Consider the following 230686-nt stretch of genomic DNA (forward strand, 5'->3'; position numbering starts at 1 on the left):
TGCGCAACGTGGGTACCCAGCACGTCGCGCAGGGCAGCGTGCATCAGGTGGGTTGCAGAGTGGTTCAGACGAATGCGCGCGCGGCGAGCTTCATCTACGTTAGCCTGTACGCCCTCGCCCACTTTCAGAGAACCGGAAACCAGTTTGCCCTGGTGACCAATCGCCTGACCGTATTTCTGGGTGTCGCTGACGCTAAAGCTGAAACCGTTGCCTTTCAGTTCGCCTTTATCGCCAACCTGACCGCCTGATTCGGCGTAGAACGGCGTTTTGTCCAGAATGACAACCGCATCCTGGCCCGCGCTGATGCTGTCCACGGCTTTACCGTCAACAAACAGGGCGGTCACTTTGCCGGTCAGTTCCAGCGCGTCATAACCTTTGAATTCAGACGCGCTATCAACGCGGATCATCGCGTTGTAGTCTGCACCAAAACCGCTGGATTCACGTGCACGACGACGCTGCTCTTCCATCGCGGCTTCGAAACCCGCTTCGTCAACTTTGATGTTGCGCTCGCGGCAAACGTCCGCCGTCAGGTCAACCGGGAAGCCGTAGGTGTCGTACAGGCGGAAAGCGGTCTCACCATCCAGCGTGTCGCCCTTGAGTTTCGCCAGCTCTTCGTCCAGCAGCGCCAGACCGCGCTCCAGCGTACGAGCAAACTGCTCTTCTTCGGTTTTCAGAACCTGCTCAACCTGCGCCTGCTGGCGTTTCAGCTCATCACCGGCTGAACCCATCACGCCAATCAGTGGCCCAACGAGTTTATAGAAGAAGGTGTCCTTCGCGCCCAGCATGTTGCCGTGACGGATGGCACGACGAATGATACGACGCAGCACGTAGCCACGGTTTTCATTCGACGGGATAACGCCGTCGGCAATCAGGAACGCACAGGAACGAATGTGGTCCGCGATAACGCGCAGCGATTTGTTGTTCAGATCGGTCGCGCCGGTAACTTCCGCAACGGCTTTGATCAGGGTGCTGAACAGGTCAATTTCGTAGTTGGAGTTAACGTGCTGCAGAACCGCGGCAATACGCTCCAGGCCCATACCGGTATCAACGGAAGGCTTCGGCAGCGGCTCCATCGTACCGTCGGCCTGACGGTTGAACTGCATGAAGACGATGTTCCAGATCTCAATGTAGCGATCGCCGTCTTCTTCCGGGCTGCCTGGAGGGCCACCCCAGATGTGGTCGCCGTGATCGTAGAAGATCTCGGTGCACGGACCGCAAGGGCCGGTATCACCCATCTGCCAGAAGTTGTCAGACGCGTATGGCGCGCCTTTGTTATCACCGATGCGAATAATACGCTCGCGCGGGATCCCGACTTCTTTTTCCCAGATTTCGTAGGCTTCGTCATCGGTTTCATAGACGGTAACCCACAGACGCTCTTTCGGCAGGTTGAACCAGTTTTCACCGGTCAGCAGTTCCCACGCATATTGAATGGCATCGTGTTTGAAATAGTCGCCGAAGCTGAAGTTACCCAGCATTTCGAAGAACGTATGGTGACGCGCGGTGTAACCGACGTTTTCCAGGTCGTTGTGTTTACCGCCCGCACGCACGCAACGCTGTGAGGTTGTGGCGCGGGAATAATTACGCTTGTCGAGACCAAGGAACACATCCTTGAACTGGTTCATCCCGGCGTTGGTAAACAGTAAAGTCGGGTCGTTGTTCGGTACCAGGGAGCTGCTGGCAACAACCTGGTGTCCCTTACTATGGAAAAAATCGAGAAACGCCTGACGGATCTCAGCGGTGCTCTTGCTCATAATTATCCTGAAATCAAGCTAACGAAATGTCGTAGCCAGCCTGTATCGGTAAACCGTTGGACAGACCAGCTACTGGAAAAAGTGGGAATAAGATAAGTTTTCTTTAGTGGGAAGTAAAATCCCGCATGCGTTCAATCGGCAAAATTACGCCAGATATCCTGAATATCTTCCATCAGAAAGCCGCGGTAGAGCAAAAAGCGCTGGATTTTGACTTTTTCTGAAAATTCACTCGGCAGAGGTTCGCCGTATTTGCGAATCGCCTGTTCTCTGGCCAGCTCGCACCAGTCAATATCACATTCGCGCATCGCTTTTTCGATGGACTCCCGGGCCACCCCTTTCTGGTTCAGCTCCTGCCGGATGCGCGCGGGCCCATATCCTTTACGGCCGCGGCTGGCGAGAAACCGCGAGGCAAAACGCTCGTCATCGAGATAACGATGCTCATAGCACCAGGCAATCACGCGGTCATAATCTTCCGCGGTGGCATCAATCTCTTCCGGCCCGTTTTTACTCATCAACGGAGCCGACAGTTTTCGCCGCAGCTCCTGTTCACTGTGGTCACGAACGGCCAGGATGCGCACCGCGCGGTCCAGTAAGCGTGCATACGCGGGTCGACGTGTTGTCGGTTCACTCATAAAAAACCTGCTGATTCAGAAATGCAAAAAGGGCCGCATCAGCAGCCCTTCATTTTTAAACGAGAGAATTAAAAGTCTTCGTTAGTTTCTTCAGCATCCGCGGCATCCACCACGAAATCAGGTTTGGAGTCCTGGTTGTTCAGCAGAAGCTCACGTACCTTCTTCTCAATCTCTTTCGCCGCAGCCGGGTTCTCTTTCAGCCATGAGATCGCATTCGCTTTACCCTGACCAATCTTGTCACCATTGTAGCTGTACCAGGCGCCCGCTTTTTCAATCAGCTTCTCTTTCACGCCCAGGTCAACCAGCTCGCCGAGGAAGTTGATCCCTTCGCCGTAGAGAATCTGGAACTCAGCCTGTTTGAACGGCGCGGCGATTTTGTTCTTCACAACCTTCACGCGGGTTTCGCTACCGACTACGTTCTCGCCCTCTTTTACCGCGCCGATACGGCGGATATCCAGACGGACAGAGGCGTAGAATTTCAGTGCGTTACCACCGGTAGTAGTTTCCGGGTTACCGAACATCACACCAATTTTCATACGGATCTGGTTGATGAAGATCAGCAGCGTGTTGGACTGCTTCAGGTTACCCGCCAGCTTACGCATCGCCTGGCTCATCATACGTGCCGCGAGGCCCATATGAGAGTCACCGATTTCACCTTCGATTTCGGCTTTTGGCGTCAGTGCCGCAACGGAGTCGACCACGATAACGTCAACGGCACCAGAACGCGCGAGCGCATCACAAATTTCCAGCGCCTGCTCACCGGTGTCCGGCTGAGAACACAGCAGGTTGTCGATATCCACGCCCAGCTTGCGGGCATAAACAGGGTCCAGCGCGTGCTCGGCATCGATAAACGCACAGGTTTTACCTTCGCGCTGTGCCGCGGCAATCACCTGCAGCGTCAGCGTGGTTTTACCGGAGGACTCTGGCCCGTAGATTTCTACGATACGGCCCATAGGCAGACCGCCAGCGCCCAGCGCGATATCCAGAGAAAGCGAACCGGTGGAGATGGTTTCCACATCCATGGAACGGTCTTCACCCAGGCGCATGATGGAGCCTTTACCGAATTGCTTTTCGATCTGGCCCAGTGCTGCCGCCAACGCTTTCTGTTTGTTTTCGTCGATAGCCATTATTACTCCTGTCATGCCGGGAGAAGCGACTGTGCTTCACCGTGGATTTCTGTTCTGTTGGTGCAATTATACTGTATGGTCATACAGTATCAAGTATTTTGTAGAAATTGTTGCCAGAGCGTTTTTAACGCATAAACGGTTGCCTGACGACGCACGCTTTCGCGATCGCCGCTGAAGCACTCCCGGCGGGTGATCCCTTCCCCTTTGGACGTGGCGAACCCAAACCAGACGGTGCCGACAGGCTTCACGTCGCTGCCGCCGTCCGGGCCCGCAATACCGCTAATGGAAATCGCGTAATCTGCCCGCGCCTCTTTGAGCGCGCCAATGGCCATCTCGATCACCACCGGTTCGCTGACCGCACCATGCTGTTCAAGCGTGGATTCACGCACGCCAATCATCTGTGCTTTAGCTTCGTTACTGTAGGTCACAAAACCGCGTTCAAACCAGGCGGAACTGCCGGCAATATCGGTAATCGCTTTCGCCACCCAGCCGCCGGTGCAGGATTCCGCGGTGGTGATTGTCGCACCACGCTGTTTAAGTGCAAGGCCAACGATCTCACTAAGCTGCATCAATTCATGGTCAGTCATTCTCGCTCCTGGCATCAGAAAAACGTGCTGCACAAGATAGCACTTTCTCGTCAGATGTGGGGATGCACTTCAGGTTTTACGAGGGGGCTTCAGAAAAAAGCCGGAGCAGGCGCCCCGGCAGTGGAAGATATTATTTCATGCTGTCAGCAAGGGTGTTCACATTGTGGCGAAACGCCTTAACGTAGGTGTCTGCCACCCCGCCTTTTGCCGACAGCGCTTCGGGGTAAAGCTCACCCCCAGGCTGCGCGCCCGTCGCCGACGCAATCTGTTTAACCAGACGCGGATCGAGCTGATTTTCCATAAACCAGGTTTTCACGCCGTCGGCTTTGATCTGATTGATAATCTCAGCGACCTGCGCCGCGCTGGCTTCGCTCTCGGAGGACAGCCCCTGCGGCGCCATAAACGTCACGCCGTAAGCGCGGCTGAAATAGCCGAACGCGTCATGGCTGGTCAGCACTTTACGCTTCGCCGGCGGGATCTGGCTAAAGCGCGTTTTGGCCCAGTTATTCAGCTGGCTAAGCTGCGCGATGTACGGTTTACCGGAGGCTTCCAGCGCGGCTTTGTCCTGCGGGTCCGCTTTCACCAGCCCGTTCAGGATATTTTGTGCATAGAGCGCCCCGTTCGCCGCGCTGTTCCACGCGTGCGGATCGGTAACGGTCTTTCCATCTTCCTCAAGCGTGTGAGTTTTCACCCCGGTTGAGGCGACGACCAACTGCCCTTTGAACCCCGAGGCTTTTACCAGACGATCAAGCCAGCCCTCCAGCCCCAGGCCGTTAACCACCACCACATCAGCCCTGCTCAGCGCCGCGCTGTCTTGCGGCGACGGCTCGAAGGTATGCGGATCGCCGTCCGGCCCCACAAGCGTTGTCACCTTCACATGGTCACCGCCTACCTCCTGGGTGATGTCCCCCAGTATCGAAAAGCTGGTCACCACATTCAGCGTTTTCGCCATCACGCCGTGCGACATCATCCCCAGCGCGAGCGCCACTACAAATCCTGTACGTTTCATCGTTTCCCCTTGCGTTAAAAAAGCACGCGCAGCCTGCTGCGTGTGCCGAATAAAACAGAGATAAAGAACAGCGTGCTGGCGGTGAGCACGATGGACGGCCCGGCCGGTAAACTCATCGCCCAGGAGAGGCTCAATCCCAGCCATGCGCAGAAAATACCGCTTATCCCCGCCATCAGGAGTAAGGCAGGTAACGTGCGCACCCAGCAGCGTGCCGCCACGGCCGGAAGCATCATCAGCCCGACGGCCATCAGCGTGCCGAGCACCTGAAAACCGGCTACCAGGTTAAGGACCAGCAGCGCCAGAAACAGTCCGTGCAGCAGCCCAGGCAGCCAGCGGGCGTTCACCTGTAGCCAGGCGGTATCAAACGCTTCTGTGACCAGCCCGCGATAAAACAGCGCCAGCGTGATAAGGGTGAACATACAAACGCCCGTGACAAACAGCGCGGCGTCGTTGTCCACGGCGAGGATAGAGCCAAACAGCAGATGCAGCAGATCGACATTCGACCCGCGAAGCGACACCAGCGTGACGCCCAGCGCCAGCGAGCCAAGATAAAACCCGGCAAAGCTGGCATCTTCTTTCAGCGGCGTGCGTCGACTGACCAGACCGGCCAGCAGCGCCACGGTAATTCCCGCGATAAAACCGCCAATACTCATCGCCAGCAGCGACATACCGCTGAGCAAATACCCCACGGCGACACCCGGTAAAATGGCGTGAGAAAGGGCATCGCCCATCAGGCTCATCCGACGCAGCTGAAGAAATACGCCGAGCGCGGTGGTGCTGACGGAGAGCGCCAGGCAAACCACCAGCGCGCGACGCATAAAGCCGTACTCAATAAACGGCTGAAAAAAGAGATGCCAGATCATGCCACCCTCACCCGCTCGGTTTTCCATTCTGGGACGTCAGCATCCAGCCGTAACGTCTGCGGGAAATGGCGCGACACGCGTTCGCTGTCGTGCAGTACCGCGAGCAGCGTTTGCCCCTGCATATACATCTCCAGCATTAAATCCATCAACACGCTGCAGGTGGCTTCATCGACTCCGGTAAAGGGTTCATCCAGCATCACCAGCGGCGCCTGCTGCACTAACACGCGGGCAAATAACATGCGCTGAAACTGGCCGCCGGAGAGCTCATCAATGGTGGATAACGCCATCGACTCCAGCCCGACGCGCTCAAGCGCGCTCCTGATGCGCAATCGCGTTTCGCGGCGAAACCCGGAAAGCAGCGAAATGCCCGGCCAGCAGCCCATGCTTACGACGTCCTGTACGGTCAGCGGAAATTGCGCCTCCAGCGCGTGACGCTGCGCCAGCCAGCCGATTACCGGGCGCTTCCCCTGCCAGCGAAAGCCGCCGCGCACGGGAGGAATGAACCCCGCCAGCGTTTTCAGCAGCGTGGATTTCCCGCAGCCGTTAGCGCCGATAATGGCGGTCATGCTTCCGCGCTCAATGGTGCCCGAGAGGGGCCGCGTAACGGGCTGACGTTCATAACCCGCGACCAGTTCATTCATCACAATCATGGCAATATCACCGCCCAGCGCACGGCCAGCCCGATAAAGACAACCAACACCAGCGCCAGCAAAAGCCGAACCAGAGCAGACAGAGAAAAAAGGGACGTTGACATTTCGACACCAAATCAAATGTTATAACATAACAATAATAAAAGGCAGTTAAGATGTAAATGGCGGGTTTGAAAAGGGAGTGTGGCGAAATGTTTCTGCGGGAAATAGGTGCGCGCGGGTGCCCTCTCCCACAGGGAGAGGGGGGGAATAAGGTGACTTACTGACTAAACGGTGACACAGCCGGCACGCGGGCCTGCGATACCGCCAGCCCCAGCTGCCATACGGCCATCGCATAGTGAGTGCTGTGGTTATAACGGGTGATGGTGTAGAAGTTCGGCATGCCGTACCAGTACTGATAGCCGGTTCCCACGTCCAGACGCAGCAGACTCACCTGATCAACATTGCCCAGCGGCTGCGTTGGCGTTAAGCCTGCCGCCGTCAGCTGCGCAACGCTGTATTTGGTTTTGAATCCATTTTCCAGGCCAAACGCTTCGCCGTTCGCCTGCACCGCAACCTGGCCGCCCGGCGTCCAGCCGTGCGCTTTGAAGTAGTTCGCCACGCTGCCGATGGCATCCACCGGATCCCACAGGTTAATGTGACCATCGCCGTTAAAGTCGACCGCGTACTGCTTATAGGAGGACGGCATAAACTGGCCGTAGCCCATTGCACCGGCAAACGACCCTTTCAGATCGAGCGGATCGTCCTGCTCGTTGCGCGCCATCAGCAGGAAGGTTTCTAGCTCGGAAGAGAAATACTCCGCGCGGCGCGGATAGTTAAAGGAGAGCGTCGCCAGCGCATCCAGAATGCGGGTTTTACCCATCACGCGGCCCCAGCGGGTTTCCACACCGATGATCCCGACGATGATTTCCGGCGGTACGCCGTAGACCTGCCACGCCCGGTTGAGCGCATCTTCATACTGATTCCAGAACGCCACGCCGTTTTGCACGTTGTCCGGGGTAATAAACTGTTTACGGTAGCGCAGCCACGCGCCGTTCGGCCCGCTCGGCGCCTGGGCCGTCGGCGCCTGCCTGTCCATCAGGCGCAGCACGTAGTCCAGACGCTTCGCCTGAGACAAAATTTCGTGCAGCTGTTGTCTGTCAAAGCCGTGTTTGCTCACCATTTTATCGATGAACTGCTCGGCCGCCGGGTTATTCGCGAAGTCGCCGCCCATCTGCATCATATTGTGCTGCGGCTCCAGCAGGAATCCTCCGGAAGGCGCGCCCGCCGTTTGCTGAACGGCTTCGGTCTTAGGTTTGCTACTACAGGCAGACAGCAGAATAAGCGCAGGCAACAGCGCTGCATAACGACGCTTGAACATGAGACATCCATTTAACGGGTTCGATAAGAACCCAGTATGGTAAAGCATCCCCAACACCTCAAGGAAGCGGTACGCACCTCCCCCACGCAAATCCGCCCTTTTTTCCACCGAAAATCATTGCCCCCATCAATTAACTTTCAAAATAATCCATTTTTCTTTCATTGTGAGATCTAATTAACACTTTAAAACCTTTCAAAGTGATTATTATTAGCCCAGCCAGACAAAAACAATAAAGCCCCACAGGAGAGAAGAATGATAGAAACCATCACCCACGGCGCCGAGTGGTTCATCGGGCTGTTTCAGAAAGGCGGAGAAGTGTTCACCGGCATGGTGACCGGGATCCTGCCCCTGCTGATCAGCCTGCTGGTGATCATGAACGCGCTGATCAACTTTATCGGCCAGCAGCGCATTGAACGCTTCGCCCAGCGCTGTGCCGGGAATCCGTTGTCCCGCTACCTGGTACTGCCGTTCATCGGCACCTTCGTGTTCTGCAACCCGATGACCTTAAGCCTCGGCCGCTTCATGCCGGAAAAGTACAAGCCGAGCTACTACGCCGCCGCCTCCTACAGCTGCCATTCCATGAACGGCCTGTTCCCGCACATCAACCCCGGCGAACTGTTTGTCTATCTCGGGATCGCCAGCGGCCTCACCACCCTTGGCCTGCCGCTCGGCCCGCTGGCGGTGAGCTACCTGCTGGTCGGCCTGGTCACCAACTTCTTCCGCGGCTGGGTGACCGACCTCACCACCGCCATTTTTGAGAAAAAAATGGGCATCCAGCTTGAACAGAAAGTCCATCTTTCAGGAGCCACAGCATGAACCGGATCCGCATTGAGAAAGGCACGGGCGGCTGGGGCGGCCCGCTGGAGTTCGACGCCACCGAAGGCAAAAAGATCGTCTACATCACCGCGGGTACACGCCCGGCGATCGTCGACAGGCTGCGCGAGCTGACCGGCTGGGAAGCGGTCGACGGCTTCAAGGAGGGCGAACCGCCGGAAGCGGAAATCGGCGTGGCGGTGATCGACTGCGGCGGCACGCTGCGCTGCGGTATCTATCCGAAGCGCCGCATTCCAACGGTGAATATTCACTCCACCGGAAAATCCGGCCCGCTGGCGCAGTACATCCTTGAGGACATTTATGTCTCAGGCGTGAAGGAGGACAACATCACGCTGGTGAACGGGACTCCCGCGCCGCAAAAAGCGGCCCCGCGCGAGTACGACACCAGCAAGAAAATCACCGAGCAGAGCGACGGCCTGCTGGCGAAGGTCGGGATGGGCATGGGTTCCGCCGTGGCGGTACTGTTCCAGTCCGGGCGCGACACCATCGACACGGTGCTGAAGACCATCCTGCCGTTTATGGCGTTCGTCTCGGCGCTGATCGGCATCATCATGGCGTCCGGCCTGGGCGACTGGATTGCCCACGGCCTCGCCCCGCTCGCCAGCCATCCGCTCGGGCTGGTGACGCTGGCGCTGATCTGCTCCTTCCCGCTGCTGTCGCCGTTCCTCGGCCCGGGCGCGGTGATCGCCCAGGTCATCGGCGTGCTGATTGGCGTGCAGATTGGTCTGGGGAACATCCCTCCGCACCTCGCCCTGCCCGCCCTGTTTGCCATTAACGCCCAGGCGGCGTGCGATTTCATCCCCGTTGGGCTGTCGCTGGCCGAAGCGCGCCAGGACACCGTGCGCGTGGGCGTGCCGTCCGTACTGGTCAGCCGCTTCCTGACGGGCGCGCCGACGGTGCTGATTGCCTGGTTTGTCTCCGGCTTTATTTATCAATAAGAGGTTCCTGCGATGACCATCATTTACCAGACCACCATTACCCGCATCGGCCAGAGTGCGGCCGACGCGCTGAGCGACCAGATGCTGATCACCTTCCGCGAAGGGGCGCCTGCGGATATCGAAGAGTTTTGTTTTATCCACTGCCACGGCGAGCTGAAGGGTGAACTGAAGGCCGGGAGCCAGCTGGAGCTGGGCGAGGCGCGCTATGCCGTGACCGCCGTCGGCGATGTGGCCGAGCAAAACCTGCGCGAGCTGGGCCACATCACCCTGCGTTTCGACGGCCAGCCGCAGGCGGAATACCCCGGCACGGTTCACGTGGCGGGCCCGGTTCCGCAGGCTGTCACCCCAGGCTGCACGTTAAAATTTGTTGCGTAATTAAGGAGAATCACATGAGTCAGGTTGCCGTTGTCATTGGTGGGGGACAAACCTTAGGCGAGTTCCTCTGCCGTGGGCTTGCCGCAGAGGGCTACCGCGTGGCGGTCGTGGACATTCAGAGTGAAAAAGCCGCCCGCGTGGCGGATACCATTAACACCGAGTTTGGCGAAGGGATGGCGTACGGGTTTGACGCCGACGCCACCAGCGAGCAGAGCGTGATGGCGCTGGCCCGCGGCGTGGACGAGATTTTTGGGCGTACCGACCTGCTGGTCTACAGCGCGGGGATTGCGAAAGCGGCCTTTATTAGCGATTTCGAACTGGGAGATTTTGACCGCTCGCTGCAGGTCAATCTGGTGGGCTATTTCCTCTGCGCCCGCGAGTTTTCCCGTCTGATGATCCGCGACGGCATTCAGGGGCGCATCATTCAGATCAACTCCAAGTCAGGGAAAGTGGGCAGCAAGCACAACTCCGGCTACAGCGCGGCGAAGTTTGGCGGCGTGGGGCTGACGCAGTCTCTGGCACTGGACCTGGCCGAATACGGCATTACCGTTCACTCTCTGATGCTGGGCAATCTGCTGAAATCGCCGATGTTCCAGTCCCTGCTGCCGCAGTATGCCACCAAGCTCGGCATCAAAGCGGAAGAAGTGGAACAGTACTACATCGATAAAGTGCCGCTCAAGCGCGGGTGCGATTATCAGGACGTGCTGAACATGCTGCTGTTTTACGCCAGCCCGAAAGCCTCGTACTGCACCGGGCAGTCGATTAACGTCACCGGCGGGCAGGTAATGTTCTGAACGAGTGGGCAGATGCCCTCACCCTCTCCCACAGGGAGAGGGGATAAAACAAGGAGCCGATATGGTCACCGCACTCATCACCGTTGCCGCCCTCGCCTGGATCTGCCAGATGGCGTTCGGCGGCTGGCAAATCCACCAGTTTAACCGCGCGTTTGACGCCCTGTGCCAGAAAGGTCGCGTCGGGGTCGGACGTTCCGGCGGACGCTTTAAACCGCGCGTGGTCGTCGCCGTTGCGCTGGATGAAAACAATAACGTCTGCGATTCACTCATCATGCGCGGCATGACGGTGTTTGCCCGTCCGGCGAAAATCCAGGCAATCAACGGCATTTCGCTGCAGGAATTACGGCCTGATGTGATCTTTCCCCATGATCCACTCTGTCAGAATGCACTATCATTAGCGCTTAATCTGAAACATGGATAATTTCGTTGTGAAAGCTATAGTCTTGCGAAATTATCATTTCGCAACCTAAGGAACGAAGCGCCTATGAAACCTCGTCAGCGGCAGGCGGCCATTCTCGAACATCTGCAAAAGCAGGGAAAATGTTCGGTAGAGGATCTGGCCCACTACTTTGACACCACCGGCACGACGATACGCAAGGACCTGGTATTGCTCGAAAACTCTGGCGCCGTCATTCGAACCTACGGCGGCGTGGTGCTCAATAAAGACGAAGCGGACCCGCCTATCGATCACAAAACGCTGATCAACACCCACCAGAAGGCGCTGATCGCCGAAGCTGCGGTGAAATTTATCCACGATGGCGACTCGATTATCCTCGACGCCGGCAGCACCGTCCTGCAGATGATCCCCCTGCTCAGCCGCTTTAATAACATCACGGTGATGACCAACAGCCTGCACATCGTCAACGCTCTGTCGGAGTTCGACAGCGAGCAGACTATCCTGATGCCCGGCGGCACCTTCCGCAAAAAATCGGCGTCGTTTCACGGCCAGCTTGCGGAGAATGCCTTCGAGCACTTCAGCTTTGATAAACTGTTTATGGGCACCGACGGCATCGACCTGAACGCCGGCGTTACGACGTTCAACGAGGTGTTCAGCGTCAGCAAAGCGATGTGCAACGCCGCGCGGGAAGTGATTTTGATGGCAGACTCGTCGAAGTTTGGCCGCAAAAGCCCCAACATTGTCTGTAGCCTTGAAAGCGTTGATAAGCTGATTACCGACGCGGGTATCGACCCGGCGTTCAAAAAAGCGCTGGAAGAGAAAGGCATCGACGTGATCGTAACCGGAGAGAGAGATGAGTGATTTTCTGTTAGAAACGGCCCGCCAGACGCTGATGCTGGAACTGCAGGAAGCCAGCCGCCTGCCTGAACGTCTGGGCGAGGATTTTGTCCGCGCCGCCAACACCATTATCCACTGCGAAGGTAAAGTGATCGTGGCGGGCATCGGTAAATCCGGCCATATCGGCAAAAAGATTGCCGCGACCCTCGCCAGCACCGGCACCCCGGCGTTCTTCGTGCATCCTGCAGAGGCGCTGCACGGCGATCTGGGAATGATAGAAAGCCGCGACGTGATGCTGTTTATCTCCTACTCCGGTTCGGCCAAAGAGCTGGACCTGATTATTCCGCGCCTGCAGGAAAAATCGGTCGCCCTGCTGGCGATGACCGGAAAATCCCGCTCGCCGCTCGCGCTGGCCGCCAAGGCGACGCTGGATATTTCCGTTGAGCGTGAAGCCTGTCCGATGCACCTCGCCCCGACCTCCAGCACCGTTAACACCCTGATGATGGGCGACGCGCTGGCGATGGCCGTGATGCAGGCGCGCGGCTTTAACGAAGAAGATTTCGCCCGTTCGCATCCGGCGGGCGCGCTCGGGGCACGCCTGCTCAACAAGGTTCACCACCTCATGCGCACCGACGATGCCATTCCGCAGGTCAAACTCGATACCAGCGTCATGGACGCGATGCTGGAGCTGAGCCGCACCGGTCTGGGGCTGGTTGCGGTCTGCGATGATAGCGGGAACGTTAAGGGCGTGTTCACCGACGGTGACCTGCGCCGCTGGCTGGTGGGCGGCGGCAGGCTGGAAACCAAAGTGTCGGATGCCATGACCAAAGGCGGGCTGACGCTCAACGCCGGGAGCCGCGCCATAGAAGCCAAAGAGGTGCTGATGAAGCGCAAAATCACCGCCGCACCGGTGGTGGATGATTCCGGCAGGCTGTGCGGCGCCATCAACCTGCAGGATTTCTATCAGGCCGGGATTATCTAACCCTTCAGCCCGAGGCGCTTCGCCAGCCGGTGCAGGCTGGCGACGTCCATCTCCAGCGCCCGGGCTAAGAACCATGCGAGAAAGTCCCATCCTGAGACGGCACTGCTCGCAGAAATAGCCCACCATGATAATTAAAATATAAATTCCGGAATTACCGCTGCATATTTTCGCTGAAGCGCAGCGTCAGGATCTGAACTGGAAAATAACCCTCGAACCGCAGGAAATGGTCGAGCGCGGTACCAATAACAAGGGTCAGATTCGCGCTTCTGTCGTCACTGAAGACCGGATGAAGGAGGCTTTCGCTCTGCTGAAATCGCTTCCTGCTTGACCCAAAGCCTCCTGCCACGCTGGCTTAACCTTCTGATTTTATTATTCACCGCCTTGATATCACGGGGCTTTTTTTTACGCATTCTATTCATCAAATAAATACAAAATAGATATATCATCGCTATCAATCCTTTATTTATAATTTCCGTGAATACTTTAATGTAAAACAGCTTAAAAGCATCATCCTGATTTATTATTTGCATCCAGCTCAGCCTGAAAATATATTCATCAGCCGGATGGCAAATCATGGCGAATTTTTATAAATAACTCAATTATCTTTCTCGCTATTTAACACAAGCGAAGAATGCGGAATATATTTATTCCGCAAAAGTTCTACATTTTCAGCATCTTTTTTATCGGTATGCCGCTATGCGCCAGCCATTGAGGAAGTCGCGGAGGTTGCGCCGTGCAGTAGCTGGTTCAGGAACGTAACACCAGCGCGTCGTAGCCGCGCCAGCGGTAGTTGACCATGGAGATCAGCCAGCAGGCGACAAACAGCCCGACCACCACAAACCCGGCGTTGCCCAGGTTGTCGTTGACCGCGCCAATCAGATCCCAGACGCCGCCGCTGAGGGCAAACTTGTCCATCAGCAGACCCAGCGCTTCCAGCCCGCCGATAAACAGCGCCACCATCACGGAGGTGCCGGTGATGGTCATGTTGTAGTAGAGCTTGCGCTGCGGCTTGTTAAACGCCCAGCTGTAGGCGCCCACCATCAACAGGTTGTCGAGGGTATCCACCAGCGCCATGCCGCTGGCGAAGAGCGCCGGGAAGATCATGATTGACCACACCGACATCCCGCTGGAGGCGCTGGCGGCAGAGATCCCCAGCACGCCAATCTCGGTGGCCGTGTCAAAGCCGAGGCCAAACAGGAAACCGACCAGGTACATCTGCCAGCTTTTATTCACCAGACGGAAGGTTTTGCCAAACAGCCAGTTCATGACGCCGCCCTGCGCAGGCAGCGTGATGTCGCCCTGCACGGGCCTGCCGCGTTTCAGCGCCTGGAAACTGCGCCAGACGCCGCGCAGGATCACCATGTTCACCAGCGCCATTGCCAGCAGGAAGGTGGCGGAAACGGCGGTGCCAATGAGACTGCCGGTTTCGTGGAACCACGCCATATTCTTCTGAAACGCCGTGGCGGTGGCGGCGATGGCAACGGAGGCCAGCACCACGATGGTGGAGTGCCCCAGCGAGAACCAGGCCCCCACGCCGGACGGACGCTTGCCCTGCTGCATCATCTTACGCGTCACGGTATCAATGGCCGCGATGTGGTCAGCATCCACCGCATGGCGCAGCCCGTAGCACCACGCCAGCAGGCTGGCCGCCATCAGCGCCGTGCTGCCGCTGAAGGTGTGCCATGCCCATCCCCAGGCCAGCAGGTTTGCCATTACCAGAGCCAGCAGCAGAAGCGCGGCGCGAGGTTCGTTGCGTAACAGTCGTAACATTTTAAGTCCTTAGTGAACATGACCGGGCAGCGGCGATCGCCGCCTGCCCGAAGGAGATCGCTCCGTCACCTGCGGGCAGGCGCGAAGGAAAAAGAAGCGTAAAGTCAGAAAGATAATGACGCAGGCGCGCGCGCAGCAGACGGTTGTGTAACACCCCGCCGCTGAGACAGACTGTCGACAGCGACAAGCGTCGGGCATGGCGTGCGGCGAGAAGCGCCAGCCCTTTTGCCAGCGCGTCGTGAAACGCCCAGGCGCGCTCGCAGGGCTCTGCCTGCCAGCTCAGCCACTGCTGCCAGAAATGCGCGAGGTTATCCGCGTCCAGCGTCACCGGATGATCAACACCCGCGCACTGCGCCGCCAGCGCTTCCAGCCGACAGGCCGCTTCACCTTCCCAGGATTGGGTTTCGATACCCAGCGCGCAGGCAACGGCGTCAAACAGGCGACCGCAGGACGAGGCCTGCGGCGCGTTGATACCGCGCCGGATCGCCGTTGCCAGCAGCGGCCAGTTCTGGCGCTGTACCGCGCGCGTTTCCGGGTATTGCTGCCAGTCAGGGACAAACGCCAGGCAGTGGGCGAGCAGGTTGCGCCACGGCTGCCGCGCCGCCAGATCGCCGCCCGGCAGCGCAACGGCAGGCAGCCCGGCCAGACGCTCGCACTCAAGATAGTTCACCCGCAGGCACTCCCCGCCCCACAGCGCCCCGTTTTCACCCATGCCGATGCCGTCCAGCGTCAGGGCAATTGCGTCTCCGCCGTCGAGCGGCCAGCCGTTTTCGGCGAGACACGCCGCCGCGTGGGCGTGATGATGCAGGACGGTTTCGACCGGCAGCCCCTGCGCCTGCGCCCACTGGCGCGCGCGGTACCCCGGATGGGCATCGCATACCACTCGCGCCGGCTGGAAGGCGTAAATGTCCTGCATCACCGACAGCGCGGAACGCCACTGCGCTTCGACTCCCTCGTCACCGAGATCGCCAAAATGCTGGCTCAGCACCGCCTGGCTGCCACGCACCAGGCAGAAGGTGTTTTTCATCTCCGCGCCGGTGCACAGCATGGCGGGAATATTCTCGAAACCCGCAGGCAACGTGATGGCATCCGGCACAAAACCGCGCGCCCGGCGCAGCATCGCGCCGTCCCGATCCATCACCGAATCGTCCATCCGCTGCAGGATATCGCGATTGTGCAGCAGGAAGCCGTCCGCGATATCGCCGAGCTCATTCAGCGCCTGCTGGTTGGTCATGGCAGGCGGTCTGCCGCTGAGGTTGCCGGAGGTCATCACCAGCGGGCGCTGACAGTCCATCATCAAAAGATGCTGCAGCGGGTTAGCGGGAAGCATGATGCCAATACAATCGAGCCCCGGTGCAATCTCTTCGGGAAACCCGGGAAGCGAGGCTTTTGGGGTCAGCACAATCGGCGCTGCGGAGGAGCGTAACAGCGTCTGGATCGCCTCCGGCACGCCGTCCGCATTGAGGATCATCACCGCCAGCGGCTTCGACGGGCGCTGCTTGCGTGACCGTAATTTCACTATCGCCTGTGGGTTTTGCGCATCGCAGACGAAATGAAAACCGCCCAGCCCTTTGACCGCGACAATACCGCCGCTTTTCAGCATCGCCACCGCAGCGCCCAGCGCAGCCTCGCGGTCAGCGGTGATGTCGCCCGCACGCCACTCAAGCGCGGGTCCGCAGTCCGGACAGGCTACCGGCTGGGCGTGAAAGCGGCGGTCGGCAGGATTGCGGTACTCCGCTTCACAAGGCACGCAGAGCCGGAATGGCGCCATTGCCGTGGCCGGACGGTCATAGGGCATGGCGCGGATAATAGTAAACCGCGGCCCGCAGTGGGTGCAGTTGATAAACGGATAGCGATAGCGGCGCTCGCGCGGATCGCGCATTTCAGCCAGACACGCCGGACAGGTCGCGGCATCGGGGACTATCTGGGTGTCCATCGTCCCGCCCGCGCTGTGGCGGATGGTAAAATCCTCCGGCACGTGCGTCCAGGTAAACGGCTGCGTTTCAACGTGGTCAATGCGTGCCAGCGGCGGGCAGTCCTGATGCAGCCTCGCGGTAAAGGCCCCCCCATTACCCGCGAGGCGCACCAGCACGCCCTCTCCGTCATTGCAGACGTCACCGGTCAACTGAAGCGCCTGCGCCAGCTGCCAGACGAAGGGCCGAAACCCCACGCCCTGCACCTTGCCGCGCACGCGCAGCTGTACGCCGTTACTACTCATGGCGGATCAGAACAGCAGAGATGACGACGTATCGAACGCCGCGCGGCGGCGCTTTTCGGCGCTCATCTGCTCAAGCTTGTCGCGATCCACGCAGACCAGCGCATGCGTCGGGCAGGCTTCCATGCAGGCCGGACCGGCGTCACGGTGGTAGCACAGGTCACATTTGTTGGCTTCGGCTTTCTCCGCGCGCACGCTCAGCCCCATGCCGCTGTTGCGTACCACCGGACGGACAACCACCTCCATCGCGCCGTACGGGCAGGCGACCACGCAGGTTTTGCAGCCAATGCAGCGCTCCTGCATCACGTGCACAAAGCCTTTCTCGCGTTTAATCGCCCCGTTCGGGCAGACGTTCGCGCACGGTGCGTCTTCGCACTGGCGACAGATGGCGGCGGTGGAAATATTCACGCCTTTGATGACGTGGATGCGCGGCAAAAACGTGTCAGGGGTAAGCGACGCGCAGTCCTGCTCCGCCTGATGGGAAACCACGCACGCCACTTCACAGGTACGGCAACCAATACACTTACTGGCATCGGCCATAATAAAACGGTTCATCTGCTTCTCCAGCATTACAGTTATGCGCGGAGATATTCATAAACCGTGCCAATAATTAACTTATTGATTTTATGTGAATTTAAAAATTACGGCGGCGCTGTCATCGTCACTTATGACGATGACAGCTGTCGACATCAGCGGTGCGGGCCGTCAATAACGGAGTCGCGCAGGACAAGCTCGCCGGAGAAGGTTTGCTTATATTTAAACTCACCGCCGTCGAGCATGAAGATCAGGCGGCTGATGGTTTCTTTGATCATCTCCGTCACCGGAATACGCACGCTGGAAAGCGACGGCACGATGTAGGGCGCGATGGCCACGTCGTCAAAACCGATCACCGACACCGCGTCCGGGGTGGCTACGCCGCTGTCGTGAAGTTGCTTCATGGCGCCAATCGCCATATCGTCATTACTCGCCACCAGCGCCGTAAAGCGTTCACCGCGAGCAAGCAGTTCGGTCACCGCCGCCGCGCCGCTGGCGGGGTTCCACTTCCCCTGCGCAATCAGCCCCTCGCGCAGCGGAATACCGTGCTGCGCCAGCGCGTACCGGTAGCCGGAGAGACGCTCAACCCCGGTGGGAGAATCCAGCGAGCCGGTGATAAACGCGATCTCCCGGTGCCCTTTAGCAATCAGCTGCGACACCGCCTCCTGACACGAGGCTTTATGATCCGACCAGACGCTGTGGCTGCTGTTTTTCCGCAGGCGGCGGTTGAGCACCATAATGGGCTGCTCGCACTTCTCGACGATCTCATCCATCTCTTCCACGCTCAGAAAACGCGGATAGATGATCACCGCGTCGCAGCGCATATCGAGCAGGTACTGGATCGCCTCGCGCTCCTCATCCGCGCTGTGCTTGCCGTCCGCGAGGATCAGCTGCCGCCCCTTTTCTTCCGTCATGCGCGCGGCGTGAAACAGCAGTTCGCTAAAGTAGACGCCGTGATAGAGGGTGTTAGTCACCACCAGCCCCAGCGTCTGGGTACGTTTGGTCGCCAGGTTTCGCGCCAGCAAATTTGGGCGATAGCCGCTCTCTTCAATGGCCTGAAACACCCGGTCTTTGGTCTCCTGGCTGACATAGCCATTGCCCGACAGCACCCGGGATACCGTCGCTTTCGAAACGCCTGCCCGCTTCGCCACTTCAAGCATCGTGGTCATGTTGTTATTCCGTCTGAATCTGATGAAGCGCAGTGTACTGCACTGCAGAAAAATTGTCGCAGCGGCGAAATCACGCTTCCGATACCCCATTGCGATCTGCATCACGAAACGAAAAAATGGTCAAAAAGCGATCTTGTTTCATTCATAGAAACTCATGATGATTATGTGGAACCGGTTTCCTACATGTCTCACAACAATAACAGGATCACATCCGATGGCCAAAAATTACGCTGCGCTGGCGAACGACGTTATCAGCGCGCTGGGCGGCAAAGAGAACATCGTCGCCGTCACCCACTGCATGACGCGACTGCGTTTCGTTCTGAAAGACGAAACTCTCACCGACGCTGCGCGCCTGAAAAGCATCAGCGGCGTGCTCGGCGTGGTGCGCAACGACAACCAGTGCCAGGTGATTATTGGCAACACGGTTTCACAGGCGTACCGCGAAGTGGTGAGCCTGCTGCCCACAAACCTCCAGCCCGCAGCGCCGGAAGGTCCGCAGAAGATGACCTTACGCCGCATTGGCGCCGGGATCCTCGACGCGCTGATCGGCACCATGTCCCCGCTGATCCCGGCGATCATCGGCGGCTCGATGGTCAAGCTGCTGGCGATGATCCTCGAGATGACCGGCGTGCTGCCAAAAGGCGCGCCAACCCTCACAATACTGACCGTCATCGGCGACGGGGCGTTCTTCTTCCTGCCGCTGATGGTGGCGGCCTCGGCGGCGGTGAAGTTCAAAACCAACATGTCGCTGGCCATCGCCATCGCGGGCGTGCTGGTGCACCCGAGCTTTATCGAGCTGATGGCGAAAGCCGCGCAGGGCGAGCACGTTGAGTTCGCCTTTATTCCGGTAACGGCGGTGAAATACACCTACACCGTCATCCCGGCGCTGGTGATGACCTGGTGCCTGTCCTACATCGAGCGCTGGGTGGATCGCATTACCCCGGCGGTGACGAAAAACTTCCTCAAGCCGATGCTGATCGTGCTGATTGCCGCCCCGCTCGCCATCGTATTGATTGGCCCGCTGGGGATCTGGATCGGTAGCGCCATCTCCGCGCTGGTCTACACCATTCACGGCTACCTGGGCTGGCTCTCCGTCGCCATCATGGGCGCGCTCTGGCCGCTGCTGGTGATGACCGGGATGCACCGCGTGTTTACGCCGACCATCATTCAGACCATTGCCGAAACGGGCAAGGAAGGGATGGTGATGCCGTCGGAAATCGGCGCCAACCTGTCGCTCGGCGGCTCGTCGCTGGCGGTGGCGTGGAAAACCAAAAACCCGGAGCTGCGTCAGACGGCTCTGGCAGCGGCAGCCTCCGCCATTATGGCGGGGATCTCTGAACCGGCCCTGTACGGCGTGGCGGTACGCCTGAAGCGTCCGCTGATTGCGAGCCTGATCAGCGGCTTTATCTGCGGGGCGGTCGCCGGCATGGCCGGTCTTGCCAGCCACTCGATGGCGGCACCGGGGCTGTTCACCAGCGTGCAGTTCTTCGACCCGGCCAACCCGATGACCATCGTCTGGGTATTCGGCGTGATGGGGCTGGCAGTGGTGCTGTCGTTTGTGCTGACCCTGCTTTTAGGGTTTGAGGATATCCCGGTCGAAGACGAAGCTGAAAAAGCGCGCGCCCTGCAGACCGCACCGGTACAGAACAGCGCAGCAAAAGCATAAATTGAAAGCGAGGTAAGAATGTCTGTTTTTCCACAAGGATTTTTATGGGGCGGCGCGCTTGCCGCCAACCAGAGTGAAGGTGCTTACCGTGAAGGCGGTAAAGGGCTGACGACGGTCGATATGATCCCCCACGGCGCGAATCGCCTGGCGGTGAAGATCGGTAAGGAAAAGCGTTTTTCGCTGCGTGACGACGAGTTCTACCCGAGCCACGAAGCGATTGATTTTTACCATCGCTATAAAGAGGACATCGCCCTGATGGCGGAGATGGGCTTTACGGTGTTCCGCACCTCGATCGCCTGGAGCCGCCTCTACCCGAACGGCGACGAGCCGCTGCCGAACAAAGAAGGCATTGCCTTTTATCGCGCGGTATTTGAGGAGTGCAAAAAGTACAACATCGAGCCGCTGGTCACCCTGTGCCACTTCGACGTTCCGATGCACCTGGTGACGGAGTACGGCTCGTGGCGCAACCGCAAGATGGTCGATTTCTTCGCCCGCTACGCCCGCACCTGCTTCGAGGAGTTTAACGGGCTGGTGAAATACTGGCTGACCTTCAACGAAATCAACATCATGCTGCACAGTCCGTTCTCCGGTGCGGGGCTGGTGTTTGAGGAAGGTGAAAACGAGGATCAGGTGAAATACCAGGCCGCGCACCACGAGCTGGTGGCGAGCGCGCTGGCGACCAAAATCGCCCACGAGGTGAACCCGGAAAACCAGGTCGGCTGCATGCTGGCGGGCGGGAATTTCTACCCGTACTCCTGCAAACCGGAAGACGTGTGGATGGCGCTGGAGAAAGACCGCGAGAATCTGTTCTTTATCGACGTGCAGGCGCGCGGCAGCTATCCGGCCTACTCTGCCCGCGTGTTCCGCGAAAAAGGCGTGGTGATTGTGAAAGATCCTGGCGACGATCTGCTTCTGAAAAACACCGTCGACTTTGTCTCGTTCAGCTATTACGCCTCGCGCTGCGCGTCGGCGGACATGAACGCGGGCAACACCAGCGCGGCGAACATCGTGAAGTCCCTGCGCAACCCGCATATTCAGGTGAGCGAATGGGGCTGGGGCATCGACCCGCTCGGCCTGCGCATCACCATGAACATGATGTATGACCGCTACCAGAAGCCGCTGTTCCTGGTGGAGAACGGACTCGGGGCGAAGGACGAGATCGACGCCAGCGGCGAGATTAACGACGACTACCGCATCAGCTACCTGCGCGAGCACATCCGCGCCATGGGCGATGCGATTGAGGACGGCGTGCCGCTGATGGGCTACACCACCTGGGGCTGTATCGACCTGGTGGCAGCCTCCACGGGCGAGATGAGCAAGCGCTACGGGTTTGTGTACGTTGACCGCGATGACGCCGGGAACGGCACGCTGGACCGCAAGCGCAAGAAATCGTTCTGGTGGTATAAGAAGGTGATTGCGAGTAACGGGGCGGATCTGGAGTAGCCTGTTGCCCTCACCCCAGCCCTCTCCCACAGGGAGAGGGCGATGGGCCTGGTAGGCCCGCTCAGAGCTGAGAACCCCCCCCATCCCCAACCCATCCCGCAAGCCGTGAATAAACCACTTCCACCGCCTCCTTCACCGGCGGCGTCATCGGGTAATAAAACCCGACTATGTCCGGCTGGATCCCCAAAAACAGCACCTCGCCCACGTCGTCTTTAATTTGATCGACCAGGTAGTTCAGCGGCATATTGTGGGTGGTCATCATAAACATCCCGGCGATGTCCTCCGGGTCAATCAGGCGGATCTCGCCGGGGTTGAGCCCCATATCGGTGGCATCGACGATTAACAGCCTGTCCGGGCGCATCTCGCGAATGGCCACCACGTCGTTTTCCGGCGCGCTGCCGCCGTCGATAACCACCCAGCTGCCCTGCGGGTTCGCGGCGCACATCTCTGCCAGCAGCGGGCCCGCGCCGTCGTCGCCCATCATGCTGTTGCCGACACACAGTAAAACGTCAGTCACGTAATCTCCTCACCATCAGGTAGATGGCGCTCTCCTGATGAATGTCGTGCAGCATGCTAAGCAGCGTTTTGCTCCACGCCTGCTGCTCGGGGGTTTGCCTGATGAGCGCCGCGTCAAAGGCGTTGGCGAGCATCGCAATGTGGTTGGCGTCGATGACGATCTCGCCGTACTTCGGCACGCCCTCCATCTTGCGCCGCGCCGTGCTGCCCTCCTCCAGCGTGGCGATCCACGCCAGGTACTCGGGCCACGGGCAGCTCAGCGCCGCCTCCAGGCAGTCAATCACCCCGAGGTGATGCCCAATCGCCAGGCTGTAATAGACCACCTGCTGCGCCGCATCCGGCGTGGCATCGTTCTCATCAATAAACTTACGGCTCAGCTGGCTGAACACCACCGTTTCACTCATCGGATACGCGCCTCATCGACGATGCTGTTCAGGTTCGCCACGATCTCATTGAGACGCGGATCGTTCTCGGCCTCCAGCCAGCGCGCCACCTGGTGCTCGCCCTGGCTCAGCAGGCGCAGGTAATCGTCGGCAATCTGACGCCCGTAGCGATAGCCCGCCAGTTTCCGCGCCGTGCGGTCGACCTTCACCCGCAGGGGCTGCACCATGTCCGGGTGCAGAATGGCGGCCGGCTGGTTGTCCAGCTCGCCCGGCTCGCGCGCGTGGATTTTCTGCTCCAGCAGCCCGAGCGCCATCGCGAAGCCGTACAGCGTCGCGGCGGGCGTTGGCGGGCAGCCAGGAATATAGACATCCACCGGCACGATTTTGTCGGTGCCGCCCCAGACGCAGTAAAGATCGTGGAAGATGCCGCCGCTGTTGCCGCAGGCGCCGTATGAGATGCAGATTTTCGGGTCCGGCGCGGACTGCCAGGCGCGCAGCGCGGGCGAGCGCATGGCGCGGGTGACGGCCCCGGTAAACAGCAGAATATCCGCGTGGCGCGGGGACGGCACCACTTTGATGCCAAAGCGCTCGGCGTCAAACAGCGGCGACAGGGTAGCGAAGATCTCAATCTCGCAGCCGTTGCAGCCGCCGCAGTCCACGCGGTAGACGTAGGCCGAGCGTTTGATTTTTTTCAGCAGCGACGCCTTCATGCTGGCGATGGATTCGTCCACCGTCATCGGCACCGGAATGCCGTTAGCGTCGCGCGGGCCCAGTAGGTTTTCCATCAGCTGGCCTCTCTCATATGGCGGGTGATATCAATGCGGTCGGACGGCAGCAGGCACTTCTGACGCTTGCATTCCGGGCAGGTTTCAAAGCTTTCGCGGTGGTGCTCCGCGCGGACGTCGCCGTTGTGCTGCAGCAGCGCGATGGCGTAGTCGATCTCTTTCTGCACGGCGAACGGGCGCCTGCAGACGCGGCAGTTGCACAGGTCAAAGCGCGACTGCTGCAGGAAATCCTCTTTCTTCCACACCGCCAGCTCGTACTCCTGCGACAGGCGAATGGCGACCGTCGGGCAGACCTCCTCGCAGCGGCCGCAGAAGATGCAGCGCCCGAGGTTAAACTGCCAGACCAGCTCGCCGGTTTTGAGATCCGTTTCCACCGTTAAGGCGTTCGACGGACAGGCGTTGACGCAGGCCGCACAGCCGATGCACTGCTGCGGATTATGCTCCGGCTTGCCGCGAAAGTTTTTATCCACCGGCATCGGCTCCAGCGGATAACGGCTGGTCTGCGTGCCGGTTTTGATCGCTTTTTTGATAAAGGTAAACATGGCGAGTCCTTATTTCAGCGGCGAGTTCTTACGCTCGATGCTGTAGCGCTCAAGCTCTTTGTAAGGCACCACCTGGCTTTTCTTCTTGCGAACCTCCACGACGGTCATACGGTCGGTGCAGGAGTAGCAAGGATCGAGGCTGCCGATGATCAGCGGCGCATCGGAGACCGTGTTGCCGCGCAGCATATAGCGCAGGGTTGGCCAGTTGGCGTAGGTGGCCGCGCGGCAGCGCCAGCGGTAAAGCTTCTGGTTGTCGCCGGTCATGCTCCAGTGAATGTCGTCCCCGCGCGGCGCTTCGGCAAAGCCGAGGGCAAAGCGGTTCGGGATGTAGGTGAAGCCCTCCACCATCAGCGGGCCGCCCGGCAGGTTGTCCAGACCAAAGTCGATCATGTTCAGGGCGGTGAACACCTCGTTAATGCGCACCTTGAGGCGGGAGATAACGTCACAGCCCTGCTCGCTGTGCACGGTCATCGGCAGCAGGCCGTAGCCGAAGAACGGGTGATCGGCACGGGTGTCGCGGGCGTGGCCGCTGGCGCGCACCATCGGGCCGACGTTGCTGAAGTCGCGGGCGATTTCCGGATCAAGGCGGCCGATGCCAACGGTGCGCTGCTCGATGTTGGGCGTGCTGAGCAGCATGTCCACCAGCTCCTGCACGTCCCGGCGCATCTGCTGCGCCAGCTGGCGGGTCTGGATCATGTCATTTTTCAGCAGGTCGCGGCGGATCCCGCCGATCAGGTTCAGGCCGTAGGTTTTGCGCGCCCCGGTGAGGATCTCCGCCATCTTCATCGACGCTTCGCGCACGCGGAAGAACTGCATAAACCCGGAATCAAAACCGACGAAGTGGCAGGCCAGGCCGAGGTTCAGCAGGTGCGAGTGCAGGCGCTCCACCTCCAGCAGAATGGCGCGGATCATCTGCGCGCGCTCCGGCACCACGATCCCCATGCCGTTCTCCACCGAGGTGGTGTAGGCGGTGCTGTGGGCAAAGCCGCAGATGCCGCACACGCGGTCAGAGAGGAACGTCACTTCGTTGTAGCCCATGCGGGTTTCCGCCAGCTTTTCCATGCCGCGGTGGACGTAGAACAGGCGGTAGTCGGCGTCGATGATGTTTTCGCCGTCGACGAACAGGCGGAAGTGGCCCGGTTCGTCGGAGGTGACGTGCAGCGGGCCGATCGGCACCACGTTGTTCTTCTTGCTGCCAAGCTCGTTGATAAACTCGTAGGTTTCGCTGTCGGTGGTCGGCGCCGGGCGCTGGCGGTAGTCCATGCTGTCTTTGCGCAGCGGATAGAGTTCGTCCGGCCAGTCGTCCGGCAGCACCAGGCGGCGCTCGTCCGGCAGGCCGACCGGCACCAGACCGTACATGTCGCGCACTTCGCGCTCGCCCCAGACGGCGGCAGGCACGCGCGGCGTGACGGACGGGTATTCCGGCTTAGCCGGGTCAACTTCGACGCGCACGGTGAGCCAGCACTTTTCGCCCTGCTCCATCGACATCACGTAGTACACCGCATAATTGCCGCACAGCTGGCGCTCGTCGTTACCGAACAGCACCGACAGCCAGCCGCCCTGCTGGTAGTACAGAAACTCCACCACTTCCGGCAGGTAGTTCACCTTAATGGTGACGGTTATCTGGTCTTTGGTTTGCCAGGACTCCTCAAGCACCACGCCGGGGAAAGCCTGATGCAACGCGGCGAGATACTGCTGACCTTTCTTTTCTTCAGACATAAACACTCTCTTCAATCACGCCACCAGCAAGGAGACGAACGCTAAAAATGCAAAACCAAAACCGGCCCAGGTGATGCGTGACGTTTCCACAAAACGCAGGCGCGCCATGCTGTTTTCAAACAGGGCAATCACCAGCACGCCGACCAGCAGCTTGAGGGCGGCAACCACGACGGCCAGAATCAGACCGCCCGCGGAGAAGTGCGTCATCTGCCCCCACGGGAAGAAGACGCCGACAAACATCTGCAGCACCACCAGCTGTTTGAGGCTGATGCCCCACTTCAGCACCGCAAAGCCATAGCCGCTGTACTCGGTAAGCGGCCCTTCCTGCAGCTCCTGCTCGGCTTCCGCCAGATCGAAAGGCAGCTTGCCCATCTCAATAAACGTGGCGAACGCGCAGGCGCACAGCGCCAGCACCAGAGGGATCGAGCGCGCCACCGGCCAGTGGTAAACGGTGTGGGTGATAAAGCTGATGTGGGTGGAGCCCGCCACCTGCGCGGCGACCCACAGCCCCAGCAGCAGGATCGGCTCCACCAGCACGCCGAGCATCGCCTCGCGGCTGGCGCCGATGCCGGTAAACGGGCTTCCTGTGTCCAGGCCCGCAATCGCAAAGAAGAAGCGGGCGATGGCGAAGAGGTAGATCAGCGTAATCAGATCGCCGAGCGCCGGCAGTGGCGATCCCACCGTCACCACCGGCAGCGCGGTGGCGATGGTCAGCATGACGCCCACCATCACAAACGGCGTCAGGCGGAAGACCCAGCCTGCGGCGTCGGGTGCCACGCTCTGACGAGAAAGCAGCTTGAAGAGATCGCGGTACTCCTGGAGCACCCCAGGGCCGCGACGGTTGTGCATCCGGGCGCGCGCCACGCGGCTCACCCCGGAAAGCAGCGGCGCCGCAGCGAACAGCACCAGCGCCTGAAGTATTGCCAGTAACAGACTCATGTCAGGCTCCTCGTGAAATCACAATAACCACCAGCACCGCCAGCTCGATAACCGCCAGACGGCGGAACAGCACGGGCGCGGCGGCACTCTGCCAGCCGGGTACCCAGCCCACCGGGTTCAGCCAGTGGCGCAGCTTCAGCACGGCGGCGAAGTTCTCCTTCACCGGCATGGCGAAACCGTGGGCCGTGATGACCATCGACTGTTCGTGTTCGTAGCCGCAGGCCCACGCCGCACCGCGCGCGCGGGAGGCGAGCCGGTCGCGTTTGAAGAACAGCATCAGGACGAGCGGCAGCAGCGGTGCGCCAATCAGCAGCAGCGCAATCATGGGCTGAGAGACGGTGGTTTTCGCCACGGTCAGCGGCAGCGGAATAGCGTTGCCCAACAGCGGCAGCAGCCACGGCGCGGCGACGCCGCCCGCGATGCAGCACAGCGCCATCGCGACCACGCTAACGCCCATCAACAGCGGTGCGCAGCAGGCGTTTTCCGCTTCGCGGGTGCGCGGCGCGCCGAGGAAGGTCACGCCGTAGACTTTCGCCATACACATCACTGCCAGCGCCCCGGTAATCGCCAGCCCGACCGCCAGCAGCGGGCCGAGCAGGCGCGCGATGAAGACATCGCTCTGCCCGAGCGCGAAGAAGGACTGATAGATCACCCACTCCCCGGCAAAGCCGTTCAGCGGCGGCAGCGCGGCCATCGTCATCAGCCCGACCAGCATCGCCAGTGAAATCACCGGCATCTTTTTGCCAATCCCGCCGAGCTTTTCGATATCCCGATGACCGGTGCGGAACCAGACGCTGCCCGCGCCGAGAAACAGGGTGCTTTTAAACAGGCTATGGTTGACGAGATGATAAAGACCGCCGATAAAACCGGCCGCAATCAGCGCCGGATGATTGAGCGCCAGCCCGGTCACGCCCGCGCCAATACCGAGCAGGATGATGCCGATATTTTCCAGCGTGTGGTACGCCAGCAGGCGCTGGATGTTGTGCTCCATCAGCGCGTACAGGCCGCCGACGAAGGCGGTGATCATGCCCGCAATCAGCAGCACGACGCCCCACCACAGCGGCGGCTGGCCGCCGGTTAGCGTAATCGCCAGAATCCCGAACAGACCCACTTTCATCACCACCACAGAAAACAGCGCGGCGGCGGGCGCGGAGGCATTCGCATGCGCCTGCGGCACCCAGCCGTGCAGCGGGATGATTCCGGCGAGCAGGCCAAAGCCGATCGCGCCCAGCAGCCAGACGTCATTGCCCAGCGTATGGCCGTTGAGCGCAGCGAAATCCAGCGTGCCGAAACGCTGCCACACCAGCCAACAGGCCAGCGCCAGCAGCAGCGTTCCGAGGCGTCCCAGCGCAAACCACAGCTTGCCGGAGGCGCTGCAGCCCGTCAGGAACACGCCGCACAGCGCCATGATCTCCGCCATCACCACCAGCGCGCCGAGGTTGCTGGCGATAACGGTGCAGACCGCCGCCGCCATCAGCAGGTTAACCAGCAGCCCGTTAGCCCTGGCGTGCGGATGGCGGTGCCAGTCGATATTGAACAGGCTGATAAACACCCCGCACAGGCCAAAGGTCACAAGCCAGATGGCGTTCAGCGGCGTGATCGCAACGGTGTGGCGAATCAGCGGCATCACGGTCTCTGCGGACTGTCCGCCGAGCAGGACAACGCCACCTGCCGCCAGCGTCATCAGGCTAGCGACCGCCCCGCCGATCCCGGCGATCGCGCCGCTGAGAGTTTTATGGAATGAGAAGATAAGCGCCAGAACAGCGGCGGCAGCAAAACAGGCTACCGCGCTGGTAATCATCATCGCCGCGTTCATTTCGCCCCCTCGTTAAGCGCCTGTAGCAGAGAAAGGTCGCCAAAATCACTGTTGATGGTCAGCTCGCGTTTACGCTTGCTGGTACGGGCGATGTCGCGAATGTTAACCAGAATCAATGCCTTAGTCGGGCAGGTGCGCACGCAGGCCGGGCCCTCCTCGTCGAAGCTGCACAGGTCGCACTTCACCGCCACGGCGCGGATGCCGGGCACCCAGTCCAGCAGCGTGCTGACGCGTGCCGGAGCCGGCGGCGCGGGCGGGGCTTTTGGCGAGTTGGCGTTTGCCGGAATGTGCAGCGGGCGGCTGCCGGAAAATTCAATCGCGCCGAACGGGCAGGCAATGCCGCACAGCTTGCAGCTTACGCACAGGCTTTCGTTCAGCTGGACAGCGCCATCCACACGGGTGATGGCATTCACAGGGCAGACACCCGCGCAGGGGGCGTCTTCACAGTGATGGCAGAGCTGCGGGGCAGACTCTTTTTCATTACGCATGACGTGCAGGCGCGGCATGGACTGCAGCCCATGCAGGCGATGCGTTTCCGAGCACGCCGCCTCACAGGTTCGACAGCCAATACAGACCGTCGAGTCAGCAATTACAAAACGGTTCACCGGGTCATCCTCTGGTGATAGTCATTTTTGACGAAAAACTGTCTTGTCGACACTTCTCGACACACAGTAGTCAGGCCACGTTTGCTGAGGCATTTCCATCCATCAGCTGCTTCAGGTTGACCGGAAGATCGTGCTCAACGGCGGCGTACAGGCCGTTATAGACCGGCGCGATTTTTTCCAGATAGTGCTCCAGCACCTGCTGGCGATCGCGGTTGCTGACGTGGCCGTCCACCATGCCGTCGGCCATCAGCTGCGCCTTCGCAATACACTGTTTTTCGCCGTCTTTTGTCTCGAGATGGTACTCAATGGTGTGGCTGTTGAAGTTATCCGCCAGGGTAACGTTGATCGTGAAATGGCCGAAGAGGACAAAGCGCATGTCGCCCTGCGCCGCGCAGCTCATCGCGTGGTGAAGACGCGCTTTCGAGAGGGTTATGCCCTGAACCAGAGAGTTGCAGTAGAGGTGCCACTGGTCCTGCAGCTGCTGATGACGCTGCGCGATGTAATCCGCTTTTTCGCTGATTTCCCAAATAGTCATAGAAGGTATCCGTGTAATGGAGATAGCGGCTGTTAAGCAGATTCCATGCCAGTTTTTATCTTTATGATTTTAAAAGGTTTTAATTGCAAAACCGCTGTCAACGCCGCGGTGTCGACGTGTCATTTCGACAGCGTTGACATCGTCACGCCTTAACAAAAATCAAGCTGGCACCGTTATTGCATTCAATGGCGCAATTCATTGAGGAGGCGTCATGCACGAAATCACCCTCTGCCAGCGGGCTCTGGAACTTATCGAACAGCAGGCAGTGCAAAACCATGCGAAACGCGTCACCGGCGTCTGGCTGAAGGTCGGGGCGTTTTCCTGCGTCGAGACCAGTGCCCTGCATTTTTGTTTTGAGCTGGTGTGTCGCGGCACGCTGGCGGAAGGCTGCGAGCTCCATATTGAAGAGCAGCAGGCGGAGTGCTGGTGCGGGCAGTGCCAGCAGTACGTCACCCTGCTGTCATCAAAGGTTCAGCGCTGTCCGCAGTGTCAGAGCACCGGTCTTCGCATCGTGGCGGACGACGGCATGCAGATCCAACGCCTCGAAATCGAGAAGGAGTAAAGTATGTGTAGCACCTGCGGTTGCGCCGAAGGCAACCTGTATATAGAAGGGGATGAACATCACCCCCATTCCGCGTTTCGCTCCGCGCCCTTTTCACCGGCCCCGCGGCCTGCGGCGGCTTTAACCGGTATCACCTTCGCCCCGCAACGCTCCGCTGCGGGCGATCTGCACTACGGCCACGGGGAGGCGGGTACCCACGCGCCGGGCATCAGCCAGCGCCAGATGCTGGAGGTGGAGATCAACGTGCTGGACAAAAATAACCAGATCGCCGCCCGCAACCGCGCCCGCTTTGCCACGCGCGAACAGCTGGTGCTGAATCTCGTATCCAGCCCCGGCTCCGGCAAAACCACGCTGTTAACGGAAACGCTCAAACGCCTGAACGGGCGCGTCTCCTGCGCGGTGATAGAAGGCGACCAGCAAACCGTTAACGACGCGGCGCGCATTCGCGAAACCGGCACCCCGGCGATTCAGGTTAATACCGGCAAAGGCTGCCACCTGGATGCGCAGATGATTGCCGACGCCGCCCCGCGCCTGCCGCTGGCGGATAACGGCATCCTGTTTATTGAAAACGTCGGCAACCTGGTCTGCCCGGCAAGCTTTGACCTCGGTGAACGGCATAAAGTCGCTGTGCTTTCGGTGACCGAAGGCGAAGATAAGCCGCTGAAGTACCCACATATGTTTGCCGCCGCCTCCCTCATGCTGCTCAACAAAGTCGACCTGCTGCCGTACCTGAACTTCGACGTGGATAAGTGCCTGTCCTGGGCCCGCGAGGTGAACCCGGAGATTGAGATCCTGCTGGTCTCCGCCACGCGCGGTGACGGCATGGACAGCTGGCTGCACTGGCTGGAGAACGAACGATGTGCATAGGCGTACCGGGACAGATTCACTCCATCGACGGTAATCAGGCCAAGGTCGAGGTTTGCGGTATCCTGCGCGACGTCGACCTGACGCTGGTGGGCAGCAGCGATGAAAGCGGCGCCTCGCGTCTCGGCCAGTGGGTGCTGGTCCACGTGGGGTTCGCCATGAGCGTGATTAACGAAGCGGAAGCCCGCGACACGCTGGATGCCTTGCAGAACATGTTCGACGTGGAGCCGGACGTGGGCGCGCTGCTGTACGGCGAGGAGCGGTAATCATGCGTTACGTTGATGAATACCGCGCGCCCGAGCAGGTGCTGCAGCTTATCGGGCATCTGAAAACGCGCGCGGCGCTGCTGGAATACACGGCGGAAAAACCGCTGCGGATCATGGAGGTGTGCGGCGGACACACCCACGCCATCTTCAAATTTGGCCTCGACCAGCTGCTGCCGGACAACATCGAATTTATCCACGGCCCCGGCTGCCCGGTCTGCGTGCTGCCGATGGGACGCATCGACAGCTGTATCGAGATTGCCAGCCAGCCCGACGTCATTTTCTGCACCTTTGGCGACGCGATGCGCGTGCCGGGGAAAAACGGCTCGCTGCTGCAGGCGAAAGCGCGCGGGGCCGACATCCGGATCGTCTATTCGCCGATGGATGCACTGACGCTGGCGGAGGACAACCCCGCGCGCAAGGTGGTGTTTTTTGGCCTGGGGTTTGAAACCACCATGCCCGCCACCGCCATCACGCTGCAGCAGGCGAAAGCGCGCGGCGTCGGGAATTTTTTCTTCTTCTGCCAGCACATTACGCTCATTCCCACGCTGCGTAGCCTGCTGGAAGAGCCGGGAAACGGCATTGACGCCTTTCTGGCACCGGGGCATGTCAGCATGGTAATTGGCACAGACGCCTACGGTTTTATCGCTGAACAGTACAATCGTCCGTTAGTGGTCGCTGGTTTCGAACCGCTTGATCTACTGCAAGGCGTGACCATGCTGGTTGAGCAGAAAATAGCGGCCCTGAGTACCGTGGAAAACCAGTACCGCCGCGTGGTGCCGGATGCGGGAAATGAACGGGCGCAGCAGGCGATAGCCGACGTGTTTAGCGTTGAGGGCGACAGCGAGTGGCGCGGCCTGGGGTTGATTGCCGAATCCGGCGTGCGCCTGACGTCAGCCTATAGCGAGTTTGACGCCGAAGCGCATTTCCGCCCGCAGCCGCAGCAGGTTTGCGACGATCCCCGGGCCCGCTGCGGCGACGTGCTCACCGGCAAGTGCAAACCTCATCAATGCCCGTTATTTAGCAACACCTGTAACCCGCAAACGGCGTTTGGCGCGCTGATGGTCTCCTCCGAAGGGGCGTGTGCCGCGTGGTATCAGTATCGCAACCAGGAGAGTGAAGCATGAATACGGTTGAAATGGCGCACGGCAGCGGCGGACAGGCGATGCAGCAGCTGATAAACCGGCTGTTTATGGAAGCTTTTAACAACCCCTGGCTCGCTGAACAGGAAGACCAGGCGCGCATTGACCTCGCCCCCCTCACCGCGCTGGGCGACAGGCTGGCCTTCTCCACCGACAGCTACGTGATTGACCCGCTGTTCTTCCCCGGCGGCGATATCGGCAAGCTCGCCGTCTGCGGCACGGCCAACGACGTGGCCGTCAGCGGCGCCATTCCGCGCTATCTCTCCTGCGGGTTTATCCTCGAAGAGGGGTTACCTATGGAGACGCTCACGGCAGTCGTCAACAGCATGGCGCAGACCGCGCGCGAGGCGGGGATAGCCATCGTCACCGGCGATACCAAAGTGGTGCAGCGCGGCGCGGCCGACAAGCTGTTTATCAACACCGCCGGCATGGGGGCGATTCCCGCCGATATTCACTGGGGCGCGCAGCGGCTTAGCGTGGGCGACGTGCTGCTGGTGAGCGGCACGCTGGGCTGCCACGGGGCGACCATCCTTAACCTGCGCGAAGGCCTGGGGCTGGACGGGGAACTGCACAGCGACTGCGCGGTGCTCACCCCGCTGATCCAGACGCTGCGCGGTATTTCCGGCGTGAAAGCCCTGCGGGACGCCACGCGAGGCGGCGTGAATGCCGTCGTCCATGAGTTTGCGGCAAGCTGCGGGTACGGTATTGAACTGACCGAGCGCGACCTTCCTGTAAAAACCGCCGTGCGCGGGCTGTGCGAGCTGTTGGGCCTCGACCCGCTAAACTTTGCTAACGAAGGCAAGCTGGTAATCGGCGTTGAACGCACGGCCGCGGAAGCCGTTCTTGAACAGCTGCGGGCTCATCCGTCAGGAAAAGACGCGGCAATAATCGGCGAAGTGGTTGAGCGCAAAGGGGTGCGCCTGACCGGGCTTTATGGCGTGAAGCGGACGCTGGATCTGCCGCACGCGGAACCCTTACCCCGTATTTGCTAGAACCGCGCTAAAAGCGGTCAGCACTGAATGTCTCTTTTTTGCCAGTTTCTATTGGAAAGCAATATGCCGTATACACCGATGAGCGATCTTGGACAGCAGGGCCTGTTTGACATCACGCGCACACTTTTACAGCAGCCCGATCTCGGTGCGCTGAGCGATGCCCTGACGCGGCTGGTCAGGCAATCGGCGCTGGCGGACAGCGCAGCGATTGTACTGTGGCATAGCGGAACGCAGCGCGCGAGCTACTACTCAACGCGTGATAATGGCAAAACGTTTGAATACGAAGACGAAACGTATCTGGCGCATGGCCCGGTGCGCCGCATACTCTCCCGGCCTGAAGTGCTGCACTGCAGCTTTGCGGAGTTTCGCCAGGCGTGGCCGCGGCTCGCGGAGAGCGACCTCTATCAGCCTTTCGGGCATTACTGCATGCTGCCGCTGGCTGCAGAGGGTCAGATTTTTGGCGGATGCGAGTTTATCCGCACGACCGACCAGCCCTGGAGCGAGGCGGAATACGAGCGCCTGCACACCTTTACCCAGATTGTGGCCGTCGTCGCGGAGCAGATCCAAAGCCGCGTCACCAATAATGTCGATTACGACCTGCTGAGCCGCGAGCGCGACAACTTCCGCATTCTGGTCGCCATCACCAACGCCGTGCTGTCACGGCTTGACATGGACGAGCTGGTCAGCGAAGTCTCGAAAGAGATCCACCACTATTTCAAAATCGACGCCATCAGCATTGCGCTGCGCGGCCATCGCAAGGGCAAGCTGAACATCTACTCCACGCACTATCTCGATGAAGCCAACCCGGCGCACGAGCAGAGCGAGGTGGACGAAGCGGGCACCCTTTCTGAGCGGGTCTTCAAAAGCAAAGAGATCCTCCTGCTCAACCTGAACGAGCAGGACCCGGTCGCGCCGTACGAGCGGATGCTGTTCAACACATGGGGCAATAAAATTCAGACCCTGTGCCTGCTGCCGCTGATGTCCGGCAACACCATGCTCGGCGTGCTGAAGCTGGCGCAGTGCGAGGAAGGCGTGTTCACCACCGCCAACCTGAAGCTGCTGCGCCAGATTGCCGAACGTATATCTATCGCCCTGGATAACGCCCTCGCCTATCAGGAAATTCATCGCCTGAAAGAGCGGCTGGTGGATGAGAACCTGGCCCTGACCGAACAGCTCAACAACGTGGACAGCGAGTTTGGTGAAATCATCGGGCGCAGCGACGCCATGTACAGCGTGCTCAAGCAGGTTGAAATGGTGGCGCAAAGCGACAGCACGGTGCTGATCCTCGGTGAAACCGGCACCGGTAAAGAGCTGATTGCCCGCGCCATCCATAACCTGAGCAACCGCAACAGCCGACGGATGGTGAAGATGAACTGCGCCGCGATGCCTGCGGGGCTGCTGGAAAGCGATCTGTTCGGCCACGAACGCGGTGCATTCACCGGGGCCAGCAGCCAGCGGCTGGGCCGTTTTGAGCTGGCGGACAAAAGCTCGCTGTTCCTCGACGAAGTGGGCGATATGCCGCTGGAGCTACAGCCGAAACTGCTGCGCGTCCTGCAGGAGCAGGAGTTTGAGCGTCTTGGCAGCAACAAGCTTATCCAGACCGACGTACGGCTGATTGCCGCCACCAACCGCGACCTGAAAAAAATGGTCGCCGACCGCGAGTTTCGCAGCGACCTTTACTATCGCCTGAACGTGTTCCCGATCTTCCTGCCGCCGCTACGCGAACGCCCGGAAGATATCCCCCTGCTGGTCAAAGCCTTTACCGCGAAGATCGCGCGTCGGATGGGGCGAAACATCGACAGCATTCCTGCCGAGACGTTGCGCACCCTTTCATCAATGGAATGGCCCGGCAACGTGCGCGAGCTGGAAAACGTCATCGAACGCGCGGTGCTGCTGACGCGCGGTAATGTGCTGCAACTCTCCCTGCCTGAAGTTACGCTTCCTGACGTGACAGCGCCCGCCCCCGAGACAGCGAAAGAGGGAGAAGATGAATATCAGCTCATTATGCGCGTGCTGAAAGAGACCAACGGCGTGGTCGCCGGGCCAAAAGGTGCCGCCCAGCGCCTGGGATTAAAACGCACCACCCTGCTGTCGCGCATGAAGCGTCTCGGGATTGATAAAGAGAACCTCATTTAAGGCCTTATTCCGGCGGTGTTTTTCTGACACCGCCTTTTGTTACCCTGCGCAATTGTCCCTCATTGACACAAAATCGTTTCCTCTGTATAAAATTCCGCCTTAATAATGAGTTTCATTTGCATCAAAAATAATTTTAATCAAGGGTAGCGTTTCATGAAGAAGGTCATCTGCGCGTTAGGCCTGGCGGTTGCGTCGGTCAGTTCTGCTCTGGCAACCACATATCCTCTGACCATTGAGAACTGTGGCTATAGAGAGACATTTACCAAAGCGCCGGAACGCGTCGTGGCTCTGGGTCAGAATACCGTCGAAATTTTGCTCCTGCTGGGGCTGGAAGATAAGGTGAAGGCCAGCGCCTTCTGGCCGACGAAAGTGTTGCCGCAGCTCGCGGAACAGAACGCAAAAATCAAAACCCTGACGGTCGAAATCCCTACCCTTGAATCCGTTCTTGCGCAAAATCCTGACTTTGTCCCGGCGCAGTCGCCCCTGCTGCTGGGGCCGGAAAGCAAGGTCGCAAAACGCGACGATCTGATGACCCTGGGCGTGAACAGCTACGTGTCGCCGGGCATGTGCGCGACCAAAAAAGCCACCGGCGATATGTACGGCAGCCGCCAGAAACTGTGGGATATGACGTATCTCTATAAAGAGATTGAGGATTTCGCCAAAATCTTTAACGTTGAAGACCGCGGTCAGGCCGTTATTGCCGATTTCAAAAAACGCGAGGCCGACCTGCGTAAGGAATTCGGCAAGAGTAAAAAAGACCTTTCGTTTGTTTTCTGGTTCTCCAGTTCGTCCCCTTCTGCAGACGCCTACGTCGGCGGTAAAAATAGCCCCTCCGGGTTTATCGCGAGCCTGATGGGCGGGCATAACGCCATCACCTCCGAGACCGAATGGCCAACCGTGGGCTGGGAAAGCATTATTGCCGCCAATCCGGATGTGATTGTGGTCTCCAGCCTCGACCGCAACCGCTGGGCGCTGGATAACGCGCAAGAGAAAATCAAATTCCTGAAAAGCGATCCGGCCGTCAGCCAGCTGGACGCGGTGAAAAAAGATCATATCGTGGTGATGGACGGTCAGGCCATGAACCCGACGATCCGCACGATTTACGGGGCTGAGCAGGTCGGCGAACAGCTCAGAAAGCTGGGGCTGAACTGATGACAACCGCCGTTCTTCAGGCCCGGCAGAGCCTGGTTCTGACGACCTCGGGTTTGCTCGCTCTGGTCCTGTTATTTCTGGCGATCGCGCTGAGCGTCAGCGTCGGCGAGCTGTCCATCCCGCTGGATAACGTGTTTTACGCCATCAGCAATAAAATGGGGCTCACCGATGTTCCGCTCACTCGTATCTATGAGAGCGTCATCTGGGACTTTCGCCTGAGCCGCGCGCTGGTGGCGGCCTGCTGCGGTGCGGGGCTGGCCATCTGCGGTGCCGTATTGCAGAGCCTGCTGAAGAACGCGCTGGCGGAACCTTACGTGCTCGGCGTGTCCGCGGGCGCGTCGACCGGGGCGGTTTCTGTCGTCGTATTGGGGATCGGTACCGGGGCGGTGTCGCTCTCTGCCGGTGCTTTTGCCGGGGCGTTCGCCGCGTTTGCGTTTGTCGCGTTTCTGACGAACGGCGCGCGCGGCGGGAATGAACGTACTATTCTGGCAGGCGTTGCCGCCTCGCAGCTTTTCAACGCCATTACCGCCTACACCATCAGCACCTCCGCCAGTGCCCAGCAGGCACGCGACGTGATGTTCTGGCTGCTGGGCAGCTTCAGCGGCGTACGCTGGCCTGAATTCCAGCTGGCACTGGTCGTCGTGCTGATTGGGTTAGCCATTTGCCTCTACTATTCCCGTGCGCTGGATGCCTTTACGTTCGGTGACGACGCCGCGGCGTCGCTGGGCATTGCCGTTCCCTGGGTTCGCCTGACGCTCTTTACCACTACCGCGCTGATTACCGCGACGATTGTCAGCATGGCGGGCTCAATCGGCTTTGTCGGGCTGGTGGTGCCGCACGTGATGCGTTTCCTTTTCGGGCCGCTGCACCGCACGCTGCTGGTTGCCAGCGCGCTGGCAGGGGCGATCCTGATGGTGCTGGCTGATATCGCCTCGCGCATGCTGATTGCGCCGCAAAGCCTGCCCGTCGGCGTGGTCACCGCGCTGGTTGGCGTCCCCTTCTTTGCCGTGATTATCTACCGTTCAAGGAATAAGTGATGAGCATCTGCGCGGAAAATATTACCTGGAAGGTCGGAAAAAAAGTCATCGTTAATGACGTCTCGCTGAAGGTGTCACGGGGCGAAACGGTAGGACTGCTTGGCCCTAACGGCTGCGGTAAATCGTCTCTATTACGTATCCTCGCGGGGCTGCGTCGCCCTGACGCTGGCCGCGTCACCCTGGACGGCCAGGACATTACCCGCATCGCCAAAAAGCAGCTTGCCCGCCGGGTCGCCTTCGTGGAGCAGCACGGCATGACTGACGCCAATATGCGCGTTCGCGACGTGGTGAAACTTGGACGTATACCGCACCACTCCGCCTTTTCCAACTGGAGCAAGCACGATGATGAGACCGTCACCGCCGCTCTGCAACGTGTGGATATGCAGGATAAAAATGACCAGGGCTGGCTGAGCCTCTCCGGCGGTGAGCGTCAGCGCGTACATATTGCCCGCGCGCTGGCCCAGACCCCGACGGAAATCCTGCTGGATGAACCGACCAACCACCTGGACATTCATCATCAGATGCAGCTGATGCAGCTGATCAGCGAATTACCGGTCACCAGCATTGTCGCTATCCACGATCTCAATCACGCCTCGATGTTCTGCGACTCGCTGATAGTCATGCAGAAAGGGCAAATTGTAGCGACGGGGACACCGCAGGACATCTTATCCGAGTCGTTGCTCTGGGATGTTTTCCGGGTCAAAACCAAAATCGAGATCTCGCCGTTCCATGGCAAAAAGCACATCCACTTTATCGTTTAGGGGCGAGTGAACGACGATGCCCCTTCGCCCTGCCACCACGCTCTGGCCGCCCGTGTTACTGGGTAGCCAGTTTGTTTTTAACATTGGCTTTTACGCCGTTGTTCCCTTTCTGGCGATATTCCTGCGCGACGACATGCTGCTCTCCGGCGGGCTGATCGGCCTGATCCTGGGCCTGCGTACCTTCTCCCAGCAGGGGATGTTTATCGTCGGCGGTGCACTCTCGGACCGGTTTGGCGCGAAAGTGGTTATCCTGAACGGCTGTATTGTTCGTGTTTCAGGTTATCTGCTGCTGGCCTTCGGGGAATCGCTGTGGCCGATTATTCTGGGCGCGTGTCTGACGGGCGTGGGCGGCGCGTTATTCTCCCCCTCGATTGAGGCACTGCTCGCAAAAGCAGGCACTCAAAGCGAGGCGAAAGGCAAACGAAGCCGCGCGGAGTGGTTTGCGCTCTTTGCCGTCTGCGGAGAACTCGGCGCGGTGCTGGGCCCGGTTGCTGGCGCCCTGCTCACCGGCCTGGGTTTTCGTCAGGTGGCGCTGGCGGGGGCAGGCGTCTTTATCATTGCGTTAGTGGTGCTCTACTTTTGCCTGCCTGCTGTTGGCCACCGTTCACAGACGCTGAAAATACAGCCCTGGTGGACAACGTTCCGCCAGCCGCGCTTTGTCGCCTTTATCATTGCCTACAGCTCATGGCTGCTAAGTTATAACCAGCTTTATCTGGCGCTGCCGGTAGAGATCCAGCGCTCCGGCGGTAACGAGAAAGATCTCGGCCCGCTTTTTATGCTGGCCTCCATTCTGTTCATCACCTTACAGCTGCCGCTGGCGCGGTTTGCCCGTCGCGTGGGCGCAGTGAGTATTCTGCCGGTGGGATTTTTGCTGCTTTCGGCCGCCTTTGCGAGCGTGGCGACGTTCGCACCGATGACGCCGCCGGAAGGCTGGCTGCGCTTGCTGCCTTCTGTCTGCTTTGTCACGCTGTTGACGCTGGGACAAATGCTGCTGGTGCCATCGGCTAAAGATCTGATCCCTCGGTTTGCGGAGGAATCTACGCTCGGTGCGCACTACGGCGCACTCGCCACCGCTGGCGGAGTCGCAGTACTGACGGGGAATTTGCTGTTTGGCAGTCTGCTGGATCGCGCCCTGGTGCCCTCCACGCAGGCGATGTTACCCTGGCTGCTGCTGGCCCTCTTCCCGCTCTGCAGCGCGCTGGCCATGAACGTGATTTGCCGCCCGCTCAGAAGCTGAACCGGTCACTTTTTCGGACGATACTTTTCCGGCAGTTCCGGTACGGGACGACGGTCATCCATCAGATGACGGACGGTCAGAATGGGGTGACGCCAGAGCATACGCGGGCCTGTCCAGCGCATAACCTGCTTCATCTCTTCGCGTTTCGCAGGCTGGTAGCAGTGGACCGGACACTGTTTACAGGCGGGCTTTTCCTCCCCGAAAACGCATTTATCCAGGCGCTTATCGGCATAGGCATTTAGCGCCTGATAGTGCCCCTCTACCGCAGAGGCCTGAGGACACTGCTTCTGATACAGCGCGATCATTTTCGCGATGGTCTCTTTTTCGCGTGAAATTCGTTTACCGGGCATAGCAACTCACCGAACAATAAAGTGCAAAAATAATACACCTTTCAATGCGGGATTTCAGTTGTTGCATGCGGTTTTCTGAAGCCTGATTCCAGTTTTATCCCTGCACCGGCCGATAATCACTGGTATTTTATACAGGCATCAGAAATGACCTTTGTCCATGTTGTCGGGAGATCCTATGCAAGACATCGCTATCAACAAACCCTATCGCCATTTAACAGTGGGATATTTCAGAAAGCGCCATGAAGACCGCAATACCAAGATACCTAAGCGTTACAGCGTACATGCGGCGCTGAGCTTAAAAGGTGACTGGCTTGAACAGGCGGGGTTTACCACCCATTCCCGAGTCAGGGTTGGCGTAGAGCATGGAAAAATTGTCATCGAATTAATGGCGGAAGATGCCTCGTAAAGCCACGACATTTTTCTGCGCCGTACCTTTTTTTCATGCGACAATAGAAGGAACAAACGGCCACTGAGCCGATCAAAACGGTTTATATTCAAAGAAATGGACATCATAACTCCATGAGCACACTCGACAATTTCGACGCACATACGCCGATGATGCAGCAGTATCTGAAGCTGAAGGCACAGCATCCGGAAATCTTGCTGTTTTACCGTATGGGCGATTTTTACGAGCTGTTTTATGACGATGCTAAGCGGGCATCGCAGCTGCTCGACATCTCGCTGACCAAACGTGGCGCATCGGCGGGCGAGCCCATCCCGATGGCAGGTATCCCGCACCACGCGGTAGAAAACTACCTGGCGAAACTGGTGAATCAGGGTGAGTCCGTCGCAATCTGCGAACAGATCGGCGATCCGGCGACCTCAAAAGGCCCGGTAGAACGCAAAGTCGTACGCATCGTCACGCCCGGCACCATCAGTGATGAAGCCCTGTTACAGGAGCGCCAGGATAACCTGCTGGCAGCGCTGTGGCAGGACGGCAAAGGGTTTGGCTACGCGACGCTGGACATTAGCTCCGGGCGTTTTCGTCTGAGTGAACCAGCCGATCGTGAAACGATGGCAGCCGAACTGCAGCGCACCAACCCGGCAGAATTGCTCTATGCCGAAGATTTCGCCGAAATGGCGTTGATTGAAGGTCGTCGCGGGTTGCGCCGTCGTCCGCTGTGGGAATTCGAAATTGACACCGCGCGCCAGCAGCTGAATCTGCAGTTTGGCACTCGAGATCTGATTGGCTTTGGCGTTGAAAATGCCCCGCGCGGGCTGTGTGCGGCAGGTTGCCTCCTGCAGTACGTGAAAGATACCCAGCGCACCTCCCTGCCGCATATCCGCTCTATCACCATGGAGCGCCAGCAGGACAGCATCATCATGGATGCCGCCACGCGCCGTAACCTGGAGATCACGCAGAACCTGGCGGGTGGCGTAGAAAATACGCTTGCGTCGGTCCTCGACAGTACGGTGACACCAATGGGCAGCCGCATGCTGAAACGCTGGCTGCATATGCCGATCCGCGATACCGATACGCTGGTTTGCCGTCAGCAGACGATTGCTGCGTTGCAGGATCGCTATACCGAACTGCAGCCGGTCCTGCGCCAGGTGGGCGATCTGGAGCGTATCCTTGCCCGTCTGGCGCTGCGAACAGCACGACCACGCGACCTCGCGCGGATGCGTCATGCTTTCCAGCAGCTGCCGGGACTGCGTGCGCAGTTGAGTGACGTTGACAGCGCACCGGTACAGAAACTCCGCGAAACCATGGGCGAGTTTACCGAGCTTCGCGAACTGCTGGAGCGCGCCATTATCGATGCGCCTCCGGTTCTGGTGCGTGATGGCGGCGTGATTGCCCCAGGGTACAACGAAGAGTTGGACGAATGGCGCGCGCTGGCCGATGGTGCGGCGGACTACCTCGACAAGCTGGAAATACGCGAGCGCGAACGTCTCGGGCTCGACACCCTGAAAGTGGGGTATAACGCGGTACACGGTTACTATATTCAAATCAGCCGCGGGCAGAGCCACCTGGCGCCGATTCACTACGTGCGTCGCCAGACGTTGAAAAACGCCGAACGCTACATCATTCCCGAGCTGAAAGAGTACGAAGACAAAGTCCTCACCTCGAAAGGGAAAGCGCTGGCGCTGGAAAAACAGCTTTATGACGAGCTGTTCGACATGCTGATGCCACACCTGGCCGACCTGCAGCTGAGCGCCAGCGCGCTCGCAGAGCTGGACGTGCTGGTGAACCTGGCAGAACGCGCGGAAACGCTGAACTACACCTGCCCAACCTTTACCGACAAGCCCGGCATTCGCATCACTGAAGGCCGTCACCCGGTGGTCGAGCAGGTGCTGAACGAACCGTTCATCGCCAACCCGCTGAGCCTGTCACCCCAGAGAAGAATGTTGATCATTACCGGTCCGAACATGGGCGGTAAAAGTACCTATATGCGTCAGACGGCGCTGATTGCCCTGCTTGCCTATATCGGCAGCTACGTCCCGGCGCAAAACGTGGAGATTGGTCCCATCGACCGTATCTTTACCCGCGTCGGGGCTGCGGACGATCTGGCGAGCGGTCGTTCAACCTTCATGGTCGAGATGACCGAAACGGCAAACATTCTGCATAACGCGACGGAGCACAGCCTGGTGCTGATGGACGAAGTCGGACGCGGAACGTCAACCTATGATGGTCTGTCGCTGGCATGGGCCTGTGCGGAAAGCCTCGCGAATAAAATCAAGGCCATGACGCTGTTCGCCACCCACTACTTCGAACTGACGCAGCTGCCGGAGAAAATGGAAGGGGTTGCTAACGTCCACCTTGATGCGCTGGAACACGGCGACACCATTGCCTTCATGCACACGGTGCAGGATGGCGCGGCGAGCAAGAGCTATGGTCTGGCCGTCGCGGCGCTGGCCGGTGTACCGAAAGAGGTGATCAAGCGCGCGCGTCAGAAACTGCGTGAGCTGGAAAGCCTGTCACCGAACGCGGCGGCGACGCAGATTGATGGCACGCAGATGTCGCTTCTGGTACCTGCAGAAGAGACGTCGCCAGCCGTGGAAGCGCTGGAGAACCTCGACCCGGATTCACTGACGCCGCGTCAGGCGCTGGAGTGGATTTATCGGTTGAAGAGTCTGGTTTAGTTCTCTGCGGTCTTTTACCCTGACCCCAGCCCTCTCCCACGGGGAGAGGGTGAAAACATGCAAACGGCAACGTGAGTTGCCGTTTTGCTTATAGCAACGGAGGGATCGTCGGCACCTGCGGCGCGTCATCAATATCCTTCTGCGTCATGCGGAACGCTTCCGGGTAATGCTCACGACTGGTACGACGCAGCGGTTCGGTATCGCGCCAGGTATACAAACAATGCTGGCACTGGTAAACGGTCCAGACCCCTTTCACCGGCGACGTCGCCATCACTTCAATATGCTCATCGGCACAACGTGGACAAATCATCTTTTCCTCCTTATTGGCGTGCTGCCAGCATCGCGGTCAGTTTTTCAGCCCAGGCTTTGGTTTCAGGCAGATCCTGTACCGGCTGGCTGTAATGACCCCGGGTGTCCGGCGCGACAGGCGTGGTGGCATCGATAATCAGTTTGTCGGTAATGCCCGCCGGGCTGGAGCCAGGATCGAGTTCAAGGACCGACATGTTCGGCAGTTGCACCAGATCCCCTGCCGGGTTCACTTTCGACGACAGCGCCCACATCACCTGCGGAAGGTTGAACGGATCGACATCCTCATCCACCATAATTACCATCTTCACGTAGCCCAGACCGTGCGGCGTGGTCATGGCGCGTAAACCCACCGCGCGGGCAAAACCGCCGTAGCGTTTTTTGGTGGAGATAATCGCCAGCAGACCATGGGTGTACATCGCGTTCACCGCCTGCACTTCCGGGAATTCCGCTTTCAGCTGCTGGTAGAGCGGCACGCAGGTGGCCGGCCCCATCAGATAATCAATCTCGGTCCACGGCATACCGAGATAAAGGGATTCGAAAATCGGTTTTGAGCGGTAAGAAACTTTGTCGATACGCACAACCGTCATGTTACGACCACCGGAGTAGTGCCCGGTAAACTCGCCGAACGGCCCTTCAATTTCGCGTTTACGGCCTTCAATCACCCCTTCCAGGATCACTTCAGAACCCCACGGCACGTCGAAGCCGGTCAGAGGCGCTGTGGCAATCGGGTAAGGGCTTTCACGCAGCGCGCCGGCCATTTCATACTCCGACTGATCGTATTTCAGCGGCGTCGCCCCCATCAGCGTAATGATCGGATCGTTGCCGAGGGTAATGGCAATCGGCAGGTCTTCACCGCGCTCTTCCGCTTTGTGCAGATGCAGGGCGATATCGTGCATCGGTACCGGCTGCAGGCCGAGCTTGCGCTTGCCCTTCACTTCCATTCGGTAGATGCCAACGTTCTGCTTGCCAAAGTGATCCGGATCGAGAGGGTCGCGCGAGACGACGCACGCTTTATCGAGATAAAAACCACCGTCGCCATCGTTTAGACGGAACAGCGGCAGAATATCGAACAGGTTAATGTCTTCACCATCCACCGTATTCTGCGCCCAGGCCGGGTTGGCGCGGCGCTCTGGCGCAATCGGGAATTTATCCCAGCGGCGAATAAACTCGTCGATCTGCTTTTTCACCGGCGTGTTCGCAGGCAGCCCCATCGAAATGGCGTGATTTTGCCAGGAGCCAATGGTGTTCATCACCACGCGGGCATCGGTAAACCCGCGAATGTTGTCGAACCACAGCGCGGGCGCGCCGTCGCCAATGCGGCCGGTTGCGTTGGCTGCCGCCGCCAGATCCGGCTCAGCGTTCACCTCTTCCTCAATTTTCAGCAGTTGCCCTTGCTCATCGAGCGCCTGCAGGAAGCTTCTCAAATCATCAAATGCCATCTTTATTCTCCTGTGAAAAATGTTTCGCCTCCCGCAATCCGTTCCAGCGGCGCGCCTTTTTATGCTCCAGGCCAAACTGGTCGAGCACGCGCGTCACGATATGCTGGGTGATGTCATCGGCGGTTTGCGGATGGTTGTAGTACGCAGGCATGGGCGGCACCATCGCCACGCCCATGCGGGAAAGCGCAAGCATGTTTTCCAGATGAATGGTGCTGAGCGGCGTTTCGCGGGGCACCAGCACCAGCTTGCGCCCCTCTTTCAGCACCACATCAGCCGCACGGCCCACCAGCCCTTCGGCATAGCCCGCGCGGATCCCGGCCAGCGTTTTCATGCTGCAGGGAATGACGATCATGCCGTCGGTACGAAACGAACCGGAGGAGATGGTGGCGGCCTGGTCAGCCGGGCTGTGGACAACATCAGCCAGCGCAGCAACGTCCTGCGCGGTGTAAGGCGTTTCCAGCTCAATGGTGGTTTTTGCCCACTTCGACATCACCAGGTGGGTCTCCACCTCCGGCATTTCCCGTAGCGCCTGCAGCAGCGCCACGCCAAGCGGCGCGCCCGTTGCCCCCGTCATTCCTACTATCAATCTCATTCAGCACCTCAATCAATTTGTTCGTACACGAACATTATAAGTAAAGTACTCCCGGATCGATTTCATGACAAGATTGTTCGCATACGATCACACAAATTGCTAAAAAAAGCCGCGTTAAAATCCAGAGCAAGAGCGGCTATCATAGTGGGTGATTTTTTTCCGTCGGAGTGTTCATGGAACTAAGACAAGAGGCGTTCCACCTGTTACGTCAGCTTTTTCAACAGCATACCGCGCAATGGCAGCATGCATTACCGGAACTGACCAAGCCGCAGTATGCGGTAATGCGCTCCATTGCCGAGCATCCGGGCATTGAACAGGTGGCATTGACCGAAGTGGCGGTCAGCACGAAAGCGACCCTGGCGGAAATGCTGAGCCGCATGGAGGCGCGCGGGCTGGTCAAACGCGAGCACGACCCTGCGGATAAGCGGCGCCGGTTTGTCTTCCTGACGCAAGAAGGTGAAGCCCTGCTTGCAGACTGTAAGCCGGTTGGCAACGAGGTGGATGAGGCGTTTTTAGGGCGTCTGACTCAAGCCGAGCGGGACCAATTCTCTGCCCTCATCAAAAAGATGATGCACGGTTAATTCACGCTGGTGCGCATAAAATCGATAAAGGTGCGCACTTTCGCTGACACGTGCCGGGCATCAGGATAAACCGCATAGATGCCCTGCCGTGCAAAGGTGTATTCCGGTAAAACCGGGACCAGCTTTCCCGCATCAAGCGCATCGCGCGCCAGCCATTCCGGCAGTAACGCCACGCCACAGCCTGCAAGTGCAAAGGCCATAAGGGCCTGAGCACCGTCGGCAAACAGGCGCGGCGCTTTTTTTATCTCCAGCATTTCAGGCGCACCGCTGGCATCTTTCACCTGCCAGCGCAGCGGCGAAGCCAGGCGCTCGTGAATAATCCATTCGGCACAGGACAGCTGCGCAAGCGTTTCGACAGGATGGCTAACGAGCCATCCCGGCGTCGCGACGGCGAGAATAGAGAAGTGCGAAATCAGCGCAGCGTGGTTGCGAGAATCAACAAGCGTTCCCAGCCGGATGGCAACGTCAAAGCGCTCCGAGATAAGGTCAGCGTGCAGGGACGACGAAACATGACGCACGCGAAGATCCGGATGCTGCTGGCTGAACCTGGCCAGCAGCGGCACTACGACCTGCGAGCCATACTCAGGCGTGGTCGTGATCCGCAGTTCACCGGTGAGTCCCGCATGATTTGCGCGGACATCATCCTGCAACTGTTCTGCATCCTTCAGCAGCGCCACGCTACGCTGATGAAAAAGCGCACCCGCCTCGGTTAGCGTCAGGCGGCGGGTGGAGCGCAGCAGCAGCGTAACGCCCAGCTCATCTTCAAGCTGGCGAATATTGAAGCTGACCACGGCTTTTGTCAGTCCCATTGCCTCAGCTGCGGCAGTGAAACTGCCGGTGTCGGCTACCGCGACAAACATCTGCGCCCGCTGTAAGTTAATCATCATCACGCCTTTTACTGTCAAAATATTTTTGACAGTATATCGCGCTTTATCAGGTTTATCCGTGCTTCCCGGGTCGATACGATACGCCACCTCACCGGAGGATCCACCATGACGTATCGCAGCAAAGTCGCCGTTGTTTATCTGCTGGGCTTTTTTCTTGATTTGATCAATATGTTTATTGCCAGCGTCGCGTTCCCGGCTATGGCTCACGCCTTTAACACCACGCCTTCAGCCCTTGCCTGGGTCAGTAACGGATACATTGCCGGCCTGACGCTGGTGATCCCTTTCAGCAGCGTGCTCACGCGCCGCATCGGGCCAAAGCGCGTCATCCTGCTCTCGCTTTTTCTGTTCAGCGCAGCTTCCGCTGCGGCGGGCTTGTCTGGAACGCTTGAAAGCCTGATCGCCTGGCGAGTGATCCAGGGGGTGGGAGGAGGCTTACTGATCCCCGTCGGACAGGCCCTGACCTGGCAACAGTTTAAGCCTCACGAGCGTGCCCGACTCTCCTCGGCGGTGATGCTGGTCGCGTTGCTTGCCCCCGCCTGCTCCCCGGCTATCGGCGGCCTGCTGGTGCAGACGCTAAGCTGGCGATGGATATTTTTCGCCACGCTACCGGTCGCTATCGTGACCTTTGTTTTAGCCTGCCTGTGGCTTAAACACGAAATGCCCGCGATGAACGCGGCCAGACTGCTAAACCTGTCGTTGCTCGCGGACCCGCTTTTACGTTTTTCCATGCTTGTCTATATCTGCGTACCCGGCATGTTTATTGGGGTGAACGTCACGGGCATGTTTTATCTTCAGCACGAAGCGAACATGAGTCCAGCCGAAACGGGGATGCTCATGCTGCCGTGGTCTGTGGCATCGTTTATCGCCATCACGGTAACGGGACGCTATTTTAACCGTATCGGCCCCCGACCGCCGATCGTCATCGGCTGCCTGCTGCAGGCGACGGGTATTCTGCTTCTGATTAACGTCAGTTCGGCTACGCTGCTACCTGCCGTTGCGTTTACCCTGATGGGCGCGGGGGGAAGCCTGTGCAGCAGTACGGCTCAGAGCAGCGCTTTTCTCACGACGCGCCGGGAAGAGATGCCGGATGCCAGCGCGCTGTGGAATCTTAATCGCCAGCTGAGCTTTTTTGCCGGTGCCCTGCTGCTGGCGGAGGCGCTGAACCTGGCGCAGGCCTGGCTGACACCGCTCGCGGCCTGGCACGGAATGTTTATTTTTGCCGCAGGCATGACCTTGCTGCCTGTACTGTACGTTTTTCAACTTAACAATACGCAGGTGCTCGCCCAGCTGCGACAGGAGAATTCATGACGCCTTTCGAACACGACATTATCGACCTCCACATTGCGCTTGAAGACTGGTTAGGCAAAGGTGAAGGTGATTCCGACGCCCTGCTCGCCCGTTTCCATCCAGATTTCCTGATGATCCCGCCGGGCGGCGTTCATATCGACAATATCGGTCTGGTCAGTTTTCTGGAAAAACAGCGCGGAAGCCGTCCCGGACTGAAGATCGTCATTGACGAATTATCCACGATTGAGCGCAGGGATCGTGGCGCGGTGCTGCACTACCGGGAAACGCAAACCCGGCCAGACCTGCCAGACAACGTGCGCTGGTCAACCGCAGTGCTCAATCAGGAAGGCGATCGGATATTGTGGCGGCTGCTGCACGAAACGGCGCAGCCGTAGCGCAAAAGAAAAAGGCCCGTCTCACGACGGGCCTTTTTTGACGAAAGGTTGCTTATTCGCGGAACAGCGCTTCGATATTCAGACCTTGCCCCTGCAGAATTTCACGCAGGCGGCGCAGACCTTCAACCTGAATCTGACGAACACGTTCACGGGTCAGGCCAATTTCGCGGCCAACGTCTTCCAGTGTCGCAGCTTCATACCCCAGTAAACCGAAACGACGTGCCAGCACTTCACGCTGTTTGGCGTTCAGCTCGAACAGCCATTTAACGATGCTCTGTTTCATGTCATCGTCCTGCGTGGTGTCTTCCGGACCGTTGTCTTTTTCATCGGCCAGGATGTCCAGCAGCGCTTTTTCGGAGTCGCCACCCAGCGGGGTGTCAACGGAGGTAATGCGCTCGTTGAGACGCAGCATACGGCTTACGTCATCAACCGGTTTATCGAGTTGTTCGGCAATTTCTTCTGCGCTTGGCTCGTGGTCCAGTTTATGGGACAACTCGCGCGCGGTGCGCAGATAAACGTTCAACTCTTTGACGATGTGAATCGGCAGGCGAATCGTACGGGTCTGGTTCATAATAGCCCGTTCGATGGTCTGACGAATCCACCAGGTCGCGTAGGTTGAGAAACGGAACCCGCGCTCCGGGTCAAACTTCTCAACTGCGCGGATGAGACCTAAGTTGCCCTCTTCAATCAGATCCAGCAGAGCCAGACCACGATTGCCGTAACGGCGAGCAATTTTCACGACCAGTCGCAGGTTACTTTCAATCATGCGACGGCGCGAGGCCACATCACCACGCAAAGCACGACGTGCGAAATAGACTTCTTCTTCGGCCGTTAGCAGTGGGGAGTAACCAATCTCCCCAAGGTAAAGCTGAGTCGCGTCCAGTACACGCTGTGTGGCGCCCTGCGATAACAGCTCTTCTTCAGCCAAATCGTTATCACTGGGTTCCTCTTCTACTAAGGCTTTTTCGTCAAAAGCCTCTACTCCGTTCTCATCAAATTCCGCGTCTTCATTTAAATCATGAACTTTCAGCGTATTCTGACTCATAAGGTGGCTCCTACCCGTGATCCCTGAACGAGACACCCTGGCTGGCATGCCCCGTCAAATTATCGCTGCGGCAAATACTGCAGCGGGTTTACGGATTTCCCCTTGTAACGAATTTCAAAATGCAAGCGTGTAGAACTGGTTCCGGTGCTACCCATGGTAGCTATTTTTTGCCCCGCCTTAACTTCTTGTTGTTCCCGGACCAGCATTGTGTCGTTATGGGCGTAGGCACTCAGGTAATCATCGTTATGTTTGATGATAATAAGATTACCGTAACCGCGCAGAGCGTTACCGGCATACACAACGCGTCCGTCTGCGGTCGCGATGATAGCCTGTCCTTTACTCCCTGCGATATCGATCCCTTTATTTCCCCCTTCGGAGGAAGAGAAGTTTTCGATAACCTTGCCGTCAGTTGGCCAGCGCCATGCAGAAATTGGCGAACTGGAGGTCATACTGCTGGCAGTCGGTTCAGTAGAGCTAACCACAGGTGCCGTCACCGGTGCTGTGACAACAGTCGCAGTACCTTTATTATTCGGCAACATTTTGTTAGCAGTCTGATCACCTGAATCCTCAGAATACGTAATTACAGGTTGTGAAGCAACCATCGTGGTGGATTTTTGTGCAGGCTTCACGCTGTTATTTTGAGCAGTCACATCAGCCGCTGAAACGGTGTTGCCTGGCGTAAGCGGCGTGCCCGTCGCGTTGCCCACCTGGAGCGTTTGCCCGACTTCCAGACCATACGGGGCCTGGACGTTATTGCGCTGCGCGAGGTCACGGAAATCGTTCCCGGTGATCCACGCAATGTAGAACAGCGTATCGCCGCGCTTCACGGTATAGGTGCTGCCGCCGGTATAGCTGCCTTTCGGAATGTTCCCATACTGACGGTTATAGACTATGCGGCCATTTTGAGTCTGAACAGGCTGTTCGACTGGCTGAACCTGCATTGGCTGTGTAACAGGATGTTGCACAGGCTGAATTTGTGGTGTTTGCTGCTGCGCAGCAGTACCCATTTTAGGCGGAGGTGTGATCAACATTCCGCTGGACGTGTTACCGGAGCCGCTGTTTCCGCCAACAGAACTGACGGGGGCAGGCGCGTTGTTAGAACTTGTACAGCCTGCCAGCCAGAGCGAAACCAGTGATAATGCCGCAACACGGCTGATGGTGAATTTAGGGCTTCCCGCGCTCATTTATCCCCCAGGAATGTGTTAACTACCAGTGACTTAAAATTTACCGTGATGGCACGAATCTTTCGCGCCACACCATACGCTGAATTTGCCTTAATAACCCTGGATAATTCCGAGTCTCAGGCCAACTCGCCCTTGACCAGAGGCACAAAGCGCACGGCTTCCACGGTGTCGATAATAAACTCGCCGCCGCGCCGACGAACGCGCTTCAAAAGCTGCTGTTCGTCCCCGACAGGCAGAACAAGAATGCCCCCCTCATCCAGCTGCGACAACAGGGCTGCAGGAATTTCAGGCGGGGCCGCCGTCACGATGATCGCATCAAACGGGGCACGCGCCTTCCAACCCTGCCATCCATCACCGTGACGTGTCGAAACATTATGTAAATCAAGTTGTTTCAGGCGACGACGCGCCTGCCACTGTAAACCTTTAATCCGCTCAACGGAGCAAACATGATGAACCAGATGCGCCAGGATCGCGGTCTGATACCCCGACCCGGTGCCAATTTCCAGCACGCGGGAGTCGGGCGTCAGCTCCAGCAGCTCCGTCATGCGCGCCACCATGTAAGGCTGCGAAATCGTCTGGCCCTGCCCGATGGGCAGCGCCACGTTTTCCCACGCTTTATGTTCAAACGCCTCGTCTACAAATTTCTCACGCGGAACCAGGGCAAGCGCTTCAAGCACGTGCTCGTCGCGGATCCCCTGCGTGCGGAGTTGTTCCAGAAGAGTTTGTACACGTTTGTTTACCATTGCGCGTTCACTCCTGCGCGATCCAGCCAGCCCGACACCACATCATGAGCGCTATACGCGGTTAAATCCACGTGCAGCGGGGTTACCGAAACATAGCCTTCATCTACGGCGGCAAAGTCGGTATCCGGACCCGCATCGCACTTATCTCCGGGAGGGCCAATCCAGTAAAGCGTGTTGCCGCGAGGATCCTGCTGCGGGATCACCTGATCGGCAGGATGTCGGCTCCCGCAGCGGGTGACGCGAATGCCTTTAATTTCATCGAGAGGAAGATCCGGCACGTTGATGTTGAGGATACGCCCGGTACGCAGCGGCTCGCGGCCGAGCGCCCGCAGGATCGAACAGGTTACCGCGGCGGCGGTGTCGTAGTGCGTGTGGCCGTTTAACGAAACCGCCAGCGCCGGGAACCCCAGATGGCGCCCTTCCATTGCGGCCGCCACGGTACCGGAGTAAATCACGTCATCGCCGAGGTTAGGCCCGGCGTTAATGCCGGAGACAACGATATCCGGACGCGGTCGCATCAGCGCGTTCACGCCCAGAAAAACGCAGTCGGTTGGCGTGCCCATCTGCACGGCAATATCGCCATTTTCATAGGTAAAGGTGCGAAGCGACGACTCCAGCGTCAGGGAGTTAGACGCTCCACTGCGGTTACGATCGGGTGCCACAACCTGCACATCCGCAAATTCACGGAGGTGTTTCGCCAGGGTCTGAATGCCTGGCGCGTGGATCCCGTCATCGTTACTCAGCAATATTCGCATAATCACCCGAGGTGTTGATAAGTTCCCTGACAACGCTGGTGGCAAAGCTACCTGCCGGTAGCCAGAAGCGTAACTCGACGGTTACATCATCCCACCAGTTCCAGCTTAACTGCTGCGGATAGAGCAGCATCGCGCGGCGTGCCGCTTCGACTTTTTCCCGCACCAGCAAGGATTGTAATTCTGGCGCATCCGCTACGGCTGACTGCTCGGCGGCCAGCGCGTCGCCCTGAGTTCCCCAGTCGCCCGTACCGGGCAGCGCGGCGGTAATCATCAGCGCTTTTGCGTCCACGCGCGACTGCACATCGGCCATTTCTTCGGCCGTTGCCACAAACCAGCTTCCGCGTCCCGCTAATTGTAGCGCATCGCCAACAACAACTTGATTCGCGTCCGGTTTTTTCAGCCTTTCGCTCACAATCTGATTAAACAACGCGCTGCGGGCCGCCGACAACCAAAAACTGCGTTTATTCCTGTCACGCATCGGTGCATCGCTTTGCGCCCAGCGCAGCGCACCCTGCAGGTTGCTACCGCCAATGCCAAAGCGCTGCGCGCCAAAGTAGTTCGGTACACCGCGTTCACTGATAGCGTTCAGACGTTTTTCAACATCTTCGCGGTGGGACACTTCGCGCAGCACCAGCGTAAAGTCGTTCCCCTTCAACGCCCCCAGACGCAGTTTGCGCTTGTGGCGGACGAACTCCAGTACCTTACAGCCTTCAAGCTCAAATTTGCTTAAATCAGGCATCGTATTGCCGGGAACGCGCGCGCAGAGCCACTGTTCAGTGACCGCGTGTTTATCTTTCTGCCCGGCAAAGCTCACTTCGCGGGCATGAATTTTGAGGAATTTTGCCAGCGCGTCGGCTACAAAGCGTGTATTGCAGCCATTTTTCAGAATACGCACCAGGATATGTTCGCCTTCGCCATCCGGTTCAAAGCCCAGATCCTCCACCACAAGAAAATCTTCCGGGCTGGCTTTCAGCACCCCGTTCCCCTGCGGTTTACCGTGCAGGTATGTCAGATTATCGAAGTCCGTCATTTGCTTGCCTTCAGCAGCAGCGCCACGGCTTCACAGGCAATCCCTTCGCCGCGCCCGGTAAAGCCCAGCTTCTCGGTCGTCGTCGCTTTGACGTTCACGTCGTCCATATGGCAGCCCAGATCTTCTGCAATAAAAACGCGCATCTGCGGAATGTGCGGCAGCATTTTCGGGGCCTGGGCAATAATCGTCACGTCGACGTTGCCAAGGGTGTAGCCTTTCGCCTGAATGCGGCGCCACGCTTCGCGCAGCAGTTCGCGGCTGTCCGCCCCTTTAAATGCCGGGTCAGTGTCCGGGAACAGCTTGCCGATATCCCCCAGCGCGGCAGCGCCCAGCAGCGCGTCGGTCAGCGCATGCAGCGCAACGTCGCCATCAGAATGCGCCAGCAGTCCTTTTTCATAAGGAATACGCACGCCGCCAATGATAATTGGGCCTTCTCCGCCAAAGGCGTGTACATCAAAACCGTGTCCAATTCGCATTATGCCTTCTCCTGATGGGTCGAACGGGTAAGATAGAATTCCGCGAGCTGTAAATCTTCCGGACGCGTAACTTTTATATTATCAGCGCGTCCTTCAACAAGCTCAGGGTGGAAACCGCAATATTCCAGCGCAGAGGCTTCGTCCGTGATGGTCGCACCTTCTTTAAGCGCACGCGTTAAGCAGTCGTGGAGTAATTCGCGGGGGAAAAATTGTGGCGTCAGCGCGTGCCATAAATCGACGCGATCGACGGTGTGGGCGATAGCCTGTTTGCCCGGCTCGGCGCGCTTCATGGTGTCGCGCACCGGCGCGGCCAGAATCCCGCCAACCCTGCTTGTTTCGCTCAGGGCCAGCAGGCGCGCAAGATCGTCCTGATGCAGACAAGGACGCGCCGCGTCATGCACCAGCACCCACGGCGCGTTTCCGGCGGCCTGAATGCCCGCCAGCACGGAATCGGCGCGCTCGGCGCCACCGTCAACGACGGTAATCTGCGGATGATTTGCCAGCGGTAGCTGTGCGAAACGTTCATCGCCCGGGCTGATAGCGATGATCGCCCGCGTCACCCGCGGGTGCGCCAGCAGCGCCGCCACGGCGTGCTCAAGGATAGTTTTATCGCCAATTGAGAGGTACTGCTTGGGACATTCTGTCTGCATGCGCCGACCAAAACCTGCGGCCGGCACCACGGCGCATACGTCCGAAAAAGTTACTGCCATGTCGTAATCCTGGGCCTGATTATCGATTGTTTTGTGCTGAGCCCTGATTGCGTTTAGACGCATCCGGAACCAGACGATAAAAGGTTTCGCCCGGCTTAGTCATACTGAGTTCATTGCGTGCGCGTTCCTCAATCGCCTCTTGCCCACCATTGAGGTCATCAATTTCAGCAAAGAGTTGATCGTTTCGCGCCTTAAGTTTGGCGTTTGTTGCCTGCTGAGCCGCGACGTCATCGCTCACCCGGCTATAGTCGTGCAGTCCGTTCTTACCGAACCACAGCGAATATTGCAGCCAGATTAGCAAAGCCAGCAACAGCAGCGTTAGTTTACCCATCCTGCCCCCTGAAAAACGGCATCATCATCCCAAGACTTCCCCAGAGCACTACGCCGGGGTAACAGAGATGCCGCAACATCGCGGGCAAATGTACCACATTTTTTCCGCAGAATCGTCCTGCTCAATATCGTTACACAGTTGGTTACGGTTTGAATTATGGCTGAAGTTAGCCCATGAGCCACAAAAATAACAGACCAAACATCAGAACCACCGTCACAATCGTGACCACGGTGCTGTACAGGAGCTTGCCATTGAGCAGCGAGTGCAGCGCAATGCCGACGACAACCGCGACGGGCATCAACGCCAGAAAGAAAGGCCAGGTGTAGAGAAAGAAGAACAGCGTGTTGCCGCCGTAGAGGAGAAACGGAATGCCCAGCGCCAGCAACCATGAGACGAAGCCAATGATGGCCCCAGGAAATGACCAGGTCGTTTCGTCGTCGGTCGCTAGCGGCTCCGACCCGGTGGTGGTGATGTAATGTTCACTGTTGCGCATAGCTAATCCTGTGACCGTGACTCATCGTTCGGGAAGACAGCTCCCGAACGATACCGTCTCAGGATCTGATAATATCGTCCCGTCTGAGCAGGTCTAATAATTGGCTTACTAAATTTGTTACCAATTGTTGACCCTCCAGGTGAATCTCAGGCGATTCAGGCGCTTCGTATACCGCGTCAATTCCGGTGAAGTTGCGCAGTTCTCCGGCACGCGCTTTCTTGTACAGCCCTTTCGGGTCGCGCGCTTCGCAAATCTCCAGCGGGGTATCGACAAACACCTCGATAAAGCGATCCTGTCCCACGCGTTCGCGCACCATCTGGCGCTCGGCGCGGTGCGGAGAGATAAACGCGGTCAGCACCACCAGCCCGGCGTCAGCCATCAGGCTGGCGACTTCGCCCACCCGGCGGATGTTCTCTTTGCGGTCATCGTCGCTAAACCCTAAATCGCTGCACAAGCCGTGACGCACGTTGTCTCCATCCAGCAGGTACGTGCTTACGCCCTGCTGATGCAACGCCTCTTCCAGCGCGCCCGCCACCGTTGATTTACCCGAGCCGGACAGCCCGGTAAACCACAGCACAACTCCACGGTGACCGTGGAGTTGTTCGCGCTGGGCGACGGTGACCGGATGAGGATGCCAGACGACGTTCTCATCATGGGCGGCCATTACTTACCTCCCAGCAGATCGCGTGCGCCCCAGTGCGGGAAGTGTTTACGCACCAGCGCGTTCAGCTCCAGCTCGAAGGCGCTGAATTCAGACGCCGCGGCAGCCTGTTTAATCGGTTCGCGTACCATACCGGCCCCGACGGTAACGTTGGTCAGCCTGTCGATAAAGATAAGCCCTCCCGTCACCGGGTTTTGCTGATACGGATCCAGCACCAGCGGTTCGTCGAAGGTCAGATCGACCAGACCAATACCGTTCAGGGGCAGTTCGGTGACCTCGCGCTGGGTCAGGTTATTGATATCCACCTGGAACTGAATGCCGTCCACGCGGGCGCGGGTCTTCTTGCCGGCAATTTTGATGTCATAGCTCTGGCCCGCGGTCAGCGGCTGTTCGGCCATCCACACCACGTCCACGGAAGCTCCCTGCACTGCCGCCAGCGTTTCCTGCGCGTCGACCAGCAGGTCGCCCCGGCTGATATCAATTTCGTCTTTCAGCACCAGCGTTACGGCCTCACCGGCGCCCGCGTCCTGCAGGTCACCGTCGAAGGTGACGATGCGGGCGATGGTGGATTCCACGCCGGATGGCAGCACCTTGACGCGCTGACCTACCTTCACGGAGCCTGACGCGAGGGTGCCAGAGAAACCGCGGAAATCGAGGTTTGGACGGTTCACGTACTGCACCGGGAAGCGCATCGGCTGGGTGTCGACCACGCGCTGAATTTCAACGGTTTCCAGCACTTCCAGCAGCGTCGGGCCGCTGTACCACGGCATGTTCGCGCTCTGGGAGGCGACGTTATCACCTTCCAGCGCCGAAAGCGGTACAAAGCGAATATCCAGGTTACCCGGCAGCTGTTCGGCAAAGGTCAGATAGCTCTGGCGGATCTCCTCGAACTTCTCTTCGCTGAAGTTCACCAGATCCATCTTGTTGACCGCCACTACCAGGTGTTTGATCCCCAGCAGCGTCGAGATAAAGCTGTGGCGACGGGTCTGATCCAGCACGCCTTTACGCGCGTCCATCAGCAGGATCGCCAGGTCGCAGGTGGACGCGCCGGTCGCCATGTTACGGGTGTACTGCTCGTGTCCCGGGGTATCGGCAATAATAAATTTGCGCTTCTCGGTAGAGAAGTAGCGGTAGGCCACGTCGATGGTGATGCCCTGCTCGCGCTCCGCCTGCAGGCCATCCACCAGCAGGGCCAGGTCGAGTTTTTCACCCTGGGTGCCGTGACGTTTACTGTCGTTATGCAGGGAAGAGAGCTGATCTTCATAAATCTGGCGCGTATCGTGCAGCAGGCGGCCAATCAGGGTACTTTTCCCGTCATCCACGCTGCCGCAGGTCAGAAAACGCAGCAGGCTTTTGTGTTGTTGCGCGTGCAGATACGCTTCCACGCCGCCTTCGTTGGCAATTTGTTGAGCAATAGTGGTATTCATGGCGGCTCCTTAGAAATAACCCTGACGTTTCTTCAGCTCCATGGAGCCTGCCTGGTCGCGGTCAATCACGCGCCCCTGTCGCTCGCTGGTGGTGGACACCAGCATCTCTTCGATGATCTCCGGCAGCGTCTGCGCGCTGGATTCCACCGCGCCGGTCAGCGGCCAGCATCCGAGGGTACGGAAACGCACCATCTGTTTTTTGATCACTTCGCCCGGCTGCAGGTCGATGCGATCGTCGTCGATCATCATCAGCATGCCGTCGCGCTCCAGCACCGGGCGCTCGGCGGCCAGATACAACGGAACGATTTCGATGTTTTCCAGATAGATGTACTGCCAGATATCCAGCTCGGTCCAGTTGGAGAGCGGGAAGACGCGAATGCTTTCGCCTTTGTTAATCTGACCGTTGTAGTTGTGCCACAGCTCCGGACGCTGGTTTTTCGGATCCCAGCGGTGGAAGCGGTCGCGGAAGGAGTAGATACGCTCTTTGGCGCGGGATTTTTCTTCGTCACGGCGCGCGCCGCCGAAGGCCGCGTCAAAACCGTATTTGTTCAGCGCCTGCTTCAGCCCTTCGGTCTTCATGATATCGGTGTGCTTGGCGCTGCCGTGCACGAAAGGGTTAATGCCCATCGCCACCCCTTCCGGGTTTTTATGCACCAGCAGCTCGCAGCCGTAGGCTTTGGCGGTACGGTCGCGGAACTCGTACATTTCGCGGAATTTCCAGCCGGTGTCCACGTGCAGCAGCGGGAACGGCAGCGTGCCCGGATAAAACGCTTTACGCGCCAGATGCAGCATGACGCTGGAATCTTTACCGATGGAGTACATCATCACCGGGTTAGAAAACTCGGCGGCCACTTCGCGGATGATATGGATACTCTCCGCTTCGAGCTGCCGCAGGTGTGTAAGACGTTTTTGGTCCATAACCGTTCCTTAAGCCAAATTTACAACAGAAGAACCAAAGCCTTCTGTATCGGTTGTGTGTTGGAACCAGGCGAGCGTGCTGTGCAGCTGCACCACTTCTCCCACCACGATAAGGGCGGGCATCGGGGCGTCTTTCGCCAGGGTTGCAAGATGTTCCAGCGTGCCCGTCGCAACGTGCTGATCGACGCGCGTGCCGCGAGAAATGACGGCAACGGGCGTCGTCGCCTCGCGACCGTGCTGAATAAGCTGTTCGCTGATGTCCGCCGCCTTCATCGTGCCCATGTAAATCGCCAGCGTCTGGCGGCTCTGGGCGAGATGCGACCAGTCGAACGGCGTGTTGTCGGCCTTGTAGTGGCCGGTCACAAAGGTCACGCTCTGGGCGTAATCGCGGTGGGTGAGCGGGATACCGGCGTAGGCCGTTACCGCAGAAGCCGCCGTGATGCCGGGCACTACCTGGAACGGTATGCCCGCTTGAGCTGCCGCCTGCAGCTCTTCGCCGCCGCGGCCAAAGATAAACGGATCGCCCCCTTTCAGGCGCACCACGGTTTTACCCGCTTTGGCGGCGTCAACCAGCATCTGGTTGGTGTCGTGCTGGGGCACCGAGTGCTCGCCAGCCCGTTTGCCAACGCAGATTTGCTCCGCGTCGCGACGGATCAGCTCGCGCACGCCGTCGGTGACCAGATGATCGTAGAACACCACGTCCGCGTCCTGCAGCACCTGCAGGCCGCGCAGCGTCAGGAGCCCGGCATCGCCCGGCCCTGCGCCCACCAGAATGATCTCCCCGCCCGTGCTGCCGGGGTTATCCAGTTCATCCTCGAGGATTTTCTGCGCCGCCGTCTCATTACCGGCATGCATCAGGCTGGCAAAGCGGCCGCGAAACACGCGTTCCCAGAAGCGACGGCGTTCCGTCACGCTGGTCAGGCGCGTTTTCAGGTGGTTGCGCCAGAAGCTGGCTTTTTCCGCCATGCGTCCGAGGCTGGTCGGCAGCAGCGCTTCGATTTTTTCACGCAGCACGCGCGCCAGTACCGGTGCGGTACCGCCGGAGGAGATCGCCACCAGCAGCGGCGAACGGTCAACGATCGACGGGAAGATAAACGAGCATAATGGCTGGTCGTCCACCACGTTCACCAGGCGGTAACGAGCCTGAGCGGCCTCGGAAATTCGCCGGTTCAGGTCGCGATCTTCGGTCGCCGCAATCACCAGCACTACGCTGTCGATTTGTGATTCGTCAAAATCCGCCTCTGCCACTACCCTCACCTGCGCCCCTGCGCGCTGCAGAAACGCGATTTTGCGATCGGCAATTTCACCCGTGCCAACAACCAGCACCGGCTTCTCTTTTATCGCGGCAAATAAGGGCAGATAGTCCACAAGCAACAACTCACTAACAACGAGGAATAAAGGGACTATAGGGGGCGGCTTAGATCGAATGAAATTACGAATTGGAATGAGTAGTTACTCAATGGAATAACGCCGTGAAAAAGCTAATACCAAAAAGTGCTTAACACGCGAAATTTCGGGCATTTAAGAGCAATTCAAATTGTGTATGGACGATCACAGTTTCATACTAAGCGGGTTATTATTTTGCTCAGTTTTAAGGACTCACTATGTTTTCCGCAACGCGCCACCGTATTGCTGCCCTGGCGCTCGGCGTTTGCTTTATCCTTCCGGCTCAGGCAAAAAATCAACCTTATGGTGAAATCGCCACTACGCAGGCGCGGCATATTGCCACAGTCTTCCCAGGCCGCATGACCGGCTCGCCTGCAGAGATGCTCTCAGCGGACTATCTTCGACAGCAGTTTGCCGACATGGGCTACCAGAGCGATATCCGGTCGTTTCACAGCCGCTACGTCTATACCTCACGAAATAAAACGAAAAACTGGCATAACGTGACCGGCAGTACGGTTATCGCGGCGCATGAAGGTAGAGCTGCTGAACAGATTATTATTATGGCGCACCTTGATACCTACGCCCCGATGAGTGACGCCGACACGGATAACAACCTCGGCGGGCTGACGCTGCAGGGCATGGACGACAACGCGGCGGGACTGGGCGTAATGCTCGAACTGGCCGAGCGGATGAAAGATATTCCAACCCAATATGGTATTCGTTTCGTGGCCACCAGCGGTGAAGAAGAGGGCAAACTCGGCGCTGAGAATCTCCTTAAACGTATGAGCGCTGAGGAGAAGAAAAATACGCTGCTGGTGATCAACCTCGATAACCTGATCGTCGGCGATAAGCTTTATTTCAACAGCGGGCAGAGTACGCCGGGACCCGTGCGGAAACTGACGCGAGACCGGGCGCTGGCGATAGCCCGCAGCCATGGCGTTTTTGCCACGACCAATCCGGGCGGGAATCCTGCTTTCCCACGCGGAACAGGCTGCTGCAACGATGGGGAAGTGTTCGATAAGGCGGGCATTCCGGTGCTGTACGTGGAAGCGACAAACTGGGCGCTGGGCAAAAAAGATGGCTACCAGCAGCGGGCTAAATCGAAAGCCTTCCCGGACGGGACGAGCTGGCACAACGTAATGCTGGATAATCAGCAGCACATTGACAGCGCGCTGCCGCAGCGGATTGAGCACCGCAATCGTGATGTGGTGAAGGTGATGCTGCCGCTGGTGAAGGAGCTGGCGAAAGCGGGAAAAGCCTGAGGTTTTTAAGCAATAGCGCGGCCTGATGCCCTCACCCCAACCCTCTCCCACAGGGAGAGGGAGGATAAGGAATCACCCTTCGTGCAGCCCGCACTCGCGCTTCAGCCCGAAGAATCGCGTCTCTTCTTCCGCCATTCCCGGCTCCCATTTGCGCGTGGTGTGGGTGTCGCCCACCGACAGATAGCCCTGATCCCACAGCGGATGGTACTTTAGCCCGTGTTTTTGCAAATACTGATACACCGTCCGGTTATCCCAGTCGATAATCGGCAGCACTTTAAATACCCCGCGCTGCACCGCCAGCACCGGTAAGGTCGCCCGGCTGCCGGACTGCTCGCGGCGCAGGCCCGCAAACCACGTCTGCGCATTAAGCTCTTTCAGCGCCCGGTTCATTGGCTCAACTTTGTTGATCTCATTATATTTCTCAATGCCCTCAACGCCCTGCTCCCACAGCTTGCCGTAGCGCGCCTCCTGCCAGGCCGCGCTTTCCGTCGCGCGGTAAACTTTGAGGTTCAGCTTGAGCCTGTCCGTCAGCTCGTCAATAAACTGGTAGGTTTCCGGGAACAGGTAGCCGGTATCGGTGAGGATCACCGGAATGTCCGGACGGATCTGATTCACCAGATGCAGGCTGACCGCCGCCTGAATACCAAAGCTCGACGAGAGCACATAGTCTCCCGGCAGGTTTTCCAGCGCCCACGCCACGCGCCCTTCGGCGTCCAGCTTTTCAAGGTGGGCATTGGTTTCTGCCAGCGCCAGAATGCGTTCGACTTTTGGCAGGTCATTAAGGGCGTTTAGATCGAGTACGGACATAATTACCTCTCGTGGTTACTCCCAGAAATCCCTTGCGGGATCGAGCACCGGGCGAATGATGCCCGCACGCACCGTAAAGTCGCCGAAGCCTTCACCCGCTTCGCGCTCTTTCGCCCAGCGCCCGACAAGCTCGTCGATGGAATCAAGAATTTCCGGTTCCGTAATATTTTCACGGTACATACGCGGAATGCGCGTCCCCATACGGTTGCCGCCAAGGTGCACGTTGTAACGGCCCGGCGCTTTGCCTACCAGACCCAGCTCGGCTAGCATCGCGCGACCGCAGCCGTTCGGGCAGCCGGTGACGCGCATAACAATATGCTCGTCCGGAATACCGTGTTTTTCCAGAATCGCTTCTACCTTGTCAGTGAATGACGGCAGGAAACGTTCCGCTTCGGCCATCGCCAGCGGACAGGTCGGGAACGACACGCAGGCCATCGAGTTTTCACGCTGCGGCTTAACCGCATCCATTAACCCGTGATCGCGCGCCAGCTTCTCGATCTTCGCCTTCTGGCTCTCCGGCACGCCGGCAATAATCAGGTTCTGGTTAGCGGTAATGCGGAACTCGCCTTTATGGATCTTAGCAATTTCCAGCAGACCGGTTTTCAGCGGACGGCCCGGATAATCCAGAATACGGCCGTTTTCGATAAACAGCGTCAGGTGCCATTTATTGTCGATACCTTTCACCCAGCCAATACGATCGCCGCGACCGGTGAATTCGTAAGGGCGGATCGGCTCAAATTTGATCCCCGCCCGACGCTCTACTTCCTCTTTGAACGTCTCCACGCCCACGCGCTCCAGGGTGTATTTGGTTTTCGCGTTTTTACGATCGGTGCGGTTGCCCCAGTCGCGCTGGGTGGTTACTACCGCTTCCGCCACGGCCAGCGTGTGCTCCAGCGGCAGGAAGCCGAACTCGCTCGCTGTGCGGGCGTAAGTTTTCTTGTTGCCGTGCTCAATGGACAGGCCGCCGCCCACCAGCAGGTTAAAGCCAATCAGCTTGCCGTTTTCGGCAATCGCCACGAAGTTCATGTCGTTGGCGTGCAGATCGATATCGTTCTGCGGTGGGATCACGACCGTGGTTTTAAACTTACGCGGCAGATAGGTCTGGCCGAGGATCGGTTCTTCATCCGTGGTCGCGACTTTTTCCTGATCGAGCCAAATCTCCGCATAGGCGCGCGTGCGCGGCAGCAGGTGCTCAGAGATCTTCTTCGCCCACTCATAGGCTTCGGCGTGCAGCTCGGACTCATACGGGTTCGAGGTGCAAAGCACGTTACGGTTCATGTCGTTGGCGGTCGCCAGCGCGTCCAGCCCGACGGAGTGCAGCATCTGATGCACCGGCTTGACGTTCTTCTTCAGAATGCCGTGGAACTGGAAGGTCTGACGGTTGGTCAGGCGGATGCTGCCGTAGATCGTGTTTTCACCCGCAAACTTGTCGATGGCCTGCCACTGTTTGGTGGTGATCACCCCGCCCGGCAGACGGCAGCGCAGCAGCATCGCATGACGCGGCTCCAGCTTCTGTTCAGCACGCTCGGCGCGGATATCGCGATCGTCCTGCTGGTACATACCGTGGAAGCGGATCAGCAGGAAGTTGTCGCCTTTGAAACCGCCGGTGAGACCGTCATTCAGATCTTCAGCAATGGTGCCGCGCAGATAGTTGCTTTCCAGCTTCATGCGCTCGGCGTCTGTCAGTTTACCTTCGACCACCAGTGGCCCTGGATGTTTTTCGCTCATTAGTAGACATCTCGCTGATAACGGCGCTCAACGCGCAGCTCACTTAAAAATTCATCCGCCGTTTCGGCATCCATACCGCCGAACTCGGCAATCACTTCCAGCAGTGCCTGCTCAACGTCTTTCGCCATGCGATTGGCGTCGCCGCAGACATAAATGTGTGCACCGTCATTGATCCAGCGCCACAGCTCTGCGCCCTGTTCGCGCAGTTTGTCTTGTACGTATACTTTTTCTTTCTGGTCGCGGGACCAGGCCAGATCGATGCGGGTCAGCACGCCTTCTTTCACATAGCGCTGCCACTCAACCTGGTAGAGGAAATCTTCGGTAAAGTGCGGGTTACCGAAGAACAGCCAGTTTTTACCCGGCGCTTCATCTGCCGCGCGCTGCTGCATGAAGGCGCGGAAAGGCGCAATGCCGGTGCCTGGGCCAATCATGATGACCGGCGTTTCCGGGTTCGCTGGCAGGCGGAAGTTGTCGTTGTGCTCGATAAAGACGCGCACTTCGCCCTCTTCTTCCACACGGTCCGCCAGGAAGCTCGACGCCCCACCCGCGCGGGCGCGGCCTTCGATGTCGTAGCGCACCACGCCGACGGTAACATGCACTTCACTCTCCACTTCGGCCTGCGAAGAGGCGATGGAGTACAGGCGCGGCGTCAGCGGACGCAGCAGGCCGATCAGCGCATCGGCATCCAGCTGAGCCGGAGAGAAACGCACCATATCGACAATCGGCGTCGTCGCCGCGTAATGCTGCAGCTTCGCCTTGTCGCCCACCAGCGGCAGCAGGGATTCGCTGCGCGTTAAGGTGGCATAATTTTCGACGATATTCGGGGTGTTCACCGTCAGCTCAAAATGCCACTGCAGCGCTTCAGAAAGTGACAGCGTTTTGCCGTCAACGGTGACAGGCTCGTCGCCTTTGAGCCACAGCAGCTCAACCAGCTCTTTTACCAGCGCCGGATCGTTCTGATACCAGATACCGAGCGCATCGCCCGGCTGATAGCGCAGGCCAGAGTCGCCGAGATCGATCTCGATATGACGCACGTCTTTTTCCGAGTCGCGTCCGGTAATTTTCTGGTTCACCGACAGGCTCGCCGTCAGCGGCGCCTCTTTGGTGTACGGGCTGGTGTGAATGTCGTTGACGGCACCCGTCGCGGTGAACGCGGCCTGCGCCGACGTCTCTTTCGGCACGCGCGCTTTTAGCACTTCAACGATGCGGGCGCGCCATTCGGCGGCGGCGGTCTGGTATTCGACATCCGCGTCAACGCGGTCCAGCAGGCGCTCCGCGCCCAGCTCCGCCAGCCTGCTGTCGAAGTCTTTACCGGACTGGCAGAAGAATTCATAGGAGGTATCGCCCAGGCCAAAGACGGCAAACGCCGTGCCGTCCAGCTTCGGCGCTTTTTTCGAGAACAGGAACTTATGCAGCGCCACCGCTTCTTCAGCGGGTTCACCTTCACCCTGGGTAGAGGCGACAACCACCAGCAGTTTTTCTGACGCGATTTGCTTAAATTTATAATCCCCGGCGTTGACCAGGTTCACGTTCAGTTTGGCGGCCAACAGGTCGTCACGCAGCGCCTCGGCAACGCGGCGCGCATTGCCCGTCTGCGAGGCCGAAATCAGGGTAATGGCCGGAATTTCAACCGCCGTTACCGGTGCACCCGCCACAGCGCCAGGCTGCTGATTGAGCATTCCCCAGAAATAACCGGAGACCCAGGCAAGCTGAGTGGGAGAAAAATCAGAGGTGGCAGCCTGAAGGCGCGCCAGTTGCTCCGGGTTCAGGGGAAGCAAATTTGAAGGTGGGGCCTGTGTTGTCATGCGTCGTTATGTTCCAGTAGCCAAGCGGACTTTAAGCGAATAAATCCAAACTGAAGATAAGGTTAACGGCGAGGATAATAACAATTAAAGAAGGGATGGAAATAATAAATAACCAAATGGACTAACCTGTTTTACTTATCGTTCTTAACAGTAAAAGCGATTAATCAACTCGTTGAAATATAATATGAAAATCAACAAAAACTGGACGTTTAGCGGCTCAGTACCTATTGAGCCGTTTTAGTTAATGCTAAAAATTGTGCTTTCCGGTACTATGCGGCGGTTTTTTCCGCATTACTGAGAGCGATCATGTCCACCACACTGTTTAAAGATTTCACCTTCGAAGCCGCCCACCACCTTCCGCATGTCCCTGAAGGGCATAAATGCGGCCGTCTGCACGGGCATTCGTTCATGGTGCGTCTTGAGATCACCGGTGAAGTTGATCCGCATACCGGTTGGATCATGGATTTTGCCGAGCTGAAGGCGGCGTTTAAGCCGACCTACGATCGTCTGGATCACTACTACCTGAATGATATCCCGGGCCTTGAAAACCCGACCAGCGAAGTGCTGGCGAAATGGATTTGGGATCAGATGAAGCCGCTGGTGCCGCTGCTGAGCGCGGTGATGATCAAAGAGACCTGCACCGCGGGCTGCGTCTATCGCGGGGAGTGATTCTCCTCTTCCTCACGCACGTTTAGCGGCGTGAACTCATAGAGCACAAGCGCGTTACTTTCCAGCGATTCTGTAATTTGCCAGCCGTCATAAAGCCGTTCATCGCGTAAGGAAAGCGTTGGGCGCGCTTTGTGCGCAATCCAGCGCCACATCTCCTCATCAGGCCCGCTGTCGCTGTGCACTTCTTCCAGCAACGGATAGAGCGCACCGTTGTGCCGATCGAACAAATGGCTCTTAATGCGCCAGTGGCCGCGCACTCCTTGCAGCTCAATGTGATACTGCTGGCGAAAACGCTGAATAAAAGCCTCCTCGCTCGAGAGCAGAGGATTGAAGACCACCACGTTACGCAACAGCAGCTGATATCGCCCCTGATGGCGGAGCAGCAGCACGCTCTTGTCGTTAACGAGCACCTCTCCCCGCAGACGCTGCCACAGCCAGAGTACCCAATAGATGGGCCGTGGAAGGCCGTGATTATATTGAAGCGCAAGGCTCGATGTATCGAGGGTGTTGTTCGCCCTCGCCTCCCCCTGTAAACCAGAATTCAGCCAGAATCCCGCCAGCCATACCTGTTCTGAAAGCCCGAGCAGATTCTGCATCAACAGCGCACCGCGAAAAAACCAGCCGTTGGTCGCCCGCGTATTCCCGGTAAGAGTATTCCACGAAAGTAACCATATCGGTAGCGTCAGCTGCCGCTGGCGAAGGGCGGCGAGGATCTGGCGGACCTTTAGCACGGGGTAATTTTCAGACGAGGAAAGATGCACGGGATCCAGCTGCGCCAGATCGAGCAGCTCGTTGGCATCTGCCTGACACGCGAGGAAATCAGCCTCGTCCAGAATGGACGAACGGAACAGCGCGTCACCGCTCAGCTCGCTTCCAACAGGGGAGAAGCGATGACACACCCCCAGTTTTGCCTGTGGAAGGTAGGCCCTCAGCGCCGCCCGCTGCGCCCGCCAGGCGTGCTCCTGGGTTTCCGCGTTTGCCTGGGGAGACCAGTGCATGACGACGTGCCAGCCAGCGGTAATGTCGGGCAAAAATCGGTTAACCGACAGCTGCAAAAAACGCGTCAGGAGATCGCATCGGGTAGTGACCCCCGTATGCAGCAGGACCGTCCAGCCTTTTTTCGCCACCCAGGTAAACAGTTGCTGCAGATGATACCAACAGGCGTAGCCCGCCATTTGGGGATCGTCCCATCCCGTGGCGAACAGACGGCTGCTGAGAAAAGGTTCGGCGATATCAATACCCTCAATCGGGATCGCCTCGTGTAGCGTCTCCAGATGCCGACGAACATCCTCCCGCAGCAAATCGTCGAGCTCGCGCACGGTGATGACCAGCCGCGTGCGGCGCAGCGCGGAAGAGAGCGGATAAAGCTGCTGCACATCCAGTATCCGTTCCTGACACGGGGTGTGGGTCAGCAGCGGCGTGGGTTCCCAACCGCGGGTCTCAGCGTCGTTAAGCAGGCTAAATAACGTATCCACCGCAACAGGGAAACGCTGTTCACCCACGGTCGTGCGCGGGCGGGGCGCAACGGGGGGATGACGCCTGGCCTTACGAAACTCACCCGGAGACATATTGTGATAGCGCTGGAAACTATCGGTCATCATACGTGTGCTGGCAAATCCGTTCTCCAGCGCAATCTGATGCAGAGGACGGCTGGTGAGACGCAGGGCGTCAGCCGCTTTTTCCAGCCGCAGGGCGGTGATGTACTGCATAAAACTGACTCCCGTCTCTTTTCGAAAGAGACGGGAGAGCCACGCTTCTGAGACGAACTCACTCTCTGCGATTTCGGCCAGCGTAATGCGGCGGGTGTAGCTGGCGTCGATCCGCTCCAGGACACGGGCGATGCGCTTGCTTACGTTCGCGTGCTGGTGCCGGGGTTTCTGGCGGGTGGGCTGCTGAAAGCGACCAATCAGCAGCAACAGGATCTCGCTCAGCCAGCGATTCGCCTCCAGCCGGTAGCGGTGCGGATCGTTGACCAACGTCACCACCAGCAACTGACGCAGCAGGTGCCGAAGCTCGTCACACAGCGGCCAGCGCCCGCCCGACTCCTCCGGAACCGCATAATCATGGGCAAAAAAATCGTTGTATAGCTGGATCACCCAGCGTCCGGAGAGAACGACACGCAGAATCACATTCGCGTTCTGGCTGATAAGCCTCCATCGCTGATGGCGGTTTATCACTGCAAGGCCATTTGTCGGAACCCTTTCTTGTCCCACCTCGGTTTGCAGTTCAGCTTGCCCTTCCAGGACCCACAGTATCGTCAGCGAATCGCCTTCATCCTGCGCGAACAGGCGAATGTCCTCAACGGCTATCGCAAACTCATTTCCACGATGTTCCATTCGCCCCTCCGCGAAGACAAAAAATGACGCACTCATTTTTGTCATAACTGAATCGTATGAAAAACAATCAGAAAAAAGGCGTCGATTTACAACAAAAAAGGGCATTTTCCGGCAATGCGATCGACATAAACTCGAAACTAACACCATTTGGCAGGAAAAGGATAACAAAAATGACACATCCAATTGTTGACGCGCTGCGAGGCTCCGAGGCCCAGTTCACTGAATTACGCCGCGAGTTTCACCGACATCCCGAAATCGGCTTCGAGGAGCACAAAACCAGCGACCGCGTCGCGGCACTCCTGAAGCAGTGGGGCTATGAGGTCCATCGGGGAATGGCCAAAACCGGGGTGGTCGGCACCCTTAAGGTAGGAAACGGCAACAAACGTCTGGGCCTGCGCGCCGATATGGATGCGCTGCCGATGCAGGAAAATAGCGGCAAAGCGTGGAGCAGCACGGTTGAAGGTAAATTTCACGGCTGCGGACACGATGGCCACACCACGACCCTGCTTTATGCCGCAGAGTATCTGGCCCGTACCCGCAACTTTAGCGGCACGCTGCATCTGATTTTTCAGCCAGCCGAAGAGCTGCTGTACGGCGGGCGCGTCATGGTTGAAGACGGCCTGTTTGAACAATTCCCCTGCGACCATATTTTTGGCCTGCATAACATGCCCTCCCAGCCGCTTGGGAAAATTGGCCTGCGCGATGGTGCCATGATGGCCTCCTCTGACACCGTTCATATTGAAGTAAACGGCGTAGGCGGACACGGCGCCGTTCCGGAACACACCGTTGATGCCACGCTGGTTGCCTGCCATATCACCCTCGCCCTGCAGTCGATTGTGTCGAGGAATATCACCCCATTCCAGCCGGTCGTCGTGACCGTGGGCAGCATCCAGGCGGGACATGCCCCGAATATTATCAACGATAAGGTATTAATGAAGCTGACCGTGCGCACGCTGGATGAAGCGGTGCGTCAAACCGTCCTGCAGCGAATCCACGACATTGCCGTGGCGCAGGCTGAGAGCTTCAACGCCACGGCCACGATTCGCCACGTTAACGGCAGCCCGGTGCTGCGCAATAGCCCGCAGGCCAATGACATGGTGCGCACGGTAGCGACCGACCTGTTTGGTCAGGATGCCGTTGCGTCGGTCAATGCGTTTATGGGGAGCGAGGATTTTGCGTTCATGCTCGAAAAAAATCCTCAAGGCTGCTACTTCACTCTCGGTGCCGGAGATGAGCCGGACCGCTGTATGGTGCATAACCCAGGCTACGACTTTAACGACAAGCTCCTGCTGACCGGGGCGGCGCTCTGGACTGCGTTAACCGAACACTATCTGCGCTGATTCGCGCCAATCTGAGGGCTGCACGATGAGTACCGTTCCACTGACAGACACGACGTCCTACGCCGGTAACGATCGGCTGCTGGCCGGTATTGTGATGAGCGTCCTGACATTCTGGTTATTTGCGCAGTCGGTGATTAACGTTGTGCCGGCAATGAAAAACAGCCTCGCTATCTCTCTTGAAACCCTTACGCTGGCGGTCAGCCTCAGTGCGCTATTCAGCGGCTGTTTTGTCGTTGCCTGCGGGGGATTTGCCGATAAGTTTGGCCGCGTGCGCATGACGTACATTGGCCTGACGCTGAGCATCATCGGCAGTGCCCTGCTCTTCGTGTCGTGGGAGCCCGTTCTGTTTTTGCTGGGGAGAGCGATACAAGGTCTGTCAGCGGCCTGCATCATGCCCGCCACGCTGGCGCTGATTAAAACCTGGTATCAAGGCAACGCTCGCCAGCGGGCAATCAGCTTTTGGGTCATCGGCTCATGGGGCGGCAGCGGCCTGAGCTCATTTGTCGGCGGCGCCATCGCCACCACGCTCGGCTGGCGCTGGATCTTTATTTTTTCCATCCTGGTGGCGGCGGTGGCACTCCTGCTGATTCGCGGTACCCCGGAAAGCCGAAGCGACGGCGCACGTCGCCATAAGCTGGATATTAGCGGCCTGGTGAGTTTTGTCCTTATGCTGGTGCTGCTGAACCTGTTTATCAGTAAGGGACACGGTTGGGGCTGGAGCAGCGGCCTGTCATTGCTGGTGCTGGGTAGCGCCGCGCTGGCAGCGGCCTGCTTCGTGCTCACCGGGCGACGCAAGGGTGATGCGGCGCTGATTGATTTTGCCCTGTTTAAAAACCGGGCCTACAGCGCCTCGGTATTCTCTAACTTTTTGCTCAACGGCTGCATTGGTACCATGATGATCGCCAGCATCTGGCTGCAACAAGGCCACCGTCTGTCGCCGCTGCAAACCGGCATGATGACGCTGGGGTATCTGATTACCGTGCTGGCGATGATCCGGGTGGGGGAAAAGCTGCTTCAGCGCTACGGCGCGCGCCTGCCGATGATGACCGGGCCGCTGCTGACCGCAACGGGCATCACGCTTATCTCCTGTACATTTTTAAGCAAGGAGATCTACATCGTCACCGTCTTTCTCAGTAACATTTTATTTGGGCTGGGGCTGGGATGTTACGCCACGCCGTCAACGGATACGGCGGTGATGAACGCGCCAGAAAACAAAGTCGGGGTGGCCTCTGGGGTGTACAAAATGGGCAGCTCACTGGGAGGAGCGATGGGGATCGCGGTTACCGCTTCGCTCTATGCACTGCTGCTGCCGCTGGGCATGGCCAGCGCCGCACAGTATGCGCTCCTTTTTAACAGCGCGATGTGTCTCGCTTCGGTGGGAGTGACCTGGGCGTTACTCCCTTCAGGTCGGGCCCCGCGATAGGCGGGGCCACGAAAGGGTCAGGCAATATTCAGGTACTTGTGCGTCTGCATCGACAGGCGCCAGTTACGCGCAATACAGGTTTCAATGCACAGGCGCGTCGCGTCGTCTTTCTGGCTGATCGGCTGTAGCGCAATGACGCGCTGCTTTTCATCCGTCAGCGTGGCCAGCAGCTCATCCAGCGCTTCGATATCACGCACGCGCCCTACCGGGTGCTTAATCTCATCCGCGCGTTCCAGCGCCTGAGACAGTACGTCATACCCGCCGCGCATATTCACTTTTGGCGATACCGTCACCCAGGTGGTGTGTGAACAGCGCACTTCATGGGTGCCGCTGGTTTCAATCTGGCAGCTGTAGCCGTTCTTTTCGAGCAGCTCGGTCAGCGGCGTCAGATCGTGGATGCAGGGTTCACCGCCGGTGATCACGACGTGGCGCGCCGTCCAGCCCTGACGACCAATAATGGCCAGCAGATCTTCTGAACTGCCCGCACCCCACTTATCGCTCTCTTTGGTTTTCGCCAGAATGCTAAACAGCGACACTTCCCGATCTGCGAGCTTATCCCACGTATGTTTGGTATCACACCAGGCACAGCCAACCGGGCATCCCTGTAAACGAATGAAAATAGCGGGAACGCCGGTAAAGTAACCCTCGCCTTGCAGGGTCTGGAACATCTCGTTAATCGGGTACTGCATAGTCATCTCAGTAAAGGGGATAAACGATAAGTATCGCAGATCCCCGCCGGATGGTCATGCTCCATCGGTGCTTTGCGCGCCAATCGCCGCCATAAAACGCTCGGTAATTTGCTGTGGACGGGTGATCGCGCCGCCGACAACGATCGTATGAGCGCCCAGCGCCAGGCATCTGGCCGCGCGTTCAGGCGTATCCACGTTGCCTTCGGCAATCACGGGAACCGTCACGGCGGCCAGCACGGCCTTCAGGAACGCGCAGTCGTTCTCCGGAAGCGAATGGCCCGCCGTTTCCGCCGTGTAGCCGTAAAGCGTGGTGCCGACGCAGTCAAAGCCAAGCGCCTGCGCCGTCACGGCTTCGCCCACGGTGGAAATATCCGCCATCAGCAGTACCGAGGGGTAGCGCGAGCGGATGCGCATGACCAGCGTTTCCAGGGACTCCCCACCGGGGCGCTCCCGCGCCGTCGCATCAAGCGCAATGATTTCCGGAGAGGCGGCCATGAGCTCATCCACCTCTTTCATCGTGGCGGTGATAAACACGTCGCTTTCCGGGTAATCCCGTTTGATGATGCCGATGACCGGCAAAGACACCTGCAGTTTAATGGCCTCGATATCCACCACGCTGTTGGCACGAATGGCAGCGGCTCCGCCCTGCGCCGCCGCCAGCGCCATCCGCGACATAATAAACGGGCTGTGCAGCGGTTCATTCTCCAGCGCCTGACAGGAGACGACCAGTTTTCCCTTCAGGTTATCCAGTACAGTTTTCATTACGATAAGTTCTCTTCCACTTCGTTTTTGATAATCGTGACGTGCGGGCCATAAATCACCTGAACACCGTTACCGCGCACGATAACACCGCGCGCGCCGGTGGCTTTCAGCGCCGCGTCATTCACTTTGCTGCCGTCCTTCACCGTGACGCGAAGCCGCGTGGCGCAGCAGTCCACCTCTTCCAGATTCTCTTTTCCGCCTAATCCAGCGATCACCGCAACGGCGCGCTCGCTCTGCGAGAAGGTCACTTCACTGGCCATCGCCTCCTTTTCCCGACCCGGCGTAGCAAAATCGAAGCGGTTAATCATGTAGCGGAAGGTGAAGTAGTAAAGGAAGAACCACGGCACTCCGACCAGCGGAACGAACATCCAGTTGGTTTTGGCCTCCCCCTGCAAAATGCCGAACAGCACGAAGTCGATAAAACCGCCGGAGAAGGTTTGCCCGATGGTGATATGCAGCATGTGTGCGAGCATGAACGCCAGCCCGTCAAACAGCGCATGAATGACGTAGAGCACCGGCGCAATAAACAGGAAAGAAAACTCGATAGGCTCGGTAATCCCCGTCAGGAACGAGGTTAACGCCGCAGAAAGCAGCAGACCCGCAACGCGCTTTTTGTTCTCGGGTTTTGCCGTGTGGTACATCGCCAGGCATGCCCCAAGCAGGCCAAACATCATCGTAATAAAGCGCCCGGACATGAAGCGTGACGTACCTTCGTAAAACTGACGCGTGGAAGGATCGGCCAGCTGGGCGAAGAAGATCCGCTGTGTGCCCTCAACGAGGTGACCGTTAACAATCTCACTACCGCCGAGCGCGGTGGTCCAGAACGGCAGATAGAAGATGTGGTGCAAACCAAACGGGCCCAGCATGCGTAAAATGAAGCCGTACAGCAGGGTGCCCAGATAGCCGGTGGCATCCACCAGCCCGCCGAGACCAAAAATCAGTTTCTGGAAATGCGGCCAGACCACGGTCATGAGCGCGCCGACGAGTATCGCCGCCAGCGAGCTGATAATGGGGACAAAACGCGAGCCGCCAAAGAACCCGAGGAACTGCGGAAGCGCAATTTTATTAAATCGATGATGGAGCGCGCAGGTCACCAGCCCAATCACCACGCCGCCAAACACGCCGGTTTCCAGCGTCTGAATCCCCAGCGTCATGCCCTGCCCCACGGCACCCGGGTTCTCGTGGGCCAGTTTGCCGGTGAGGATCAGCAGCGCGTTGATGGTGGCATTCATCACCAGAAACGCGAGTAGCGCCGCCAGCCCAGCCGTGCCCTTATCGCTTTTTGCCAACCCGACGGCAACCCCAACCGCAAACAGCACCGAGAGGTTCGCAAACACGATTGAACCGGCGCTGCTCATGATGGTGAAAATGGCCTGCAGCCAGTCCACATCTAAAAACGGATAAGCCGCCAGCGTGTTGGGATTCGATAACGCACCGCCTATTCCCAGCAGTAGGCCCGCTGCAGGCAACACGGCAATCGGCAACATAAAGGATTTCCCAAAGCGCTGCGCTTTTTCAAACCATCCCCCCGAAGAAGCGCCACTGAACATTTGCATCATTTTTTCATCTCCCCGTTAATTGATGAAAATTTTTACCATATAAACACTCAGCAGTGAAAGTTATCATCCAAAACCAGGACAACGATCATACTTTTTCAAAATGACTGGCATCTTTCCCCCGCTTTCCGCCACACTAGTCGCAGAGAAACGCATTAAGGATCGAGCATGTCAGAACATGAAAACCTGCTGCTGAAGCTACGCCAGGAGGCTTCCGGGTATAGCCCAACACAACAAAAACTCGGTGAGTTTGTCCTCAGCGATCCTGCCCGGGTGCTCTACCTGACGATCACCGAACTGGCGCGCGAGAGCCAGACCAGCGAGGCCAGCGTGACGCGTCTTTGCCGCACGCTGGGCTGCAAAGGCTATAACGAATTTAAAATGGCGCTTGCGCTGGATATTCAGCAGGGCCAGCCCGCGCGTCAGGCGGGGGATGAGATTGATAACGTCGTGGATGAGTCGGTGCAGGCTTTGCAGGATACCGCCAGACTCCTCGACCGCACGCTGCTTGAAAAGGCGGCGCTGGCGCTGCACCAGGCGCAATCCGTGCAGATTTATGGCGTTGCGGCCAGCGCAATCCTCGGGGAGTATCTGCATTACAAGCTGTTGCGGCTGGGCAAACCCGCGCAGCTGTTTAGCGATATGCACCGTGCGGCCATGAATGCGACAACGCTTTCGAAAGAGACCCTGGTCGTGGCTATCTCCAGCTCGGGTTCAACGCGGGATTTACTGCACGTGGTGAAGCTTGCCCGCAAGCGCGGCGTTAAGGTTCTGGCGCTCAGCAATACGCCCCGTAGTCCGCTGGCGTCCCTGAGCGACATGCAGCTGGTTGCAGCCAAACCAGAAGGCCCCCTTAGCGCAGGCGCACTCAATGCTAAGGTTGGGGTGATGCTGCTGGTCGAGCTGCTGACCACGTCCATGATTGCGCTGGATGGTCATTACGGCGACGTTAGCCAGCAAACAGCCAGCGCCACGCTTCCCCTTCTGCTCTAAAATTCATTAGCAGGCTAAATAAATCGGCCTGCGATCTATGTTGCTTGATTTTAGTTAAGTGGTATTTAAAACATTTATTCGATAAATGTTTGGTGTAACAAATTATTATATTTATTACGTTTTGAATTAAGTTCACCATTCGGTGGAGCCTCTACAAAAAACTTTAAATTCAATGAGTTAAAATTTAAATTTTAATAAAGTGAATTTTTACCATTGCGCTAATGTCCAATATCTCCACCCGTTTTCCTTTCCTTAAAATAAGCTTAAGACGCCATTGATTTCGGCGTTTTATTATTTAAATGCCGTTTACTTTTGCACGCCTACAATCCGCCTCATCAATCATAATGAGACGGTATTAATGAATATGTTATTGATTACAGGCGTGACCGGATTTCTGGGCGGTGCAGTACTTGAAAAAATCCTGACCAGCGATCAATCCGTAAAACTTCTTTTGCTTGCGCGCGCCGGCGATCCGCAGAGCGGGCTGGAGCGCGTGCAGGAGAACATGCGCAAGTTCAACGTTCCTGAGGACAAACTGGCCTCCCTGAGCGCGGATAATATCCTGATTGGCGATCTCAGCCAGCCGGATGATTTTCTGAGCGATCCTCGCCTGGATCGGGTCACGCATGTCGTTAACTGTGCGGCCGTCGCCTCATTTGGTAATAACCCGCTGATCTGGAAGGTCAACGTTGAAGGTACGCTCGCGCTGGCGCGCCGTATGGAGCAGGTCACAGGACTGCAACGTTTCCTCCACGTCGGCACCGCAATGTCATGCACGCCGGAGCAGGATTCACTGGTCGCCGAAAGTGCGGAATTCAGAGAAAATGCTGAACATCTGGTGGAATATACGTTTTCGAAGTCAACCATCGAACAGCTGATGCGCCAGGAGTGCCCTGACCTGCCGCTGCTTATCGCCCGTCCATCCATCGTTGTCGGCCATACCCGTCACGGCTGCACGCCGTCGAGCAGCATTTTCTGGGTCTTTAGCATGGGCCTGATGCTGCAGAAGTTTATGTGTTCAATGGAAGACCGAATCGACGTTGTTCCGGTGGATTATTGCGCCGAAGCGCTGTTAATGCTGCTCAACAGCAACGCTCGTCCGGGCGAAGTAGTACACATTTCCGCGGGAGAAGAGAACAGCGTTCGCTTTGCGGATATCGATCAGGCAATGGCGCAGGCGCTGGAGAAAGCCCCCGTCGGAGATAAATATGCGCAGGTCAGCTACGAAACGCTGGTCAGAATGCGCCGTGAGCTGAAACATATTTTTGGCCCGTGCAACGAACGTCTGATGCTGAAAGCCATGCGGCTATACGGTGCGTTTGCCACGCTTAACGTGCGCTTCAGCAACGATAAGCTGCTGAGCATGGGTATGCCGAAGCCGCCCCGGTTTACGGATTATATCGCCCGCTGCGTGCAGACCACCAAGGGGCTGACCATTCCGGAGCAAATGGCGGTCGATTTTAAATAGCCAAAAAAAATGCCAGTCATTCGACTGGCATTTTCATTTTAAGGCTTAAGCAATTATGCCTGGCCTTTGATCTCTTTCAGACCGTTGTATGGTGCTTTTTCGCCCAGCGCTTCTTCGATACGAATCAGCTGGTTGTATTTAGCAACACGGTCAGAACGGCTCATAGAACCGGTTTTGATCTGGCCTGCAGCGGTACCCACAGCCAGGTCGGCAATGGTAGCGTCTTCAGTTTCGCCAGAACGGTGAGAGATAACAGCGGTGTAGCCAGCGTCTTTCGCCATTTTGATCGCAGCCAGAGTTTCGGTCAGAGAACCGATCTGGTTGAATTTGATCAGGATGGAGTTAACGATGCCTTTCTCGATGCCTTCTTTCAGGATCTTGGTGTTGGTTACGAACAGGTCGTCACCAACCAGCTGGATTTTGTCGCCCAGTACTTTAGTCTGGTATGCGAAGCCAGCCCAGTCAGACTCGTCCAGACCGTCTTCGATAGACACGATTGGGTACTGTTTGGTCAGGTCTTCCAGGAAGTGAGTGAACTCTTCGGAGGTGAACGCTTTGTTGCCTTCGCCAGCCAGAACGTATTTACCGTCTTTGTAGAATTCAGATGCTGCACAGTCCATCGCCAGGGTGATGTCTTTGCCCAGCTCGTAGCCAGCAGCTTTTACAGCTTCTGCGATAACAGCCAGCGCTTCTGCGTTAGAACCCAGGTTTGGCGCATAGCCACCTTCGTCACCAACAGCAGTGTTCATACCTTTAGCTTTCAGAACTTTAGCCAGGTTGTGGAACACTTCAGAACCCATACGTACAGCTTCTTTCAGGGATTTCGCGCCAACTGGCTGAATCATGAATTCCTGAATATCAACGTTGTTGTCTGCGTGCTCGCCACCGTTGATGATGTTCATCATTGGTACAGGCATGGAGTATTTGCCTGGGGTGCCGTTCAGTTCAGCGATGTGCTCGAACAGTGGCATACCTTTCGCAGCTGCAGCAGCTTTGGCGTTTGCCAGAGAAACCGCCAGGATTGCGTTCGCACCGAAGTTAGATTTGTTTTCAGTACCGTCCAGATCGATCATGATCTTGTCGATGCCAGCCTGGTCTTTGGCGTCTTTGCCAAGGATTGCCTGAGCAATAGGACCGTTTACAGCGCCAACCGCTTTCAGTACGCCTTTGCCCAGGAAGCGGGATTTGTCGCCATCGCGCAGTTCCAGCGCTTCGCGAGAACCGGTAGAAGCACCTGATGGAGCAGCAGCCATACCAACGAAACCACCTTCCAGGTGAACTTCGGCTTCAACGGTCGGGTTACCACGGGAGTCGATGATTTCACGACCGATGACTTTAACGATTTTGGACATTAGATTTTCCTCAGTACAAGTTAAACTAAAACTCCAGACAAACAACGCGTACCAAAGGTACGCGTTGCCGTTCTAACTTTTTTTACTTCGCCTGACGCTTCTGGTAGTCGCTGGCGGCCTTCACGAAGCCTGCAAACAGCGGATGCCCGTCACGTGGCGTTGAAGTAAATTCCGGGTGGAACTGGCAGGCGACAAACCACGGATGGTTTGGCACTTCAATGATCTCGACTAACTGATCATCCCCGGAGCGGCCCGCAACACGCAGGCCCGCAGCTTCAATAGGTTTCAACAACATGTTGTTGACTTCATAGCGGTGACGATGGCGCTCGGTGATGACCGGCTCGCCATACAGCTTGCGAACCACGCTATCGTCAGACAGCTGGCAGGCCTGTGCGCCAAGACGCATGGTGCCACCCAGATCGCTCTTCTCGGTACGGACTTCGACGTTACCTTCTTCGTCACGCCATTCAGTGATAAGCGCCACAACAGGGTACTTACAGTCTGGCACAAATTCCGTAGAGTTCGCGTTTTCCATTCCCGCTACGTTGCGCGCAAATTCGATCAGCGCAACCTGCATACCCAGACAGATGCCGAGGTATGGAATATTGTTTTCACGCGCATAGCGCGCGGTGGCGATCTTGCCTTCTACACCACGGTAGCCGAAGCCGCCAGGGATAAGGATAGCATCCAGATCTTTCAGGATTTCAACGCCACGCGTTTCAACATCCTGCGAATCAATCAGCTTGATGTTCACGGAAACACGGTTCTTCAGACCACCGTGTTTCAGCGCTTCGATCACTGACTTATAGGCATCCGGCAGTTCAATGTACTTGCCGACCATACCAATAGTCACTTCGCCTGCCGGGTTCGCTTCTTCATAAATAACCTGTTCCCATTCAGACAGGTTAGCTTCCGGACAGTTCAAGCTGAATCGTTTACAAATATAATCGTCCAGGCCCTGAGATTTCAACAGGCCCGGGATTTTATAAATGGAATCGACATCTTTCATTGAAATAACGGCTTTTTCAGGCACGTTACAGAACAATGCAATTTTCGCACGTTCGTTCGCCGGAACTGCGCGATCGGAGCGGCAAACCAGGATGTCTGGCTGAATACCAATGGAGAGCAGCTCTTTCACAGAGTGCTGAGTCGGCTTGGTTTTCACTTCACCTGCGGCGGCCATGTACGGCACCAGGGTCAGGTGCATGAAAAGCGCGTGTTCACGACCAATATCTACCGCCAGCTGACGAATCGCTTCCAGGAATGGCAGGGATTCGATATCACCCACGGTACCGCCGATTTCAACCAGCACCACGTCGTGGCCTTCACCACCCGCAACAATGCGTTCTTTGATGGCGTTAGTGATGTGCGGGATGACCTGAACGGTTGCACCCAGGTAGTCACCACGGCGCTCTTTACGCAGAACGTCGGAGTAGATGCGGCCAGTCGTGAAGTTGTTACGACGGGTCATTTTGGTGCGGATGAAACGCTCGTAGTGGCCAAGATCCAGATCGGTTTCAGCGCCGTCTTCAGTAACGAACACTTCCCCGTGTTGGATTGGGCTCATGGTGCCCGGATCGACGTTGATGTACGGATCCAGTTTCATCATGGTCACATTGAGGCCACGGGCTTCAAGAATGGCTGCGAGGGAGGCTGCGGCAATGCCTTTACCCAGAGAGGATACGACCCCGCCGGTCACAAAAATATAGTTCGTTGTCATGCTGAACCTGAGAAGTTAGGGTGAAACGATGGAATAACCAGGACGGGAAAGTAGTATACCCGAACACGGCGAGCGCCACAAACTTTCATTCTCCGTCTCCATTCCAGGGCATGACAAACATAAGGAGTGAGAAAATAGCCCCTTTTGATTAAATGTTTTTGACGCAAATCAAGCGCTTGTCATTTAAAAAATCACACAAATTGCGCTTGATCGCAAAATCTCGTTAGAGATCAGATTCCTGGCGCTTTACTTCCTGCCAGACTTCTTCCATTGCCTCCAGGTCAATTCCGCTCATTTCCAGGCCTCGCGAGGCAACAATCCGCTCAACTTCGCGAAAGCGTCGTTCGAATTTTATGTTAGCTTTTTGCAGGGCGGTTTCCGCTTTTACACCCAGGTGGCGAGAAAGGTTGACGGTTGCAAACAGCAGGTCGCCCATCTCTTCCTCAAGCTTTGCTTCATCCACCACCGCCTGCTGCGCTTCGTGCATGACTTCGTCAATCTCTTCGTGCACTTTATCCAGCACCGGGCCGAGGGAGGTCCAGTCAAAACCCACGGCTGAGCAGCGTTTCTGGATTTTATGCGCACGCATCAGCGCGGGCAGGCTCAGCGGAATATCATCCAGCGCCGAGAGCTGAGATTTTTCCGCCCGCTCGGCGCTTTTGATTTGCTCCCAGCGGGCCAGCACCTCCGCGCTGTTCCCTGCGGTGGCATCGCCAAAGATATGGGGATGACGACGCTCCAGCTTGTCGCTAATGGCTGCGCAGATATCGTCAAAGTTAAAGCGCCCTTCTTCCTGTGCCATTTGCGCATAGAACACCACCTGGAACAGCAGATCGCCCAGCTCGCCGCGCAGGTCGTCAAAATCTTCACGGGAAATAGCGTCCAGCACCTCATAGGTCTCTTCAAGGGTGTACGGGGCGATGGTGGCGAAAGTCTGCTCTTTGTCCCACGGACAGCCGTTTTCCGGGTCGCGCAGGCGTTTCATGATGCCGAGCAGGCGGTCGATTTGAGTCATAGTTTTTTCCATTAAAAAAACAAGCCGGGTGGCGGCAAAGCCTTACCCGGCCTACAGAAGAGTGAGTTTAACCGCCGTGCAGACGACGCGCGTCAATCACATCCGGCACCTGGTTCAGCTTGCCGAGCACGCGGCCCAGCACCTGCAGGTTATAGATTTCGATGGTCATATCGATGGTGGCAAGCTGCTCGCGGGTATCGCTGCGGCTGGCGACACCCAGCACGTTGACCTTCTCGTTGGCGAGAATGGTCGTGATGTCGCGCAGCAGGCCGCTGCGGTCGTTGGCAGTGACGCGCACCACCAGCGAGTAGCCAGCGGAATAGCTCTCACCCCAGACCGCTTCCACGATGCGCTCCGGCGCATGCGACTGCAGCTCGGCAAGCTGGTCACAGTCGGAACGGTGAATCGAAATCCCGCGCCCCTGGGTGATAAAGCCGACGATATCGTCGCCCGGAATTGGCTGACAGCAGCGGGCAATGTGGTGCATCAGGTTACCTACGCCTTCGACCACCACGCGGCCGTTGTCTTTGCTGCGCTGCTGCGGCGCGTAGGTTTTCTGCTGCAGCTGCTTCAGCGCCGCCGCGTCCTGCTCTGCCGCGCTTGGCTTATTGAACTGCGCCTGCAGGAAGTTCACCATCTGATTCAGACGAATATCACCGCCGCCAATGGCCGCTAGCAGCTCGTCAAGCTCGTTGAAGTTGTAGCGCGGCAGCAGGAATTTCTCCGCCTCTTTCAGGCTTATCCCGATATGCTCCAGCTCGTCGTCGAGGATCTGGCGACCGGCAAGGATGTTCTTGTCACGATCCTGTTTACGGAACCAGGCATGAATTTTCGAGCGCCCGCGGCTAGTGGTGACATAGCCCAGGTTAGGGTTAAGCCAGTCACGGCTCGGGTTGGGCTGCTTCTGGGTAATGATTTCAATCTGGTCACCCATCTGCAGTTGATAGGTGAACGGAACGATACGTCCGCCAATTTTCGCCCCGATGCAGCGGTGCCCTACATCGCTGTGGATGTGGTAGGCAAAATCGAGCGGCGTAGAGCCCGCAGGCAGGTCGACAACGTCCCCTTTCGGGGTAAAGACATAGACCCGGTCATCAAAGACCTGGCTGCGCACTTCGTCGAGCATCTCGCCGGAGTCGGCCATCTCTTCCTGCCACGCAATCAGCTTACGCAGCCAGGCAATGCGGTCTTCGTGTCCTGAACGCGCTCCGCCGGAGGTTCCTTCTTTGTATTTCCAGTGCGCGGCCACGCCCAGCTCGGCGTCTTCATGCATCTGTTTGGTGCGGATCTGAATCTCGACCGTTTTACCGCCTGGGCCAAGCACAACGGTATGGATAGACTGATAGCCGTTCGGTTTGGGGTTGGCGACATAGTCATCGAACTCATCGGGCAGATGACGGAAGTGAGTGTGTACTATGCCCAGCGCGGCGTAGCAGTCCTGCAGACGCTCCGCCACGATACGCACGGCGCGCACGTCAAACAGCTCGTCAAAAGCGAGGTGTTTCTTCTGCATTTTGCGCCAGATGCTGTAGATATGCTTAGGCCGACCGTAGACTTCGGCGCGCACGTTCTCTTCTTTCATCGCCTGGCGCAGGCCGCCGACAAACTCCTCAATGTAGTGCTCGCGGTCAATACGGCGCTCGTGCAGGAGTTTGGCAATCCGTTTATATTCCGCCGGGTGCAGATAGCGGAAGCAGTAATCTTCCAGCTCCCATTTCAGCTGACCAATCCCTAAGCGGTTCGCCAGCGGTGCATAGATATTTGTACACTCTTTAGCAGCCAGCACGCGCTCGTCTTCCGGCGCATCCTTCACCTCGCGCAGGTGGGCAATACGCTCGGCAAGCTTGATGACCACGCAGCGGAAATCATCCACCATGGCCAGCAGCATCCGGCGAACGTTATCGACCTGCTCTGAGGAAACTGAATCTGTATGCGCGGCTTTAAGCTGACGAATGGCCGCCATATCGCGTACGCCGTGGATCAGCGCGACGACGGATTTCCCGACGCTGTCGCGCAGCACGTCTTCGCTGACCACGTCAGCATCCGCGAGGGGAAAGAGAAGCGCGGCCTGTAGCGTTTCAATATCCATGTTCAGCATGGATAAGATTTCCACCATCTCCACGCCGCGCCACAGGAGAAGATCGGCATCCGGATGCCCCTGCGTGGTGCGCAGACAATAGGCCCAGGTTTCGGTTAAGCGTTCACACGACTGCTGGCTGGAAATTCCCAGACTTGCGATCCATTTTTGTGGGTCAAACTCCCCAGCTTTATTGAGATGTGCACTTCTTACCGCAACCATTGTCCTCTCCTTTAGGGACCAGGGCCTGTCGAAGTCGACAAGCCAAACAAATTAGATGTGCTCGAACAACACCATCGATTCCAGATGACCAGTGTGCGGGAACATGTCCAGCATTGCCAGACGCTGAATTTGGTAACCCGCGCTGAGTAATGACTCACTATCCCGGGCAAGCGTAGCCGGGTTACAGGAAACATAGACCACACGCTTCGGCGCGAGTTTAATAATATGTGCCATCACACCCGGAGCACCGGCACGCGCCGGATCGAGCAAAATTTTATCAAATCCCTGCTTTGCCCAGGGCTGTTGGGTGACATCCTCCTCAAGATTCTGATGAAAGAATGTCACATTTTGCAAGCCGTTCTGCCGCGCGTTCTCCTGCCCTTTCGCCACCAGCGCCTCAACGCCTTCCACGCCGACGACGCTGGCCGCTTCTCGCGCCAGCGGCAGCGTGAAGTTGCCCATTCCGCAGAACAGATCGAGCACCCGATCGCTTTTCTGAACATCCAGCCACGTCAGCGCTTTCTCAACCATCAGTTGGTTAACGCCATCATTCACCTGAATGAAATCCCGCGGGCTGAACGTTAAGCGTAGCCCGTTTGACGCATACCAGGGCGCCTCACCGGTAACCTGCTCAAGTATCTCGCTTTGTGGTGCAAGGAAAAGCGCCAGGTCGTTGGAATGCGAAAAGCGTTCCAGTTTTTCGCGATCTTTTTTCGACAACGGCGCGGTATGGCGCAGGACCATCAGCGGTCCATTGTTTGCCATAACCAGCTCGACATGCCCGAGGTGGCGTACGTCGTCCAGTTCCGAGAGACAGGTGCGCACTTCCGGAAGCAACGCCTCAAGATGGGGCGCCAAAATGGGGCAATGCTGCACATCGACAATGTCACTGGAACCGGCCTTGCGAAATCCCATCTCCAGCCGCGCCGTTTTTGGCTGATAGCTGAGGCTCAGGCGCGCGCGGCGGCGATAGCCCCAGGGCGCATCGGCAAGAATTTCGTTAACGTCATGTTTGAGCAGACGCGCCAGAGCAGTGCTTTTACTTTTTTGCTGTAATTCTATGCTCGCATGCTGTTGCTGGCAGCCTCCGCAAACGCCAAAATGCGGGCAGCGGGGCTTTACGCGATCCGGGCTATCGCTGAGGCGACGCTTCACCTGGCCGCGCGCGAACTGGCGTTTATCTTCCGTCAGCGTAATTTCTGCTCGTTCTGTTGGCAGTAAACCTGTTATAAACAGAGCCTTACCATTGTGACGCGCCACTCCCTGACCAAACGGATCGAGGTCCGTGGCTTCAACAGTAATGATTTCACGCGTCGTCACGCGTCGCTTTGCAGAGTAGAATTGCGCCATCGCCGAGATTTTTCTCAAATAAACATAATTATCTTAATTGTCCCATAACGGAACGCCATGACCAACTACAGCCTGCGCGCGCGCATGATGATTTTGATCCTCGCCCCCACCGTTCTCATCGGTTTGCTGCTGAGTATCTTCTTTGTGGTGCACCGCTATAACGATTTGCAGCGACAGCTGGAAGATGCAGGTGCCAGCATTATTGAACCGCTCGCCGTCTCCAGCGAGTACGGGATGAACCTGCAAAACCGCGAATCCATTGGTCAGTTAATCAGCGTACTCCACCGCCGCCACTCGGACATCGTCCGCGCCATTTCCGTTTACGACGAACATAACCGCCTGTTTGTCACCTCGAATTTTCATCTCGATCCGGCGGCCCTGAAGATCCCGGACGGTACGCCATTCCCGCGTCACCTCACCGTATTGCGGCGCGGCGATATCATGATCCTGCGCACGCCTATCGTGTCGGAAAGCTATTCCCCCGATGAATCTGCGCAATCCGATGCCAAATCCAGCAATAACATGCTGGGATACGTGGCGCTGGAGCTGGATCTCAAGTCGGTCCGGCTACAGCAGTATAAAGAAATCTTCATCTCCGGCGTGATGATGCTTTTCTGCATCGGCATTGCGCTGATCTTCGGCTGGCGCCTGATGCGCGACGTGACGGGCCCCATCCGCAACATGGTTAATACGGTTGACCGCATCCGCCGGGGCCAGCTCGACAGCCGGGTGGAAGGGTTTATGCTGGGCGAGCTGGATATGCTGAAAAACGGCATCAACTCGATGGCGATGTCGCTGGCGGCGTATCACGAAGAGATGCAGCACAACGTTGACCAGGCTACGTCCGACCTGCGCGAAACGCTGGAGCAGATGGAGATCCAGAACGTTGAGCTGGATCTGGCGAAAAAGCGCGCCCAGGAAGCGGCGCGTATTAAGTCAGAATTCCTTGCCAATATGTCGCACGAGCTGCGTACGCCGCTCAATGGCGTGATCGGCTTCACCCGCCTGACGCTCAAAAGCGAGCTCAACCCTACTCAGCGCGATCACCTGCACACCATTGAACGCTCGGCCAACAACCTGCTGGCGATCATCAACGACGTGCTGGACTTCTCCAAGCTGGAAGCGGGCAAGCTGATCCTGGAGAGTATTCCCTTCCCGCTGCGCAGCACGCTCGATGAAGTGGTGACGCTGCTCGCGCACTCGTCGCACGACAAAGGTCTTGAGCTGACGCTCAACATTAAAAACGACGTGCCGGATAACGTCATTGGCGATCCGCTGCGCCTGCAGCAGGTCATTACCAACCTTGTCGGGAATGCCATTAAATTCACCGAAAGCGGTAATATCGACGTCCTGGTAGAGAAACGCTCTATCAGCAGCAATAAGGTCCAGATTGAAGTCCAGATCCGCGATACCGGCATTGGTATTCCGGAGCGGGATCAGTCGCGTCTGTTCCAGGCGTTCCGTCAGGCGGATGCCAGCATCTCCCGCCGTCATGGCGGCACCGGTCTGGGGCTGGTGATCACCCAGCGTCTGGTGAACGAGATGGGCGGCGATATCTCTTTCCACAGCCAGCCAAACCGCGGTTCAACCTTCTGGTTCCACATTAATCTGGACCTCAATCCGAACGTGCTGACCGATGGCCCGGTAACGGACTGCCTGAAAGGCAAGCGTCTGGCCTACGTTGAACCTAACGCTGCGGCGGCGCAGTGTGCGCTCGACATCTTAAGCACCACGCCGCTGGAGGTGGTCTACAGCCCAACCTTCTCCGCTCTGGCCGTTGAGCATTATGACATCCTGCTGATGGGGATCCCGGTCACCTTCACCGGCGAGCTGACCATGCAGCAGGAGCGGCTGGCGAAAGCCGCGTCGATGACCGACTACCTGCTGCTGGCGCTGCCTTGCCACGCGCAACTGAATGCAGAAGAGTTGAAAAATGACGGGGCCGCCGCCTGCTTGCTTAAACCGCTCACCGCGACCCGCCTGCTGCCCGCGCTCACGGAATATTGCCGTCTTAGCCAGCATGCCCTTCCGCTGATTAACGATGAGCAAAAATTGCCGATGAGCGTGATGGCGGTGGATGATAATCCGGCCAACCTGAAGCTGATTGGCGCATTGCTGGAAGACCAGGTTCAGCACGTTGAGCTGTGCACCAGCGGGGCGCAGGCGGTTGAACAGGCTAAGCAGATGCAGTTCGATTTAATCCTGATGGATATTCAGATGCCGGATATGGACGGCATTCGGGCCTGCGAGCTGATCCACCAGCTGCCGCATCAGCAGCAAACTCCGGTCATTGCGGTCACCGCGCACGCGATGGCCGGTCAGAAAGAGAAGCTGCTGAGCGCCGGGATGAACGATTACCTGGCAAAACCTATCGACGAAGAGAAACTCCATAACCTGCTGTTGCGCTATAAGCCGGGTCACATTAGCGGGACGTACACGGTATCCAGCGAGCCGGTTGAAATCAGCGTTAACCAGAACGCGACCTTTGACTGGCAGCTCGCGCTGCGCCAGGCGGCCGGTAAACCCGATTTGGCCCGCGACATGCTGCAAATGCTGGTCGCGTTTCTGCCGGAAATTCGTAATAAGGTGGAAGAACAGCTGGTAGGTGAAAACCCGGAAGATCTGCTGGACGCCATCCACAAGCTGCACGGTAGCTGCGGGTACAGCGGCGTACCGCGGCTGAAAAACCTCTGCCAGCTACTGGAGCAGCAGCTGCGTGCAGGCACGCCGGAATCGGAGCTTGAACCGGAATTCCTGGAGCTGCTGGATGAGATGGATAACGTGACGCGGGAAGCGATGAAGGTGTTAGGGAACTGAGGTAAAAGCCCGGTGGCGCTGCGCTTACCGGGCCTACGATTGCGGGTGCGGCCTGATGCCCTCACCCCGGCCCTCTCCCACGGGGAGAGGGAGAACTACATCCCCTGCCCGACTTTCAGCACCGCCGCGATATTTCTTGCGGCCATCCTGACGTTCTCGCTGGCATTTTCCAGCGCATCTTCCAGCGAGCAGATGGTGTAGATCACGCTAAACACCGCATCAATGCCGTGATCGTGTACCACGCCAACGTCCGCCGTCAGGCTTCCTGCAATGCCGATGACAGGTTTGTTAAAGCGTTTCGCCACTTTCGCCACGCCCACCGGGACTTTGCCGTGGATCGTCTGGCTGTCGATGCGACCTTCTCCCGTGATCACCAGATCCGCATCGGCCACCTGGTCGGCCAGGTGTAGCGCATCGGTGACGATCTCAATGCCCTGGCGCAGCTGCGCGCCGCAAAAGGCGTACAGCGCGGCCCCCATGCCACCCGCCGCTCCGCCGCCGGCAAGGTTTAACACATCGATATCCAAATCCCGGGCAATGACTCTCGCATACTGCTCCAGCGCGTTGTCCAGGGTAACGATCATCTCGGGAGTGGCCCCTTTTTGTGGGCCAAATACGGCTGACGCCCCATCCTTTCCGGTGAGCGGATTCGTCACATCACAGGCGACCTCTATCCGGCACTCCGCCAGACGTCTGTCCAGCCCGCTCAGGTCGATACGCGCGAGTTTTTCCAGCTCGCCTCCGCCCTGTCCAAGAGGCTGCTCGCTGGCATCCAGCAGCTTTGCCCCCAACGCCTGCACCATCCCTGCGCCGCCGTCATTGGTGGCGCTGCCGCCAATGCCAATAATGATATGCTTAACGCCCGCATCCAGCGCGTGACGAATAAGTTCGCCCGTGCCCCACGAGGTGGTTTTCAGGGGATTACGCTGCGAAGGAACGACCAGCTCCAGGCCGCTTGCCGCCGCCATTTCAATAAAGGCACTCTGCTCGTCACCGGATAAGCCATAAAATCCTTCCACGCGCTCACCCAGCGGGCCGGTCACCGGAACCTGCACAATGCGTCCCTGCGTTGCCGCGATCATCGCCTCAACCGTCCCTTCGCCACCGTCCGCTACCGGCAGTTTGACGTAAGCTGCCTCGGGAAAGATCTCGCGAAAACCACGTTCTATCGCTGTCGCAACCTCAAGCGCACTCAAACTTTCCTTATACGAGTCCGGTGCGATAACAATTTTCATAAGCCATCCTTACGCATAGTCGTTACGTTAAGCATACACCACGTAAAAGACCGCCCGTGGGAGCGGTCCCAATGCGTTTATCGTACCATGCACGGGCGTTTATTGTCGAATGTCCAGTCGGGGATCAGATACTGCATCGCCATCGCGTCGTCGCGCGCGCCCAGACCGTGTTTTTGATACAGCTCATGGGCTTTCATGACCTGGTCCATATCCAGCTCAACCCCCAGCCCCGGCGTGGAAGGCACCTGTACCATGCCACCTTTGATCTCAAACGGCTGTTTAGTCAGACGCTGATTACCTTCCTGCCAGATCCAGTGCGTGTCGATAGCGGTAATGTTGCCCGGCGCGGCGGCGGCAACGTGCGTGAACATCGCCAGCGACACGTCGAAGTGGTTATTAGAGTGCGAGCCCCAGGTCAGGCCAAACTCGTGACACATTTGCGCCACGCGCACCGACCCCTGCATCGTCCAGAAATGCGGGTCCGCCAGCGGAATATCGACAGACTGTAATGACAGGGTGTGTCCCATCTGACGCCAGTCGGTGGCAATCATATTGGTCGCGGTCGGCAGCCCTGTAGCGCGGCGGAATTCCGCCATGACTTCACGGCCCGAGAAGCCCTGTTCAGCCCCACACGGATCTTCCGCATACGCCAGCACGCCTTTCAGCTGTTTACCAATCGCAATGGCTTCATTAAGCGACCATGCACCGTTCGGATCCAGCGTCACGCGCGCCTGCGGGAAACGTTTTGCCAGCGCGGTGACGGCTTCCGCCTCTTGCTCACCGGCCAGCACGCCGCCCTTCAGTTTGAAATCATTAAAGCCATATTTTTCGTACGCGGCCTCCGCCAGGCGCACCACCGCATCCGGGGTCATCGCCTCGTCGTGGCGGAGTCGGTACCAGTCGCATTGTTCATCCGCCTGGCTCTGATAAGGCAATGGCGTCAGCTTGCGGTCGCCGACAAAGAACAGATAGCCCAGCATTTCCACTTCGCTGCGCTGCTGCCCCTCGCCCAACAGCGACGCAACGTTGACGCTCAGATGCTTGCCCAGCAGATCCAGCATCGCGGATTCAATCCCGGTCACCACGTGAATGGTGGTGCGCAGATCGAAGGTCTGCAGGCCACGCCCTCCGGCATCGCGATCGGCAAAGGTGTTGCGCACGGTGTTCAGGACATTTTTGTACTCGCCCAGCGTTTTGCCCACCACCAGCGGAATGGCATCTTCCAGGGTCTGGCGGATCTTCTCCCCGCCCGGAATTTCGCCCACGCCCGTATGGCCGGAATTGTCTTTGATAATGACAATATTGCGGGTAAAGAACGGCGCATGCGCGCCGCTCAGGTTCATCAGCATGCTGTCATGGCCCGCAACCGGAATGATTTGCATGGAAGTGACGACAGGGGTCGTAAAAGTACTCATCGTGTAATCCTTTTATCAGTGACGTCCAAAAACAGGGCGCTTACGGTCAAATGTCCAGCCGGGGATAAGGTACTGCATCGGGCCCGCGTCGTTACGCGCACCGCCCGGTAGCTTTTTATACGCCTCATGGGCTTTATGGATCTGATCCCAGTCAATCTCCACGCCCAGGCCCGGCGCATCCGGTACGGCAATCTTGCCATTGATGATTTCCAGCGGATTTTTCGTCAGGCGGGCTTCCCCTTCCTGCCAAATCCAGTGGGTATCGATGGCGGTCGGGTTACCCGGCGCCGCCGCGCCAACGTGGGTAAACATCGCCAGCGAAATATCAAAGTGGTTGTTCGAGTGACAGCCCCAGGTCAGCCCCCAGTCATCGCACAGCTGCGCCACGCGCACTGCACCTGAAAGCGTCCAGAAGTGAGGGTCCGCCAGCGGAATGTCGACGGCGTTGAGCATCACCGCATGACCCATTTCACGCCAGTTGGTGGCGATCATATTGGTCGCGACAGGCAGCCCGGTGGCGCGACGGAACTCGGCCATGACTTCACGGCCCGAGAAGCCCTGCTCAGCGCCACAGGGGTCTTCCGCATAGGTCAGGACATCCCCCAGCCCTTTGCAAAGGCTAATCGCTTCATCCAGCAGCCACGCGCCGTTGGGATCGACGGTGATTCGCGCATCCACAAAGCGTTTTTTCAGCGCCCGGGCCGTTTCAATTTCCTGCTCGCCGGGCAGCACGCCGCCCTTCAGCTTGAAATCCTTAAAGCCGTAGCGATCCTGCGCCGCCTCGGCCAGCCGCACCACCGCGTCGCTGGAGAGCGCTTCCTGGTGGCGCAGCTGATACCAGTCGTGATCGCCCGTGGATCGAGCAAGATAAGGGAGGTCTGTCTTATTGCGATCGCCAACGTAAAACAGATAGCCCAGCACGGTGACCGCATCACGCTGTTTGCCGGGCCCCAGCAGCTCGCAAACCGGAACATTGAGCGCCTTACCCAGTAAGTCGAGCAGCGCGGCCTCCAGGGCGGCGACCGCGTTGACGCGCAGTTCGAACGTCCAGGCACCTTTACCGAACGTATCAAAATCTGCGGACTGATTGCCTTTATGCACCCGCTGAACCACTTTGTTCAGACGGGCGATCTCCTGCCCTACCACCTGCGGAATGGCATCGACCAGCGTCTGGTAGATCACCTCTCCGCCAGGGGCCTCGCCCACGCCGGTATTCCCTGAGCTGTCTTTCAGCACGACGATATTACGGGTAAACCAGGCGTTATGCGCACCGCCAATATTGAGCAGCATACTGTCCTGCCCGGCCACCGGGATAACCTTCATCTCCGTGACGGTTGGACTCGATTGCGTTGTCATTATCCACGCTCCGCAACAGGTTTAAGTTCGACGCGTTTGATATCCCCCACCAGCACCAGGTAACTCAGCACCGCCACCAGCGCATGCACCCCCACGTAAATCAGCGCCCCGTTGAAAGAGCCGGTGGTGCCGACGATGTAGCCGATAGCGATGGGCGTAACAATCCCGGAAATGTTGCCGAACATGTTGAACAGTCCGCCGCTCAGGCCGCTGATCTCTTTCGGTGCCGTATCCGCCATCACTGCCCAGCCCAGTGCGCCAATGCCTTTGCCGAAGAAGGCCATCGCCATAAAGCCGATAATCATCCATTCGGCGCTGACGTAGTTACAGAACACCATGGTCATAGAGAGCAGCATGCCGAGCACAATCGGCGTTTTACGCGCGATGTTCAGGGACCCCGTGCGGCGCATCAGCCAGTCGGAAATCACCCCACCGAGCACGCCACCGACGAAGCCGCAGATGGCCGGAACCGAGGCGACAAACCCCGCTTTAAGAATCGACATGCCTCGTGCCTGCACCAGGTATACCGGGAACCAGGTGATGAAGAAGTAGGTTAAGGCGTTAATACAGTACTGGCCCAGATAGATGCCGATCATCATGCGCGAGCCGACGAGCTGCTTGATCTGCGCCCATTTCTGGCGGAACGGGACTTTTGCTTTTGCAGATTTCTGATCCATATTGATCAGCGCTCCGCCTTCCGCAATGTACTCCAGCTCTTTTTTGTTCACGCCAGGATGCTGGTTGGGTTCGTGGATCACTTTCAGCCAGACGAAGCTGATGACGATCCCAAGCCCGCCCATGAAGAAGAAGACGTGTGACCAGCCCACCTCATGCGTCAGCCAGCCCATTATTGGCGCGAAGATAACCGTTGCGAAATACTGTGCGGAGTTGAAAATCGCCACCGCCGTTCCCCTCTCCTGCGCCGGGAACCAGGCCGCCACAATGCGGCTGTTGCCCGGGAAGGAAGGCGCTTCCGCTAACCCCACCAGGAAGCGCAGCGTGAAGAGCGCCACGATAATGCCGAAGCCGCTGAAGATATCGACGAAGCCCTGCAGCAGGGTAAAGGCAGACCAGATGAAGATGGACCAGAAATAGACGCGTTTCGAGCCAAAACGGTCCAGCAGCCAGCCGCCAGGGATTTGCCCGATGACGTAGGCCCATGAGAATGCGGAGAAAACGTAACCCATGCCCACCGGATCAAGGCCGATATCTTTTGCCATTTCCGAACCGGCAATCGACAGCGTGGCGCGGTCACCATAGTTAAAGGACGTGACGATAAACAGCATCACCACTATCCAGTAGCGGGCATTAGTACGCTTTTCAGCGCTGCTCGCTGCGTGGCTTAATGTACTCATTGTTGCACTCCTGAAACATAGCTTTCGCCTGGTTCATTCTGTACAGCACCGGTAGGGTAATCAGAATGAGACTTGTGTTTTGTCGTTTTGGTACGGCCTGAAGCCGTTTTATAGTGACCGGGAAAGTATATGAAGGAGTGATACGTTCTCTCACCGTGCAGAAACACAGTATTGAAGGGTGTATGAGAGGTTGTTTATGGCATAAGCCCAAGGGAGTGGAAGGTGGTTCACGGAATTGGCGTTTGGTGCGGTATGTAGCGCCGGGTGGCAGCTCCGCCTGACCCGGCCTGGAAAACCCGTAGTCCCGTGCAAGCGAAGCGCCGCCGGGCAGCGTGTTATTTGAGAAGTGAGGCCCAGTTCTCCACCCACGGGTTTGATTCGCTTTCTGGCTCCGGGTGCTCCCCGGCATCAATCAACAGCATCTCGCCGACGCGCTGGGCGCTCTGTTCCTGCAGGAGGGCATCGAACTGCTTGCCGCCGCCACAGAAGTTGGCGTAAGAGCTGTCGCCGAGAGCGATAATGCCGTAGTGAACATCTGGCTGATAGCCAAGCTGGTCTTTAATGCCCTGGAACAGCGGCACGATGCTGTCCGGCAGATCGCCCTGCCCGGTGGTAGAGGTCACCACCAGAATGTATTTATCTTTATACTTTTCCCAGTCTGCCAGCTCCGGATCCTCATAGACCGTGGCTTTATGGCCCTGGCTGGCAAGTATTGCCTCAGCCTCTTCCGCTACCAGCAGCGAGTTGCCGTACATTGTGCCGACAAAAATGCCTACTTCAGCCATGCTATTTTCCCATATTGAATGCGCTTACTCTTCATCCTGAACGTTGCCCGATACAAACTCAACCCTTTCATTTTCGGGGAGTTGTCCCAGCCACCCAAACTGTGACAGCGCCTGCATCCAGACGTCATCCAGCCCCGCACGGATAGTCAGCGGTTCGCCGGTAAAGGGGTGCGTCAGGCTCAGCTCGCTGGCGTGCAGCATCAGACGATGGCAGCCAAAGCGTTCGGCCGCACTGCGGTTCTGGCGCAAATCACCGTGTTTGCTGTCGCCAATAATCGGGTGGCGCAGGTGCGCAAGATGGCGTCGCAGCTGGTGCTTACGCCCGGTTTTAGGCAGAAGCTCAACCAGGCTGTAGCGCGTGGTCGGGAATTTGCTGGTTGCAACCGGCATTTCGGTCGTCGCCATGCCGCGATAATCCGTCACTGCGGGCTGGGGACCTTTGTCATCGCGGGCAAATTTATCGGCGATTTTGTCCAGCTCCTCCACCAGCGGGTAGTCCAGCGTGGCGGACTCGGTCAGCCAGCCGCGCACGATCGCGTGGTAGCGTTTCTGGATCTGGTGCTGTTCAAACTGCTGTGAAAGCAGGCGTCCCGCCTCGCTGGAAAGCCCCATCAGCAGCACGCCGGAGGTCGGCCTGTCGAGACGATGGGCGGTAAAAACATGCTGACCAATCTGATCGCGAACGGTCTGCATCACCACCACTTTCTCATCACGATCGAGCCAGCTGCGGTGTACCAGCCAGCCTGACGGTTTATTCACCGCCACCAGCCACTCGTCCTGATAGAGGATCTCAAGCGTCATGCATCTTCACCGGCAAACAGGGCATCCAGTTTTTCCAGTTCGACCAGCATCACGTCGCGCGCAGGGTGCGTCGTCTCGAGCGCCATTTCATAATAGGGAGAGACAGCAAACGCCTTCGGCAGCGGATGACCGCCCTCAAGCAACGCATGCATGCGCGGAATTAATACCCACTGCAGCCACTCAAACGGGGCCAGCGTATCCAGGCAGAAGGGCTGGGTGCTCGCGAACGCTTCTGGCTGCGGCGCGATCTCCTGCCACAGCTGATGTTGGCGCAAAAGGGCTTCGATGGCGTGCAACTGAGCACGAACGCTATCGTGTTGCGTCATAGTAACCTCAACTGAAAAAGTGAACGGCGCGCAGCATAGCACTGCGGAAGGCAGAAATAAAAAAAGGGAGCACTGTAAAAACAGTGCTCCCGGTTCGTTTCGCAGCATTCCAGCTACAATTCGTGCTCCCTGCTCATCCGTGACAACTTTTCCTGAAGCCCGAAGGCCTGGTCATCCGTAAGCCAATGCATCTTGCACACATCTTCCTGACGTGTTTGTCTCATCCTGAAACGTCCTGGCCTTCCTGACCCACCGACCATCCTGACCGGCTCTCGTTCTCCTTCCTGGAGGTGTCCGTTACGCATCCTGCGATATCCACTTTGCTTCATCCTGAAGCCTTCCTGCAGCGCCATCCTGACGAGTCCTGAGTGAGAAACGCCATCATCCTGATGTTCGTATCTCGTGTCGACGTCATGTCAACGGAGATAGAATCCGCTATTCCGCTTCGTCTTACAACCCACTCAGCCAGAGTTGTAAGACGCCGGAACTCCCTAAAAATAATAGGATGAACAACTAATCCATTGAAAAATAGATTGATATTAATCTGAATTAAATGAGGTAATACTGAATGTTCCAGCGATCTCTCACAAACGTTGTAAGAGATCTCTCACACGCACTATAGCATGATGGATTACAGAAGTGGCTCAAGTCGGGTGAGGAAATCCGCAAGAGAGGGAGCGAGAGTCTCGCGATTGCGGGTACCGATAGTCTCTTTAACCACTTCACCTGACAGATTACAGACGGAGATAACGTCCAGTTCGCTGTCCAGCGTGGCGATAAAGAGCGTCGGAGAAAGCTTAAGGCGTTTTTGCGTGACCAGATGACCAATCAGGTTTTCCTGAACACGCCGCAGATCGTCTTCGCTCCAGGTCTGCAACAGCGTCAGCGTAATATCAGCAAAGCGCGCGGGCATATCCCCTGCGAACTGCACGGTATAAAATGCGTGAACCGCTGGTTGTACCACAATGTCCATTGCCCGCTCAACCGCATTTACATTTTGCTCGCCGGTATACGGCTTCGGCTGCCAGATTACGTAATCATCAGGTGAAGAGATAATGCACGGCGATGGCACGCCATATAAATCAGTGCTTTGCGGCCAAGTACCCTGCTTTTCAAGCCATGCGTCGCAGTAGCGGGTCGTGAAGGTAGTGAGGGCATTTGCAGTTTCGATGTCCACCGATTTCTCTCTTCTTGTCAGACAGGATAAACTCAGGCCATAAGTGTACCTGTAAAGTGGCTATGAAACATGTCTTACGAAAATCATCAGGCGTTAACCGGCTTAACGCTGGGTAAATCAACCGATTACCGCGATACCTACGATGCAAGCCTGCTGCAGGGCGTGCCGCGCAGCCTGAACCGCGATCCTCTGGGACTGCACGCGGACGCTCTGCCGTTCGTGGGTGGCGACATCTGGACGCTGTACGAACTCTCATGGCTCAACGCACGCGGCCTGCCGCAGGTGGCGGTGGGCCACGTTGAGCTGGACTACGCCAGCGTGAACCTCGTCGAGTCCAAAAGCTTTAAGCTCTATCTCAACAGCTTTAACCAGACAAAATTCAACAGCTGGGACGACGTTCAGCGCACGCTGGAACGTGATTTAAGCGCCTGCGCGCAGGGAAAGGTGAGCGTTTCACTGTATCGCCTGCACGAGCTGGAAGGACAGCCAGTCGCCCACTTCAACGGGACCTGTATCGACGATCAGGATATTGAGGTAGAGAATTATGAATTCAGCGCCGATTACCTCGAAAACGCGGCGAGCGGAAAGGTGGTCGAAGAGACGCTGGTCAGCCATCTGCTGAAATCCAACTGCCTGATCACCCACCAGCCGGACTGGGGCTCGGTGCAGATCCAGTACCGCGGCCCGAAAATTGACCGGGAAAAGCTGCTGCGCTACCTGGTGTCGTTCCGCCATCACAATGAATTCCACGAGCAGTGTGTGGAGCGTATCTTTAGCGATATTCAGCGTTTCTGCCAGCCAGAAAAACTGAGCGTTTACGCGCGCTACACCCGCCGTGGCGGTCTGGACATCAACCCGTGGCGCACCAACACCGATTTTGTGCCGGCGACGGGACGGCTGGTGCGTCAATAATATAAATATTTTCACAATATGCGCGGTATCTTCCGCGCTTTAGGTTGTGAAACGTCACGCGCCAGGGCTATTGTAATCAACAGGGAAAGACGATAATCGTCCCGTAAGGAGCTCACTTGATTACACATATTAGCCCACTTGGCTCAATGGATATGTTGTCGCAGCTGGAAGTGGACATGCTTAAGCGCACGGCCAGCAGCGATCTTTATCAACTGTTTCGTAACTGTTCACTTGCCGTACTGAACTCCGGAAGCCTGACAGATAACAGTAAAGAACTGCTGTCCCGCTTCGAAAGCTTTGATATCAACGTTCTGCGCCGCGAGCGTGGCGTGAAGCTTGAAGTCATCAACCCGCCGGAAGAGGCCTTTGTCGACGGGCGCATCATTCGTTCACTTCAGGCTAACCTGTTTGCCGTGCTGCGTGACATCCTCTTTGTTAACGGGCAGATCCACAACGCAGGCCGTTTCCAGCATCTCGACCTGGAAAGCTCGGTCCATATCACTAACCTGGTGTTCTCCATTTTGCGTAACGCCCGTGCCCTGCACGTTGGCGAAGCGCCGAACATGGTCGTCTGCTGGGGCGGCCACTCCATCAACGAAACCGAATACCTTTATGCGCGTCGGGTGGGCACCCAGCTCGGCCTGCGCGAGCTGAATATCTGTACCGGCTGTGGTCCCGGTGCGATGGAGGCGCCAATGAAAGGTGCCGCAGTGGGACACGCGCAACAGCGTTATAAAGAGGGGCGGTTTATCGGCATGACCGAGCCGTCAATCATTGCCGCTGAGCCGCCTAACCCGCTGGTTAACGAGCTGATTATCATGCCGGATATCGAGAAGCGTCTTGAAGCGTTTGTCCGTATCGCCCACGGCATCATCATCTTCCCGGGCGGCGTGGGGACAGCGGAAGAGCTACTCTATCTGCTGGGTATTCTGATGAATCCGGCCAACAAAGATCAGGTTCTGCCGCTGATCCTGACCGGGCCAAAAGAGAGCGCTGACTACTTCCGCGTGCTGGACGAGTTTATCGTGCACACGCTGGGCGAAGCCGCGCGTCGTCACTATCGCATTATCATTGATGATGCCGCGGAAGTGGCGCGTCAAATGAAAAAAGCGATGCCGCTGGTGAAAGAGAACCGCCGGGATACTGGCGATGCCTACAGCTTTAACTGGTCCATCCGTATTGCGCCAGACCTGCAGATCCCGTTTGAGCCTTCGCACGAGAATATGGCTAACCTGAAACTCTACCCGGACCAGCCGGTGGAAGTTCTGGCGGCCGATCTGCGTCGCGCCTTCTCCGGGATTGTGGCGGGCAACGTCAAAGAAGTCGGCATCCGCGCGATAGAGCAGTACGGTCCGTACAAGATCCACGGCGACCCGGAGATGATGCGCCGTATGGATGACATGCTGCAGGGCTTCGTCGCTCAGCACCGCATGAAGCTCCCAGGCTCAGCCTATATTCCTTGCTACGAAATCTGCACCTAACGCTCAGCAGCATCTCATCAAAACCGGGTCGCCCTCGCGCGTCCCGGTTTTTTTTACCGAAGAAATTCATAGGCATCACTTATATCTTTTACAAACTATTCACAAACGCAAACGATTACCTCATTTTTACAACCGTAAGTTATCAGCCTTAATCCAAATTACCCGCCAGAAAATCCTAAAAACCCAATTCTTTACAGCTAAAGACACCTATATCACGGGTCAGTCTTTCAGCCCACATGTCGTTGGTGGTAGCCTTCGCGCCCGTAAATTCTATTTGATGTTTTTTTAACAGATAAATGGTCTAAAGATGCCCACATCATAAGTGGATTATTGCATTTGGGATCACGATCACTGATAGATTCATAACTAGAATGTATCTTTCCGCCCGCCAATAGTTACGGGCGAAAATTATTAAAAAACCGTCACTGAACGAATTTCATATTACCGTCAGGCACTTTTTCATCGGATTTGACTAAAAAACCTGACAATTCGCTTCCTCCAGGAGATATAGATGGAAACCACTCAAACCAGCACCGTTGCTTCGATTGAATCCCGAAGTGGTTGGCGCAAAACGGATACCATGTGGATGCTTGGCCTTTACGGCACAGCAATCGGCGCTGGTGTACTGTTCCTTCCTATCAACGCAGGCGTCGGCGGTCTGATCCCGCTGATCATTATGGCTATCATTGCTTTCCCGATGACCTTCTTTGCACACCGCGGCCTGACCCGCTTCGTGCTGTCCGGTAAAAATCCGGGTGAAGACATCACTGAAGTTGTTGAAGAACATTTCGGCGTTGGTGCAGGTAAACTGATTACCCTGCTCTACTTCTTCGCGATTTACCCAATCCTGCTGGTTTACAGCGTGGCGATTACCAACACCGTTGAAAGCTTCATGGCGCACCAGTTGCACATGACGCCTCCTCCGCGTGCCATTCTGTCTCTGATCCTGATTGTCGGCATGATGACCATCGTGCGCTTCGGTGAGCAGATGATCGTAAAAGCGATGAGCGTGCTGGTCTTCCCGTTCGTGATTGCTCTGATGGTACTGGCCTGCTACCTGATCCCACAGTGGAACGGTGCAGCGCTTGAAACCCTGTCCCTGAGCAGCGCATCTGCAACCGGTAACGGACTGCTGATGACACTCTGGCTGGCAATTCCGGTAATGGTGTTCTCCTTCAACCACTCCCCAATCATCTCTTCCTTCGCCGTTGCGAAACGTGAAGAGTACGGTAATGGCGCAGAGAAGAAGTGCTCCAGCATCCTGGCACGCGCTCACATCATGATGGTACTGACCGTTATGTTCTTCGTCTTCAGCTGCGTACTGAGCCTTTCTCCGGCGGATCTGGCGGCAGCGAAAGAGCAGAACATCTCTATTCTGTCCTACCTGGCAAACCACTTTAACGCACCGGTTATTGCGTGGATGGCACCTATCATCGCGATTATTGCCATCACCAAATCCTTCCTCGGCCACTACCTGGGCGCGCGTGAAGGCTTCAACGGTATGGTGATTAAATCTCTGCGCGGTAAAGGCAAGAGCATTGAAATCAACAAGCTGAACAAAATCACTGCACTGTTCATGCTGCTCACCACCTGGGCGGTAGCAACCCTGAACCCAAGCATCCTGGGCATGATTGAAACCCTGGGCGGCCCGGTCATCGCGATGATTCTGTTCCTGATGCCGATGTACGCGATTCAGAAAGTCCCTGCGATGCGTAAATACAGCGGCCATATCAGCAACGTGTTCGTTGTGATTATGGGCCTGATTGCCATCTCCGCGATTTTCTACTCGCTGTTCAGCTAATACCTCCTGCGCCGTCCCCGGACGGCGCACTCCTCCCTCTCTGACTGAAAGCAATGGACGCATCATGATTAGCGTATTCGATATCTTCAAAATCGGTATTGGTCCTTCCAGCTCTCACACCGTCGGACCAATGAAAGCCGGTAAGCAGTTCACGGATGACTTGATTGCACGCGGCATCTTGCATGACATTACCCGCGTGGTTGTCGATGTGTACGGCTCGCTTTCCCTGACCGGGAAAGGCCACCATACCGATATCGCCATTATCATGGGCCTGGCGGGAAATCTGCCGGATACCGTTGATATTGATGCGATCCCTGGTTTCATCCAGGACGTCAACACCCACGGTCGCCTGCTGCTGGCGAACGGTGAGCATGAGGTTGAATTCCCGGTTGACCACTGCATGAATTTCCATGCGGACAACCTGTCGCTGCACGAAAACGGCATGCGCATTACCGCGCTGGCCGGCGACAAAGCGGTATACAGCCAGACTTATTACTCAATCGGCGGCGGTTTTATCGTCGACGAAGACCACTTTGGTCAAACCGATAACGCTTCTGTCGAGGTGCCGTATCCGTACAAAACGGCGGCGGACCTTCAGCGTCACTGCCAGGAGACGGGCCTTTCCCTCTCCGGCCTGATGATGAAAAACGAGCTGGCACTTCACAGCAAAGAAGAGCTCGAACAGCACTTCACTAACGTCTGGGAAGTGATGCGCGGCGGTATTGAGCGTGGGATCACCACCGAAGGCGTTCTGCCGGGCAAGCTTCGCGTGCCGCGTCGTGCTGCAGCGCTGCGCCGTATGCTGGTGAGCACCGACAAAACGACAACGGACCCAATGGCCGTTGTAGACTGGATCAACATGTTCGCACTGGCGGTAAACGAAGAGAACGCTGCCGGAGGCCGCGTGGTCACTGCGCCGACCAACGGCGCCTGCGGTATCGTTCCGGCGGTGCTGGCGTACTACGACAAGTTTATCCGTGAAGTGAACGCGAACTCACTGGCGCGCTACCTGCTGGTCGCCAGTGCGATTGGTTCGCTGTATAAGATGAACGCGTCCATTTCCGGTGCGGAAGTGGGCTGTCAGGGTGAAGTCGGCGTGGCATGCTCCATGGCGGCGGCGGGTCTGGCCGAACTGTTAGGTGCAAGCCCGACACAGGTTTGCATTGCTGCGGAAATCGGCATGGAACATAACTTGGGACTGACCTGTGACCCGGTTGCCGGACAGGTACAGGTACCGTGCATCGAGCGTAACGCGATTGCCTCCGTGAAGGCGGTGAACGCGGCACGTATGGCGCTGCGCCGCACCAGCGAGCCGCGCGTCTGCCTCGATAAGGTTATCGAAACCATGTACGAAACCGGTAAAGATATGAACGCCAAATACCGCGAAACCTCTCGCGGCGGCCTGGCGATGAAGATCGTTACCTGCGATTAAGCCTCTCAGGAAGCCTCGTTTTGCGAGGCTTCTTCCTGTTTTCCCCACCATTCATAGTTTCACGCTGCTGACAGTGTTACCCTTCACGCATGAGATAGAAGGGAGATTATCTGTGGCCGTTCATTTACTTATCGTCGATGCTCTTAACCTGATTCGCCGTATCCATGCGGTACAGGGGACGCCTTGTAAAGACACCTGTCTGCACGCGCTGGAACAGCTCATCCGCCACAGTGAGCCCACCCACGCGGTCGCGGTATTTGATGACGAAGCCCGCGACACGGGCTGGCGACACCAGCGTCTGCCGGACTACAAAGGCGGACGCGCCCCGATGCCGGACGATCTTCACGCTGAATTGCCCATGCTGCGCGCTGCATTTGAACAGCGGGGCGTCCCCTGCTGGGGTGCACAGGGAAATGAAGCTGACGATCTCGCGGCCACCCTGGCCGTAAAAGTGGCAAGTGCCGGTCATCAGGCCACTATCGTTTCAACTGACAAAGGCTACTGCCAGCTGCTCTCTCCGACTATCCGCATTCGCGACTATTTTCAAAAACGCTGGCTGGACGCGCCGTTTATTGCCAGCGAGTTCGGCGTCTCGCCTGAGCAACTGCCGGATTACTGGGGGCTGGCAGGCATAAGCAGTTCTAAGGTTCCGGGTGTCGCCGGTATTGGGCCGAAGAGCGCCGCGCAGCTGCTGGCCGATTTTCAGAGTCTGGAAGGGATTTACGCCCGTCTGGATGAGGTGCCGGAAAAGTGGCGCAAGAAGCTGGAGGCGCATAAAGAGATGGCGTTTATCTGCCGGGAAATCGCAACGCTACAGACGGATTTGCAGATGGACGGGAATTTACAGCAGCTGCGTTTACAACGTTAAAACGACTACACGGTGTTGTAGGCCCGGTAAGCGCAGCGCCACCGGGCAAAACAAAGCTCGCACTATCGCTCGTCGCGACGTCCGCCGACCGCTGCCCACCAGCGACGAATATGCACCGTCACCTCTTCACGGTCGTGATACAGCTGACGCGCCTGGATCTCCACGTTAATCCCGTGTTCGTCCATCTGCTCCTGAATGTAGGCCAGGTTCTGCGACACCTCCTCGTAGCGCTTTTTCATCGGCAGCTTGAGGTTGAAAATGGTCTCGCGACACCAGCCGTTCACCAGCCAGGAGGCCATCAGCGCGGCGACTTTTGCCGGCTTCTCAACCATATCGCACACCATCCACGAGATGTTGTTACGGTTCGGGCGATAGCGGAAACCGTCTTCACGCAGCCAGGTGACCTGCCCAGTGTCCATCAGGCTTTGCGCCATTGGACCGTTATCAACGGACGATACCCACATATTGCGTTTCACCAGCTGATAGGTCCAGCCGCCCGGGCACGCGCCAAGGTCGACGGCGTACATGCCGTTCGCCAGACGCTCATCCCACTCATCCGCCGGGATAAAGACGTGGAATGCCTCTTCCAGCTTGAGCGTTGAACGGCTTGGCGCATCGGCCGGGAAGCGCAAACGCGGGATGCCCATATAGAAAGGAGAGTTGTTGGTGGTGTACGAATAGCCCGTATAGCAGCAGCCCGGTGCGATAAAGAAGATATGCACCACCGGACGCTTCGGCGTTTCGTAGTTTGTCAGCACGCCCGCATCGCGCAGCGCCGCGCGCAGCGGCACGGTGAACTTACGGCAGAACTTCATCAACTCTTTACTTTCGTTGGTATCCGCCACTTCAACGCGCAGATCGCCGCCCTTCTCAACCACGCCCTGCAGCATGCCGACAATAGGCGTGATGCGGTCTTCCGGCGGAAGATCCTTCAGCAGCTCACCCGCGACAAACATCTGGCGAGCAAAGATCAGCGAGCTGAACGGCAGCTCTTGTGCCAGCCTGTCTGCGTCCTCAGGCTGATAGCACTCGAATACTACATAACCCGCGTTTTCTTTTACCCGGGCAAAGCCGAAGACTTCGCGCTTCGCCGCTTTATCGGTAATTTCCGCGGCGCACTCTTTCTCAAACCCCGGGCGACAATATAAAACAACCTTATTCATGAACAACGCCCTTGCGTTTCAGACGGATAGCTCCGATAAACATTAATACCCAACCCGCCAGGAAGCTGAAGCCGCCGACAGGTGTAACGAACGCCCACAGGCGCAAATGTGAGAGCGCAAGGCAGTACAGGCTACCGCTGAACAACACGGTACCCAACGCCATAAACACGCTGCTCCAGTAAAACCAGATACTGATACGACGCTGCATCGCCACCGCCAGACCAAAAATAGCCAGCGTGTGGAACGCCTGATATTCAAGGCCGGTCTGGATCCAGCCCATCTCTACTGCACCCAAAGACTTGCTTAATACATGTGCGCCGAAGGCGCCCAGTGCAACAAAAATAAAGCCACTTACCGCGGCAAAAATCAGCATGAATCGGCTGGTCATGTTTAAGTCCTGAGTTGATGCGTGCCCGGCACACAAACGTTATTGCTCATACCTGAAGCGGAATTTTTCTTGCTCGGTTGCCGCTTTCGCCAGTATCCACTGCCGGAAGGCGGCTATTTTACCCAGTTCTGCCTGACTGTCATGACAAACCAGATAAAACGCATTCTTGCTGACCAGTACATCATTAAAAGGGCAGACCAGGCGGCCTGCCTCAATTTCGGACTGCGCCATGACGTTGTTCGCCAACGCCACGCCCTGTCCGTGAATCGCAGCCTGTAACACCATCGCACTGTGGCTAAAGATGGGTCCCTGCTGCACGTTTATATGAGTAAGACCTAATTGACGGGTATAAGTTTGCCAGTCACGGCGAGAGGCATCATGCAAAAGCGTATGCTGAGCCAGGTCAGCGGGTGACTTCAGCGCCTTTTCACCTGTTAACAGCAGGGGAGAACAGACCGGCAAGAGATATTCTGCGTATAATTTCTCAACACGCAAGCCCGGCCAGTTGCCGCGACCATAAAAAATGGCGACATCCACGTCATCGGCCAGTTTGTCCTCCTGGCGATCTACCGCCTGGATTCGAACGTCGATCCCCGGATAAGCTGAGTTAAAGCTTGAGAGTCTGGGCACCAGCCAATGAATGGCAAAACTGGGCAATAAACTGACGGTCAGGGCACCTTTTGCACTGCGAGCCTGCAGCTTACGCGTGGCTTCCGTAAGCTGGGAAAAAATCTCTTTAATATCCTGAAAATAGCTCTGCCCCTCTTCGGTCAACAGCAACGAACGGTTGCGTCGACGAAACAGCTTAAGGCCCAGAAAATCCTCCAGAGACTTGATTTGGTGACTTACTGCGGCCTGTGTCACAAAAAGCTCATCTGCCGCGCGGGTAAAGCTCAGGTGACGTGCTGCTGCATCAAAAACACGTAATGCATTGAGGGGTGGCAATCGCTTTGACATGGTTATCTGGCTTAGATGTTAACGGATTTTAACAAACAGGAAACAACGTTTAACCTATTAGTTTTTTTTATCTGAGCCATTATAATTTGTCCGTTGAGGAACTACCAGCAAATACCTATAGTGGCGGCACTTCCTGAGCCGGAACGAAGAGCTTTTTTCGGAATGCGTGTTCTGAAGGGCTTTTGGCTTACGGTTGTGATGTTGTGTTGTTGTGTTTGCAATTGGTCTGCGATTCAGACCACGGTAGCAACGCTACCAATTTTTCACTTCCTGTACATTTACCCTGTCTGTCCATAGTGATTAATGTAGCACCGCCAATTTGCGGTGCTTTTTTTTCGCCTGCGATCTGTTAGTGCTCGATCTCTTTCATCTCTTTCACGTCCGTGCGGTTGATCTGCTGCTTGTTCCCGTTAGCATCTTTGTACGAAATCATCCCGGTATCATTATCGGTAGTTGGTTTCCCTTCCGAAACGATAGAACGACCATCGTTGGTGTGCATCACGTAGTTGTTACCAGAACAGGCGCTCAGGGCAAAAGTAAACGCACAGGCAGAAATGATTGCAGCTGTCTTATTCATGATTATTCTCCTTTAGCAATTAATGCTATTCAAACCTCGATTTATAACAGGCTAAAACATCCGCCTAACACTATTTAGCATAACCTGCTTTTTTGAGGCCGTAAGGATAAGCAGACAATTCTGATAGATATCAACCTCCTTGCCCTGCCGCTGAAATTGCGCGACGATCGCTATATTGAAATGAGGAATCCCATGAACGCTTTCAGTCCTGCGCAGTTCCGCGCACAGTTTCCGGCGCTGGCCGATGCCGGTATTTACCTGGATAGCGCCGCCACCGCCCTTAAGCCACAGGCGGTGATTGAGGCCACGCAGCAGTTCTACAGCCTGAGCGCCGGGAACGTTCATCGCAGCCAGTTTGCCGAAGCGCAGCGATTAACCGCGCGCTACGAAGCCGCACGCGATCAGGTCGCGCGCCTGATCAATGCCGAAAGCGGGAAAAACATCGTCTGGACGCGCGGCACGACAGAGGCCATCAATATGGTGGCCCAGTGCTACGCGCGCCCGCTGCTTCAGCCGGGCGATGAGATCGTCGTCAGCGAAGCGGAACATCACGCCAACCTGGTGCCATGGCTGATGGTGGCTGAGCAAACGGGCGCACGCGTGGTGAAGCTCCCACTGGGTGCAGACCTTCTGCCCGACGTGGCCCGTCTCCCCGAGCTGATTACTCCCCGCAGCCGCATTCTGGCGCTCGGACAGATGTCAAACGTCACGGGTGGCTGCCCGGATCTGGCTCAGGCTATTCGCATCGCGCATGCCAGCGGCATGGTGGTGATGGTCGACGGCGCTCAGGGCGTGGTGCACTTCCCGGCCAACGTGCAGGCGCTTGATATCGATTTTTATGCCTTCTCTGGTCATAAGCTCTACGGGCCAACCGGTATTGGGGCGCTGTACGGCAAGCCAGAACTGCTGGCAAAAATGACGCCGTGGCTCGGTGGCGGAAAAATGATTACCGAAGTATCGTTCGATGGCTTCAAAACTCAGGATGTTCCCTATCGTCTGGAAGCCGGTACGCCGAACGTGGCGGGGGTGATTGGCCTAAGCGCGGCGCTGGAGTGGCTGACTGAAACAGACAGTGTTCAGGCTGAAAGCTGGAGCCGGGGACTGGCGACGCTGGCAGAGGAAGAACTCAAAAAGCGCCCGGGTTTCCGCTCGTTCCGCGTTCAGGATTCAAGCCTGCTGGCCTTTGATTTTGCTGGCGTTCATCATAGCGACATGGTGACGCTACTGGCCGGGTATGGCATTGCCCTGCGTGCCGGACAGCACTGCGCCCAGCCGCTGCTGGCGGCGCTCGGCGTGAGCGGTACGCTGCGTGCCTCGTTTGCGCCCTATAACACTCAAAGCGATGTTGACGCGCTGGTCGCAGCCGTTGACCGCGCCCTTGAAATACTGGTGGATTAATGACTCACGCTGCTTTAGCCGGACATCCGTTTGGCACGGTCATCACAGAAGAGACCTTAAGACAGACCTTCGCCCCGCTCCAGCAGTGGGAAGATAAATATCGACAGCTGATCCTGCTGGGTAAACAGCTCCCTGCGCTTTCAGAGGATCTCAAAGCGCAGGCGAAAGAGATTGCTGGCTGTGAGAACCGCGTCTGGCTTGGTGTAAGCGTCGCCGGCGAGAAGCTGCACTTCTTCGGCGACAGCGAAGGCCGCATCGTCCGGGGTCTGCTGGCAGTTTTGTTGACCGCTGTGGAAGGGAAAAGCGCGGCGGAACTGCTGGCACATTCGCCGCTGGCGTTATTTGATGAGCTGGGACTGCGCGCGCAGCTCAGCGCCTCGCGCGGTCAGGGGTTGATCGCGCTCAGCGATGCGGTACTGGACGCAGCCCGTCAGGCTCAGGCCTGACGTTCCGCCTTCGCCATCATCTTCTTCAAGGCGTGAGACACCGCCACAAAGCCAAAGGAAGCGGTCACCATGGTGGCCGCGCCAAACCCGGAGGCACAATCCATTCTCTTTGGCCCTTCCGCCGTGCTTTTCATCGCACAGACTGAGCCATCCGCCTGCGGGTAGACCAGCGCTTCGGTCGAGAACACGCAGTCGACGCCCAGCTTGCCTTTGCTGTTCTTCACCACGTTAAAGTCGCTCTTCAGGCGCTCACGCAGCTTGGCCGCCAGAGGATCCTGAATGGTTTTCGCCAGATCGGCCACCTGGATCTGCGTCGGATCGATTTGCCCGCCCGCACCGCCCGTCGTGACCAGCGGCACCTTGTAGCGACGGCAGTATGCGATCAATGCCGCTTTTGGCCGCACGCTGTCGATGGCGTCAATCACATAGCTGTAGCCTTTGCTCATGTACTCCGCGACGTTATCTGCCGTCACAAAGTCGTCGATCACCGTCACGCGACACTCCGGGTTGATGAGACGAATACGCTCCGCCATTACCTCAGATTTCGCCAGACCGACGCTATCGCGCAGGGCGTGGATTTGACGGTTGGTGTTAGTGACGCAAACGTCATCCATGTCAATCAGCGTGATTGCGCCAATACCGGTTCTCGCCAGCGCTTCTGCCGCCCACGACCCCACACCACCAATGCCCACGACGCAGACGTGCGCATCCGCAAACAGCTGCAGGGCTTTTTCACCATATAAACGTGCCGTACCGCCAAAACGCTGGCGCCAGGCGTCGCTGATTACCACAGACATAAAACCTCAGATGTAAAAAGGGTGAGGTTTTCCTCACCCTGAACAGTAATCCGTATTGCGCTCAGAATACCACAATCAGCCGCTGAATACGTTTCCAGCACCCGGCGCCGCTTTCAGTACCCACACGCGTCCGTAGTGGTTATACCAACCCGCGCGATGGCCTGCGTCAGGGCCAATACCCTGATAGATGTCGAAGTGCTGGCCTTTTATCGCCCCGCCGACGTCCAGCGCCACCATCAGACGCAGCTCATACTGGCCGTTGAACTTGCCGTTATTGTCCAGCAGAGGGACTTCAGCCAGCAGCGTGGTGCCTGCAGGAATAATCGAACGATCTGATGCGACCGACGCACGTCCAATCAGCGGAACTGCACTCGCCCCTTTCACCGGCGCGAAGTTTTGCGGTTTGAAGAAGACGAACGACGGGTTCTGCTCAAGCAGCTCGCGCACCTCGGCTTCGCTGTGTTTCTCGCCCCACTCACGGATAGCCTGCATCGACATATCTTCTTTCTTCACTTCACCGCGGTCGATCAGCACCTTACCGATGCTGCGATAGGCGTGGCCGTTTTTACCGGAATAGCTGAAGAAGTTAAGCGGCGACCCGTCGCCAAAATCAATGTAGCCGCTGCCCTGAACGTCCATGATGAAGTTATCCATCAGGGAGTTGCTGTAGGCCAGAACGTAGTTTTCGCTTAGCGCACCGGCGTAGATCTCAGCGCGAGACGGCAGACGACCGCGTTTTGGCGGCATACGGTAGATAGGATACTGGAACTCGCCCTGACGGGAGTGTCGCGCCTGGATAACCGGGGTGTAATAGCCGGTAAACTGGACGTTGCCGTAGTTATCGGCTCCTTCCATCTGCCAGGCATCGATACCAAACTGGCGCATGTTGCGCGTATCGCCGCCAGCACGCAGCCAGTCCTGTACCGCGCTATAAACACTGTTCTGTGAGCTATACAGACGCGGCGAGGCGTTGCGGATCTGGTAGACCTGCTCGGAAAAATCACCGGCATTAATCGGTGCGCCGACAGCATCAGGCTGATTAACTAAAGAGAAAGGCTGGGATAACTTCCCGTCTTTATACTGTTGACCGCGATCGGTCGGTTTGGAAGAACAGGCCGCAAGAATCGCTACCATTGCGCCCGCCATCAGATACTTCGCCCAACGTCCTTTCATTATATCTCGTCTTTAAGTTGCCCATTTCCGCGTGATGAAGATAACAAACCGCCAGGGCTAATGAAATGCGATCGCATGCCCTTTGGCAAATTTTGCGCAAAAAATAGTCCAAACAAAGCCATGTCGTTCAATTTGCATACAAAATCATGATTTATGTGAAAAAGGGGTTGCATCACAAACCTATCCGAGTATAGTGCGCATCCACGGACGCGGGGTGGAGCAGCCTGGTAGCTCGTCGGGCTCATAACCCGAAGGTCGTCGGTTCAAATCCGGCCCCCGCAACCAATTAAAATTTGATGAAGTATCTTCTACGACTGTAGAAAGACGGACGCGGGGTGGAGCAGCCTGGTAGCTCGTCGGGCTCATAACCCGAAGGTCGTCGGTTCAAATCCGGCCCCCGCAACCAATCAAATTTGAAGAAGTAAGTTTCTACACGAGTAGAAAGACGGACGCGGGGTGGAGCAGCCTGGTAGCTCGTCGGGCTCATAACCCGAAGGTCGTCGGTTCAAATCCGGCCCCCGCAACCAATACTTCTAAAAACAATAAACACCCTTAAGGGTGTTTTTTTGTATCTGTCGTTTGTGAATTTGCCGGGCGTTTACCCGGCTGAACGATTTACCCGCGCCGCGCCAGCGTCGCCCCGTCAGAGAAATACGCCCGTATCCCCGCCAGAATCGACTCCGCAACTTCCTGCTGGAATTTTGCCGTCTTGAGCTTACGCTCCTCTTCAACGTTACTGATAAACGCTGTTTCTACCAGAATGGACGGGATATCCGGTGCCTTGAGTACCGCAAACCCGGCCTGTTCAACGCTGTTTTTATGCAGCTTATTGATGTTGCCCAGCTTGCCCAGCACCGCTTTACCAAACTTCAGGCTGTCGTTAATGGTCAGCGACTGCACCATATCGAACATAGTGTGGTCGACGTAGCGGTCGCCGCTTTTGCTCACGCCACCAATCAGGTCAGAGGCGTTCTGGCTGTCAGCCAGGAATCTTGCTGCGGTACTGGTCGCGCCTTTGGTTGAGAGCGCAAACACCGACGAGCCGCTTGGCTGGCGGCTGGTAAACGCATCCGCATGGATCGACACGAACAAATCGGCGCGCTGCTTCTGCGCTTTCGCCACCCTGACCTTCAACGGGATAAAAATATCTTCATTGCGCGTCATATAGGCGCGCATATTCCCTTCTTTATCAATCAACGCCTTCAGACGACGTGCAATTTGCAGCACCACGTCTTTTTCACGCGTATGATATTTCCCCACCGCGCCGGAGTCTTCGCCGCCGTGGCCAGGATCGAGCATGATCACAATCGGACGATCGCGCCCTGCTTTGCCCGGCTGCGGACCGCTTTGCGCAGGTGGAACCTGACTCTGCAGATCGCCTTTGTTGTAATCCTCCAGCAGAGCGAGAAGCGGATCCTGAATATCCGTCGCATTGGCCGGGTAGAGATCCATCACCAGGCGCTCTTTGAACGTCGCAACGGGCGCCAGGGCGAACAGCTGCGGCTTAACGTTCTGCTTCAGTTCAAACACCATGCGCACGGTTTGTGGATCAAACTGCCCGACGCGCGCCGATTTAATAAACGGATCGTCGCCGCGGATCTGCGCCGCCATCCCTTTCAGCACGGAGTTGAGGTTAACGCCTTCGAGATCCACTACCACGCGTTCCGGGTTGCTGAGGGCAAATTGCTTATATTTCAGCACGCGATTGGATTCGACCGTCACGCGCGTATAGGTCGACGACGGCCAGACGCGCACTGCCACCACCTGACTGGTGGCGGCAAGACCGACCTGACTGACGCTAAGCAACCACATTGCCCCGGCCCCTTTTAACAAACGGCGGCGGCTTATTGCTGAATTGGATCCCGACATGCTTCTCCCGAGCAAGAACACTGACTGATATACAAAATGTCCAAATTGACCGAAAACTTTAACGAATGACGCATAAACTGTCATCTATAAAAAGGTAAACAATCACACGCTAACGCACGGATTACTTACCAATTTCTGTGGGTCGCGGAAAATTTGCGCTTGCACACACGTCCATAATCGAATAAAAATACAGAAATTACGAATAAACATTCATTAAGGGTTGTGCCATGGTGAAGGAACGTAGAACCGAACTGGTCCAGGGATTCCGCCATTCTGTTCCCTATATCAACGCCCATCGGGGAAAAACGTTTGTCATCATGCTTGGCGGCGAAGCCATTGAGCATGAGAATTTTTCCAGCATCGTCAATGACATTGGCCTGCTGCACAGCCTCGGTATCCGCCTGGTGGTGGTGTATGGCGCGCGTCCGCAGATCGACGCCAACCTGGCTGCTCACCACCACGAGCCGATTTACCACAAACATACCCGCGTCACCGATGCCAAAACCCTGGAGCTGGTGAAACAGGCGGCGGGTCTGCTGCAGCTGGATATTACCGCGCGTCTCTCCATGAGCCTGAACAATACGCCGCTGCAGGGCGCGCATATCAACGTCGTGAGCGGCAACTTTATCATTGCCCAGCCGCTCGGCGTGGACGATGGCGTGGATTACTGCCACAGTGGCCGCATTCGTCGTATTGATGAAGAAGCTATTCACCGCCAGCTGGACAGCGGTGCCATCGTGCTGATGGGCCCGGTGGCGGTCTCCGTAACCGGTGAAAGCTTTAACCTGACCTCAGAAGAGATTGCCACGCAGCTGGCAATCAAGCTGAAGGCGGAAAAAATGATTGGGTTTTGCTCCTCCCAGGGTGTCGTAAACGATGAAGGGGTAATAGTGCCGGAACTTTTCCCGAATGAAGCCCAGGCCCGCGTGGAAGCGCTGGAAGCCGAAGGCGATTACCACTCCGGCACCGTCCGCTTCCTGCGTGGCGCCGTGAAGGCCTGCCGCAGTGGCGTGCGCCGCAGCCACCTGAACAGCTATCAGGAAGACGGAGCCCTGCTGCAGGAGCTGTTCTCGCGCGACGGTATTGGTACACAAATTGTGATGGAGAGTGCGGAGCAGATCCGCCGCGCCACCATCAATGACATCGGCGGCATTCTGGAGCTGATCCGCCCGCTGGAACAGCAGGGCATTCTGGTACGTCGCTCACGCGAGCAGCTGGAGATGGAGATCGACAAATTCACCATTATTCAGCGCGATAACCTCACCATTGCCTGCGCCGCGCTCTATCCGTTCCCGGAAGAAAAGATCGGTGAAATGGCCTGCGTGGCGGTGCATCCTGATTACCGTAGCTCTTCACGCGGCGAAATGCTGCTTGAACGCGTGGCGGCGCAGGCGCGCCAGATGGGGCTGAGCAAGCTGTTCGTCCTGACGACGCGCAGCATTCACTGGTTCCAGGAGCGCGGATTCACGCCGGTGGATATCGATTCCCTGCCGGAAACGAAGAAAGAGATGTACAACTATCAGCGTCGTTCAAAAGTGCTGATGGCCGATCTGGGATAATACGACGCCCTCACCGTCCGGCGAGGGCTTTCGTTCAGAGGGACTCAAATATCGCGCTCAGCCCGCTTCGGCGTTCCGTTCGGGTGGCAATCGCCTGTACCAGCACGCGTTCATCGGTATACAGCGACAGGCGCTGACGCGCACGCGTAATGGCGGTGTAGATCAGCTCGCGGGTAATGACGGGTGAAAGCTGCGTGGGCAGGATCAGCGCCGCATGGTTAAACTCGGAGCCCTGAGATTTATGCACCGTCATCGCCCAGGCGGTTTCATGCTCAGGCAAACGGCTGGGCTGGAAAGACTTCACGCTGCCGTCCGGCATCTGGAACCAGACGCGCAGGCCCTGACCGCGATCGAGCGCAATCCCGATATCCCCGTTAAACAACCCCAGCGCGCTGTCGTTGCGGGAGATCATCACCGGTCGCCCTTCATACCAGCGCGAATGCGGGGTACGGTTAATTTTGCGTTTTTGCGCCAGCAGCTGTTCCAGCCGGTCGTTCAGACCCCGGACGCCAAAGGGGCCTTCCCTCAACGCACAGAGCAGCTGGTATTCGCCGAACGCGGCAATGACCTGCTCCGGCGTACTTTGCTGTTGTACGCCCGTCAGAAAGTGCTGGTACCCCTGCAGGGCGTCGTCCAGCATCGCCTGATACTCTTCCCCGCTTTGCAGCGATTTTTTCTCAATATCCGAGAAGGTACCGTCAAATACCGCAGTGGTTGTGCGCCGGTCGCCCCGGTTCACTGCCGCCGCAAGCTGGCCGATGCCGGAGTCGCTTCCGAAACGATAGCTTTTTTGCAGCAGACACAGGCTGTCGCGCAGCGCCCCTGCAAGCGAATGGTTTTCAGACGTGAGCGAACATCCGGTGAGACGGGCTAGCTCCTGAGCGCGTTCAGCGGTATATCCCAGGCTGGCATACGTGCAGATATCGCCCAGCACAGCCCCGGCCTCAACGGAGGCAAGCTGGTCGCGATCGCCGAGGAAAATGACGCGCGCGTGCGGCGGTAGCGCATCGATCAACCGCGACATCATCGTCAGGTCAATCATCGATGCTTCATCCACCACCAGCACGTCAAGGTGCAATGGGTTACCGGCATGATAGCGCAGACGCTGGCTACCCGGCTGTGCCCCAAGCAAACGGTGCAGGGTGCTGGCTTCATTGGGAAAAAGCGCAAGCTGCTCCCCGGTTAGCGGCAGTTTTTGCAGCGCGCCGCCTAACGATTCCGTCAGACGTGCCGCCGCTTTACCGGTTGGGGCCGCCAGGCGAATACGGCACTTTTGCTCACCCGATAACTGAATCAGCGCAGCAAGCAGTTTTGCCACGGTGGTCGTTTTCCCGGTACCCGGGCCGCCAGAAATCACCGAGATCCGTCGCGTTAAGGCCACGGCTGCCGCCACTTTCTGCCAGTCTGTCGCGTCGTCAGAGGTAAAAAGCGCATCCAGCGTTTGCCGGAGCTTTACTTCATCGCACGGAAGCGGGGCGTTGGTCTCGCTGAAGAAGCGCGCCACCGTCAGTTCGTTACGCCACAGCCGGTTGAGATACAAACGCTCGCCGACAAGGATCATCGGCGTCCCGGTATCGGCTCCGCTCACGGCAGGCGAGCCGAGTAATATCCCCTGCCAGTCCACAGCGTCACCCAGCAGCGCGAAACACGCCTGTAAAGCCGGAGGCATCGTCTCATCCACCGCCAGACGCGACAGCGGCAGACACACGTGCCCCTCCCCCGCGTCTTTGCTCAGAATGGCGGCGGCAAGCATGACGGCAGGCTCCTCACCAGCCACCATCATGGCGAACTGCACATCCAGGTGGCGCAGTAATCGTTGTTCAACCGCGTCCAGCAGTAGCGCCTGCATCGTCATGCCACCTCCTCCGTGCCTGCAGCAAACAGGTTATCCATTTTTTCAACCAGTTCCGCAGCCGGACGCGTACTAAAGACGCCGGAACGCGGGTCGTTAGCATCCACTCCGCGCAGGAACAGGTAAATTACGCCGCCGAAATGCGCGTCGTAGCGGTAATCGGCCATGCGATGACGCAGGTAACGGTGCAGCGCCAGGGTGTAAAGCTGGTACTGGAGATCGTAGCGATGCATTTGCATGGCAGAGGCCATCGCGTCTTGCGTGTAGGCTTCGCTGTTTTCACCCAGCCAGTTTGATTTGTAATCCAGCAGGTAGTATCGCCCTTCGTGGCGGAAAACCAGGTCGATAAAGCCTTTGAGCATCCCCTGCACCTGGCGGAAGTTCAGCGGCGGGCATCCGACGGATAACGGATCGTACTCGCGGATCAGCGCATCAAGCGCCTCGGCCCTGAGCGGGCTGGCGATGGGGAGATAAAACTCCATCTCCACCTGCTTATCATTGGCGGTCAACTGGCTCAGCGAGATCCCCTGCGTCGTGAGCGGCGCGTGCAGTACAGTGCGGATCCAGTCGGTGAGAACCGGCTGCCACTGTGCGTCGTAGCCGCCGCTCTGTAACATCTTCAGCACCCACTCTTCGGAAACCGGCTGGGTAAAATCCAGCTCTTCAAACAGGCTATGCAAAAACGTGCCCGGCGAGGCACCGCGCGGGAACTGGTGCGGCGTAAGCACCGGCTCAACGGGTATGTTACCGGCTCCTGCGGCATCCACGTCCAGTTTTGGCATCAGATCCTGCGCAATACTCTGCCCGTGCTGCTGTAAGCCGGAGTAGCTGGTAACGCGCCAGTCGTCGACAATCGTGCGTACCACCTGACGGGCATGGAGGTCTGACTCGCGCGGCTCCGGCATCTGCCAGCGGCTGTTGTCGGGCAGCGAAGGAATATGCAGGGCAACATGCTCAGTGCAAAGCGATTCGATGCACTGGCGCAGGCCCGCCGCGTCTTTGGGTTCACCCTGCTGAATAAGCCGCCCCAGCGCGCTCAGATGAAAATCGCTCTCCCCGCTCTTTTCGCCACGACGCCTGAACAGAGGTGCAACGCCCAGGCTGCAGTGCCAAACCGAACGGGTTAGCGCCACGTAGAGCAGGCGTAAATCTTCCGCCAGACGCTCGGCTTCGGCCAGCTCAACGCTGGACTCCGCGTTGCTGAGATCGAGCACCGCCTCATAAGTCTCACGATCGTGGTAAAAGGCCTGATCCTGCACGCGGTAATTGGCAATAAACGGCAGCCAGACCAGCGGGTACTCCAGGCCTTTCGATTTATGAATGGTGACGATCTGCACCAGATGTTTATCGCTCTCAAGGCGCATCTGCTGGCTGGAGGAATTACTGTTCGGGTCAGCAATCTGCTGCGCCAGCCAGCGCACGAGGGCGTGCTCGCTCTCCAGCTGCGTACCCGCTTCCTGCAACAGTTCGCTGATATGTAAAATATCGGTCAGCCGGCGCTCACCGCCCGCTGTCGCCAGCATATTCTCGGCAATGTGGCGCTGTGCCATGAGCTCGCGCACCATTGCCATCACGCCACGCTTCTGCCATTTTTCGCGGTAGCGAACAAACTCTTCTACCAGGGCATCCCACGCAACCTCGTCATTGTTGAGCGCATCAATGTCATGCGCATTCAGCCCGAGCATCGCGCTCGCCAGTGCGCTGCGCAGCGTGCTTTCGCGCTCCGGCGCCAGCACGGCCTGCAGCAGCCATAGCATCTCCTGCGCTTCCAGCGTCTCAAAAACGCTGTCGCGGTTGGAAAGGTAGACGGACGGAATATTCAGTAACGTCAGGGCGTCGCGCATAAGCGCGGCCTCCTGACGGCTGCGCACCAGCACCGTAATATCGGATGCCTTTACCGGGGTTGGTTTATCACCTTTCCACAGTAGCGCTTCACCGAGCGCACCCGCACTGAGCCAGTCACGAATTTGCGCGGCACAGTGCTGGGCCATGGCATTTTGATAGTCGGCGACGCCACAGCCTTCGCCGTCCAGCAGCCAGAAGCGCATGGCGGGCTGCGTCTCGCCGTTGAATTCGAAGCGCAATGAATCGTTTTTCGGGGCAAATTTGACCGGCAGAAACGGGATTTCCCGGAACATAAACGCCGTATCCATGCGGCTAAATAGCGCGTTGACGCTTTCCACCATGCCGGGAGAGGAGCGCCAGTTGGTATCGAGCGTGTAGTGCGCGTCAACCTCGCTGCGAGCTTTCATATAGGTGAAAATATCCGCACCGCGGAAGGCGTAGATGGCCTGTTTAGGATCGCCGATTAACAGCAGCGCGGTGTCGGGGTGCTGGCGCCAGATACGGCGGAAAATGCGGTACTGCTGAGGGTCGGTGTCCTGAAATTCGTCAATCATCGCAACCGGGAAGCGGGTGCGAATCGCGGCGGCAAGCGCTTCACCATTTTCACTGGACAGCGCCGCATCAAGGCGGCTGAGCATATCGTCGAAACCCAGTTCACCCCGGCGGCGCTTTTCGCGCGCCACGGCTTCACGAATTTCGGTCATGGCGCGGGTGATCATCAGATCGTTGAGCGTGAGGGGCTCCGCCAGCAGGGATTCAATCGCCACAAACAGAGGATGTTCAGGCACTGTGCCGTCCGCTTTGGTCCGCTCAGCCAGGAAACGTTGGGAGAATTTCTCCAGCGCATCCGGGAGCTGGTAGCCTCGCGTCTCTTCCTGCGCCCAGGCGCTGATCTTGTCGATCCATTTCCCCTGGTTGCCACGGTTAAACTTGCGTCGGTCAATACCGGAATTTTCGATGATTGCGTCAATTTCGCCAACGGACTCAATCCATTTTTGCTTGATGTCAGCAATCTGCGCGATGATTTTTTCATGCCGTGAGGCCAGCGTTTCATCCGCAGGCGGCGGGGATTTGATAACCGGCGCTTCCCCCTGAAGATAACGATCGATAGCGCGCAGCAGCGCCTCCGGGCCTTTCCACAACGCATGTACCGCTTCGGCGATATCGCGCGGTAACGGGTAACAGTGGCGACGCCAGAAATCCGCGCAGGCCTGATAGCGAAGCACGGACTCATCTTCAATAAGCTGCTGTTCAAACAGCATGCCGGATTCAAACGCATTCAGGCTCAGCATACGCTGGCAAAAACCGTGAATGGTGAAGACGGACGCTTCATCCATCTGCCGTTCGGCGAGGAGCAGCCACTGGGCTGCCTGTTGCTTATCGGCAATCTCTTCCAGAAGGCTCGCGTAGAGAGGGTTATCCGTGCTCTGACGCAGACAGGCGATGCGCAGCTCGTGGATATTGTTACGAATACGGCCCCGCAGCTCAGCGGTGGCAGCCTCGGTGAAGGTGACCACCAGCAGCTCTTCCACGCTCAAAGGGCGTGGAAAAGCTGCATTGCCGCCAAGCCCCAGCAGCAGACGCAGATAGAGGGCGGCAATGGTGAAGGTTTTTCCCGTTCCCGCTGAGGCTTCAATCAATCGCTCACCCTGCAGGGGTAAACGTAAGGGATCAAGGGACTCAGCGGTATCGGTCATTCTTTCTTACTCCAGGGCATAGATTGCTGCAGCGCGCTGACGCTTTTCCAGACTTTCCAGCCTTTCGGGTTCACATACTCCGTTTTCCCGTTCTGGCTACCGGAAACCTGGGACAGAATGGTAATACCCTGCGGCTTAATGACCGCCTGATGGAAGAAGTCGGCAACCTTCTGCGGCGTCAGCTGTTTTATCTCGGCCACTACTTTATCACGCGAATCAAATTTCAGATTACCGCGATCGAAATCTTTGCTCAGCTGTGAGGCTTCTTCACCCAGCGTCTGCGGCGGCTGCATCACCTGCGCGATCACGGCCTGCTGGATCTGAGCAAATTCTTCCGGCTTCATGGCGCGCAGTTTTGCTTCCACCTGCGGGAAGAAGGCCTGGTAACGCTTCCAGAGATATGCCGGCTGTTTATCGCTGCTTTGCAGCAGGAAACCCAGCCCCCACTGCCGGCCTACATTCATGGAGAAGGCAAACACCGCGTAGCCAAGCTGCTCCTCAGTGCGTAACTGGTTATAGAACCACGGCTGAATAATTTGCCCCAGCACTGCACTCTGCGCCGAGCTGGCGAATTCATCATAGCCCGTTGGCACAAATACAGCGGCCAGCGCGGAATCCGTGCTGTTACCCGCCTTTTCAAAAATCACATTCTGTTTTTTCTCAACCAGAACGTCCTGGTTGCGGCACCACTCGTCGCCTTTCGAACCGAGCTGAGTGCGTACATTCTCCGCCAGCGTTTTGGCCTGATCCTCACTCATGTTACCGACGATCAGAAACTCCGGGCGCGTGTTGGTTTTCAGCGCGTCACGGTAAGCCAGCACGTCTTTTAAGGTGATCGAAGGCAATAGCGCGCGGCGGTCTTCTCGCTGGAAATAAGGAACTTGCGACAGCATTTGCGCTGGCATAAGCGCCAGATCGTAAGCTTTGCCCTTCTCCGCAGAATCCATCATCTGCGCATACCACGATTTGGCCTGCTCAAGCTGCTCTTCCGTCGGCGTATAGCTGAAATAACCCTCCAGCAGTGCCTGGAACAGCTGAGGCAAACGCTGGGTATAACCGTTTGCATTGAGCATCAACCCGTTGTTGGCGTTGGTGGAGAAGCTGATGCCGCCCACGGCCGCCTGGTTGCTGAGCTGATCGAGTGCAATCCCGGCGAGATAATCATTGAGCGCGAACATCACCTGATTTTTAGCGCTGTTCATCGCTTTCGGGTTACGCAGCACCACGCTGACATCGGCCTTTGGCTCGCTTGCGAAGTAGCGGCTGGGCGTATACACCACGCGCAGCGTCGGCTCATCAATGATGAGCGCGGGATGCGGGTAATCTTTAGTCGTTTTGGTCAGCGAGAAGTCATCCGGAATATAAGGGTTCAGCTCCGGCAGCTTCAACGCAATCTCCCCGGCCTTCTTCTGCCAGTCGGCGAAAGTCTGCGCGCTGATTTTATCTACCTGATAGGGAGCATCGACAAAATACGCCGTCTTGTTATGCGGTTCATTCGGGCTGATGTACCAGATGCGGGCATTCTCCGGCGTCATCATCGCCAGGCGAGCTTTTACCGCCCCGGCATCATACCGGTCGGCAATATTCACCGCGTCGAGAGTATGTTCCACCGGCACGCGGATCATGGTATCTGCCAGCCACTCCACATAGTCCATGTCGCGGGTGATAGACGGGTAGCGGAAATCGAGATCCAGCACGTGCGCGAGTTCATCAAAATAGCGCTTATCGACGCCTTTCTCGCGCAGTAAAGAGAGGTAGCTAAAGATCGCCGCTACGACTTCATCACGGTTTGCCAGCCCTTTGTCGGTCAGGGTGGCGGAGATCGCCAGCACGCCGCTATTGCCGTTCACAACCGGATCGGAATCGGCGCGAATACCTTCCACCAGCCCCTGTTTTTGCAACCAGTCAGAAAGCGTACCCGGGCTGCGGTTACCTATCAGGTAGGTCACCAGCTCATCGGTCTTACTGCGAAACTGTGCGGTATTGTTATCAATGCGGAATTCCACGCGCAGCACTTTGCGCGGCAGCGCCGGCACGTAGTGGATCACAATACCTTTCTGCGCGTCCGTCACAACCGGTACGTCTATCTGCGGCAGTTCGATATTTTTATTCGGCACCCTGCCAAACGTTTTGGCCGCCATGCCTGCCAGTTCTGGCAACGGTTTATTGCTATAGATGACCGCTTTCATCAGGTTGGCGGAGTAGTATTTATCGCGAAACGCGTGCAGGGCATCAAGCACAGGGCTGTTCGGTTTGTCGCTCAAGGTTTCCAGGTTACCGCCGGAAAAACGCGAACCCGGGTGCGCAGGGTTGATGGTTTCGGCGCTGACCTGGGCCATGCGCATACCGTCTCGCGTGCGGGCCATGGTCAGCTCAGCATTCACCGCATTGCGTTCACGATCGGCGTATTTTTTATCCAGCAACGGCGCGGCGATGGAATCAGCAAGACGATCGACCGCCCCTTCCAGCGCATCATTTTCGACTTCGAGATAAAAGGCCGTACGATACGGTGCCGTGCTGGCATTGTGGCTGCCGCCATGCATCTTGAGAAATTCGGACAGGCTATCTGGCTGCGGATATTTTTTTGACCCCATCAGCGTCATATGTTCCAGATAGTGTGCGAGTCCTGGATGGGCGTCAGGATCTTCCAGTGACCCAACCGGCACCACTAATGCTGAAAGGGATTTTACCGCCTGCGGGTCGGAAACCAGCAGCACGGTCATGCCGTTATCAAGACGAATAGCCTGATACTGACGGGTATCTTTTTCGCTCTTACGGATAGTTTCCTGAACGGGTTGCCAACCGGAGTCTGCCTGAGTGACAGGTGCCCAGAGGGCGACAAACAAAACAAACGCTTTAAACAAGGTGCTGCCTGGCATTACGACCTCTTTATCACGGCTACATCATTAACACAGTGCGTGCTGGACACGCCAACATCTCTTTATTGGGTACATCAGTCCGTGATAAGAAGTGCATCATAAATGAACACCCTTAACTGCGCAATTTTTATACAGCGCTCAGGACTGATTAAATTTAAACAACGGCAGCAGGTAGCGCTGCGCCTCTTCCGTGATAGCCTCGAAGTACTCTGGCTCAAGGGTTCGCCATAAGCGCTGATACCAGACATCTTCACCTTCACCCCGCACCATCATGTTACCTTCGTAGGCCTGCATAAATTTACTGCGCGCTTTCTGCAGCGAAGATTCATCCGTTAACATCGCATCATTCTGTGCGTCATAACAGGCTTTTATCCATGCCCCACCACTTTCCGGCAGTAGCAGGAGCGGTTTGTTCATTCCCTGACGGTAGCCCTCAATGTACAAAGACAGATACCGTAACGCCTGTTCAGACTCCATCGGCGGGAAGCGCCATTCGCCCTCTTTGCGCACGAAAATCCGGCTTTCACCTTTATGACCACCCGCACTGTAGACAAGATGTTCCAGCCAGAGTTGCAACCCTTGTGAAACGCTCAGCATAGAGGGCCGCCAGCGCAGCAGCCCATCCGGCTGAACCTGGGTTAACCAGCCCGTGAGCTCTACGCCGTTGCAGTTGAGATCGATTTCAATACTTTTGCCTGGCTGCCGACACGCTCTTACGCGCTCTGCCAGGGCGGTCATCTCCTGACACTGCGCCTCCCAGACGATCTCCCCAAACGCTCCGTAGGGCAATTGCCCTGCAGCACGGTAGCGGCGGTAAAGTTTGTCCGCATCTTCCTCTTCAACCAGCGCATTCAACAGCTGCAGGTTTAACTGGTAGCGCTCCAGCCCTTCCAGCGTAAAGGGCTCTGCATCAGGAATTTCACTCTCTTCAGAACGGAAGTTAACCTGCAATCGTTGCTGGAAGAAGGCCCGCACCGGATGCGTCCAAAAACGCTGAAGCTGTTCGAAGGTAAGGGTATCGATAGGGCGCGGGTCAAGCTCCTGTATGAAGTCGGTATGCGCACTCCCCTCCTTTTTCGCCGCCGGTAGCCACTCCTGTGCATAGCTCTGGCGCTCGCTGGCTGTATAGTTCACCGGATCAAACGGCATGCGGCTGTGGAAACAGGTGATATGGGCTTTCACCCTCTGCTCGCTTTCATCGCAGTTGCGCTCTTCATCCCCCGGCAGATAGTGGCTCTGCCCGATATAGTCCACCAGTTCCTGCACCAGAACGGAGGGGAAACGCTCGCTGTTGTCCTGAATGGAACGGCCGATATAGCTGATATAGAGCTTATTCTGAGAAGAAATGAGCGCCTCAAGGAAGAGGTAGCGGTCATCATCACGGCGGCTACGGTCGCCCCGTTTTGGATTTACACTCATCAAATCGAATCCCAGCGGCGCCAGCGCGCGGGGATAAACGCCGTCGTTCATGCCAAGCAGACAGACCACTTTAAACGGGATAGAACGCATTGGCATCAGGGTGCAGATATTGATGGGGCCAGCCAGGAAACGCTGGCTGATTCGCTCCTGGTCAAGCCGCTGCGTCAGCTCATCCCTCAACAGCGACAGCGGAATGGCCTCCTGATAGTGGGAATTCAAGCCTTCGTCGATGATAGCCTGCCACTGCGTTTCAATGAGCGCCATTGCCGCTTCCGTGTCACTGTCTGGCAGGAAGAAATCATTAAGCAACGCCCTGCAAACCGGAAGCCACGCGTCAAGCGGACGCGGCTGCAGCAGCTCGTGCCGCCAGCGGTTAAGCTGCATCAGGAGTGACGCTAAATGCCCTACCAGTTCAGCAACTAACCCGCTGGACTCATCGTAAGGCAGCACCTCGTTCCACTCGCCCTGGCTGCTCTCCATGGCGTAGCCCAGCAGCATACGCGTCAGGCCAAATCGCCACGTGTGCTGCCCGGTTGGGGGAAGTTCGAACTCCTGAACGTTATCGTCATCGATCCCCCAGCGAACGCCAGATTCATTCACCCACTGGCGAAGGTAGCGCAGCCCCTCTTCATTGATGTTGAAGCGTGCAGCCAGCACGGGAACATCCAGTAACGCCAGGACATCTTCGGAGATAAAGCGGCTATCCGGCAGTGAAAGCAGGGTGATAAATGCCTGCAATGCCGGATGCGACTGGCGGGCACGACGGTCAGAGATAGCGTAAGGCAGATATCGCTCGCCCGTCGCACTGCCAAAGACGGCCTGAATAAAGGGACTGTAGCTATCGATATCCGCCACCATCACCACGATATCGCGTGGCGTCAGTTCGGGATCGTCCTGCAGCATCGCCAGCAGCTGGTCGTGAAGCACTTCGACCTCACGCTGTGGGCTATGACAAACATGGATCGTGATGCTGCGATCGTCAGCGTCCAACCTCCGCTTGCTGTCGCTGCGTTCGAATTCTTTCGCCGTCACGCCCATCACGGCACGGTTTTCCAGATCCAGAATATCCAGCTGAATATGGTGAAGCAGGCTATCGGGGACAATTTCGACAAAGGCATCCACGTCGCCTTCGCCTGATGAAGTGATGTCTGAAAGCATGTGAATGTAGTCACGCCCCAGCTTCCCCCATGAGGCAAGCAGCGGATTGGGCAGGTTCTGGATACCGTCTTCATCAAAAAGCTGTCCGGCAGTCGCGCCGTCCTTAAACAGCGGGACGGATCGTTCTTCAAAAAGGCGCTTTCGTTGGCGAGTTACCAGCCGCGCAAGCCAACGTTCGTCGAGGATATCCCCCCAATACTGTCGGCAAGGGTTGGTGAACAAAATATGAATATCAATATGTTTACCCAGCGCATTCAACGCCTTTAGATAAACAGGCGGTAATGCAGATATCCCGCAGATAAAAACGCGTGACGGCAGTCGGGCTGGACGCTCCGACGCATTTTCAAGTATTGATATAAATCGATCGTACAGGTTGGCACGGTGCCACTTAGGCTGCCCAAGTTTCTCCGTAAACTCTACCAACGCTTTCCACAGTGGTGCCTGCCATATTTGCGCCTCCGGCAGCCCTTCAATCAACTCGCCCACTTCCCAACGAATTAACCAGTCAGAACGGTAAACAAGATATTGGTCGTAGAGATCGGCAGTGCGCGACGCCAGCTGGAACAGCTTGCGCTTATCGGTATCGTCATTGAGGTAGTGGCGCAGCATGGCGAATTCATCGCGCTGCAGCATTTCCGGCAGCAGCGCCATCAGCTTCCAGCTCATGCTCTGCTTGTTAAAGGCGCTCTGCTCCGGGATGTCCGGCAACACGCGAACGAACATGTCCCAGATAAAGCTCGCGGGCAGCGGGAAATCAATGTTCGCGGCTATGCCAAATTTACGGGAAAGCGACATTTGCAGCCACTGTGCCATACCGGTGCTCTGCACCAGCACCATTTCGGGCTCAAAAGGATCGTCAAGCCGCTCGCGCTCAACGATAAATTCCATCAGTGCTTCCAGCACATCCAGACGATTTGAGTGGTAGACCCTTAACATAGACGCTCCCGACTACTGGCTAACCGGGCAATGCAGACGCGTTATCTCACCGCGCCGCCCCAGAGGAGAAATAAGTGTAACCGTGATGCTGACACATCCTGCGTGTGTTGTCTGCCCCCGACTGGCCTGCCAGCCTGTGGGGAGAACATTTGTTGAGAGCTGAGACTGATTCCAGGCATGGTGCCAGAGCTGGCGATACTGGTTAAACACGCTAAACCGCGCCGCCAGCGCCCGGTGATAACCGGACAGAGCCGTCACGACGATCACCAGCAGCATCATCGCCAGCAGGACCTCCACCATGCTAAATCCTTTTTCTCTGCTCACGGCAGCTGACATAACTCGCCCTCCTTAAGAGGACAAAAGTCACTCCAGCCGTGAGGTGAAAAGCGAATTTTCCCGTCGACAATCTCTCCTGCGCGCCAGAGCAGCAGGCCGCTGTCTCCGGCAATTAGTAGCAAACGTGCCTCACTCAGCTGGCGCAAACAGACTCGCCACGCCGATGTATTTTTGCACTGAACCTGTGGTTCTGACGACCAGCTCTGAACCCGCCCCCACTCAAGCGCGGACTGTACCGTCGCCTGCTGCTGAAGCGAGCGGCTCTCGCCGCCGACGAGCGCGCTAAACGTTGTGAGCTGCTGATTGAGACCGGTGAGGATCAGGGTACCGAGCACCAGTAAAAGCAGAACCAGCGCCAGCGAAGACATTCCACGTTGACGATTCACAGGTTGTACCCCGTGACCGTATACAACGCCAGCCAGGGCTCCCCCTTCTCGCCTTTACGCATCGCCCCCAGTTCGATATTTATCTCCGGCGCAAAACCGGCATGTTCCACTGTCCTCACCACAAAATGCGCGATAGTAAGTCTGTCCGGATCCGTGAGCTTTTCCCATCCTTTTCCTTCACATGAGGTCGCTCCACGCTGGGTTTCCAGCGCCCCCGACTCCAGACGAAAACCGGTGCTGTCATTTTCTGACGCGCTGTTATCCCAGTTGCCGTTACTGTTGGCATCCCACCGCACAATGACGCAGCCTCCAAGCCTCGCGGTCACCAGCGCCTGCCCCTTACAGTTTCCCGCGCAGTACCCGGCGCGCTGGAGCTGTTTGCCCAGGGCAAACAGGTGTTGCCAGACCTCTACCTCCAGCTCTCTCTGGCCAGATTGCAGTAAAACTGCTCGCTGCAATCCGGGTAAAAAACGCGATGCGCTTATCAGCAAAAGGCTACCGATCGCCGTGGCAATCAGAACTTCAGTCAGTGAGAAACCGCGCTGCCTCATCAACATGAACCTCCCTCCGAGACTTTACACATCCTGATGCGTCCTCCATTTGAGACAATAATCAGCCATGCTCCGGCAGGGCTTTGAACGCGTATCCGCCCCGCCCATGCCGTATTCCTTAATCCATAGAACGCCAGCGACGGCGTTACCTCACTGACCTCAATCTCAGGCCAGAGTGGTATCAGCACGAAGGGACTGCCCTTCTCACAGTCCAGCACGGCAGAGCTCACCAGACAGTCCCGGCTCCCCACCCGCTGACGGGTAATTTGATGGTCGCGGTTGTGGCGGTTGGCATGGTTGCGCAAAAACAGCAGGTAATCTCGCACCTGGCTGGCGGTTTGCCACAGCCGCTGCTGCCGTTGCCAGCTGTCCCAGCCGTACAGACCTGAGGCGCTGAGGATAACGACAAGCGAGATCGCGACCAGCGTTTCGATAAGCGTAAAACCGTTCTCTTTTTTCATACCGGGAGTGTGGCGAAGCGCCGTGAACATGACGAGCGACGGATCCTCGTTTTACGAGGCGTTATCCGGAGAATTGAGAGAGTTGCAGCGCGTTGCACGCTTTGTGGATAACGCTTCGGGAAACCGGATAAAGGCAAAAAAAACCGGCGCTAAACAGCACCGGTTGTGTCACGCTTTATCGCATCAGATTGCGACGGGCGCTTTGATGCCCGGATGCGGGTCGTAACCCTCAATCTCGAAATCATCAAAGCGATAGTCGAAGATTGATGCCGGTTTGCGTTTGATAATCAGCTTCGGCAGCGCACGCGGTTCGCGGGTCAGCTGGAGATGCGTCTGTTCCATATGGTTGCTGTAAAGATGGGTATCCCCACCGGTCCAGACAAAATCACCCACTTCCAGGTCGCACTGCTGCGCCATCATATGGACTAACAGCGCATAGCTGGCAATGTTAAACGGCAGGCCAAGGAACACGTCACAGGAGCGCTGGTAGAGCTGACAGGAAAGCTTTCCATCCGCCACATAGAACTGGAAGAACGCGTGGCACGGTGCCAGCGCCATTTTATCCAGCTCGCCGACGTTCCAGGCAGAAACGATGATTCTGCGCGAGTCTGGATCGTTTTTAAGCTGGTTCATCACGGTGGTGATTTGGTCAATATGGCGGCCATCAGGCGTGGGCCATGCGCGCCACTGCTTGCCGTAAACCGGGCCCAGGTTGCCGTTTTCGTCTGCCCACTCGTCCCAGATTGAGACGTTATTTTCGTGCAGATACGCAACGTTGGTATCGCCTTGCAGGAACCAGAGCAGTTCATGAATGATCGAGCGCAGATGGCAGCGCTTTGTCGTCACCAGCGGGAAGCCTTCTTGCAGATTGAAGCGCATCTGGTGGCCAAAAATGGAGAGCGTACCTGTACCGGTACGGTCGTTTTTCGGCGTGCCCTCGTCGAGCACTTTTTTCATCAATTCAAGATACTGTTTCATGGTTCCTCAGGAAATTTGTTGCTGTGGACGACGACGATACGCCCAAATCATCATAATGGCACCCGCGACAATCATCGGAATGGAGAGGATCTGCCCCATGCTGATGTACTGTACCCACTCGCCGGTAAACTGTGCGTCTGGCTGACGGAAGAACTCGACGATAATACGGAATGCGCCGTAGCCGATCAGGAACAGGCCTGAGACAGCACCCATCGGACGCGGTTTACGGATAAACAGGTTGAGGATGATAAACAGCACCACGCCTTCCAGCGCCAGCTCGTACAGCTGAGACATATGGCGCGGCAGCACGCCGTAGGTATCGAAAATGGATTGCCACTCCGGGTGTGACGGCAGTAGCGCGATATCTTCTGCGCGTGAGCCCGGGAAGAGCATGGTGTACGGCACGCTTGGGTCAACGCGCCCCCACAGCTCACCGTTGATAAAGTTGCCCAGACGGCCAGCGCCGAGACCAAACGGGATCAACGGTGCGATAAAATCAGACACCTGGAAGAAGTTGCGTTTGGTGCGTTTGGCAAAAATCACCATTACCAGGATCACCCCAATCAGGCCGCCGTGGAAGGACATGCCGCCGTCCCAGACGCGGAACAAATAGAGGGGATCGTTCAGGAATACCGGGAAGTTATAGAACAGCACATACCCAATACGGCCACCGAGAAATACGCCGAGGAAGCCTGCATACAGCAGGTTTTCAACTTCGTTTTTCGTCCAGCCGCTGCCCGGACGACTGGCGCGACGACCCGCGAGCCACATGGCAAAAATGAAGCCCACCAGGTACATCAGACCGTACCAGTGTAGCGAAACGGGTCCTACTGAGAAAATGACCGGATCAAATTCCGGAAAATGCAGATAACCACTGTTCATCTGTCACCACAAGATGTTGTTATTCCGCTGAAAGTGGACAGCGGTAGAAATGCGATTCTGCCGTAAGCAGAGGCTCCAAAGTTGCGAATCATAGCATAAGGCGGGCTCGGAGGATGCGCCAGAGATGTAAAAGATGTGTATAGGGTTTTATGCGCGCTGGAGCCCTCTTCCGGAGGAAGAGGGAGAAAGACGATTAGCGGCCACCGCGAATCAGGCCGCCCATACCTCGCCGTTCCATGAAGGCCGCGACCTGATGACGAACCTCAGCGGCCAGCTGCGCGTCAAGGCTACGTTCCGCCAGCTCGCGGGCATCATTAATGTCGATATGCCGCAACAGGTATTTCACGCGTGCGACAGCGCGACCGTTCATCGACAGATGGCGATATCCCAACCCAATCAGGATCGCAACGCACATTGAATCCCCGGCCATTTCACCGCAGAGGCGTAAATCAATGCCGTACTGTTCCGCTTCACGGGCGATCATCGCGAGTGCGCGAATGATCGCAGGATGCAGGCTGTCGTAGATACTGGCGACGCGCGTATTGTTACGGTCGACGGCCAGAATATATTGCGTCAGGTCGTTCGTGCCGACAGAGATAAAATCAACACGGTTTGCCAGCTGCGCCAGCATAAAGACCATAGACGGGACTTCAAGCATCACCCCGATCCGAGGTTTCGGGATCGCATAGCCGATCATCTCTTCCACTTCACGGCCTGCACGTTCGATCAGTCGGCGAGACTCGTCGATCTCATCAATGCTGGTGACCATCGGGAGTAAGATGCTGAGATTGCCCGTCGCCGCGTTGGCGCGCAGCATCGCACGTACCTGGACCAGAAAGATCTCCGGCTGATCGAGCGTAATGCGGATCCCACGCCAGCCCAGACACGGATTCTCTTCACTAATCGGCATATAGGGCAGCTGTTTATCCGCTCCCACATCCAGGGTTCGCAGGGTGACAGGTTTGTCGTTGAACATCTGCAGCATCCCCTGATACTGCGCCACCTGCTCCTCTTCAGAGGGGAAGCCGCTCTGCAGCATAAACGGGATTTCAGTGCGGTATAAACCAATACCGTCGATGCGGCTGCCAAGTTTTTCTTCGTGCTCGGGGCTTAAACCAGCGTTAAGCATGACTTTGATCCGCTCTCCGCTCTTAAGCTGCGCGGGCAGGTTAACGTCATCTTCCGCCAGCTTGCTTAATTCATTCTCTTCGCTGATAAGACGCTGGTATTCCTGGAGCAGAACCGGCTCAGGATCGACCAGCAGCTCACCGCGATAGCCGTCAACTACCAGCGTACGGCGGTGCAGTACTGACGGCTGGATATCCGCTCCCATAACGGTTGGAATACCTAGCGCGCGCACCATAATGGCGGCGTGTGAGTTGGCGGCGCCATCGCGCACCACCACACCTGCCAGCCTGTCCTGGGGCAGCTCAGCCAGCGTCGTTGCCGAGAGTTCATCGGCGACCAGAACAAACCGTTGTGGCCAGGCATTCGGCCCCTGAATGGTGTCATCGAGATGGAACAGCAGACGTTGTCCCAGGGCACGGAGATCTCCAGCCCGCTCTTTCAGGTAACCGTCGGTCAGTGCCGCAAATTGATCGGCAAATTTTTCGATAACCTTCTTAACCGCCCACTCTGCGACCGAACCTTTATCCACTTCCGCAAAAAGCTCACGACGCAGACGCGCATCGGAGAGCAGGTGCGAATAAAGGTCGAAGATGGCCGCCGTTTCTTTTTGCGCGCCTGCGGCAAAGCGCTTGCTGTAACGACGAAATTCATTCGCCGCCTCTTCCAGCGCGGCGGTAAGACGCTCGCGCTCAAGCGCCTCATCAAGCGTTGAGGCTTCATAAACCTGCTCCATCAGCGGCAGCGTGGCGTCCATCCAGCCTTCCGCTATCGCCACGCCAGGCGATGCCGGAAGAGCACGAATGCGCGTATGGCGATACTGACCAAAGAGCGCGGCAAGCTGGGACTGGGAGAGGATCGCCGCCATCTGCGTGGCCAGCGTGACGAGGAAAGACTCTTCGCTTTCATCGTACTGACGTAGCTCGCGCTGCTGTACAACCAGCACGCCGAGCAGCTGGCGACGCTGGATAATCGGTACGCCAAGGAAAGCGCGGAAGCGCTCTTCTTTTACGGAAGGGATGTATTTAAAGCTGGGGTGTTTTTGCGCGTCAGCAAGGTTGATGGGCTCAGCCAGCCGCCCAACCAGACCCACGATACCTTCATCAAATGCGAGCGTGACGGTGCGTCCACGTGGTTTTTTTAAACCACGGGTCGCCATCAGGTAATAGCAGCGCCGATCGTGGTCGGCCAGATACACCGAACAGACCTCGGTCTCCATCGCAAGACAGATGTCAGTGACCAGAATATTCAGCGCCTCGTTGAGACGCGGAGCACTGGCCACCTTCTCGACTATTTCTCGCAAGCGGGTGAGCATGATTTGCGTAGCTTAACCTCTTTTACGTCGCCATGCAGGTGCGCTCTGCGGCTTAGGCGGGATCTCCTGAAGCTGCATTACCACACTTGCAAACTCTTTCATCACCCTACGGTAAACATCGCGTTTAAATGACACGACCTGACGAACAGGATACCAATAGCTCACCCAGCGCCAGCCATCGAACTCCGGCGTACTGCTGGTCTGCATATTGATGTCTGAATCGTTGCCCACCAACTGCAACAGAAACCACTTCTGTTTCTGGCCGATACAAACCGGCTTTGTGTCCCAACGCACCAAACGTTTCGGTAACTTGTAACGCAACCAGTTGCGGGTCGAAGCCAGGATGCGAACATCTTTTCGGCTTAAACCGACCTCTTCAAAAAGCTCCCGGTACATCGCTTGTTCTGGGGACTCTCCCGGATTGATCCCGCCTTGCGGGAACTGCCAGGAGTGCTGACCATATCGCCGGGCCCACATTACCTGGCCCTGACGATTACAAATTACTATTCCTACGTTCGGGCGGTAGCCATCGTCATCAATCACCGGACTACCCCAAACTAAACCTTATATATGAACGATTGTTTCACACTACAGGGAGGCGGTAAACCACTCTCTTACAGGGCTTCAACCTAATAACATTTGAATAACTCACAAATAAGTGCTGAGTTATAAACAGATGAGAGGCAGTGAAGGGAATTTTATTCACCTTTTCTGTGGATATAGTTGTGAAGAAGTGTCTGATTACCGATGAACAACCTCAAACACTACTTTGCCACCGCTTTCACGCCAGTTAAATAATTCAATAATTTTCATGAAGTTAAATGTATTTCCATGAACACAAAACAGAATGGCGTGACGATCATCACATCAGGGATCGTCGTGCTGATGAAAGATCGAACAGCGTAGGTTTTATCCACAGATTGTGCCAATAAGTTAGTCACAATTTGTCTGAAAATTCGATTTTCATCGCACGTCAAGGCTGTAAATTGAAACAGTAGTCAGGGTTATACCCAGTTATCCCATTTTTCTGTGGATAACATGGTGTAAGATCCTGTTCATTGTCAGTGACCAGATTTGAACAACCGCTTTTCCCCCTCAGGTGAAACGATTTCAAAGCAATAAAAAAAACCTATAAATCATAGACATGGAATATTGGTACAGAAAAAGTTAAACTCTATCCACAGGGGACAATTTCTTCGTTTATTTTTTAATCAAAAGGTTACCTTCATGCATCCGCTTACACCCTTGCTCTCACCGCCGTCCAGTGAGGGCCAGTTGCTACGACAGGCACAGCGTCTTGCAGGCTTTTCGCTTGGCGAGCTGGCGGCAATGGCCGGGCTTCAGATCCCGAAGGATCTGAAGCGGGATAAAGGCTGGATCGGCATGCTGCTTGAACTGTGGCTGGGTGCCAGCGCAGGAAGCAAACCAGAGCAAGATTTTGCAGCGCTTGGCGTGGAGTTAAAAACCATCCCAATAGACAGCCAGGGCAAGCCACTTGAGACTACCTTCGTCTGCGTTGCGCCATTAACCGGCAATACCGGCGTGACGTGGGAAACCAGCCACGTTCGCCACAAGCTGAAGCGCGTACTGTGGGTACCGGTCGAAGGCGAGCGACAGATCCCCCTGGCTGAGCGTCGCGTTGGCGCGCCGCTGCTCTGGAGCCCGAACGACGATGAAGAGCATCAGCTGCGGCTGGACTGGGAGGAGCTGATGGACATGATCGTTCTTGGGCAGGTTGAGCGCATCACCGCCCGTCACGGAGAAGTATTACAACTGCGCCCGAAAGCGGCCAACAGTAAAGCGCTTACCGAGGCAATCGGCGCGCAGGGCGAGCCGATACTGACGTTGCCGCGCGGTTTTTATCTCAAAAAGAATTTCACAGGCGCGCTTCTGGCACGTCATTTCCTGTTAAAAACATAGTTTTTTACTTATTTTGCGAGCTCTCAAACATAATCGACTGCTTTTTAAGATTTTACCGCTTCCTCAAGTCGCTATATCGGGTTAATACTAGATTATGATTTGATACGCGCCAGATGAGGACGATAACGATGAAAAAATGGGCAGTGTTAGTTTCAGCAGTCGGTTTAGCGTTTGCCGTATCGGGCTGTAGCAGCGATTACGTCATGGCGACAAAAGATGGTCGAATGATCCTGACCGACGGCAAGCCCGAAGTCGACGATGATACCGGTCTGGTCAGCTACCGCGACCAGGAAGGCAATAAAATGCAGATCAATCGCGACGAAGTGTCGCAAATTATCGAGCGATAAAAGAGAGAGGTCAGTAGCTTGCTGGCCTTTTTGATTTTTTTCTTCCCCTTTTGCTTCCCCTCTGCCATGTTTATATTCCTTTGTCAGGCACGCCCTGACGCGGTCTATAAGTCTACTGAGGAAGCCGGCTATGCATTATCACCGTATCCCCCACAGCGCTCTGGAAATAAGCCAACTGGGGTTGGGCACGATGACATTTGGTGAACAAAACAGCGAAGCCGATGCCCATGCACAACTCGATTACGCCGTCAGTCAGGGAATTAACCTGATTGACGTTGCAGAGATGTACCCTGTTCCGCCACGTCCGGAAACGCAGGGACTTACCGAAACCTACGTCGGTAACTGGCTGGCAAAACGGAGCAACCGTGAAAAGCTGGTGATTGCCTCAAAAGTCAGTGGCCCCGCGCGCAACAACGATACCGGGATCCGCCCGAATCAGATCCTCGATCGCAAGAATATCCGCGCCGCACTGGACGCCAGCCTGAAGCGCCTGCAAACCGACTACCTCGATCTTTATCAGGTGCACTGGCCGCAGCGGCCAACCAACTGCTTTGGTAAGCTCGGCTACAGCTGGAATGAGAGCGCCCCCGCCGTAACGCTGCTGGAAACGCTGGAAGCGCTGACAGAATGCCAGCGCGCGGGAAAAATCCGCTACATTGGCGTCTCTAACGAAACGGCCTTTGGCGTAATGCGCTATCTGCACCTGGCAGATAAACACGATCTGCCGCGTATCGTCACCATCCAGAACCCGTACAGCCTGCTTAACCGTAGCTATGAGGTGGGTCTTGCCGAAGTGACGCAATATGAAGAAGTGGAACTGCTCGCCTATTCCTGTCTCGGCTTTGGCACGCTCACGGGGAAATACCTGAACGGCGCGAAACCGGCCGGGGCGCGAAATACCCTCTTTAGCCGCTTTACCCGCTACAGCGGCGAGCAGACGCAGAAAGCCGTTGCAGCCTATGTGGATATCGCAAAGCGTCACGGTCTTGACCCTGCGCAGATGGCGCTGGCCTTCGTGCGTCGCCAGCCGTTTGTTGCCAGCACCCTACTGGGCGCGACCACGATGGAACAGTTGAAAACCAATATTGAGAGTTTCCATCTGAATCTGAGTGAAGAGGTGTTAGCGGAGATTGAAGCAGTGCATCAGGTATACACATACCCGGCACCGTAATAAAAGCAAAACGGCAACGCGCGTTGCCGTTTTTAGGATGTGCCCCGTCTATCTGTAGTAGAGGGTATCAGGCCGCACTTATCAACGCCGACGTTGCCAAACCCACAATCCGGCAATTGCCAGCGCGAACAGCCCACCAAACCCGACGCCAATCCCCACCACCGGCACACCCACTTTTACAGCCAGCGAGTAGAGCCCCAGCATTAATAACATCGCCAGGTTTTCACCCAGGTTTTGTACCGCAATGGCATTCCCCGCCCCAACGGTCTGCTTGCCGCGTTCCTGCAGTAACGCATTCAGCGGCACCACGAAGAAGCCGCCCAGAATACCAATCAGGATAAGGAGGACATACGCAGGCAATAACGCATGTTGCAGAGAGAAAATAAGCACCACGACGCCAATCAGGATCCCTGCGGGCATGCAGCGTGCTACCGTCTCGAGCGTCACCAGCTTCGCCGCCGCACCTGCCCCCACCACAATGCCGATGGCCACCATCGCATTAAGATAAGTCGGTGTCGCGTTGTCAGTAATTCCCAGCGCCACAGGCACCCACAGCACCAGCAGGAAGCGCAGCGTGACGCCGGCCCCCCAGAACATACTGGTTCCCATCAGGGAGAAACGCGTCTCACCATTACGCCACAGCACGCGACAGGCGGTAAAGAAACTGCCGGTCATCGGTTTAAAACGCCAGGATTGTCCCGGGCGAGCCACTGGCAGCTTAGGAATAAATAGATTCGCCACTACCGCCCCGCCATACACCACCGCGCAGATGCCCAGTGCCGCCAGGACATGCCAGTCGGCCAGTACGCCGCCCGCGACGGATCCGAGCAGGATAGCGGCAATGGTTGACGACTCCATCAGGCCGTTAGCTTTCACCAGCTTATCGCCCGTGGTCAGCTCTCCGAGAATGCCATACTTCGCCGGGGAATAGGCGGCGGCGCCAATGCCCACCAGCGTGTAGCCAATAAACGGATTGAAGCCAAAGCAAATGCTGGCGGCTCCCAGCAGCTTGAGTCCGTTGGCAAACATCATCACCCGGCCTTTCGGGAAACTGTCCGCCACCTGCCCCACAAACGGCGCGAAGATAATGTAAGCGCCCACAAACACCATCTGCAGGATCGGCTGACTCCAGTCAGGGTAAAACTCGGCCTTCAGCAGTGCCAGGGTGGCAAACAACAGCGCGTTATCGCCGAACGCAGAGAGAAACTGCGCGGCAATCACTGCCATCATGCCTTTAGACCTAAGCGACGTGTTAGTGTGCACTGACTCACGCATTTTGCTGTTCCGCCTCTTCAACCATGCCTTTCAGGGTCACGAAGTCGGGCTTACCGCTACCCAGTACCGGAAGTTGTTTCAGGTAACGAATATCGCGCGGTACCGCCAGCTCGGGAATGCCATGCTCACGCGCATGGCTAAGTAACTTGTCGCGCTTCAGCTCACTGTCGGTGGTAAACAACACCAGCGCCTCGCCTTTGCTGGCATCACTCTTAACCACCGTCGCGTGCATCTTATCAGCGGACACCGCCGTCGCCAGCTGTTCAACCATCTCCAGAGAGACCATTTCACCGGCGATTTTGGCGAAGCGTTTTGCACGCCCCTGAATCTGCACAAAACCCTGCTCGTCGAAGCGAACGATATCACCGGTATCGTACCAACCGGTTTCGACCTCACCGTTCACGTTTTCCGCCGTTGGCGCTTCCAGCCGGCCTGGGTTTTCCACGCGCAGATAACCGTTCATCACGTTTGGCCCTTTCAGCTGCAGACGGCCACCGTCCTCAATGCCCGGCACGGCCAGCAGACGCGCATCCATTCCCGGCAGAATTCGGCCCACCGTACCCGGTTTCGCCGCCATCGGTACGTTAATCGAGACAACGGGAGCACACTCGGTAACGCCATAACCTTCGAGAATGCGCAGGCCAAACTTGTCCTGCCAGATCTGGCGCGTGCTCTCCTGCAGTTTTTCCGCACCGGCCACCACATACCGCACGCGATAGAAGTCATACGGATTGGCAAAACGCGCATAGTTGCCCAGGAAGGTTGAGGTCCCGAACAGAACGGTACAGTTACGGTCATACACCAGCTCCGGCACAATGCGGTAGTGCAGCGGGCTCGGATAGAGGAACACTTCTGCGCCGGTCAGCAGCGGCGTGAACAGTCCCACCGTCAGGCCAAAGGAGTGGAACAGCGGCAGCGCCGACATAAAACGGTCATCCGCAGTAAAGTCGGCAATGCTTTTAATCTGCTCAACGTTCGCCAGGATGCTCTTGTGGCTGTGGACGACGCCTTTCGGGTTGCCCTCCGATCCCGACGTGAAGAGGATAATCGCGTCATCTTCCGGCTGCTGCTTTACCTGGGCCAGACGCGGCATCAGCAGGTGAGCAAAAATCCACAGCTTGTCGCCGGTGGTCACGTCCGCTTTCAGATCCTCCAGGAAGACCCAGCGCACCTGAGTGAGCTGCTCGGGAAGATGCCAGAGCTTGCCTTTGTCCAGGAACTGGCGGGAGGTAAAAACGGTATTAATCTGCGCGGCAGTAATGGCGCTGGTCAGCCCCTTCACGCCTGCCGTGTAGTTCATCATCGCCGGGATGCGACCCCGGGAAACCGCGCCAAAAATCACCGCCGCGCTGATGCCCGCGTTAGGCAGCATCAGGCCAATCTTTTCGCCCTTTTTGCTGTACTTCTCCAGAATACGGCCCACAAACAGCGTTTTGGTCAGCAGTTTGCGATAGGTGTCAGGGGTAAAGTTGATGTCTTCAATGCAGTTTTTCTTCGCGCCATAGCGGTACTGCGCGGAAAGCAGGGATTCATACAGCGTTTCGCGCGGGCGCACGGCCATGCGCGCTTCCATCATAATCTGGTGCAGCATTTCCCCGGCGATTTTACGGCGATCGCGGGCACGCGGCGCGTCGGGCATCGGTAACGACGTTGGCGGCAGGATATGCAGCGTGATTTTGGGGAACAGGCGCTGCTTCACCAGTCCCTTCAGACGGCTGAAATGGGTGAGCTCCGCGCCTTCAATACGCAGCGGCACCACGGTCGCTTTTGACTTCGCCGCGACAAACCCCGCGCCATCGTAGATTTTCATCAGCGAACCGGTCACTGAAATACGCCCTTCCGGGAAAATGACCACCGGACGGCCCTGCTCAACCAGACGCACCAGATGCTTAATCATCATCGGCTTTGTCGGGTCGAGCGGCACAAAATCAATCAGCGGCGTGAGCCAGCGCATGTACCACTGCTGGCTGATGGAGGTATAGACCGCAAACACCGGGCGCACGGGTAAAAACAGCGCCAGCAGAATGCCGTCTATAAAAGAAACATGGTTTGGTGTGATGAGAACGCGTTCGCCGCGAAGCGCCCGGGCATCGCCGGTGATGCGGATGCGAAACAGAATACGGAAAAGCGTACGGAAGAACCCAAATAGCATCTCAACTCCCTTTGCCAGCCAGTGTGGAGGGTCGATAGTAAATGGTGGCAGATTACACGAGAAGTGGTAAGGGAGCGACAGCAAAAGTGGAGGCGAAAAAAAACCTGCGCATCCGCGCAGGTTGGTGCAAGAGATGAGTACGAAACCGTACTAAGAATTCTCACCAATCAATACCTCTGGGATCTCGACTGTATCAATCCTGTTAACGTTCCGGCTATCGGACAATCGCAACAGGCTGAGGCAAAGTGTAACCAAAGGTTCAGATTCACATTTTTCTGACATGACTGGGCGTGTAACGATTACACCGCCAGGGGTGTGCTGCATCACGTTTGTGGAGAGCGGAAACCCGCTCCCCTTGAATACACGGCGCTTTTCCGCAACACTATTTGGTGTGTAAACGCTTACCCCCAATAAGAAGGTAATAAATGGCGACAATAAAGGATGTGGCCCGTCTGGCAGGCGTGTCGGTGGCAACCGTCTCGCGCGTGATTAATGATTCACCTAAAGCAAGTGACGCATCACGCCAGGCGGTACAAAGCGCCATGGAATCCCTGAACTATCATCCCAATGCCAATGCCCGCGCGCTCGCCCAGCAGTCCACCGAAACCATTGGGCTGGTGGTGGGAGATGTCTCCGATCCCTTTTTCGGCGCCATGGTGAAAGCCGTTGAACAGGTTTCTTATCAGACCGGCAATTTTTTACTGATCGGCAATGGCTATCATAATGAACAAAAAGAACGCCAGGCCATCGAGCAGCTGATCCGCCACCGCTGCGCGGCGCTGGTGGTTCACGCCAAAATGATCCCGGATGCCGAGCTGATACATCTGATGAAGCAGATCCCCGGCATGGTGATCATCAACCGCATTATTCCCGGGTTTGAAAAACGCTGCGTGGCTCTCGACGACCGCTACGGTGCCTGGCTTGCAACGCGGCACCTGATTCAGCAGGGCCATACCCGAATTGGCTATCTCTGTTCAAACCACCCGATTTCTGATGCAGAAGACCGCCTGCAGGGCTACTACGACGCCCTGCGCGAAAATGGTCTGCCGTGTAATGACCGTCTGGTGGCCTACGGTGAACCGGATGAGAGCGGCGGTGAACAGGCCATGACCGAGCTGCTGGGACGTGGACGAAATTTCACGGCGGTTGCCAGCTATAACGACTCCATGGCCGCAGGGGCAATGGGGGTGCTGAATGACAACGGGATCGAGGTACCGGCAGAAATTTCGCTGATTGGCTTCGATGACGTGCTGGTCTCTCGCTACGTGCGCCCGCGCCTGACTACCGTGCGCTACCCGATTATCACCATGGCGACGCAGGCCGCAGAGCTGGCGTTAGCGCTGGCTGAACAGCGCCAGCCGCCGGATATTACGCATCTGTTTAGTCCGACGCTGGTGCGTCGTCACTCTGTTACATCGCCTTCTGAGGCGCAGAGCGAATAGCGGTAGAGGTGAACCCGCGTGTTGGGGTATTCCAGCCCATCACCGATATACTGCCAGCCGTAACGTTCGTAGAAGTCGCGGCAGGCAGACCAGAGGTGGAGCTCTTCATACCCGGATTGCGCGGCGTAATCAATGACGTGCTGCTGAAGTTTTCCCGCCAGCCCCTTGCCTCGCGCCGTGTCGTCAACGTACAGCGCCGCTAGCCACGGAAACAGATCCTGACGGGTGATCAAATCACAGCGCCAGAGACCCACCGTACCAAGAAGCTGTTCGTCTTCTACGGCGATAAAGGTCAGCGGTAATGCTCCCGGCGTCTGGCTGTGCTCAACAATGCTGTGGAAAAATTCCCGAGAAAGCCCTTCGCCAAAGGCCTGCCAGAGCCAGTCGGTGACCTGCTCCGCATAGTGCGGTGCCTCGTAAAGCGGAAGGATGGCTATCTTTTTCACGTTTCACCTGCGTTTTTTCATTTATTTGCTGGCCTGTCGCCCCAGCTCGGTTCGGCGATTACTTTACCAGAGTCAGACTATTTAGTTTTACTTCACGCAGGCCAGACGAATCGTGACCAAAAAGCGTGATCGTGGCAGAAGTTTTGCGCTTCCCGCATCGCTTATACGCCGTGAGGTCTGTGTTAAACTGCAAACCATTACGTGGAAGCAGGAATGTAGAATGGCAACAATGCTGGATGTCTCACTGCGTGCGGGCGTGTCGAAGGCTACCGTCTCGCGCGTGCTGAACGGCACGGGTCAGGTTAAAGAGAGTACGCGTCAGCAGGTCTTTGCTGCGATGGAAGAGCTGGGATATCGCCCGAACTTTCTCGCGCGTTCACTGGCTAACCAGACCAGCAACAGCATTGGTCTGGTCGTCTCGACCTTCGACGGCTTTTACTTTGGTCGTCTTCTCCAGCAGGCGTCGCGGCAAACGGAAACTCACGGGAAACAGCTGATCGTCACCGACGGTCACGACGCGCCGGAACAGGAAGAACAGGCGGTGCAGATGCTGGCCGATCGCCAGTGCGATGCCATCGTGCTTTACACGCGCTACATGAGCGAAAAAGCGATCGTCAAACTGATGAACACAGTGAAAACGCCGCTGGTGGTCATTAACCGTGAAGTAAGCCAGGCGCCGGATCGCTGCGTGTTTTTCGAACAGCAGGATGCCGCGTTTAAGGCCGTGGATTATCTGATCGCCCAGGGCCATCGGGAGATCGCCTGTATCACCGTTCCGATCCACACCCCCACGGGTAAAGCGCGGCTGATGGGCTACCGTAAGGCGCTGGAAAAGCACGGCATTCGCCTGGACGAGCGTCGGATAAAGTACGGCGATGCGGGAATGACGCGGGGATACGAGCTGTGCAAGGAGTTGATTGCTGACGGTGTGCCGTTTAGCGCCCTCTTTGCCTGTAACGACGATATGGCGCTGGGTGCGTCCAAAGCGTTACACCAGGCGGAGCTTAAAATTCCGCAGGATGTTTCACTGTTCGGCTTTGACGATGCCCCAAGCGCGAAATGGCTGGAGCCTGCGCTCTCATCCGTTTATCTGCCTATCGACAGTATGATTGTCACGGCCATCGATCAGGCGATCCGGCTGGCAAAAAACCAGCCGGTCGATGCCATCCCGCCGTTTACCGGCACGCTGGTGTTACGCGATTCGGTTACAACGGGGCCGTACTTTCATCAGATGAGTTCTAAAGCCAGCAGTTCCTGAATGGTCTGGCGACGACGGATCAGCCGTGCTTTGCCGTTTTCAAACAGCACTTCCGGCAGCAGCGGGCGGCTGTTGTAGTTAGATGACATCGACGCCCCGTAGGCACCGGTATCATGCAGCACAAGATAATCACCCGGTTTGACCTCTGGCAGCGCGCGGGTCTCCACTTTGCCACCTTCCTGCTGAGTGAATACGTCACCCGATTCACACAGCGGCCCCGCAACGACCGTCTCAACCCGCGGCGCCTGCGTTAAATCACGGCCGTCGGCAGCCAGAGCGGTAATGTGGTGATAGCTACCGTACATGGATGGACGCATCAGATCGTTAAAGCCTGCGTCAATCAAGACGAAGTGGCGGGACCCCATATCTTTCACGCTGCGCACCTGCGAAACCAGCACGCCGGCTTCCGCCACCAGGAAACGCCCCGGCTCAATTTCCAGCTTCACCGCGTGACCAAGATGCGCGGCAATTTGGTCACGCGCGGCGCTCCACAGACCGTAATAGTGATCGGTATCGATCGCCTCTTCCCCTTCGCGATAAGGGATGGAGAGACCGCCGCCAGCAGAAATCGCCTCCAGATCCTGACCAAAATCGGCTACCTGGCGCACCATCGCACCGCACACCTGCTCCAGGTGGCCGTAATCCACGCCCGAACCAATGTGCATATGAATACCCACCAGCTTCAGGCTGTAGCGCTGTAATACCTCCAGCGCAGCGGGCATATCGGCATACCAGATCCCGTGCTTGCTGTTTTCGCCGCCGGTATTGGTTTTTTGGCTGTGCCCATGACCAAAGCCCGGATTCACGCGCAGCCAGACGCGATGGCCGGGAGAAACCTGACCCAGCTGCTCCAGCATATCCACAGAACCGGCATTCACCGGGATCTGCAATTCGTGAACGCGCGCAAGCGTCGCATCGTCGATCACATCGGCGGTGAAGACGATCGCGTCGCCGTCGGCTTTCGGATCGAATCCGGCCGCCAGCGCGCGCTCGATTTCGCCGAGCGAGACGGAGTCGACCTTCACCCCCTGCTCACGCATCAGGCGCAGAATATGGATATTAGAGCAGGCCTTCTGGGCAAAGCGCACCACGTCAAACTGATGCAGGGCGGCGATCTTCTCGCGAACGATCTGCGCGTCGTAGACCCACACCGGGCAGCCAAACTCGGCGGGCAGGCGCAGCAGGTTGTCGGCGTTCAAATCTGTCTCAGTCTGGTTCAGCGGGCGTGGCATGGTCTTCTCCGGGTAAATGCGTTTTGATGATTACGCCACAGCATGAAGAGAATAAAAAATATCGTTTTATCGCGAGTCTATGCAAAAATGATATGGATAGTCGTCTACTTTCAGGTGCCCTATGCCCGCCGTCAATTTACGCCATATCGAGATTTTTCATGCCGTCATGACCACCGGCAATCTCACCGAAGCCGCACAGATGCTGCATACCTCGCAGCCGACGGTGAGCCGTGAACTGGCCCGCTTCGAGAAGGTGCTGGGGCTGAAGCTGTTCGAACGTACCCGGGGCAGACTTCACCCGACGGTGCAGGGGTTACGCCTGTTCGAGGAAGTCCAGCGCTCCTGGTACGGGCTGGACAGAATAGTGAGTGCTGCGGAAAGCCTGCGCGAGTTTCGCCAGGGCGAGCTGTCGATCGTCTGCCTGCCCGTCTTTTCGCAATCCTTTTTGCCGATGCTGCTGCAGCCCTTTCTGGCCCGATATCCGGAGGTCAGCCTCACCATCGTGCCTCAGGAATCTCCCCTGCTTGAAGAGTGGCTTTCGGCTCAGCGCCATGATTTAGGGCTAACTGAAACCCTCTCCACGCCAGCGGGCACGACGCGCACGGAGTTACTTTCGTTAGATGAAGTGTGCGTTCTGCCCGCCGGGCATCGGCTTGCCGGTAAGGCGGTGCTCACGCCGGAGGATTTCCACGGAGAAAACTACATTAGCCTGTCGCAGACCGACAGTTACAGACAGCTGCTGGATACCCTGTTTGCCGAGCATCAGGTCAAACGGCGGATGGTGGTGGAAACGCACAGCGCGGCTTCGATTTGCGCGATGGTGCGAGCGGGCGTTGGCGTCGCGGTGGTGAATCCGCTCACGGCGCTGGACTATGCCGGAGGCGGGATCGTCATCCGCCGCTTTAGCGTGTCCGTCCCGTTCACCGTGAGCCTGATCCGCCCGCTGCACCGTCCGGCTTCCGCGCTGGTGGACGCTTTCACCGAACACTTAATGGAGCACGCGCGTCAGGTGGCGCTTCGCTTACCTGACCTGCAAAACCCCTTATGACAGCATAAACGCCACGGCATCTGCCGCGTGAATGGCGGTGGTATCAAATACCGGGACGGGGCTTCGATCGGCTGGCACCAGCAGGCCAATCTCGGTGCAGCCGAAGATCACGCCTTCTGCCCCCTGCTGCGCCAGCTTTTCAATCACGCTGACGTAATACGCCCGGGAAGATTCGCTGAAGGTACCGAGACAGAGCTCGTCAAAGATAATCTGGTTGATGCGCGCCCGATCTTCTTCATCCGGGATCAGGCTTTCGATCCCAAATTCACTGCGCAAACGCCCGCGATAAAAATCCTGCTCCATGGTGTAGCGTGTACCCAAAAGCGCTACGCGGCGCATCCCGGGTGCCGCAATCGCACGACCGGTCGCGTCCGCGATATGCAAAAACGGCAGCGAGCAGCGGTCCTCAATATGCGACGCCACTTTGTGCATGGTATTGGTACAAAGCACGATACCCTCGGCGCCGGCACGCTCCAGCCCCAGTGCAGCCTGGGCCAGCATCTCTCCGGCTTTATCCCACTCACCGCTCGACTGGCAGACTTCGATTTCATGGAAGTCAACGCTGTGCAGCAGCAGGCTTGCGGAGTGCAGACCACCCAGACGCTGCTTTACCCCTTCGTTAATCAGGCGATAATAAGGGATTGTCGATTCCCAGCTCATTCCACCTAACAGGCCGATCGTTTTCATCATCCCTCCTTTTCTTTGTTTCTTTTTTAACACAACCGATGTCGATAAAAAAAGGCGCTGTGTTCAGCGCCTTTTTAAACTGCAGAGCTTATTCCGCTACCGGCTCTGGCGGAGAAGTGCGGGTGAGCATCGCCTCGCGCAGTAAAACGCTACCGCAGGCAAACAGGCCCCCCAGGAGCGCCGCCAGAACGACAATCAGAGCCTTGCCCGGGCCATCCTTTTTCACCGGCATGGAGGGAGAAAGCTGGTAACTGAATGGCTCAAGTTTAACATCGGCAAAGGAGAGCTTTTTCAGCTGTGCGAGGTAGTATTCCCGGTTCTGGAAATCCGCATTCAGCTCGGTCACGTCCTTAAGATTTTTTTCGATCTGCAGCTTTTGCGCGATACCGTCAGCGCCGAGCGCAATGGAGTAATCCGGGTCATCTTTTACGGCCTGCCCGTTGCTGTAAACCGGTTTCTTAATGTCTGCGGCATTTGCCACTTCCAGCGAATAATTCAGTCGCTGCAGGTTGGTATTGTGAATATTGGTCAGACGGACACGATCCAATTCCAGCTGCTGCTCAACGACGTTCTTTTTCAGGGCGATCTGGTTGCGGATATTCTGCACCGTCTCTTTTTCTACAATAGCCGCGATATAATCGATGTATCCATTCAGGACGGCTTGCGCATCATCAGCTGTCGGCGCAGTGAAGCTCAATGTCCAGGAGACAAAGGGCGCTTTATCCGCGTCTTTTCCCTGAGCGTCATTCACCGCTTTCATTCTGTCTGAAATGTTAACTATCGCCCGATGCAGCTCAAGCGGATCCACCTCGGCATCTTTAAGCTGTGACATCACGTAAGGAGAGGATTTCAGGTACTCTTCGAGTAATGACTGCGACTGAAATTTTTTAATAAACAGGTCAAAGACTTCCGGACGGGAAATCTTCGCATCCACGTCAAGTACCTGCAACGCCACCATCATCTGGTGCAGCGGGTTCCACTGAGACGATTCTGCCTGAGTGATCACTGCTTTACTGGTCCACTTCAACGGCAGTAAAAATGAAATGGCCAGCCCCGCCAGTGCAAAAGCAAGGGTAATGGTGACAATGCGTTTTTTGGCCGCCAAAAGGACCGCTAATAAACCGAAAAGATCAATTTCTTTAGCGTGTATTGCCGGGGAGGTATAACGGGGAAAATCAAGATCGGTGCTTTTTTTGATATCCATCTCAGACATAGACATTCTTCTTTTTAGGATGCGTTTCATGTTGCGCAAATAACAGCGGTGGTCCGATGATACATTATACTAAGAATTATCTTAAGTTCAAATCCCTCTATTCATCCTATCCTGCCAGAGTTGGTAGTGAATTTCATTACGTTATTATTGTAATTACTAACCATCTTACCAACTCTGACTTGTATTGAACGCTTAAACAGGCATTACGATCGCACGCCGATATTTCGCAGTTTCTCCCCTGCCATCAGCTTGCGTTCAATATGTTCAAGCGTCACGCCTTTGGTTTCCGGGATCAGCCAGAACGTGACGCCAATAAACGCTACGTTCAGCACCGTGTAGAGCCAGAAGGTTCCGGCAGCACCAATTGAATCCAGCAGCGTCAGGAACGTCGCGCCGATGATCATGTTCGACACCCAGTTGGTGGTCGTGGAACAGGTGATGCCAAAGTCACGGCATTTCAGCGGCTGAATTTCGGAGCACAGGATCCACACCACGGGCGCGGCGCTCATCGCGTAACCTGCGATACACATCATGGTCATACCGACAGAAAGCCAGGAAAGCCCGCTTGAGGCGGTGCCGTTATCAAACTGCATCAGGCAGTAGCCGAGGATCAGCGTGCCGATCGCCATTACGCTAAAACCGATTTTCAGCGCCGGTTTACGGCCTGCTTTGTCCACGGTGAATACCGCAATGAACGTGGCGAACATAAAGGTTAGCCCGACCACCAGGGTCGCGATCATCTGCTGTTCCGTAGTGGTAAACCCAGCCATTTTGAAAATGCGTGGCGCGTAGTACATGATGATGTTCATGCCGGTGAACTGCTGCATCGCCTGCAGCAGCATGCCGAGGAAGACCGCGCGGCGCACGTTGCGGTTGATCTTGAATAGCGCCCAGCCGCCCTGCTTTAGCTTCAGGCTTTCGCGGATCTCGTTCAGCTCTTCGCGCGCTTTTTCCGAAGTATCGCGCAGCATGCGCAGCACCTCTTCTGCCTCCACGTGGCGCCCTTTTTGCGCCAGCCAGCGCGGACTGTTTGGCAGGAAAACCACCAGGACGATCAGCACCAGCGCCGGTAAGGCCAGTACGCCGAGCATCGCGCGCCAGTTGCCGCTGTAGCTGAAGTAGGTGTCAGACAGAAACGCCAGAACGATCCCGAGCGTCACCATCAGCTGATACATGCTGATCATCTTGCCGCGTACGTTCTCGCTCGCCATTTCGGAGAGATAAAGCGGTGCCGTGTAAGAGGCAATCCCCACCGCCACGCCCAGCAGCACGCGGGAGAACAGCAGGATTTCAACGTTAGCGGCAAACGCCGAGCCGATCGATCCCGCGACGAAAAGGATCGCCCCGACCATCAGGCTGTATTTGCGCCCCAGGCGGAACGACAGCCAGCCGTTAAACAGCGCCCCGATAGCCGCGCCGAGCATCATGCTGCTCACCACCCACTCCTGCAGGCGGCTGCTGAGGGTAAAGTGATCGGTAATAAAGGGTAATGCGCCAGCAATGACGCCGATATCCAGTCCAAATAACAGGCCCGCTACGGCGGCGGCAATAGAGACAAACTGGTTCATGCGGCGAGTATCACGCAGCGCAGCGGGCATTAGGGTAGAGTCATTTATAGATGTCATATTTTTCCTGCCTCAACAGCAAAATTCGTTAACTGAAATTACGAGAAAGCAAGGAAAAGTGTCAGGCCGGAAATCGCGAAGTTATGGATTATTCCGCTACGGCATACGGTTATGTGATGGACATTACAATTTCAACTCGTGGCGAATAATCACGTTTTTTTACTAATCATTTAATATCTAAGCAATAAAAGTGTGATTGCCGTCATTTGTGATTTTTTAGTATGGATTTTTCATCTTTATCGATATGGACTAAGCCAATTATTGCGCAAAAAAAAACCTCTGCCCATAGGCAGAGGTTCTTAATACAGGTGGAATTAACGCGCCAGCCAGCCACCGTCTACTGCCACGGTGTAACCGTTGATGTAATCCGATGCGGAGGAGGCCAGGAAGACAATCGGTCCCATCAAATCGCTCGGCAGCCCCCAGCGTCCCGCAGGGATACGCTCCAGGATCGCCGCGCTGCGCTCTTCGTCTGCACGCAGCTGCTGCGTGTTGTTGGTCGCCATGTAGCCCGGCGCAATCGCATTCACGTTGATATTATGTTTCGCCCATTCGTTTGCCAGCAGGCGGGTCACGCCCATCACGGCGCTTTTGGACGCGGTGTAAGACGGCACGCGGATACCGCCCTGGAAAGAGAGCATAGAGGCAATATTGATGATTTTGCCCCCTTTCCCCTGCGCAATAAAATGCTTCGCCGCCGCCTGGGACATGAAAAAAACGCTCTTGATGTTCAAATCCATCACGTCGTCCCAGTCGCGCTCGCTGAAGCTGATCGCGTCTTCGCGGCGAATCAGCCCGGCGTTGTTCACCAGAATGTCGATATGACCGAATTCAGCAACCGCGCGGTCCAGCAGTTCAGGAATGGCATCGATTTTACGCAGGTCAGCGGTCAGGCTCAGGAAACGGCGGCCCAGGGCCGTCACGCGTTCGATGGTGTCAGTCGGTTCAACGATATTAATTCCGACGATATCGCAGCCCGCTTCCGCCAGGCCTAACGCCATTCCCTGTCCCAGCCCGGTGTCACACCCGGAAACCACAGCCACTTTCCCCTGCAGAGAGAATGCATCCAGAATCATGTTTATTCCTTACTCTTTCAGAGCCTGTCACTCACAGGCAGGTTTATGCTTCACCGCCCGCGACTAGCGCAGATCGCTGACCGCAACATGGTCCATATCATCAAATACCTGGTTTTCACCCACCATTCCCCAGATAAATGTGTAGGCTTTCGTCCCTACGCCGGAGTGAATAGACCAGCTCGGTGAAATCACCGCCTGCTCGTTGTGCATCACGATATGGCGCGTTTCCTGCGGCTGTCCCATCATGTGGAACACGCAGGCGTCCTCATCCATATTGAAGTAGAAGTAGACTTCCATGCGGCGCTCGTGGGTATGGCACGGCATGGTGTTCCACAGATTGCCCGGCGCCAGCTCGGTCAATCCCATGCTGAGCTGGCAGGTCTCCAGCACGTCCGGCACGAAGTATTTATTGATGGTGCGGCGGTTGCTGGTGAGGTTGTCGCCCAGCGTCACGGGTGCGACGTCTGCCGTGGTCACTTTTTTGGTTGGGCAGGTGGAGTGAGCCGGCGCGCAGTTGTAGTAAAACTTCGCAGGCTTGCTGCCGTCGATGCTGGCAAAGACCACGTCTTTCGCCCCTTTACCCACGTACAGCGCCTCGCGATGGCCAATCTCATAGCACTGTCCGTCTACGGTGATGGTGCCCGGCCCGCCGATGTTAATCACCCCCAGCTCGCGACGCTCGAGGAAGTAGCTCACGCCCAGCTGTTTACCGACCTCACCGCCCACGGAGACGCTTTTCGTGACCGGCATAATCCCGCCCACAATAATACGGTCGATATGGCTGTAAACCATGGTGTACCTGTCGGCCTCGAATACCTGCTCGACTAAAAATGCATTGCGCAGCCCCTGAGTATCCAGCGTTTTGGCGTGCGCACTGTGGATGCTTTCTCTGACGTCCACTATAACCTCCAGATGTGGTCATGCCCGAAGGCGGAAAGAAACGAAACAGCGTTCCATTTTTCATAATGAGTACATACTATCGGCATAAAGTGGGCATTTCAATTATATTTAAAACAACGTTTCATTTTTATTTTTGTTTATAACGAAAATGATGTTCGGATCACAATTAAACCGCATGGCGAATAAGGGCACGAAAAAAAACCTCCCGGAGGAGGTCATTTTCAATGAGGAGAGGTTAGCGTTCGATGGCCAGCGCCACCCCTTGCCCGCCGCCTATACAGAGTGTGGCAATCCCTTTCCGGGCATTGCGCTTTTTCATTTCGTGGACCAGCGAAACCAGGATCCGGCAGCCGGACGCACCGATAGGATGACCCAGCGCGATCGCGCCACCGTTAACGTTGACCCGCAGGGGATCCCACTCCAGCATTTTCCCGACGGAGATCGCCTGCGCGGCATAGGCTTCGTTCACTTCGATCAGATCCACATCTGAAAGCTGCCACCCCGCGCGTTCCAGACAGCGACGTGTAGCATAGACCGGTGCAATCCCCATTAACGCAGGATCAACCCCTACGCTGGCGAACGCCTTAATGCGGGCCAGCACGGGAAGATCGAGTTCAAGGGCTTTGCTTTCGCTCATCATCATGACGGCGGCAGCGCCGTCGTTAATGGAAGAGGCATTTCCCGCCGTCACCGAGCCCTGCATTTCAAACGCGGGATTCAGCCTCGCCAGCCCTTCGGCACTGGCGTCAGTGCGCGGCTGTTCATCGGTATCCACAACGACAGGCTCGCCGTTCTGACGCAGCGCGCTGACCGGGACAATTTCGTCGCGAAAACGGCCGGAATCAATCGCCGCACGCGCTTTTTGCTGCGAGCTCAGCGCATAGGCATCCTGCACCTCACGGCTGATACCGTACTCGCGCGCCAGGTTTTCCGCCGTCACGCCCATATGATAGTCATTGAACGCATCCCAGAGCCCGTCATGCACCAGGCTGTCGAGCAGCTGACTGTTGCCCAGCTGTGCGCCGGTCCGGCTGTCGGTCAAGACGTGAGGCGCGCGGCTCATATTCTCCTGCCCGCCCGCGATGATCACATCCGCTTCACCACACTGAATGGCCTGCGTCGCGAGATGCAGCGCTTTTAATCCTGAACCACAGACGTCGTTGATGGTGATGGCCGAAACGGTATTGGGTAGACCGCCCTTCAGCGCCGCCTGACGCGCAGGGTTTTGCCCGGCACCGGCCGTGAGGACCTGTCCCAGGATCACCTCATCAACTTCATGTGCTGCGATCCCGCTGCGTTCCACCAGCGCTTTTACCACCACGCTGCCCAGGTCAACCGCCGAATGACGCGCGAGCGCTCCCTGAAAACAGCCGATAGCTGTACGCAACGCACCCACTATTACGACATCTTTCATCACGACCTCTGTGTTAAATGACATGACGATAGTAGAGGATTGTTACTGGCAATTATCTTAATTGTTTAAAAATAGTGAGTTTAATCACAAGGATCAGCGCGCATCCTGCAGATACTGCCGCAGCCAGCTTCCGGCAACGCCGGGAGGTGATCGCTTATTCCACAGCAGATCGATGCCGATCGCCCGCGGCCAGCCGGGAACATTGAGCTGTACCAGGGATTTCGCGGCGGCAAATTCATCCACCAGCGCGCACGGCAAAACGCACCAGCCAAACCCCTGTACCGCCATACTCAAGAGTAACAGGTAATTCGGGGCTGACCAGACGGGCCCGCGCGCGATCTCCGCCTCGCGCTCAAGATAGGTGCTCAGCCGCAGCTCTCGCCAGCCGTGCAGCTCGTCACGCTGAACGTCATGTTGTCCGGCCAGAGGATGCGTGGTCGCGACATAGATCGCCATGCGGGTCTGCATCGGCAGCCGGATGGCGCCTATATCCGTAGGATAACCGTCTCGCGCTTCGGTGAGGCCAATCTGCGCGCGCTCCTTTTGCAGAAGATCGATCACGTCCTCCTCCTCGCCAATCAGACATTCGAATTCCGTATGGGGAAAACGCGCGTCAAACTGTTTCATCATATCTTCCAGCACGTCCGGGTTGAGGGTATCGGAAAGGACAAACGTCAGACGCGCCTCCGTTTGCGCCGTGAGCGACACCGCCAGCTCATCCAGCCGCGCGCTGGCGGCCAGGATGGCCTGCACGTAGCCCAGCACCTGTTCTCCCTGGGCCGTTAACACCGGCTGGCGCGCCGAGCGGTCAAACAGCTCAAAGCCCAGATCGGCTTCAAGATTGGCAATGGACGTGCTGATCGTCGACTGGCTTTTACGCAGCCGGCGTGCGGCAGCAGAAAAAGAGCCCGCCGCAACGGTCTCGACAAACGCATTAAGGGCTTCGGGTGAATAGCGCATAACCTATCTACTTTAGCGATGGATACTATCTTTAATATATCAGCTTTAGCGATGAAAATAGGCTGCATCAACGCCCATACCGGCGAATTAATGAGGTCTATGACTATGCAACATCAGGATGCACTCCAACGTAAACTGCCGGAGCGGATCTTTCATGCTGTCTGTTTTGAAGGGATTGCAACGGCGATCCTCGCCCCTACGGCGGCGTGGCTCATGCAGCGTTCCGTGGTGGAGATGGGCGGGTTGACCATTGTTCTGGCCACCACCGCCATGCTGTGGAACATTATTTATAACTTCGGCTTCGACCGTTTCTGGCCTGTTCAGCGCGTCAAACGTACGGCAAAAGTGCGTGCGCTGCATGCGCTGGGGTTCGAATGCGGGTTCATTGTGATTGGCGTGTCGATTGTCGCCGCCGTGCTGGGCGTCACCCTGCTGCAGGCATTCACACTGGAAATAGGTTTCTTCCTGTTCTTCCTGCCGTACACCATGTTCTATAACTGGGCGTACGATTGCCTTCGCGAGAAATTTCTTAAGCGCCGCCAGCAACGACGCGCTCTGGCAGGCTAGCCCCCGTCTGGCCGGACGCCCGTTCCGGCCAAACGCTTTCGAAGCAACTGCGCTCTCCGTGCATAATTATGGTAAATTGCACTCCATTCCGATGGTTTGATAGTTGATACGTTGCTCTAATGTCGAAAATTTGGTCAAAAGATGAGACTCTCTGGAGTTTCGCTCTCTACGGCACGGCCGTGGGCGCAGGAACGCTCTTCCTGCCCATTCAGCTGGGCTCCGCAGGCGCAATCGTCCTGTTTATTACCGCCCTCGTGGCCTACCCCTTAACCTACTGGCCGCACAAAGCGCTGGCGCAATTTATTCTGTCGTCGAAAACGAAAGGCAACGAAGGGATCACCGGCGCCGTTTCGCACTATTACGGCAGGAAGATCGGCAACCTGATCACCACGCTCTATTTCATCGCCTTCTTTGTGGTGGTGCAGATTTATGCGGTGGCGATCACCAACTCGTTAACCGAACAGCTGGCAAAACACCTGACGGTGGATACCACAGTTCGCGTACTGGTCAGCCTGGGCGTGGTGCTGGTCCTGAATCTGATCTTCCTGATGGGACGCCATATCACAATAAAAGTGATGGGCTTCCTGGTGTTTCCGCTGATTGCCTATTTTCTGTTTGTCTCGCTCTATCTGACCGGGAGCTGGCAACCCTCGCTGCTGACCAGCCAGATGGCGTTCGATCGCCATACGCTGCATCAGGTATGGATTTCGATTCCGGTGATGGTGTTTGCTTTCAGCCATACCCCGATTATCTCCACGTTTGCCGTTGACCGTCGCGAGAAGTTTGCCGACGGCGCCATGGATAAATGCAAGAAAATCATGAAGGTGGCGTACCTGATCATCTGCCTGAGCGTGCTGTTCTTTGTCTTCAGCTGCCTGCTCTCAATTCCGCCGTCGTACATTGTAGCCGCCAAAGAGGAAGGGGTGACGATCCTGTCAGCGCTGTCGATGATGCCCTCTTCACCGGCGTGGCTGGGGATTTCCGGGATTGTCGTGGCGATTATTGCGATGTCGAAATCGTTTCTCGGCACCTATTTCGGGGTGATTGAAGGAGCGACGGAGATCGTGAAGTCGTCGCTGAATCAGGTAGGCGTGAAAAAGAGCCGCGCCTTTAACCGCGCGATTTCCATTATGGGGGTGTCGTTAATCACCTTTGCCGTCTGCTGCATTAACCCGAACGCCATTTCGATGATTTACGCCATCAGCGGCCCGCTTATCGCCATGATCCTGTTTATCATGCCGACGCTGTCAACGTATCTGATCCCCTCACTGAAACAGTACCGCTCCATTGGCAACCTGCTGACGCTGATCGTCGGCGTGCTGTGCGTGTCGGTGATGTTTGTCGGCTAATTCCCTTTCCTGCCCGGCGCTCTGCCGGGCAGGCCATTCGTCCTGGCCTGCTGCTTACAGCGGAAAAGGCCTGCCCTGCACCACCGTTTTCATGACAAGCGTAGAGCGAAGATGCTGCACGCCGGGCATGGCGGAGAGCTTCTCGTCGTAGAGCTTCTGGAAAGCGGGCAGGTCGCGGGTCACGACGTGCATCAGATAATCGGGATCGCCAAACAGGCGCTGTGCCAGCACGATCTGAGGAATTTCCTCCACCGCCGCTTCAAACGCGCTAACCGCCTTACGGTCACCCTCCTTCAGCGTCGCAAACACTATCGCCAGGAAGTTGAATCCCATTTTGGCGGGGTCGAGGCTGGCCCGGTATCCCGTTATCGCCCCGCTTTGCTCCAGCGCCCTCACGCGACGATGGCACGGCGAGAGGCTCAGATTCACTCTTTCCGCCAGCTCGGTAAGGGATAAGCGGCCATCAGACTGTAGCTCAGCAAGAATTTTTCGATCGATGCTATCCATGTGGAAGAATTTCTCAATTTAACGGTGTTATGAGCATAACATTGAAAGCCTATTTCGCAGGGTTAGCGATATTCTTTTTCTCAACGTTTGACGCACTGCGGGAGTCTTCAGGACGATGGAAATGAGTATTGTGGTCGGCTTTTGGGTGGTTTCTTTTCTGCTTATCATGACGCCTGGCGCCGACTGGGCCTACGCCATTAGCGCCGGAATTAACGGGCGACGCGTGGTGCCGGCGGTGATGGGGTTGATGTCCGGGCATCTGTTAGCCACGCTGATTGTGGTGGCAGGCGTGGGAGTAGTGATTGCTCAACACCCGATGGCGTTAACCGGGCTGACCGTCGCGGGGGCCGCGTATCTCCTGTGGCTTGGCATCGGACTGTTGCGTCACCCTGCCGCACCGGAAAAGGCCACACATCATGAGGGAAACTGGAGGCAGTGGGCGGTGAAAGGGCTCTGCATTAGCGGCCTTAACCCGAAGATGTTTTTGCTGTTCCTGGCCCTGCTCCCGCAGTTTACGGACCCGACCGGGAGCTGGTCGTTAGCGATGCAGATGTCCGCGCTTGGGATGATGCATCTTATCACCTGTACGCTGGTCTATCTGCTGGTGGGGTATGGTTCGAAAGCGGTGCTCGCAACCCGGCCACAGGCGGCGCGTCTGGTGAGCATGGCGTCAGGAGGGATAATGGTGCTGATCGCGATGGTATTGCTGTTTGAGCAGGTAAGATAAAAAAACACCGGCCATCGCCGGTGTTATTTACGCCCGAATATCGTCATATTCCCGCGTTTTATCAAACTCATGTTTCGCGAACGGGCACAGCGGGATAATTTTACGGTTCTCGCCGCGCATCTTCTCCACCACTTTCGCCACCAGCTGTTTGCCAACGCCCTGCCCTTTCAGGCTCTCATCCACGTCGGTGTGCTCGATAATGCTCAGGTGCTCGCCGGTCGGCACGAAGACAATCTCCGCGACCTGGTTGCCGTTCGCATCGTTCACGTAAAACTTGTTATGGCCTTCCAGAATATCCATGGTTCCTCGCTTATTTTTGGCGATACTTCAGCGCACCGCTCGGACAGGTATCAATCACGCGGACAACCGTTTCAACGTCCACTTCATCGGGAATGATCCACGGCTTACGTTTCAGATTAAACAGCTTTGCGCTCCCACGCACGCAGTTACCGGAGTGTTTGCAGATCCCGGTGTTGAAGTAAACGTCAATTTTCTCGCCGGTATAGGCCCGATAACCCGCATCCAGTAGTTCTTTATCCATGACATTGCCTCTGTAATTATTATCGCGCTGAATGAAGCATAGCCTTACGGGATCCTGATGGCTATAACGCCGAAAACGAAAAGCCAGGTCACAACTCTTTTCTCGCCAGATTGCGTCCGCTATTGGCCCATGTCAGGCTCCACAAATATCTCACTTTTACAGGGCTAGCGCGGGTTGAATGAAACGCAGACTCTCTTTTCAGGTAAAGCTATTTTTAGCGCTGGTGTGCTTCTCCTGCCTGCTGTTAGTTCTGCTGGGAACGATCCTGTTTCATTTTATTGACCGACAGCTTCATCACGATCTCGGCCAACGCGCCCGGGTTCAGGCCAGCCAGATCGCGCTGATGCCGGGCCTGGCGGCCATGGTAGCGGCCAGAGATATTCCGGGGATAGCCCGGTTAATTCAGCCGCTGCGTGCCGAAAGCGATGCCAGCTATATTGTGATTGGCGATACGCGCGAGCAGCACCTTTATCATTCGGAATCTCCTGAGCGCATTAATTTACCGATGATCGGCGGAGATAACGCGGAGGTATTAAAGGGTAAAACCATCATTTCCGTGCGTCAGGGTGGGATTGGCGTGTCGCTGCGCAGCAAAGCCCCCATCTTCAACGCGCAGCATCAGGTGATTGGCATTGTCTCGGTCGGCTATCTGACCTCCTATATTGCCAATATTAACGCCCGCATCCTCTGGCAGTCCGGGCTGTACGGCGCTGCGCTTCTGCTGCTGCTGTTTATTTTCTCCTGGCTGTTTACCCGCAATTTAAAAAAACAGATGTTCCGACTGGAGCCGAAAGATATCGCTCAGCTGGTTTTGCAGCAAAGAGCGTTATTAGAAGCCATGTATGAAGGGGTATTTGCCGTTAATGAAGAGAAGCAGCTGATTTTAATTAACCGCGCGGCACGAGAAATGCTGGATATTCGGCAAAGTGAGAAAGACCTTATCGGCAAACCACTGGAAGACGTTCTGCAGACGTCGCCGGGCTTTTTATCCCAGCGCTACGCCTCGGTGAGCAGCGGTAGCCACGACCAGATTGCGGTGCTGAACCAGCGCGAGGTGATCGTCAACCGGGTGGCGATTGAGGTCGAACCGGGCGTCGAAAGCGGCTGGGTCTACAGCTTTCGCGACAAAAACGACATTAACACCCTCAGCAGCCAGCTCAGTCAGATTAAACGCTATGCGGATAACCTGCGCATTATGCGCCACGAACAGCTGAACTGGACCGCCACGCTGGTGGGGTTACTGCAGATGAAACACTACGACGAGGCGATCCGATACATCCAGGTACAGTCCGAAGGCGCGCAGCGCGTGCTGGACTTTGTCTCCGCTCGTTTTTCATCTCCCGCGCTGTGTGGGCTGCTGCTCGGAAAATACGTCAGCGCGCGCGAAAAAGGCATCGAGCTGCTGTTTGATCCCGCCTGCCATCTCACCCGCATGCCTGCCGCGCTTAGTGAAACGGAGCTGATGTCCATTATTGGTAATCTGCTGGATAACGCGGTGGACGCGACCCTTAAGGCACAGATCCCCGCACCGGTGGAACTCTACATTTCTGACCGTAACCAGGAGCTGCTGATCGAGGTGGCCGACCGGGGCTGCGGAGTGGACGATGCGATGAAGCCGCACATTTTCCGTCAGGGGTTCAGCAGCAAGCCGGAAAGCGAAAACGACATTGTGGGTACCGAGCACGGTATTGGCCTGTTCCTGGTGGCAGGATATATCGACAAGGCCGGCGGCAGCATTGAGATTGCCGACAACACGCCGCAGGGCACTATTTTTTCTGTGTTTATTCCGAATGGGCAACAGCATGACCCGACCACTTGATGTTGTGATCGTTGAAGATGAGCCGCACCTGGCGGAGCTGCATCGCGAGTATATCGAGCAGAATTTCCATTTGCGCGTGGTGGGCATCGCCGCGTCGATTGAGCAGGCATGCAGCCTGATTCGTCAGCATCAGCCGCGGCTTATCCTGCTGGACAACTATCTCCCGGACGGTAAAGGCGTGGAGCTCATCGATAACCCGCTGCTGAAAAGCTATGAGTGCTCGGTGATCTTCATCACCGCCGCCAGCGATATGCAGACCTGCAGCCACGCCATGCGCAGCGGCGCGTTTGACTACCTGATTAAGCCCGTTTTTTTCCAGCGCCTGCACGCCTCGCTGGAGCGGTTTATGCGCTTCATCCACACCGTGCAGCAGGTGAAGGTAGTCGACCAGCATGCGCTGGATCGCCTGTTTAATCTGCCTGCCGCGGAAGCCTCCATTACGCCGTCGACGAAGGGCATTGAGCCCCAAACGCTGGAACGGATTAAACGCCTGTTCGCAGAGCATCCCGACAGCGCGATGTCGGTTGAAGAGGTGGTTGAAAACGTGGGGATCAGCAAAACCACGGGCCGTCGCTACCTTGAATACTGCGTGGAGAGCGGGTTAATCAGCGTCGAAATGCTGTATGGCAATATTGGTCATCCGCGACGGTTATACCGCAAACTCCCCGATAAACCGTAATCCGAAACCGTTCGCAGGCTAACGTTCGCGGATTTAATGGTGTTAATTGCTGAAACGACGGCGACAATCACACTTCGGAATCATTGCCCGCGCCTCCCTATTGTCGGAGGCGCGCTTTACGCTATGTTGACAATTAGTTCCTCAAATGTAACTAAAAGGTTAACTATAATGTCGAACACGTTCCGAATTTCTCTGCTTACCGCTACCGTACTGTTCTCTGCTTCTGCACTGTCTGCCCTGCCGCGGGGGTATCCTGCTGAGTATCAAAAAGTTGTTGATGCCGCCACGAAAGAGGGCAAGGTTGTTATTTACTCCACCACCGACATCAAAGCCGCCGGACCGCTGATCCAGGGCTTCGAAAAAACCTACCCGGGCATTAAAGTTGAATACAACGACATGAACAGCACCGAGCTGTACAACCGTTTCATCAGCGAACAGGCCTCCGGCGGCGTAAGCGGCGACGTGGTCTGGAGCTCCTCGATGGACACGGGTCTGAAGCTCGCCACCGACTACGCCATGGAGTACAAATCTCCGGAGCAAAGCCAGCTGCCGAAATGGGCGGTCTGGAAAGATAAGGCTTACGGCACTACCTATGAGCCGGTGGTCTTTATCTACAACAAGCGTCTGATCCCGGCCGGGGACGTGCCGGATTCTCACGCCGCGCTGGCAAAGCTGATTGCCAGCCAGACGGACAAATTCAAGGGCAAAGTGACCACCTACGACATCGAAAAATCGGGTCTGGGCTTTATGCTCTCGGTTCAGGATCACAACGCCGATCCTAACTACTTCAAAACCCTGGCCGACGTCGCCAAGGGCGGCTTATCGGTGCAGTCGTCTACCGGCACCATGATGGAGCGCGTCTCCTCCGGTGAAAACCTGATCGGCTTCAACATCCTCGGCTCCTATGCGGAAGCGCGTGCAAAGAACGATCCGTCGCTCGGCATTTCCTATCCAAAAGATTACACCCTGGTGCTGTCGCGCGTGTCGTTCATCAGCCAGCAATCGCAAAACAGCAATGCGGCAAAACTGTGGCTCGACTACGTGCTGTCTGAACAAGGGCAAAGCATTCTGGCCAATCAGGCGGATATTCCCTCCATTCGTAACGATATCGAAGGGAAAAATGATATCGACGGCCTGACCAAAATCCTCGGCAACGCGCTGAAGCCGATCCCGGTTGATGAAACGCTGCTGGAATACCTGCAGCCGAAAAAACGCCTGGAGTACATCAAAGAGTGGCGTACCGCCGCCGGCAAATAAGCGTCTGAGCGCGGCGCATGCCGCCGCGCTCCCTTATCGAATGAGTTCGTTTTTCTGGGCTGCAACACCAGGGATACCCCATGAATACATTACGCAGAAAGTGGCAAAGCCTGCCGCGAGGCATCGTCGTGCTGATAACCGCCCTGGTTATCTACACGCCGCTGTCGTTTATCGTGATACAGAGCTTCCTGTCCGCCCCGTTCTTTTCGCCGTCAAAAGAGTGGAGCTTTGAATCATTTGAGTTTATTTTCACCGACCCTGATTTTTATAAGGCTCTGAAAAGCGGCTTTATTCTTGCTTTCGGGCTGGTCTTTATCTCTATCCCGCTGGGCGGCGTGCTGGCGTTTCTGATGGTGCGTACCGATCTGCCCGGCCGCCGGTTGATTGAGCCGCTGATCCTGGTCCCGATTTTCGTATCACCGATGGTGCTGGGCTTCGGCTACGTGGTGGCCGCCGGTCCTGTGGGCTTTCTCTCCCAGTGGGCTGAGGCGCTGATTGGCTTTGTGCCGTGGAATATCTACGACATGTCGAGCATTGTGGTCATTGCCGGCCTGACGCACGTCCCGCACGCCTATCTGTATATCTCGTCAGCGCTGCGCAGCGTGGGCTCCGACGTGGAAGAAGCCGCGCGCACCGCGGGCGCGTCGCCGTGGCAGGTGATGACTTCCGTCAGCCTGCCGATGGTGCGCCCGTCCATTCTGTACGCCACCGTGCTGCTGTTCTTCCTGGGGCTGGAAGTGTTTGGCCTGATGCTGGTCCTCGGCGACCCGGAAGGCAACATGGTGCTGGCGACCTATCTCTATAAGCTGACGAACAAGATGGGCACCCCATCCTATAACCTGATGGCGGCGGTTGCCGTGGTGCTTATCTGTATCACCATCCCGCTGGTGATGCTCCAGCGTCGCCTGATGCGCACCGCCAACCGCTTCGTCACCATGAAGGGTAAGGCTTCGCAGGCCCGCGCGCTGCCACTGGGTAAATGGCGCTGGGTGGCTGGCGCGGTGATTGCCTTCTGGCTCACCGTCACCATCGGCGTTCCGCTGCTCGGCGTGGTATTGCGCGCGTTTATCTCCAACTGGGGCGTGGGCGTTTCGCTGTGGGACGAGCTTTCTCTGAACACCTTCCGCACCATCTGGGCGCAGCCCAACCTGCTGCGCGCCATCGTTAACTCCATGGCGATTGGCGTGATTGGCGGCGCGCTGGCCGTGGTGTGCTACCTGTTTGTCGGCATTGCCATGCACCGTAAGCCGGACAACACCACGCGTTTTCTGGACTACAGCGTGCTGGTGCCGCGCGCCGTGCCTGGCCTGCTGGCGGGTCTGGCGTTCCTGTGGGTGTTCCTGTTCCTGCCGATGTGGCTGGATAACTCGCTGAAATCCGGCTGGCTTTCCGGGTTCGCCTGGACCGACTGGATGCGCGAAAACGTCATCGTCTGGCTGCGTTCGCTGCGCAGCACCATTTTCAGCGTCTGGCTGGCCTATACCGTGGTGTGGATGGCTTACGGGCTGAGGCTTATCTCTTCCACGCTGCTGCAGGTGGGGCCGGAGCTTGAGGAAGCGGCGCGCAGCACCGGGGCGACGCGCGGGCAGATCACCCGCCACGTCACCATCCCGCTCTCCCGCTACGGTCTTATAGGTTCGTGGCTGCTGATGTTCCTGATCTTTGAGCGCGAATACTCAACGGGTGTGTACCTGCTTTCACCCGGCACGGAAACCATCGGCTCGATGCTGGTTTCCCTCTGGGCCGCGGGTGCCATTGATATCGTGGCGGCGCTCTCTTTCATTAACATCCTGCTGGTCGTGGTAGGTCTGGGCATTGCCCTTCGTTTCGGAGTGAAAATACATGATTGAATTAGCGGTTGACGATCTGCACTTAACCTACGGCGACAATCCTGTTTTAAAAGGTGTCTCCATGAACCTGAAGCGCGGCGAAGTGGTCTCCCTGTTAGGCCCCTCCGGCAGCGGTAAAACCACCCTGCTGCGCGCCGTCGCGGGTCTGGAAAAACCGACGCAGGGGTCCATTGTCATTGGCAACAATAAAGTTTACGACGGCACGCCTCGCAGCGAGGTCCCGGCGGAAGAGCGTAACCTGGGGCTGGTGTTCCAGTCCTACGCCCTGTGGCCGCACAAAACCGTGTTTGAGAACGTGGCCTATCCGCTCAAGCTGCGCAAAGTGCCGGCCAAAGAGATCCAGCAGCGCGTGCAGGACGTGCTGGACCAGCTTGGTCTGGGCCATCTTGGCAAACGTCACCCGCACCAGCTCTCCGGCGGGCAGCAGCAGCGCGTGGCGATTGGCCGCGCGCTGGTGTACAACCCGCCGGTGATCTTGCTGGACGAACCGCTCTCTAACCTCGACGCCAAGCTGCGCGAAGAGGCCCGCGTGTTCCTGCGCGAGCTGATTATCAAGCTCGGGCTATCGGCACTGATGGTGACGCACGACCAGAACGAAGCGATGTCCATTTCCGACCGCATCCTGCTGCTCAACAACGGCAAAATTGAGCAACAGGGCACGCCGCAGGAGATGTACGGCTCGCCGAAGACGCTGTTTACCGCCGAGTTTATGGGCAGCAACAACCGCCTGCACGGCAAGGTCACCGAAGTGCGCGACGGCAAAGCGCGTATCGAAGGAAAAGGCTGGGTGCTGTGGGGCCAGGCCGGTGAAGGGGTGCAGAGCGGTGATGACGCCACGGCGGTGATCCGCGTCGAGCGCGTCGCGGTGGTCGAGGGGCCAGGGGAAAATCAGCTTGAGCTGCCGCTGCTCACCAGCATGTACCTCGGCGACCGCTGGGAGTATCTGTTCCGCACGGTGGGGGATGATTTTGTGATCCGCGCGTATGGGCATGAGGTTCGGGATCCGCAGCACTGCCATCTTTCGCTGCCGGAGAAGCATGTGTGGGTGTTCCCGAGAGGGTGAATGTGAAAGGAAAAGGCTGCGGGATGCGGCCTTTTTTGTTGGTATATGATGAGTGCACGCAATTCTAGCTTATGCAAAATAGAGGGCAGGATCGTCTACCGGGGCGGGGTCAGTCCAATCCATAGCCTTAGCGGCATCAGAGACGGGGTAGTTTTGATCGACAACCAGTTGAGCGGATTCGCGTTTGAATTCAGGACTAAAATTTCTTCTTTTCATTGGTGCACCTGTATTGTTCTGAGGTGAGCATATCGCCTCTATTCAGGTGGCCAAATTCAGTAAACCACTTCAGGAATGACTATCGAAAGTAAATAGAGATTGCGGGTTTTAGAGATGGTCACCCTGATACTTCAGAGCCTGAAAAATTCAAAGAGACACTGAAGAAAGATCGCTATACGCACTGGCAGCGCGTCAGCAAGCCTCGGAATTTGTAACCCCCACTCAAAAGGGTGGGGGTTATCGTTAATTTCCTCTCGCAACAACCATTTGGGTTGACCCGGTAGGATTGTTAAAGGCATATGTTGTTCCGATAGCTTCCAAAGTCAACGTTCTGGGCGTAAATGACGAACTTTTTGATTGTACGCTTGTTCTTACTTCTCCATTCGCATCGGTAACGTCAGAAATAGGGGTGAAGTTAAATTGCGAAGTGTATGTTGACCCCAGAGACCACCTTATTTCATAACCCGGTACCGGATAGCCGTTCTTATCTACAGCTTTCGCCACTGCCGTATTTGGTGCATCAATGCCTTTTCCGTCCTGAATTAACGTGACTGTAATTGCTGTCGCATTAGACTGAACAAATTGAACGGGTGCAGTGGCAGAAACATTATTATCCAGCGTCGCTGTAGCCGTTACGGTTTCGACTACTGCATCTGTAATATTAACAAGCAATGTTCCATTTCCGATTGTCGTATACGATGTCACACCTGAAGTTGTCTCCAGTTGAGCTGAACCTGATACGCTTAATTTGACGTTTGCGCCATTCACAGGTTTGTTGAATTTATCCTGGACGAAAAGTCGGAGAACGGTCGTATCGTGAATATCAGCTGCGCTTGCTGCATAAAACTGAGTGATCTTCAGACCTGCTACGTCTACCACAAATTCACTGGTTTGGCTGAGTGAGGAGCCGTTACTTAACGAAGCATTAAGCTGTAACGTCTCAGCCGTTGTATCAGTAAAACTAACTGCTGTTTTACCTGTGCTGTCTGTACTCCCTCCAGGTACCAGGGTCACAGTTGATTTATCTGCACTCCAGCTAACAGTTTCATTAGACAGGGGATTACCGTTCGCATCACTCACCACCGCAGTCGCGGAATTCTGCGTAGTACCATCTGCCGGGCTTTTGTCCTTTATGATCGTCACACTCTCAATTTTTGCAGTAGCCGTGTCAGCGATAAAGGTACTAGGTTTCGACAAGCCAGCACCATTCACCGATGCCGTGATATTTACGGTTTGAGCCTTCACGTCAGTGAATGTCACCGTAGTCTGACCGCTGGCATCTGTTTTCGCTGAAGCACCAAACACAGCACTTCCATCCTGCGCCCATGTCACATCAACACCGGAGATCGGGCTATTTTTCGCATCAACCACGGTAACAGTGGCCTGATTTATTGCATTACCGTTTGCCACCGCTCCCGTCGTCGTTATTAAGGCTGAGACCCTGGCTGAATCAGGATCCTGACCGAAGACAGACGCAACAGTTTTACTACTGCCGTTATCGAGCTTCGCGGTCAGGATGACACTCTCCGCCACCGTGTCCGTGAACGCCACCCGCAGCTGCCCGTTGCCGTCCGTCTGCTGCGCGGTCGCCCGCGCCGCGGCACTGGCGAAGGCCACCGTACCTTTGTCTGCCGATACCGTCACGTTCACCCCGCTCACCGAATTCCCGGCAGGGTCACGGACCGTCACCAGCGCCACGTTCTGCGTGGTGCCGTTGGCCGGGCTGTTGTTGGTCAGCATGCTGAAGCCGGTAATTTGCGCGGCGGCCGCATTCACGGTGAAGTGCGTCGTCTGCGCGGCGCTCACCTCCCCGGCGGTGATGTTCAGCGGGAACGCGCCCGGGGCGGTGGCCGTCAGCTGCGTCCTGACCTGGCCGTTGCTGTCAGTAACCCCCTGCGGATTCAGCAGCGTGACCGGGGCCCCTGCCGACCAGGTGACCTTGCTGTTGGCCACGGGCCGGTTGTTGATGTCGGTGACGGTGGCCAGGGCGGCGTTCGCCGTTTTGCCGTCTGCGATGCTGTTATCCTTCGTCAGGGTCAGGGCCACGTGACTGACCTTCACCTCGATAAAGTGGCTGGCGAGGCTGGCGGTCGCACTGCCGCTGCTGGCGGTCACCTGTACGGCTTCCGGGGTGGTGTTGGTCAGCAGGGCAGTGGCGAGGCCGTCCCCGTTCGTCACCGCCGTCTGGGTGGCGAAGCGGGCACTGCCCGACGTGCTCCAGGTTACGGGCGCATTGCGCACGGGCTCATTGTCGCGGTTGGTGGCCAGCACCTGGACGGTGTTCTGCGTCAGGCCGTCAGCCGGGGCGTTGTCGGTGAGGGCGGTGAGCGTCAGGTTGCTGACACCCTGGTCGGGCTTCCTGCGGTACTGGAGGACAATCTGGTTGTTACGCTCCACCAGGTCGTAGCGACTGCCGGCAAGGGTCCGCAGGGCCCGGACGTTATCGGGGTCGAGTTGCGCTCGCCAGTTCTGGCCGATGTCGTAGCGGACGCTCAGCTGGAAGTTCGCCTCGCTCTGCGCGTTCTGGCCCTGGCGGTAATCAACGCCAAGGGTGACCAGCGGGACCGGGGTGTAGCTGAGCCCGGTGGTGATGGCCGACGGGTTGCGCTGCAGGGTGTCCTTGTCAAAGAGGGCCACCTTCTCCCCGTAGTACTGCTCGTACATCACCTTCGCACCGAGCTGCGGGTAGGCCGGGAGGTAACCCTCGGCCCGGAGGTCAAAGCCGTCGGCGGGTTTTTCCTGGTAGTTGTCGAAATCCCGGGAGTCGTGCCAGCTGGAGGTGCCGACGTAGGAGTTGGCAGAGAGCTTCAGGTAGTTGGTCCAGGCTTCGCCGCCGATACCGACGCGACGGTTATTTCCGGTGAAGTCGTTGTCGAAGAAGACGTTAGCGCCGAACATCCAGTCCTGCAGATAGTAGGTGCGCACGCCCGTGCCGAGGTTGCCGGTGACCCTGTTATCGGGGGCGCGGAGTCCGAATTGTGTAAACCAGACGGACTGGCGGTTATCGTACAGGGGGATGAGGAGGTCGAGGGAGCTCTGGTCCCAGCGGCCATTGTCGTCGACGCTGAGGTTGACCCGGGCGGTCCCGAACTGGCTCAGCCATTTTTCTGCGGAAGAAGAGGCATAACCTGTAGCTGCAGATGTTGCCATGCCAGCCGCATTGCTACCGCTCAATGCAGTGGCCATCGAGGTCATTGATGCCGCATACGGAAGGTCAGTGCTGGGTCCTTCTGCCAGAGAGGCCGGGCGATCAGACGAGAAAGGGGACAATCGATATTCTGAGGATGTTTGCGCGAACGCTGAATATGAAAATGATGGGATCAAGGAAATTAGAACCTGCATGATAATTTGTAGCCATGCAAAACCGCGGACCCATTCAAACCGCTTAGCTGACTGCTGGTTCATCACCGTTGATCCCAACGTAATTACAAATTTTTATAAGAATAGCATTACTTTAACTTTTTATGTACCGAAGGCACATGCCGACGGAAATAACGTCGAAGTATCCCGCCATCACTTACACCAGCGTGCAAATATGAGAAAAGCTATTACTCTCTGCCAGGAGTGAATCGCCACGGGTTTAACAGACATCTAAGAGTCATTTAAGATGGCTTAAAGAGAGGTGCCCATGAGCGGTAAGCGTTATCCCGAAGAGTTTAAAATTGAAGCAGTCAAACAGGTTGTTGATCGCGGTTATTCTGTTGCCAGCGTTGCAACACGTCTCGATATCACCACCCACAGCCTTTATGCCTGGATAAAGAAGTACGGTCCGGACTCATCCACTAATAAAGAACAGTCAGATGCTCAGGCCGAGATCCGCCGTCTCCAGAAAGAGCTGAAGCGGGTTACCGACGAACGGGACATATTAAAAAAAGCCGCGGCGTACTTCGCAAAGCTGTCCGACTGAGGTACGCCTTTATCCGTGACAACATCTGTTGCTGGCCTGTTCGCCTGCTCTGTCGGGTGCTGGATGTTCATCCCAGTGGTTTTTACGCCTGGCTTCAGCAGCAGCATTCACAACGCCATCAGGCAGACCTGAGACTGACAGGACAGATTAAACAGTTCTGGCTGGAATCGGGATGCGTCTATGGTTATCGCAAAATCCATCTGGATCTGTGGGACAGCGGGCAACCGTGCGGAGTGAACAGAGTCTGGCGACTGATGAAACGTGTCGGGATAAAGGCTCAGGTCGGATACCGGAGCCCGCGGGCACGTAAAGGCGAGGCCAGTATCGTGTCGCCCAACAGGCTCCAGCGACAGTTCAATCCGGATGCTCCGGATGAGCGTTGGGTAACGGACATAACCTACATCAGGACCCACGAAGGCTGGCTGTATCTTGCCGTGGTTGTTGATCTGTTCTCACGCAAAATTATCGGCTGGTCAATGCAATCCCGGATGACAAAGGACATTGTCCTGAACGCACTGCTGATGGCTGTATGGCGGCGTAATCCCCAAAAACAGGTGCTGGTTCACTCGGACCAGGGCAGTCAGTACACAAGCCATGAGTGTCAGTCGTTCCTGAAATCACACGGCCTGGAGGGGAGCATGAGCCGTCGCGGTAACTGTCACGATAATGCGGTTGCAGAAAGCTTTTTCCAGTTGCTGAAACGCGAACGGATAAAGAAAAAGATATACGGAACGCGGGAAGAAGCCCGCAGCAATATTTTTGGTTACATCGAAATGTTTTATAACAGTAAGCGTCGGCATGGTTCGAGCAATCAGATGTCACCGACAGAATATGAAAACCAGTATTATCAACGGCTCGGAAGTGTCTAGATTATCCGTGGCGATTCAGCCATTACCGCCACGATCGACTGGATAAAAGAGAACGGTTTCTCACTCATCAAAGCCGGTGTGGTTCCGGAAAATACCCTTTCAATAAAATTACTTATCAGAACTGGCTTCTATTTTTCTGGCATCGAAGAGGGTGAGCATATTTATGTTCTGGATTTAACAAAAGAAGAATAACCTCCCAGGGGAAAAGCCAATGAGGCAATATAAGGGGTACTAAAACATGCATTCGTCAGTGTCACCTGTCTTTTTTCAGTAAATGAGCTGTTGCTCGATTTCCGAAGTACATCACACTTTTCCTACTGAAATATATCCCTGCTAAAACTGTGTGTTATTATTTACTCCGTAAATACCTTGCAACTCTACCCGAGGCTTTGATGCTGGAGAATGTAATCATCCGATAATCAGTTACCCGACCTTTTCAGGCCGGACTGATTATCAATGCGCCGAAATCGAATGCGGACACCGCGGTGTGTTTGCACGTTTTGCACGTGATGATTAAACAGGTTTCCAGTATGAATTTATCCCGTCAGGAACAACGTACCTTACACGTTCTCGCCAAAGGTGGCCGTATTGCGCACGTCCGCGATGCGTCCGGCCGCGTCACCGCCGTTGAATGCTACACCCGCGAAGGGCTGTTGCTCACCGACTGCACCCTTGCCACCTTCAAAAAACTCAAAACCAAAAAACTTATCAAGTCCGTCAACGGTCAGCCCTACCGCATCAACACCAACGGGCTGAATAACGTTCGCTCACAGCCTGATAACCGCTAAGGAGAGCATAATGGATATCAGCAACCTTATTCTCGCATCCCGACACATCCAGCTGTCAGCGGAGGAAAGTAAAATTCCCTGGGACGAACCGGCCTTCAGCCAGCGCATGCTCGCGAACCATTTGTCGCAGGACCACGACTGGGCCAGCCGCAGGCAGGAGGTTATTGAGCAGCAGGTCGAGTGGATTGCCAGCCAGTTATCCCCTGGCGCACATATCCTCGATCTCGGCTGCGGTCCCGGCTTTTATACCCATCACTTAGCGGAGCGCGGATTTCACTGCACCGGCGTTGATTTCTCACCGGCATCCGTGAGTTGGTCCCGTCAGCAGGCGCAGAACGCCGGAATGAATATCAACTATGTCCAGCAGGATATCCGCGCATACTGGCCGGATAAATCTTTTGATTTCATCATGATGACGTTCGGGGAACTGAATGTTTTCAGCGCGGTGGATGCGCGCTCACTCGTCAACCGCTGCGCACTGTGGCTGGAGCCGGGTGGCAGGCTACTCACTGAAGTCCATACTTTTGACGAAGTTAAACGTCAGGGAATGGCTGAACCGAGCTGGCAACGCTGTCCGGACGGATTGTTTCTTGACGTCCCTCACCTGTTGCTGATGGAGCATGGCTGGGATGAGGAAGCACAGACCAGCTCAACGCAGTTCTGGGCCATAGAGCCAAACGGTCACACCACCCGTTTCGGCAGCCAGATGACGGCATGGCGCGATGACGAGTACGTCAGCCTGCTCGACAATGCCGGATTTAACCTGCTTCTTCCTCCTGGAAGCCACGACTGGCCAGTCAGCGAGACATTTGAAAGGAAGCTGTTTGTTTTGCTGGCTGAAAAAGCAAATACCTCAGAGGAACACCCTCTTAATACTCAACGCAATAAAAGGAATTCCACATTGGATATCCCACGTATTTTTACCATCAGCGAAAGTGAGCACCGCATCCATAACCCGTTCACCGAAGAGAAGTACGCCACGCTTGGCCGTGTGCTGCGCATGAAGCCGGGCACCCACATTCTTGATCTCGGCAGCGGCTCGGGCGAGATGCTCTGCACCTGGGCCCGGGATCATGGCATTACGGGGACTGGCATCGACATGAGCCAGTTGTTCAGCGAGCAGGCCAGACGCCGCGCGGAAGAACTCGGTGTCAGCAGCCGGGTTCAGTTCATTCATAACGACGCCGCCGGATATGTGGCAGAAGAGAAATGCGATGTGGCCGCCTGCGTTGGCGCGACCTGGATTGCCGGTGGTTTTGTCGGGACCGTCGAACTGCTGGCACAGAGCCTGAAACCGGGCGGAATCATGCTAATCGGTGAACCCTACTGGCGTCAGCTTCCGGCAACGGACGAGATAGCCCAGGCCTGTGGCGTCAGCTCGACGACCGATTTCCTGACGCTGCCGGAGCTTGTCGGCGCGTTCGATGAACTCGGCTACAACGTGGTGGAAATGGTACTGGCAGACCAGGAAGGCTGGGACAGATATGAAGCCGCGAAATGGCTGACCATGCGCCGCTGGCTGGAGGCCAATCCTGACGACGACTTCGCCGCCGAAGTCAGGGCCGAGTTAAACATCGCGCCGAAACGCCACGTAACGTACGCGCGGGAATACTTTGGCTGGGGCGTGTTTGCGTTAATGGCACGACAGGAGGACGTTTGCGGTACCGCCTAAAGGGGAAACCGGATATCTGATTAACTTACCAGGTATCTGCTATAAATTGACCCGAACCGCGTATTTACCCTACGATCGCCCGGTAGCGCTTCGCTTATCGGGCGGAAAGGATGAAGATATTCAGGGTTCCACCTCAGCCAACCAGCCTCCCACAGCAAGGTTAAACTCCTCCACCGCGTCACAAAGCTCTGACCACAGGGCATGCAGGTGTTCCAGAGCCTGTTCCGGACAAAGACAGGCCAACTCAAGTTCACGACTCGCCCGTTCAATCCGTCTCGCGCCACAAATTTTCGCGGCTCCCGACAGACGATGCATGCAAGCGGCCAGCTCCGGCCAGTCCTGCAGCTCAACCAGGTCTGCCGCATAGCGCAGATCGTCATTATTCGTTTGAACGGTTACCCGCAGCAACTCTCCCAGCATCTGCTCATCAAAGCTGCTGAGCGCCTCCAGTTTCGGGTAATCCACCACTCGGGAGAGAGAAACGGCCTCCCCCCAAGGCGCAGCAATGTTTTTCATCACGTCATTCAACACCGTTTTGAGCTGGGACATCGGAAGAGGTTTGAACAGGCAGTCGTCCATTCCGGCCGCAAGGCATCTGGCCCGCTCTTCAGGCCAGGCATTCGCCGTTAGCCCGAGGATGATCAAGGCGTCACCGGCACGTTCCCGCAGCAGACGCGTCAATGCCAGACCATCCATTCCCGGCATACTGCAGTCGGTAATTACCACATCAAATCGCGTCTCCTGAAACAATTCCCAGGCCTCCAGGCCATTCTGTGCCTCCTTGACATGGTGACCAAGATGCATGAGCTGGCGGCGTAACAGCATCCGGTTCGCTGGATGATCGTCCACCGCCAGAATGCTCAGAGGACGATGAAGAACCGCTATTGGTTCGACATCTGCCTCCGTTGGACTGACGGGGTTGTCCCGCTGCTGGACTGACACCGTAAAACTGACCTGCGTTCCCTTACCTTTCTCACTCGCGATAGTAATACTGCCGCCCATCATCGTGACCAGCTGCGCGCAAATAGCCAGTCCCAGCCCGGAACCACTTTGGACGGCACCATCCCTCGCCTGGACCCAGGGATCGAAGATATTCTTTTGATCTTCCGCGGAAATCCCTCGCCCCGTATCCGAAACGCTAATGTGCAGAAGATAGTTAGCCGGGGCCATTTCATCGTTAAAAAGGGTCATTTCAACGGTGATGCAACCTTTCTCGGTGAATTTAATGGCGTTACTCACCAGGTTTGAGAGCACCTGCCTGAACCGCAGCGGATCGAGAAAAATCTCCTCTGGCAACTCTGGAGGCACCACATATTGCAGACGTAACGCTTTCTGCCTCGCCAGACCCTCGAAGACCCGCACCACCGGCGGCAGAAGATCCGTCGTTCTGACCCACTGCGGAGTTAATTCAAGTCGACCTGATTCAATCCGGGCCATATCCAGAATATCCCCGATAAGCCCCATTAAGGAACGAGCAGATTCACAGGCAACCCTGACGGGATCGTCATCTTCCCATGTTTTATCTGCGGCGTTGACCGTCAGTTCAAGCAGCCCAATGATGGCGCTTACTGGCGTCCGTATTTCATGACTCATGGTTGCCAGAAACGTACTTTTTGCGCGGTTAGCCTGTTCGGCGCGTTCCGTTTCTTCTGAAAGCGCACGGGTTAGCGTTTCGTTGTAGGCCAGTTGAGACTGAAGATCTTGCTGAGCCAGCTGACGGGCGCCAATTTCGCGCCTCAGGTAATAGATCCAGATAAGTGAGGTCAGAATGACAATCCCGGCCACCCCGGAAACCAGCCAGAAGCGGGTTCTGTACAGCTCCCACGTATTGAGTCTGACATCGGGTCGCGTCTGCCATTTATCGATCACATGAGTGATATCCGCTGGGGAGATATTCTCCAGTGACTTGTTAAGGATGCTCAGAAGTTCGGGCTGATCCCGCGAAACTGCAAACGCAACTTTTGCTGTCAGATCGCCTATATGACCGCCAATTTTGAGCCGATCGCGAAAATAACGATCGATCATGTAGCTGGCCCCAAACAGCGTATGTATCGCCACGTCTGCCTTACCATCGGCAACATTTTGCATCGCAATCGCTGCGTTTTCGGTTTCGATCAGCACGATCCCCGGGCGGGTGCGCCTGAGTTCAGGGATGAGGGCATTTTTCATCACGATTGCCACGCGGGTTCCCGGCGGCAGGGATGCGGTGTAATGTTTGTCCGAGGCCTCTACCCACACAAATGGCGACGTAAAATAGGGTCGGGAAAACCGCAGCTGCTTCGTTCGTTCCTCGCTCTGGCTGACCGCGCCCATGAAGAGCGCCTTTTTACCGGCGATCTGGTCCTCCATCCGACGGATTGAATCCGCCGGAACTGGATCAAAATGCAGGCCGGTACGCAGCCGGACCAGACGCAAAATATCGGCGGTAACCCCGTAAAAATTCCCCTTTGCATCAATCATGGTGAAGGGGGCATAGAGGGCATTAACGGAAACCGGCACCGTGGGATTGTCTGCTAACCACTTTTTCTCTGCTGCGGTAAACGCCACTTGTTCCCGGACGCGCCAGCGTGACGAGCCTTCACTCCACTGCTGCAGGATGACCTCCTTCTGGGTACGGGGTATCGAATCAAGCACCCGTCCCACGGAACGTATCAACGCATGGTCTTCCTTGCGCATGACGAAATGGCTTCCGGTATCACGTTCCGGATAGACCTGCTGAAGCACCAGAAAATGCGGGTAGTGGCGTTCAAGTAAATAAGATCCTGTCACCAGGTTACCAATATAAAAGTCGTTTTCACCGAACGCCACGGAGGCCATGGCCCGATCGTCGGTGTCAAAATGGATCAGCCTGGCGCCAGGGAAATGGGCCTCTATCCAGCTGTCGTCAACATACCAGCGCGCAATGGCCAACCGCATCCCGGGTTGATAGTGAAACGGTTTTTCAGGGGATTGTTTTCGGTGGACAAGGACAGGATGATCCCGAATGAAATTCGCTGACGCCACCAGTGCAGCATTAACCCCACGGACCTTTGCCGAGGGATCCACCACGATATCCACCTTTTTCTGGGCCAGTGCAGCATAAGCCGAATCGCGATCCTCAAATGCAACAACGTGCATCCGCACGGCCAGATACTCGCCAAGAAGCGCAATATAGTCTGCAATCATGCCTTCCAGCCGACCGTCTTCCGGAAACAGTGACAGCGGAGGGATCTCAGGCTGCCAGACCGCCATCGTCAGCACTCGTTTTTTCCCTAACCAGCGCCAGTCATCATTGGTGAGCGTAAATTCTTTTGGCGCGTAGCTCTCCCGGCTAATAATCTGCACATCCGCTGGTTCCAGCGCAAGGCTGCGCAGAGGGGCAAGCACCAGGTACAATAAGCCAAGGGTAAAAAGAAATTTTTTCAATGCGTTAGTCCAGATGATGGCGACGCGCAAAATCAACCAATCCAATGGTGTGCGTTATCTCAAGCTTGTGCATCAACCGGGTTTTATAGGTGCTGACGGTTTTGTTGCTGATGAACATTTTGTTGGCGATATCATTGATTTTCATACCGCGCGCGACATAGCGCAGAACCTGAAGCTCGCGGTTTGACAGGGTTTTGATCACATCGCTCTCGCGGACAAAACTGGCGGGTAACCGGTTGGCCTGACGACGCAGAGGAAAATAGGCGTAGCCGCGTTCTACCGCGTTGACGGCATTTCGAAGTTCATCCAGATTATTCCCTTTCCCGACAAATCCATCCGCACCAAACTGAATACATCGGTTAAGGTAATGTTCATCGTCCCGACTAGTCAGTACCAGTAACCTGCCAGGAAATTCTGTTTTACGCAGTTTTTCTATTAACTCCACGCCGCTCAAACCGGGAATATCAAGATCGACCACCACGATTTCGGGCTTTATTTTCTGTATCACCTTAAATGCGTCCGTCCCATCACCACTTTCAGCAATGATGATATGGTTATCTTTTTCGAGCAGCATACGTATAGCCAGACGAACCATAGGATGGTCGTCGACAATGAGGATATTAGCCATATCAGCCTCTTTAATTTCCTTTTATTAAAGGCTGTCATAAAAGCCCAGATAAAATCAATCAAAAAATCTATTTTTTATTTCATTGTCACGAACATGTTTTTATTTACTGCTGTTTTTTCCGGTTGCCCTACGGGGATGACATCTTTTTTCTGACAGATCCGCTTAAATTACCGACTCGATTATCATGAGAAAAACAAATCTAATTCATTGATTTAAATTAACTTACAAACCAAAGAAAAATTTTCATGACCAGGAGGTTTTCACAGCTTGTAGGCAAAGGACTACATGTAATGTCGTCTTTGATGACATAAATCAACTCCCAGTCTGAGTGTTTTATTTTACTGCGAGGGTATAGTGGATTACACAAAGCGAGACCAAGCAGAAATGCTTTTTGGAATAAGTTTCAAAAAACTCAACTGTAACGCATAAACAGTATTCCTCATGCGCAATGGATATTTATAGCCTTATAAAAATGGGCAAATCAAATTCTATTGTCATTGAGAAATACATCGCTTTGAAAATACTTTTACTCGCAAACCAAAAAATGCGCTGTTTTTATCCCCTGCAAACAGGAAGCTGCTTGCCGTTTTATCAGCATCATCCAAGCGCAATACGTAAACACAGTGTTAATTGTAACTCACTTACAGGAATAAAACCTGATGAAAAAGCAACTTCACTTTATCGCCATCGCGTCAATCATCAGCGGTGCATCACTGACTGCCGCCCACGCTGCTGACGGCACCATTCAGTTTAACGGCGAAATCATTGATGCCGCCTGTACGGTATCGGCATCCAGCGCCAACCAGACGGTCACTTTAGGCCAGATCAGCGAAAACGCCTTCTCCGCCGCGGGTGATACCGCCGGTGCGACCGCTTTCCAGATTGATCTGACGAGCTGCCCGGCAAGCGTGACCTCCGCGGCGGTGAAATTCGACGGAACGCCTTATCAGGGAGACAACAGCGCGCTCGCACTGACGCCGGTGAATGGCGTCGCAACCGGTGTCGGCATCCAGATCCGTAATGCGGACAACACCGTGCTGCCTCTGTTCACCGAATCTCAGCGCGTCACGCTTTCTCAGGCGGGGACCAATACGCTGAAATTTAACGCTGCTTACGTAGCAAAAGCCGCCACAGTGACCGCCGGTCCAGCGAACGCAACCGCCACCTTCAGCGTTGTTTACAACTGATCCAACGGCAGCGCTTTCTGCCGTTATCCGAAAGCCAGCCACCGGCTGGCTTTTTCCCAGAGGAGAAACCACAGTGACATTCAAACTCTCATCCTTACTGGTTGCGGGCATGCTCATCGGGTGCGAAATGGCTCACGCCGGCGTAGTCGTGGGCGGCACGCGCATTATCTATGATGGTGACAAAAAAGAGGCGTCCATCAGCGTAGACAATCCCGACGCCACGCCTTATCTCATTCAGTCCTGGATAGAAAATGAACGCGGTCAGAGCGATAAACAGAGCTTTATCGTGACGCCTCCGCTTTTTCGCCTGGATGGAAGCCAGAAAAATACTCTGCGTATTCTGAAAATGGCCCCAAATTTCGCTGCGGATCGGGAGACGATGTTCTGGATGAATATTAAATCCATCCCCGCAGCCGATCCCAGCCGTTCGGACAATACCCTGCAACTGGCCGTCAATACGCGCCTGAAGTTGATTTATCGCCCGTCAGCCCTGAAGGCCTCCTCACCGGATCAGGCCAGCAACAGCCTGAAATGGACGCGTCAGGGACAGCGCCTGTCGGTAAATAACCCGACCCCATACTACATCAACTTTCAGTCAATCAGCCTGAACGGACGTCAACTTGAGAATGTGACCTACGTAGCCCCTCGCGCAACGGCCTTCTTTGACCTTCCGTCTGGAGCTCAGGGCAATCAGGTCGAATGGAAGGTGATCAGTGATTATGGCGCAACTGGCGCTGCTCACAAAGCCTCCCTTTAACGCACCTGTAACGAACCGCTGGAAAGAACCATGTCCCCATTATCACACGCTGCCCAAAAACGTCCGGAGTTTCGGCCATCCCTTATGGCCGTGCTAGTCGCCCTCCTTCTGCCTTCCGTTCACGCTGAAGCCAGGGACTACTTTAATCCTGCACTTTTACAGCAGACAGGTACAGGCGGCACCGTACCTGATCTGTCAGCTTTTGAGAATGGCGGGCAGTTACCGGGACGTTATCCCGTTGAAATCTATCTTAATGACGAACAGGTAGACAGCAGAGACGTCACCTTTTTCCAGACCTCCGAGAACGGCCTTCAGCCGTGTCTGGATGCGGAAACCCTGGCGGGATATGGCGTTCGTACAGAGTTATTTCCTGGATTACAGCCTGAAGGCGAGCAGTGCGTGGATTTTTCAGCGATTCCAGACAGCGCAGCTGTCTTCGTATTCGGCGCACATCGTCTGAACATATCGATCCCGCAGGCGGCGGTTAACCCGCGCATTCGTGGCTATGTTTCACCCACGCAGTGGGATGACGGTATTAACGCCGCACTTCTGCATTACAGCTTTAGCGGCGTGAGCCCTCTCACCGGCGAGGGCAGCAGTCAGTATCTCAATCTGCGTCCGGGTCTGAATCTGGGTGCCTGGCGTTTTCGTAACTACACCACCTGGAACCGCCCCGCCAGCAGTGATAGTGGCGGCGACAAGTGGAACACCGTCTATACCTATGCTCAGCGCAGCATCGTTCCGCTGAAAAGCCAGTTAACGCTGGGGGACAGCCTGTCCCCATCTGACGTGTTTGACAGCGTGCCTTTCAGAGGTGCGCAGTTGGCATCCGATGACGAAATGATCCCCGACAGTCAGCGCGGCTACGCGCCGGTCGTGCGCGGCATTGCACGCGGTAACAGTGCACAAGTCACCATTCGCCAGAACGGTTACGTCATTTACCAGACAACCGTACCGGCCGGGGCATTCGAAATCACGGATATGTACCCTACCGGCGGCAGCGGCGATTTGTACGTCACCATTAAAGAGGCCGACGGCAGCGAGCAGTCGATGGTCGTGCCTTACGCCTCTCTTCCTGTCCTCCAGCGTGAGGGCAGACTGCAGTTCAGCCTGACGGCGGGTCAGTATCGTGCCTATGACAGCAGTATTGAAAAAACGCCCTTTTCACAGGGAACCCTTCTGTACGGCGTGGGTAAAGGGATGACGTTATATGGCGGCGCACAGCTGGCACAACCTTATCGCGCTTTCGCGGCGGGCGTGGGTCAGAACCTGGGGGGGCTAGGGGCGTTATCGGTAGACGTTACGCAGGCGTGGAGTTCGCCAAAAAACGATAAAGAACAACAGGGACAATCCTGGCGTCTGCGTTACAGCAAAAGTCTGACGGAAACAGGAACCCACCTTGCGGTTGCAGGGTATCGCTATTCCACCGAGGGGTTTTACGATCTGGCTGATGTCCTGGAAAGCTATCGCGATAGACCATCTTCCATGCGCACCGAACGCAAGCGTAATCGCGCTGAACTGACCCTGAGCCAGGATTTAGGCAGCGAACGCGGTTATCTGTCCGTTGGGGCAATCAGTGAAGACTACTGGGATAACCGTCGTAAAACGACCTCGTGGAATATGAGTTACAACAACAGCTGGAACGGCATCAGCTACAGCCTTAACTACGCCATGAATCGTAACACTGCGGGCGGGGGTCAATACACAGGCGGGAAAAACAGCGAACGCGATGATGTCCTGTCCCTCAACCTGAGCATTCCTCTGGATAAGTGGCTGGGTAAATCATTTGCCAGCTACAACGTCAGCAGCAGCCCCGCACGAGGGACAGTCAATACCGTGGGACTTAACGGTACGGCACTGGAGGATAACAGCCTTAACTGGAACCTGACACAAAGCCATGCATCGCAGGAGCAGTCTAACAGCGGCTACGGAAGCGTTAACTATCGGGGGACTTATGGGGAGGTGAATGGTGCCTACAGCCAGAGCGCCGGTCAGCGCAATCTCAGCTACGGCCTGCAGGGTAGCATTGTCGCCCACGCCGGGGGCATAACGGCCGGTCAACCCATGGGCGAAACGTTTGGGCTGGTCAAAGTACCAGGCGCGTCGAACGTAGCTATCCAGAATCAAACCGGTATCAAAACGGATTATCGCGGTTATGCCCTCGTACCAAACCTGATGCCATACCGCCGCAATGACGTCACGCTGAACACGTCAACGCTGGATGAGGATGTCGATCTGAAACAAACCAGCCGTAGCGTCGTTCCGACCCGGGGAGCGCTGGTGCGGGCAGAATACCGCGCACAGGTAGGGCAGCGCGTGATGATGACGCTTATCCGCGCTGACGGCAAACCGGTGCCCTTTGGCGCAACCGTTGTAAACGACACCGATCCGGATGCTGGCAGCAGTATTGTCGGCGATGGTGGACAGGTGTACCTCGCCGGCCTGTCTTCTGAAGGAACGCTGAAGGTGCAGTGGGGAAATGACGCGCAGCGTCAATGTCGGGTGACCTATCGCCTGAGTAAACAGAAAACGGGCGAAAGCATCTCGGTCATCCAGGGACAGTGTCGCTGAGCGAACATCAATAGAAGGTTAGTAATGAAAACGTTAATCAAACACATATTTCGAAACCGCCTGCTCTCGGCCATCTTGCTGATGGGGGTTTCAAACGGCGCACTCGCCACCTGTAGCTTTATGGACAGTCGTTTTACACCGAATGATGCCGTTCAGCTGAATCTGGGGTCAGTGATCGTTCAACGCGACACGCCTATCGGGGCCGTCGTATGGAGCTCCACGAACAATACTCTGGGCGGGCGAAATAATTTCATCCAATGCAACGCCACGGGATACCGTACACAGTGGGCTGCAGGTTCCGGGTATGAGCCGGTAGCCTATAGCGGCCAGACCCTGTACCAGTCCGGCGTCCCGGGTCTGGCTTTCAGGATCGTCACTCCAGGGGCAGGCTCGACCAGCGGCCGGTACGGAACTGGCCCTCTTCCCCGTCAAATTTCCAATGTACCCTGCACCAGCTCGTCGACCTGGTGGCGGTTATGTGGGGGAACCTGGGGAAGCTACCAGCTTCAGCTCGTCAAAATTGCCCCCACTACCGGATCGGGACCCATCACGTCCGGCACGATTACCCGGGCGCTGATCGTCGGAGAGACCACTATTTTTGACTATTCCATCGCCAGCGGCACGGTTCAGACAGTGGCCTGCTCGGTAACCAATCCAAATATTACGGTCAACATGGGAACGGCCAAAAACACCGATTTCCGGGGGACGGGAAGCACCAGCGGCAATACCGATTTTGCGATCGCTCTTAACTGCGATGCCTCCACCAATATCAAAATGACGCTGACAGCGGGAAGTGCAGGTGCGGCCGACTCAACACAGGGCGTGCTAAACCTCGACAATGCCGGGGCGGCGGACAACGCAACCGGAGTGGGTGTTCAGGTGCTCTATAACAGCAGACCGGTTTCACTGGGCACACAAATAAACGTGGCCAGAACCACAGCGAATGGCACCTATTTCATACCGTTGCAGGCACGCTATTACCAGACACAGTCGACGGTAACACCGGGAAAAGCGGATGCTAATGCCACGTTTACCATGACTTATCAGTAATAATTTAAGGAAAACGCTCTCCAGTGAACATACCATTTTTATTCTGCGGCGTACTGCTCCTGACCTCTAAAATAGCGGTGGGTGCCTGCAGTTTTATGGACAACCGGTTTACGGCCAGCGACAACATTAACCTCAATTTTGGTCAGGTAATCGTTCAGCGCGATACCCCCATCGGCAGCGTGGTTGCAACCGCCAGTTCTGCCACACTTGCTAACCGGAACGATTTTATCGAATGCACCACCTCCAGGTTCGTCACCCAGTGGGCACCAGGTAGCGGTAATTTTCAGCCAATACAGCATAATGCTGAAACTCTCTATCGGTCAGGCGTGGCGGGTCTTGCCTTCAGGATTGTGACCCCCGGCGCAGGGTCAACGACCGGACGCTATGGAACGGGACCTTTGCCCAGACGCGTCAGTAATATCTGGTGTCGCCTCTCCCCCACCTGGTGGAGGCTCTGTGGCGGCACCTGGGGGAACTATCAGCTCCAGCTGATCAAAATTGCTCCCCTGACGGGGTCAGGCCGTCTGCAAACCGGATCTATCACGCGGGCAGGCGTTGTGGGTGAAATCGATGTCATGAACGTGAATATCGCGGGTGGAGAGGTACAGACGGTGGCCTGTTCCGAGACCACTCCAAACATCTTTGTGAACATGGGAAGCATAAAAAACACCGAGTTTTTGGGGGCTGGAAGCACCTCGCGCGACGTAAGCTTCAACGTCAATTTGAACTGCGATGCGTCAGCCAATATTTACCTGACGCTGGAGGCGGGACGTGCGGGCGTAGCGGATGCCAGTAAGGGTATTTTGAATATCGACACAACAGGTTCGGCTGAAGCAGCCAGCGGAGTGGGGATACAGGTACTGTTTAACCACACGCCAGTTATACCGGGAGAAAGGCTTAAAATTACCACCACCGCGTCAGACGGTCTGTATGCCCTCCCGCTTGCGGCACGCTACTATCAGACTGGCACCATCCTTACGCCGGGTACGGCTAACGCCACGGCAACGTTTACGACAACGTACCAGTAAATCGCTCAGCGGTCCCCCGAAACGGGTACCGCTAATTTCCTTAGTCACGCCAGATGATTACGTTTAGCGAATTCGACCAGTTCCAGCGTTTTACTGAGGCCCAGCTTTTCCATAATACGTCGCTTATAGGTACTGACGGATTTGCTGCTGACATGCAGTTTCTCCGCAATCTCCACCAGCAGTTCGCCCCGCGCGATATAGCCAAGAACCTGCAGCTCCCGATTAGACAGGCGGCTCAGCAGGTCCTTCTCCGGCTGTATCCTATCCGGTCGGCCTGACGATGACTGGCGCTTGGGAAAAAACTCGTATCCGTTTAAAACGGCCCTGAACGCATCTGCCAGGGCGTCAAGCTGGTTGTTCTTACTGATAAAACCATTGGCGCCTGCGGCCCTGACCCTGTCTACAAAATGCTGATCGCTGTGCGTCGTCAGAACAATAATTCCGCCTTGATAATTCTCTTCGCGCAGTCGTTTTATGACCTCAAGTCCGTCAGGCGGAGGGATATCAATATCAATCACCACCAGATCAGGACGATGGTTACGCAAATAGACTAATGCATCGTGCCCGTTGTCGCAGGTGCCCACAACGTCATATCCCTTCCCGTTCGCCACGACCTGCACGGCAAGTTGAGAAACAGGATGGTCATCAACAATAAAGATTGTGCTCATAAGCATACCCTGCGTTTATTCGTCATCCGCCTTCTTCCACTGGTGAGAAAACTATTGGTCTTTAAGGCGATTATTCAGTTGCAGCAGATGGGCCTCTAGTGCGGTGACCAGAGACAGAATGTGAGGCAAGTCTTCTTCTTCCGCTGCGTTTTCCAGCCTCTCGCATATTCCGGCAAGTTCGTGCGCTTCAAGTAATCTCGCTCCTCCGGTCAGGCTGTGCGCCGCGCGTCGAATAGCCGTAAAATCAGCGTCCGCGATCCCCTGTTTAAATGCCGCACAGTCCTGCGCATTTTGAGATATTGCCGCGTCGATCAGCCTGTCGAATATTTCGGGCTGCGATTGCGCCATCTCCCTCAAACCGTGACGAGTATGACGCTCCCCGGAGGGGGATGCCAGTCGCGTCGTTACGGGGATATGCTCAAGGAGCCGCGCAAGTTCGACGGGCTTAAACAAGCAGGCCGTCATCCCGGCCTCCTCAGCCAGCACGACGACTTTCTGCTCGGCCATGGCAGTCAATCCCAGCATCGGCCCGGGAGCTCGATTCAGCTGTTTTTCCTTTTCACGTAGTTGCCTGATGAGTTCAAAGCCGCTCATACCGGGCATATTGCAATCTGTAATCACCATATCAAACGGCTGTGTTTCCTCACCCCATAACTGCAGAGCCTGAACGCCATCTTCTGCCACAACGCACGTATGCCCGGCAACCGTCAGCTGCTGCGACAGTAGCATTCTGCTGGGAGCATGATCGTCCACCACCAGTATTTTACAGGGCGTGGAAATCGCCCCCACGTTCGTATCCGGTGGCATATCGGCTTCATCAATGACCGCTGGTGCAGAAAAACGAAAAATAAAGGTGGTACCTTCACCCGGTACGCTCTCTACCGCCAGCTGTCCGTTCAGTAATTCGGCGAGTTGCCGGCAAATCGTCAATCCCAACCCGGTCCCCTGCCGCGCAGACTGGGCACTGTGAACCTGCACAAAAGGTTCGAAAATAGCGGCTTGCTGGGCTTCCGTTAATCCGGGGCCTGAATCACTCACTTCCAGCACATAGCTATTACCGCGTTCAGGGGGTGAGGGGGTCTGATAGATTACAATCTCCACTTCACCGTGAGCGGTAAATTTGATGGCGTTACTCAGTAAATTGGAGGCGATCTGGCTCAGCATCAGGGGATCGCTCATGACCCGATCAACCTCGACGTCCACCTGCGTCAGCAGCGTCAAACCTTTTTTTTCTGCCGTATGATGAAATAACGTACTGACCTGATTAACAATAGCGTTGAGAGAAACCGGTACGGAGCGTACGGCATAGGTACCGGACTCGATTTTCGCCATATCCAGAATATCGCCCACGAGCATGAGCAGGAATTTCGATGATTCATAGGCAACAGCAATATTATTACGCCGTTGCGCCGGGGAGGAGTGGCCGAGATGCTCAAGTTCAAGCAGGCCGATAATGGCATTCAGCGGCGTGCGTATTTCATGGCTCATTTGCGACAAAAACACGCTCTTTGATTCACTCGCCTTTTCAACCTGTTGCTTTGCCACGGTGAGTTCATTTTGCAGTGCTTGCTGTATGGCAAGGTTCTTTTTGAGCCAGCGATTCCGCCAGAAGTAAAAAGCCAGCATCACCGCGATGACAAACATCACGGCGCTGGCAATTAAAATAGCGGTTCGGTAGCGCCCCCAGACTTCAAAGCGCTCAAGGGCATAGCGCATTTGCCAGCCCGTGAGTTCTGCGCTCATTTCACTGGATGTCTGTTCACTCAGCGTTTTGTTAATGATAGAAATCAGAACTTTGTTTTCTTCGCTGGTCGCCATGGCAAGCCGAAGGGGGGCGATTGGCAAGGTTAAGGCGATCCGGAAACGATCGCTCAAATAGCTTTTCAGTATAAAACTGGCCGCGGTCTGCGGCACAATGACGCCATCGAGTCGATGAGTAAAAAGCGAAAGCGCCGTTTCCAGTGAAAAATCATCCTCAACAAACTCCACCTGAGGAAAGCGTTCGCGCAACTCAGGCAAATAATAAATGCCGGTAAATACCGCCACGCGTTTCCCCTTCATATCAGACAGAGAGCGAATGGCGGGGAATGCGCTACGAGTCACCAGCATCCAGTTAGATATTTGATATGGACGGGAGTAAATAATGCCTGGTTCGTGAGTTGCCGATGCATCTGCAGCCGCTATTAACGAGTCAGGCGCGCTTTTCAGCGCATCACGCATCTCCGGCACATTTGAAAGCGGAACCCAACTGAACGTTAATCCCGTCTCTTTGGCGATATTCTGGAGTAATGAGACGGCATACCCACTCTGCTGACCGCCATCATTAATGTAAGTTACCGGAACATGCGTGTTTACCACATACACCGCAATCTTAGGATGATGCGCAATCCAGTTCCTTTCCTCAGAAGTGAGAGCGTGTTTGAGGGTGTCTTTTTTTTCCTCGGGCAGGCTCATTAAATCCCATGTCTGGGCTATTTCATTGTAAATGTTCTGGCGACGATCTCTCAGGACCGAGTTGATGGCGTCCTTTAACGGCCTCATGTCCGGGCGGGTAATAAATCTGGGGCCCTGTTCTGATAAAACCGAACTCGGGGACAACATTAACTGGCTGTTGAAATTCTGACGATTAATCTCGGCAGCCGTTACAACGTTGGTCCAGAACACGGCATTGTCATCATTGGCCACAGAGGCCATAGCGCGGTAATCATCTGTAGCGGCAGTCAATGATGCCTTAGGAAACGCGTTTCTCAATTGTTCGCGTAACGCGTGTCCACCAATATAAAACAGCACTTTTCCACGTAATCCGTCCGTTTCCCGAACCGGTTTTTGGCTCACCAGAACAGCACGATCGGACAGATAACGGTCGGTCAGAAGCAGATCGGGATGACGTTCTGTATCGGTAAGGAAACGATCGTCGACGATCATTTCCACCTGTGACGCACTTAATGCCGACAGCGCAGCAGAACTGTCGGGATAACGGAATACCTGGAAATCGACCCCCAGCGTGCGGGACAAGAGTTCAAGATAATCCGCCGTAATCCCTTCAAAGTCCTCATCAGCAATGCTCACCTGATAGGGGGGATGTGCGGATGCGCTCACCCCAACGCGGATTGCTGGGTGCTGTCGAAGCCAGTCCTTATCGTTCGGGTTAGGCTCGGAAAGGGGCTCAGAAAAATGCGTATGGGCCAGAAGATTTAGCGAAACGGGTTTGGCCGAAAAAGCAAAATCCGATCCCAGCAGACAAATCAACGCAATAAGACAACCTGACTTATTCCATAACGTTGACATACGCCTCCATTAGCGTGTGCGTCGAAGTTTAGTCGTGAATTCAGTCGAAACACGCCGGAAGTCTGACCCTGAATGTGATGGTCATTAGGTCTCAAAACCTTACTGCTCGCTCAGGCGTGATGAACCGGCTGAGCCTGTAGTCCCCTGCCTACAGGATAAGGTGGCGCGGTCTCATATTTATCCCTGTTCTTTTCCGTTACCGTAAATATACGACAGAAATCTTTCCCAGGCGCAGTGTAAAAAACATGATGAATGACAACCCTGTCTTCGATAATACCCTTAGGCCAGACACTAAAAGAGACCATCTTCAGCACGTTCTTATCGGAACCGCATGCCATTTTACGTCGCAGGGGCTTTATACGGTTTTATCGGCAGACGCACAGGCATGCGGTAGGTTGCTCGTAACAAAAATCTCGTCAACTACGCTCCTGCACACCCAAAGCAACGCAGATATGGTGATTCTCGACGAGGTCGCCCTAAGGGAGGACAAACTGAATATTTTGTCGGCATGTATTACGACGGACACGACGATAGTAGTCATGACGGAACGTATTTTTCGCGATACTTACAGCCTTGAGCACGATAAGAAAATCATTTTTATTGAGAAATCGGCTCCCGTAAACAGGTTAAAGCGCAGTCTGTTTCATCTTCTGCTGTCTGCTATCCCCGTCCGTAGATCTACTCGTCCGGAGGGGCATCAGCGCTCCAGAATGGTTGAACGTGAAGTGTTATATGCCTTAATGAAGGGTGAAAAACCCGGCGATGTTGCCCGGAGGATGGGCATCAGCTACAACGCGGTAAGTCGATACAAAATGCTGGCCCTAAAACGAGCCGGGTTAAAAAGCCTGAATGCACTGTTAGTAAGAAAAAACAGACATCTTTATCAAAACCTGTAATTCTCCATTGCAGCGCGGTCATTTTTAGTTGTTCCCAAACAAACGTCTGAAGAGACCAGGTGATCTGACCCCTGCCAGAAAACGAGGCCAACATTAGGATGGCCTGTCAGAAAAGCCAAGGCTATTTTTCCAACAGTGTGAAAGCGTGCGATTGGGAGGTGCCAGAAAACGGTCGTTAACTGGCGTGGTTTATCTATCACACCAAAAATAAGGATAGATTTGTCGCTGCATTACCATGGCTAAGGTGGTATAGATAACAAGAACTGGACTGACCCCGTGGCGATTCATAGCATGATTTTCATCCCTAACCCCCGCAGATCTTTACATCCAACGGCACAAAAAAATTTGCAAAAAGTATTAACTCAAAAAAAAATAGGTTCACGTTGAGCCTCTTCGCTGAGAAGAGGCTCAACGTGTCCCTTCTCACTCTAATTCAGCAGTCAAGCTAATAGCTGCATAAGCTAGCAGCGATCCGGATTTGCCTGCTTGACCGATGAAATCACCATACCACTGCATCATCTCCCGCCGACCTTCCAAATATTGAGCATGGTTATAAGTTCCACGAATTGAGTTCTTGTCGACATGAGCCAGCTGTAGCTCGATCCAGGCCGAATTAAATCCCTGCTCATGCAATATGGTACTCATCGTGTGGCGGAATCCGTGCCCTGTAACGCGTCCTGCATAGCCGATACGCCTGACCAACACAGTCAATGCCATATCACTCATCGGTTTCTTAGGATTATTACGTCCTGGGAACAGCAACGCTCCTGCTCCCGTTATGGGTTTAAGCTGACTAAGTAGGTCAATTGCCTGGCTTGATAACGGAACCAAATGAGGGCGGCGCATTTTCATGCGTTCCGCTGGTACATTCCACACCTTTTTCTCAAAATCAAATTCCTGCCACTCCGCTTGCCTCAACTCCCCAGGTCTTACTCCTGTCAGAATAAGTAATTGCATCGCAATCTTAACAAGCACACTACCGGCATAGGTGTTCAGAGTCCGCAGAAACTCTGGCAATTCATCCTGGATTAAAAAAGCATAGTGCTCTTTCTCATGAGGAATCACGGCGCTGGCTAGATCAGGTGCTGGATTGTACTCGGCCCTGCCAGTCACAACGGCATACTTCCAGACTTCTCCACAACGCTGGCGAACCTTACGGACCTTCTCAGTTGCTCCTCGTGCTTCTATTTTTGAAAGAACAGCAAGCAACTCCATCGGCTTGATATCTTTGATTGGCCGATGACCGATATAAGGGAACACATCCTTTTCAAAGGTTCTCAGCATTTCTTCGCGGTAGGAGACAGACCAGCGGTCATAGCGACGCTGATACCACTCCCGCGTGATAGCCTCAAAAGAGTTTTCTGCATCTTGTTGACGACTAAGTTTCTCAATTTTCCGTTCAAGAGAAGGATCGTTGCCAGCCGCTAATGTCCTTTTTGCATCCTCACGCTTATTTCTTGCTTCAGCTAAAGAAACATCAGGGTAAACGCCAATAGCGAGCAGCTTCTCTTTTCCTAGCGAACGGTATTTGAGACGCCAGTATCTTTTACCGTTGGGATTAACCAGCAGGTAAAGACCACCACCATCAGCGAGTTTGTAGGGCTTATCTTTAGGTTTGCAGTTTCAACCTGACGAGCTGTCAGCTTCATTGGGGGTACCTCTCAGCAGGGGGTACAATTATACCCCCATCCATACCCCCACATTGAGCTTGACCCTAGGGGAGTACAATTGAGTTCAATAGACTAATAGAATGCTATAACTGCTGATTTATCAAGGGAAAATTGAGTTTGGTAGACTTCAGGAGACTTGAGTTTGGAGCGGGCGAAGGGAATCGAACCCTCGTATAGAGCTTGGGAAGCTCTCGTTCTACCATTGAACTACGCCCGCTTTGAGTTGCGTAAGGCATTATAGACCTTACGCACCTTCATACAAGCCTCTTCACAACTAACCGGCGATTAAATAGTCACTTAGCACTTCGGTTTGCTGCCGGGCGCAGGCAGATAACGCTGCGGATCGATGGCCGTCGCCTTATAGCGAATCTGGAAATGCAGCTTCACTGAATCCGTACCGGTGCTGCCCATGGTGGCAATCTTCTGCCCGGCTTTGACGTTCTGCCCGTTGTTGACCAGCATCGTGTCGTTGTGCGCATAGGCGGTGATGTAGTCTTCCCCATGCTTAATCATGATCAGGTTACCGTAGCCGCGCAGCTGGTTACCGACGTATACCACCTTCCCGGCTCCAGAGGCATAAACCGGCGTACCGCGCGCAGCGGCGATATCAATACCCTTGTTGCCACCTTCAGAGAGTGAGTAAGGGGCGACCACTTTACCGCTGGCAGGCCAAATCCAGCAGCGCTGTCCAACCGGCGGCCATGACGATTGCGGCACCTGATAGGACGGCGTCACTTTGGCAGTTTTGCCTTTCGAAGTGGATTTTTTACCCGAGGACGTTCCGCCGCTAACCTTCAGCTGCTGCCCCACCTCAATGGTGTAGGGCGGAGAGAGATTATTCAGCCGCGCCAAATCCTTCACGCTTGTCCCGGTTGCGCGCGAAATCCGGTACAGGGTGTCCCCGCGCTTGACGGTGTAGACCGAACCGGAATAGCTTCCCGTACCCGAAGATTTGCTCCCTGAACAGCCCGCCAGTAATAGCGTCAGCGTCAGGCAAAAAATAGCGATAAGGGGTTTTCTCGTCAGGCTTCCTGCAAACAAAACAGATCCTCGGTCAGCGTGAATGGCGCACTATGATAACAGCCAAAACGAACAAGGGTCATGCCCTTTTCCGCTCTACGAGCCAAACCGTTCGTATAAGAATGCTGTATAATGCTCCGGCTGATGGTGCTGAACCACTCGGCATTTTGGCACTGGAGCATCAATGAGTATTCAAGAACACGTTATTTTGGTAAACGACCAGGGAATGGTGATTGGCACTCAGGAAAAATATGCCGCGCACACCTTACATACCCCGCTGCATCTGGCGTTCTCTTCCTGGCTTTTTAACGGAAAAGGCGAATGTCTGATCACCCGACGCGCCTTAACCAAAAAGGCCTGGCCCGGCGTATGGACCAACTCCGTCTGCGGCCACCCGCAGTCCGGCGAAGAGACAGTCCAGGCGATAATCCGCCGCTGCCGCTTCGAAGTCGGCGCGGAATTGACCGATATCACCGCCGTCGCCCCTGAATTTCGCTATCGAGAAACCGACCCGTCCGGGATTGTGGAAAACGAAATTTGCCCGGTTTTCGCCGCTCGCATCACCAATGACGTGACGATAAACGAAGATGAAGTGATGGATTATCAGTGGGTTGAGCTGGACGCGCTATTCCGCGCGCTGGATGCGACGCCCTGGGCCTTTAGCCCGTGGATGGTCATGGAAGCTACAGCCGCCCGCGAAAAACTCAAAGCCTTCGCGGCGCAATAAAAAAGCCCCTTTCGGGGCTTTTTTTACATCTTAACGCCTTATTTCACCGGGCGCATTGCCGGGAACAGGATCACGTCGCGGATGGTGTGGCTGTTGGTGAACAGCATCACCATACGGTCGATACCAATCCCCAGACCCGCCGTTGGCGGCAGACCGTGTTCCAGCGCGGTCACGTAGTCTTCGTCGAAGAACATCGCTTCGTCGTCGCCTGCCGCTTTCGCGTCAACCTGGTCCTGGAAGCGCTGAGCCTGATCTTCCGCATCGTTCAGCTCGCTAAAGCCGTTGCCGATTTCACGGCCGCCGATGAAGAATTCGAAGCGGTCAGTGATCTCCGGATTCTCGTCGTTACGACGCGCCAGCGGGGAGACTTCAGCCGGGTATTCGGTGATGAAGGTCGGCTGAATCAGGTGCGCTTCGGCCACTTCTTCGAAGATCTCGGTCACGATACGGCCCAGACCCCAGCTCTTCTCAACCTTGATACCGATACTTTCGGCGATCGCTTTCGCAGAGTCGAAGTTATCCAGGTCCGCCATGTTGGTTTCCGGACGGTATTTCTTGATCGCTTCGCGCATGGTCAGTTTTTCGAACGGCTTGCCGAAGTCGAAGACTTCTTCACCGTAAGGGACCTGCGTGGTGCCCAGAATATCCTGCGCCAGCGTGCGGAACAGGGATTCGGTCAGCTCGATCAGATCTTTGTAGTCCGCATACGCCATATAGAGTTCCATCATGGTGAACTCTGGGTTATGGCGAACGGAGATACCTTCGTTACGGAAGTTACGGTTGATCTCGAACACGCGGTCAAAACCACCGACCACCAGACGCTTCAGGTACAGTTCCGGCGCGATACGCAGGTACATGTCCAGGTCCAGGGCGTTGTGATGGGTGATGAACGGACGCGCAGACGCGCCGCCTGGGATCACCTGCATCATCGGGGTTTCCACTTCCATAAAGTCGCGGTTGACCATGAACTGGCGGATACCGGCCATGATCTGCGAGCGAATTTTGAAGGTCTTGCGGGAGTCATCGTTAGAGATGAGATCCAGGTAGCGCTGGCGATAGCGCGCTTCCTGATCCTGCAGGCCGTGGAATTTGTCCGGCAGCGGGCGCAGAGCTTTGGTCAGCAGACGCAGCTCGGTGCAGTGGATAGAGAGTTCACCGGTTTTGGTTTTGAACAGCTTACCCTTCGCGCCCAGGATATCGCCCAGATCCCACTTCTTGAACTGCTCGTTGTAGATGCCTTCCGGCAGATCGTCACGGGAAACGTACAGCTGAATACGGCCGCCAACGTCCTGAAGGGTCACGAAGGAGGCTTTACCCATAATACGACGGGTCATCATGCGGCCCGCAACGGCCACTTCAACGTTCAGCGCTTCCAGCTCTTCGTTCTCTTTAGCGTCGAAGTCAGCGTGCAGTTGGTCTGAGGTGTGGTCACGACGAAAATCGTTCGGGAACGGCACGCCCTGCTCACGCAGCGCTGCCAGCTTCTCGCGGCGGGTTTTCAGTTCATTGTTAAGATCGACTACCGCGTCAGCGCCCTGTGCTTGTTGTTCAGACATGTTGGTTCCTCATAACCCTGCTTTCAAACTTGCTTCGATAAATTGGTCCAGGCTGCCGTCCAGCACCGCCTGCGTGTTGCGGGTTTCAACCCCGGTACGCAGGTCTTTGATGCGGGAGTCATCAAGGACGTAAGAACGGATCTGGCTGCCCCAACCGATGTCGGATTTGTTATCTTCCATCGCCTGTTTCTCAGCATTTTTCTTCTGCATCTCCAGCTCATAAAGCTTCGCTTTCATCTGCTTCATGGCCTGGTCTTTGTTCTTATGCTGGGAACGGTCGTTCTGGCACTGAGTTACCAGCCCGGTTGGAATATGGGTAATACGCACCGCAGATTCCGTACGGTTAACGTGCTGACCACCCGCGCCGGATGCGCGATAAACGTCAATACGCAGGTCCGCCGGGTTAATTTCGATATCAATATCTTCGTCAACTTCCGGGTAAACGAACGCGGAGCTGAAGGAGGTATGACGACGGCCACCGGAGTCGAACGGACTCTTACGCACCAGGCGGTGAACGCCGGTTTCGGTACGCAGCCAGCCGTAGGCGTAATCGCCAATGATCTTGATGGTGACGGATTTCAGACCCGCTACTTCACCTTCAGACTCTTCGATAATTTCGGTTTTGAAGCCGCGCGCTTCTGCCCAACGCAGGTACATACGCGTCAGCATGCTGGCCCAGTCCTGCGCTTCGGTACCGCCAGAACCAGCCTGGATATCGAGATAGCAGTCAGCGCTGTCGTATTCGCCGGAGAACATACGGCGGAACTCAAGCTGCGCCAGCTTCTCTTCCAGCACGTCGAGTTCTGCCACGGCTTCGTTAAAGGTTTCTTCGTCGTCGGCTTCGACGGCCAGCTCCAGCAAACCGGAAACATCTTCCAGCCCCTGAGCCATTTGATCCAGCGTATCTACGATAGCTTCGAGAGAGGAACGCTCTTTACCCAGCGCCTGTGCGCGTTCAGGTTCGTTCCAGACGTCCGGCTGTTCCAGCTCGGCGTTTACTTCTTCAAGACGCTCTTTCTTGGCATCGTAGTCAAAGATACCCCCTAAGAACGTCGGAGCGCTCCGTGAGGTCCTGAATACGGTTTTTTACCGGATTAATTTCAAACATGGTCTGTTTTCTTTTATGGACTTGTCAAAATGCGGTGATAAGAGCGGGATTGTACCGAATCCACGCCCTTTTTTATAGAGATTACTGCCGCTAAATTGGCCAGATATTGTCGATGATGATCTGCAGGGTGCGGTTACCGCGAAACTCGTTAATGTCCAGTTTGTACGCCAGCTCAACCTCGCGTACGCCGTTGTCCGGCCATACCGCCGTGTCAACGTTGAAGGCAATGCCGTCCAGAAGCGGTCCTCCACCTACGGGCTCGACCATCACTTTCAGATGACGTTCGCCGACGATACGCTGTTGCAGCAGGCGGAAACGCCCGTCGAACAGCGGTTCCGGGAACATCTGCCCCCACGGACCGGCATCGCGGAGCATTTGCGCCACGTCCATCGTCATCTCAAGCGGTGAAAGCTCGCCATCGGACACCACTTCCCCCTGCAACAGGGCCGGGTCAATCCAGTCGGTGACAAGCTCACCAAACAGCCGCTGAAACTCGTCGAACTTCGCCTCTTCCAGCGACAGGCCAGCCGCCATCGCGTGACCACCAAACTTGATCATCAGACCCGGGTGAAGCGTATCGAGACGCTCCAGCGCATCGCGCATGTGCAGCCCCTGAATCGAACGGCCAGAGCCTTTCAGCGTACCGTCACCCGCGGGCGCGAACGCGATCACCGGACGGTGGAAACGCTCTTTAATGCGCGACGCCAGAATGCCGACCACGCCCTGATGCCACTCAGGATGGTACATCGCCAGGCCGCCCGGCAGCGTATCGCCGCTGCGTTCAAGCTTTTCGCACAGGGTCAGCGCTTCGGCCTGCATCCCCTGCTCAATCTCTTTACGGGTCTGGTTCAGCGCGTCCAGCTCGTTGGCCAGCACGCGTGCTTCACCGATGTTGTCGCACAGCAGCAGCGCCACGCCGACGGACATATCGTCCAGCCTTCCGGCTGCGTTAAGACGCGGCCCGAGGGCAAATCCCAAATCGCTTGCCGCTAGCTTGAGCGGATCGCGGTTGGCAATCTCCAGCAGCGCCTTGATCCCCGGACGGCACTTGCCTGCCCGAATGCGGCTTAGGCCCTGCCAGGTCAAAATGCGGTTATTGGTGTCGAGCGGGACCACGTCGGCGACGGTACCCAGCGCCACCAGATCGAGATATTCGGCCAGATTCGGTACGGCAATACCCCGGGAGTCGAACCAGCCCTTATCGCGCAGCAGGGTCCGTAACGCCAGCATCAGATAAAACGCTACGCCCACGCCTGCGAGGGATTTCGATGGGAAATCGCAGTCGCGCAGATTGGGGTTAATAATCGCTTCCGCATCCGGCAGCGTTTCGCCCGGCAGGTGGTGATCGGTGACCAGCACCGGGATCCCCAAAGCGTGAGCATGATCGACGCCCGCATGGGAAGAGATCCCGTTATCGACGGTCATGATCATCTGCGCACCGCGGGCGTGAGCCTGCTCGACCACTTCCGGACTGAGGCCATAGCCGTCTTCAAAACGGTTCGGCACCAGATACGTGACGTTATCGCAGCCCAGCGCGCGCAGGCTGAGCACGCTCAGCGCGGTGCTGGTTGCGCCGTCGGCGTCGAAATCACCCACAACCACAATCCGCGTTCCCTCACGAAGCGCGTTGTAGAGCATTTCAGCGGCTTTTTCGATACCGCTCAGCTGCTGCCAGGGCAGCATCCCTTTCACGCTGCGTTCAAGATCCTCAGCGCTACGCACGCCGCGGCTGGCGTAAAGGCGCTTAAGCAGCGCCGGGAGATCGTCCGGCAAATCAACCGGTTCAACCGCCTCGCGGCGGCGCAATTTTATTGGGGCTTTCACGCGGATTATTTACCACCAAACTGTTTCTGGTGCGCGTCGAGGAACTCTTTCATCTCTTTTGGTCCCTGATAGCCCGGAACGACATACCCGTTGCTCAGGACAATCGCTGGCGTACCGCTCACGCCAAACTGCACGCCGAGCGCGTAGTGGTTAGCAATATCAATGTCGCAGGAGGCCGGTTTAACGCCTTTGCCGTTCATGGCGTCATCAAACGCTTTGTTGCGGTCTTTCGCACACCAGATAGCCTTCATGTCCTGCTCTGGCTGGCTCTGCACGCCCGCGCGCGGGAAGGCCAGGTAACGCACGGTGATGCCCAGCGCGTTGTAGTCTTTCATCTCTTCGTGCAGCTTGTGGCAGTAGCCACAGGTGATGTCGGTGAAGACGGTAATGACGTGTTTTTCCTGCGCCGCTTTATAGACGATCATCTCTTTTTCGAGCGCGTTCAGGTTTTTCATCAGCAGCTGGTTGGTGACGTTCACCGGCTGCGCGCCGCTCACGTCGTACATTGGCCCCTGAATAATGTGTTTGCCGTCTTCGGTGACGTACAGCACGCCGCTGTTGGTGAGCACCGTTTTCATGCCGGCAACCGGTGCAGGCTGAATATCGCTACCAGTGACGCCAAGCTTAGCCAGCGACTGTTTGATGGCGGCGTCGTCCGCATGGGCGAAACCGGTAAATGAGGCTGCCAGCAGGGTGAACAGCGCGAAAGACTTTTTCATATGTGATCCTGTTACAATTCGTCGGCACTCACGCACGAGGGTGGTGCTGTTGGTGTAGCTGCCGCAGGCGTTCCGTCGCGACATGTGTGTAAATTTGCGTCGTGGAAAGATCGCTGTGGCCCAGCAGCATCTGCACCACGCGTAAATCAGCGCCGTGGTTTAACAGATGCGTCGCGAAGGCGTGACGCAATACGTGCGGCGAAAGCTTTTCACTGTCGATTCCCGCCAGTGTGGCGTAATGCTTGATGCGATGCCAGAACGTTTGCCGCGTCATCTGCTGGGCGCGCTGGCTCGGAAACAGGACGTCGATAGACGTACCGTTGAGCAACCACGGACGACCATGCTCCAGGTACGTTTCCAGCCAGTAAACCGCCTCTTCACCCAGCGGAACCAGCCTCTCTTTGTTTCCTTTACCGATGACGCGCACCACGCCCTGACGCAGGCTGATATCGCTCATCGTCAGGCCAACCAGTTCCGAAACGCGCAAGCCGGTAGCATACAATAGCTCAAGCATGGCTTTATCGCGTAACTCCAGCGGCAGGTCAACAGCCGGTGACTGTAATAATCTTTCAACTTGTGCTTCGCTGAGATCTTTAGGCAGCCGCTGCGGGAGTTTAGGGGATGCCAGCAGCGCGCTGGGATCGTCTTCACGAATCTTCTCACGGTAGAGATGCTGGAACAGCCGACGCATGGCGCTGAGCAAACGTGCGGAACTGGTGGCTTTATAGCCTCCCGCGATCCGTTCCCCAAGCAGCGCCTGGAGGTCGTCACGTTGTGCACTCGCAAGGGATAACCCCCGGTGCGCAAGCCACTCCACCAGCATGGTAAGATCGCGACGGTAGGCACTGAGGGTATTTTCGGCCAGATTTTTCTCCAGCCACAGCGCGTCGAGAAACTGTTCGATCAGTGCGAGATCCTTTTCCACATCAGCCCCTTTGATTCTGCAGTCAGGCCATTATGCCTGATTGCGACCGGTTTCTGGTACACTACGCGCAAAGTCAAAGCAAGAATTGAGATAGTTACGCGATGAATATTGGTCTGTTCTATGGTTCCAGCACCTGCTACACCGAAATGGCGGCAGAGAAAATTCGCGACATCATTGGCCCGGAACTGGTGACGTTGCATAACCTGAAAGATGACGCGCTTACGCTGATGGAGCAGTATGACGTGCTGATCCTCGGCATCCCGACATGGGATTTCGGCGAGATACAGGAAGACTGGGAAGCTATCTGGGATCAACTCGATTCAGTCAATCTCGACGGCAAAATCATTGCCATGTACGGCATGGGGGATCAGCTGGGTTACGGGGAATGGTTCCTGGACGCGCTCGGCATGCTGCATGACAAGCTGGCGCCGAAAGGGGTGTCGTTTATCGGCTACTGGCCAACCGAAGGTTACGAGTTCACCAGTAAAAAACCGATTATTGCCGACGGCGAGCTGTTTGTTGGACTCGCGCTGGATGAAACCAACCAGTACGATCTCAGCGATGAACGCCTGCAAAGCTGGTGCGAGCAGATTCTGGGCGAAATGGCAGAAAAGTTTAGCTAACGCGCATTACCCCTGCGTCGTCTGTTGCAACAACATCCGGCGCAGATCTCGCCACTCGGCAGCATCCATACTGTCAGCCGCCAGCCACAGATGCTGGCAACGCCCGCCATCCACCTTACGTAACCGTAACATCATGCCGCAGTTGAGCATCCAGGGCATACCGAGAATATCCCACTCTTTACCCTGCCAGCGCAGGCGGGAATCCATCAGCAATTTAATCTCTCCCTGACGTGCATTGATGCGACGCTGGCTGCGTACGCTGTCAAAAACGACAAACGAGAGTAACAGCAGCCACAGCGGCGTATAGCTCAGCGGCCATGGCATCAGTAACACAATGGCCGCAACCAGGCCGTGGAGCAATAAAGACATCCACTGTGAGCGCCACGAGACGCGAAGATCAGATTGCCACAGGACCACGTTCCCGATTCCGTGTTTGAATTAATTGCACCATCCGTTGCAACTCGGTGTCGGCGGGTTTGCCGTGGTTCATCAGCCAGTTGAATAAATCCGGATCGTCAGATTCAAGCAGGCGAACAAACAGACGCTTATCATCGTCGCTTAAGGTGTCATACTCATATTCGAAGAAAGGCATGATGGAAATATCAAGTTCACGCATGCCGCGACGGCACGCCCAGTGAATACGGGCCTTGTTGTTAATATCCATGTTCAGTTTCCTGCATTACGTTTGGCACGGTCGGTACCCCATTCAGTGTTCTTTATTTCTCTACGGGGACACCAGCTAGTGTAACGTGTTTTTGACCGTTTCATTACTGGAATATTGCGTTCGGCGAGCAGGCTTCCAGAACAATCCCTACAAAGACAGCGGATTACATTATTTTGCGTAGCGCTACGCATAACCGGTTTAGGGCACAAATGGCCTGTTGAAAGCGCTTGCATTGCCTGCAGGCTCTTTTACCATTAGGGATTATCAAAGCGTTAAGCAATTCAGGATATCGTTATGGCCTTTACACCATTTTCTCCTCGCCAGCCCGCCGCCTCTGCGCGTCTGCCGCTGACGCTTATTTCTCTTGATGACTGGGCGCTGGCAACGCTCACCGGTGCCGACGCCGAAAAATATCTGCAGGGCCAGGTGACTGCCGACGTCAGCCAGATGACCGAACACCAGCACCTGCTGGCCGCGCATTGCGATCCAAAAGGCAAAATGTGGAGCAACCTGCGCCTCTTCCGCCGTCAGGACGGCTTTGCCTTTATTGAGCGCCGCAGCCTGCAAGAGGCCCAGCTCAAAGAGCTGAAAAAGTACGCGGTATTTTCCAAAGTCGCTATCGCCCCGGACAACGAACATGTCCTGCTGGGAGTGGCCGGTTTCCAGGCGCGTGCGGCACTGAAAAATCTCTTCAGCGAACTGCCGGATGCAGAAAAGCAGCTGGTCAGCGAAGGCGCGACCTCCATCCTGTGGTTTGAACACCCGGCGGAGCGTTTCCTGTTAGTCACGGATGCGGCAACCGCCGAACGCGTCACCGAGGCGCTGCGAGGCGAAGCACAGCTCAACAACAGCCAGCAGTGGCTGGCGCTGAACATCGAAGCGGGTCTGCCGGTAATTGACGCCGCAAACAGCGCGCAGTTCATTCCTCAGGCAACCAACCTGCAGGCGCTGGGGGGTATCAGCTTTAAAAAGGGCTGTTACACCGGCCAGGAGATGGTGGCGCGTGCAAAATTCCGCGGGGCAAACAAACGAGCGCTGTGGACGCTGGCGGGACATGCCAGCCGCGTACCTGAAGCGGGTGAAGACTTAGAGCTGAAGATGGGTGAGAACTGGCGCCGAACCGGCACCGTGTTAGCCGCCGTACAGCTGGATGATGGACGTCTTTTAGTTCAAGCCGTCATGAATAATGACATGGAAGCCGACAGCGTGTTCCGCGTGCGTGACGATGCGAATACGCTGAGTATTGAGCCGCTGCCGTATTCGTTAGAAGAGTAATCGTCTACAGGTGTCCTCCCTCTCCCTGCGGGAGAGGGCCGGGGTGAGGGCAACCGCCCGCACGGTGTAAAAACTACACCTGCCCCACATACAAATAAATCGCCAAAAAGTGGCACACGCTGCCGCCCAGCACAAAGCCGTGCCAGATGGCATGGTTGTACGGTATGCGCTTGCAGACGTAGAAAATCACGCCGAGCGAGTACACCACGCCGCCTAAGGCCAGAAGCGTCACGCCCCCAACCGACAGTTTGACTGCCAGCTGATACACCACAATCAGCGACAGCCAGCCCATGGTCAGATAGGTGACCAGTGACAGCACCTTAAACCGGTGCGCTATGGTCAGCTTAAACAGGATCCCCAGCAGTGCCAGGCTCCAGATAACAATCATCAGGCCACGCGACAGCGGTGAGTTGAGCCCTACCAGAAGAAACGGTGTGTAGGTACCTGCAATAAGAAGATAGATAGCACAGTGGTCAAATTTCTTGAGCCACGTCTTGGCCCGCTGATGCGGGATCGCGTGATACAGCGTCGACGCCAGGAACAGCAGGATCATACTCCCGCCATACAGGCTATAGCTGGTAATGGCCATCGCGCTGGCATTGGCGTCCACCGCCTGCACCAGCAACAACACTAAACCGACAATCCCAAACACCAGGCCAATGCCGTGGCTGATGCTATTGGCTACTTCCTCAGCCAGCGAATATCCCTGTGCGATTAATGGTCTGCTCACCATACAAAACTCCGGGAAAACAATAGATGATTATTCATCGCATCACTATGCTAACTGAGAATGATTCCAGTGAACACCTGTTAGCTAAAATAAAGTTAAACATGACGTTTCTAAATTACAATCAGATAGTTACACTTTAATTTCAGCGAACGCGCGTTCCAATTTCAGCTATAGACGTTTAAAATCAATCACATAAAACTGGTTCTGCCTGGGGTAAATCTCTGCGATCACGCTTTTCAGTGTATCCAGGCTCATATTCTCCTGTTCAGCATGTTTTTGCGTCAATGTGTCGAACGTAACGGTTGACGTCCCTGTTACTTCGATAGTGCAAAAATAACCATCATCTTCATAACGACCCACCCGCAGGATATCGCCGGTTTTGAAATGGGACTCACTTTTATCCCGGATAGTGATGGTTTTACGCCCGGCCAGAATGTCGTCCTGAAAGCGCTGAAAAAAAGTGATGTCGTTTGGCTGCATGTTATTATTCCCTGAAGAAAAGTCTGATGAGTGAGTGTAGCCATTGTGAGCATGTTCTCCCATTCCGCCATTGCCAGCCTCAATAACCTGGAGATGATGGTCTACAACTATGTCATAAAAAATCGTGACAAAGTCATGTACATGACCATCCGCGAGCTGGCGGATGCGGCGGGTGTCTCGACGACCACTATCCTGCGCTTTTGCCGCAAACTCAACTGCGAAGGCTACTCGGAGTTTCGCGTGCGCTTTAAGCTCTATTTAGAGCAGAATGAGCCCCAGCAGGCTAATTTCGGTGCCAGCGAAATTATCAGCTTCTTTAAAAGCGTTAACAATGAAGAGTTCGATACATTATTAGATGAGGCGGTGGAAATTATATTGTCTTCCGAGCGAATTATATTCGTCGGCGCGGGAACATCAGGCTCGCTGGCGAAATATGGCGCGCGCTTCTTTTCTAATATCGGAAAATTCAGTAACCATATTGATGATCCTTATTTCCCGGTCACCAATGATATGGCGAAAAATGCGCTGGCGATTGTGCTCTCCGTCTCGGGCGAGACCGAGGAGATCCTGCGCTTCGCCAGCCAGTTCAGCCTGCATCACTGCAAGGTACTCTCCATTACCAGCCACGAGCACTCGCGTCTCGCAAAACTGGCAGACTTTAATCTCTCCTGGCATGTTCCTCAGACGCGTATTGCAGGCGTCTACGACATCACCACGCAAATTCCCGTTATTTATATTCTGGAGTCTCTCGGCCGTAAGCTGGCGAAGAAACTCACAGAATAAAACACCCTGTTTTTTTGATGTGACAAATCACATTTACCGTGAATTGTTATATCGTGACATTTAATTTCGCTTTGCTAGACTCGATGCCAATAAGCCATTTATTGAGAATAGCAGCGATGAAAAAATTGACCTTACCAAAAGATTTTTTATGGGGCGGCGCGGTTGCGGCTCACCAGGTTGAAGGCGGCTGGAACAAAGGCGGCAAAGGGCCAAGCATTTGCGACGTATTGACCGGCGGCGCGCACGGCGTGCCGCGCGAAATTACGCAGGAAGTGGTGCCGGGGAAATACTATCCCAATCATGAAGCTATTGATTTCCACGGCCATTACAAAGAAGACATCAAGCTGTTTGCCGAAATGGGCTTCAAGTGTTTCCGCACCTCTATTGCCTGGACGCGTATCTTCCCGAACGGTGACGAAACGCAGCCAAACGAAGAAGGGCTGAAGTTTTACGACGACATGTTCGATGAGCTGCTGAAGTACAACATCGAACCGGTGATCACCCTCTCCCACTTCGAAATGCCGCTGCACCTCGTGAAGGAGTACGGTAGCTGGACCAACCGTAAAGTGGTCGATTTCTTTGTGCACTTCGCGGAAGTGGTCTTCGAGCGCTACAAAAACAAGGTCAAATACTGGATGACCTTCAACGAAATCAACAACCAGCGTAACTGGCGCGCGCCGCTGTTCGGCTACTGCTGCTCGGGCGTGGTCTATACCGAATACGAAAATCCGGAAGAGACCATGTACCAGGTCCTGCACCACCAGTTTGTGGCCAGCGCCCTGGCGGTGAAAGCCGCGCGTCGCATCAACCCGGAGATGAAGGTCGGCTGCATGCTGGCCATGGTGGCGCTCTATCCGTTCTCCTGCAAACCGGAAGACGTGATGTTCGCCCAGGAATCCATGCGCGAGCGCTATGTCTTTACCGACGTCCAGCTGCGTGGATACTACCCGTCCTACGTGCTGAACGAGTGGGAGCGCCGCGGCTTCTCCATCAAAATGGAGGCAGGCGACGAGCAGATCCTGCGTGAAGGTACCTGCGACTACTTAGGCTTCAGCTACTACATGACCAACGCGGTGAAAGCGGAAGGCGGTACCGGCGATGCCATTTCCGGCTTCGAGGGCAGCGTGCCGAACCCGCACGTGAAGGCGTCCGACTGGGGCTGGCAGATTGATCCGGTAGGCCTACGCTATTCCCTGTGCGAACTGTATGAACGTTATCAGAAGCCGCTGTTTATCGTTGAAAACGGTTTCGGCGCCTACGATAAGGTAGAAGAAGACGGCAGCATCAACGATGACTATCGTATCGACTACCTGCGTGCCCACGTGGAAGAGATGATCAAAGCCGTCACGCACGATGGCGTGGATCTGATGGGCTATACGCCATGGGGCTGCATCGACTGCGTGTCGTTCACCACCGGCCAGTACAGCAAGCGCTACGGCTTTATCTACGTGAACAAGCACGACGACGGCACGGGCGACATGTCGCGTTCCCGCAAGAAGAGCTTCGAGTGGTATAAAGGCGTGATTGCCAGCAACGGCGAGAAACTTTAACTCTGCTGCGCCTGCAACGGCCAACGATTATCCCCTCTCCCCTTTGGGGAGAGGGTTAGGGTGAGGGGTTTATTTCCCGCCAGCCAGCTCTAAAAAACTACCCGTTACGTACGACGCCTTCTCGCTCAGCAGCCAGACAATCGCCTGCGCCACCTCTTCCGGCTGGCCGCCGCGCTGCATCGGCAGCAACGATTTCAAGCGATCCACTCGCCCCGGCTCTCCGCCGGAAGCATGGATATCGGTATAGATCAGGCCCGGACGAACGCAGTTGACGCGAATGCCCTGCGCCGCCACCTCCAGCGATAGCCCGGTTGTCAGCGAATCCACCGCCCCCTTCGACGCGGCATAATCCACATATTCACCCGGTGCCCCCAGACGCGACGCCGCGGAAGAGACGTTCACTATCGCCCCACCCTTGCCGCCGTGCCTGAAGGACATGCGTTTTACCGCTTCCCGGCAGCAGAGAAAGTAGCCCGTAACGTTGGTCGCCAGAACGCGGTTAATGCGCTCAGCGGAGAGATTCTCAATAGTGGATTGCTCAAACAGAATCCCCGCATTATTGACCAGCGCGGTCAGCGGCTCGCCTTCACGATCGAGGCTGTCAAACATCGCCAGCACCTGGGCTTCATCGCTGATGTCCGCGCGGACGGCAAAGGCTTTACCGCCCGCCTCAACGATCTGGTTGATGACCTCCGTCGCGGCCTTAATGTTGTGATGATAGTTCACCGCCACGGTGTAGCCTTCGCGTGCCAGCTGCAGCGCGGTGGCTTTCCCAATGCCCCGGCTGGCGCCGGTGACCAGTGCTATTGCCATTTTCTTCTCCCAATAAAAAAGCCGGGAGGCGGCTTCGCCTTACCCGGCTTACGTTACTACATCAGCAATATTACTGGTATTCGCTCATCGGCACGCAGGAGCAGAACAGGTTACGGTCGCCGTAGACGTCATCAAGACGCTTCACGGTCGGCCAGTATTTGTTTGCCACGCCTGCCGGGAAGACCGCCAGCTCGCGGGAATAACCGTGATTCCACTCTGCCACCATCTCATGCTGGGTGTGCGGAGCGTTAACCAGCGGGTTATCTTCCAGCGTCCACTCGCCGTTCTGCACGCGGTCGATCTCCATGCGGATGGCCAGCATCGCGTCGATAAAGCGGTCCAGCTCGGCTTTACTTTCGGACTCGGTCGGCTCCACCATCAGCGTTCCCGCAACCGGGAACGACATGGTTGGCGCGTGGAAGCCGTAGTCGATCAGACGCTTGGCGATATCCAGTTCGCTAATGCCCGTCGCTTCTTTCAGCGGACGAATATCCAGAATGCACTCGTGCGCCACGCGACCGTCGCGGCCGGTATAGAGCACCGGGAAGGCTGACTTCAGGCGAGTCGCAATATAGTTGGCGTTCAGGATCGCCACCTGGCTTGCCTGCTTCAGCCCTTCCGCGCCCATCATGCGGATGTACATCCAGCTGATTGGCAGGATAGAGGCGCTACCGAACGGTGCCGCAGAGACCGCGCCCTGACGGGTCAGCATGCCTTCAATCTGCACTACGGTGTGGCCCGGAACAAACGGTGCCAGATGCGCTTTCACGCCGATTGGGCCCATGCCCGGGCCGCCGCCGCCGTGCGGGATGCAGAAGGTTTTGTGCAGGTTCAGGTGCGACACGTCCGCGCCGATAAAGCCCGGAGAGGTAATGCCCACCTGAGCGTTCATGTTCGCGCCGTCGAGATAAACCTGACCGCCGAACTGGTGCACCACGTCGCACACTGCACGGATGGTCTCTTCGTAGACGCCGTGGGTTGAAGGGTAGGTCACCATGATGCAGGAGAGCTTGTCGCCCGCCTGCTCGGCTTTCGCACGGAGATCGGCCAGATCGATGTTGCCGTTCTTATCGCACGCCACGACCACTACTTCCATGCCCGCCATCTGGGCAGAGGCCGGGTTGGTACCGTGGGCAGAGCTTGGAATCAGGCAGATATCGCGGTGACCTTCGTTACGGCTTTCATGATAGTGACGGATCGCCAGCAGGCCCGCGTATTCGCCCTGCGCGCCGGAGTTCGGCTGCATGCAGAGCGCGTCATAACCGGTCAGCTTCACCAGCCAGTCGGAAAGCTGGTTGATCATCATGTGATAACCTTCCGCCTGCTCTGGCGGGCAGAACGGGTGCAGCTCGGAGAATTCAGGCCAGGTGATCGGGATCATCTCTGCCGCGGCGTTCAGCTTCATGGTGCAGGAGCCCAGCGGGATCATCGCCTGGTTCAGCGCCAGATCCTTGCGCTCCAGAGAGTGCATGTAGCGCATCATCTCGGTTTCGCTGTGATAGCGATTAAAGACCGGGTGCGTCAGGATTGCGTCGTTACGCAGCATGCTGTCCTGAATGGAGCGGCTGTCGAGCGCAACCTCTTTGTCGAGCGCATCAACGTCCAGACCGTGCGCGTCACCCAGCAGCACGTTGAGCAGGTTCAGGATATCGTCGCGGGTGGTGCTTTCATCCAGCGTAATGCCGACGGCGTTGTGGATGTCGCTGCGCAGATTGATCTCTGCTGCATTCGCGCGCGCCAGCACGGCCGCTTTGTCCGCCACTTCCACGCACAGGGTGTCGAAGTAGTGAGCGTGGCGCAGCTTCAGGCCTTTCTGCTGCAGGCCGCAGGCCAGAATATCGGCCAGGCGGTGAATGCGGCTGGCAATACGCTTCAGTCCAGCCGGGCCGTGGAACACGGCGTACAGGCTGGCGATGTTTGCCAGCAGCACCTGCGAGGTACAGATGTTAGAGTTCGCTTTCTCGCGGCGGATATGCTGCTCGCGGGTCTGCATCGCCATGCGCAGCGCGGTGTTACCGGCAGCATCTTTTGAGACGCCGATAATACGGCCAGGCATGGAGCGTTTGAATTCATCTTTCGCGCCGAAGAACGCCGCGTGCGGGCCGCCGTAGCCCATCGGCACGCCGAAGCGTTGCGCTGAACCGAAGACAATATCCGCGCCCTGTTTGCCCGGGGCCGTCAGGAGTACCAGCGCCATAAAATCGGCGGCAACGCTGACAACCACTTTGCGGGATTTCAGCTCGGCAATCAGCGCGCCGTAGTCGTGTACTTCACCCGTCGTACCAATCTGCTGCAGCAGCACGCCGAAGACGTCCTGGTGATCCAGCACTTTGTCAGCGTCGTCAACGATCACGTCGAAGCCGAAGGTCTCTGCGCGAGTGCGCACCACGTCCAGCGTCTGGGGATGCACGTCCGCCGCCACGAAGAAGCGGTTGGCATTTTTCAGCTTGCTCACGCGTTTTGCCATCGCCATTGCTTCAGCGGCAGCGGTGGCTTCATCCAGCAGCGAGGCGGAGGCGATATCCATACCGGTCAGATCCAGCGTCACCTGCTGGAAGTTCAGCAGCGCTTCCAGACGCCCCTGGGAGACTTCTGGCTGATACGGAGTATAAGCGGTGTACCAGCCCGGGTTTTCCAGCATGTTGCGCAGGATAACCGGCGGCAACTGCACGTTGGTGTAGCCCATGCCAATGTAAGACTTATAGCGCTTGTTCAGGCCTGCGATAGCCTTTAGCTCCGCCAGCGCGGCGAATTCCGTCGTGGCTTCCCCCACCTGAGGCGGCGTGGCAAGCTGGATGTCTTTTGGCACAATCTGGCCGATCAGTGCGTTTAATGAATCCGCGCCAACCGTCTTCAGCATCTCCTGCTGTTGCTGAGCATCCGGCCCAATGTGACGTTCAATGAAGGCGCCACGGTTTTCAAGCTGGCTTAAAGTCTGTGTCATGAGCGATGGTTCCTGAAACGTGCAGTGAATGTGTTTTCTCCCTCTCCCTTAGGGAGAGGGCTGGGGTGAGGCTGTCGTCTGTTCCCCTCACCCTACCCTCTCCCCAAAGGGGAGAGGGATAATGGCTTACTCGTCTTCTAACAGTGCTTCGTACGCGGTCGCATCCAGCAGCGCGGCAACCTGAGATTCGTCGCTGGCTTTGATCTTGAAGATCCAGCCGCCTTCATAAGGCTCGCTGTTCACCAGTTCCGGCGAATCGCTCAGCGCGTCGTTGACGGCAACGATTTCGCCGCTCACAGGGGCATAGATATCGGATGCCGCTTTTACGGACTCCGCTACGGCGCAGTCGTCGCCCGCGCTAACGGTTGTACCCACGTCAGGCAGGTCAACAAACACCATGTCGCCCAGCAGCTCCTGCGCGTGCTCGGTGATCCCTACGGTGTAAGTGCCGTCCGCCTCTTTGCGCAGCCACTCGTGTTCTTTGCTGTATTTCAGTTCTGCTGGCACATTGCTCATTGAAGTTCTCCTGATAAAAATGATTAGGCGACCGGCTTACCGGCGCGAACAAAAATCGGTTTGGTTACGTTGACCGGCATTTCGCGGTTGCGGATTTGTACCACAGCCGTTTCGCCAATACCCGCCGGCACGCGTGCCAGTGCAATACTGTAGCCCAGCGTCGGGGAGAAGGTACCGCTGGTGATCACGCCTTCGCGAGGATTGCCGTCAGCATCGGTAAAACGCACCGGCAGTTCACCGCGCAGCACGCCCTTCTCGGTCATCACCAGACCCACCAGTTGTTCAGTGCCCTTCTCGCGCTGCATCTCCAGCGCTTCGCGGCCAATAAAGTCACGGTCAGCCGGTTCCCATGCGATGGTCCAGCCCATGTTGGCGGCCAGCGGAGAAACACCTTCATCCATCTCCTGGCCGTAGAGGTTCATGCCCGCTTCCAGACGCAGCGTATCGCGCGCGCCCAGACCCGCCGGCTTCACGCCCGCTTCCACCAGCGCACGCCAGAAATCAGCGGCCTTCTCGTTCGGCATCGCAATTTCGTAGCCTGCTTCACCGGTGTAGCCGGTGGTGGCGATAAACAGATCGCCCGCCTGTACGCCGAAGAACGGCTTCATGCCAGCGGTGGCGTTGCGCTGCTCGTCGTTAAACAGAGAGGCGGCTTTTGCCTGCGCGTTTGGTCCCTGCACGGCGATCAGCGACAGATCGTCACGGACGGTGATGTCGATGGCATAAGGTTCGGCGTGTTGGGTGATCCAGGAGAGGTCTTTTTCGCGGGTGGCGGAGTTTACAACGAGGCGGAAGAAATCTTCGGTGAAGTAATAGACGATAAGGTCATCAATCACGCCGCCCGAGGCATTCAGCATGCCGGTATAGAGCGCTTTGCCCGGCGTCTTCAGTTTAGCGACGTCGTTTGCCAGCAGATAACGCAAAAACTCCCGGGTGCGGCTACCGCGCAGATCGACAATCGTCATGTGGGACACGTCGAACATACCGGCATCGGTGCGCACCGCGTGGTGCTCATCAATCTGCGAGCCGTAGTGAAGCGGCATCATCCAGCCATGGAAGTCCACCATGCGGGCGCCGCATAACACGTGTTGTTCGTACAAAGGAGTCTGTTGAGCCATCTTATCCTCGTTGAAAAATTCACCGTGAAACCCGGTATCGGCCCCTTTACCTGGCGCCGACGCAAACGTTCTCTTTTACCTGAACTTACCACCGAAACCGGCGGTTAACCATAAGGTAAAACGGGTCATCACATTAGCTTATGACCAAAAAACGCTAAAAAGCCTACAGAGTTATTCACTGGAAAAATGCGATTATCCCCGCACAAAATTAACAATGATCTAACAGGATTTAGCACATGGTGATATTTCATGCGGAAAAATGGGCCGAATTTCCGTAACGATAAAAACATAACATTAGTTAATCTAATGCGAAAAATGACGTGGAATTAGATTATTTCAAACGAGGGAATTTCCCCGGCGCAGAGGCCGGGAGAATAAAGTGTGACAGGGATCTAAGTTAGCGCAGCCAGTCAGGGAGATCGTTAAGACCCATCGCCTGACGGAGAAGTTGAGGTTTGACGCCAGGAAGCGTATCGGCCAGTTTAAGACCGATATCGCGCAGCAGTTTTTTCGCCGGATTCGCCCCGGCAAACAGCTCGCGGAAGCCCTGCATGCCCGCCAGCATCATCGCCGCACTGTGCTTGCGGCTACGCTCGTAGCGGCGCAGATAGAGATGCTGACCGATATCTTTCCCTTCGCGATGCAGGCGACGCAGCTCTTCAACCAGCTCCGCCGCGTCCATAAAGCCAAGGTTAACGCCCTGCCCGGCCAGTGGATGAATGGTATGGGCCGCATCACCTACCAGCGCCAGACGGTGGGCCGCAAACTGACGCGCGTAGCGACCGGTTAACGGGAACACCTGCCGATCGCTTTCAAGGGTGCACAGGCCAAGGCGGTTATCAAACGCCATGCAAAGCGCCTGGTTAAAGGCATCCGGCGTCGCCTCCTGCATCAGCTGGGCTTTTTCCGGTACCAGTGACCAGACGATAGAGCACAGATGCGGATCGCTCAGCGGCAGGAAGGCCAGAATGCCGTCATTGTGGAAAATCTGCCGCGCCACGCCGCCGTGCGGCTCTTCGGTTCGGATCGTTGCCACCATCGCATGATGGCGGTAATCCCAGAAGGTCAGCGGGATATCGGCCTTGTTGCGCAGCCAGGAGTTCGCACCATCGGCACCGACCACAAGACGCGCGGTCAGCATGTCGCCGCTTTGCAGGGTGATAAACGCCTCGTTTTCACCCCACGCTACCTGCTGGATTTGCGCGGGTGCCATCATGGTTACATCGCTACAGGACAGCGCTTTTTGCCACAGCGCATGATGGATAACGGCATTCTCAATAATATGGCCAAGGTGGCTATAGCCCATGCTTTCATCATCAAAAGCAATATGACCAAAGCTGTCTTTATCCCACACTTCCATACCGTGATAGCAGCTGGCGCGCTGCGCCACAATATCTGCCCAGACGCCAAGGTGCGTCAGCAGCTTTTCGCTGGCCGCATTAATTGCCGAGACGCGGAGTTCCGGCGGCGCATCCGGGGCAACGGGCTGGGGCTGTTTTTGCTCCAGCACCGCCACGCGAAGGCCGCTGCCCTGTAAACCGCAGGCCAGCGCCAGTCCGACCATACCGCCGCCAACGATGGCGACATCAACATTTTGCACGGTGATAACTCCTTAACGCGCGACCCAACCCAGGGTCCGCTGCGCCAGCACGTCGCGTGCCGGAATGAACAGTTCCATCGCCATCAGCCCGAGGTTGCGACCTGCAACCAGCGGTGCCCAGCGATTGGCAAAGAGATGGACTAAGCCGTCGGTAACGCCGATTGTCGCCTCTTTATCGGCCTGGCGTCGCTTCTGGTAATGGCTTAGCACCGAATAAGCGCCACAATCTTTTTGCTCACCCCATGCCAGCGCCAGCGATTCTGCCAGGCTCATGACATCACGCAGCCCAAGGTTAAATCCTTGTCCGGCAATCGGATGTAATGTCTGCGCGGCGTTGCCGACCAGCGCCACGCGGTGAGAAACAGACTGCGATGCGGTGGTTAACGACAGCGGATAGACCGCACGTTTCCCCGCATGGGTAATACGCCCAAGTCGCCAGCCAAAGGCTTTCTGCAACTCGGTACAAAAACGTTCGTCTGACCAGGCCTGAACCTCTTGAGCTTTATCCTGCGAATGACACCAGACAAGCGAACAGCGCCCGTCCGACATCGGTAGCATTGCCAACGGGCCGTGCTGCGTGAAGCGCTCAAACGCCCGGCCGTTGTGTTCTGCTGCGGTCGCGACGTTCGCAATGACCGCGACCTGCCCGTAAGGCTGCTGCCGCCACTCTACGCCGCACTGCGTGCCAAGCGCCGAACGCGAGCCGTCCGCCGCCACCAGAAGCTGACCGTCGAGAACGGTGCCATTATCGAGCGCTACGCTCACCGCGTCTTCGCTGCGGCTAAAACTGGCAACGCGCGCCGGACAGTGTAGCGTGACGCCCGGCGCATCCTGTAACAGACGGAACAGACGCAGGCCGACGTCGTGGAGTTCAACAACCTGACCCAGGGCATCAATCCGGTAATCCTGCGCGTCCAGCGTGACAAAGCCAGCATGGCCGCGATCGCTCACGTGAACGGTTTTAATTGCCGTGGCGCAATCGGCGATCGCCTGCCAGATACCAATGCGGGACAGCTGCTGGCAAGTGCCTTGCGCCAGGGCAATAGCGCGCGAATCAAAACCTGGATGATTCTTCGCCTGCGGTGCGATAGCTTCAACCAGGTGCACCGGAAGCTGCCCCTTCGTCAAATGCGAAATGGCCAGCGCCAGCGTTGCACCGGTCATGCCGCCGCCAACGATGATCACGCTCATGCGCGCGCCGCTGCCATCAGCGCCTCAATATCGTCAGCGTTTTTCACGACGCTCGCGGTCAGGTTTTCGTTACCGGTTTCGGTAATGACGATGTCATCTTCAATACGAATGCCAATCCCGCGGTACTCTTCAGGCACGTCGGCATCCGACGCGATATACAGACCCGGCTCCACGGTTAACACCATGCCCGGCTCCAGCACGCGCGAACGGTCCGGGCCGTATGCACCAACGTCATGGACATCCAGCCCCAGCCAGTGGCTCAGGCCGTGCATGAAATACGGTCGATGCGCATTTTCAGCGATCAGGGTATCGACATCCCCTTTCAGGATCCCGAGCCTGACCAGACCGGTAATCATGATGCGCACCACTTCACCAGTCACTTCCTGCATGGAGGTACCCGGACGATACAGCCTGAGCGCCGTCTCAAGCGATTCCAGGACGATGTCGTAAATGGCGCGCTGTGCCGGTGAGAATTTACCGTTCACCGGGAAGGTACGGGTGATATCCCCCGCGTAGCCCTGATATTCGCAACCGGCGTCAATCAGTACCAGATCGCCGTCGCGCAGCGCACTTTCGTTTTCGGTGTAGTGCAGAATGCAGCCGTTTTCCCCGCCGCCGACAATCGTGCTGTAGGAGGGATAACGCGCGCCGTGGCGGTTAAATTCGTGGTGAATTTCGCCTTCCAGCTGGTATTCGAACATTCCGGGACGGCACTTTTCCATGGCGCGGGTGTGCGCCAGCGCGCTGATTTCGCCTGCACGCCGCATCAAATTCAGCTCTTCTTTAGACTTGAACAGGCGCATCTCATGCACTACCGGGCGCCAGTCCGTCAGCGTGGCAGGTGCGGACAGGTTCTGCCGCGAGCCTTTGCGCAGCTTATCCAGCGCGGTGAAGACAATCTCATCGGCGTACGCATATTCGCCCTGCGCGTGATAGAGCACGTCAAGGCCGTTAAGCAGCTGATAGAGCTGCTGGTTGATTTCGCTAAACGCCAGCGCGCGGTCAACGCCCAGCTTCGCCAGTGCAGCCTCCTGGCCTAAGCGGCGGCCAAACCAGATTTCGGCCGCCAGATCGCGCACGCGGTTGAAAATCACGCTGTGGTTGTGGGTGTCATTGCTCTTAATCAGCACCAGCACGGCTTCCGGCTCGTTAAAGCCTGTGAAGTACCAGAAATCGCTGCTCTGTCGATAGGGATATTCGCTGTCGGCGCTGCGCGTGACTTCGGGCGCTGCAAAAATCAGCGCGGCGCTGCCCGGCTGCATTGTTGCCAGCAGCGCCTGACGGCGGCGTGAATACTCTTGATTCGAGATAACCATGACACCCTCCTGTGCGTTATTTTTCTTAATGTAAGGTTGGCTTGCGGACTTCCGGCGCGGTCGGCTGGGAGCGCGTGAAGTTGTCGTGACACAGCAATGCCGCCACTCGCACGTACTCGATAATCTCTTCAAGCGACATTTCCAGCTCTTCCTGGTCTTCGTCTTCATCGTAGCCCAGCTGGGCGATGTTACGCAGGTCGTCGATCGCTTCACCCGCTTCGCCGGTCACTTTATCCAGTTTAGGCTGCGTCACGCCCAGCCCCAGCAGATAGTGGTTTACCCAGCCGGCCAGCGCATCGGCGCGATCGAACACGCTGACGTCGTCGCCTTCAGGCAGATAAAGCTGAAAAAGGAAGCCATCGTCTTCCAGTGAATCGCTGGTTGCGGCGTGCATTTTACGCAGCGCTTCCGCCAGCTCGTGACCAAACGCCAGCCCTTCATTCGTGAGGTCGTGGATCAGCGGCTGCCATGAGCTGTCGTTGTTTCCACCGCACAGAATGCCACTGATCAGACCGTGCATTTCGGCAGGGGTTAAACCAACTCCCTGCTGGTTAAGTAACTGGTTTAAATCCTTGTAACCAGGCATTTCGTTCTGTATAGACATGAGCATTCGTCATCAAAGGGGGGAAGTTTCATGATATGCTACCACTTTGGACCCTGGTGATACCAGAAAAGGGCTTGTATCTTCATATCAGGGTAGCTATAGTGTCGCCCCTTCGCAGCCCCCGGGGCAGTAAGCGAAGGCAGCGCAGTCAATCAGCAGGAAGGTGGCATGTCTGCACAACCCGTCGATCTCCAGATTTTTGGCCGTTCACTGCGAGTGAATTGTCCGCCTGAACAAAGGGATGCTTTGAATCAGGCAGCGGACGATTTGAATCAGCGGTTGCAAGATCTAAAAGAACGCACTAGAGTCACAAATACTGAGCAACTGGTTTTCATCGCCGCGTTGAACATCAGCTATGAACTGACTCAGGAAAAAGCGAAGACCCGCGACTACGCGGCAAGCATGGAGCAGCGCATTAAAATGCTCCAGCAGACCATAGAACAGGCGTTGCTTGATCAAGGTCGCAATCCCGAAAGACCGGGACCAAAGTTTGAATAACACTTCTCAGTTGACTATGGTAGAGTAACTGTGAAGACAAAATTTCTCTGAGATGTTCGCAAGCGGGCCAGTCCCCTGAGCCGATATTTCATACCACAAGAATGTGGCGCTCCATGGTTGGTGAGCATGCTCGGTCCGTCCGAGAAGCCTTAAAACTATGACGACACATTCACCTTGAACCAAGGGTTCAAGGGTTACAGCCTGCGGCGGCATCTCGGAGATTCCCTCTCTTTTCTTCTACCGACTACCATGACTCAATTCCCTGAAGTTTCGGCTTCACGCCAGGACATTCGTCAGCTCATTCGTCAGCGCCGCCGTGCGTTAACCTCCGATCAGCAAGCGCATTTTGCCCAGCAGGCCGCCGCCCGTATGATGGTGTATCCCCCTGTCGTAATGGCGCATACGGTTGCCCTTTTCCTGTCGTTTGATGGCGAACTGGACACCCAACCGCTGATAGAGCAGCTCTGGCGCGCCGGGAAGAAGGTCTATCTGCCGGTGCTGCATCCGTTCAGCGAAGGCAATCTGCTGTTTTTGCACTACCACCCGAACAGCGAGCTGGTGGTGAATCGTCTGAAAATCACAGAGCCGAAACTCGACGTGCGCGATGTGCTGCCGCTGTCAAAGCTGGATGTGCTGATTACGCCGCTGGTCGCTTTTGATGAACAGGGCCAGCGTTTAGGGATGGGCGGCGGTTTTTACGACAGAACGCTGCAAAACTGGCAGCAGTACGGGCTGCAGCCGGTGGGTTACGCGCATGATTGCCAGGGCGTGGAGGCGTTGCCGGTAGAGAAGTGGGATGTGCCGTTGCCGGCGGTAGTGACGCCCAGTAAAACCTGGATCTGGTAGGATAAAGCCGGGTGGCATCTACGCCTTACCCGGCCTACATCAATCCTCGGACTCTGTAGGGCGGATAAGCGTAAACGCCACCCGACACCACAGACCGCACTATCAGTACAGCAGACGCGCGCGAATCGTCCCCGGAATGGCCTTCATGCTCAGCAACGCTTTCTCGGCAACATCGTCATCCGCTTCGATATCAATAACCACGTAGCCCATCTGCGAGTTCGTTTGCAGATACTGCGCGGCAATGTTGACGCCCTGTTCGGCAAAGATCTGGTTGATTGCGGTCAGCACGCCTGGACGGTTTTCGTGAATGTGCAGCAGACGACGACCACCGTGCAGCGGCAGAGACACTTCCGGGAAGTTCACGGCAGACAGCGTAGAACCGTTGTCGGAATATTTGCTCAGCTTACCCGCCACTTCCAGACCGATATTCTCCTGCGCTTCCTGGGTAGATCCGCCGATATGCGGCGTCAGGATCACGTTGTCAAACTCGCACAGCGGAGAGGTAAACGGATCGCTGTTGGTGGCTGGCTCCGTCGGGAAAACGTCGATGGCCGCGCCCGCCAGGTGCTTACGCTTCAGCGCATCCGCCAGGGCCGGGATATCGACAACCGTGCCGCGGGCGGCGTTGATCAGCAGTGAACCCGGCTTCATCAGCGCCAGCTCCTCCGCGCCCATCATGTTTTTGGTGGACGCATTTTCCGGCACGTGCAGGCTCACCACGTCACTCATGTTCAGCAGGTCAGACAGGTGTTGAACCTGGGTGGCATTGCCCAGCGGCAGCTTGCTTTCAATATCGTAAAAATAGACATGCATACCGAGAGATTCCGCCAGAATCCCCAACTGCGTACCGATGTGTCCGTAACCGATAATCCCCAGCTTTTTACCACGCGCTTCGTATGAGCCCGCAGCCAGTTTGTTCCACACGCCGCGGTGCGCCTTGGCGTTAGCTTCTGGAATGCCGCGCAGCAGCAGCAGCAGTTCGCCAATCACCAGCTCCGCCACGGAACGGGTGTTGGAGAACGGGGCATTGAAAACAGGAATACCGCGTTTCGCGGCAGCATTCAGGTCAACCTGGTTGGTACCGATGCAGAAGCAGCCGATAGCCACCAGCTTTTCCGCCGCGGCAATCACATCTTCAGTCAGGTGTGTACGGGATCGCAGGCCAATGAAGTGGGCATCACGGATGGACGCTTTCAGCTCTTCGGTATCGAGCGCGCCTTTGTGAAATTCGATGTTGGTGTAACCTGCCGCACGAAGGCTATCGATTGCTTTTTGATGCACGCCCTCTACCAGCAGGAATTTAATCTTGTCTTTCTCCAGTGATACCTTTGCCATTTACCCGACCCTGTTTTTGTCTGAACTGATGTTGTGCTGGATATGAATCCGCTGTAGCCAACATATCAAAAAAAACTATTGCAGCAATATGAACGTTTGCGTCGGCACTCTGAAGAAAAGTCATACAGAGCAAAATGTCAGAGGAAAATGCTATGGAAATTTACAAACGCGGCAGGATCGGCAAAAGAGGCGTAAAAACGTGACACAAGTCACCGAATTTAGCTTTTCAAAAATTTTTTAGCGGGGGGAGTACTCCCCCCGTCAGATCATTTTACGATGGTTTTCACGCCGTCAGCGGTGCCGATCAGCGCCACATCCGCGCCACGGTTGGCGAATAGCCCTACGGTCACTACGCCCGGAATGCCGTTGATGGCATTTTCCAGAGCAATGGCGTCAAGAATTTCCAGACCGTGAACATCGAGGATCACGTTACCGTTATCGGTGACTACGCCCTGACGGTATTCCGGACGACCGCCCAGTTTCACAAGCTGACGGGCAACCGCGCTACGCGCCATTGGGATCACTTCGACCGGCAGCGGGAAATTCCCCAGAATGTCGACCTGCTTGGAGGCGTCCGCGATACAGATAAACTTGTCCGCAACGGAGGCGATGATCTTTTCGCGCGTCAGCGCCGCGCCGCCGCCTTTGATCATCTGCATGTGGCCGTTGATTTCATCCGCGCCATCAACGTAAATCCCCAGACGATCCACTTCGTTGAGATCGAAAACGGTAATGCCGAGGCTTTTCAGCTTTTCCGTGGAAGCATCAGAGCTGGAAACCGCGCCCTCAATCTGCCCCTTCATCGTGCCCAGTGCATCGATAAAGTGTGCCGCGGTTGATCCCGTACCGACACCGACAATGGTACCCGGCTGCACGTACTGGAGAGCGGCCCATCCTACTGCTTTTTTCAGTTCATCCTGCGTCATGATCGTTTTGCCTGTGGTGTGAAAACTCAGGGCGCATTATAGAACACGTCGAATGGAATTCGTCTGCCACGAAGGGAAAATTGTGTCATAGTGCAGAATAAGCAAAATTAAGGAGCCAGCCAGAGCAATGAAACGTCCGGACTACAGAACACTACAGGCACTTGATGCAGTTATTCGTGAACGCGGTTTTGAGCGCGCGGCGCAAAAGCTTTGCATCACCCAGTCCGCCGTATCACAGCGTATCAAACAGCTTGAAAATATGTTCGGCCAGCCGCTGCTGGTGCGTACCGTGCCGCCACGTCCAACCGAGCAAGGGCAAAAGCTCCTCGCCCTGCTGCGCCAGGTTGAACTGCTGGAAGACGAGTGGCTGGGTGACGAACAAACGGGCTCTACGCCGCTGCTGCTCTCTCTGGCGGTCAACGCCGACAGTCTGGCAACCTGGCTGCTGCCGGCCCTTGCGCCGGTATTAGCGGATTCCCCTATCCGCCTGAATTTACAGGTTGAAGATGAAACCCGTACCCAGGAACGCCTGCGTCGCGGCGAAGTGGTTGGGGCGGTCAGTATCCAGCCTCAGGCGCTGCCAAGCTGTCTTGTCGATCAGCTGGGCGCGCTGGACTACCTGTTTGTGGGTTCAAAAGCCTTTGCCGAGCGCTACTTCCCGAACGGCGTCACCCGCGCCGCGCTGCTGAAAGCTCCTGCCGTAGCGTTCGACCATCTGGACGATATGCATCAGGCGTTCCTGCAGCAAAACTTCGATCTGCCGCCGGGCAGCGTGCCGTGCCACATCGTTAACTCGTCTGAAGCCTTTGTGCAGCTTGCGCGTCAGGGCACCACCTGCTGCATGATCCCGCATCTGCAGATTGAGAAAGAGTTGAAAAGCGGTGAGCTGATTGACTTAACGCCGGGGCTGTATCAGCGCCGGATGCTCTACTGGCACCGTTTTGCGCCGGAAAGCCGCATGATGCGCAACGTCACCGACGCGCTGCTGGCGTACGGACATAAGGTGTTGAGACAGGATTAATCGCTTGAATTCCCTCTCCCTGTGGGAGAGGGTTAGGGTGAGGGCAAATTACTGCGCCTTAGCCGCCTCAGTTTGCTGAGTTTGAGTTGGCTCCAGCTGGAAGACCACATCCACCTGATCGTCGAACTGAATGGTTGGCTGCTCGTAAGTTTCCTGAGCAGAAACAGGCGCTGCATCAGCCTTCATCATACGTACCATCGGGCTTGGCTGGTAGTTAGAGACGTGGTAACGCACGCTGTAAACCGGGCCGAGCTTGCTCTTAAAGCCAGAAGCCAGCTGTTCCGCCTGGTGAATGGCATCATCAATCGCCGCTTTACGCGCTTCGTCTTTGTATTTCTCCGGTTGCGCAACGCCCAGCGACACGGAACGAATTTCGTTAAGACCCGCCTTCAGCGCGCCATCCAGCAGCGAGTTAAGCTTATCCAACTGACGCACGGTCACTTCGACGGTACGCACGGCTCGGTAGCCTTTCAGGATGCTTTTACCATTCTGGTAGTCGTAATCAGGTTGAGTACGCAGGTTCGCGGAGTTGATATCTTTTTTACCTACACCGTTCTGCTCAAGGAAAGAGAGATATTGCGCAACACGATCGTCAGCCTGCTTCTTGGCAGTTGCCGCATCTTTCGCAGCCACATTGACTTCAATTGCCAGCGTTGCGACATCGGGTACCGCGTCCACGCTTGCAGTGCCTGAAGTGACGATGTGCGGGCCATCCGGCAGTTCACTTGCCTGCACCGACACCGCACCAAAACTTACTAATGCCGCCAGGGCCATCACCTTAAACTTCACTGTTATTCCTCCATGTTGCGAAGAGCGCCCATTAACAGGGCACATGCCAGCAAGCTTAGCGCGTCTTGTTCAGTTGTCCATAAGACAAGGATTAGTTGAACAATTCCTGAACGTGGTGAATCCCCTCTTTTGCCAGCTGAAAAGCAATAAACCACATCACCAGCCCCACCAGCGTATTGATGATGCGCTGGGCTTTGGCCGTACGCAGACGAGGTGCCAGCCATGCAGCCAGAATGGCGAGGCCGAAGAACCAGAGGAAAGAGGCGCTAACCGTACCCAGCGCAAACCAGCGTTTCGGCTCAACGTCCAGCTGTCCGCCCAGGCTACCCAGCACCACGAAGGTGTCCAGATAAACATGCGGATTAAGCCAGGTGACCGCCAGCATGGTGACGATAATCTTCCAGCGGCCCTGCTTCATGACTTCCGCGCTCGCCAGTTCGAGGTTGCTGCTCATCGCCGTTTTCAGTGCACCAAAACCGTACCAGAGCAGAAACGCCACGCCGCCCCAGGTGACCAGCGCCAGCAGCCAGGGAGACTGCATCAGCAATGCGCTGCCGCCAAAAATCCCGGCGCAGATCAGCAGTAAATCGCTAACCGCGCATAGCAGGGCAATCATCAGGTGATACTGGCGGCGAATGCCCTGGTTCATCACAAACGCATTTTGCGGGCCAAGGGGTAGGATCATGGCCGCACCTAAGGCAAGCCCTTGAAAGTAATAGGATAACATGACGAAATTCTCACAGTGTTGTTCTGGAAGGAGACTATACTGCGCGAATTACATTAGAGGAAATTGATAATATTAATTGGGGATTAGCAGCACTTATAAAAATAAAGCCCGGTGGCGCTAGCGCTTACCGGGCCTACGGTTGAAGTTATTCTGCTTCTTTGACTTTTTTGACGTTTACGTCCATCTGCGGGTACGGGAAGCTGATGCCGTTGGCATCGAAGTCGCGCTTAATGCGTTCCAGCACGTCCCAGTACACGTTTTGCAGATCGCTGCTTTTGCTCCAGATACGCACCACGAAGTTAATGGAGGAAGCGCCCAGTTCGTTCAGGCGAACCGTCTGCTCTTTGTCTTTCAGAATACGATCGTCTGAGGAGATGATGTTGGCGATCAGCGACTTAACCTGATCGATATCGGAGTCGTACGCCACGCTGATAATCAGCTCGTTACGACGCACCGGTTCGCGGGAGAAGTTAATGATGTTGCCCGCGATAATTTTCCCGTTCGGCACGACCACGATGCGGCCATCGACGGTACGCATGGTTGTGGAGAAAATCTGCACCTGCAGCACGGTTCCGGCAATGCCGCCAAGGTCAACGTATTCGCCGGAGCGGAAGGGACGGAAGGTAACCAGCAGAACGCCAGCCGCCAGGTTTGAAAGCGAGCCCTGCAGCGCGAGACCAATAGCCAGACCAGCGGCACCGAGAACGGCAATGACGGAAGCGGTCTGCACGCCCACACGGCCCAACGCCGCAATCAGCGTAAAGGCGATAATGCCGTAGCGCACCAGAGCGGAGAGGAAGTCAGCCACCGTGGCGTCAATGTTACGGGCCAGCATTACGCGGTTAACCGTGTTCGATACAATGCGCGCCACGATCATCCCGACGATGATAATGGCAATCGCCGCGACGATGTTCACGGCATAGCTCAGCAACAGTGCCTGGTTGCGCACCAGCCAGTTACCGGCGTTATTGATGCTGTCTACAACATCGAGTTGTTCCATTTATTCTTCCTTTTGTTAAACCAAAACACAAAATCCATCCCCCATGGAGACAGGCAAGTCCATAAAGGGTAAACAAAAAGCGCCGGGTTTGCCAAACAGATCACAAAAACCGGCCTGACAGGGTGTTGAAAAAGCATAAAAAAAGGCCCGCATTTGCGGGCCTTCTGATGCTGTTAGCAGCTCAAATTACAGAACGTCTACCGCGTTCAGTTCTTTGAAAGCCTGCTCCAGGCGAGTCACCATGGATGTCTGCGCTGCGCGCAGCCATACGCGTGGATCGTAGTATTTCTTGTTCGGCTGGTCTTCGCCTTTCGGGTTGCCCAGCTGACCCTGCAGGTAAGCTTCGTTGGTTTTGTAGTACTGCAGGATACCGTCCCATGTTGCCCACTGGGTGTCGGTATCGATGTTCATTTTCACTACGCCGTAGCTTACGGAGTCTTTGATTTCCTGAGCAGAAGAACCGGAACCGCCGTGGAAGACGAAGTTCAGGCTGTTGTGCGGCAGGTTGTGTTTCCTGGAAACGTATTCCTGAGAATCACGCAGGATAGTCGGGGTCAGAACCACGTTACCTGGTTTGTAAACGCCGTGTACGTTACCGAAGGACGCTGCAATGGTGAAGCGTGGGCTGATTTTGCTCAGCTCGGTGTAAGCGTAATCAACGTCTTCTGGCTGGGTGTACAGTGCAGAAGCGTCCATGTGGCTGTTGTCTACGCCGTCTTCTTCACCACCGGTGCAACCCAGTTCGATTTCCAGAGTCATGTCCATTTTGGCCATGCGCGCCAGGTATTTGGAGCAGATTTCGATGTTTTCGTGCAGTGACTCTTCAGACAGGTCGATCATGTGAGAAGAGAACAGTGGCTTACCGGTAGCCGCGAAGTGTTTTTCACCGGCGTCCAGCAGACCGTCGATCCACGGCAGCAGTTTCTTCGCGCAGTGGTCAGTGTGCAGGATAACTGGAACACCGTAGTGCTCAGCCATCTGGTGTACGTGGTGCGCACCAGAGATAGCACCCAGGATTGCAGCACCCTGAGGAACGTCAGTTTTCACGCCTTTACCTGCGATGAACGCAGCACCGCCGTTAGAGAACTGAACAATAACCGGTGCTTTAACTTTTGCAGCGGCTTCCAGTACGGCGTTGATGGAGTCGGTACCCACGCAGTTAACTGCTGGCAGAGCAAAGTTGTTTTCTTTAGCTACCTGGAACACTTTCTGTACGTCATCACCAGTGATAACGCCAGGTTTTACGAAATCAAAAATTTTAGACATGTTGCTTAGTCCTGTATCTTCGGCCGTTAGAAAAGGTGCGAGCTCTTAAAAGCGCGCTGAAAATTGGGCAGGTTTCCCTGCCCTTGAATGGCTTACTTCTTAGCGCGCTCTTCGAGCATTGCTACTGCTGGCAGTACTTTGCCTTCCACGAATTCGAGGAATGCGCCGCCACCAGTGGAGATGTAGGAGATCTTGTCAGCGATACCGAACAGGTCGATTGCTGCCAGGGTGTCACCACCGCCTGCGATAGAGAACGCTTCGCTGTCTGCGATAGCGTTAGCAACGATTTCAGTACCTTTGCGGAAGTTCGGGAATTCGAACACGCCAACAGGACCGTTCCACAGGATAGTTTTTGCGTTTTTGAGGATTTCAGCCAGTTTCTGTGCAGAAACGTCGCCCAGGTCCAGAATCTGCTCTTCATCTTTGATGTCGTTAACAGATTTCAGGGTCGCGGTTGCGGTTTCGGAGAACTCGGTCGCTACGCGAACATCAGTTGGAACCGGGATATCGCAGGTGCTCAGCAGGCGTTTAGCTTCGTCAACCAGGTCTGCTTCGTACAGGGATTTGCCCACGTTGTGGCCCTGAGCGGCAACGAAGGTGTTCGCGATACCACCGCCAACGATCAGCTGGTCAGCGATTTTAGACAGGGAATCCAGAACGGTCAGTTTAGTAGAAACTTTAGAACCACCAACGATAGCCACCATTGGACGAGCAGGTTCTTTCAGTGCTTTACCCAGCGCTTCCAGTTCGTCAGCCAGCAGAGGACCGGCACAGGCTACGTCTGCGAATTTACCGATACCGTGGGTTGACGCCTGAGCGCGGTGAGCCGTACCGAATGCATCCATCACGAATACGTCGCACAGTGCAGCGTATTTTTTGGACAGAGTTTCGTCGTCTTTCTTCTCGCCTTTGTTGAAGCGAACGTTTTCCAGAACCACCAGTTCACCGGCAGCAACTTCAACGCCGTCCAGGTAATCTTTTACCAGGCGAACCGGGTTGGACAGTTTGTCTTTCAGGTAATTAACCACTGGCAGCAGAGAGAACTCTTCGTTGTACTCGCCTTCAGTTGGACGACCCAGGTGGGAGGTGACCATCACTTTCGCGCCCTGCTTCAGAGCCAGTTCGATGGTTGGCAGAGATGCACGAATACGCGCGTCGCTGGTCACTTTGCCATCTTTAACCGGTACGTTCAGATCGGCACGGATGAAAACGCGTTTACCAGCCAGATCCAGATCGGTCATCTTAATTACAGACATGGTGAATCCTCTCGTTGATTCTTAAAGTTTTGCAGACGCACGATGCGTCTTACCTGAAACCTTGAGCAGCCATTGCTAACGTCGTGTCGAGCATTCGGTTAGCAAAGCCCCATTCGTTATCACACCAGACCAGCGTCTTGATAAGGTGTGCGCCACTGACTCTCGTTTGCGTGCCATCGACGATGGCGCTGTGCGGGTCGTGGTTAAAATCTACTGAGACCAACGGTAATTCCGTATAGTCAACTATACCATGAAATGCCCCCTGTGCCGCTTTTTGCAGCAACAGGTTGACTTCACAGGCTTTTACCGGTTTTTTCACCGTCACGCTAAGGTCGATTGCGGTGACATTAATCGTCGGGACACGCACGGCAATCGCTTCAAACCGGTCATTAAACTGCGGAAAAATTCGGGTGATCCCTGCCGCCAGTTTCGTATCCACCGGAATGATTGACTGGCTCGCCGCGCGAGTGCGTCGTAAATCCGGATGGTAGGCGTCGATAACCTGCTGATCGTGCATGGCGGAATGAATCGTGGTCACGGTGCCGGATTCAATGCCATACGCATCGTCTAACAGTTTGATGACCGGAATAATGCAGTTGGTGGTACAGGAGGCGTTGGAGACAATGCGGTGTTCGGCCTTCAGCTCATGCTGGTTGACGCCAAACACAACGGTCGCGTCGAGGTCGTTACTGCCGGGATGAGAAAACAGGACTTTTTTCGCGCCTGCAGCAAGATGCGCTTCACCATGTTCGCGGTTGCCGTAGACACCGGTACAGTCAAGCACCACATCCACACCCAGTTCACGCCAGGGTAGCCCGGAGATGCTGTTCTCATGCAGCACACGAATAGCGTCATCACCCACAAAAAGCCGATCTCTTTCCTGGCGAACATCCCAGGCAAAGCGTCCGTGGCTGGTGTCATATTTCAACAAATGCGCCATGCCCGTAGCATCCGCCAGTTCATTGATTGCCACCACGGTTATTTCCGCCCGACGTCCGGATTCATACAGAGCACGAACCACGTTACGTCCGATGCGACCGAAGCCATTAATCGCTACGCGTACGGTCATAGATCTCCTGCAAAGCAATCCCTGAGTTTGAGGTGGCTGAAAGAGTAATCCAGCTACGCCCGAAGGGGAATCCTTGCTGTCACAAACTGCGATTGATTGGTCAATTGTCGAACATTTAATCGACTGAAACGCTTCAGCAAGAATAAGCGAATCGGGGAATAAAAGGAATGTCTGTCCAGATGAATAAGCGAGCTATATGACTTGCGTCACATTTTAGGTGGAATAATTTACGCCGAGGCAAAAGCAAAACGGTAACCGAAAGGTTACCGTTTTTTAGTGTTTGCACCCTCTCCCTATGGGAGAGGGTTGGGGTGAGGGCATCAGCCCGCACAGTACAAACGATTACAGCAGTTCTTTCGCTTTCGCGACAACGTTCTCAACGGTGAAGCCAAACTCTTCGAAAAGCTGTTCTGCCGGAGCAGACTCGCCGAAGGTGGTCATACCGACGATAGCGCCGTTCAGGCCCACGTATTTAAACCAGTAGTCAGCGATACCCGCTTCCACTGCCACGCGCGCGGAAACCGCTTTAGGCAGGACGGATTCGCGGTAAGCAGCATCCTGTTTGTCGAACGCATCGGTAGACGGCATGGAGACCACGCGCGCTTTCACGCCTTCGGCAGTCAGTTTTTCCCACGCTGCAACAGCCAGCTCAACTTCAGAACCGGTGGCAATGAAGATCAGCTCAGGCTGGCCCGCGCAATCTTTCAGCACGTAACCACCGCGAGCGATGTTCGCCAGCTGCTCAGGCGTACGCTCCTGCTGTGCCAGGTTCTGACGGGAGAGGATCAGCGCGGTTGGACCGTCCTGACGCTCAACGCCGTATTTCCACGCCACTGCGGATTCAACCTGGTCACATGGACGCCATGTGCTCATGTTCGGGGTCACGCGCAGGGAAGCCACCTGCTCTACCGGCTGGTGAGTTGGACCATCTTCGCCCAGACCGATGGAGTCGTGGGTGTAGACCATCACCTGACGCTGTTTCATCAGCGCGGCCATACGCACGGCGTTACGTGCATATTCGACAAACATCAGGAAGGTAGAGGTGTACGGCAGGAAACCGCCGTGCAGGGAGATACCGTTGGCAATCGCGGTCATACCGAATTCACGTACACCGTAATGGATGTAGTTACCGGCAGTATCTTCGTTGATTGGCTTAGAACCAGACCACAGGGTCAGGTTAGATGGTGCCAGGTCAGCGGAGCCGCCCAGGAATTCTGGAAGCCACGGACCGAACGCTTCAATCGCATTCTGAGACGCTTTACGGCTCGCGATTTTAGACGGGTTCGCCTGCAGCTTAGCAATGAATTCGTTCGCTTTCGCGTCGAAGTCAGACGGCATATCACCTTTCATACGACGGGTGAATTCAGCTGCTTCCTGCGGGAACGCTTTCGCATAGGCAGCGAATTTCTCGTTCCAGGCAGCTTCTTTCGCCTGGCCCACTTCTTTTGCATCCCACTGAGCATAGATCTCAGATGGGATTTCGAATGCAGGGTATTTCCAGCCCAGCGCTTCACGGGTCAGTGCGATTTCCGCATCGCCCAATGGCGCACCGTGGGAGTCGTGAGTACCCGCTTTGTTCGGTGAACCGAAGCCAATGATGGTTTTGCACATCAGCAGGGACGGTTTATCCGTCACAGCGCGAGCTTCTTCCACTGCACGTTTAATCGAGTCAGCATCGTGGCCATCAACGCCACGCACAACGTGCCAGCCGTAGGCTTCGAAACGTGCTGCGGTGTCGTCGGTGAACCAGCCTTCAACGTGACCGTCGATGGAGATACCGTTGTCGTCATAGAACGCAACCAGTTTGCCCAGCTTCAGGGTACCTGCCAGGGAGCACACTTCGTGAGAAATGCCTTCCATCATGCAGCCGTCACCCATGAACGCGTAAGTGAAGTGGTCTACGATGTCGTGACCAGGACGGTTGAACTGCGCCGCCAGCGTCTTCTCAGCAATCGCCATACCCACTGCGTTAGCAATACCCTGCCCCAGTGGGCCGGTGGTGGTTTCTACGCCAGCGGTGTAACCCACTTCCGGGTGACCTGGAGTTTTAGAGTGCAGCTGACGGAAGTTTTTCAGCTCTTCGATAGGCAGATCGTAGCCGGTGAGGTGCAGCAGGCTATAGATCAGCATAGAGCCGTGGCCGTTGGACAGCACGAAGCGGTCGCGGTCAGCCCATGAAGGGTTCTGCGGGTTGTGGTTCAGGAAATCACGCCACAGGACTTCGGCGATATCAGCCATACCCATAGGAGCCCCTGGGTGGCCGGATTTGGCTTTCTGTACTGCGTCCATGCTCAGCGCACGAATAGCATTAGCAAGCTCTTTACGTGAGGACATTTTAACTCCAGATCGGACTGTTAAAGGCCATGCCCTTGACGACAGCGCGTTTTGGGCTACGCCGGAAAAAAGTGCCAACAATGTAACCCAAGCCGCAAGTCATGTACATGGAGCATTCTTTTGCTTGTTAAGAAATCTCTGGATCATGCTCGCATGTTGCGCAATCTACTCGCCCGGCCCTGTAGATATTCCTTATACTTAGTCCGACACCGGCTTCGCTGACGGTGCACTTTTTGGATTTTATTCAGATTAACGAGTACGGAAGCAATCTCATGAAAATGCGTGCAATAGTGCTGGCCCTGGGTACAACGCTCCTGCTGAGCGGCTGTCAGAATATGGATTCTAACGGTCTGATGACGTCAGGCGCAGAGGCCTTTCAGGCCTATTCCCTGAGCGATGCGCAGGTGAAAGCGCTAAGCGACCAGGCTTGTAAAGATATGGACGGAAAAGCCACGCTTGCGCCGGCTAACAGTACCTATACGCAGCGTCTGAATAAGATTGCTTCCGCGCTGGGCGACAACATCAACGGCCAGCCGGTGAACTACAAGGTGTACATGGCGAAAGACGTCAACGCCTTCGCGATGGCGAACGGCTGTATCCGCGTCTATAGCGGGCTGATGGACATGATGACCGACAACGAAGTGGAAGCGGTCATCGGCCATGAAATGGGCCACGTTGCCCTGGGCCACGTGAAGAAAGGGATGCAGGTTGCCCTGGGCACCAATGCCATCCGCGCAGCGGCGGCCTCAGCGGGCGGTATCGTTGGCAGCCTGTCGCAGTCACAGCTTGGGGACGTGGGTGAAAAGCTGGTTAACTCCCAGTTCTCACAGCGTCAGGAGTCCGAGGCGGATGACTACTCCTACGATCTGTTGCGCAAACGCGGCATTAATCCATCAGGTTTAGCCACCAGCTTTGAAAAACTGGCCAAGCTGGAAGCAGGACGCCAAAGCTCAATGTTTGACGATCATCCGGCCTCAGAAGAGCGCGCACAACATATTCGCGATCGTATGGCCGCAGACGGAATTAAATAATTTTGGAAGGAGGCAGATTTGCCTCCTTTTTATTTCGCATGAATTGTTAACTTAACAGCACGTATCGATAACTCCCCTGAAAGCCCCGCCAAACCTGCACTATCACATTGAAATGTCTGGTCACATAATTATTGCAAAGGTCACTTTTTCCGGTAATTATCATCCTGCAGTTATTCAAATTAATATATGCAGACAGAGACGTTCCCTCCGTGAAAAAAGAATTATCATTAATTGCTTTAAGTTTATTTGCCGCATTACCTGCCGCTGCAAGCCAGCAATCCAACAGCCAGGGTTTCATTGACGACAGCCATCTGGATCTGTTTTTCCGCAATGCGTATATCAGCCGCGACTACCATCAGGGCCAGCAGGATAAAGCCGAATGGGGCCAGGGGATCATCGCCACGTTTGCATCAGGCTATACCGAAGGGCTGGTGGGCTTTGGCGTGGACGGTATTGCTCAATATGGCGTGCGCCTGGACGGCGGCCGCGGCAAAAGCGGCGCAGGCGGCATCGACTTCTTTAAGCAGGAAGACGATGGTCGGGCAAAATCCGATCTGGCAAAGTTTGGCGCAACCGCCAAAATGCGCATATCAAACACCGTCCTGAGCTACGGAAATCAGCGTCCCGAGCTGCCTATCATCAATGCCGACAGCTCCCGTCTGCTCTTTGAAAGCTACACCGGTACCATGCTGACCTCGAAAGAGATCGACGGTCTGGAAATCAACGCCGGTTACTTCACCGACGAGCAGCGTAAAAGCGATGACCGCCACGACAGCGGACTGAAGAGCCTCTCCTTCGGCGGCGCAAGCTATCAGTTTAACGACCAGTTCAGCGGCGCGCTGTACGCCTCTCATAATGAAGAGGTGATGAACAAGCAGTACCTGGGCATGAACTTCAAACAGCCGTTCAGCACCGGGCAGCAGCTGGTGCTCGACTTCAACGGCTATAACTCCCGTCTGGACCAGGGTTACGCGGACAGCCTCGACACCGGCCGCAGCAACACCATCTGGAGCCTGGCGGCGAGCTACATCAGGGACATTCACACGTTCAAAGTGGCGTACCAGCAGAGCAGCGGCAGCACCGGCTACAATTACGGCGGCTATCGCGACAAGGGCGGCGTGGGTGACGGCGGCAACACCATCTGGCTGGCGAACTCCTACTGGTCTGATTTTAACGGTGAAGATGAACGTTCCTGGCAGGCATCCTACGGTCTGGACTTTGGCGGCCTTGGCTTGCCGGGCCTGAGCTGGACCACCGCCTACGTGCGTGGCGATAACATCAAAACCTCTGAAACCAGCAACGGCAAAGAGCACGAGTGGTTTAACCAGATCCAGTACCAGGTGCAGGATGGTCCGGCGAAGGATCTGAAACTGAAACTGCGCTACTCCGTGCTGCGCGTCTCCAGCAACGCCAGCGAGTACAACGTGGGCGGGGACGAGATCCGCGCTTACGTGGAATACCCGTTTAACGTGTTCTGATGAAAAAAGCCGGGTGGCGGCTTCGCCTAACCCGGCCTGGAGTTTTCTCCCTCTCCCACAGAGAGAGGGAGAAAAAGCTAGTAAAGCGTCTTCTGCGGCGGCCCGGCAAATTTCAGGGCGCCAATCTGCCCCATTCGCACTTCCACCACCGACGGCCCCGGCATCGCCAGCGCCTCCGTCATCACGGCATCAAAATCTTCTGCTCGCTCAACGCTCCACGCCTGCAGGCCAATCGCCTGTGCCAGCAGGGTGAAGTCCGGGGTGTGCAGCTCGTTGTAATACTGCCGCCCGCCGAAATATTTATCCTGAATGCCGCGCATCACCCCGTACCCGCCATCGTTCATGATAAGCAGCGTCACGTTGGCTTTTTCCTGCGCCAGCGTCGCCAGTTCGCCAAGGTTCAGGCTCAGGCCGCCGTCGCCCACCAGCCCCACGACCTTACGCTGCGGGTTAGCAATCGCGGTGCCGATAGCCATCGGCAGGCCCATGCCTATCGCCCCGGCCAGGGAGTGAATGTTCATCAGCGGGCCGTTGGCGCGGAACAGTCGGCTCCCCCACAGGCTGCCGGAAACGGTAATATCACGCACCAGCAGGCCGTCCTTCGGCAGCCCCTTCTCAATGGCGTCGTTGAGCTTCGCGTAGGCGCCGCACTGCTCGCGCAGCCCCTGCTCGGCTTGCTCAACCGCCTGCTGCACCTGCGCATCCCACTGCGCATTGCCCCATTCGCGGCCCTGGACCTTGCCGGCCAGCGCACCAAGCAACGCGGAACAGTCCGCGACCAGGGTGTTGTCCATCAGGTAGTTACGGCTGGCCGCCGCCGGGTCGATATCAATCTGCACGCGCGGGGACGGCAGCTCAAGCGTCCAGGAACGGGTCTCGTTGCTGCGCAGGCGTGAACCGGCGACCAGCGTAAAATCACACTGCGCGATAAGCCCCTCGACCGACGGCGAGTTGTGGAACGCCCGCAGGCTGGCGCGATGGCCGTCCGGCAGCACGCCGCGCGCATGAGTGCTTGAGATAACGGTGATGCCCGCATCCGCCAGTTTTTTCACGGCGTCAGCGCTGCCCAGCGCCCCGCCGCCCAGCCACAGCAGCGGCTGTTTTGCCTGCTTCAGCTGCGCCCACAGCGTATCGACAACGGCTGCATCAACGTTTCCCCCCGACGCAGGCTTGACCGGGGAGGTCACCAGCGACAGCGGGATTTTCGCGCCCTGAATATCAATCGGGATCTCCACGGAGACCGGCCCGCACGGCGGCGTCTGCGCCTCCTGAATCGCTTTATGCAGAATCGCTATCGCCTGGTTGGCGTTGCTGATGCGGTACGCCCGCTTTGAGCTGGCCTTCAGGAAGGTCAGCTGATCGCGGGTTTCGTGGATAAACCCGGTGTCGGCATCCAGCCAGGCCTTTTCCACCTGCCCGGTTAAGTGCAGCAGCGGCGTGCAGGCGTTCATCGCCTCCACCAGCGCGCCGACCGCGTTACCCGCCCCCGCGCCGGTGCTGGTCAGCGCCACGCCGAGACCGGAAAAGCGCCCGTGGGCGTCGGCCATGGTGACGGACCCCGCCTCGCCGCGCGCGGGCACGAAGCGGATGTTGCCGCGCTGCCCTACCGCATCGGCGATCGGCAGGTTGTGAATGGAGATGACGCCGTAGATGGCCTCAACCTGATACTGCTCCAGCGTTCTGGCGATGGCGTCGCCGACGGTTATCATTTCGCTCATTGCTCACCCTTTCTCAGTCGCACCAGTGGTTGACGCCGTTACCCGTCGCCAGATAAATGCTCTTCTGCTGCATCCAGGCTTTCAGCCCCTGAATACCCTTTTCGCGGCCCAGACCGCTCTCTTTAAAGCCCCCGAACGGGGTCGAAATGGCAAAGACCTTGTAGGTGTTGATCCACACCGTGCCCGCTTCGAGCTGCTCGCTCAGGCGCAGCGCGCGCCCGGTATCCCGCGTCCAGATCCCCGCCGCCAGGCCGTAAACCGAGTCGTTCGCCTCGCGGATAAGCGCGGCTTCATCGCGAAACGGCATCGCCACCAGCACCGGGCCGAAGATCTCCTCCCGGCACGCGCGGGCGCTGTTGCTCAGCCCCTCGATAATCGTGGGCAGGAAGAAGCTGCCGTTCGCCAGAGCAGGATCCGCCGGGATCTCCCCGCCGCACAGCACGCGGCCCCCCTCGCGCTTCGCCAGCTCGACGTACTCGATCACGCTCTGGCGATGTCCGTCGTTGATCAGCGGCCCTACGTGGGTTCCGTCAGCGAACGGATGCCCGACGCGCAGGCCGCGAGTTAACTCCAGCAGCCGCGCCATCAGCGGGGCATATAGACTTTCGTGGATAAACAGGCGAGAACCGGCGATGCACGCCTGCCCCGCCGAGCTGAAAATGCCGTAGCAGATCCCGCGCGCGGCCCGCTCGAGGTCGGCGTCTTCCAGCACGATGGTCGGGGATTTCCCGCCCAGCTCCAGCGAGGCCGGGATCAGCTTTTCCGCCGCCACGTGCGCCAGATGGCGGCCCGTGGTGGTGCCGCCGGTAAAGGAAATTTTCCGCACGCGAGGGTGGCGCGCCAGCGCATCGCCAATCACCGAACCTTTGCCCGGCAGCACGCTCAGAAGCCCGGCGGGCAGCCCGGCCTGCTCAAAGATACGCGCCAGCTCCAGCGCCATCAGAGGCGTGGCTTCGGCGGGCTTGAGGATCACCGCATTACCCGCCGCAATGGCCGGCGCGACCTTCTGCATTTCGCTGGCAATCGGCGAGTTCCACGGCGTAATGGCCGCCACCACGCCGAGCGGCTCATAGCGGCTCAGCGTCAGTAAATCAGGCTGACGCGGGGTTGGAAGCTCCCCTTCCAGCAGCTCGCAGGCGGCGGCGAAATAGCGTGCCGTTCCCGCCGCGCTCATCACCAGCCCGCGCGCTTCCGCCAGCGGCTTCCCGTTATCGCGGCTCTGCATCTGCGCCAGCTCGTCCACGCGGGACTCAATCAGATCGGCCACCTTGTGCAGGATCTTCGCGCGGACGTGCGGCAGGCTGTTGCGCCAGGCTGGCTCCCGCCAGGCGCGCTCTCCGGCGTCAATCGCCTCCTGCAGGTCGTCCATACTTGCCGCGTTCAGCGCAGCGTTGATCGACCCGTCAGCCGGGAAGTGGCTCTGCATCGGGTTGCCGCCGCCGCGTCGCCAGTGACCGCCAATAAAAATCTTCAGATCGTCCATCGTCACTCCTCAGCTCAGGGCCAGCTCGCGGCAGGCGCGGACCGCGCTCAGTGCCGCCAGGGTGGAGGTTTTCGGGTTGCCGGCCAGCGGCAGCCCGCTCAGCTCCAGGTGGAACTCGCCAAACATCCCTTCAACGTGCAGCGTGTGGGTGTTGCGTTTTGTGGCCGGGTCGACCATCAGCTGCACGCGCGTGTCGTCCATCCCCACGCCGCCGAGCGCCACGGTCGCCGCCACGTTGGCGTTGGCCGGGAACAGGCGCGCCGCCTGGCGGGCGCTGCCCTCAAAGAAAACCTTCGCCTCTGATACCGAACTGAGATCGATGAGCTGTTCGGCGTAGCTGCCGCGCCAGCTGGCCGGACTTTTACGTGACCGGTAGGTCACGCGCTCAAGTCCGCCCTCTTTCGCCGCCGCCAGCCCGTCAATGCCGGCAACCGCACCCGAAAGCAGCGTCAGCCTGCCGCCCGCCGCGAGCAAACGCTGCTCCAGCGCGCTGTCCGCCAGCGCGCCGGTGGAGATAACCGCCAGATGCCAGCCCCGACGCAGAATGCCTTCGCCGTACTGCGCCACCGCCTGCTGGCTGGCGCACTCCAGCACCAGGTCCGGCGTTTGCGCGCAATCCATCGGAGAGGCCAGCGCCACCACCGCATCGCCAAACTGCGCCTGAATCGCCGCGTGGTGGGCTTCACGCGCCACAATCCAGCCGATAGCCACGCCGGCAGGCAGACGCTCAATCACCGCCTGCGCCATGGCGCCAAAACCAATCAACATAACCTTTTTCATGATGTGTCCTTACAGATGGCGGCAGAAGCCGCCGGAAACGTCCAGCGCCGCGCCGGTGGTAAACGAGGCCAGCGGCGAGGCGAGGAACAGCAGCGCCTGCGCAGGCTCCTGCGGCTTGCCGAGGCGCGCCATCGGAATGCCTCTTTTGCGCGCGATTTCCGCCGTCCACTCCGGCCAGCTCTGGCTTTTGTCCGTCCTGTTCTCAAAGCGGCGCTGCCACTGCCCGGATTCCACCATGCCAAGCAATATGGAATTGACGCGGATGCCTTTGCCCACCAGCTCTTTCGAGAGCGTGAGCGTCATGTTCAGCAGCGCGGCACGGGCGGCAGAGGTGGCAATCATGTGCTCCTCGGGCTGCAGCGCCAGCAGGGAGTTCACGCAGGTGATAGAGGCGATATCCGACTGCTCCAGCAGCGGCTGAAAAGCCTGTACCGGGTTGATCACCCCAAACAGCTTGAGCTCGGCTTCGTGCAGCCACGCCTCGCGCGGAGTATCCTGGAAGTGCGCCACGTAGCCCTGTCCGGCGTTGTTGATAAGCATGTCCGCCGCGCCGAAGCGCGCCTGAACGGCGTCCGCGAAGGCCCGCATGTCGTCAGCGTTCAGCACGTCGCAGCGGTAAGAGAAAATATCCCCGTCGGGGTATTCGTTGTGCAGCGCCGCATGGGCACTGGCGAGACGGTCCGGGTCGCGGCCGCAGAAGGCCACTTTTGCCCCCTCGCCCAGCAGCAGGCGCAGCGTTTCAAAACCAATACCAGAAGAACCGCCGGTAACGACCGCTACGCGCCCGTCAATTTGTGCATTCATCGCGCACCTCTTCGTTAATGCGTAAAAGCTGTTGGTTAAAAAACGCGTCGTTATCGAGATAGCTGGCGTGCCCGGCCTGGGGAATAACGATAAACGGCATGCCGTAGCGCAGCGCCAGCCCCTGAACCAGCTCGGGCTGCGTGATCGCATCCTGCTCGCCGCACCAGACTTCAAAGCTGCCCGGGTAGCGCTTAAGCCAGCCGTGAATGTCGTCATGTGCCAGCATCCACGCGGCAGCGAGGTAGCCTTCAGGACGCAGCCCGCGCATGCCCGCCGCAACGGTGGCTATATCGTCCATCCGCGCGCCGGTGCGCAGCAGTTTCGCGGCGCGGGTCTGCGCGAGAATATCGCCGCCGAGCGCTATCTGCTGCTCGCGGCTGCGCCAGACCTGCTCGCGCTGCTCCGGCGCAGCCTGGCCGTAGCCCTGGGCGGCGTCTGCCAGCACCAGATGCAGCACACGCTCCGGAAATTTCGCCGCAAAGGAGCTGGCAACCAGCGCCCCGAGCGAATGGCCGACCAGTACCGCCTGCCAGACGCCCACTCGGTCGAGCATCGCCGCCAGCGCGTCGGCGTAATCCCCGGCGTTCGCGCGCTCCGCTGCCAGCATCGGGCTTTCGCCATAACCGGGCATGT

Annotated in this window: 202 protein-coding genes, 4 tRNA genes, 1 other RNA gene and 4 pseudogenes (2 of these 211 cut by a window edge); 78 read left to right on the forward strand and 133 right to left on the reverse strand. The window is 56.5% G+C overall.

The annotated features are described in order from the left end of the window. The 8 genes from alaS to mltB form a co-directional block, all read right to left on the reverse strand. Positions 1 to 1751: the 5' portion of an alanine--tRNA ligase gene (gene alaS, locus KGP24_RS18210; RefSeq protein ID WP_223561361.1), read on the reverse strand. It extends 877 nt beyond the left edge of the window; only the first 1751 of its 2628 coding nucleotides appear in the window; its start codon is at positions 1749 to 1751; its stop codon lies off the left edge, out of view. 131 nt (positions 1752 to 1882) lie between these two features. After that, positions 1883 to 2383: a recombination regulator RecX gene (recX, locus tag KGP24_RS18215; RefSeq protein ID WP_223561362.1), complete on the reverse strand. Its 501-nt coding sequence runs from the start codon at positions 2381 to 2383 to the stop codon at positions 1883 to 1885. Between the two features lie 68 nt (positions 2384 to 2451). After that, positions 2452 to 3510, reverse strand: a complete 1059-nt coding sequence (gene recA / locus KGP24_RS18220; protein WP_023308943.1) for a recombinase RecA — start codon at positions 3508 to 3510, stop codon at positions 2452 to 2454. An 89-nt stretch (positions 3511 to 3599) separates the two neighbouring features. Continuing rightward, positions 3600 to 4097: a nicotinamide-nucleotide amidase gene (gene pncC, locus KGP24_RS18225; protein WP_023308944.1), complete on the reverse strand. Its 498-nt coding sequence runs from the start codon at positions 4095 to 4097 to the stop codon at positions 3600 to 3602. A gap of 130 nt (positions 4098 to 4227) precedes the next feature. Further along, entirely contained in the window at positions 4228 to 5106 is an 879-nt protein-coding gene (locus KGP24_RS18230) for a metal ABC transporter substrate-binding protein (protein WP_223561363.1), read from the reverse strand. Between the two features lie 14 nt (positions 5107 to 5120). Continuing rightward, positions 5121 to 5969, reverse strand: a complete 849-nt coding sequence (locus KGP24_RS18235; RefSeq protein ID WP_194401186.1) for a metal ABC transporter permease — start codon at positions 5967 to 5969, stop codon at positions 5121 to 5123. Further along, positions 5966 to 6619: an ATP-binding cassette domain-containing protein gene (locus KGP24_RS18240; RefSeq protein WP_223561364.1), complete on the reverse strand. Its 654-nt coding sequence runs from the start codon at positions 6617 to 6619 to the stop codon at positions 5966 to 5968. Before KGP24_RS18240 ends, KGP24_RS18235 begins: the two co-directional genes overlap by 4 nt. A 259-nt stretch (positions 6620 to 6878) precedes the next feature. After that, a complete protein-coding gene (mltB, locus tag KGP24_RS18245; protein WP_223561365.1) occupies positions 6879 to 7979 on the reverse strand; it encodes a lytic murein transglycosylase B in 1101 nt (366 codons plus the stop codon). A 252-nt stretch (positions 7980 to 8231) separates the two neighbouring features. Here mltB and srlA point away from each other — a divergent pair, with 252 nt between their 5' ends. The 7 genes from srlA (at position 8232) to gutQ (ending at position 13136) form a co-directional block, all read left to right on the forward strand. Continuing rightward, positions 8232 to 8795 (forward strand): PTS glucitol/sorbitol transporter subunit IIC, encoded by a 564-nt coding sequence (gene srlA, locus KGP24_RS18250; protein WP_023333189.1) that lies wholly within the window; start codon positions 8232 to 8234, stop codon positions 8793 to 8795. Continuing rightward, positions 8792 to 9751, forward strand: a complete 960-nt coding sequence (locus tag KGP24_RS18255) for a PTS glucitol/sorbitol transporter subunit IIB (protein ID WP_063144185.1) — start codon at positions 8792 to 8794, stop codon at positions 9749 to 9751. Before srlA ends, KGP24_RS18255 begins: the two co-directional genes overlap by 4 nt. A gap of 12 nt (positions 9752 to 9763) precedes the next feature. Next, positions 9764 to 10126 carry a PTS glucitol/sorbitol transporter subunit IIA gene (gene srlB / locus KGP24_RS18260; protein WP_223561366.1) on the forward strand — a complete coding sequence of 121 codons (363 nt, stop codon included), beginning with the start codon at positions 9764 to 9766 and terminating at the stop codon, positions 10124 to 10126. A gap of 14 nt (positions 10127 to 10140) precedes the next feature. After that, positions 10141 to 10920 carry a sorbitol-6-phosphate dehydrogenase gene (gene srlD, locus KGP24_RS18265; protein ID WP_223561367.1) on the forward strand — a complete coding sequence of 260 codons (780 nt, stop codon included), beginning with the start codon at positions 10141 to 10143 and terminating at the stop codon, positions 10918 to 10920. Positions 10921 to 10981: 61 nt separating this feature from the next. Next, positions 10982 to 11341 carry a transcriptional regulator GutM gene (gutM, locus tag KGP24_RS18270; RefSeq protein WP_223561368.1) on the forward strand — a complete coding sequence of 120 codons (360 nt, stop codon included), beginning with the start codon at positions 10982 to 10984 and terminating at the stop codon, positions 11339 to 11341. Positions 11342 to 11404: 63 nt separating this feature from the next. Then, the gene (locus KGP24_RS18275) at positions 11405 to 12178 is read left to right on the forward strand and encodes a DNA-binding transcriptional repressor (protein WP_032660362.1); all 774 of its coding nucleotides are present in this window, start codon (positions 11405 to 11407) and stop codon (positions 12176 to 12178) included. Further along, positions 12171 to 13136 (forward strand): arabinose-5-phosphate isomerase GutQ, encoded by a 966-nt coding sequence (gutQ, locus tag KGP24_RS18280; protein WP_223561369.1) that lies wholly within the window; start codon positions 12171 to 12173, stop codon positions 13134 to 13136. The genes KGP24_RS18275 and gutQ overlap by 8 nt, the downstream gene beginning before the upstream one ends. A 54-nt stretch (positions 13137 to 13190) precedes the next feature. Here the strand turns inward: gutQ and KGP24_RS18290 are convergent. Continuing rightward, positions 13191 to 13271: pseudogene (locus tag KGP24_RS18290) on the reverse strand (hypothetical protein); the annotation flags it as partial. Positions 13272 to 13338: 67 nt separating this feature from the next. Between KGP24_RS18290 and KGP24_RS18295 the strand changes: the two are divergent. After that, entirely contained in the window at positions 13339 to 13464 is a 126-nt protein-coding gene (locus KGP24_RS18295; protein WP_245403345.1) for a hypothetical protein, read from the forward strand. Between the two features lie 419 nt (positions 13465 to 13883). Here KGP24_RS18295 and KGP24_RS18300 read toward each other — a convergent pair whose 3' ends face one another. The 4 genes from KGP24_RS18300 to KGP24_RS18315 all read right to left on the reverse strand — a co-directional run bounded on the left by KGP24_RS18300 (position 13884) and on the right by KGP24_RS18315 (position 18824). Then, the gene (locus KGP24_RS18300) at positions 13884 to 14906 is read right to left on the reverse strand and encodes a HoxN/HupN/NixA family nickel/cobalt transporter (protein ID WP_223561370.1); all 1023 of its coding nucleotides are present in this window, start codon (positions 14904 to 14906) and stop codon (positions 13884 to 13886) included. 1 nt (position 14907) lies between these two features. Beyond that, on the reverse strand, positions 14908 to 17124 hold the full coding sequence (gene hypF / locus KGP24_RS18305; RefSeq protein ID WP_223561371.1) for a carbamoyltransferase HypF: 2217 nt from the start codon (positions 17122 to 17124) through the stop codon (positions 14908 to 14910). A 6-nt stretch (positions 17125 to 17130) separates the two neighbouring features. Next, complete coding sequence (hydN, locus tag KGP24_RS18310; protein WP_023308960.1) at positions 17131 to 17676, reverse strand: electron transport protein HydN; 546 nt, start codon at positions 17674 to 17676, stop codon at positions 17131 to 17133. A 134-nt stretch (positions 17677 to 17810) separates the two neighbouring features. Next, positions 17811 to 18824: a LacI family DNA-binding transcriptional regulator gene (locus tag KGP24_RS18315; RefSeq protein ID WP_223561372.1), complete on the reverse strand. Its 1014-nt coding sequence runs from the start codon at positions 18822 to 18824 to the stop codon at positions 17811 to 17813. 214 nt (positions 18825 to 19038) lie between these two features. Here KGP24_RS18315 and ascF point away from each other — a divergent pair, with 214 nt between their 5' ends. Both ascF and KGP24_RS18325 read left to right on the forward strand, forming a co-directional pair. Then, positions 19039 to 20490 carry a PTS cellobiose/arbutin/salicin transporter subunit IIBC gene (gene ascF, locus KGP24_RS18320; RefSeq protein WP_223561373.1) on the forward strand — a complete coding sequence of 484 codons (1452 nt, stop codon included), beginning with the start codon at positions 19039 to 19041 and terminating at the stop codon, positions 20488 to 20490. An 18-nt stretch (positions 20491 to 20508) separates the two neighbouring features. Further along, positions 20509 to 21933 (forward strand): 6-phospho-beta-glucosidase, encoded by a 1425-nt coding sequence (locus tag KGP24_RS18325; RefSeq protein WP_223561374.1) that lies wholly within the window; start codon positions 20509 to 20511, stop codon positions 21931 to 21933. Between the two features lie 61 nt (positions 21934 to 21994). On the opposite strand, the gene hycI is transcribed toward KGP24_RS18325, so the two are convergent. The 9 genes from hycI to hycA form a co-directional block, all read right to left on the reverse strand. Next, positions 21995 to 22450 (reverse strand): hydrogenase maturation peptidase HycI, encoded by a 456-nt coding sequence (gene hycI, locus KGP24_RS18330; protein ID WP_223561375.1) that lies wholly within the window; start codon positions 22448 to 22450, stop codon positions 21995 to 21997. Continuing rightward, on the reverse strand, positions 22443 to 22853 hold the full coding sequence (locus tag KGP24_RS18335; RefSeq protein ID WP_223561376.1) for a formate hydrogenlyase maturation HycH family protein: 411 nt from the start codon (positions 22851 to 22853) through the stop codon (positions 22443 to 22445). Before KGP24_RS18335 ends, hycI begins: the two co-directional genes overlap by 8 nt. After that, the gene (locus KGP24_RS18340) at positions 22850 to 23617 is read right to left on the reverse strand and encodes an NADH-quinone oxidoreductase subunit B family protein (protein WP_223561377.1); all 768 of its coding nucleotides are present in this window, start codon (positions 23615 to 23617) and stop codon (positions 22850 to 22852) included. Before KGP24_RS18340 ends, KGP24_RS18335 begins: the two co-directional genes overlap by 4 nt. Further along, positions 23617 to 24159, reverse strand: coding sequence for a formate hydrogenlyase complex iron-sulfur subunit (locus tag KGP24_RS18345; RefSeq protein WP_223561378.1), 543 nt, complete (start codon positions 24157 to 24159; stop codon positions 23617 to 23619). Before KGP24_RS18345 ends, KGP24_RS18340 begins: the two co-directional genes overlap by 1 nt. 9 nt (positions 24160 to 24168) lie before the next feature. After that, a complete protein-coding gene (locus KGP24_RS18350; RefSeq protein WP_223561379.1) occupies positions 24169 to 25878 on the reverse strand; it encodes a hydrogenase large subunit in 1710 nt (569 codons plus the stop codon). Positions 25879 to 25893: 15 nt separating this feature from the next. Continuing rightward, positions 25894 to 26817, reverse strand: a complete 924-nt coding sequence (locus KGP24_RS18355) for a respiratory chain complex I subunit 1 family protein (RefSeq protein ID WP_223561380.1) — start codon at positions 26815 to 26817, stop codon at positions 25894 to 25896. A 1-nt stretch (position 26818) separates the two neighbouring features. After that, positions 26819 to 28633 (reverse strand): formate hydrogenlyase subunit 3, encoded by a 1815-nt coding sequence (gene hycC, locus KGP24_RS18360; RefSeq protein WP_223561381.1) that lies wholly within the window; start codon positions 28631 to 28633, stop codon positions 26819 to 26821. After that, positions 28630 to 29238: a 4Fe-4S dicluster domain-containing protein gene (locus KGP24_RS18365; RefSeq protein ID WP_223561382.1), complete on the reverse strand. Its 609-nt coding sequence runs from the start codon at positions 29236 to 29238 to the stop codon at positions 28630 to 28632. The genes hycC and KGP24_RS18365 overlap by 4 nt, the downstream gene beginning before the upstream one ends. A gap of 70 nt (positions 29239 to 29308) precedes the next feature. Further along, positions 29309 to 29773: a formate hydrogenlyase regulator HycA gene (gene hycA, locus KGP24_RS18370; protein WP_029739532.1), complete on the reverse strand. Its 465-nt coding sequence runs from the start codon at positions 29771 to 29773 to the stop codon at positions 29309 to 29311. Between the two features lie 211 nt (positions 29774 to 29984). Between hycA and hypA the strand changes: the two genes are divergently transcribed. The 10 genes from hypA to KGP24_RS18420 all read left to right on the forward strand — a co-directional run bounded on the left by hypA (position 29985) and on the right by KGP24_RS18420 (position 39919). Continuing rightward, a complete protein-coding gene (gene hypA, locus KGP24_RS18375; RefSeq protein ID WP_032640821.1) occupies positions 29985 to 30335 on the forward strand; it encodes a hydrogenase maturation nickel metallochaperone HypA in 351 nt (116 codons plus the stop codon). 3 nt (positions 30336 to 30338) lie between these two features. Next, complete coding sequence (gene hypB / locus KGP24_RS18380) at positions 30339 to 31202, forward strand: hydrogenase nickel incorporation protein HypB (protein WP_223561383.1); 864 nt, start codon at positions 30339 to 30341, stop codon at positions 31200 to 31202. Next, positions 31193 to 31465 (forward strand): HypC/HybG/HupF family hydrogenase formation chaperone, encoded by a 273-nt coding sequence (locus KGP24_RS18385; protein ID WP_047348042.1) that lies wholly within the window; start codon positions 31193 to 31195, stop codon positions 31463 to 31465. The genes hypB and KGP24_RS18385 overlap by 10 nt, the downstream gene beginning before the upstream one ends. Before the next feature lie 2 nt (positions 31466 to 31467). Continuing rightward, entirely contained in the window at positions 31468 to 32589 is a 1122-nt protein-coding gene (gene hypD, locus KGP24_RS18390; protein ID WP_223561384.1) for a hydrogenase formation protein HypD, read from the forward strand. Then, positions 32586 to 33596 carry a hydrogenase expression/formation protein HypE gene (gene hypE / locus KGP24_RS18395; protein ID WP_223561385.1) on the forward strand — a complete coding sequence of 337 codons (1011 nt, stop codon included), beginning with the start codon at positions 32586 to 32588 and terminating at the stop codon, positions 33594 to 33596. The genes hypD and hypE overlap by 4 nt, the downstream gene beginning before the upstream one ends. A 63-nt stretch (positions 33597 to 33659) precedes the next feature. Continuing rightward, positions 33660 to 35732, forward strand: a complete 2073-nt coding sequence (gene flhA / locus KGP24_RS18400; RefSeq protein ID WP_223561386.1) for a formate hydrogenlyase transcriptional activator FlhA — start codon at positions 33660 to 33662, stop codon at positions 35730 to 35732. A gap of 153 nt (positions 35733 to 35885) precedes the next feature. Next, positions 35886 to 36884, forward strand: coding sequence for an ABC transporter substrate-binding protein (locus tag KGP24_RS18405; protein ID WP_223561387.1), 999 nt, complete (start codon positions 35886 to 35888; stop codon positions 36882 to 36884). Further along, a complete protein-coding gene (locus KGP24_RS18410; protein ID WP_223561388.1) occupies positions 36884 to 37921 on the forward strand; it encodes an iron chelate uptake ABC transporter family permease subunit in 1038 nt (345 codons plus the stop codon). The genes KGP24_RS18405 and KGP24_RS18410 overlap by 1 nt, the downstream gene beginning before the upstream one ends. Then, positions 37921 to 38682: an ABC transporter ATP-binding protein gene (locus KGP24_RS18415; protein ID WP_223561389.1), complete on the forward strand. Its 762-nt coding sequence runs from the start codon at positions 37921 to 37923 to the stop codon at positions 38680 to 38682. The genes KGP24_RS18410 and KGP24_RS18415 overlap by 1 nt, the downstream gene beginning before the upstream one ends. A 16-nt stretch (positions 38683 to 38698) precedes the next feature. Beyond that, a complete protein-coding gene (locus KGP24_RS18420) occupies positions 38699 to 39919 on the forward strand; it encodes an MFS transporter (RefSeq protein ID WP_223561390.1) in 1221 nt (406 codons plus the stop codon). Between the two features lie 5 nt (positions 39920 to 39924). On the opposite strand, the gene KGP24_RS18425 is transcribed toward KGP24_RS18420, so the two are convergent. After that, positions 39925 to 40269, reverse strand: a complete 345-nt coding sequence (locus KGP24_RS18425; protein ID WP_223561391.1) for a nitrous oxide-stimulated promoter family protein — start codon at positions 40267 to 40269, stop codon at positions 39925 to 39927. 175 nt (positions 40270 to 40444) lie between these two features. Here KGP24_RS18425 and KGP24_RS18430 point away from each other — a divergent pair, with 175 nt between their 5' ends. Continuing rightward, positions 40445 to 40675, forward strand: coding sequence for a SymE family type I addiction module toxin (locus KGP24_RS18430; protein ID WP_223561392.1), 231 nt, complete (start codon positions 40445 to 40447; stop codon positions 40673 to 40675). A gap of 113 nt (positions 40676 to 40788) precedes the next feature. Next, positions 40789 to 43350 carry a DNA mismatch repair protein MutS gene (gene mutS / locus KGP24_RS18435; protein ID WP_223561393.1) on the forward strand — a complete coding sequence of 854 codons (2562 nt, stop codon included), beginning with the start codon at positions 40789 to 40791 and terminating at the stop codon, positions 43348 to 43350. An 88-nt stretch (positions 43351 to 43438) separates the two neighbouring features. On the opposite strand, the gene KGP24_RS18440 is transcribed toward mutS, so the two are convergent. From KGP24_RS18440 to KGP24_RS18450, 3 genes are read right to left on the reverse strand one after another with little or no spacing between them, the layout of a single operon-like run. Continuing rightward, on the reverse strand, positions 43439 to 43660 hold the full coding sequence (locus KGP24_RS18440; protein WP_045261241.1) for a non-oxidative hydroxyarylic acid decarboxylases subunit D: 222 nt from the start codon (positions 43658 to 43660) through the stop codon (positions 43439 to 43441). A 10-nt stretch (positions 43661 to 43670) separates the two neighbouring features. Continuing rightward, on the reverse strand, positions 43671 to 45098 hold the full coding sequence (locus KGP24_RS18445; protein ID WP_223561394.1) for a non-oxidative hydroxyarylic acid decarboxylases subunit C: 1428 nt from the start codon (positions 45096 to 45098) through the stop codon (positions 43671 to 43673). Then, positions 45088 to 45690 carry a non-oxidative hydroxyarylic acid decarboxylases subunit B gene (locus KGP24_RS18450; RefSeq protein WP_008499595.1) on the reverse strand — a complete coding sequence of 201 codons (603 nt, stop codon included), beginning with the start codon at positions 45688 to 45690 and terminating at the stop codon, positions 45088 to 45090. The genes KGP24_RS18445 and KGP24_RS18450 overlap by 11 nt, the downstream gene beginning before the upstream one ends. Positions 45691 to 45863: 173 nt before the next feature. On the opposite strand from KGP24_RS18450, the gene KGP24_RS18455 reads away from it, so the two are divergent. Beyond that, positions 45864 to 46271, forward strand: coding sequence for a MarR family transcriptional regulator (locus KGP24_RS18455; RefSeq protein ID WP_223561395.1), 408 nt, complete (start codon positions 45864 to 45866; stop codon positions 46269 to 46271). Here KGP24_RS18455 and KGP24_RS18460 read toward each other — a convergent pair. Further along, entirely contained in the window at positions 46268 to 47155 is an 888-nt protein-coding gene (locus tag KGP24_RS18460; RefSeq protein WP_223563522.1) for a LysR family transcriptional regulator, read from the reverse strand. The genes KGP24_RS18455 and KGP24_RS18460 overlap by 4 nt on opposite strands. A gap of 108 nt (positions 47156 to 47263) precedes the next feature. On the opposite strand from KGP24_RS18460, the gene KGP24_RS18465 reads away from it, so the two are divergent. Together KGP24_RS18465 and KGP24_RS18470 are read left to right on the forward strand one after the other, a co-directional pair. After that, on the forward strand, positions 47264 to 48466 hold the full coding sequence (locus KGP24_RS18465) for an MFS transporter (RefSeq protein WP_223561396.1): 1203 nt from the start codon (positions 47264 to 47266) through the stop codon (positions 48464 to 48466). Then, positions 48463 to 48840 carry a DUF4440 domain-containing protein gene (locus tag KGP24_RS18470; RefSeq protein ID WP_223561397.1) on the forward strand — a complete coding sequence of 126 codons (378 nt, stop codon included), beginning with the start codon at positions 48463 to 48465 and terminating at the stop codon, positions 48838 to 48840. The genes KGP24_RS18465 and KGP24_RS18470 overlap by 4 nt, the downstream gene beginning before the upstream one ends. 52 nt (positions 48841 to 48892) lie before the next feature. Here KGP24_RS18470 and rpoS read toward each other — a convergent pair whose 3' ends face one another. The 13 genes from rpoS to cysG form a co-directional block, all read right to left on the reverse strand. Beyond that, positions 48893 to 49885, reverse strand: a complete 993-nt coding sequence (gene rpoS / locus KGP24_RS18475) for an RNA polymerase sigma factor RpoS (protein ID WP_008499600.1) — start codon at positions 49883 to 49885, stop codon at positions 48893 to 48895. 59 nt (positions 49886 to 49944) lie between these two features. Then, positions 49945 to 51069 (reverse strand): murein hydrolase activator NlpD, encoded by a 1125-nt coding sequence (nlpD, locus tag KGP24_RS18480; RefSeq protein ID WP_223561398.1) that lies wholly within the window; start codon positions 51067 to 51069, stop codon positions 49945 to 49947. Between the two features lie 116 nt (positions 51070 to 51185). Next, positions 51186 to 51812: a protein-L-isoaspartate(D-aspartate) O-methyltransferase gene (locus tag KGP24_RS18485; RefSeq protein WP_223561399.1), complete on the reverse strand. Its 627-nt coding sequence runs from the start codon at positions 51810 to 51812 to the stop codon at positions 51186 to 51188. Continuing rightward, positions 51806 to 52567, reverse strand: a complete 762-nt coding sequence (surE, locus tag KGP24_RS18490) for a 5'/3'-nucleotidase SurE (RefSeq protein ID WP_223561400.1) — start codon at positions 52565 to 52567, stop codon at positions 51806 to 51808. The genes KGP24_RS18485 and surE overlap by 7 nt, the downstream gene beginning before the upstream one ends. Then, a complete protein-coding gene (truD, locus tag KGP24_RS18495) occupies positions 52548 to 53597 on the reverse strand; it encodes a tRNA pseudouridine(13) synthase TruD (protein ID WP_223561401.1) in 1050 nt (349 codons plus the stop codon). The genes surE and truD overlap by 20 nt, the downstream gene beginning before the upstream one ends. Then, positions 53594 to 54073 (reverse strand): 2-C-methyl-D-erythritol 2,4-cyclodiphosphate synthase, encoded by a 480-nt coding sequence (gene ispF, locus KGP24_RS18500; RefSeq protein ID WP_029741541.1) that lies wholly within the window; start codon positions 54071 to 54073, stop codon positions 53594 to 53596. Before ispF ends, truD begins: the two co-directional genes overlap by 4 nt. Then, positions 54073 to 54783 (reverse strand): 2-C-methyl-D-erythritol 4-phosphate cytidylyltransferase, encoded by a 711-nt coding sequence (ispD, locus tag KGP24_RS18505; protein WP_223561402.1) that lies wholly within the window; start codon positions 54781 to 54783, stop codon positions 54073 to 54075. Before ispD ends, ispF begins: the two co-directional genes overlap by 1 nt. A gap of 19 nt (positions 54784 to 54802) precedes the next feature. Continuing rightward, the gene (gene ftsB / locus KGP24_RS18510; RefSeq protein WP_008499609.1) at positions 54803 to 55114 is read right to left on the reverse strand and encodes a cell division protein FtsB; all 312 of its coding nucleotides are present in this window, start codon (positions 55112 to 55114) and stop codon (positions 54803 to 54805) included. Positions 55115 to 55280: 166 nt separating this feature from the next. Then, a complete protein-coding gene (locus tag KGP24_RS18515) occupies positions 55281 to 55607 on the reverse strand; it encodes a DUF3561 family protein (RefSeq protein WP_023333228.1) in 327 nt (108 codons plus the stop codon). A gap of 58 nt (positions 55608 to 55665) precedes the next feature. Then, positions 55666 to 56271 (reverse strand): adenylyl-sulfate kinase, encoded by a 606-nt coding sequence (gene cysC, locus KGP24_RS18520; RefSeq protein ID WP_010434543.1) that lies wholly within the window; start codon positions 56269 to 56271, stop codon positions 55666 to 55668. After that, positions 56271 to 57695 (reverse strand): sulfate adenylyltransferase subunit CysN, encoded by a 1425-nt coding sequence (gene cysN / locus KGP24_RS18525; RefSeq protein ID WP_223561403.1) that lies wholly within the window; start codon positions 57693 to 57695, stop codon positions 56271 to 56273. Before cysN ends, cysC begins: the two co-directional genes overlap by 1 nt. A gap of 9 nt (positions 57696 to 57704) precedes the next feature. Next, positions 57705 to 58613: a sulfate adenylyltransferase subunit CysD gene (gene cysD, locus KGP24_RS18530; protein WP_006811770.1), complete on the reverse strand. Its 909-nt coding sequence runs from the start codon at positions 58611 to 58613 to the stop codon at positions 57705 to 57707. 9 nt (positions 58614 to 58622) lie between these two features. Next, the gene (gene cysG / locus KGP24_RS18535; RefSeq protein WP_223563523.1) at positions 58623 to 59972 is read right to left on the reverse strand and encodes a siroheme synthase CysG; all 1350 of its coding nucleotides are present in this window, start codon (positions 59970 to 59972) and stop codon (positions 58623 to 58625) included. A 245-nt stretch (positions 59973 to 60217) separates the two neighbouring features. On the opposite strand from cysG, the gene KGP24_RS18540 reads away from it, so the two are divergent. Next, complete coding sequence (locus KGP24_RS18540; RefSeq protein WP_223561404.1) at positions 60218 to 61261, forward strand: aminopeptidase; 1044 nt, start codon at positions 60218 to 60220, stop codon at positions 61259 to 61261. Positions 61262 to 61333: 72 nt separating this feature from the next. Here the strand turns inward: KGP24_RS18540 and cysH are convergent, their stop codons facing one another. The 3 genes from cysH to cysJ are packed head-to-tail and all read right to left on the reverse strand — an operon-like array spanning position 61334 to position 65601. Next, the gene (cysH, locus tag KGP24_RS18545) at positions 61334 to 62068 is read right to left on the reverse strand and encodes a phosphoadenosine phosphosulfate reductase (protein WP_223561405.1); all 735 of its coding nucleotides are present in this window, start codon (positions 62066 to 62068) and stop codon (positions 61334 to 61336) included. A gap of 15 nt (positions 62069 to 62083) precedes the next feature. After that, the gene (cysI, locus tag KGP24_RS18550) at positions 62084 to 63796 is read right to left on the reverse strand and encodes an assimilatory sulfite reductase (NADPH) hemoprotein subunit (RefSeq protein ID WP_029741545.1); all 1713 of its coding nucleotides are present in this window, start codon (positions 63794 to 63796) and stop codon (positions 62084 to 62086) included. Further along, a complete protein-coding gene (gene cysJ / locus KGP24_RS18555; protein WP_223561406.1) occupies positions 63796 to 65601 on the reverse strand; it encodes an NADPH-dependent assimilatory sulfite reductase flavoprotein subunit in 1806 nt (601 codons plus the stop codon). The genes cysI and cysJ overlap by 1 nt, the downstream gene beginning before the upstream one ends. Positions 65602 to 65907: 306 nt before the next feature. Between cysJ and queD the strand changes: the two genes are divergently transcribed. Beyond that, on the forward strand, positions 65908 to 66270 hold the full coding sequence (gene queD, locus KGP24_RS18560; protein WP_010434567.1) for a 6-carboxytetrahydropterin synthase QueD: 363 nt from the start codon (positions 65908 to 65910) through the stop codon (positions 66268 to 66270). Here queD and KGP24_RS18565 read toward each other — a convergent pair. Further along, on the reverse strand, positions 66255 to 68606 hold the full coding sequence (locus KGP24_RS18565; protein ID WP_223561407.1) for a helix-turn-helix domain-containing protein: 2352 nt from the start codon (positions 68604 to 68606) through the stop codon (positions 66255 to 66257). The two genes, queD and KGP24_RS18565, sit on opposite strands and share 16 nt — an antisense overlap. 170 nt (positions 68607 to 68776) lie before the next feature. Here KGP24_RS18565 and KGP24_RS18570 point away from each other — a divergent pair, with 170 nt between their 5' ends. Both KGP24_RS18570 and KGP24_RS18575 read left to right on the forward strand, forming a co-directional pair. Next, entirely contained in the window at positions 68777 to 69946 is a 1170-nt protein-coding gene (locus tag KGP24_RS18570; protein ID WP_223561408.1) for a M20 aminoacylase family protein, read from the forward strand. Between the two features lie 25 nt (positions 69947 to 69971). Beyond that, positions 69972 to 71369 carry an MFS transporter gene (locus KGP24_RS18575; RefSeq protein WP_223561409.1) on the forward strand — a complete coding sequence of 466 codons (1398 nt, stop codon included), beginning with the start codon at positions 69972 to 69974 and terminating at the stop codon, positions 71367 to 71369. A 17-nt stretch (positions 71370 to 71386) separates the two neighbouring features. Here the strand turns inward: KGP24_RS18575 and queE are convergent, their stop codons facing one another. The 3 genes from queE to KGP24_RS18590 are packed head-to-tail and all read right to left on the reverse strand — an operon-like array spanning position 71387 to position 74379. Continuing rightward, positions 71387 to 72058, reverse strand: a complete 672-nt coding sequence (gene queE, locus KGP24_RS18580) for a 7-carboxy-7-deazaguanine synthase QueE (protein WP_023333236.1) — start codon at positions 72056 to 72058, stop codon at positions 71387 to 71389. Between the two features lie 54 nt (positions 72059 to 72112). Further along, entirely contained in the window at positions 72113 to 72820 is a 708-nt protein-coding gene (locus tag KGP24_RS18585) for an N-acetylmannosamine-6-phosphate 2-epimerase (RefSeq protein WP_223561410.1), read from the reverse strand. After that, positions 72820 to 74379: a PTS transporter subunit EIIC gene (locus KGP24_RS18590; RefSeq protein ID WP_223561411.1), complete on the reverse strand. Its 1560-nt coding sequence runs from the start codon at positions 74377 to 74379 to the stop codon at positions 72820 to 72822. The genes KGP24_RS18585 and KGP24_RS18590 overlap by 1 nt, the downstream gene beginning before the upstream one ends. Positions 74380 to 74544: 165 nt before the next feature. On the opposite strand from KGP24_RS18590, the gene KGP24_RS18595 reads away from it, so the two are divergent. Continuing rightward, positions 74545 to 75369 (forward strand): MurR/RpiR family transcriptional regulator, encoded by an 825-nt coding sequence (locus KGP24_RS18595; RefSeq protein ID WP_223561412.1) that lies wholly within the window; start codon positions 74545 to 74547, stop codon positions 75367 to 75369. A 358-nt stretch (positions 75370 to 75727) separates the two neighbouring features. Beyond that, on the forward strand, positions 75728 to 76837 hold the full coding sequence (locus tag KGP24_RS18600; protein WP_223561413.1) for an SDR family oxidoreductase: 1110 nt from the start codon (positions 75728 to 75730) through the stop codon (positions 76835 to 76837). Between the two features lie 53 nt (positions 76838 to 76890). Here the strand turns inward: KGP24_RS18600 and eno are convergent, their stop codons facing one another. From eno to rlmD, 5 genes are all read right to left on the reverse strand, one after another. Then, the gene (gene eno, locus KGP24_RS18605) at positions 76891 to 78189 is read right to left on the reverse strand and encodes a phosphopyruvate hydratase (RefSeq protein WP_023309012.1); all 1299 of its coding nucleotides are present in this window, start codon (positions 78187 to 78189) and stop codon (positions 76891 to 76893) included. A gap of 82 nt (positions 78190 to 78271) precedes the next feature. Continuing rightward, complete coding sequence (gene pyrG, locus KGP24_RS18610; protein ID WP_023309013.1) at positions 78272 to 79909, reverse strand: glutamine hydrolyzing CTP synthase; 1638 nt, start codon at positions 79907 to 79909, stop codon at positions 78272 to 78274. 223 nt (positions 79910 to 80132) lie between these two features. After that, positions 80133 to 80924 carry a nucleoside triphosphate pyrophosphohydrolase gene (mazG, locus tag KGP24_RS18615; protein ID WP_223561414.1) on the reverse strand — a complete coding sequence of 264 codons (792 nt, stop codon included), beginning with the start codon at positions 80922 to 80924 and terminating at the stop codon, positions 80133 to 80135. A 67-nt stretch (positions 80925 to 80991) separates the two neighbouring features. After that, positions 80992 to 83223 (reverse strand): GTP diphosphokinase, encoded by a 2232-nt coding sequence (gene relA / locus KGP24_RS18620; RefSeq protein ID WP_023309015.1) that lies wholly within the window; start codon positions 83221 to 83223, stop codon positions 80992 to 80994. A gap of 51 nt (positions 83224 to 83274) precedes the next feature. Then, positions 83275 to 84573, reverse strand: coding sequence for a 23S rRNA (uracil(1939)-C(5))-methyltransferase RlmD (gene rlmD, locus KGP24_RS18625; RefSeq protein ID WP_223561415.1), 1299 nt, complete (start codon positions 84571 to 84573; stop codon positions 83275 to 83277). Positions 84574 to 84630: 57 nt separating this feature from the next. Here rlmD and barA point away from each other — a divergent pair, with 57 nt between their 5' ends. After that, positions 84631 to 87390, forward strand: a complete 2760-nt coding sequence (gene barA, locus KGP24_RS18630) for a two-component sensor histidine kinase BarA (protein ID WP_223561416.1) — start codon at positions 84631 to 84633, stop codon at positions 87388 to 87390. A gap of 95 nt (positions 87391 to 87485) precedes the next feature. Here the strand turns inward: barA and KGP24_RS18635 are convergent, their stop codons facing one another. From KGP24_RS18635 to syd, 8 genes are all read right to left on the reverse strand, one after another. After that, positions 87486 to 88625, reverse strand: a complete 1140-nt coding sequence (locus KGP24_RS18635; protein ID WP_223561417.1) for a glycerate kinase — start codon at positions 88623 to 88625, stop codon at positions 87486 to 87488. A gap of 77 nt (positions 88626 to 88702) precedes the next feature. Beyond that, positions 88703 to 90040: a glucarate dehydratase gene (gene gudD, locus KGP24_RS18640; protein ID WP_223561418.1), complete on the reverse strand. Its 1338-nt coding sequence runs from the start codon at positions 90038 to 90040 to the stop codon at positions 88703 to 88705. A gap of 15 nt (positions 90041 to 90055) precedes the next feature. Then, positions 90056 to 91396, reverse strand: a complete 1341-nt coding sequence (locus KGP24_RS18645) for a glucarate dehydratase family protein (protein WP_223561419.1) — start codon at positions 91394 to 91396, stop codon at positions 90056 to 90058. Further along, on the reverse strand, positions 91396 to 92751 hold the full coding sequence (locus tag KGP24_RS18650) for an MFS transporter (RefSeq protein ID WP_223561420.1): 1356 nt from the start codon (positions 92749 to 92751) through the stop codon (positions 91396 to 91398). The genes KGP24_RS18645 and KGP24_RS18650 overlap by 1 nt, the downstream gene beginning before the upstream one ends. A 335-nt stretch (positions 92752 to 93086) precedes the next feature. Continuing rightward, the gene (locus KGP24_RS18655) at positions 93087 to 93536 is read right to left on the reverse strand and encodes a flavodoxin (protein ID WP_023294459.1); all 450 of its coding nucleotides are present in this window, start codon (positions 93534 to 93536) and stop codon (positions 93087 to 93089) included. A 24-nt stretch (positions 93537 to 93560) separates the two neighbouring features. After that, positions 93561 to 94337: a tRNA pseudouridine(65) synthase TruC gene (gene truC / locus KGP24_RS18660; protein WP_223561421.1), complete on the reverse strand. Its 777-nt coding sequence runs from the start codon at positions 94335 to 94337 to the stop codon at positions 93561 to 93563. Continuing rightward, on the reverse strand, positions 94334 to 94663 hold the full coding sequence (locus KGP24_RS18665) for a YqcC family protein (protein ID WP_223561422.1): 330 nt from the start codon (positions 94661 to 94663) through the stop codon (positions 94334 to 94336). The genes truC and KGP24_RS18665 overlap by 4 nt, the downstream gene beginning before the upstream one ends. Positions 94664 to 95294: 631 nt before the next feature. Then, on the reverse strand, positions 95295 to 95840 hold the full coding sequence (syd, locus tag KGP24_RS18670; protein WP_223561423.1) for a SecY-interacting protein: 546 nt from the start codon (positions 95838 to 95840) through the stop codon (positions 95295 to 95297). Positions 95841 to 95909: 69 nt separating this feature from the next. On the opposite strand from syd, the gene queF reads away from it, so the two are divergent. The 5 genes from queF to xni all read left to right on the forward strand — a co-directional run bounded on the left by queF (position 95910) and on the right by xni (position 102334). Then, positions 95910 to 96752 carry an NADPH-dependent 7-cyano-7-deazaguanine reductase QueF gene (queF, locus tag KGP24_RS18675; protein WP_023294462.1) on the forward strand — a complete coding sequence of 281 codons (843 nt, stop codon included), beginning with the start codon at positions 95910 to 95912 and terminating at the stop codon, positions 96750 to 96752. 116 nt (positions 96753 to 96868) lie between these two features. Further along, entirely contained in the window at positions 96869 to 98233 is a 1365-nt protein-coding gene (ppnN, locus tag KGP24_RS18680; protein ID WP_008499641.1) for a nucleotide 5'-monophosphate nucleosidase PpnN, read from the forward strand. A gap of 511 nt (positions 98234 to 98744) precedes the next feature. Beyond that, positions 98745 to 100034, forward strand: coding sequence for an HAAAP family serine/threonine permease (locus tag KGP24_RS18685; RefSeq protein ID WP_223561424.1), 1290 nt, complete (start codon positions 98745 to 98747; stop codon positions 100032 to 100034). Between the two features lie 64 nt (positions 100035 to 100098). After that, on the forward strand, positions 100099 to 101466 hold the full coding sequence (gene sdaB, locus KGP24_RS18690) for an L-serine ammonia-lyase II (RefSeq protein WP_023333255.1): 1368 nt from the start codon (positions 100099 to 100101) through the stop codon (positions 101464 to 101466). 112 nt (positions 101467 to 101578) lie between these two features. After that, entirely contained in the window at positions 101579 to 102334 is a 756-nt protein-coding gene (xni, locus tag KGP24_RS18695; protein ID WP_223561425.1) for a flap endonuclease Xni, read from the forward strand. 62 nt (positions 102335 to 102396) lie between these two features. Here xni and rlmM read toward each other — a convergent pair whose 3' ends face one another. The 4 genes from rlmM to KGP24_RS18715 all read right to left on the reverse strand — a co-directional run bounded on the left by rlmM (position 102397) and on the right by KGP24_RS18715 (position 105419). Then, a complete protein-coding gene (rlmM, locus tag KGP24_RS18700; protein ID WP_223561426.1) occupies positions 102397 to 103497 on the reverse strand; it encodes a 23S rRNA (cytidine(2498)-2'-O)-methyltransferase RlmM in 1101 nt (366 codons plus the stop codon). Next, positions 103490 to 103885 carry a DUF423 domain-containing protein gene (locus tag KGP24_RS18705; RefSeq protein WP_023309031.1) on the reverse strand — a complete coding sequence of 132 codons (396 nt, stop codon included), beginning with the start codon at positions 103883 to 103885 and terminating at the stop codon, positions 103490 to 103492. Before KGP24_RS18705 ends, rlmM begins: the two co-directional genes overlap by 8 nt. 39 nt (positions 103886 to 103924) lie before the next feature. Continuing rightward, complete coding sequence (gcvA, locus tag KGP24_RS18710) at positions 103925 to 104842, reverse strand: glycine cleavage system transcriptional regulator GcvA (RefSeq protein WP_023309032.1); 918 nt, start codon at positions 104840 to 104842, stop codon at positions 103925 to 103927. A gap of 349 nt (positions 104843 to 105191) precedes the next feature. Next, positions 105192 to 105419, reverse strand: a complete 228-nt coding sequence (locus KGP24_RS18715) for a YgdI/YgdR family lipoprotein (protein ID WP_008499648.1) — start codon at positions 105417 to 105419, stop codon at positions 105192 to 105194. Between the two features lie 192 nt (positions 105420 to 105611). On the opposite strand from KGP24_RS18715, the gene csdA reads away from it, so the two are divergent. Continuing rightward, the gene (gene csdA, locus KGP24_RS18720; RefSeq protein ID WP_223561427.1) at positions 105612 to 106817 is read left to right on the forward strand and encodes a cysteine desulfurase CsdA; all 1206 of its coding nucleotides are present in this window, start codon (positions 105612 to 105614) and stop codon (positions 106815 to 106817) included. Then, a complete protein-coding gene (gene csdE / locus KGP24_RS18725) occupies positions 106817 to 107263 on the forward strand; it encodes a cysteine desulfurase sulfur acceptor subunit CsdE (RefSeq protein WP_223561428.1) in 447 nt (148 codons plus the stop codon). The genes csdA and csdE overlap by 1 nt, the downstream gene beginning before the upstream one ends. Here the strand turns inward: csdE and tcdA are convergent. Both tcdA and mltA read right to left on the reverse strand, forming a co-directional pair. Beyond that, a complete protein-coding gene (gene tcdA, locus KGP24_RS18730) occupies positions 107254 to 108060 on the reverse strand; it encodes a tRNA cyclic N6-threonylcarbamoyladenosine(37) synthase TcdA (protein WP_008499651.1) in 807 nt (268 codons plus the stop codon). The two genes, csdE and tcdA, sit on opposite strands and share 10 nt — an antisense overlap. 75 nt (positions 108061 to 108135) lie before the next feature. Continuing rightward, positions 108136 to 109233 carry a murein transglycosylase A gene (gene mltA, locus KGP24_RS18735; RefSeq protein ID WP_223561429.1) on the reverse strand — a complete coding sequence of 366 codons (1098 nt, stop codon included), beginning with the start codon at positions 109231 to 109233 and terminating at the stop codon, positions 108136 to 108138. A gap of 208 nt (positions 109234 to 109441) precedes the next feature. Here mltA and KGP24_RS18740 point away from each other — a divergent pair. The 3 genes from KGP24_RS18740 to KGP24_RS18750 all read left to right on the forward strand — a co-directional run bounded on the left by KGP24_RS18740 (position 109442) and on the right by KGP24_RS18750 (position 109760). Further along, positions 109442 to 109518 (forward strand) — tRNA-Met (locus KGP24_RS18740). Positions 109519 to 109562: 44 nt separating this feature from the next. Next, positions 109563 to 109639 (forward strand) — tRNA-Met (locus tag KGP24_RS18745). A 44-nt stretch (positions 109640 to 109683) separates the two neighbouring features. Then, positions 109684 to 109760: transfer RNA gene (locus KGP24_RS18750), tRNA-Met, on the forward strand. Between the two features lie 88 nt (positions 109761 to 109848). Here the strand turns inward: KGP24_RS18750 and amiC are convergent. Continuing rightward, the gene (amiC, locus tag KGP24_RS18755) at positions 109849 to 111102 is read right to left on the reverse strand and encodes an N-acetylmuramoyl-L-alanine amidase AmiC (RefSeq protein WP_223561430.1); all 1254 of its coding nucleotides are present in this window, start codon (positions 111100 to 111102) and stop codon (positions 109849 to 109851) included. 227 nt (positions 111103 to 111329) lie between these two features. Between amiC and argA the strand changes: the two genes are divergently transcribed. Next, positions 111330 to 112661, forward strand: a complete 1332-nt coding sequence (gene argA, locus KGP24_RS18760) for an amino-acid N-acetyltransferase (RefSeq protein ID WP_223561431.1) — start codon at positions 111330 to 111332, stop codon at positions 112659 to 112661. 34 nt (positions 112662 to 112695) lie between these two features. Here the strand turns inward: argA and recD are convergent, their stop codons facing one another. The 12 genes from recD to rppH all read right to left on the reverse strand — a co-directional run bounded on the left by recD (position 112696) and on the right by rppH (position 131024). Further along, a complete protein-coding gene (recD, locus tag KGP24_RS18765) occupies positions 112696 to 114516 on the reverse strand; it encodes an exodeoxyribonuclease V subunit alpha (RefSeq protein WP_223561432.1) in 1821 nt (606 codons plus the stop codon). Next, positions 114513 to 118055, reverse strand: a complete 3543-nt coding sequence (recB, locus tag KGP24_RS18770) for an exodeoxyribonuclease V subunit beta (RefSeq protein ID WP_223561433.1) — start codon at positions 118053 to 118055, stop codon at positions 114513 to 114515. The genes recD and recB overlap by 4 nt, the downstream gene beginning before the upstream one ends. Further along, complete coding sequence (gene ptrA / locus KGP24_RS18775) at positions 118052 to 120934, reverse strand: pitrilysin (RefSeq protein ID WP_223561434.1); 2883 nt, start codon at positions 120932 to 120934, stop codon at positions 118052 to 118054. Before ptrA ends, recB begins: the two co-directional genes overlap by 4 nt. 138 nt (positions 120935 to 121072) lie before the next feature. Further along, entirely contained in the window at positions 121073 to 124447 is a 3375-nt protein-coding gene (gene recC / locus KGP24_RS18780) for an exodeoxyribonuclease V subunit gamma (RefSeq protein WP_223561435.1), read from the reverse strand. A gap of 12 nt (positions 124448 to 124459) precedes the next feature. Beyond that, entirely contained in the window at positions 124460 to 124783 is a 324-nt protein-coding gene (locus KGP24_RS18785) for a prepilin-type N-terminal cleavage/methylation domain-containing protein (protein ID WP_121424564.1), read from the reverse strand. Further along, a complete protein-coding gene (locus KGP24_RS18790; RefSeq protein ID WP_223561436.1) occupies positions 124768 to 125169 on the reverse strand; it encodes a DUF2509 family protein in 402 nt (133 codons plus the stop codon). The genes KGP24_RS18785 and KGP24_RS18790 overlap by 16 nt, the downstream gene beginning before the upstream one ends. Then, on the reverse strand, positions 125166 to 125726 hold the full coding sequence (locus KGP24_RS18795; RefSeq protein WP_223561437.1) for a prepilin peptidase-dependent protein: 561 nt from the start codon (positions 125724 to 125726) through the stop codon (positions 125166 to 125168). The genes KGP24_RS18790 and KGP24_RS18795 overlap by 4 nt, the downstream gene beginning before the upstream one ends. Continuing rightward, positions 125720 to 126181, reverse strand: a complete 462-nt coding sequence (locus KGP24_RS18800; RefSeq protein WP_223563524.1) for a prepilin peptidase-dependent protein — start codon at positions 126179 to 126181, stop codon at positions 125720 to 125722. The genes KGP24_RS18795 and KGP24_RS18800 overlap by 7 nt, the downstream gene beginning before the upstream one ends. A gap of 183 nt (positions 126182 to 126364) precedes the next feature. Continuing rightward, the gene (gene thyA / locus KGP24_RS18805; RefSeq protein ID WP_014885081.1) at positions 126365 to 127159 is read right to left on the reverse strand and encodes a thymidylate synthase; all 795 of its coding nucleotides are present in this window, start codon (positions 127157 to 127159) and stop codon (positions 126365 to 126367) included. A gap of 6 nt (positions 127160 to 127165) precedes the next feature. Beyond that, positions 127166 to 128041, reverse strand: a complete 876-nt coding sequence (lgt, locus tag KGP24_RS18810; protein ID WP_023309046.1) for a prolipoprotein diacylglyceryl transferase — start codon at positions 128039 to 128041, stop codon at positions 127166 to 127168. Between the two features lie 193 nt (positions 128042 to 128234). After that, positions 128235 to 130481 carry a phosphoenolpyruvate--protein phosphotransferase gene (gene ptsP, locus KGP24_RS18815; RefSeq protein WP_223561438.1) on the reverse strand — a complete coding sequence of 749 codons (2247 nt, stop codon included), beginning with the start codon at positions 130479 to 130481 and terminating at the stop codon, positions 128235 to 128237. Positions 130482 to 130493: 12 nt separating this feature from the next. Next, positions 130494 to 131024, reverse strand: coding sequence for an RNA pyrophosphohydrolase (rppH, locus tag KGP24_RS18820; protein WP_013098553.1), 531 nt, complete (start codon positions 131022 to 131024; stop codon positions 130494 to 130496). 684 nt (positions 131025 to 131708) lie between these two features. On the opposite strand from rppH, the gene mutH reads away from it, so the two are divergent. From mutH to KGP24_RS18835, 3 genes are all read left to right on the forward strand, one after another. Then, positions 131709 to 132401, forward strand: coding sequence for a DNA mismatch repair endonuclease MutH (gene mutH, locus KGP24_RS18825; protein ID WP_223561439.1), 693 nt, complete (start codon positions 131709 to 131711; stop codon positions 132399 to 132401). Between the two features lie 128 nt (positions 132402 to 132529). Continuing rightward, positions 132530 to 132748: a YgdI/YgdR family lipoprotein gene (locus KGP24_RS18830; RefSeq protein ID WP_008499668.1), complete on the forward strand. Its 219-nt coding sequence runs from the start codon at positions 132530 to 132532 to the stop codon at positions 132746 to 132748. 130 nt (positions 132749 to 132878) lie between these two features. Further along, positions 132879 to 133919, forward strand: a complete 1041-nt coding sequence (locus KGP24_RS18835) for an NADP(H)-dependent aldo-keto reductase (protein ID WP_223561440.1) — start codon at positions 132879 to 132881, stop codon at positions 133917 to 133919. 81 nt (positions 133920 to 134000) lie between these two features. On the opposite strand, the gene lplT is transcribed toward KGP24_RS18835, so the two are convergent. Next, the gene (lplT, locus tag KGP24_RS18840) at positions 134001 to 135194 is read right to left on the reverse strand and encodes a lysophospholipid transporter LplT (protein WP_045888656.1); all 1194 of its coding nucleotides are present in this window, start codon (positions 135192 to 135194) and stop codon (positions 134001 to 134003) included. Further along, entirely contained in the window at positions 135187 to 137346 is a 2160-nt protein-coding gene (gene aas / locus KGP24_RS18845; RefSeq protein ID WP_223561441.1) for a bifunctional acyl-ACP--phospholipid O-acyltransferase/long-chain-fatty-acid--ACP ligase, read from the reverse strand. Before aas ends, lplT begins: the two co-directional genes overlap by 8 nt. Before the next feature lie 425 nt (positions 137347 to 137771). Between aas and galR the strand changes: the two genes are divergently transcribed. Then, entirely contained in the window at positions 137772 to 138788 is a 1017-nt protein-coding gene (galR, locus tag KGP24_RS18850) for an HTH-type transcriptional regulator GalR (RefSeq protein WP_223561442.1), read from the forward strand. On the opposite strand, the gene KGP24_RS18855 is transcribed toward galR, so the two are convergent. Further along, positions 138749 to 139225, reverse strand: coding sequence for a GNAT family N-acetyltransferase (locus KGP24_RS18855; protein ID WP_223563525.1), 477 nt, complete (start codon positions 139223 to 139225; stop codon positions 138749 to 138751). The genes galR and KGP24_RS18855 overlap by 40 nt on opposite strands. Positions 139226 to 139454: 229 nt before the next feature. On the opposite strand from KGP24_RS18855, the gene KGP24_RS18860 reads away from it, so the two are divergent. After that, a complete protein-coding gene (locus KGP24_RS18860; RefSeq protein ID WP_223561443.1) occupies positions 139455 to 140492 on the forward strand; it encodes a LacI family DNA-binding transcriptional regulator in 1038 nt (345 codons plus the stop codon). Here KGP24_RS18860 and lysA read toward each other — a convergent pair. Continuing rightward, positions 140462 to 141724 carry a diaminopimelate decarboxylase gene (gene lysA, locus KGP24_RS18865; protein ID WP_223561444.1) on the reverse strand — a complete coding sequence of 421 codons (1263 nt, stop codon included), beginning with the start codon at positions 141722 to 141724 and terminating at the stop codon, positions 140462 to 140464. The genes KGP24_RS18860 and lysA overlap by 31 nt on opposite strands. 121 nt (positions 141725 to 141845) lie before the next feature. Between lysA and KGP24_RS18870 the strand changes: the two genes are divergently transcribed. Beyond that, positions 141846 to 142772: a LysR family transcriptional regulator gene (locus tag KGP24_RS18870; protein ID WP_223561445.1), complete on the forward strand. Its 927-nt coding sequence runs from the start codon at positions 141846 to 141848 to the stop codon at positions 142770 to 142772. On the opposite strand, the gene KGP24_RS18875 is transcribed toward KGP24_RS18870, so the two are convergent. The 7 genes from KGP24_RS18875 to KGP24_RS18905 form a co-directional block, all read right to left on the reverse strand. Continuing rightward, positions 142767 to 143459: an aspartate/glutamate racemase gene (locus tag KGP24_RS18875; RefSeq protein WP_223563526.1), complete on the reverse strand. Its 693-nt coding sequence runs from the start codon at positions 143457 to 143459 to the stop codon at positions 142767 to 142769. The two genes, KGP24_RS18870 and KGP24_RS18875, sit on opposite strands and share 6 nt — an antisense overlap. An 88-nt stretch (positions 143460 to 143547) precedes the next feature. Further along, the gene (wzz(fepE), locus tag KGP24_RS18880) at positions 143548 to 144672 is read right to left on the reverse strand and encodes an LPS O-antigen length regulator Wzz(fepE) (RefSeq protein WP_223561446.1); all 1125 of its coding nucleotides are present in this window, start codon (positions 144670 to 144672) and stop codon (positions 143548 to 143550) included. A gap of 203 nt (positions 144673 to 144875) precedes the next feature. Further along, complete coding sequence (locus tag KGP24_RS18885; protein ID WP_223561447.1) at positions 144876 to 146297, reverse strand: sugar porter family MFS transporter; 1422 nt, start codon at positions 146295 to 146297, stop codon at positions 144876 to 144878. A 314-nt stretch (positions 146298 to 146611) separates the two neighbouring features. After that, positions 146612 to 147373 (reverse strand): 2-dehydro-3-deoxy-D-gluconate 5-dehydrogenase KduD, encoded by a 762-nt coding sequence (gene kduD, locus KGP24_RS18890; protein WP_223561448.1) that lies wholly within the window; start codon positions 147371 to 147373, stop codon positions 146612 to 146614. 63 nt (positions 147374 to 147436) lie between these two features. Next, positions 147437 to 148273 (reverse strand): 5-dehydro-4-deoxy-D-glucuronate isomerase, encoded by an 837-nt coding sequence (gene kduI, locus KGP24_RS18895; protein WP_223561449.1) that lies wholly within the window; start codon positions 148271 to 148273, stop codon positions 147437 to 147439. Between the two features lie 235 nt (positions 148274 to 148508). Then, the gene (locus KGP24_RS18900) at positions 148509 to 149687 is read right to left on the reverse strand and encodes an acetyl-CoA C-acetyltransferase (protein WP_223561451.1); all 1179 of its coding nucleotides are present in this window, start codon (positions 149685 to 149687) and stop codon (positions 148509 to 148511) included. A 93-nt stretch (positions 149688 to 149780) separates the two neighbouring features. After that, positions 149781 to 150647: a LysR family transcriptional regulator gene (locus tag KGP24_RS18905; protein WP_223561452.1), complete on the reverse strand. Its 867-nt coding sequence runs from the start codon at positions 150645 to 150647 to the stop codon at positions 149781 to 149783. A gap of 105 nt (positions 150648 to 150752) precedes the next feature. Here KGP24_RS18905 and KGP24_RS18910 point away from each other — a divergent pair, with 105 nt between their 5' ends. Together KGP24_RS18910 and KGP24_RS18915 are read left to right on the forward strand one after the other, a co-directional pair. After that, a complete protein-coding gene (locus tag KGP24_RS18910; protein ID WP_115876214.1) occupies positions 150753 to 151214 on the forward strand; it encodes a multidrug/biocide efflux PACE transporter in 462 nt (153 codons plus the stop codon). A gap of 119 nt (positions 151215 to 151333) precedes the next feature. Continuing rightward, the gene (locus KGP24_RS18915; RefSeq protein WP_223561453.1) at positions 151334 to 152563 is read left to right on the forward strand and encodes an amino acid permease; all 1230 of its coding nucleotides are present in this window, start codon (positions 151334 to 151336) and stop codon (positions 152561 to 152563) included. Positions 152564 to 152617: 54 nt separating this feature from the next. Here the strand turns inward: KGP24_RS18915 and KGP24_RS18920 are convergent, their stop codons facing one another. Next, positions 152618 to 153070 carry an Lrp/AsnC family transcriptional regulator gene (locus KGP24_RS18920; protein ID WP_223561454.1) on the reverse strand — a complete coding sequence of 151 codons (453 nt, stop codon included), beginning with the start codon at positions 153068 to 153070 and terminating at the stop codon, positions 152618 to 152620. Positions 153071 to 153185: 115 nt separating this feature from the next. Between KGP24_RS18920 and KGP24_RS18925 the strand changes: the two genes are divergently transcribed. Beyond that, on the forward strand, positions 153186 to 153797 hold the full coding sequence (locus tag KGP24_RS18925) for a LysE family translocator (RefSeq protein WP_223561455.1): 612 nt from the start codon (positions 153186 to 153188) through the stop codon (positions 153795 to 153797). 27 nt (positions 153798 to 153824) lie between these two features. Here KGP24_RS18925 and KGP24_RS18930 read toward each other — a convergent pair whose 3' ends face one another. Together KGP24_RS18930 and yjdI are read right to left on the reverse strand one after the other, a co-directional pair. Continuing rightward, positions 153825 to 154097 carry a GNAT family N-acetyltransferase gene (locus KGP24_RS18930; protein WP_008499687.1) on the reverse strand — a complete coding sequence of 91 codons (273 nt, stop codon included), beginning with the start codon at positions 154095 to 154097 and terminating at the stop codon, positions 153825 to 153827. A gap of 10 nt (positions 154098 to 154107) precedes the next feature. Then, the gene (yjdI, locus tag KGP24_RS18935) at positions 154108 to 154338 is read right to left on the reverse strand and encodes a 4Fe-4S mono-cluster protein YjdI (protein ID WP_008499689.1); all 231 of its coding nucleotides are present in this window, start codon (positions 154336 to 154338) and stop codon (positions 154108 to 154110) included. Positions 154339 to 154516: 178 nt separating this feature from the next. Between yjdI and KGP24_RS18940 the strand changes: the two genes are divergently transcribed. The 5 genes from KGP24_RS18940 (at position 154517) to KGP24_RS18960 (ending at position 161006) form a co-directional block, all read left to right on the forward strand. Continuing rightward, positions 154517 to 156157, forward strand: coding sequence for a sensor histidine kinase (locus KGP24_RS18940; RefSeq protein ID WP_223561457.1), 1641 nt, complete (start codon positions 154517 to 154519; stop codon positions 156155 to 156157). Beyond that, entirely contained in the window at positions 156141 to 156836 is a 696-nt protein-coding gene (locus KGP24_RS18945; protein ID WP_223561458.1) for a response regulator, read from the forward strand. The genes KGP24_RS18940 and KGP24_RS18945 overlap by 17 nt, the downstream gene beginning before the upstream one ends. A gap of 168 nt (positions 156837 to 157004) precedes the next feature. Continuing rightward, on the forward strand, positions 157005 to 158093 hold the full coding sequence (locus KGP24_RS18950; protein ID WP_223561459.1) for an ABC transporter substrate-binding protein: 1089 nt from the start codon (positions 157005 to 157007) through the stop codon (positions 158091 to 158093). An 80-nt stretch (positions 158094 to 158173) separates the two neighbouring features. Beyond that, positions 158174 to 159943: an iron ABC transporter permease gene (locus KGP24_RS18955; RefSeq protein WP_032675455.1), complete on the forward strand. Its 1770-nt coding sequence runs from the start codon at positions 158174 to 158176 to the stop codon at positions 159941 to 159943. Further along, the gene (locus KGP24_RS18960; RefSeq protein WP_223561461.1) at positions 159936 to 161006 is read left to right on the forward strand and encodes an ABC transporter ATP-binding protein; all 1071 of its coding nucleotides are present in this window, start codon (positions 159936 to 159938) and stop codon (positions 161004 to 161006) included. Before KGP24_RS18955 ends, KGP24_RS18960 begins: the two co-directional genes overlap by 8 nt. 117 nt (positions 161007 to 161123) lie before the next feature. On the opposite strand, the pseudogene KGP24_RS18965 reads toward KGP24_RS18960, so the two are convergent. Both KGP24_RS18965 and KGP24_RS18970 read right to left on the reverse strand, forming a co-directional pair. Beyond that, positions 161124 to 161222, reverse strand: a pseudogene (locus KGP24_RS18965) (transposase); the annotation flags it as partial. A 243-nt stretch (positions 161223 to 161465) separates the two neighbouring features. Next, positions 161466 to 164627: an inverse autotransporter beta domain-containing protein gene (locus KGP24_RS18970; RefSeq protein ID WP_223561463.1), complete on the reverse strand. Its 3162-nt coding sequence runs from the start codon at positions 164625 to 164627 to the stop codon at positions 161466 to 161468. Positions 164628 to 164850: 223 nt separating this feature from the next. Between KGP24_RS18970 and KGP24_RS18975 the strand changes: the two genes are divergently transcribed. The 4 genes and pseudogenes from KGP24_RS18975 to KGP24_RS18985 all read left to right on the forward strand — a co-directional run bounded on the left by KGP24_RS18975 (position 164851) and on the right by KGP24_RS18985 (position 168458). Beyond that, positions 164851 to 165998 (forward strand): IS3 family transposase gene (locus tag KGP24_RS18975; RefSeq protein ID WP_223561464.1). Its coding sequence is split into 2 segments (ribosomal slippage): positions 164851 to 165088 and positions 165088 to 165998, totalling 1149 coding nucleotides; the frame shifts between segments, so codons are not numbered across the junction. Positions 165999 to 166016: 18 nt separating this feature from the next. Next, positions 166017 to 166190: pseudogene (locus KGP24_RS24790) on the forward strand (N-acetyltransferase); the annotation flags it as partial. Between the two features lie 338 nt (positions 166191 to 166528). Continuing rightward, entirely contained in the window at positions 166529 to 166786 is a 258-nt protein-coding gene (locus tag KGP24_RS18980) for a YjhX family toxin (RefSeq protein ID WP_223561466.1), read from the forward strand. Between the two features lie 10 nt (positions 166787 to 166796). Beyond that, positions 166797 to 168458, forward strand: coding sequence for a class I SAM-dependent methyltransferase (locus KGP24_RS18985; protein ID WP_223561467.1), 1662 nt, complete (start codon positions 166797 to 166799; stop codon positions 168456 to 168458). A 120-nt stretch (positions 168459 to 168578) separates the two neighbouring features. Here the strand turns inward: KGP24_RS18985 and KGP24_RS18990 are convergent, their stop codons facing one another. Both KGP24_RS18990 and KGP24_RS18995 read right to left on the reverse strand, forming a co-directional pair. Further along, a complete protein-coding gene (locus tag KGP24_RS18990) occupies positions 168579 to 171908 on the reverse strand; it encodes a transporter substrate-binding domain-containing protein (RefSeq protein ID WP_223561469.1) in 3330 nt (1109 codons plus the stop codon). Next, on the reverse strand, positions 171868 to 172491 hold the full coding sequence (locus KGP24_RS18995; protein ID WP_045134698.1) for a response regulator: 624 nt from the start codon (positions 172489 to 172491) through the stop codon (positions 171868 to 171870). The genes KGP24_RS18990 and KGP24_RS18995 overlap by 41 nt, the downstream gene beginning before the upstream one ends. 659 nt (positions 172492 to 173150) lie before the next feature. Between KGP24_RS18995 and KGP24_RS19000 the strand changes: the two genes are divergently transcribed. The 5 genes from KGP24_RS19000 to KGP24_RS19020 all read left to right on the forward strand — a co-directional run bounded on the left by KGP24_RS19000 (position 173151) and on the right by KGP24_RS19020 (position 179084). After that, a complete protein-coding gene (locus KGP24_RS19000) occupies positions 173151 to 173678 on the forward strand; it encodes a fimbrial protein (protein ID WP_045134696.1) in 528 nt (175 codons plus the stop codon). Between the two features lie 73 nt (positions 173679 to 173751). Further along, positions 173752 to 174435: a fimbria/pilus periplasmic chaperone gene (locus tag KGP24_RS19005; protein WP_087529057.1), complete on the forward strand. Its 684-nt coding sequence runs from the start codon at positions 173752 to 173754 to the stop codon at positions 174433 to 174435. A 30-nt stretch (positions 174436 to 174465) separates the two neighbouring features. Next, the gene (locus KGP24_RS19010; RefSeq protein WP_223561470.1) at positions 174466 to 177006 is read left to right on the forward strand and encodes a fimbria/pilus outer membrane usher protein; all 2541 of its coding nucleotides are present in this window, start codon (positions 174466 to 174468) and stop codon (positions 177004 to 177006) included. 24 nt (positions 177007 to 177030) lie between these two features. Further along, positions 177031 to 178056 (forward strand): fimbrial protein, encoded by a 1026-nt coding sequence (locus tag KGP24_RS19015; protein WP_223561471.1) that lies wholly within the window; start codon positions 177031 to 177033, stop codon positions 178054 to 178056. Between the two features lie 23 nt (positions 178057 to 178079). Then, entirely contained in the window at positions 178080 to 179084 is a 1005-nt protein-coding gene (locus tag KGP24_RS19020; RefSeq protein WP_223561472.1) for a fimbrial protein, read from the forward strand. Positions 179085 to 179128: 44 nt separating this feature from the next. Here the strand turns inward: KGP24_RS19020 and KGP24_RS19025 are convergent, their stop codons facing one another. Both KGP24_RS19025 and KGP24_RS19030 read right to left on the reverse strand, forming a co-directional pair. After that, entirely contained in the window at positions 179129 to 179752 is a 624-nt protein-coding gene (locus KGP24_RS19025; RefSeq protein ID WP_223561473.1) for a response regulator transcription factor, read from the reverse strand. A 51-nt stretch (positions 179753 to 179803) separates the two neighbouring features. Then, on the reverse strand, positions 179804 to 183040 hold the full coding sequence (locus KGP24_RS19030; RefSeq protein WP_223561475.1) for a transporter substrate-binding domain-containing protein: 3237 nt from the start codon (positions 183038 to 183040) through the stop codon (positions 179804 to 179806). 539 nt (positions 183041 to 183579) lie between these two features. On the opposite strand from KGP24_RS19030, the gene KGP24_RS19035 reads away from it, so the two are divergent. Beyond that, positions 183580 to 183936: a LuxR C-terminal-related transcriptional regulator gene (locus KGP24_RS19035; protein WP_223561477.1), complete on the forward strand. Its 357-nt coding sequence runs from the start codon at positions 183580 to 183582 to the stop codon at positions 183934 to 183936. Between the two features lie 423 nt (positions 183937 to 184359). On the opposite strand, the pseudogene KGP24_RS19040 reads toward KGP24_RS19035, so the two are convergent. The 3 genes and pseudogenes from KGP24_RS19040 to actS all read right to left on the reverse strand — a co-directional run bounded on the left by KGP24_RS19040 (position 184360) and on the right by actS (position 186647). Then, a pseudogene (locus tag KGP24_RS19040) lies at positions 184360 to 185585 on the reverse strand (integrase arm-type DNA-binding domain-containing protein). Positions 185586 to 185749: 164 nt separating this feature from the next. Next, positions 185750 to 185823, reverse strand: a tRNA-Gly gene (locus KGP24_RS19045). An 80-nt stretch (positions 185824 to 185903) separates the two neighbouring features. After that, a complete protein-coding gene (gene actS, locus KGP24_RS19050) occupies positions 185904 to 186647 on the reverse strand; it encodes an amidase activator ActS (protein WP_223561478.1) in 744 nt (247 codons plus the stop codon). 163 nt (positions 186648 to 186810) lie between these two features. On the opposite strand from actS, the gene idi reads away from it, so the two are divergent. Continuing rightward, positions 186811 to 187353: an isopentenyl-diphosphate Delta-isomerase gene (gene idi, locus KGP24_RS19055; RefSeq protein WP_223561479.1), complete on the forward strand. Its 543-nt coding sequence runs from the start codon at positions 186811 to 186813 to the stop codon at positions 187351 to 187353. 38 nt (positions 187354 to 187391) lie between these two features. Here the strand turns inward: idi and lysS are convergent, their stop codons facing one another. The 5 genes from lysS to xerD form a co-directional block, all read right to left on the reverse strand. Beyond that, positions 187392 to 188909 carry a lysine--tRNA ligase gene (gene lysS, locus KGP24_RS19060; protein WP_029740338.1) on the reverse strand — a complete coding sequence of 506 codons (1518 nt, stop codon included), beginning with the start codon at positions 188907 to 188909 and terminating at the stop codon, positions 187392 to 187394. 9 nt (positions 188910 to 188918) lie between these two features. Then, positions 188919 to 190017, reverse strand: a protein-coding gene (gene prfB, locus KGP24_RS19065; protein ID WP_096151315.1) for a peptide chain release factor 2 whose coding sequence is annotated in 2 segments (ribosomal slippage) — positions 188919 to 189941 and positions 189943 to 190017 — 1098 coding nt in all. Because the reading frame shifts where the segments join, the coding sequence is not laid out codon by codon here. 90 nt (positions 190018 to 190107) lie between these two features. Beyond that, entirely contained in the window at positions 190108 to 191841 is a 1734-nt protein-coding gene (gene recJ, locus KGP24_RS19070; protein ID WP_223561480.1) for a single-stranded-DNA-specific exonuclease RecJ, read from the reverse strand. Between the two features lie 5 nt (positions 191842 to 191846). Then, positions 191847 to 192560, reverse strand: a complete 714-nt coding sequence (gene dsbC / locus KGP24_RS19075) for a bifunctional protein-disulfide isomerase/oxidoreductase DsbC (RefSeq protein ID WP_029740340.1) — start codon at positions 192558 to 192560, stop codon at positions 191847 to 191849. Positions 192561 to 192588: 28 nt separating this feature from the next. Further along, complete coding sequence (xerD, locus tag KGP24_RS19080) at positions 192589 to 193485, reverse strand: site-specific tyrosine recombinase XerD (protein ID WP_023309098.1); 897 nt, start codon at positions 193483 to 193485, stop codon at positions 192589 to 192591. A 101-nt stretch (positions 193486 to 193586) separates the two neighbouring features. Here xerD and fldB point away from each other — a divergent pair, with 101 nt between their 5' ends. Beyond that, the gene (fldB, locus tag KGP24_RS19085) at positions 193587 to 194108 is read left to right on the forward strand and encodes a flavodoxin FldB (protein ID WP_223561481.1); all 522 of its coding nucleotides are present in this window, start codon (positions 193587 to 193589) and stop codon (positions 194106 to 194108) included. Positions 194109 to 194114: 6 nt separating this feature from the next. On the opposite strand, the gene KGP24_RS19090 is transcribed toward fldB, so the two are convergent. Both KGP24_RS19090 and sdhE read right to left on the reverse strand, forming a co-directional pair. After that, positions 194115 to 194525: a protein YgfX gene (locus tag KGP24_RS19090; protein ID WP_023326024.1), complete on the reverse strand. Its 411-nt coding sequence runs from the start codon at positions 194523 to 194525 to the stop codon at positions 194115 to 194117. Continuing rightward, on the reverse strand, positions 194506 to 194772 hold the full coding sequence (sdhE, locus tag KGP24_RS19095; protein ID WP_006178375.1) for an FAD assembly factor SdhE: 267 nt from the start codon (positions 194770 to 194772) through the stop codon (positions 194506 to 194508). The genes KGP24_RS19090 and sdhE overlap by 20 nt, the downstream gene beginning before the upstream one ends. A 294-nt stretch (positions 194773 to 195066) precedes the next feature. Between sdhE and ygfZ the strand changes: the two genes are divergently transcribed. After that, positions 195067 to 196047, forward strand: coding sequence for a tRNA-modifying protein YgfZ (gene ygfZ, locus KGP24_RS19100; protein ID WP_223561482.1), 981 nt, complete (start codon positions 195067 to 195069; stop codon positions 196045 to 196047). A gap of 73 nt (positions 196048 to 196120) precedes the next feature. Here ygfZ and KGP24_RS19105 read toward each other — a convergent pair whose 3' ends face one another. Next, the gene (locus KGP24_RS19105; protein ID WP_023333307.1) at positions 196121 to 196780 is read right to left on the reverse strand and encodes a hemolysin III family protein; all 660 of its coding nucleotides are present in this window, start codon (positions 196778 to 196780) and stop codon (positions 196121 to 196123) included. Between the two features lie 165 nt (positions 196781 to 196945). After that, on the reverse strand, positions 196946 to 197257 hold the full coding sequence (yqfB, locus tag KGP24_RS19110; RefSeq protein ID WP_223561483.1) for a N(4)-acetylcytidine aminohydrolase: 312 nt from the start codon (positions 197255 to 197257) through the stop codon (positions 196946 to 196948). A gap of 51 nt (positions 197258 to 197308) precedes the next feature. Here yqfB and KGP24_RS19115 point away from each other — a divergent pair, with 51 nt between their 5' ends. Together KGP24_RS19115 and bglA are read left to right on the forward strand one after the other, a co-directional pair. Beyond that, positions 197309 to 198040 (forward strand): MurR/RpiR family transcriptional regulator, encoded by a 732-nt coding sequence (locus KGP24_RS19115; protein ID WP_223563527.1) that lies wholly within the window; start codon positions 197309 to 197311, stop codon positions 198038 to 198040. Positions 198041 to 198156: 116 nt separating this feature from the next. Then, positions 198157 to 199590: a 6-phospho-beta-glucosidase BglA gene (gene bglA, locus KGP24_RS19120; RefSeq protein ID WP_223561484.1), complete on the forward strand. Its 1434-nt coding sequence runs from the start codon at positions 198157 to 198159 to the stop codon at positions 199588 to 199590. A gap of 69 nt (positions 199591 to 199659) precedes the next feature. Here bglA and KGP24_RS19125 read toward each other — a convergent pair whose 3' ends face one another. The 8 genes from KGP24_RS19125 to KGP24_RS19160 form a co-directional block, all read right to left on the reverse strand. Further along, positions 199660 to 200403, reverse strand: a complete 744-nt coding sequence (locus tag KGP24_RS19125) for an SDR family oxidoreductase (protein WP_223561485.1) — start codon at positions 200401 to 200403, stop codon at positions 199660 to 199662. Positions 200404 to 200473: 70 nt separating this feature from the next. Beyond that, the gene (gcvP, locus tag KGP24_RS19130; RefSeq protein ID WP_223561486.1) at positions 200474 to 203347 is read right to left on the reverse strand and encodes an aminomethyl-transferring glycine dehydrogenase; all 2874 of its coding nucleotides are present in this window, start codon (positions 203345 to 203347) and stop codon (positions 200474 to 200476) included. 126 nt (positions 203348 to 203473) lie between these two features. Beyond that, the gene (gene gcvH / locus KGP24_RS19135; protein WP_008499718.1) at positions 203474 to 203863 is read right to left on the reverse strand and encodes a glycine cleavage system protein GcvH; all 390 of its coding nucleotides are present in this window, start codon (positions 203861 to 203863) and stop codon (positions 203474 to 203476) included. A gap of 23 nt (positions 203864 to 203886) precedes the next feature. Next, a complete protein-coding gene (gene gcvT / locus KGP24_RS19140; RefSeq protein ID WP_045910150.1) occupies positions 203887 to 204981 on the reverse strand; it encodes a glycine cleavage system aminomethyltransferase GcvT in 1095 nt (364 codons plus the stop codon). Between the two features lie 397 nt (positions 204982 to 205378). Then, positions 205379 to 206581 carry an FAD-dependent 2-octaprenylphenol hydroxylase gene (gene ubiI, locus KGP24_RS19145; protein WP_223561487.1) on the reverse strand — a complete coding sequence of 401 codons (1203 nt, stop codon included), beginning with the start codon at positions 206579 to 206581 and terminating at the stop codon, positions 205379 to 205381. 12 nt (positions 206582 to 206593) lie between these two features. Continuing rightward, on the reverse strand, positions 206594 to 207772 hold the full coding sequence (gene ubiH, locus KGP24_RS19150; RefSeq protein WP_223561488.1) for a 2-octaprenyl-6-methoxyphenyl hydroxylase: 1179 nt from the start codon (positions 207770 to 207772) through the stop codon (positions 206594 to 206596). Beyond that, on the reverse strand, positions 207769 to 209082 hold the full coding sequence (gene pepP, locus KGP24_RS19155; RefSeq protein WP_223563528.1) for a Xaa-Pro aminopeptidase: 1314 nt from the start codon (positions 209080 to 209082) through the stop codon (positions 207769 to 207771). Before pepP ends, ubiH begins: the two co-directional genes overlap by 4 nt. 31 nt (positions 209083 to 209113) lie before the next feature. Beyond that, on the reverse strand, positions 209114 to 209692 hold the full coding sequence (locus KGP24_RS19160; protein ID WP_223561489.1) for a YecA family protein: 579 nt from the start codon (positions 209690 to 209692) through the stop codon (positions 209114 to 209116). A gap of 168 nt (positions 209693 to 209860) precedes the next feature. Between KGP24_RS19160 and zapA the strand changes: the two genes are divergently transcribed. The 3 genes from zapA to KGP24_RS19175 all read left to right on the forward strand — a co-directional run bounded on the left by zapA (position 209861) and on the right by KGP24_RS19175 (position 211036). Continuing rightward, positions 209861 to 210190, forward strand: a complete 330-nt coding sequence (gene zapA, locus KGP24_RS19165; RefSeq protein WP_006811891.1) for a cell division protein ZapA — start codon at positions 209861 to 209863, stop codon at positions 210188 to 210190. 41 nt (positions 210191 to 210231) lie between these two features. Further along, positions 210232 to 210415, forward strand: a non-coding RNA gene (gene ssrS, locus KGP24_RS19170) — 6S RNA. A 24-nt stretch (positions 210416 to 210439) separates the two neighbouring features. Further along, complete coding sequence (locus KGP24_RS19175) at positions 210440 to 211036, forward strand: 5-formyltetrahydrofolate cyclo-ligase (RefSeq protein ID WP_223561490.1); 597 nt, start codon at positions 210440 to 210442, stop codon at positions 211034 to 211036. Between the two features lie 102 nt (positions 211037 to 211138). Here KGP24_RS19175 and serA read toward each other — a convergent pair whose 3' ends face one another. Both serA and rpiA read right to left on the reverse strand, forming a co-directional pair. Then, complete coding sequence (gene serA / locus KGP24_RS19180; protein ID WP_032643292.1) at positions 211139 to 212371, reverse strand: phosphoglycerate dehydrogenase; 1233 nt, start codon at positions 212369 to 212371, stop codon at positions 211139 to 211141. Positions 212372 to 212637: 266 nt separating this feature from the next. Then, positions 212638 to 213297, reverse strand: coding sequence for a ribose-5-phosphate isomerase RpiA (gene rpiA / locus KGP24_RS19185; RefSeq protein WP_003860091.1), 660 nt, complete (start codon positions 213295 to 213297; stop codon positions 212638 to 212640). A gap of 127 nt (positions 213298 to 213424) precedes the next feature. On the opposite strand from rpiA, the gene argP reads away from it, so the two are divergent. Beyond that, positions 213425 to 214318, forward strand: coding sequence for a DNA-binding transcriptional regulator ArgP (gene argP / locus KGP24_RS19190; protein WP_008499727.1), 894 nt, complete (start codon positions 213425 to 213427; stop codon positions 214316 to 214318). Between the two features lie 48 nt (positions 214319 to 214366). Here argP and KGP24_RS19195 read toward each other — a convergent pair whose 3' ends face one another. From KGP24_RS19195 to tkt, 7 genes are all read right to left on the reverse strand, one after another. After that, positions 214367 to 215107 (reverse strand): oxidative stress defense protein, encoded by a 741-nt coding sequence (locus KGP24_RS19195; RefSeq protein WP_029739214.1) that lies wholly within the window; start codon positions 215105 to 215107, stop codon positions 214367 to 214369. A gap of 91 nt (positions 215108 to 215198) precedes the next feature. Further along, positions 215199 to 215834, reverse strand: a complete 636-nt coding sequence (gene argO / locus KGP24_RS19200) for an arginine exporter ArgO (protein ID WP_021242063.1) — start codon at positions 215832 to 215834, stop codon at positions 215199 to 215201. A gap of 145 nt (positions 215835 to 215979) precedes the next feature. Further along, positions 215980 to 216834, reverse strand: coding sequence for a small-conductance mechanosensitive channel MscS (mscS, locus tag KGP24_RS19205; protein ID WP_223561491.1), 855 nt, complete (start codon positions 216832 to 216834; stop codon positions 215980 to 215982). 186 nt (positions 216835 to 217020) lie between these two features. Beyond that, positions 217021 to 218100 (reverse strand): class II fructose-bisphosphate aldolase, encoded by a 1080-nt coding sequence (gene fbaA, locus KGP24_RS19210; RefSeq protein WP_223561492.1) that lies wholly within the window; start codon positions 218098 to 218100, stop codon positions 217021 to 217023. A 92-nt stretch (positions 218101 to 218192) separates the two neighbouring features. After that, positions 218193 to 219356, reverse strand: coding sequence for a phosphoglycerate kinase (gene pgk, locus KGP24_RS19215; RefSeq protein ID WP_023333323.1), 1164 nt, complete (start codon positions 219354 to 219356; stop codon positions 218193 to 218195). Positions 219357 to 219405: 49 nt separating this feature from the next. Next, positions 219406 to 220425, reverse strand: coding sequence for an erythrose-4-phosphate dehydrogenase (gene epd, locus KGP24_RS19220; RefSeq protein ID WP_223561493.1), 1020 nt, complete (start codon positions 220423 to 220425; stop codon positions 219406 to 219408). Between the two features lie 342 nt (positions 220426 to 220767). Beyond that, positions 220768 to 222759 (reverse strand): transketolase, encoded by a 1992-nt coding sequence (tkt, locus tag KGP24_RS19225; protein ID WP_223561494.1) that lies wholly within the window; start codon positions 222757 to 222759, stop codon positions 220768 to 220770. Between the two features lie 272 nt (positions 222760 to 223031). Here tkt and KGP24_RS19230 point away from each other — a divergent pair, with 272 nt between their 5' ends. Together KGP24_RS19230 and KGP24_RS19235 are read left to right on the forward strand one after the other, a co-directional pair. Next, entirely contained in the window at positions 223032 to 223790 is a 759-nt protein-coding gene (locus tag KGP24_RS19230) for a M48 family metallopeptidase (protein ID WP_021242066.1), read from the forward strand. 209 nt (positions 223791 to 223999) lie between these two features. Next, complete coding sequence (locus KGP24_RS19235) at positions 224000 to 225268, forward strand: OprD family outer membrane porin (protein ID WP_223561495.1); 1269 nt, start codon at positions 224000 to 224002, stop codon at positions 225266 to 225268. Positions 225269 to 225345: 77 nt separating this feature from the next. Here the strand turns inward: KGP24_RS19235 and KGP24_RS19240 are convergent, their stop codons facing one another. The 5 genes in view from KGP24_RS19240 to KGP24_RS19260 are tightly spaced (at most 13 nt apart) and all read right to left on the reverse strand, a layout consistent with a single transcriptional unit that may run on beyond the window. After that, positions 225346 to 226986 carry a thiamine pyrophosphate-binding protein gene (locus KGP24_RS19240; protein WP_223561496.1) on the reverse strand — a complete coding sequence of 547 codons (1641 nt, stop codon included), beginning with the start codon at positions 226984 to 226986 and terminating at the stop codon, positions 225346 to 225348. A gap of 13 nt (positions 226987 to 226999) precedes the next feature. Continuing rightward, complete coding sequence (locus tag KGP24_RS19245; RefSeq protein WP_223561497.1) at positions 227000 to 228469, reverse strand: aldehyde dehydrogenase; 1470 nt, start codon at positions 228467 to 228469, stop codon at positions 227000 to 227002. A 9-nt stretch (positions 228470 to 228478) separates the two neighbouring features. Next, positions 228479 to 229249 (reverse strand): aspartate dehydrogenase, encoded by a 771-nt coding sequence (locus KGP24_RS19250; RefSeq protein WP_223561498.1) that lies wholly within the window; start codon positions 229247 to 229249, stop codon positions 228479 to 228481. Positions 229250 to 229258: 9 nt separating this feature from the next. After that, positions 229259 to 230053 carry an SDR family oxidoreductase gene (locus KGP24_RS19255; RefSeq protein ID WP_223561499.1) on the reverse strand — a complete coding sequence of 265 codons (795 nt, stop codon included), beginning with the start codon at positions 230051 to 230053 and terminating at the stop codon, positions 229259 to 229261. Beyond that, on the reverse strand, positions 230037 to 230686 hold the 3' portion of the coding sequence (locus tag KGP24_RS19260) for an alpha/beta hydrolase (protein ID WP_223563529.1). 121 nt of this gene lie beyond the right edge of the window; 650 of the gene's 771 nt are visible here — the last part of the coding sequence; its start codon lies beyond the right edge, outside the window — the gene reads right to left on this strand; it ends in the stop codon at positions 230037 to 230039. The genes KGP24_RS19255 and KGP24_RS19260 overlap by 17 nt, the downstream gene beginning before the upstream one ends.

This window comes from Enterobacter sp. JBIWA008, from assembly GCF_019968765.1.
Classification (GTDB): Bacteria; Pseudomonadota; Gammaproteobacteria; order Enterobacterales; family Enterobacteriaceae; genus Enterobacter.

Bases quoted from the DNA above. Each gene is read 5' to 3' on its own strand.
- KGP24_RS18945 (WP_223561458.1), top strand. From the start codon at position 156,141: ATGACCCGACCACTTGATGTTGTGATCGTTGAAGATGAGCCGCACCTG.
- csdE (WP_223561428.1), top strand. From the start codon at position 106,817: ATGACTCACGCTGCTTTAGCCGGACATCCGTTTGGCACGGTCATCACA.
- KGP24_RS18835 (WP_223561440.1), top strand. From the start codon at position 132,879: ATGCATTATCACCGTATCCCCCACAGCGCTCTGGAAATAAGCCAACTG.
- KGP24_RS18540 (WP_223561404.1), top strand. From the start codon at position 60,218: ATGTTTTCCGCAACGCGCCACCGTATTGCTGCCCTGGCGCTCGGCGTT.
- ascF (WP_223561373.1), top strand. From the start codon at position 19,039: ATGGCCAAAAATTACGCTGCGCTGGCGAACGACGTTATCAGCGCGCTG.
- sdhE (WP_006178375.1), bottom strand. From the start codon at position 194,772: ATGGATATTAACAACAAGGCCCGTATTCACTGGGCGTGCCGTCGCGGC.
- KGP24_RS18910 (WP_115876214.1), top strand. From the start codon at position 150,753: ATGCAACATCAGGATGCACTCCAACGTAAACTGCCGGAGCGGATCTTT.
- KGP24_RS18925 (WP_223561455.1), top strand. From the start codon at position 153,186: ATGGAAATGAGTATTGTGGTCGGCTTTTGGGTGGTTTCTTTTCTGCTT.
- amiC (WP_223561430.1), bottom strand. From the start codon at position 111,102: ATGTCGGGATCCAATTCAGCAATAAGCCGCCGCCGTTTGTTAAAAGGG.
- KGP24_RS18325 (WP_223561374.1), top strand. From the start codon at position 20,509: ATGTCTGTTTTTCCACAAGGATTTTTATGGGGCGGCGCGCTTGCCGCC.
- yjdI (WP_008499689.1), bottom strand. From the start codon at position 154,338: ATGGATAAAGAACTACTGGATGCGGGTTATCGGGCCTATACCGGCGAG.
- KGP24_RS18830 (WP_008499668.1), top strand. From the start codon at position 132,530: ATGAAAAAATGGGCAGTGTTAGTTTCAGCAGTCGGTTTAGCGTTTGCC.
- queF (WP_023294462.1), top strand. From the start codon at position 95,910: ATGTCTTACGAAAATCATCAGGCGTTAACCGGCTTAACGCTGGGTAAA.
- csdA (WP_223561427.1), top strand. From the start codon at position 105,612: ATGAACGCTTTCAGTCCTGCGCAGTTCCGCGCACAGTTTCCGGCGCTG.
- hypF (WP_223561371.1), bottom strand. From the start codon at position 17,124: ATGAGTAGTAACGGCGTACAGCTGCGCGTGCGCGGCAAGGTGCAGGGC.
- recA (WP_023308943.1), bottom strand. From the start codon at position 3,510: ATGGCTATCGACGAAAACAAACAGAAAGCGTTGGCGGCAGCACTGGGC.
- KGP24_RS19030 (WP_223561475.1), bottom strand. From the start codon at position 183,040: ATGTCAACGTTATGGAATAAGTCAGGTTGTCTTATTGCGTTGATTTGT.
- KGP24_RS19175 (WP_223561490.1), top strand. From the start codon at position 210,440: ATGACTCAATTCCCTGAAGTTTCGGCTTCACGCCAGGACATTCGTCAG.
- KGP24_RS18980 (WP_223561466.1), top strand. From the start codon at position 166,529: ATGAATTTATCCCGTCAGGAACAACGTACCTTACACGTTCTCGCCAAA.
- KGP24_RS18645 (WP_223561419.1), bottom strand. From the start codon at position 91,396: ATGACAACGCAATCGAGTCCAACCGTCACGGAGATGAAGGTTATCCCG.
- KGP24_RS18570 (WP_223561408.1), top strand. From the start codon at position 68,777: ATGACACATCCAATTGTTGACGCGCTGCGAGGCTCCGAGGCCCAGTTC.
- KGP24_RS19230 (WP_021242066.1), top strand. From the start codon at position 223,032: ATGAAAATGCGTGCAATAGTGCTGGCCCTGGGTACAACGCTCCTGCTG.
- rpoS (WP_008499600.1), bottom strand. From the start codon at position 49,885: ATGAGTCAGAATACGCTGAAAGTTCATGATTTAAATGAAGACGCGGAA.
- gudD (WP_223561418.1), bottom strand. From the start codon at position 90,040: ATGAGTACTTTTACGACCCCTGTCGTCACTTCCATGCAAATCATTCCG.
- mltA (WP_223561429.1), bottom strand. From the start codon at position 109,233: ATGAAAGGACGTTGGGCGAAGTATCTGATGGCGGGCGCAATGGTAGCG.
- zapA (WP_006811891.1), top strand. From the start codon at position 209,861: ATGTCTGCACAACCCGTCGATCTCCAGATTTTTGGCCGTTCACTGCGA.
- mscS (WP_223561491.1), bottom strand. From the start codon at position 216,834: ATGGAACAACTCGATGTTGTAGACAGCATCAATAACGCCGGTAACTGG.
- yqfB (WP_223561483.1), bottom strand. From the start codon at position 197,257: ATGCAGCCAAACGACATCACTTTTTTTCAGCGCTTTCAGGACGACATT.
- ptrA (WP_223561434.1), bottom strand. From the start codon at position 120,934: ATGCCAGGCAGCACCTTGTTTAAAGCGTTTGTTTTGTTTGTCGCCCTC.
- mutS (WP_223561393.1), top strand. From the start codon at position 40,789: ATGAGCACACTCGACAATTTCGACGCACATACGCCGATGATGCAGCAG.
- hypB (WP_223561383.1), top strand. From the start codon at position 30,339: ATGTGTAGCACCTGCGGTTGCGCCGAAGGCAACCTGTATATAGAAGGG.
- gutQ (WP_223561369.1), top strand. From the start codon at position 12,171: ATGAGTGATTTTCTGTTAGAAACGGCCCGCCAGACGCTGATGCTGGAA.
- KGP24_RS19035 (WP_223561477.1), top strand. From the start codon at position 183,580: ATGACGGAACGTATTTTTCGCGATACTTACAGCCTTGAGCACGATAAG.
- srlD (WP_223561367.1), top strand. From the start codon at position 10,141: ATGAGTCAGGTTGCCGTTGTCATTGGTGGGGGACAAACCTTAGGCGAG.
- KGP24_RS19010 (WP_223561470.1), top strand. From the start codon at position 174,466: ATGTCCCCATTATCACACGCTGCCCAAAAACGTCCGGAGTTTCGGCCA.
- KGP24_RS18785 (WP_121424564.1), bottom strand. From the start codon at position 124,783: ATGTCAGCTGCCGTGAGCAGAGAAAAAGGATTTAGCATGGTGGAGGTC.
- cysC (WP_010434543.1), bottom strand. From the start codon at position 56,271: ATGGCCGCCCATGATGAGAACGTCGTCTGGCATCCTCATCCGGTCACC.
- KGP24_RS18235 (WP_194401186.1), bottom strand. From the start codon at position 5,969: ATGATCTGGCATCTCTTTTTTCAGCCGTTTATTGAGTACGGCTTTATG.
- cysJ (WP_223561406.1), bottom strand. From the start codon at position 65,601: ATGACAACACAGGCCCCACCTTCAAATTTGCTTCCCCTGAACCCGGAG.
- relA (WP_023309015.1), bottom strand. From the start codon at position 83,223: ATGGTTGCGGTAAGAAGTGCACATCTCAATAAAGCTGGGGAGTTTGAC.
- KGP24_RS18240 (WP_223561364.1), bottom strand. From the start codon at position 6,619: ATGATTGTGATGAATGAACTGGTCGCGGGTTATGAACGTCAGCCCGTT.
- eno (WP_023309012.1), bottom strand. From the start codon at position 78,189: ATGTCCAAAATCGTTAAAGTCATCGGTCGTGAAATCATCGACTCCCGT.
- KGP24_RS18255 (WP_063144185.1), top strand. From the start codon at position 8,792: ATGAACCGGATCCGCATTGAGAAAGGCACGGGCGGCTGGGGCGGCCCG.
- flhA (WP_223561386.1), top strand. From the start codon at position 33,660: ATGCCGTATACACCGATGAGCGATCTTGGACAGCAGGGCCTGTTTGAC.
- KGP24_RS18870 (WP_223561445.1), top strand. From the start codon at position 141,846: ATGCCCGCCGTCAATTTACGCCATATCGAGATTTTTCATGCCGTCATG.
- idi (WP_223561479.1), top strand. From the start codon at position 186,811: ATGAGTATTCAAGAACACGTTATTTTGGTAAACGACCAGGGAATGGTG.
- queE (WP_023333236.1), bottom strand. From the start codon at position 72,058: ATGCAGTACCCGATTAACGAGATGTTCCAGACCCTGCAAGGCGAGGGT.
- nlpD (WP_223561398.1), bottom strand. From the start codon at position 51,069: ATGAGCGCGGGAAGCCCTAAATTCACCATCAGCCGTGTTGCGGCATTA.
- tcdA (WP_008499651.1), bottom strand. From the start codon at position 108,060: ATGTCTGTGGTAATCAGCGACGCCTGGCGCCAGCGTTTTGGCGGTACG.
- lgt (WP_023309046.1), bottom strand. From the start codon at position 128,041: ATGAACAGTGGTTATCTGCATTTTCCGGAATTTGATCCGGTCATTTTC.
- KGP24_RS18410 (WP_223561388.1), top strand. From the start codon at position 36,884: ATGACAACCGCCGTTCTTCAGGCCCGGCAGAGCCTGGTTCTGACGACC.
- KGP24_RS18345 (WP_223561378.1), bottom strand. From the start codon at position 24,159: ATGTTTACCTTTATCAAAAAAGCGATCAAAACCGGCACGCAGACCAGC.
- KGP24_RS18405 (WP_223561387.1), top strand. From the start codon at position 35,886: ATGAAGAAGGTCATCTGCGCGTTAGGCCTGGCGGTTGCGTCGGTCAGT.
- KGP24_RS18940 (WP_223561457.1), top strand. From the start codon at position 154,517: ATGAAACGCAGACTCTCTTTTCAGGTAAAGCTATTTTTAGCGCTGGTG.
- KGP24_RS18470 (WP_223561397.1), top strand. From the start codon at position 48,463: ATGACGCCTTTCGAACACGACATTATCGACCTCCACATTGCGCTTGAA.
- KGP24_RS18350 (WP_223561379.1), bottom strand. From the start codon at position 25,878: ATGTCTGAAGAAAAGAAAGGTCAGCAGTATCTCGCCGCGTTGCATCAG.
- KGP24_RS18590 (WP_223561411.1), bottom strand. From the start codon at position 74,379: ATGATGCAAATGTTCAGTGGCGCTTCTTCGGGGGGATGGTTTGAAAAA.
- argP (WP_008499727.1), top strand. From the start codon at position 213,425: ATGAAACGTCCGGACTACAGAACACTACAGGCACTTGATGCAGTTATT.
- KGP24_RS18920 (WP_223561454.1), bottom strand. From the start codon at position 153,070: ATGGATAGCATCGATCGAAAAATTCTTGCTGAGCTACAGTCTGATGGC.
- rlmD (WP_223561415.1), bottom strand. From the start codon at position 84,573: ATGGCGCAATTCTACTCTGCAAAGCGACGCGTGACGACGCGTGAAATC.
- KGP24_RS18450 (WP_008499595.1), bottom strand. From the start codon at position 45,690: ATGAGATTGATAGTAGGAATGACGGGGGCAACGGGCGCGCCGCTTGGC.
- KGP24_RS18315 (WP_223561372.1), bottom strand. From the start codon at position 18,824: ATGACCACGATGCTTGAAGTGGCGAAGCGGGCAGGCGTTTCGAAAGCG.
- hydN (WP_023308960.1), bottom strand. From the start codon at position 17,676: ATGAACCGTTTTATTATGGCCGATGCCAGTAAGTGTATTGGTTGCCGT.
- argO (WP_021242063.1), bottom strand. From the start codon at position 215,834: ATGTTATCCTATTACTTTCAAGGGCTTGCCTTAGGTGCGGCCATGATC.
- pgk (WP_023333323.1), bottom strand. From the start codon at position 219,356: ATGTCTGTAATTAAGATGACCGATCTGGATCTGGCTGGTAAACGCGTT.
- KGP24_RS19125 (WP_223561485.1), bottom strand. From the start codon at position 200,403: ATGGCAATAGCACTGGTCACCGGCGCCAGCCGGGGCATTGGGAAAGCC.
- KGP24_RS18955 (WP_032675455.1), top strand. From the start codon at position 158,174: ATGAATACATTACGCAGAAAGTGGCAAAGCCTGCCGCGAGGCATCGTC.
- hypE (WP_223561385.1), top strand. From the start codon at position 32,586: ATGAATACGGTTGAAATGGCGCACGGCAGCGGCGGACAGGCGATGCAG.
- galR (WP_223561442.1), top strand. From the start codon at position 137,772: ATGGCGACAATAAAGGATGTGGCCCGTCTGGCAGGCGTGTCGGTGGCA.
- KGP24_RS18430 (WP_223561392.1), top strand. From the start codon at position 40,445: ATGCAAGACATCGCTATCAACAAACCCTATCGCCATTTAACAGTGGGA.
- truC (WP_223561421.1), bottom strand. From the start codon at position 94,337: ATGACGCTTGAGATCCTCTATCAGGACGAGTGGCTGGTGGCGGTGAAT.
- KGP24_RS19015 (WP_223561471.1), top strand. From the start codon at position 177,031: ATGAAAACGTTAATCAAACACATATTTCGAAACCGCCTGCTCTCGGCC.
- KGP24_RS19105 (WP_023333307.1), bottom strand. From the start codon at position 196,780: ATGGTGAGCAGACCATTAATCGCACAGGGATATTCGCTGGCTGAGGAA.
- queD (WP_010434567.1), top strand. From the start codon at position 65,908: ATGTCCACCACACTGTTTAAAGATTTCACCTTCGAAGCCGCCCACCAC.
- hycC (WP_223561381.1), bottom strand. From the start codon at position 28,633: ATGAACGCGGCGATGATGATTACCAGCGCGGTAGCCTGTTTTGCTGCC.
- KGP24_RS18485 (WP_223561399.1), bottom strand. From the start codon at position 51,812: ATGGTAAACAAACGTGTACAAACTCTTCTGGAACAACTCCGCACGCAG.
- rpiA (WP_003860091.1), bottom strand. From the start codon at position 213,297: ATGACGCAGGATGAACTGAAAAAAGCAGTAGGATGGGCCGCTCTCCAG.
- KGP24_RS18385 (WP_047348042.1), top strand. From the start codon at position 31,193: ATGTGCATAGGCGTACCGGGACAGATTCACTCCATCGACGGTAATCAG.
- thyA (WP_014885081.1), bottom strand. From the start codon at position 127,159: ATGAAACAGTATCTTGAATTGATGAAAAAAGTGCTCGACGAGGGCACG.
- recD (WP_223561432.1), bottom strand. From the start codon at position 114,516: ATGACGATGCAGGCGCTACTGCTGGACGCGGTTGAACAACGATTACTG.
- KGP24_RS18355 (WP_223561380.1), bottom strand. From the start codon at position 26,817: ATGAGTCTGTTACTGGCAATACTTCAGGCGCTGGTGCTGTTCGCTGCG.
- fldB (WP_223561481.1), top strand. From the start codon at position 193,587: ATGAATATTGGTCTGTTCTATGGTTCCAGCACCTGCTACACCGAAATG.
- KGP24_RS19115 (WP_223563527.1), top strand. From the start codon at position 197,309: ATGTTCTCCCATTCCGCCATTGCCAGCCTCAATAACCTGGAGATGATG.
- bglA (WP_223561484.1), top strand. From the start codon at position 198,157: ATGAAAAAATTGACCTTACCAAAAGATTTTTTATGGGGCGGCGCGGTT.
- serA (WP_032643292.1), bottom strand. From the start codon at position 212,371: ATGGCAAAGGTATCACTGGAGAAAGACAAGATTAAATTCCTGCTGGTA.
- hypD (WP_223561384.1), top strand. From the start codon at position 31,468: ATGCGTTACGTTGATGAATACCGCGCGCCCGAGCAGGTGCTGCAGCTT.
- KGP24_RS18300 (WP_223561370.1), bottom strand. From the start codon at position 14,906: ATGTTACGACTGTTACGCAACGAACCTCGCGCCGCGCTTCTGCTGCTG.
- mltB (WP_223561365.1), bottom strand. From the start codon at position 7,979: ATGTTCAAGCGTCGTTATGCAGCGCTGTTGCCTGCGCTTATTCTGCTG.
- KGP24_RS18230 (WP_223561363.1), bottom strand. From the start codon at position 5,106: ATGAAACGTACAGGATTTGTAGTGGCGCTCGCGCTGGGGATGATGTCG.
- KGP24_RS18985 (WP_223561467.1), top strand. From the start codon at position 166,797: ATGGATATCAGCAACCTTATTCTCGCATCCCGACACATCCAGCTGTCA.
- aas (WP_223561441.1), bottom strand. From the start codon at position 137,346: ATGCTATTTGGGTTCTTCCGTACGCTTTTCCGTATTCTGTTTCGCATC.
- cysH (WP_223561405.1), bottom strand. From the start codon at position 62,068: ATGTCCGTACTCGATCTAAACGCCCTTAATGACCTGCCAAAAGTCGAA.
- KGP24_RS18685 (WP_223561424.1), top strand. From the start codon at position 98,745: ATGGAAACCACTCAAACCAGCACCGTTGCTTCGATTGAATCCCGAAGT.
- cysI (WP_029741545.1), bottom strand. From the start codon at position 63,796: ATGAGCGAAAAACATCCAGGGCCACTGGTGGTCGAAGGTAAACTGACA.
- lysA (WP_223561444.1), bottom strand. From the start codon at position 141,724: ATGCCACGCCCGCTGAACCAGACTGAGACAGATTTGAACGCCGACAAC.
- KGP24_RS19240 (WP_223561496.1), bottom strand. From the start codon at position 226,986: ATGAGCGAAATGATAACCGTCGGCGACGCCATCGCCAGAACGCTGGAG.
- ispD (WP_223561402.1), bottom strand. From the start codon at position 54,783: ATGGCAGTAACTTTTTCGGACGTATGCGCCGTGGTGCCGGCCGCAGGT.
- argA (WP_223561431.1), top strand. From the start codon at position 111,330: ATGGTGAAGGAACGTAGAACCGAACTGGTCCAGGGATTCCGCCATTCT.
- KGP24_RS18340 (WP_223561377.1), bottom strand. From the start codon at position 23,617: ATGGAAAACCTACTGGGCCCGCGCGACGCTAACGGCATTCCGGTGCCG.
- KGP24_RS18650 (WP_223561420.1), bottom strand. From the start codon at position 92,751: ATGAGTACATTAAGCCACGCAGCGAGCAGCGCTGAAAAGCGTACTAAT.
- KGP24_RS18635 (WP_223561417.1), bottom strand. From the start codon at position 88,625: ATGAAAATTGTTATCGCACCGGACTCGTATAAGGAAAGTTTGAGTGCG.
- KGP24_RS18275 (WP_032660362.1), top strand. From the start codon at position 11,405: ATGAAACCTCGTCAGCGGCAGGCGGCCATTCTCGAACATCTGCAAAAG.
- ubiH (WP_223561488.1), bottom strand. From the start codon at position 207,772: ATGAGCGTGATCATCGTTGGCGGCGGCATGACCGGTGCAACGCTGGCG.
- KGP24_RS18960 (WP_223561461.1), top strand. From the start codon at position 159,936: ATGATTGAATTAGCGGTTGACGATCTGCACTTAACCTACGGCGACAAT.
- KGP24_RS18970 (WP_223561463.1), bottom strand. From the start codon at position 164,627: ATGAACCAGCAGTCAGCTAAGCGGTTTGAATGGGTCCGCGGTTTTGCA.
- tkt (WP_223561494.1), bottom strand. From the start codon at position 222,759: ATGTCCTCACGTAAAGAGCTTGCTAATGCTATTCGTGCGCTGAGCATG.
- KGP24_RS18335 (WP_223561376.1), bottom strand. From the start codon at position 22,853: ATGAGTGAAACGGTGGTGTTCAGCCAGCTGAGCCGTAAGTTTATTGAT.
- ispF (WP_029741541.1), bottom strand. From the start codon at position 54,073: ATGCGAATTGGACACGGTTTTGATGTACACGCCTTTGGCGGAGAAGGC.
- gutM (WP_223561368.1), top strand. From the start codon at position 10,982: ATGGTCACCGCACTCATCACCGTTGCCGCCCTCGCCTGGATCTGCCAG.
- KGP24_RS19245 (WP_223561497.1), bottom strand. From the start codon at position 228,469: ATGGACGATCTGAAGATTTTTATTGGCGGTCACTGGCGACGCGGCGGC.
- pyrG (WP_023309013.1), bottom strand. From the start codon at position 79,909: ATGACAACGAACTATATTTTTGTGACCGGCGGGGTCGTATCCTCTCTG.
- KGP24_RS18860 (WP_223561443.1), top strand. From the start codon at position 139,455: ATGGCAACAATGCTGGATGTCTCACTGCGTGCGGGCGTGTCGAAGGCT.
- KGP24_RS18995 (WP_045134698.1), bottom strand. From the start codon at position 172,491: ATGGCTAATATCCTCATTGTCGACGACCATCCTATGGTTCGTCTGGCT.
- KGP24_RS19250 (WP_223561498.1), bottom strand. From the start codon at position 229,249: ATGAAAAAGGTTATGTTGATTGGTTTTGGCGCCATGGCGCAGGCGGTG.
- KGP24_RS18575 (WP_223561409.1), top strand. From the start codon at position 69,972: ATGAGTACCGTTCCACTGACAGACACGACGTCCTACGCCGGTAACGAT.
- KGP24_RS19000 (WP_045134696.1), top strand. From the start codon at position 173,151: ATGAAAAAGCAACTTCACTTTATCGCCATCGCGTCAATCATCAGCGGT.
- KGP24_RS18600 (WP_223561413.1), top strand. From the start codon at position 75,728: ATGAATATGTTATTGATTACAGGCGTGACCGGATTTCTGGGCGGTGCA.
- KGP24_RS18415 (WP_223561389.1), top strand. From the start codon at position 37,921: ATGAGCATCTGCGCGGAAAATATTACCTGGAAGGTCGGAAAAAAAGTC.
- KGP24_RS18565 (WP_223561407.1), bottom strand. From the start codon at position 68,606: ATGGAACATCGTGGAAATGAGTTTGCGATAGCCGTTGAGGACATTCGC.
- barA (WP_223561416.1), top strand. From the start codon at position 84,631: ATGACCAACTACAGCCTGCGCGCGCGCATGATGATTTTGATCCTCGCC.
- pncC (WP_023308944.1), bottom strand. From the start codon at position 4,097: ATGACTGACCATGAATTGATGCAGCTTAGTGAGATCGTTGGCCTTGCA.
- KGP24_RS18705 (WP_023309031.1), bottom strand. From the start codon at position 103,885: ATGACCAGCCGATTCATGCTGATTTTTGCCGCGGTAAGTGGCTTTATT.
- KGP24_RS18420 (WP_223561390.1), top strand. From the start codon at position 38,699: ATGCCCCTTCGCCCTGCCACCACGCTCTGGCCGCCCGTGTTACTGGGT.
- KGP24_RS18665 (WP_223561422.1), bottom strand. From the start codon at position 94,663: ATGACGCAACACGATAGCGTTCGTGCTCAGTTGCACGCCATCGAAGCC.
- KGP24_RS18950 (WP_223561459.1), top strand. From the start codon at position 157,005: ATGTCGAACACGTTCCGAATTTCTCTGCTTACCGCTACCGTACTGTTC.
- KGP24_RS18875 (WP_223563526.1), bottom strand. From the start codon at position 143,459: ATGAAAACGATCGGCCTGTTAGGTGGAATGAGCTGGGAATCGACAATC.
- recB (WP_223561433.1), bottom strand. From the start codon at position 118,055: ATGACCGATACCGCTGAGTCCCTTGATCCCTTACGTTTACCCCTGCAG.
- KGP24_RS19025 (WP_223561473.1), bottom strand. From the start codon at position 179,752: ATGAGCACAATCTTTATTGTTGATGACCATCCTGTTTCTCAACTTGCC.
- KGP24_RS18515 (WP_023333228.1), bottom strand. From the start codon at position 55,607: ATGCGCAACAGTGAACATTACATCACCACCACCGGGTCGGAGCCGCTA.
- KGP24_RS18425 (WP_223561391.1), bottom strand. From the start codon at position 40,269: ATGCCCGGTAAACGAATTTCACGCGAAAAAGAGACCATCGCGAAAATG.
- truD (WP_223561401.1), bottom strand. From the start codon at position 53,597: ATGACGGACTTCGATAATCTGACATACCTGCACGGTAAACCGCAGGGG.
- gcvT (WP_045910150.1), bottom strand. From the start codon at position 204,981: ATGGCTCAACAGACTCCTTTGTACGAACAACACGTGTTATGCGGCGCC.
- KGP24_RS18655 (WP_023294459.1), bottom strand. From the start codon at position 93,536: ATGGCTGAAGTAGGCATTTTTGTCGGCACAATGTACGGCAACTCGCTG.
- surE (WP_223561400.1), bottom strand. From the start codon at position 52,567: ATGCGAATATTGCTGAGTAACGATGACGGGATCCACGCGCCAGGCATT.
- dsbC (WP_029740340.1), bottom strand. From the start codon at position 192,560: ATGAAAAAGTCTTTCGCGCTGTTCACCCTGCTGGCAGCCTCATTTACC.
- KGP24_RS18800 (WP_223563524.1), bottom strand. From the start codon at position 126,181: ATGAAAAAAGAGAACGGTTTTACGCTTATCGAAACGCTGGTCGCGATC.
- recC (WP_223561435.1), bottom strand. From the start codon at position 124,447: ATGTTAAGGGTCTACCACTCAAATCGTCTGGATGTGCTGGAAGCACTG.
- lplT (WP_045888656.1), bottom strand. From the start codon at position 135,194: ATGCGTGAGTCAGTGCACACTAACACGTCGCTTAGGTCTAAAGGCATG.
- cysD (WP_006811770.1), bottom strand. From the start codon at position 58,613: ATGGACCAAAAACGTCTTACACACCTGCGGCAGCTCGAAGCGGAGAGT.
- sdaB (WP_023333255.1), top strand. From the start codon at position 100,099: ATGATTAGCGTATTCGATATCTTCAAAATCGGTATTGGTCCTTCCAGC.
- rlmM (WP_223561426.1), bottom strand. From the start codon at position 103,497: ATGAATAAGGTTGTTTTATATTGTCGCCCGGGGTTTGAGAAAGAGTGC.
- KGP24_RS18900 (WP_223561451.1), bottom strand. From the start codon at position 149,687: ATGAAAGATGTCGTAATAGTGGGTGCGTTGCGTACAGCTATCGGCTGT.
- ftsB (WP_008499609.1), bottom strand. From the start codon at position 55,114: ATGGGTAAACTAACGCTGCTGTTGCTGGCTTTGCTAATCTGGCTGCAA.
- lysS (WP_029740338.1), bottom strand. From the start codon at position 188,909: ATGTCTGAACAACAAGCACAGGGCGCTGACGCGGTAGTCGATCTTAAC.
- recX (WP_223561362.1), bottom strand. From the start codon at position 2,383: ATGAGTGAACCGACAACACGTCGACCCGCGTATGCACGCTTACTGGAC.
- ygfZ (WP_223561482.1), top strand. From the start codon at position 195,067: ATGGCCTTTACACCATTTTCTCCTCGCCAGCCCGCCGCCTCTGCGCGT.
- gcvH (WP_008499718.1), bottom strand. From the start codon at position 203,863: ATGAGCAATGTGCCAGCAGAACTGAAATACAGCAAAGAACACGAGTGG.
- KGP24_RS18915 (WP_223561453.1), top strand. From the start codon at position 151,334: ATGTCGAAAATTTGGTCAAAAGATGAGACTCTCTGGAGTTTCGCTCTC.
- KGP24_RS18440 (WP_045261241.1), bottom strand. From the start codon at position 43,660: ATGATTTGTCCACGTTGTGCCGATGAGCATATTGAAGTGATGGCGACG.
- KGP24_RS18905 (WP_223561452.1), bottom strand. From the start codon at position 150,647: ATGCGCTATTCACCCGAAGCCCTTAATGCGTTTGTCGAGACCGTTGCG.
- KGP24_RS18595 (WP_223561412.1), top strand. From the start codon at position 74,545: ATGTCAGAACATGAAAACCTGCTGCTGAAGCTACGCCAGGAGGCTTCC.
- KGP24_RS19160 (WP_223561489.1), bottom strand. From the start codon at position 209,692: ATGTCTATACAGAACGAAATGCCTGGTTACAAGGATTTAAACCAGTTA.
- KGP24_RS19255 (WP_223561499.1), bottom strand. From the start codon at position 230,053: ATGAATGCACAAATTGACGGGCGCGTAGCGGTCGTTACCGGCGGTTCT.
- hycA (WP_029739532.1), bottom strand. From the start codon at position 29,773: ATGACTATTTGGGAAATCAGCGAAAAAGCGGATTACATCGCGCAGCGT.
- mutH (WP_223561439.1), top strand. From the start codon at position 131,709: ATGCATCCGCTTACACCCTTGCTCTCACCGCCGTCCAGTGAGGGCCAG.
- gcvP (WP_223561486.1), bottom strand. From the start codon at position 203,347: ATGACACAGACTTTAAGCCAGCTTGAAAACCGTGGCGCCTTCATTGAA.
- srlB (WP_223561366.1), top strand. From the start codon at position 9,764: ATGACCATCATTTACCAGACCACCATTACCCGCATCGGCCAGAGTGCG.
- KGP24_RS18585 (WP_223561410.1), bottom strand. From the start codon at position 72,820: ATGAAAACTGTACTGGATAACCTGAAGGGAAAACTGGTCGTCTCCTGT.
- gcvA (WP_023309032.1), bottom strand. From the start codon at position 104,842: ATGTCAAAGCGATTGCCACCCCTCAATGCATTACGTGTTTTTGATGCA.
- ptsP (WP_223561438.1), bottom strand. From the start codon at position 130,481: ATGCTCACCCGCTTGCGAGAAATAGTCGAGAAGGTGGCCAGTGCTCCG.
- fbaA (WP_223561492.1), bottom strand. From the start codon at position 218,100: ATGTCTAAAATTTTTGATTTCGTAAAACCTGGCGTTATCACTGGTGAT.
- cysN (WP_223561403.1), bottom strand. From the start codon at position 57,695: ATGAATACCACTATTGCTCAACAAATTGCCAACGAAGGCGGCGTGGAA.
- KGP24_RS18930 (WP_008499687.1), bottom strand. From the start codon at position 154,097: ATGGATATTCTGGAAGGCCATAACAAGTTTTACGTGAACGATGCGAAC.
- KGP24_RS18715 (WP_008499648.1), bottom strand. From the start codon at position 105,419: ATGAATAAGACAGCTGCAATCATTTCTGCCTGTGCGTTTACTTTTGCC.
- KGP24_RS18885 (WP_223561447.1), bottom strand. From the start codon at position 146,297: ATGACATCTATAAATGACTCTACCCTAATGCCCGCTGCGCTGCGTGAT.
- hypA (WP_032640821.1), top strand. From the start codon at position 29,985: ATGCACGAAATCACCCTCTGCCAGCGGGCTCTGGAACTTATCGAACAG.
- KGP24_RS18455 (WP_223561395.1), top strand. From the start codon at position 45,864: ATGGAACTAAGACAAGAGGCGTTCCACCTGTTACGTCAGCTTTTTCAA.
- KGP24_RS18460 (WP_223563522.1), bottom strand. From the start codon at position 47,155: ATGATTAACTTACAGCGGGCGCAGATGTTTGTCGCGGTAGCCGACACC.
- mazG (WP_223561414.1), bottom strand. From the start codon at position 80,924: ATGACTCAAATCGACCGCCTGCTCGGCATCATGAAACGCCTGCGCGAC.
- kduD (WP_223561448.1), bottom strand. From the start codon at position 147,373: ATGATTCTGGATGCATTCTCTCTGCAGGGGAAAGTGGCTGTGGTTTCC.
- KGP24_RS18795 (WP_223561437.1), bottom strand. From the start codon at position 125,726: ATGTTGATGAGGCAGCGCGGTTTCTCACTGACTGAAGTTCTGATTGCC.
- epd (WP_223561493.1), bottom strand. From the start codon at position 220,425: ATGACCGTACGCGTAGCGATTAATGGCTTCGGTCGCATCGGACGTAAC.
- KGP24_RS18465 (WP_223561396.1), top strand. From the start codon at position 47,264: ATGACGTATCGCAGCAAAGTCGCCGTTGTTTATCTGCTGGGCTTTTTT.
- srlA (WP_023333189.1), top strand. From the start codon at position 8,232: ATGATAGAAACCATCACCCACGGCGCCGAGTGGTTCATCGGGCTGTTT.
- KGP24_RS18445 (WP_223561394.1), bottom strand. From the start codon at position 45,098: ATGGCATTTGATGATTTGAGAAGCTTCCTGCAGGCGCTCGATGAGCAA.